Consider the following 228218-nt stretch of genomic DNA (forward strand, 5'->3'; position numbering starts at 1 on the left):
ACGGCAGCGGCCATCGGCGTGGTCGGACTGGCGACCGTGATCGCCGCGCCGAGCCCGGTCGTCGCGATCGTCGGATTCCTGATCGCCGGTATCGGCATGCCGGTGATCGCGCCGCTGTGCTTCGGCGAGGCCGGGCAGTTGACCAGCGGGCGCGGCCTGGACGCCCTCATCGCGCGGCTCAATTTGTTCAACTACGCAGGCACATTGGTGGGCGGCGGGGTGGTCGGGGCGCTGGCGGCGGGCTTCGGGCACCGGATCGGTTTTGTGATCCCGCTGCTGTTCGCGGCGGCGCTGATCGGCCTGGCCCAGGTGTTCCACAACCGGCCGGGCGGGGGTAAACATCCCACCTCTTCCGATGATCGTGCTCTACTGGATCAATGAGCAACATCCCAGTCATCGTCGACCGGGCCGGTCTGTGGGACGCCGAGGAACTCAGTGACGTTGCGGCGGTAACCTTTCCGCTCGCCTGCCCGCCGAACGCCACCTCCGACGATATCGACATCTTCATCACCGAGGCGCTCTCCGGCGAACGGTTCGGGGAGTACCTGAGCGATCCGGCGAAGACCGTGCTCAAGGCCGTCGCGGGCGACGACATCGTCGGCTACGCGATGCTCATCGCGGGCGATCCGGTGGATCCGGAGGTCGCCGCGGTGGTGACTCTGCGGCCGGTGGTGGAGATCAACAAGATGTACGTGGTCCCTGGTCATCACGGCAGCGGGGTGTCGACGGCACTGATGCTGGCCTGCCTGGAGCGCGCCCGCGAGGGTGGGTTCGCCGGGATATGGCTCGGTGTCAACCAGGAGAATGTGAAAGCGCAGCGGTTCTACGGCAAGCACGGGTTCACCTCGGTCGGCACCAAGACCAATACCGTCGGCAGCCAGCAGCACGATGATTTCGTGATGCGGCTGGTTTTCTAGCTCTTCGCGAAGTCCACCAGCGCGGCATGGAAGTCCGGCGCGATAACGGCCATCAAGTGGTCGCCGGGCACCACGTGCAGCTTTCCGTTGGGCAGGGCGTCGGCGAGGCGTTCGGGTTCCGCGGCGAACGGATCGTTGTCGCCCGCGAGCACCAGCGTCGGCACGGTGACATCGGCGAGGCCGTCGATCGGCCGCGCGTCCAGCCCCGTCGCGACCGCCTGAATGGCCTGCCGGTCGGCGTGCACCGCGTCGGCGAGAATCCGGAACATCATGGCGGTCGGCGGCGCGCCCTCGTTGTGCTCGCTCATCGCGGTCTGCAGGTCGGTCAGCTCGACCACCCGGCGATCGACGCCACCGCAGTCGAGCACCCCGGAGCCGACGCCGCCGATGGCCAGCCGTTCGACCCGCTCGTCGGCGGCCGCGACCAGCAGCGAGATGATCGCGCCCATCGAATAGCCCACCTGGACAACCCGATCGAAGTCGAGCTCGTCGTAGAGCGCCCGCACGTCGCGCGCCATGAACTCCCAGGAGTACTGCGCCGGGTCGTGCGGTTTCGCCGAACGCCCGTGCCCACGCGCGTCGAGTGACACCACGGTGCGACCGGCCGCCTGCAGGGCGCCGACCACGCCGGTGCTCATCCAGTTCGCGTTGGTGTCGGCGACCACCCCGTGTTGCAGCACGACAGGAACGCCCTCGCCCTCCCACACCCGATAGTTGAGCTCCAGGCCGTCCCACGTCTTGAACTTCGTCATGACCGGATCGTAGCCCAGTCGGCGGTTGACAGTTCCGATTGTTCAGTCTTTACTGAACACATCGTTCTCTACTGAACACTCAGCACTCAGGAGCAGTCATGACCGCCGCGATCCGCACCGAGGGATTGACCAAGCACTACGGCAAACACGTTGCCATCACCGGCCTCGACCTGGAGGTGCAGCCGGGCGAGGTGTTCGGCTTCCTCGGACCCAACGGCGCGGGCAAGTCCACCACCATCCGCATCCTGCTCGACCTGATCCGGCCGACCGCGGGTCACGTCGAGGTGCTCGGCGTCGATCCCCGAGCCGGCGGCGCGGAGCTACGCAGGCGAATCGGTTATCTGCCCGGCGAATTGGCGATCGAGGGCCGCAACACGGCGCGCGAGCTGCTCGGTTTCCTCGCCGATCAGCACGGCACCGTGGCGGCGCGCCGGATCATCGAGCTCGCCGACCTGCTCGACCTCGACCTGTCCAGGAAGGTCGGCGCCATGTCCAAGGGCAACAAGCAGAAGGTCGGTCTCGTCGCCGCCTTCATGCACCGACCCGATCTGCTGATCCTGGACGAGCCCACCTCGGGTCTGGATCCGCTACTGCAACAACGGTTTCTGGATCTGGTGACCGAGGCCAAGGCCAACGGGCAGACGGTGTTCATGTCCTCGCACGTCCTCAGCGAGGTGCAGCAGACCGCCGATCGGGCCGTCATCATGCGCGCCGGACAGCTGCTCGGCACGGAGAACGTGGACGAACTGCGCAGGCGCGCACCGCGTTCGGTCGAACTGGTGTTCGGCGCGGAGGTGTTCGCCGACGACTTCGCCCGGTTGCCCGGCGTGCGCGAGCTGAGCGTCGAGGGAAAGACGTTGCGCTGCACCACCGAAGGCGAGGTGGACGAGCTGTTCAAGACGGCGGCCAAGTACCGGCTGGTGAGCGTGCTGTCCACCGAGCCGGACCTCGAACAGATCTTCTTCAGCCTGTACGGGCGCTGAACTCACCTATCGCACAGGAGAACTCGACATGACTCGCTCGGTCTTCACCCAGACACTGAAGGAACAGCGCCGCGGACTCGTCGGCTGGTCGATCGGGATGGCCGTTGTCCCGCTGCTGTATCTGCCGTCCTACCAGTCGTTGAAGGAGCAGGGCTCCCTCGATATCAAGCAGAACAAGATGTATGAAGCCATGGGACTGAGCGACTTCGCCAGTGCCACCGGCTATCTCAATGCGACAGTGTTCTCGCTGATGGGCTTGGTGCTGTTGCTCATCTTCGCGGTCACCTTCGCGAGCAGGTCGGCGACCCAGGAGGAGAACGGAATGCTCGACCTGCTGCTGGCCCAGCCCATCAGCCGAACAAACCTGCTCGCGCAACGATGTGCCGCCCTGGCGGTGCAGACCACGGTGGTCACCTCCGTGCTCACGCTGAGCGTTCTGGCCGGGGCGAGCGCGGGCACGTTGAACATTCCCGCCGGACACATACTGGCCGCCAGCACCGGGGTGGGACTGCTGGCCCTCGCGATCGGCACGATCACACTACTGATCGGTGCGGTCACCGGAAAACGTTCGCTGACACTGGGACTCGCGTCGCTGGTCGCGGTCGCCGGCTACCTCGCCAACAACCTCGGCGGCATGTTCGACGGCACCGAATGGCTGCGCAAGGTGTCGCCCTTCTACTACGCGAACGGCGGTTCACCGCTGGTAAACGGTTGGAACGGCGCCCATCTGACAGTCCTGATAGCGCTCGCCGCCGTAGCCCTCGGGCTCGCGCTGCGCGCCTTCGAACGCCGCGATCTCGCGGTCTGACCGACCGGACGGGGCGAGCCGACACGGCCGCCCCGTTGACGCCTATCCGCACCATCGAAGGGATACTCGACCGATGAGCGAGGACAACCCCACCCCGGAACAGCTGGCCTTCGTGGAGGATTTCGCTCTCGTCCTGGAGCGCATGGGTCTGGTCCGGATGGTCGGCCGAGCAGCCGGTTGGCTCCTGATCTCCGATCCGCCGGAGCAGACGTTCGGCCAGATCGCCGACGCGCTGCAAGCCTCCAAAGGCTCCATCTCCAGCGCGCTCAAGACCCTCGTCACCATGCGCTGGGTCGACAAGATGTCCAAACCGGGCGACCGCAAGGACTACTACGCCATCCGCCCCGGCATCCTGCCCGAACTGACCCGCCAGCAGAGCGGCATGTACACCGACCTGACCACCATGACCTCCCGCGGCCTCGCCCTCTTCGACGACCCCGACGGCGACAAGGCCGCCCGCGTGCGCGACATGCACGAATTCTTCGTCTGGATGGGCAAGGAACTGCCCGCCCTGATCGACCGCTGGTACGCCGAGCACCGCTCCTGAATCAGGCGAGGTTTACTGGTGCCCGTGGGCGAATTTCATCTTAGGGCATTGACTTTCGATCCAGCTTAGGTGAAGATTCCCACAGCGCCATACGTGTGCGCTCATCCTGATTTCACGAGATCGGCTCTCCACCAACAACTTCGCCGATCGTCCTAGCGCAGCCCCGATCCGACCCGGATCGGGGCTGCGCTCGTTCGCCTGCCCCTGGTTCCGACCGCCTCGCGCCTGTTTCTGTGTAACAGACACCTGCCGCGCCTCCCTAGTAGCCAGCCGGTCTGCGTCGAAACCACTGTCGGAGAACCGATTCCCGGTTTCCGACCGTCGGTTACTGCACGGTCTCGCCACCGGTTCGAGCGCAGGAACTCGCTGTTCCAGCCTGGTCCGACACTTTCGCCGTGCAATCAGCAACCCGACAACACAACCACATAGCGATTCAATGAGGTCTTGTATGAACTCCGATGCCATCAGGCCGAGACACGCCCCTGTTCCGGCCTGGGTTTCCAAGAATTCAGCGCAGTCGGCCTCATGGATGCCCTATAGCGGAGACGCCGAGCAAGCAAACGGGCCGAGCACAGGCGGCCGTGTGCATGACTTCCAGAACATGACGCCGGAGTCGGCGGCGCGACAGGTCGATCGGAAATTCAGGCGTGCTGCGCTGGTGAACGACGTCACCGAACCGGTCACGGCACCGGATACCGGACCCAATGGGACATTCCTTGCCTCGACAGGAACGCCACAGCCGCTGGTCGCTCAGCCGATCAGCTATCAGACCGGTCTGGGAGCGCCGCCGATGTCGCCGGAGCAGCAGGAAAAGGCAAATCAGGATCGCAGGGACGAACAGCGACAGTTCCCTCCGGTTCCGACCGTGCCGCAACAACAGCAGCCGGCTGCCGTACCCGTGCAGCAACCCGGCGTACCACAACCGCCTGCGATCGCACAGGTGCCGACTGCGGAACCCGCCGTCTCGCTTCCACAACCGGAAGAAGCGCTCCAGCTACAGCCTGAAGGGGTGCCGTGGGACACGCCGACCAGTAGCGGCGGTCTCGCAACGAGTGTCATCGTGCCTGGCACCGGTGGACAGACGATCGACACGACGATCCGCAATGCGGACGGCACCGTCACTCAGATGCGCTCGGTCTCTGACGGCAATGGTGGTGTCACGACCTGGACTGCCAATGCCGACGGTTCATATTCGGTGCGCTATCCGGACGGTACGCACGGCGCACCCCCTGCACAGGCGACTATCTACACCGTCCCCGTCGGCATGGATCCGTCCGGACCGGCGCCGATCGCATCTGACATCACTGCGGACGGAAAACAGGTTCGCACGACCGCGAGGGGCGAGGACGGCACTGTTTCGACGGCGGCTTCGGTTTTGAATCCTGACGGCAGCGTCAATACCACCTACCCAGATGGGCAAGGCGGGACCTACACAACAACATCACGGTCCAACGGGAATGGTGGCTTCAACCAGTCCGTAACCGGCCAGCACAGCGCTGACGGGTCCGGCTATCAAATCGAGTTCGACGGCGTCCGTATCGATCGCGACGTCAACGGGCACATACTGGTGACCGGGACCAGCGACGGGACGAGCTACCAGACGGGCACCGACGAATTCGGGCGCCCGTTCGAAGTATTGACCGACATGCTGCACAGGACCACCCTGAAAACCTGGATCGACGAGTTCGGGCGCTCAAAGCGGATACTCACGGATGCGGGCAACAACACAATTACTACCTCTGTCGTAAACGGAGGCAACGACGGTGCGAATAGACCATGGATCGAAGTCACCGTCACTGATCTGCAAGGCAACCCGATTGCACACTTCACCAAAGGTGGAGACGGCGGCGTGCGGACCGACGACGGATTTATTCACTTCGAAGTCGAAGGTCAAGATGTCAAGTACAACAAAGACGGCACTGTGTACGTACCGGACGACCACAGCACCGCGTGGCAGCGATTCATCGGCACCGATCCGCAACCGAAGGTCTATTTCGATCGACACGGCAATCCGCAGCTGACTCGTGTGGGCCCATTCGTTCCGGAAATGCTTACACAGATCTATCCGCCGGGCAACGTTCCCGGCGAGGCGTTTTATAAAACGCCGGACGGTACTTTGATCATCAAAGACAAGAACGGATACCACTGGGGCCACCCGTACGACGGTCCTGCAACGGTTATGAACGGCCCACCCATTCGGATACCAGGGGGTGGTCCCAGCGTGCCCGGCGAAGGCGTGCCGCCCTCGCGGCAGCGGCCTGGGGCAAGCACCGGTCGCGGAATGGGCGCTCTCGAAGGCGAGACGCCTGGGCCAGCTGCGCAATTCCGAGCCGCCCCGGCAGCGGGCGCGGCAGCCGCGGAGGCCAACCTCACCCGAGTGACCGCCGCCGCGTCGGCTTCAGAGGCGTCCGAGGCTGCGGCGGCCGCACGAACGAGGCCATCAGCCGCCACGCCAGAATCTCCGGCAACGACAAAGGTGCCCGCATCGAGAACCGATCCGCCGACAACAGAACGGGCGGTTCCCGCAATTGAATCCCCAGTACGCCCCCCGGTCGCAGGACGAACACAGGCACAGACAGAGGCGGAAGCTCAGATTGAACAACGCCTGCCACCACAGGCCGACAGTCGGAGTCGAGCACCCGCACCCCCTACAGCACCTGCAGGACCACAGCACCCCAGCGCACCGAGCGGATCCAAGCAAACCGGGCCTGCCATTCGAGGCGGCGCACAAGCGCCTTCGGCGGGCGCCACATCGGGGAAAGCCAGAGAGTTGCCGCCGGCCGCCGGCCGAGGTGATGCACCGAACCATGCGGTCCAGAGTGCCTTCGACGACCTCCCGGCATTCACCAAGAAAGGTGTCGATGCAAGTGGCGAGCCGACGCTTCAATCGCCGACTTCGGGTTTACTCCTGAACAAGGATGGAACACGGGTCGGTAACTCGTATTCCACTGGTAGCGATCTGATCGAAAGTGGCGGCATCAATCGTTCACCGGCAATAGAGATCAATCAACGCATAAAAGATTCTCCCTCGAAAATTCCGGGCGGCAGCTCGAAGGCAGGCTGGAGTTCCGATGTCGAGATGAAGGCAGCCGAAATCATGCGGAAGAACGGCATCAAGGATGCGGAGCTGGTAATCAATCATCCCTTTGGGCCGTGTCGCGGATGCGATTTGACTCTGAAGTATGTACTCGAACCAGGAAGTCGCCTCACGGTGCGCTGGCCAGGTGGCTCACACACATACGTTGGTGTAAAGTGGTGATCAAAAATGAGAAGGGAGCCGTCGATTAAGAGCACGGTGGAAGTTTCGTATCTGCCACAGCATCGCGATGATCCGATTACTCCGGAGTCGGCGGACGAGTTGGTCGCGGTCATCGATGATATGGTGTCCGATTTCGACCTGGATCACAGCTACATGATGATTATCCTGACGTCGGCCGAAGATAAAGTAGCCGTGCTGAACATCGGGATCCTCGCCGACAAGGGCGTCGGCAGTATGGAGTTCCAGGGGGATGAGGGAGGATATTACAGCAAAGGGGTGGAGGATGCCGGCAAGCCGGTGTTCAACTGGGACTTCGGAAATCCCAGATTCTTCCCGGGGGATTCTAGAATCGAAATCGAATCGATAAAGCAGGCACTTGTTCAGTTCTACGAGACCGGTGGAAGTCGGCCTGAGAACGTCGACTGGCAAGAATGGTCGGACGAAACAGTCGACTGGTGACCTACGCTTAGCAGGTTCGACTCAGGCGAGCAGCTTGGTTTTCAGGGCGTCGAGATCGGAGTCGGTGAGCTGCAAGCCTGCGCGGAGATAGTTGTCGAAGCTGCCGTAGGTCTGGTTCACCTGGTCGAAAGCGGCGTCGAGCCACGGCTGTTGGACGCCGTTGATCGGGTCGGCGGGGGTGGCGTTGCGGTACTGGTTGGACAGCAGGTAGTCCTGGTCGACGGTGTCGCGGTCGACGCCGAGCAGGGTGAGCAGGACGGCGGCGGTCCAGCCGGTGCGGTCCTTGCCCGCGGTGCAGTGGAACAGCACCGCGCCGTCGGTGGCGATGATGTCGTGCAGCACTGCGGCGAAGGCCTGGTTGGCGCCGGGGGCGGTGATGAACGCGCGGTAGAGGCTGTCGCCGCCGGTGAGGGTGCTGACCAAAACCTCGGGCGGGGCCTGGCCGATGACGTCGTCCCAGTTGGCGGACGCGCCGGCGGGCACCTTGTCCGGTCCGATCGCGCGTTCGTAGACGGTGCGCAGATCGTCCACGACGCGGACCTGACGGCCGGACAGCTCGGCGAGGTCGGCCGGGGTCGCGTTGTTCAGCTGACCGGTGCGGTAGACCAGGCCGGTGCGGACCGTCTGGCCCGTGGCGGTCCGGTATCCGCCGAGGTCGCGGGCATTCTGCACACCCTGCAAGTTCAGCGACCGATCGAACGCGACCGCCGACGCGGCGGGCGGCTCGGCGAGCGCGGCACCGGTCACCGGGCCGAAGGCGACGGCGAGACCGGCGGCCAGCGCGATCGGGGTACGAAGCGAGCGGGTCATGCGAGTGCTCCTGATCATCGGTTCCCCCACGCCCAGCAAACCAACTGAAACATCAGTTGGTCAAACCGGGTGATTTACGCCGCGACCTCGAACCGCGACAGCGCGAGCAGGCGCGAAATCGCCCGCAGATACTTCTTGCGATAACCGCCGTCGAGCATCTCCTGCGAGAAGATCTGATCGAGCTTGGCCCCGGAAACGGTGACCGGAATGCTCGCGTCGTAGAGCCGGTCGGCCAGCACCACCACGCGCAACGCCACGGCCTGATCGGTGACCGGATGCACGTTCGCGATGAACACCGACGACACCCCGGAGATCAGCGCACCGAACTTCGACGGGTGCAGCGTGCTCAAATGCTTCAGCAGCGCGTCGAAGTCGTCGAGCGTGGAACCCGTTGTGGCAGCGGCGCGTTCGGTGAGCACCGCCGAAGACGTCGGCTCCGGCGCGGGCGGCAGATCGCGGTGCCGGTAGTCCGGTCCGTCGACGCGCACCGGCTCGAAGATCGAGCCGAGCTTCTTGATCTCACGCAGGAAATCCTGTGCGGCGAAACGACCTTCGCCCAGCTGACCCGGCAGCGTATTGGAGGTCGCCGCGATCGAGACGCCCTTGGCGGACAGCTCGGTCAGCAGCCGCGAGACCAGCATGGTGTCGCCGGGATCGTCGAGCTCGAACTCGTCTATGCACAGCACACTGTTCGCCGACAACCGCTCCACCGCATTGCCGAAGCCAAGGGCGCCAACGAGATTGGTCACCTCGCCGAAGGTGCCGAACGACTTCGGCGCCGGCGCGCTGTGGAAGATGGAGGCGAGCAGGTGGGTCTTGCCGACACCGAAGCCGCCGTCGAGGTACAGCCCCGCGCCGGACACCTGCTTCTTCTTGCCGAACAGGCTCTTCTTGTTCGCGGCCTTGTGGATCTTGGCGACCTCGCCGGCGAACTCCTCGGCCTTGCGCACCGCCGCCGCCTGGCTCGGCTCCTTGGGGTCGGGAATGTAGGACCCGAAGCTGACCTCGTCGAACATCGGCGGGGGCACCATCTGGGCGACGAGCTGGTCGGCCGGAACCTCAGGGTGGCGGTCGACGAGGCGTTCTTGCATGTGTGGAGCCTAATGACGTGGTGAGATCTATGTTCATGCAGCGTAGCCACAATGCGATCCAGCTCACAGACCTCAGGCCGGACGACCTAGCCCAGTTGTATGCGTACCCGGCCGACCTCCGCGAGCCCCATGTCCGCGCGAACTTCGTGTCCAGCATCGACGGGGCTGCGACCAGCGACGGGCAATCCGCGGGCCTGGGCACACCGGCCGACAAAACCGTGTTCCTGATGCTGCGCGAACTGGCCGACGTGGTCCTCGTCGGCGCAGGCACGGTCCGCGCCGAGAATTACGGTGGCGCTCGGACCGACCCGCAGCTTCGTCGCGCACTGCACGAACGCGGCATCGGTGGTCACCCGGACGGTACGGCGCCGCCGATCGCGGTGGTCACCGCCAGCGCCGCGATCGATGTGGGCGCCCGATTGCTCACCGATACGACGGTCCCGCCGTTGATCATCACCACGACCACCGCCCCGGCGGACCGCAAACAGCAACTGGCCGACGCGGGCGCGGATGTGGTCGAGGCGGGCGATCTCGCGGTGACCCCCAAAGCTCTGCTGCGAGTGCTCGCCGAACGCGGACTACATCGCGTGCTGTGTGAGGGCGGGCCGCATTTGTTCGGCGAGCTGCTGGCCGCCGACGCCGTCGACGAGCTGTGCCTGACTACCGCACCCCTGCTGGTCGGTGGCACCGCGCGGCGAATTTCGCTGTCCGCGCACGAGTTCGACCGCCCCATGTCCCGTGCGCATATTCTGCTCGATGACGACGGCACGATGCTGACCCGATGGGCCCGTGCATGAAACAACTGCCCGAACCTGGCAGGCTGTAGCGCATGCGCTGGACTCGGGCCGTCGTGCTGGCCGCGACACTCTCGATCATGATCGCCGGATGCGGGGCGGGACCCTCCGACCGTCCCGGTGTCGCCGTCGAGCGCGATCGAGTCGGCGGCACCGCCACCACCTCGGCCGCCCCGGCCCCGCCGCCGAGTGCCGACGTGCCCAAGACCGACCTGCCGTGGAAGGACTGCACCACGCCGACGCTGGACCTGCTCGGCCTCGGCCCCGCGCCGGCGGGCCTGGTGCTGGACTGCGCGGAGTACACCACCCCGATCGACGCGGGCGGCAGCGTGCTCGGCAACTTCCGCGCCGCCGCGATGCGCGCCCGGCTGCCGCAGACTCCCGCGGACGCCGCCCCGCTGGTCCTCACCTCGGGCGCGGACCGCTCCTCCACGGCCACCCTCGCCGGTCTCGCCGTCGGACCCGCGAGCGCCCTGCTGGCCGCACGTCCGATCGTCGCGGTGGACCGGCGCGGCATCGGCAGCTCACAGCCGCTGGACTGCCTGCCCCCCGAGGTGCGTAAAGGCCTCGCCGACAACGCCCAATTCGGGCCGGGCGCAACCGATCCCGTCGAAACGATGGTCTCGTTGAGCCAGGACGGCACCATCGCCTGCCGCGACTTCCTGCAGCCCTACGAGGGCACCTTCGACGCACCGCACGCCGCCGACGACCTCGAACAGCTGCGCAGGCAATGGCAGGTCGAGCGCATCGCGCTGCTCGGCACCGGTAACGGCGCGAAGGTCGCACTCAGCTACGCCCGCAAGTACGGCGATCACCTGGCCCGGCTCGTGCTCGACTCCCCCGAGGCCGTCGGCGCGGACGCTGTCACGAGGGCCGAACAGCAGCTCGAAGGCGCGGAGGCCGCGTTGACCGCCTTCGCGCAGCGCTGCACCGGGGTCAGCTGTTCACTCGGCCCGGATCCGCGCGCCGCGATCACCGATCTGGTGAACCGGGCCGGTTCCGGTGGGCTGGGCGACATCTCGGCCAACGCGCTGCTCACCGCGGTCGCCGGTTTCCTCGGCAGTCCGCGCGCCGACCAGGCCAACCGGGTCCGCGAACTCGCCGACGCGCTGTCCGCGGCCGGGCGCGGCGACCGTGCCGCACTGGGCACGCTGATCCTGCGCGAGTCGGCGGCCATCGGCGGCGACGGTCAATTCGTCAACCGCTGCACCGACACTCAGCAACCGCCGACCCCGACCAAGGCCAAAGAACTGATGGGCCCCTGGGGTACGAAGTACCCGGTGTTCGGCAGGAACATGGCGGTCGGGCTGATGGAATGCGCGGCCTGGCCGGTGTCGACCGCACCCGGAATGCCGGAGAAACTCAGCATTCCGGTGCTGGTGCTCGGCGGTATCGCCGACCCGGTGGTGGGCAATGCCGGGCAAGCGTCGGTCTCCGGCGCGCTCGGCGCGGCCGGAGCGCGGCACGCGGGAGTCACCTGGCAGGGCTGGGGGCACCCGGTATCCACCCACTCGAGTTGCGCGCAGCGCACCATGGTCGAGTACCTGAAGGACGCCAAGCTGCCCGCCGACGGCACCGCCTGCCCCGCCTGATCCGCCGTCGCGAACAGCCCTTCTAGCGGCGCGTCGAACAGGTCCGGACAACCGTCGCAACCTGATCCGGTGTACCGTGCCCCAGTGTTACTTCGACAGCTCGAGCCCCGCACTGCTCGCACCACCGCCGAGGTGATCAAGTTCGCACTCTGGCCCATCGCGGTCATGACTGTGCTGAACCGGGTTTTCATCAAGGCTGTCAATGGTTTCATCACCGACGACTTCCGGCCGGTCTACCAGGCCTCGCTCGACTTTCTCAACGGGCGGCCGGTGTACACGGCTAACTTCGATTCGGTCGATCCGCACTACCTCTACTACCCGAGCGGCACGCTGCTCATCGCGCCGGTGGCGTGGGTGCACGACTACGAGAAGGCCCGCTGGCTGTTCATCCTCCTGAACGCCGCCGCGATCATCCTCGCCTGGTATCTGCTGCTGCGACTGTTCCGGTTCACAGTGAATTCCGTTGTCGCGCCGGTGTTGCTGCTGGCGATGTTCATGTCGGAGACGGTGACCAACACGCTGGTGTTCACCAACGTCAACGGGTGCATCCTGCTGGCCGAGCTGCTGTTCCTGCATCTGCTGCTCAAACGACGAGACCTGTGGGCGGGTCTCGCACTCGGATTGAGTCTCGCGGTGAAACCGACGCTGGCGCCGTTGCTGCTGATCGCACTGGTCCGCGGGCAGTGGAAGGTGTTCATCACCGCGCTGGGCGTGCCGATCGTGCTGACCGCGATCGCCTGGCCGATGTCGAAGGACCCGGAGAAGTTCCTCAGCCACACCGCGCCGTACCTGTTCGAGACCCGCGACTACTTCAACAGTTCCATCCCGGGTAACGGCGAGTACTACGGGCTGCCGCCGTGGCTGGTCTGGGGCATCCGGGTCGGCATGGGCATCCTGGTCGCCCTCTCGCTGTGGCTGCTGTACCGCTACTACCGCGACGACGAGCTGTTCTTCGTGTGCACCGCGTCCGGTGTGCTGCTCGCCGGGTCGTTCCTGCTGCTGTCGCTGGGGCAGATGTACTACTCGATGATGCTGTTCCCATTCCTGATGACGGTCGTGCTGCGCAATTCGGTGATGCGCAACTGGCCCGCGTGGTTGGCGGTCTTCGGGTTCATGAGTTACGACAAGTGGCTCTTGGATCGACCCGGCTGGCAGCACTGGGGTCGCGACCTCGAGTATCTGCGCATCACCTTCGGGTGGGGTCTGCTGCTGATCGTGATCTTCTGCGTGCTCGGCGAGCGGTACTTGTCCGCGAAGCGGGAAGGGCGGCTGGCGTTCGGCATCGACCCCCTCTGGTTCAAGCCCTTGCCGAGCGGTGCGCACGCCACCACTGATTCGCCCAGCTCAGCCAATGGCTCCGCGACGACGGTGGCGAAACCTATTAGCGTGGAGTGATGAGTTCCGAAGCCGATACGTCCCTGCCCGCGCCGCGGATCCAGCTGACGCCGCAGGAATGGCGCGCCAAGCTGAACCCCGAGGAATACGCGGTGCTGCGCGAGGCCGCCACCGAACGTCCGTTCGTCGGTGAATACACCGACACCAAGACCGACGGTGTCTACGAATGCCGCGCCTGCGGTGCCGAATTGTTCCGCAGCACAGAGAAATTCGACTCACACTGCGGGTGGCCGTCGTTCTTCGACCCGGCGAAATCCGAAGCCGTCATCCTGAAATCGGACGACACCCTCGGCATGCACCGGGTCGAAGTGCTGTGCGCGAATTGCCACAGCCACCTCGGCCACGTGTTCGAGGGCGAGGGGTACAACACGCCCACCGACAAGCGCTACTGCATCAACTCCATCTCGCTGCGACTGCACCCCTCGGACAGCGCAGCGGAGTAATCCGCAGCCAAGCACTGGACCGAAGGGTACGTTTCCCAGCCCCGACCCGCACGCCCCGAAAACCCGGGGCTTGCCGGTCGGTAGCTCAGGGCAGGGCGTTGATGAGTTTGTCGATCTCCACGCGAGGGCCGGTGAAGAAGGGGACTTCTTCGCGGACGTGCAGGCGGGCCTCGGTGGCGCGCAGGTCGCGCATCAGGTCGACGATGCGGTGCAGTTCGGGGGCCTCGAAGGCGAGGATCCATTCGTAGTCGCCGAGGGCGAAAGAGCTGACGGTGTTGGCGCGCACGTCGGGGTAGCCGCGGGCGGCCTTGCCGTGGTCGGCGAGCATCTTGCGCCGCTCGTCGTCGGGCAGCAGGTACCACTCGTAGGAGCGGACGAACGGGTACACGCAGATGTAGTTGCCCGGATCCTCGCCGGCCAGGAACGCGGGCACGTGACTCTTGTTGAACTCCGCGGGACGGTGCAGCGCCACATTGCTCCACACCGGGGCGCTGGCCCGGCCCAGCTCGGTGGTGCGGCGGAAGTCGGCGTAGGCGGCCTGCAGATCCTCGACCTTTTCGGCATGCGTCCAGATCATGAAGTCGGCGTCGGCGCGCATCCCCGCCACGTCATACACACCGCGCACCACCACGTCACGATCGGCGAGACCCTCGAAGAACGCCCGCGCCTCCTTGATCGCGGCAGCCCGGTCCTCGCCGAGCACACCCGGCTGCACCTGGAACACCGAGAACATCAGGTAGCGAATAGTCGAGTTGAGTTCCTGATAATCGAGTCGCGCCATGCCCCCATCGTGCCACCCGCAGGATTGACTCTGCCCTGCGGTCCTGGTCACGTTCCGCCGCTGGGCGCCGGCGATTCAACGCCCTACTGGTAACCCGCATCCGCTGCTGAAATGGCTACCGCGCAGCCCCGCCCGTCGACGGCTCGCAACTGTGGTGGACTCACCTCGAATCACCAGCAGCGCTTCGCGCGCTAGCAGGGCAGCAATGCTCGGCGACGCTAGCAGGGCCGCCGATGCAGTGCGTTGGACAGCTTCAGAGACGAATCAGCTTGCGGCAGTGGCGATACGGCGGGGCAGTGGCATCGCCCCGATGCGGGCTTTCGGCGTGAGCGATACACGCCAGGGCGGGCGACGCCGTGCCGATGGTGAGGCAGGCGGGGACGCCCGCGCCGTGCGGAAGCCGGCCGCGAGTACGAGTCAGCTTGCGGCAGTGGCGATGCGGCGGGCGGCGGCGTTGCCTGTGGCGACGCAGGCGGGGACGCCGACTCCGTGTAGATAAGCACCGGCGAGGGCGAGTCCGTCGAGGGAGGCGACGGACTGTTCGATGGCGGCGATGCGGTCGATGTGGCCTGGGGCGTATTGGGCCAGGCCGACGCGCCAGCGTTGGACGACGGCGGACAGTGGGGGGATGGGGACGCCGGTGACGGTGGCCAGATCTTCGGCGGCGGCGGTGATGAGGTCGGCGTCGGACCAGGACAGGGTGGAGTCGTCGCCGAATTTGCCGAATGAGGCGCGGACCAAGGCTGTTTCGCGTTGGGCTAGGTGGGTCCATTTGCGGCTGGACAGCGTGAACGCTTTGGCGCGCAACGGTTCTCCGGTGGCGATCAGGATGCCCGAGTTCTGTGGGAGGTCGGTCTCGCGCGGGAGGGCAAGTGCGACAACGACAGACGAGGACAGCTCGATGCCTGCGAGTGCGGCGGCGGCGTCCGGTGCGACGGTGCCGAGCAGGCGGGCGGTGATCGGCGCGGGGGTGGCGAGCACGACGCCGTCGACCGCGCCGATCGGGTCGACCACCCAGCCGCGCAACCCGCGGGCGAGGCGAGTGGCCGGTGTCGCGGTGACGAATTTCGCACCGGATCGCGCAGCCAGCGCCTCCAGCAGTACCTGGTAACCGTCGCGCAGCCCACCGAACACCGGGGCGTCCGACGGCGGCGGCAGTGCGACGGATACCGCGTGGGTGAGGCTGGGCGCACCGTCGTCCAGCGCGGCGGCCAAGGTCGGCAGCGCGGCGCGCACCCCGATGGAGCGGGAACTCCCGGCGTACACCCCACCGAGCAGTGGATCCACGCTGCGCTCCACGACCTGGGCACCGAATCGGTCGGCGATCAAGCGGTACACGTCGACGTCCGCGCCGGGCTCCCAGGCCAGCGGCCGCCGCGGTTCGCCGGCGATCTGCTCGATCGTCGCCGCGTCGACCAGCCCCCGCATCGATTCCGCCGACGCCGGTATCCCCATCAAGGTCCGCTCGGGCAACGCATGCGCCACCCCGCCCGACCACACCAGTGGCCGCAACCCCGCGGGCGTCACCAGCTGCGTCTCCAGCCCGACCTCGCGCAGCAACTCCGGCACCTCGGGCCGCCGCCCGACGAACGCCTCCGCCCCGAGATCCAAAGGCCCCCCGGCTAGTTCACCGGTATAGAGAATCCCGCCCACCCGTTCGGCCCGGTCCAGCACCAGGATGTCCGCCGCAGGCCCCAGCAGCATCCGCAAACGATATGCAGCGGACAGCCCGCTGATCCCACCGCCGACCACAGCGATCCTCATAACCTGACGGTATCCCTCCCCCACCCGTCGCCCCCGACCGGTCCACCATCGCAGCGACGAGAGCCACACCCGAGTTCACCCCGCCCCGGGCGCTCTAGTGGGCGCCGACCACGCACAGCAACAGCCGCACCGGTTCGCGCTTGCCGCACCCGGCGCAGGTTCGGTTACGCAAGACGAACGAGGCTGCGCGCCGGTCCAGCGCGCAGCACCGCGCGGGCGACCTCGCGCGAACCGAAGTACCAGCGCCGTCGAGTAGCGGCGACACCCCGAGATACCCCTAGCCGGTGCGGACCCAAAACAAACAAGTGCGGATCAGGCGCACAGCATCAGTCGGACTGTTCCTCGAGATCCGCCCCCGTTGTACCTAGCGGGGTGCGAACCCCGCAACAAACAGCGCGGCTCACGCGAGAGCAACAGCCGCACCGCCTTTCGGGATCCGCACTGCCTCTGGGGTCCCTAGCCGGTGCGGATCCCGAGAATGGGTGCGACGTCTCCGGATCAGTTGAGGTCGGCAACGCCAGCGGCGCACGCGGGTGGGTTACGTGCCGCTCACGATGATGTCGACATGCTCGCGGGTGTTGTCGGTGGCAAAATGGTTGTCTTCGTCGGCCATCCACTGTTCCCACAACGGGAGCGCGGCAGACCCGTCGCGTTCGAGACCGCGCGCCAACCGCAGGGCAGGCGGGGTGTCGACCCAGATGGCCAGCGACAGCCGCGCTCGGACGGCGGCGCGGGCCGAGGACACTCCCTCCAGCACCACCACACCGCCCGGCGCGACCTCATGCCATTCGGCCAGCGCGCGTTGCTCCCAGTCGTAGCGCTGGTAGCGACCGGGCTCGTCGCGGCCGAGCGGTTCGAGCACTTGGCTCTCCAACCGCGGCCACCAGTTCAATGTGTTGTCCCACGACGCGAAGCTGTCGGTCGGCACCACGGGTGCGTCGCATGCGCGCGCGAGTTGCGCAGCCAGCGTTGACTTTCCGGCTCCACCCGGCCCGTCGATCGCGACCAACCTGGTCGAACCCAGGCGCGGCTCGCTCGCCTGCACCCGCGCCACGATCTGCGCGAGCACTACAGTTCGTGCACCAATTCGACGAGCGCCGTCAGCACACCGGGATCGGTGTCGGGCAGCACGCCGTGGCCGAGGTTGAAGATGTGGCCCGTGGCGCCCAACGTGATCGCCTCGTCGGCTTCCGCGGCGATGCGTCGCGCTTCGGTTTCCACCGCGGCCGAGCCGGCGAAGAGCACGGCGGGGTCGAGGTTGCCCTGCAACGCTTTTCCGGGTCCGACCCGGCGCACCGCGTCGGTGAGCGGCACCCGCCAGTCGACGCCGACCACGTCGGCCCCGGCCTCGCCCATCGCGCCGAGCAGTTCGCCGGTACCGACACCGAAGTGGATGCGCGGCACGCCCGCGTCGGCGACCTCGGCGAAGACGCGTTCGGAGTGGGGCAGCACGAACCGCCGGTAGTCGGCGAGCGAGAGCGCGCCGGCCCAGGAGTCGAACAGCTGCACGGCGTCGACACCGGCCGCCAGCTGAGCCTGCAGGAAGGCGATGGTGATGTCGGTGAGCGCACCGAGCAGCGCATGCCAGGTCTGTGGGTCGGCGTACATCATCGACTTGGTGCGTTCGTGGTTCTTGCTCGGTCCACCCTCGACCAGGTACGACGCCAGCGTGAACGGCGCTCCCGCGAACCCGATCAGCGGCGTCTCGCCGAGCGCGTCGACCAGCAGCCGCACCCCGTCGGTGACCGCGCCGACCTCTTCCGGGCGCAACCGCGGCAGCGCACGCACATCGTCGGCGGTGCGCACCGGCGACGCGATGACCGGCCCGACGCCCGGCACGATATCCAGGTCGATCCCCGCGGCCTTCAGCGGAACAACGATGTCGGAGAACAGAATCGCCGCGTCCACGCCGTGCCTGCGGATCGGCTGCATCGTGATCTCGCACACCAGCTCCGGATCGAAGCACGACTCGAGCATGCCGACACCCTTGCGCAGCTCGCGATACTCGGGCAACGACCGGCCTGCTTGCCGCATGAACCACACCGGACGCCGGCTGGGCGTCGCCCCGGTGGCGGCGGCCAAGAACGGAGCATCGGTCAGGCGGCGGCGGGTATGAGTACTCATCGATGCCCATCGTAAAGGGCCGCGATCGCACCCCCGCCCGCCCCGCCGCGGGGGTGCGATGGCCGACACAGACCACGCCCCGTCCCCCGCGGCATGCGGGATACGACGCTAGACCCCGCCGCCCCGTCCCCACCGCGGGCAGGCAATCACCGACACAGACCACGCCCTCGTGCCCGCAGCGGGCAGGCAATGGCCGGCACAGACCACACCCCGGTGGCCGCAGCGGTGTGAATGTCCGCCCCCGACCCCGACCGCTCCTGCCCGCTCGCGAGACTTGAAACGGATCACACCGAGCCGGATCGCGAACCGACGGATTTCGGCAGCGGTGATGTCGACCGCGGCCCGCCACTCGACGGCGCGCAGACCATGCCCGCACCCCTCGCACCACCCCGATTAGTGCGACACGCCGACGATCGCGGCGCGCGGAACCACGAAATGGCCCACGGACGCGGCACCGATACAGCGGCGCGCCTCCGACTGTGCCGGGTGCACTAGGTCTACCGTCCCCTTCGTGACACCGCTCGACTTCCGCGACGGCGCCGCAGCGACCGAGGGACCACATGGCGAGCCAGCTCAATTTCGCGCCGCGGTCGAGGCGATGGGCACCGCAACCGTGCACCCCCGGATCGAGCTGGCGCCGATCCGCCCGCCGCAACGTCTGGCGCCCTATTCGTACGCACTCGGTGCCGAGGTAAAACACCCGGAATCCAATGTGGTGCCGGTCGATTCGGAAGGCGACGCGTTCGGCAGGCTGATCCTGCTGCACGATCCGGACGGTGACGACGCCTGGCATGGCACGCTGCGGCTGGTCGCCTACATCCAGGCCGACATCGACGCCGCGCTGGCCACCGACCCGCTGCTGCCGGAGGTGGCGTGGAGCTGGCTGGTGGACGCGCTGGAGTCGCGATCGGAACCGTTCACCGCGCTCGGCGGCACCGTGACCTCGACGAGTTCGGTGCGCTACGGCGATATCGCGGGCCCGCCGCGGGCCCATCAGCTGGAGCTGCGCGCCTCCTGGACCGCGATCACCGACGACATGCGCCCGCACGTGGAAGGTTTCTGCGAGGTACTCGCCTACGCGGCCGGACTCCCCCCGGCCGGGATCACCGAGTTGCAGATGCGTTCGGACCTCTCGAAGGACCAGCGGTAGTCATCGGGGAAGACCAGCGGGCGATACGGCGTTGAGACCGACGAAAGCATCCATCGATTCCGTTGTTGTTCGCCCGCCCGACACACGGAAGCCCGATAGGACGACGACCGCCGCGGCACTGCACGTAAAGTTCAACAACATGTCCGTACCCGACGAATCCGAACCCACCGGCGCGCCACCCCTGCTCGCGCCCGTGGATGGCGTGCCTCCGGTACTGGACACCGCCGCTGAAATCGCCGCGACCGCCGCGCGTCTCGCCGCGGGCACCGGCCCGCTCGCCGTCGATGCCGAACGTGCTTCGGGTTTCCGGTATTCGGCGCGCGCCTACCTGATTCAGCTGCGCCGCGACGGTGCGGGCACGTTCCTCATCGATCCGATTCCGGTCGCCGACTCGCTCGCGCCGCTGGCCGACGCGATCAACGACCTCGAATGGGTATTGCACTCGGCGGACCAGGATCTGCCCGGCCTCGCCGAACTCGGCCTGCGCCCGCAGCGGCTGTTCGATACCGAATTGGGCGGTCGGCTGGCCGGTTTCGAACGCGTCGGGCTGGCCGCGATGGTGGAGAACCTGCTGGGTCACGCGCTGCGCAAGGGGCACGGCGCGGCCGACTGGTCGACCAGGCCGCTGCCCGCCGAATGGCTGAACTATGCGGCGTTGGATGTCGAACTGCTGCTGGAACTCCGCGACGCTGTTGCCGCGGAGCTCGACGTGCAAGGCAAAACCGATTGGGCAGCACAGGAATTCGAGCACGTCAGGACCACCGAACCGGCCCCGCCGAAAGCGGACCGGTGGCGGCGCACCTCGGGCATCCACAACCTGCGCCGGACCAGACAGCTCGCCGTGGTGCGCGAGCTATGGACCACCCGGGACGCACTCGCCCGCGGCCGCGACGTGGCGCCCGCCCGGATCCTGCCCGACGCCGCGATCATCGCGGCCGTCACCGCCGACCCGAAGACCATCGCGCAACTGCGCGCATTGCCGGTGTTCGGCGGTCCGCGGCAGCGGCGTTACTCCCGCGAGTGGCTGGCCGCCATCGACCGCGGCCGGACGATGCCGGACAGCGAACTACCGCCGCTGACCCAGCCGTTCGACGGCCCGCCCCCGGTGAACCGCTGGGAACGCCGCGACCCGGCCGCCGCCGCCCGGTTGACCCGCGCGCGCACCGCGATGGGTGAGCTGTCCACCGAGCACGCGATCCCGGTGGAGAACCTGCTCTCCCCCGATCTCGTCCGCCGCCTGTGCTGGGACGGACTGCCCGATTACGACCACGTCCCGGACTCGCCCGACGACCTGGCCAGCGCCATCGACGGTTTCCTCAAGTCCGGCGGTGCCAGGCCGTGGCAGCGCGAACTGGCCGTCCCGCGCCTGACCGAGGCGCTGACGCCGGAACCCGCCGAGCAGGTCACACCGCCGCCTCCTGCGTCTGTTTGAAGACGCGCAGACCTTCGTCCATTCCCGGGCTGAAGGCGTCCGCGAGTTCCGCGGGCAGCACGTCGTGCCGCCAGACGAACCGGGTGTGCGCGTCGCCGTGCGGGAAGACCTGCATGGACGCGTTGTTGTGCGCCGGCGTCCCGCTGCCGCCGATGATCGAGTACACGAAGCGTCGTTCGTCCTCGTCGAGAGTGATGAGCCGTTCCCGCATCGTCGACCCGTCGGCGAACTCGACCACGCGGACGTCCTGATCGTCGAGCTTGCTGCCGACGACGAACCCGGGTGCCATGCGGACCGGTCCGGTAACGAAATCGCGAATGATCGCCCAGATCTGGTCGGCGGAGGCTTCGATAATGAGCTCTTTCTTGACCGATGCCATGGGGCTCCTTGTGAGTTAGCTAACTAGCGTGAGCTGAACGCTAGTTAGCTAACTACCTACCGTCAATAGGTAGTTAAGATGGTTGGGTGCCAAGTGAAATCGATGCCACGGCTGAGCTCGCGCCGGTGCACCGGATCGTGGAGTTCGTCAACACCCGTCGCGCGAACGGTGACGGGCTCGGCACGCGCGAGCAGTTGACAAGCTGGTTGCACACGCACAATCTGCTTCCCCCTTCCGCGGCGGCCGATGCCGACGATCGTGAGCGCGCCGTCTGGCTGCGGGAAGGTCTGCGCGCGCTACTCGCCGAAAACAACGCCGAACCCGTCACCAGCCCACGCCCCGACGGCTTGGACCCCACGGCGCGAACCCAACTCGCAACGCTGACCGCCGCGCTACCGCTACGCCTCGACGTGACCAGCATGCCGCCACGTCTGGTCGCTCAGCCCCGCGAACCGGTCGACCACGCACTCGCCACCCTGCTCGCCGACGTAGCAACCGCCGTCGCCGCAGGCACCTGGCCGCGCCTCAAAGCCTGCCGAGAACCGAGCTGCCGCTGGGCGTTCTACGACCAATCACGCAACCACGGTCGCACCTGGTGCTCGATGAATGTGTGCGGCAACCGCGTCAAAGTTCGGGCCTCGCAGCGGCGGCGCGCTGGGAGTTGAGCGCTAGGGAACACTGGGTCGTAGCCAACGGGACATAAGGACGGCCTCTCTCGCACTTTCGCGCCACCATGTCCCGTTGATCATGAAGTCCCGTACTGGTTGGGTGATCAGGTGACTGAGTACGACGTACTGCGCGTCTTCTGCGACCCCGACGGCCGACACGGCAACGAACTCGGCGTCGTTCGCGATGGGTCCGCGGTTCCCGAAGTGGCCGAGCGCCAAGCTTTCGCCAGGAAGTTGGGGTTCAGCGAAACCGTATTCGTCGACGACCCCGTGCGTGGCGCCATCGACATCTACACGCCGACCGCGCGACTGCCCTTCGCCGGACATCCGTGCGTGGGTGTGGCCTGGCTGCTGGATGTACCCAGCTTGGTCACGGCTGCCGGCGTAGTCGACCCCCGGTCCGATGGGGAGTTCACTTGGATCAAGGCGCCCGCCGAATGGGCACCCCCGCGCACTCTTCGCCGATACGGTTCCGCGGCAGAGGTGGACGCGCTGCCGATACCGGAGCCGGGCGAGTGGATCTACGCGTGGGCCTGGCAGGACGAGTCCGCCGGCCGAATCAGAGCCCGCGCTTTCCCCGGCCGCGACGACGGTATCGATGAGGACGAGGCGACGGGCGCGGCGGCACTACTGCTCACGTCGAAACTCGGTCGCTCTCTGCATATTTCGCAGGGACGCGGTTCACAAATCGTCACGGCCCCGCGCGCGAACGGCCTCATCGAAGCGGGTGGGCGCGTAAGGATGGCGAGATCGTAGGAGATGGACCGCCCCGATCACCGGACATCCGTCGCGGTCAGCTCTCCGCCCGCACCCAGGTCAGCCAGAGTTCCAGCCGATCCCACTCACCGAGCGGCGAGCCACCCACCGATCCGCCGGGCGATATCGGGCGCGGTCAACCCGAGCTCCGCATGCACCTCACCCCGAGACGCGTGATCCAAGAACTGCTGCGGCACACCGAGATCACGGGTCGGGATGTCCAGACCGGAGTTGCGCAGGCGCGCGGACACGGTCGAGCCGATGCCACCGTGCAGTCCGCCGTCCTCCACTGTCACCACGAGCCGGTAGTTCTCGGCGAGCTTGACCAGCGTGTCGGAGACCGGAAGCACCCACCGCGGGTCGAGCACGGTGACCGAAATCCCTTCGGCCTCCAGCAGATCCGCGGCTTCCAGCGCCGGACCGGCGAAGGACCCGACAGCTACCAGCAGCACGTCACCGCGCACCGCCTGCACCGATCCACCACCGTCGAGCGCGGGTTCGGCACCGCTGCGCTCCCCGGCGGCCAGCCGCAGCACATCGACACCGTCGAGCCGTTCGACCGCCGAGATATCGTCGGCGACACTGCCTTTCGGGAACCGGATCGCGGTGGGTCCGTCGTTGATGGCAAGCGCCTCGGCCAGTTCCTCGCGCAGGGTCGCCGCGTCACGCGGCGCCGCCACCCGGATCCCGGGAATGATGCCGAGCACGGACAGGTCCCACATGCCGTTGTGGCTGGCACCGTCGGGCCCGGTGATGCCGGAGCGATCCAGTACGACGGTCACCGGCTGCTTCAACAGCGCGACGTCCATCAGCAACTGGTCGAAGGCCCGGTTGAGGAACGTGGAGTAGATCGCGACCACGGGATGCATGCCACCGAGCGCGAGCCCGGCTGCTGAAGCCATCGCGTGCTGTTCGGCGATGCCGACATCGAACATCCGCTCCGGGAACCGTTCGCCGAACGCCGCGAGCCCGGTCGGACCAGGCATGGCCGCCGTGATCGCGACGATGTCCTCGCGCCGTTCGGCCTGTGCGACGAGTTCCTGGGAGAACACCGCGGTCCAGCCGAGCGCCTTCGGTCCGCCCACGGGGACGCCGGTGAGCGGGTCGATCGGATCGCAGGCGTGCATCTGGTCGGCGATGTGATTCTCGGCGGGCGCGTAACCACGGCCCTTCTGCGTCACCGCGTGCACCACCACGGGACCGCCGAAGTCCTTGGCCCGGCGCAGCGCCGCCTCCAGCGCGACGATGTCGTGCCCGTCGACCGGGCCGACGTACTTCATCCCGAGGTCGCTGAACAGCTCCTGCGGGCTCACCGCGTCCTTTATCCCGGCCTTCACCGCGTGCATCATCGAGTACGCGGACTCACCGACCCGCGGGATGCTCTTCAGGATCCGCTTCCCGGTGTCGAGCGCGTGCTCGTAGGCGGGCTGGGTACGCAGCGCGGTCAGCCGGTCGGCCAGGCCGCCGATGGTCGGCGCGTAGGAGCGGCCGTTGTCGTTGACCACGATGACGACCGGACGGTCGGGCGCGCCCGCGATGTTGTTGAGCGCCTCCCAGCACATGCCGCCGGTGAGCGCGCCGTCGCCCACCACGGCGACCACGTGCCGGTCCTGGCCGCTGAGCGCGAACGCTTTGGCCAGGCCGTCGGCGTAGGACAACGACGCGGAGGCGTGCGAGGACTCCACCCAGTCGTGCGCGCTCTCGGCGCGGCTGGGGTAGCCGGACAGCCCGCCCCGCTTGCGTAGCGAGCCGAACTCGTCCTTGCGGCCGGTCAGGATCTTGTGCACGTAGGCCTGGTGGCCGGTGTCGAAGATCAACGGATCGGCAGGCGAGTCGAAGATCCGGGGCAGGGCGATGGTCAGTTCGACCACGCCGAGGTTCGGGCCGAGGTGCCCACCGGTCGCGGCAACCTTCTGCACGAGGAACTCGCGGATCTCGTCCGCCAGCTCACGCAGTTGCGGCGCGGTGAGCGGACGCAAATCTTCGGGCGTGTCGACCCGGGAAAGCACTCCCACCTGAACTCGCTCCCTCCGGATAGCGCATCTGATCCGATCAGTCTACGGAGCGGCGGGGAGTGCCCTCGTACGAGAACCGAACTGCCCCACCTTGCCACGACCACCACCAGCCGACATCGAACCGAAATGTGAGCCTCGGCATACGGTACTCGGCCTAGAGTGATCGTGTGGCCGAGGCCGGAGAGGCGATCGAGCGGACAATCGAACCGGGCGTCGTGTCCAGGATCGTCAACGACGTCTACCAGCTGTGCCGACCCGACGATTCCGGCGCGCTGGCCGACTACATTCCTGAACTGGCTGCCGCCCAGCCGGATTCGTTCGCGCTGTGTCTGGCCACCGCCGACGGGCGGGTCTACGGTACCGGCGACCTGGATACCTCGTTCACCATCCAGTCCATCTCCAAGCCGTTCACCTATGCGCTGGCCCTCGCCGATCGCGGCACCGCGTTCGTGGACGGACGCATCGATGTGGAGCCGTCCGGCGAGCCGTTCAACGAGATCAGCTTGGATCCGGTGACCGAGCGGCCGCGCAATCCGATGATCAATGCGGGCGCGATCACCGCTGCGGCGTTGATCACCGGCGACGACCCGGTCGAGCGTTTCGAGCGCATCCGGCGTAGTTTTTCGCGCTTCGCCGGACGCGAACTGAGCATGAACGAGGCGGTGTACGCCTCCGAGGCGCGCACCGGCTTCCGCAACCGCGCCATCGGCTACATGCTGCGCTCGTTCGGCATCATCGACTCCGACCCGGACGAGGCGGTCGACCGCTACTTCCGGCAGTGCTCCCTGGACGTGACCTGCCGTGATCTGGCGCAGATGGCGGCGACGCTGGCCAACAACGGGCGCAATCCGGTGACCGGGGAACGCGCGCTGTCGGCGGCGCTGACCGAGCGGGTGCTCAGCGTGATGACCACCTGCGGCATGTACAACGCGGCGGGCGACTGGGTGACGACGGTCGGCATGCCCGCCAAGAGCGGGGTCGGCGGCGGCATCGTCGCGGTGCTGCCCGGGCAGATCGGCATCGCCGTCTACTCCCCTCGGCTGGACGTGCACGGCAACAGCGTGCGCGGCGTCGCGGCCTGCCGGGAGCTCTCGAAACGGCTGGAACTGCACTTTCTGCACGTCACTCGAGCGGCGCGGACCGCGATCCGGGCCGGATACTCGGTGGCCGAGGTGCCGTCGCGGCTGCGCCGGACGACCGACGAGCTCGCCGTGCTGGCCGAGCACGGGCATCGGGCGCGGGTCTACGAGTTGCATGGAGACCTGTTGTTCGCGGGTGCGGAGAGCGCGGTGCGGACCATCGAGGAGCAGGCCGGTGAACTGGCGGCGCTGGTGATCGATCTGCGCCGGGTCGGTGAGGTGAGCACGATCGCAGTGCGGATGCTCGACAGTTTGGAGGCCGAACTCGCGGCCGTCGGGGTGCGGGTGGCGCTGGTCGATCCCGATGCCAAACTCGGGCACCTGGTGTCGAGTCTGGACCCGGACGATCCGCGGGGACGGGTGTTCATCGACCGCGACACCGCGACCGAATGGTGTGAGGACATCGTGCTGGACCGGCATCGGCCCGCGGACGAACCGGTGTGCACGTCGATCACCATCGAGGACCATTCGGCGCTCGCCGCGCTCGAACCGGATGATCGGGCGCGGTTGGCCAAGGAGTTCGAGGTGCACACCTATGCGCGCGGTGAGGTGATCGCGCAGCGCGGGAGCGAGCGGTCGGGGCTGTATCTGATCCTGGAAGGGCGGGTGCGAATCACCTTCGAGGGCAGTGATGCGCGGACGCACCGGCTGGTGAGTTTGTCGGCCGGGATGTCGTTCGGGGAGATCCCGATGCTGGTGGGGACGCCGTTCGTGAACGAGGCGCGGGCGGAGACGGGGGTGCGGGTCGCGGTGCTCGGTCCCGCGCGGTTCGATCAGCTCACCTCGCAGGCGCCGCAGTTGAAGCTCGCGTTGCTGGAGCGGTTGGCGGCGGGGGCGTATGCGCAGATGGATGCGGCGGTGCGGGCGATCGCGGTGCGTGGGGGCGACTATTGAGCGGGTTGTCCGGGACGCGACAACTATCCGTGGCGGGGACGATTGCCGGCTCTGCGCCGTTGACCAGATGAAGCGAGACCGACCCGTCGACAGAGGAGCATGCCGTGAATACGAAGTCCGAGTCCGCCGGTCCGGGCACCGTCACGATTTTCGGGAGCGGCACCGCCCGCGCGACCCCGGATTTGATGCGGGTCACGATTTCTGTCGAATGCCGGGCTGGCAAGGTTGCGCTCGCGTACAGCAAGGCCGGTGATCGGGTTGCCGCCGTCACCCATTCGCTGCGCTCCGACGGTGTCGAGAGCCGGGACATCGCCACCAGCGGGTTGTCTGTGCACACCGAAACCGTGTGGACCGAAGGGCAGGGCAATCGGATCACCGGGTATCTCGCCAGCACGTCGTTGACCATCTCGCTGCGCAATCTCGCTGAGGACGCCGACCCGGGTCCCGCGACGATCATCGCCAACGCCGTCGACGCGGGCGGCGACGACGTGCGTCTCGGCGGGTTGAATCTCACCTTCGCCGACCAGGAATCGCTGCTCGTCGAGGCGCGGGACGCGGCGTGGGAGAACGCCGTCGCCAAGGCGGAGCAGTTCGCGCGGCGGGCGGGGCGCACGCTCGGCGCGGTGCTCGAGATCACTGAGAACACCTCCGCCGCACCGCCTTCCATTCCTCGGATCAAAGCGATGGCGGTGTCGATGGACGCCTATGGTGCGGCGCCGGTGCCGGTCGAGTTGGGTGAGAGCGAGATCTCGGCGGGGATTCGCGTTACGTGGCAGATGGATTGAGCGAGGCGCGCCGTTCAGCGGTGACCGAGCCCCTTGATCAGCAGGGTCACAGTGTCGGCACCGGCGAGTCTGTCCTTCGAAATCTCCAGGTACTCCGGCGATTCCGCCCAGTCCCGGAACGCAGGCTCGTCGGGGAACGACATCAGCACCACCTTTTCCCGGTCCGTGCTGCCCTCGATGAGCTGCGGTGACTCGTCGGCGGCGAGCAGCGTGCCGGAGTAGCGAGTGAAGATGTGGAGGAAACGCGCCTGGTACCGGTCGTAGGCGTCCCGATCGGTGAACTTCAGTTGCGCGATCACATACACGGTCATGGCTGTGACTGTAAGGCCCGAAGAACTTTCGACATCGATGGAACCGGGCGGGCCGCTACCGCGTCCGAATAGGTAAGGCAGCACGCCGTCCTAAGGATGTCGGATGATCGCTCGGCGCAACGATTTCGTTCTCTTCCTGCTCGTCGCGATCGGTGCCGCATGGGTGCTGGCATCCGGGCCGTGGCTCGACGGTGCGGGGTTACGGTCCGGATTGTGGCTGCACACCGGTGCCGCGACGATGATGCTGTCTCCCGCGCTGGGTGTGCTGGCGGTGTGGTGGTATCGGCGGCTGTCCTGGTCGGCGCTGGTGGCGCAGAACGGGTTACGGCTCGGGCCGCGACCGCGGCGGACCGCGTGGTTGCTGGTGATCGCCTGGTTCGGGACGCCGCTGATCCTGTGGCTCGCCTTCGGACTGAGCGCACTGTTCGACGTGTATGTCTTCGAATTCTCGCGACCGGAGATCATCGCCGCCGTCATCATCGAGGCGGTCACCGTCGCCACCCTCAGCACCCTGCCGTTCGCGCTCGCCGAAGAGCTCGGCTGGCGCGGTTGGCTGATGCCGCAGCTCACCGGTCGCCTCGGACTCATCGGCGGAATCGTTGCCACCGGGGTGATCTGGGCGCTGTGGCACGCACCGCTGACACTGCTCGGCTACAACTATCCGAACCTCGGCGCCTGGGCCGCCGTCGCATTCATCGGATTCTGTGTGCCGTTCGGCGCCATCCTCGGCTGGCTGCGGATGCGCACCGGAAGCATCTGGCCGTGCGCCGTCGCACACGCCGCGTTCAACGGGAGTGCCATGGTGTTCGGTCTATTCGGTTCGACTACCTATGCGGCGAACCCACTGTGGGCAGGGTACGGATTCGTCGGCTGGGGTGTGCTCACGGTCATCGCCGTCGTGCTGTTCACGTGTTTCCCGGTTCGGCCGGTCACCGCCAGGACGAGATTCTTTGCGCTGGCGACACATTCGCAGCCATCGCTGGGATAAGCCATCGCCAGCCGTTGGCTCCCGAATTGCGGGAGTAGGCGAAGTCGACAGTGCGCCGCGAGCAGCGCGTTGCGGTTGCGGGCGACCAGCCTGGGGGGCCGGCCCGTCAGATGCCCCATCCCGGCGAAGCTTTGATCCAGCCGGGCATTGGGCGTTGATCTCACCATGCGGTGCCGCGAGCTCTGTTGTCGGACAACGAATCTCCGGCTGTCGCCGTGAACGCCTCTGACCAGGAGAAACATTGCCGAAAATGCCGTGACCGACCTGAACTGCCGGTAGCATTGTGGCTCGGAGGAGCGACTCCGAAGAATCCGCTGCCCGGGGAGGACGTGGATCTGATGACGATCGACGATGCGACATGCACGCCGCGGCGCAGGCTGCTGCGCATCGCAGTAGGTGCTGGAATGGCCGCTGTGGCCGCACCTTTGATGATCGAAAACGCTGCGCCCGCTTCGGCCACACAACGCCTATGGCGGAGATGTGCGCGTTGCCGCGGTCTCTGGTTCTCGGGCAACGGCACTCGCGGTGGTTGCCCGGCCGGCGACATCCTCGACGGCGGCCATCATGATGATGGAACCGGCGACTACATCCTGAAGGAAGACCCCGATGGTGGACAGGGCCAAAGCCAATGGTTCTGGTGCCGGAACTGTCAGGGGCTGTGGTTCTTCGGAAACAACACACCCGGGGTGTGTCCTTCACCGCATCTCCGGCCCGGGCATAACAATATCGGCTCTGGAACCTATCGGCTGGAAGATGTGACCCATCGCGACGGGCCTGGCGGAGAGGACAAGTGGCGCTGGTGCCGCAAGTGCTCGGGCTTGTTCTATGACGGCTACTCGCCGGGTGCCTCGGGTGTCTGTCCGGCCGACAAGCAGCACCACGACATCGTAGGCAGCGGTAGTTACGTTCTCCGTGACGCAGATTCGACCCGTTTGCCGAGACCGCCCTACTGATCTACCCGTTGCACAACACGATGCTTGCGTAATCTGCGGCCGAATCGGATCGATCGAAAGATGTTGCCGGACAGCGAACGGCCCTGAGCTATCGACTGCCGCGGCGATTCGAATCCTCGGACGATGCCGGCTGCGGAGCGCGCCACTTTTCCTGCGGCAGTTGGACGGGCACCACTTATATTGAGATGTCGGTGACGGTTTGGTTGCCGGTTAGGGGTTCGTATGTCGTTCGTGCTCATCGACACACCGCGACCGCACGTCGCCCTGGTCACGCTCAATCGCCCGGATCGCATGAACGCCATGGCCTTCGATGTGATGATTCCGTTGCGTGAGGCGCTGGAAGAAGTCAGCGCCGACAACGATATTCGGGTTGTGGTGCTCACCGGGGCGGGTCAAGGGTTCTGTTCCGGGGCCGATTTGCAGAGTGCGGGCAAGGTGCCCAATGTCGAGGGGCTCACCGTCACCAGCGTCGCGCGCCGGTCGATGGATCTGCTCAACGATGTGATGATCACCCTGCGGCGGATGAACCAGCCCGTGATCGGTGCGATCAATGGTGCTGCCATCGGTGGCGGATTTTGTCTCAGCGTCGCCACCGACATCCGAATCGCCGCCGAGGAAGCCTACTTTCGTGCCGCAGGCATCAACAACGGCCTCACCTCCGCCGAATTGGGCATCAGTTACCTGCTGCCCCGCGCCATCGGCGCCTCCCGCGCCTTCGAGATCATGCTGTCCGGCCGCGACGTCGACGCCGCCGAAGCCGAACGCATCGGCCTCGTCTCCCGCACCGTGCCCGCCGCCAAACTCCTGGAAACCTGCTACGACCTGGCCGACCGCATCATCAGCTTCAGCCGCGTCGGCACCGAACTCACCAAACGCATGCTCTGGAGCGGGATGGAAGCAGGCAGCTTCGAATCCCACATGCAACACGAAGGAACGGCCCAACTCTACGTCCGCCTCACCACCACCAACTTCGACGAAGCCATCCGCGCCCGCCGAGACCGCCGCCCGCCTGTCTACGACGACTAACCCCACCGAGCCAACTCCGCCAGCATGCCCCAAGGCGGCGACATCACGTGCCGAACGGGACATCACGGCCCTACTCGCCCTCCCCCGCCGACATGTCCCGGGACGGCGAACATTCCGTGCCGAGCGGGACACGACGGCAGGCCCACTCGCCCTCCCCGCCACCACGTCCCAAGGCAGCAAACATCCCGTCCCGAGCGGGACATCACGGCGGCCCTACTCGCACTTCCCCGCCACCACGTCCCAATGCGCCGAACACACCGCGCCGAGCGGGACATGGCGGCTGAACCACTCGTCCACTCCGCCACCATGTTCCGCAGCACCGGCCATACCGAGCGACATGCGACCCAACGCGACATGACGGCGGTCTCTCCCCGCCGCCACCACGTCCCGGGACGGCGAACATTCCGTGCCGAACGGGACATCACGGCGACCCCACTCGCACTTCCCCGCCGACATGTCCCAAAGCGCCGAACACACCGCGCCAGCGGGACATGGTGGCTGAACCACTCGTCTACTCCGCCACCATGTTCCGGAGGACCGCCCATATCGAGCGAAACACGCGCCAGCCCCAGCGTGAGCAACCTAGTCCACCTCGCAGCGCTCAGCCATCGGCAGACCGACCCGAACGGGACATCACGGCAGGCTCACTCGCACCTCCCCGCCGCCACTACGCCCCGCACGCCGACCCATCCCGACGACAGACCGACCCAATCGGGACATGACGGCGGCCCCACTCGCCCTCCCCCGCCACCACGTCCCAAGGGAGCAAACATCTTGTCCCGTGCGGGACATGACGGCGACCCCACTCGCACTTCCGCGCCACCACGTCCCGAGGCAGCGAACATTCCGTGCCGAGCGGGACATGTTGGCGGGACTATTCGTTTCCGCCACCATGTCGCGCGAGGGCTGACCGCAGCATCACTGGGAAGCTGGGCGCTCCAGGAGGGCGATGCATTCTACGTGGTGGGTGCCGGGGAAGGCGTCGAAGGCTCGGAGGTTGGTGAGGTGGTAGCCGGCGGCTTGGTAGAGGCCTAGGTCTCGGGCGAAAGCGGCTGGGTCGCAGCCTATGTGGACGATTCGGAGGGGGCCGGTGGTGGTGATGGCGGTGATGACGTCTTTGCCTGCGCCTGCTCGTGGGGGGTCTAGGACGATGACGTCGGGGGATGCGCCATCGACGCGTTCGGCGACCCAGCGTTCTACCCGTTGGGCGTGCAGGTCGACCCAGGGCAGGTCGCGTAGTGCGGCGGTGCCGTCGGCGACTGCGGGGCGAGATGATTCGACCGCGAGGACCGCGCCGGTCTGGCCTACCTGTGCGGCCAGTCGGGCGGCGAAAACACCGGCGCCACTGTACAAGTCCCAGGCCAAGCCGCCGGGACGCAAACCGGACCACTCGGCGACGAGATCCGAATAGCACTGTGCCGCACCGTGATGCGCCTGCCAGAAGCCTGTCGCCGAGACCTCCCACCGGCGCTCCGCCACATACTCGACCGCTCGCCCGGTACCGGAGATCAACCACTCCTCGCGCGACGCATGGGTAGCCGCCCGCCGAGCCGACGCACTGCGCCGCTCCCCGGCCTGCGGTGTCTCCAGCCGCCCGTCCGCGTCGTACCGCTCCGCGCCACGTTCATCGGCGCCACGCGACGCCGCGCGACCGTGCGGCCCAGCATCATCACGACCGCCCGCCGCATCACGCGACTTACCGCGTCCACCGCCGACGCGATCATCATTGCCGTGCCGATCTAAACCTTCGCGATGGTTGCCGTCAGCGGTATTACGGCCGCTCGACACATCGTCGTGGCTCCCACCGCCGGAATCCGGCCGACTCCCGCGCCGCGCATCACCCGCGCTCCAGACGCCGCCGATCTCACCCGGTCGGCGGCGATGGCCGCGGCCGGTGACACCCGGCACATCGTCGCTACCCGGCTTGCCGCTTGGGCGGCGACGGTTGTCCCGCTCGACTCCACCTCGCGCCTCAGCACCACGCCCGGCATCGGCCCGGTCCTCGCGCCCGCCCGGGTTGTGCGACTTCCGCCCACGCTCGTCGTCCCCGCGCGAGTTACCGGGTTCGGCCCCGGGCCGCCGGCGATCACCGCGCTCGGCACGATCACCTCGTTCGGTGCGACCCCGGCGGTCGCGACCGCGCCCACGGCGTTCCTCACCCGGCTCGGCCCGCTGCCATTCACCGGAGCGCGACCGCCGCTCCCCCTCGACCGCAGGCGCCAACTCGATAATGTGCCGCACCCCGTCACCATCCACGGCGATCACCAAATCCGCACCGGGCGTCCACAATCGATCCGCCACACCGTCGAGCGCCCCCGAAACCGGCTGCGGGCAGCGCAGATCCGTGATCACCTCGGTGCTGCGGTATCCATGAACCCCGGCTCGCCCCTCGGCATCAACGGCCAACCGGATCCGGGTACGCCACCCACCGGTGGTGTCACCGGCGCCGGCGATCGGTTCGACAACAACCTCCCGCTCGATCCCCGCAAGCCTGCGCAGCTGTTCAGCAACCACCGAAGCCTTAAGCGCCCGTTGAGCTTTCGGAGTCGCATAGGAGAAATCGCAGCACCCCGCACCACCCGGCCCGGAGACGGGGCAGGTGGCGGGAACGCGGTCCGGTGACGGTTCGAGGATCTCCACCGCATCGGCACGGCAGAACGACCCACCACGATCCTCGGTGACGCGCACCCGCACCAGCTCACCCGGCAACCCGTGCCGAACGAACACCACCCGGCCTTCATGCCTGCCCACACAGAACCCACCGTGTCCGGGCGGTCCGAGCCGGACCTCGAAAGTCGTGTCGCGCCAATCAGTCATGCCCACGCCTCGTCTGCACTCGTTTCCCGACAGGCAACTCTCATGTGCGGTCGTCGTAACCGCGGCGCACCGCACCGGGCGCGTTCACCATGCCCGGCGTCCGCGCCCGCGTCGACGAGGTCAACTGCCACGGCACGCTGGTCACCATCACTCCGGGCTCGAAAAGCAAACGGCCCTTGAGGCGCAACGCACTCTGGTTGTGCAGGATCTGTTCCCACCAGTGCCCCACCACGTACTCGGGGATGAACACGGTCACGACGTCGCGCGGCGAATCCTTGCGCACCCGCTTGACGTAGTCGAGCACGGGCTTGGTGATTTCGCGGTAGGGCGACTCGATCACCTTGAGCGGCACGGTGACGTCGCTCTTCTCCCATTCGCGCACGAGCGCCCTGGTGTCCGCCTCGTCGACGTTCACGGTGATCGCTTCCAGCGTGTCCGGCCGGGTGGCGCGAGCATAGGCCAGCGCGCGCCGCGTCGGCAGGTGCAGCTTGGACACCAGCACGATCGAGTGTGAGCGGCTGGGCAGCACGCCGTCCCACTCCTGCTCCTCCAGCTCGCGCGACACCGAATCGTAGTGCTTGCGAATCATTTTCATCACGATGAAGATCGCCACCATGGTGCAGATGGCGATGTAGGCGCCAGCGAAGAACTTGGTGATGAGCACGATGATCAGCACGGTGCCGGTCGCGCTGAGGCCGACCGCGTTGATCACCCTGGACCGCTTCATCCGCGACCGCTGTGCCGGATCGGTTTCTGTGCGCAACAATCGGGTCCAGTGCCGCAGCATGCCGGTCTGGCTCAGCACGAACGAGACGAACACGCCGACGATATACAGCTGGATCAGCTTCGAGACCTCGGCGCCGAACAGCACGACGAACGCGATCGCGGCACCCGACAGGAACAGGATGCCGTTACTGAAGGCCAGCCGATCGCCGCGAGTGTGCAGCTGCCGGGGCAGGTAGCGATCCTGCGCCAGAATCGACCCCAGCACCGGGAAGCCATTGAAGGCGGTATTGGCGGCGAGCACGAGGATCAGCGCGGTCACCGTCGTGATGAAGAAGAACCCGATCGGGAACCCGTGGAACACCGTCTCGGCGAGCTGCGCGATCAGCGTCTTCTGGTGGTAGCCGGGGGGCGCGCCGATCAGATCGTCGGTGTCGTGCGCGTACACGATCCCGATCTTCTGAGCGAGGATGATGATGCCCATCAGCAATACGATCGCGAAGGTGCCCAGCATCAGCAACGTGGTGGCGGCGTTGCGCGACTTCGGTTTACGGAACGCGGGCACACCGTTGCTGATCGCCTCGACACCGGTCAGCGCGGCACAGCCGGAGGAGAACGAGCGGGCGATCAAAAAGGCGAAGGCGAGGCCATACAGATGCTCGTCCTCCGCCTTCAGCCCGAATCCGGACGATTCCGCCTGTAGATCCTCGCCGAGCACGAAGATGCGGATCAGACCCCAGCCGAGCATGACGAACATGCCGACGATGAACGCGTAGGTAGGAATGGCGAAGGCCGTGCCGGACTCGCGGACGCCGCGCAGGTTGATCGCGGTGAGCACGGCGATCGCGACCACGGCGAACAACACCTTGTGCGTGGCGACGAACGGGATCGCCGAGCCGATGTTGGACGCGGCCGAGGAGATCGAGACGGCCACCGTGAGCACGTAGTCGACCAGCAGCGCGCTACCGACCGTCAGTCCGGCATTGGGCCCGAGGTTCGTCGTCGCAACCTCATAGTCACCCCCACCGGACGGGTAGGCGTGCACGTTTTGCCGATAGCTTGCTACGACCACCGCCATGACGAACGCGACGGCCAAACCGACCCACGGCGCGTATATATAGGCGGAGATGCCCGCGGCGGAGAGCACGAGGAAGATTTCTTCCGGCGCGTAGGCGACCGAGGACATGGCGTCGGAGGCGAACACCGGGAGAGCGATGCGCTTCGGCAGCAGGGTATGGCCAAGCGAATCACTACGGAAAGGCCTGCCCAGCAGCATTCGTTTCGCTGCCGTCGTCAACTTGGACACTGGAGCGAGCATAGGCCCCTCGATGGGTGCTCGCGCGCGTGGCTCGCAGGTTTGGGCGCGAGGCGAAGGGGGAACGTGGCCGTTGGAATGATTCGGCGGGTACCGTTCGACCGAACAAGAAGCAGACCGAACGCTTGGTTCCAGGAACGAGGTTGCACGGGTGTACGTAGTGATCATGGGATGTGGGCGCGTCGGGTCGGCGCTGGCCCGCGCCCTGGTCCGGGTCGGCCATGAGGTCACCGTGATCGACCGGGACCCCGCCGCCTTCCTGCGCCTCGGCCAGGACTTCACCGGCGAGCGGGTGACCGGCGTAGGTTTCGATCGAGATGTGTTGGTGCGGGCCGGAATCGAGCGGGCCGACGCGTTCGCCGCGGTCTCCTCCGGCGACAACTCCAACATCATCTCCGCGCGGGTGGCGCGCGAGATGTTCGGCATCGAGCGGGTGGTCGCCCGGATCTACGATGCGAAGCGGGCCGCGGTCTACGAGCGGCTCGGCATCCCGACCATCGCGACGGTGCCGTGGACCACCGACCGCTTCCTGCGCACCCTCATCGGGGACAGCAGCACCACCACCTGGCGCGAACCCACCGGCACGGTAGCTGTGACGCAGCTGACGCTGCACGAGGACTGGTATGGCCGGACCGTGCGCAATCTGGAACGCGACGTCCGGGTGCGGGTCGCGTTCATCCTGCGATTCGGTCAGGGCCTGCTGCCCGACAGCAAGACCATCGTGCAGGCCGACGACGTCGTCTATGTCGCCGCGACCTCCGGGTCCGTGGGTGAGGCCATCGCGTTGGCAGGCAAGCCCCCCGTGAGCGAGGACTGAACATGAAAGTGGCCATCGCCGGAGCGGGCGCCGTCGGCCGATCCATCGCCAGGGAACTCCTGCGCGGTGGACACAACGTCATGCTGCTGGAGCGTCAGCTCGACCACATCGAGCCGGAAGCGATCCCGGACGCCGTCTGGGTGCACGCGGACGCCTGCGAGCTCGCGTTGCTCGAGGACGCGGGACTGGAAACGTATGAGGTGGTCATCGCGGCCACCGGTGACGACAAAGCCAATCTGGTGCACAGCCTGCTCGCCAAGACCGAGTTCGGCGTGCGCCGGGTGGTCGCGCGGGTGAACGATCCGCGCAACGAGTGGCTCTTCGACGAGTCGTGGGGTGTCGATGTCGCGGTGTCCACACCGCGCCTGCTCGCCTCGCTGGTCGAAGAGGCGGTCACCGTCGGCGATCTGGTGCGCCTGATGACGTTGCGGCAGGGTCAGGCCAACCTGGTTGAGATCACCCTGCCCGGCGATACCGCGCTCGCCGGCAAGCCGGTGCGCACGCTCACCCTGCCGCGCGACGCCGCCCTGGTGACGATTCTGCGCGGCGGCCGGGTGATCGTGCCGCAGCCCGACGATCCGTTCGAGGGCGACGACGAACTGCTGTTCGTGACCTCGGTGGAGGCCGAAGAGGACCTGCGCGTCGAACTGGCCAACCACGGCATCAAGCCTTGACTCCCCGACAGGGCTGATGCACGGCCGCTTCGACGGTCAGGCGGCCTTCAGTTCCGCACGCAGTTTGTTCAGCGCGCGATGCTGCATCACCCGGACCACGCCGGGGCTGGTGCCGATCGCCTCGGCGGTCTGCGCCGCCGACCAGCCGAGCACGATGCGCATGACCAGCACCTCGCGGTGCGCCGGGGCCAGGATCTTCATGAGTTCCTTGGTGGCCGCGCGCCGTTCGGACGCCAGCGCCCATTCCTCGGGCCCGGCCTCGTTCGACGGCGTGTCCGGCATCTCGGCCATCGGGTAGGTGGGGTGCTGCTGGGAGCGGCGGAACGCGTCGGCGACCTTGTTCGCCGCGATGCCGTAGACGAAGGCGAGGAACGACTTGCCCTGATCCCGGTAGCGCGGGATCGCGTTCACCGTGGCGATCAGGATCTCCTGCACCACATCGTCGGCGGTGACTTGCAGGTGGGCCGTATTACCAAGGCGGGCACCGCAATACCGGCGCACCAGCGGATGGACGACCCGGACGATCTCGGTGATGGCGGCGCGGTCACCGGCCGCCGCGGCGCCGATCAACGCATCCAGTTCGGCTGCCACCCGGCGACTCTCCGACAGGGCCGGCGTGCGGTTCTTCGACAATGCTGCGGTGTTGTGCTCGGTAGCCACGTCCGAGTCCTTTCCTACGATCGTGCGCTGTTTTTCGTACACAACGATCGTCTGACGAACTCGGACCACCAGCCAGACACCCCAGGGTGGGTAACCCCCCACCTCGGCGGGGGATTTACCCCACCCCTGATGGTTTTCGCGGGAAAGATCCGCAGGGTTAACGCTTTACGCGTCAGACCGCGGGCGCGGTCTTGGTGGGCAGGTGACCCGCGCGGCGCACCGCCCACACCGTCACCGCGAGCGCGACCGCAGTCAGCGGCCAGCCCATCGCGATGCGCGCGAACGCGAGCCAGCCGGTGCGGTCGGTGTCGTAGAGCTGCGACTGCACCAGGTAGCGGGCGCCGAAGACCACCATCCAGGCGGCGGTCGCGAAGTAGTAGAGGCGCTGCACACGCTGATCGGCGCGCCAGTCGGTGCCGTGGCCGTTCAGCACGCCCCAGATCACGCCGACCAGCGGCCAGCGCACCAGCATCGACACCAGGAACACGCCCGCGTAGACCAGGCTGGTGTAGATGCCGAACAGGAAGAAGCCCTTGGCCTCCCCCATCCGGTAAGCGATGAACGCGCAGATCCCGACGCCGAGGAAGCCGGAGATGGCGGGCTGGATGGGGCTGCGCCGGAACAGGCGCCAGACCAGGATGAGCGCGGCCACCCCGAGGGCGGCCCAGATCGCCGCGGTCAGCCCGGCGAAACTGTTCACGGGGACGAACACGACAACGGGAACGGTCGAGGAGATCAGGCCGCTGAAACCGCCCAACTGCTCGAGCAACGTCTGCTCCGCGGCGACCTCTTCAGGGTCGAGAGCCGCTGCGGGCTCGATCTGTTCGGTCGTGGGGGTCGGTTCGCCCGTGGGGGCGTTGTCGTTGCTCGATGGCATACGTCAGCTGTTCCCGCGCAGTTCGTAGTAGGGGTTGTAGATCACCTTGCGGCCGTCTCGATCGCCGACGCGGCCGCGAACCAAGATACGCCGGCCCGGTTCGATACCGGGGATGCGCCGACGCCCGATCCACACCAGGGTGATGGCGTCGGTTCCGTCGAAGAATTCCGCTTGCACCGCAGCGCCCGCGGACTTCGGACACGCTTCGACACTGCGCAGCCTACCGAGCATCGTGGCCTCGTCGCCGCGGCGACACTCCGATGCGCGGCACGCTCCTGAGGCTTCCGATTTCTCGGCAAGCTCCTCGGCGTCCAACTGGTCGAGATCCTCGGTCAGTCTGCGGCCCAGACGTCGAAAATACCCTGAGGCAGCGGATGACATTTCGCACGCTCTCCTGCATAGAGCAGACAGTGTGGATCGCACACCATCGTGGATTCTCAGCACGACCGGCTGTGGACGTACACCCGCCACTGTAGATGCACCGGGGCACCCCCGCTACGCTCGGACCGGTGTTCGACTCCCCACACTCCGTGTCGGCCGCCCACGTCGTCGTGGCACTGCCCGGCACCGGATCCGACGCCGATTTCGCCCGTCGTGCCTTCGAGCCCGCCTGCGAAGCGCGCCGTCTAGCCGTGGTCGCCGTCGAGCCCGATCCGATGGGTGTGGTCGCGAGTTATCGCGCGGCGCTCGATGCGGCGGCCGCGGCGGGACCGATTGCTGTGGCGGGAATCTCGTTGGGCGCCGCGGTCGCGATCGAGTGGGCGGCCGAGCATCCGGACCAGGTCGTCGGGGTGGTGGCGGCGCTGCCCGCGTGGACCGGGCCGGACACCGCCGCCTGCCCCGCGACGTTGAGTGCGGGGGCGACCGCCGCGCAGTTGCGCGCCGACGGCTTGGACGCGGTGGTCGAGCGGATGCGGGCGAGCAGTCCGCGCTGGCTGGCCGACGCGCTGACCCGGTCGTGGCGCGCGCAGTGGCCGAATCTGCCTGCGGCACTGGAGGAAGCGGCCGACTACAAGTGGCCGGGCACCGAGCGGCTCGGCACCCTCGACGTGCCGGTCGCGGTGGTCACAGCGATCGACGATCCGGTGCATCCGTTCGCGATCGCCGAGGAATGGGCAGCGCTCATCCCGCGCTCCGCGATCCACCGGATCACGCTCGCCGACCTCGGCGCGGACCCGGCGATCCTGGGGCACACGGGATTTGCCGCGCTGGCGCGCAGTTAGCCAGGCAGCGCGCCGGGCAGTCAGCTGTCGACGCGCAGTCGAGCTAGTTCAACCCGAGCTGCTGCATGGCCGAACCGTCCGCGCCACGGCGCGGTCCCTCCGGCATGCGCGGCGGCACGGCCGCCTGCGGGCCCGCCGCGGCCTGCGCCGCCGCCTGCTGTTGTTGGGCGTCGATCTGCGCCTGGTGCGCCGCGGCCAGCTGTTCGGCCAGTTCCTGCGGCAGCACCACCGGTAGTGGCTCGCGCACCGGCAACGGGTCGTCGCCGCGCCGGATCACGGTCTCGCGCAGGATCGCCCGGGCCGCCGCGACCAGCGGACTGCCGTCGTTCGACGCGCCCGACGGGCCCGCCGCGACCAGCCGGACCATCCAGCGTGGCCCATCGACCCCGATGAACCGCAGGTCCGCACCCTCGGTGACGGCGAGCAGCTCACGACCCCACGGGCCGGTCTCCACCGCGACCCGCGCGCCGTCGTTGCGCAGCGAATCGGCGAGGTCGGCGGCCACAGTGCGCCACTGTCCCGCCGACTTCGGCGCCGCGTACGCGGCAACGGTGAGCCTGCCGTGCTCGGTGGCCAGGTGCACCGCCTGCGGCGTGCCGTCGGGGGTCATCTCGACCTGCAACTGACCGCCCTGCGGCACCGGCAGGATCACCGAGCCGAGGTCGAGTCGCTGGTCGGTGACCTTTTCCAGCAGATCCGCCACGTCGCTGTAGTCGTACGGCCCCGAACCCTCGGCGCCCGCGCCCTGGTAACCCCCGGTGACCACCGGGTGTTCGTCGGTGTCGTACTCGTCTTCGTCGTAGGCGAAGTCGTCCTCGTCGTAGTCGTCGGCCGGATACCGGTCGTCGTCGGACGATCTCTTCTTCTTTCCGAACAGTCCCATTACGCCTCCTTCACGGTGGCCTGGCTCGCGCTGGTCAAACTCGCGTGACCGCCGCTGGAGCCGTGACCGCCCGCCCCGCGGGTGGTCTCGTCCAGCGAGTCGACCTCCAGGAAATCGACCAATTCCACGCGCTGCACCAGCAGCTGCGCGATCCGGTCGCCCCGGCGCAACTCGATGGGCGTGCGCAGGTCGTGATTGATCAGGCACACCTTGATCTCGCCCCGGTAGCCGGCGTCGACCGTGCCGGGGGTGTTCACCACCGACAGCCCGGTTTTGGCCGCCAGGCCCGAGCGCGGGTGGATCAGGCCGACCGTGCCGACCGGTAGCGCCACCGCGATGCCGGTGCCGACCAGCACCCGCTCCCCCGGTTCCAGGATGACGTCTTCGGTGGTGCACAGGTCCACACCCGCGTCGCCGTCGTGGGCGCGCACAGGCATGGGGATGCCGGGATCCAGCCGCAGCATAGGTATCGGTGAAAGGGCGGTCACGTTGGTCGAGCCTACGCGTTCGGCGGTAACCACCGTGAATTAGTGTTGACTCGTGTCGGACCAGCCCAATCCAGTGACGATGGACGAAAAACAGCAGAGCCCGCAGCCGTACCGCGAGCGCCTCTGGGTGCCGCTGTGGTGGTGGCCGGTGGCCTTCGCCATCACGGGCCTGCTGGCCGCCGAAATCCACATGGGCGCACCAGGATTGCGGGCCTGGCTGCCCTATGTGCTGCTGTTCCCGATCCCGGTCTGGGTGCTGCTGTGGCTGAGCCGCCACCGCGTGGAGGTCGCGCCGGACGCGTCGGGCACGCTGGAACTACGCGCCGACCGCGCCCACCTGCCGGTGAATTTCGTCGCCCGCGCGGCCGTCGTCGCCCGCACGGCGAAGAGCGCGGCGCTGGGTCGCCAGCTCGACCCCGCCGCCTATGTGCAACATCGGCCGTGGATCGGGCCGATGGTGTTGCTTGTGCTCGACGACCCGGATGATCCGACGCCGTACTGGCTGGTCAGTACGCGTCGACCCGAACAGGTCCTGGCCGCGCTGGGCCTGCCCAGCGCGGGCTGATCACCATGAACTAGCTCAAGCAGCGCAGTCCATGCAGATCAGCTGACCACCCTTCTCGCTGGCCAGCCTGCTTCGGTGGTGCACGAGGAAGCAGCTGGAACAGGTGAACTCGTCGGCCTGCTTCGGGATCACCCGAACGCTCAGCACTTCCTCGGACAGGTCCGCGCCGGGAAGCTCGAACGACTCCGCGGTATCGGATTCGTCGATATCCACGACGGCGGACTGTGCCTCGTTACGACGAGCCTTCAGCTCCTCCAGCGAATCTTCCGACACATCGTCGGTTTCGGTACGCCTCGGTGCGTCATAGTCGGTTGCCATGTCGTCTTCCCCTCGTCCTTACTTCGTATATCCCGGACCGGCCAGTCCACACCGATTCCCGCTGGAACCGCCGTGACTCGCATCGCCCCGCCGGTGGTGCACGTCACACGTACACCGGTCACCCATCAGGTCGGATCGAGCTGATCCACTCCGGATAGCGCTCGGTAAACGCAGGACACGCCCTACTTGTTCCCGCGACCGACCACCAATTTCACCACCGGCGATTCGATCTGGGCCGCCAGACAATAGCGGACCCCAGCGCAAAAGTCGCAATCAAAACACAGACGATTCGAAACCGACGGGTAATCGACACCATCCGTCGAACTCGCCGAGACCTTGTGCAGCGGCGGCGTGACCTTTTCGTAGAGTGTGCTGGTGGTTTCACTGATCACCGAAGGCCGCCCCGTGGATTCCCAGGGCAGGCCCTTCCCCCGACGGCGCCCGCAGCCCTGGCTGATCATGCTCGGCATCGTCACGCTGATCTGCACGATTGTGTGGGTCAAGGCGTTGACGACGACCGAGCAGGACAGCAGCGCGATGGCCTGCAACTCGCCGAGCCCGGCCACCGAGCCGGGCGCCCAACCCGCGACGCTCGGCCAGCGCGTCGGCGCGGGCCGGCTACAAGATGTGGACCCCGCGCCGCTGGCGGCGAGCAAGGTGCGCGTGCTCAACGCGAACAACCAGCGTGGCCAGGCCGCGCACGTCGCGGCGCAGTTCGGTGACCTCGGGTTCGCCAGCGCGCCGGGCACGCAGTTCGGCAACGACACGGTCTACGTCAACGGCGACCTCGAATGCACCGGCCAGATCCGGTTCGGCGTGAGCGGCCGCCCGGCCGCCGCGTCGGTGCAGCTGGTGGTGCCGTGCGCCGAGCTGATCGAGGATCAGCGCACCGACGACACGGTCGACATGGTGCTCGGCTCGCTGTTCCGCGACATCCGGCCCAGCAACGACGCCGAGGAGGTGCTGCGATCGTTGAAGAACCCCGCCCCCGGCGGCGCACCCTCGATCGACATCGAACTCCTCGACGCCGCAAGGCAAGCCCGCTGCTAGTGGTCCGGGATCGGCTCGGTCGCGCCTACTCGCTCGAGTAGCGCGGCCAACTCATCTGCGATGCCCGGGGCGGCGGCGACCACCAGGTCGCCCGCCTCGCCCGGGGCGGTGGCGGGGGGCAGGGTGAGCTGGGCGCCCGCCTCGGCGGCGATCAGCGCGCCCGCGCCCCAGTCCCAGGCGTTGAGGCCGTGCTCGAAGTACGCGTCCACCCGGCCCGCGGCGACGTGGCAGAGGTCGAGCGCGGCGGCGCCGAAGCGACGAATGTCACGCACCTGCGGCAGGATCTCGGCGATCAGCTGGGCCTGCCTGGCCCGGCGGTGTTTGCCGTAGGCGAAACCGGTGGCCACCAACGACATCGACACGGTCTCGACCGGCGTGCAGCGCAGGTGTTCCACCGCGCCCTCGGCGTCGACCCGGATCGCACCGAGGCCGAGCCCGGCGCTGTAGGTGGCGCGCCTGGCCACGTCCACCACGGCGCCCGCTACCGGCCTGCCGCCGCGCATCGCGGCCACCGACACGGCGTAGCCGGGTATGCCGTACAGGAAGTTGACCGTGCCGTCGATCGGGTCGACGACCCAGTGCACGAGGTCGGCGGCCGAGTCGGCGAGACTGCCGCCGCCCTCCTCGCCGAGGATGGGGTCGCCGGGGCGTTGCTCGGCGAGCAGGCTGCGGATCAGTTCTTCGGTCTCGGTGTCCACGATGGTCACCGGATCGGTCGGGTGGCCCTTGGCCTGCACCGCACCCTCGGCGGGGCCGGCCTGCCCGAAGACCTCGGGGCGGCGGGCGCGGACGTGCGCCGCGGCGGTTTCGGCGAGGTCGACCGCGACTCTGCGCAGTTCGGCCTCGTCGCCGCGGGCGACGATGATCTCGGAGGTGTAGTCGGACACTGGCGATGAGGTTTCCGGCACGCCCTCCATCGGATCACAGATCCTCGGGAACGCGCAGCATCGATCGCGCATTACTCTTGTCGTGCACGACACAACGCCGTCGTCGGGCACACCACCGCAGCGCGCTCGCGACACCGGGGTGAAGCCATGTGCTGCGGTGTTGTGCTCCACACCGGCCAGCACAGGAACGAGGGGTTAGCCATGTCCGCTCGGGGGCACGCATTCGGCATCGATATCGGCGGCAGCGGCGTCAAGGGCGGCGCGGTCGATCTGGCCACCGGCGAACTGGTGCACGACCGGATCAAGATCGCGACACCGCAGCCGTCCACCCCGCAGGCCGTCGCCGAGGCGGTGGCAAAGCTGGTCGCGCAAGCCGATTGGGACGGCCCGGTCGGCATCACGCTGCCCTCGGTGGTGCTCGACGGTGTCGCGCGCACCGCGGCCAACATCGATAAGACGTGGGTGGGCACCGACGCGCGCTCGCTGTTCGCCAAGGCGCTGGACGGCCGCGAGGTCACCGTGCTCAACGACGCGGACGCGGCCGGGCTGGCCGAGGACCGCTACGGCGCGGCAAAGGATTTCGACGGCCTGGTGCTGTTGCTGACCTTCGGCACCGGCATCGGCTCGGCCCTGCTGTACCAGGGCACCCTGGTGGCCAACAGCGAACTCGGCCATCTCGAGATCGGCGGCATGGAGACCGAGCACCGCGCCGCCGCCTCGATCAAGGATCGCGACGGGTTGACCTTCGAGCAGTGGGCCGCCGAGGTGAGCACGGTGCTGATCGGCCTGGAAAACCTGTTCTGGCCGAAAGTATTCGTCGCGGGCGGCGGTATCAGCCGCGACGCCGATCTCTGGATTCCGTTGCTCACCAACCGAACCCAGGTGATTCCGGCGCATCTGAAGAACACCGCGGGCATCGTCGGCGCGGCGATGGCGATCGACGCCGGAATCGCGCCGTAGTGGCGCGCGGCCCGGCTGCCGGAGCGGGGGAATCGTGCGACAATGCGAATAACGCGCCCGCGCCGATGGCGGCATCGTGCCGAAGGTACCCTGGTTAGATCGTTACAATGGAACGTGCCCCGGCGGTAAGCCGGTGAAACCCGACCGGCTCTTCGCCGGTGAAACCCGACAGACCGCTCCGCCGGAAGACCACTCTGGCGTGACGCCGCACGAGACCGTCACGAAAGGGCGTACGTGGTAGCCACGAATACCCGTCAGACCGCCGATTCGGCCGAGGCCGATTCCGCAGATGTAACCGAAGCCCGGCCGGTTCGTAAGGCGGCTGCCGCGAAGAAGGCTCCGGCCAAGAAGGCCGCAGCCAAGAAGGCGCCTGCGAAGAAGGCGCCCGCCAAGGCGACCAAGGGGGCCGCCAAGAAGGCAGGCCCCAAGAAGGTCGGCGCCGACGGCGAGCCCATTGCCGACGAGGCGATCGAGGACGAGGTCGAGATCGGAGACCTCGGCGATCTCGAGGTCTCCGAGGACGATCTCACCGAAGAGACCGAGGACCTGGTCGTCGAGGAAGTCGCCGAAGTCGCCGAGGAGGAGGTCGAGCCGACCGCCGCCGACAAGGCCTCGGGCGACTTCGTCTGGGACGAAGAGGAATCCGAGGCGCTACGGCAGGCCCGCAAGGACGCCGAGCTCACCGCTTCGGCCGACTCGGTGCGTGCCTACCTCAAGCAGATCGGCAAGGTCGCGCTCCTCAACGCCGAAGAGGAGGTCGAACTCGCCAAGCGCATCGAGGCCGGCCTCTACGCGGCGGAGAAGGTGCGCGAGTTCACCGAGCAGGGCGAGAAGCTGCCGGTCGCGATGCGTCGCGACTACACCTGGATCGTCCGCGACGGTAACCGTGCCAAGAACCATCTGCTCGAGGCCAACCTGCGACTGGTCGTCTCGCTGGCCAAGCGCTACACCGGCCGCGGCATGGCGTTCCTCGATCTGATCCAGGAGGGCAACCTGGGTCTGATCCGTGCCGTCGAGAAGTTCGACTACACCAAGGGCTACAAGTTCTCCACGTACGCCACCTGGTGGATCCGGCAGGCCATCACCCGCGCGATGGCCGACCAGGCCCGCACCATCCGTATCCCGGTGCACATGGTCGAGGTCATCAACAAGCTCGGCCGCATCCAGCGCGAGCTGCTCCAGGACCTGGGCCGTGAGCCCACCCCGGAGGAGCTGGCCAAGGAAATGGACATCACGCCGGAGAAGGTGCTGGAGATCCAGCAGTACGCGCGTGAGCCCATCTCGCTGGACCAGACCATCGGCGACGAGGGCGACAGCCAGCTCGGTGACTTCATCGAGGACTCCGAAGCCGTTGTCGCCGTGGACGCGGTGAGCTTCACGCTGCTGCAGGATCAGTTGCAGTCGGTGCTGGAGACGCTGTCCGAGCGCGAGGCGGGCGTGGTCCGGCTGCGCTTCGGCCTCACCGACGGCCAGCCGCGCACCCTCGACGAGATCGGCCAGGTGTACGGGGTCACCCGCGAACGCATCCGGCAGATCGAGTCCAAGACCATGAGCAAGCTGCGCCACCCGAGCCGCTCGCAGGTTTTGCGCGACTACCTCGACTGATTTTCGATCGACCATTGGGCCGCTGAGCTTTTCGCTCGGCGGCCCATTGTCGTTTCTGCCCGACGCGGCGAGTTCGGGCAGTACCGCGCGCGGCCGGTCAGCGGTGCCGCGCGTGCTCGCTCTGCGCGCTGATCGCGGTCCCCATCCAGCGATGGAGGTAGGCGCGCAGTTGCTGCTCGGTGCGGGGCGGGTTGCCCGGGGACAGGAAGAACGAGTGCATGGTGCGCAGCACGAATTCGACCAGTTCCAGTAGGGCCGCGTCGTCGTAACCGTGCCGTTCCCAGTCGACGTCGAAGCGCCGGATCATCGACATGCCAAAGGCTTTGGCCTGCTCGGAGGTGAGGCTGTCGGGGTCGAGGTTGGAGTAGGGGTTCGACAGCAGAATCCCCAGATGCGGCGTGCGACGCACCTCGACGAGCGTGTAGATCACCGCCTCGGTCATCGCTTCGACGGGATCGTCCAGGCCCGCGACGTGCGCGGTCAGCCGGTCCAGGAACCCGTCGACCGAGGCGATCGCCGCGGCGGTCATCAGCGCTTCGGCGCTGGGAAAGTACCGATACACGGTCTGCCGGATGACGCCGAGGGCTTCGGCCACGTCGGCGATGCTGATCGCGGCGCCGGTGGTGCCGATCAGGTCGACCGCAGCGGCGACGATGCGACGGTGGGCCTCTTCGTCATTCGCCGGCGGACTGCCGCCCCATCCGCGTCTACGCGCCACCGGGCGGACGTTATCACAGGGCTCGGGCCTGGACCGTTGGCGAATCCCGGTAAGTGATCATACATATTGACAAGTCTTTGTATGATTGTCTCATCGTGCTGGCCGAGCGCGACATCTGATCGACTATTTCCCCGAGGCGAGGTACGCGCTGTGACCCACTTGCAACCCAGAAAGATGGACTTCGGTTTCGAGGACGCCGACGTCCCATTCCTGTGGAACCCGCAGAATCCGGCGTGGTCGAGCATGTCCAACGCGGTCTCGTTCCTGGCCATCGGCTTCGAGAAGATGATCGTCAAGCTGATCATGCAGTTGAAGCCGACCTTCACCGATCCAGAGGTGGCGGCGGAGGCCATCGCGTTCATGCGCCAGGAGGGTCACCATTCGACCGCCCATCGCCAGCACGTCAAGGGGTTGATCAGGCGGTATCCCGGGTTGCAGAACACCCTGGACGCGGTGATCGGCGAGTTCGACCTGCTCACCGAGGCCACCTCGCGCGAGTACCGCCTCGCGTACACCGCCGATCTGGAGGCCACCTTCACGCCGGTGTTCAAGCTGATGCTCGACAACGAGGACACGCTGTTCCGGCCGGGCGACGACCGGGTCGCGTCGTTGTTCATCTGGCACTTCGTGGAGGAGGTCGAGCACCGCAGCTCGGCGATGATTCTCTTCAATGCCGTTGTGGGCGACGAGCTTTACCGGATGCGGATGGCGCCGTCGATCTTCGCGCACGTGCTGAAGGTGATCCGAATCGCGTGTGCCGGGTTCAACCAGCACGTCCCGCTCGCGGACCGGCAGGTCGATTCGCTGTCGATGTTCGCCAGGCATCGTGTCAAGCAGAAGGCGCTGGTCTATTTCGCGCCGTACCTGACCAAGGGGCCGATGCCGCGCGCGTTCGACGGGCTGCCGCGCCGGGCACAGCTCACGGCGCTCGCCGGTGTGGTCCGCAGCCAACTGCCGAATCATGATCCGGCGCACGAGAAGTTGCCGGAGCTGGCCGGTCGCTGGTTCGAGCGCTACGACGCAGGCTACGACTGCACCCGCTGGTACACCGCCGAGGCGCGGCCGAGCAAGCTGGCTTCGGCGGAGGCGAACTGATGGCCGACCTGTGCCCGCCCACCTTCTCCGAACTCGCTACGCGGCTCGGCTTCTCGTGCGCCGAGAGCGGCGGGCTCGTCGAGTTCCGTAACCCTGCCGCGCTGGAGAACTGGACGTTGCCGGTGCTCGAGCTGACCATCGTGCTCGGGTCGGTGCTGGCACTGATCTATGCGATCGTCCGGCTGCGCAGGCATGGTGATCCCACCAACCTGGTGCTGTGGTTCGGTGCGACCGCCTATCTGTTCGTCATCGAGCCGCCGCTGTACTTCCCCTCGGCGTTCGGCATCGCCGAGCAGGTCGACACGATGTTCGCGCACAACGTATTCACGGTGGACTTCCTGTGGGGGCGGTTGCCCCTCTACATCATCGCGATCTATCCGCTGATGGCCACGCTGGCGTTCGAAATCGTGCGGATGCTCGGCGTTTTCCGGCGCTACGGGGTGTTCCTCGGCGCCGCCTGCGTGGGCTTCGTGCACCACGCCTTCTACGAGATCTTCGATCACATCGGCCCGCAGCTGCGCTGGTGGGAATGGTCGGTGGACAATCCGCTCAACCAGCCGATGTTCGATGCGGTACCGCTGCCGAGCGTGGTCGTCTTCGCGGCGCTGTGGCCGATGTCGCTGGCGTGGTGTGTGCAGTTCTTCGTCGGCCGCCAGGTCGAGGCGGGCAAACAGTTCAGCGGACCGCAATTGGTGGGGCGCACCGTGGTGATCGGGTTGCTCGCCTCGGTCGGCACATTCGTGCTGCCGCTGCCCGCGACGGTGTTCGGCATGGGGAGTGACGCGGTCCGCGGGTTCCTCTACGCGGCAGAGCTTTTCGTACTGTCCGTGGTGGCTACGGTGCTGCTGGTCCGGCAGTGGTCCGCGCTGCGTTCCGGTGCGTCGACGCCGCCGGGGTACCGAAATAGGCTGGTCCAGGCGTATGCGCTGATATATCTGGGCGTGATGGCGGTGCTCTGGATCACCGCCCTGCCCGACTATTTCGACGCAGTCGACGGCGTCACCGCCAACGGCGATCCCCTCGGCAACCTCTGGTACACGATCGCCTGCTTCGCGATCGCGATCGTCACCGTTGTCGCCACATTCACAGTGCCGCAGGGGAAGTCACGCGATAGCGAAGCATCGGAGACCGCCGAACCCAGCGTGACGAACGCGACGTAGCTCTAGTTCGCGTTCTCGATCGAGACCACCTCGCCGTCGGCGAGCGCGGCGGCGCGCGAGGTGTCCTTGAGGTCGATGCCCGAGCGGCCGAGGCGGCGGGCGCCGGAGATCAAGCCCGCCACCACCTTTGCCGCCTGGGTGTAGCCGAGACCCTCCGGTGGGTGGATGTTGGAGACGCAGTTGCGGTCGGCGTCGGTGCGGCCCGGGCGGGGTAGGTGGGTGAGGTAGATGCCGAGGCTGTCGGCTACCGAGAGGCCGGGGCGCTCGCCGATCAGCACCACGACCGTCGCCACACCCATCGCGTCGGCGATGTGGTCGCCGAGCGCGACCCGTGCTTGGGTCGCGATGACCGGCGGGGCGATCGAGTAGGGCGGTGCGAGTTCCTCGATCAGCGCGGCCAGCGTCGCGGGGCCGTGGTCGGTGAGTGCCCGCGGGGAAAGGCCATCCGCCAGCACGAACCCGATCTCGGCACCGCTGTGCGGGATGACGGACAGCGCGGAACCGCTTGCGGGGTCAGCGGATTCGGCAGGTAGCCGGCCGAGGTCCGGTCTGCGTAGGTACTCCGCACGATCACTCGCGCGGCTGCGCACATGCACGGGTTCGCCCACCCCGAGCGCGGCGACCCGCTCCCCCAGCCCGCCCACATCCAACGGCAGGTGCACCGCGTCCCGTGCCGCCGCGTGCGCAGCACGGAATTCCAGTACCCGCGTGGTGGGCAACGCGTCACCGGTACGACCCAAGCCGATTCTGGACTGGGTGCTGCGCCGGAGGTCAGTCCAGAACTGTTGCGCCGAATCACTTTTCGGCCGTGCCGCCGAATCAGATTCGCCCTCTTCCAGCGGCGCAACGACTTCCAGCCTGACCCGCACATCCCGTCGTTTCATCACGCACCCGCCAACGCACGCAGGGGCGAGGCGAGCGGCTCCACCGGGAGCACCCGACCTGCCGCATCGATCATGCCGAGCCCGGACAACCAGGACTCGAATTCCGGTGCGGGGCGCAGGTTCAGGACGCGGCGGGCGTACAGCGCGTCGTGGAAGCTGAGGCTTTGGTAGCCGAGCATGACGGCGTCGGCGCCGGGGACGGCGATGACGAAGGCGCAGCCCGCCGCGCCCAGCAGCGTGAGCAGGGTGTCCATGTCGTCCTGGTCGGCTTCGGCGTGGTTGGTGTAGCAGACGTCGACGCCCATAGGGAGGCCGAGCAGCTTGCCGCAGAAGTGGTCTTCCAGTCCGGCGCGGATGATCTGTTTGCCGTCGTAGAGGTATTCCGGGCCGATGAAACCGACGACGGTGTTGACCAGCAGCGGGTCCAGGTCGCGGGCCACCGCGTAGGCGCGCGCCTCCAGGGTCTGCTGGTCGACGGGCTTGCCACCGGTGCCGAGGTGCGCCCCCGCCGACAGCGCCGAGCCCTGCCCCGTTTCCAGGTACATGACGTTGTCTCCGACGGTGCCGCGGCGCAGCGACCTGCCCGCCTCATTGCCCTCGCGCAGCAGCGAAATGTTCACGCCGAAACCGGCATTGGCGCCCTCGGTGCCCGCGATCGACTGGAAGACCAGATCGACCGGCGCGCCCGCCTCGATCAGGCCGATGGTCGTGGTCACGTGCGAGAGCACGCAAGACTGGGTGGGGATGTCGAAACGCACCCGCACCTCGTCGAGCAGATGCAGCAGCTCGGCCGTCGCCTGCGGCGAGTCGGTGGCCGGGTTGATCCCGATCACCGCGTCCCCGCAGCCGAGCAGCAGCCCGTCCAGCGTGGCGGCGGCGATACCGCGCGGGTCGTCGGTGGGATGGTTGGGCTGTAACCGGGTGGCCAGCGTACCGGGCAGCCCGACGGTGGTCCGGAAACCGGCGGTGACCTCTACGGCGCGCGCGACCGCGATCAGATCCTGATTACGCATGATCTTGCTGACGGCGGCCACCATCTCCGGGGTGAGGCCCGGCGCCACCGCACGCAGCGTCGCCGCGGCACCCGCGCCTGCCGCGACGGCGAGCAGCCAGTCCCGCATCCCGCCCACACTGAGGTGCGAAATCGGTTGGAAGGCAACACGATCGTGGGTATCGATGATCAACCGGGTGACCTCGTCGGTCTCGTACGGCACCACCGGCTCGTCCAGGAATCTGGTCAGCGGCACCTCCGCGAGCGCCCACTGGGCGGCGGCCCGCTCGGCATCCGAACCCGCCGCGCAGCCCGCCAGTTCGTCACCACTGCGCAATGGGGTCGCCTTGGCGAGTAACTCGACCAGACCGTCGAAGGTATAGCTGCTTCCGCCGAGATGCTGTGTGTAGCGGGTCATTCGAGCTCTCCCTCCGCCTTGGCCAGCAACGCGAATTCCTCGTCCGGCGAGTGGGCCACCAGCCGATGCCTGCTGTACAGGCCGAAGTAGGCCATGAAGGCGCAGAACGCGACGAGCGTCCAGGTCGCGGCCACCGGATCGACCAGGAAGGTGGCAATCACTGCGGCACAGGCGATCACGAGCGCGAAGGCGGTAGTCGCCACGCCACCGGGCGTCCGGTACGGGCGCGGCATGTTCGGTTCGCGGACCCGGAGCACGATGTGGCTCACCATCATCAGCACGTAGCTGAGCGCGGCGCCGAACACGGCCATGTTCAGCAGCATCGCGCCCTTGCCGGTCAGCGACAGCGCGAAACCGACGACGCCGGGCACGATCAGCGCCAGCACCGGCGCCTTGCGCGCATTGGTCACCGACAGGCTCGTCGGCAGGTAACCCGCCCGCGACAGCGCGAACGTCTGCCGGGAGTAGGCGTAGACGATGGAGAAGAAGCTGGCCACCAGCCCGGCCAGGCCGATGTAGTTCACCAGTTTCGCGGCGCCGCTGTCGCCGAGCGCCTCGACCAGCGGATTGCCGGACGTCGAAATCGCTTGCGCGCCAAGCGCTCCGGTCGCCAGGAACAACACCGCGGCACCGGTGACGATCAGCACGAGCATCGCGCTGATGATGCCCTTCGGCACGTTCTTCTCCGGCTCCCGCGCCTCCTCGGCGGCCAGCGGCACACCCTCGACGGCCAGGAAGAACCAGATGGCGAACGGCACCGCCGCCCAGATCCCGAACACCCCGAACGGCAGGAACGACGAGCTCCCGACAGCATTCGGGTCCGCCGGGATATCGGTCAGGTTGCCCGCTTCGAACAGACCCCACGCCGACACCGCGAACACCGCGAGCCCGACCAGCGCGATGGCGGTGATCACGAACATCGCCTTGAGCGCCTCCCCCGCCCCGGTCAGGTGCACCCCGATGAACAGCGCGTACACCGCCAGATACACCCACCAGCCGTCGGTGATCCCGAACAGGTTCAGCGACTCGACATAACCGCCGATGAACGTGGCGATGGCCGCGGGCGCGATCGCGTATTCGAGCAATACCGCTGTGCCGGTGGCGAATCCGCCCCACGGCCCGAGCGCCCGCCGGGCGAAGGTGTAGCCGCCGCCCGCCGCGGGCAAGGCCGCCGACAGCTCGGCCATGCCGAGCACCATCGCCAGGTACATGCCCGCGATCAGGACGGTCGCGATGAGCAGTCCGCCGAAGCCGCCCTCGGCGATGCCGCTGTTCCAGCCCGCGTAGTCACCGGAGATCACGTAGCTCACGCCGAGCCCGGCGAGCAGCACCCAACCGGCCGAACCCGTGCGCAATGTGCGCTTGGCCAGATACTCCGCGCCGGCGCTGCCGGTCACCTTCGCGTCCTCGATCGTCATAGGCGCTACGCACTCCTCGTCCACATACCGTTTGGTCGGTGGACCAATTCTTGGGAGCGATTGTTGCCCGGGTGTGAAACGACGTTACGGACGCGGTGTCGCCGCCGGTGACACCGCGCACACCCCGGGCGGGTCGCACGGCCGCACCCCGCCGGGCACGGCACACTTGGCGGGTGGTTGCCTCCGCCCCGGTCCGGTTTCGATCACCCTGGACACAGACCATCGATCTGCGGACCGAAGCACGCATCGCACGCGACTGGCTGCGCCGTCCCGGCCTGGCGCACCGGGTGCTGCCCGCGATCCGCGAGCATCTCGGCGCGGCCCCGGCCAGCACCGCCTACGCCTTCACCGTCTTCGTCACCTGGTGGACGTTGCGCGGCGTCGGCGACTCGGTCGAGCGCCGGTTGATCTTCTCCGCGTCGACCAACCTCTACAACATGCGGCACAACCCGGTGCAGGTGCTGGTCGCCTCGGCGTTCTGGACCGACGGCGGCTTCCCGTGGAGCACCCTGGCCGGCTTCCTGATCGTGATGGCCTACGCGGAACGCTGGCTCGGCACCACCCGCTGGATCGTGCTGTTCGCCACCGGGCACATCGGCGCGACGCTGCTCACCGTCACCGGTATCTCGCATGCCATCGATCGCGGCGTCATCCCGCTCAAGGTGGCCGTCGCCGCGGATGTCGGCACCAGCTACGGCTTTTCGGCGGTGCTGGCCGCGATGGCCTTCCGCTTCCGCGGGCTGGTCCGGCTGCTCTGGGCGGGCACGCTCATCGCGATACTCGTCGCCGCGTTATGGATCGGCCCGACCTTCACCGACTACGGCCACCTGTGCGCGTGCGCGATCGGCCTCGTCGTCGGCGGGATCGCCACCGTGCTCGGCCGCTGGTTCGAGAAACGCAGCGCGGCGAAACAGGAACCCGCGGCGTCCGTTACGGAGTGACGGGATCCGGCCGTACCCGGCGCTGCACGAACCCGACAACCGGCTCGACGACCCGCGCGGCGATCGGTCCGAGCACCGCCATCAGCAGCACGTAGGCCGAGGCGAGCGCCGCCAGCTGACCGTCGACCCCGCCCATGGTCACCGCCAATCCCGCGATGACGATGGAGAATTCGCCGCGCGCGACCAACGCCGCGCCGGTCCGCGCCCGGCCCATCGGGCGAATACCCTGCCTGCTCGCCGCCCACCAGCCGGTGGCCATCTTGGTCAGCATGGTGACCACCGCCAGGGCCACCGCCCAGCCGAGCACCGGCGGGATGGCGCGTGGATCGGTCGTCAGCCCGAAGGCTACGAAGAAGATCGCCGCGAACAGATCCCGCAGGGGTTCCAGTAGTTTCGCGGCCTCGTGCGCGGTCGAGCCGGAGATGGCGATGCCGAGCAGGAACGCCCCGACCGCCGCGGACACGTTGAGCGCCGAGGCGACACCGGCCACCAGCAGCGCCGCGCCGAGCAGCTTCAGCAGGAACACCTCGTTGTCCGAGCTGTCCACGATGGCCGACACGTATCGGCCGTAGCGCATCGCGACCACCAGCACGACGGTGATCGCGGTGAGCGCGATGGCGAGCGATTTGGCGCCGCTGGCGAAGCTCAGCCCGGCCAGGATGGTGGTGAGGATGGGCAGGTAGACCGCCATCGCCAGATCCTCGAACACCAGGATCGACAGGATCACCGGCGTCTCGCGGTTACCGAGGCGCCCGAGATCGTTGAGCACCTTCGCGACGATGCCCGAGGACGAGATGTAGGTGACGCCACCCATGGTGATCGCACCGACCGCGCCCCAGCCGAGCAGCAGCGCGACGATCACACCTGGCGTCGCGTTCGCCACGATATCGACCAGGCCGGCCGCCCAGGACCGGCGCAGACCCGTCATCAATTCGGGTGCGGTGTACTCCAGGCCGAGCAGCAGCAAGAGCAGCACCACGCCGATCTCGCCTGCGATATGGCCGAATTCGTTGGCGGCGCTGAGCGAGATGAAGCCACCTTCGCCGAACGCGAGGCCGCCGATCAGATAGAGCGGAATGGGGGACATCCCGAAGCGACCTGCCAACCGCCCGAACGTGCCGAGGGCAAAGAGAATCGCTCCGAGCTCGATCAGGGCGAGCGCGGTTTCAGTCACTGGTTTCAGCCGTGGGTGAGAATCTTCGCGGCGGCATCCAAGCCGTCCGGGGTACCGACGACGACGAGCACATCGCCTGAGGTGAAGGTGAAATCGGGGCCCGGCGAGGGGTGCAGCTGCCCGGCGCGCATGGCCGCGACGATCGACACCTTGGTGCGGGTGCGCATCGCGGTCTCGCCGAGAGTGCGGCCCGAATACGGTGATTCGTCGCCGATCGGCAGCTGCCGGGTGGTGATGCCGGGCAGGTCGCTGTGTTCGTCGTTGAGCTTCGAGACCAGTTGCGGCGCGCCGAGCAGGTTGGCCAGCACCGCCGCTTCGTCGGTGCTCAGCGGGATCTGCGCGGCACAGGCGTCGGGGTCTTCCAGCTTGGAAACGATGAGGTCGATGTCGCCGTCGCGATGCGCGACCACGCCGATCCGGCGGCCGGAGCGCACCTCGAAGTCTTTGCGGACTCCTATCCCGGGTAGGGCGGTCACGTCGACATTCACGGGTACAGATTAGACCGGTGTCCGATTTGCTGGGCGGTGCGGTCATCACTTCGGCGGATGGCGCCTGGTCAGGGCTGTGCTGAGATGGAAGCGTGCAGTGGTGGTGGCGGATTCCCGGAACGGCGCGCGATGCGCTCGGCGCGCTGCTCGCGTTCGCCGGTGGCGCCGTGCTCTACGTCGCGAGTCTGTATGCCCTGACCGAGCACGGGCTCGATGTGCCGCTGCCGACCCGGCTCGCGGTTCTCGCCCCGCTGTGCCTGTTGACGTTGTGCCGACGCCGCCTGCCGGTGACCGCGATGTTCGTCGGGCTGGTACCGCTGGCGATCGACATGTACCTGGGCCCTACCGTGCCGGTGTGGCTGCTCTACGGCGACCTGATCTATGCGGCCGTGCTGTATTCGGCGCGACGGCCCGCGCGCATCACGATGGTGGGTTGGTCCACGTTCTCACTGATCGTGGTGATCCTGACGCTGGTCCGCACCGGCGACCTGCGTGCGGTGTCGATCGCCCTCGTCGTCGTGTTCGCCTTCATCGCCACGCCGCTGTGGTGGGCGAACTCGGTGCGCACGCACAAAGAGATGGCCGATGCCGAACGCGCCCGCGCCCAAGCGCTGACCCTGGTCGCCGAGCTCGACCGGCGCGCCGCCATCGCCGACGAGCGCACCACCATGGCCCGCGACCTGCACGACGTGATCGCCGGGCATCTGTCCGCCATCGCCATCCAGTCCGAAGCGGCGCTGGGGGTGCTGGCCCGGAGCGAAGCGGACTCCCCGGTCACCGGGATCCTCGGGTCGATCCGGACCAACAGTGTCAGTGCTTTGCAGGAGATGCGCACCATGATCGGCCTGCTGCGCAACGACGCCGTGGACGAGGTGGCGGCGCCGCGCCGGCTCGCGCAACTACCCAACCTGGTCGAGGCCGCCCGGGCCGCGGGCATCGTGGTGCGGGTGCGCGACACGCTCGACGACACCGACCTGCCGAGCGCGGTCGACCAGGCCGCGTACCGCATCGTTCAGGAGGCTCTGACCAACGCCATGAAACACGCACCGGGACAAGAGGTCGACATCGAAGTGGGCGCGCAGGACGGGATGCTTCGAGTGGCGGTGCGCAATCCGCTGACGCTGGTCCCCTTACGACACACCGACAACGATGAACCGCACCGCGGCCTGATCAACATGCGCGAGCGGGCCGCCGCGCTCGGCGGAAACTTCACGGCCGGACCGGATTCCGGCGGGTGGCTGGTGCTGGCTCAGCTGCCGCTGACCACGGTGGCCGCCGTATGACCATCCGGGTGGTGATCGCCGACGACCACGCCGCGATCCGCGCGGGCCTGCGGATGATCCTGGACGCCGAGCACGACATCGAGGTGGTCGGTGAGGCCGCCGACGGCGATGTCGCGGTCGCGCAGGCCAAAGCGCTGCGCCCGCACGTAGTGCTGATGGATGTGCGCATGCCGGGCGTGGACGGGATCACCGCGACCGAACGGGTCACCGCCGACGGGCTGGCCAAGGTGCTGATCCTGACCACGTTCGATCTGGACGAGTACGTCTTCCGCACCTTGCGGGCCGGGGCCTCGGGTTTCGTGCTGAAATCGGCGTCAGGGCAGTCGCTGATCGACGCGGTCCGCACCGTGGCGGCCGGGGACGGCGTGCTCGCCCCGGAGGTGACGCGCGCCGTGATCACCGCCTTCGCCAAGACGAATACCGATGCGGCCGAACCGGAACCGAACGGGCTCGCCGACCTCACCGAACGCGAACGCGAGGTGCTCGACTGCCTCGGTGACGGGCTGTCCAACGCGCAGATCGCCGGTCGGCTGTTCATCGGCGAGACGACGGTGAAGACGCACGTGTCCCGGGTGCTGACGAAACTCGGTGTGCGGTCGCGGGTTCAGGCGGCGATCCTGGCGCGGGAGATTCGCGGCAGTTAGGCCCCGGACTTCGGCGGGGCCTACTTGGCGAGTGGCGCGAACACGCCGTCCTGACCAGGCTGGAACTCCTCGACCGCGATCACCGCGCCCGTCGGCAGCGGCCCGTACAGGTGTGGGAAGAGCATCGACTCCGGATCGGTCGGCACGCCCGGCTCCCACTTGACCGGCGCGCCGAGGCGGGCCGGATCCAGGCGCAGCAGCACCAGGTCGCGCCGCCCGGCGAAGAGCCGATTGGCCGGCAGGTGGGCCTGCTGCGGCGCGGACAGGTGGATGAAGCCCACCTCGTCGAGCGAGGGCGCGCGGTACTCACCCGTTTGCCGAGCGGAAAGCCACTCGCCCAAAGTGCATATGTGAACAAGCGTGTGAGTGTCGTGGGTCACGGGTAATCTCCCGGTAGACAACTGGATCGGCCTGTTCGAGGTGGTGACCACACTGAGTTCGTAACGTGACCTGGAATGTTCGCCTGTAGCGAAATCCCAGGTCGTGTTATAGAAAACACACAGAATCACTCACGGGAACAAAGCCCCCGTCCCGAACGTCTGACAGAGTAGTCATACCACTGCTGGGAAGTAGCGGTAGCGAGCCCGCGGAGTGACCACGGGCCCCACACCAGGCAAACGGTCTGTGAACCGGGAGCCAGGACGGAGGAGTCATGCCAGGAACCCTGACTAGCACCCCACTGACCGCGGTCGATCGTTGCGACCGCTGCGGGGCGGCAGCACGAGTGCGCGCCGTTCTGCCCGCAGGTGGCGAGTTGCTCTTCTGCCAGCACCACGCGAACGAACACATGGATCGACTGCGTGAGTTGGAAGCCGTGATCGACACGGAGTCCGCTCCCGCCCTCTGATCAACTCCTCGCGTCCTGAGACAACAACATCCGACAACAGAAAACCGTTTACCGCAGCGGGCGATCCACGGATCGCCCGCTGTTGGTGTGTACAGGGGTCTCGAGGTCCCCGAGGATCCCGTCCAGCAGGCGGTCCAGGCCGAAGTCGAAGGCACCGTCCGGGTCCGCAGGGGCTTGATAGAGCTCGCCGACCGCCGCACCCACCCGGGCCGACAGCGGAAACGAACTGGACGGCATGGCCTCAGTGAGCAAGGGGCCGTGCACGTCCCACCACTGGACGTCGGTCATCACCTGCGTGTCGCGCTGCGCGGCCACCGCGACACGCCCGTTGCCGGTGGCGAATTCGGACAAAACGGCGATCACGCGATCCATCTCGACATCCGACAGACCGATGGCCTCGATAGCGGCCAGCTGGCGCTCGTAGCGGCGCATGCGGCCGGGGCCGATCACCTGACGCCACGGCGATACTTCCAGCAGCCACGGGTGCGCGATCAGCTCAGCGCGCACCTGGCGGGCAATGGCGGCCAGCCGCGCGCGCACCGGTAGGTCCGCCGGGATCGGCGCGTCCTCGTCGGCGACGGCGTCGACCATCAGCACGGTCAGCGCGTCCTTGCTGGGGACGTACGTGTACAGGCTCATCGGCCGCAGGCCCAGCTCCGCCGCGACGGCCCGAATGGACAGCTTCGGGTACCCGTCCCGGTCGGCGAGGGCCACCGCGACCTCGACCACCGCGTCCACGCTGACCGCAGGCTTCGGGCCGCGCGCACCCGGGCGCGGCGGGAGCTCGTGCCGCCACAGCAGACTCACCAGTTGTTTTGCCTGTTCGACGGCGGATTCGTCGGCCACGGGACTCCTCGGAACAAACTCGGTACTCTGTACGTTGTTCAGATACTTCGTACACCATACGCCGATAAAGGGGTTCGTTCTGCCCAGCACACAAGCCACTTATCTGCCCGACCGGCACATGTTCGCGCTGTGGACATGGACCGGGCAGCACACCGGGCCCGCGCCCGCCGCACTCGGCGATCGGGAGACCCTCGCGCTCGCCGTGCCGACCGGTTACGACGGGGCGATCGAGGTCGCCGAAGTCGACTGCGCGCTGGTCGATCCCGCGACCTTCGCGACATTGGACCTCACGGAAGCGGGGGCGTCCGTGGACATTTGGCGTACGACGCTGCATGCCGAGGCTGCGGAGGTCGAATTACCCATAGCGGCCCACGCGGTGCCCAATGCGGCAGGCACCTCGATCGTGTCCGCCGAGCGCGCGGTGCGCGTAGTGCGTGAGACGCAGGCCGCGGCAACGGAACTGCGTTCGGCGCTGAAGGCCGATCTGCGGCCCTATCAGGTACGTGGGGTCAGTTGGCTGCGGGAAACGACTGCGGCGCACGGAGGAGCCGTGCTGGCCGACGAGATGGGGCTCGGAAAGACGGTGCAGACCATCGGCTTTCTGCTCGGGCGGGCAGACGGTGGGCCGCAGCTCGTCGTGTGCCCCACCTCGCTGGTGGGCAACTGGGCGCACGAGATCGATCGGTTCGCGCCAGGGCTGCGCGTGCTGGTGTGGCGCGGCGGTGAAATCGACCCTCCCGCTGGGACTGTCGTCGTCGCCGGATATCCCACGGTGCGGCTGCACGGCCAGTGGCTCGGCGAGCACCGCTGGGCGACCGCGGTTTTCGACGAAGCGCAGGCGTTGAAGAATCCGAGCACCCAGCTGGCCAAGGCCGCACGGGCGCTGGACGCCGAGGTGCGCGTCGCGTTGACCGGCACGCCGGTGGAGAACCATCTCGAGGAGCTGTGGGCGCTGCTGAACCTGGTGACGCCCCGGCTGTTCGGGCACAAGACGCAGTTCCGGCGGCGCTTCGTCCGGCCGATCCAGGAGGGGTCCACGGCCGCGGCGGCGCGGTTGCAGGACGCCATCGAACCCGTTGTCCTCGCTCGTAAGAAGGCGCAGGTGGCCGCGTCGCTGCCGGCCAAGATCCACACCGATCTGCTGTGCGACCTCACCACCGAGCAGGAAGACCTCTACGACAAGCTGCTCGACCGAGCCATCGATGACGGTTTCGGCGCAGGCGTCGAACGACAGAGCCGGGTGCTCGCGGCGCTCACCGCGCTCAAACAAGTCTGCAACCATCCCGGGCTGGTCACAGGTGAGCTCACCGAGCTGGCGGGCCGCTCCGGAAAGCTGGATCTGTGCACTGACATCCTGGCCAACAACCTCGAAATGGACGCGCCGACCCTGATTTTCACCCAGTACCGGCAGACCGGTGAATTGCTGGTCCGGCATCTCGCCGAACAGTTCGGGGTCGAGGCGCCGTTCTTCCACGGCGGCCTGAACCAGGCCGAGCGCGCCGCCATCGTGACCGGTTTCCAAGCCGAGGACGGACCGCCGGTGCTCGTGCTCAGCCTGCGCGCGGCAGGCACCGGTCTCACGCTGACCCGCGCCGCCGACGTCATCCACTTCGACCGCTGGTGGAACCCGGCGGTCGAGGCGCAGGCGTCGGACCGCGCGCACCGCATCGGTCAGACCCGCACGGTCACCGTCACCACGCTCACCTCGACCACCTCGGTCGAAGAGCACATCGCCCGCATGCACGATCGCAAGTCCGCGCTGTCGGACCTCGATTCGGCGGGCATCGCCGCACTGGCCCGCCTCGACGACGATCAACTGGTCGAGGTTTTGCGCCGTAAGAGGGAGAACTGATGCCGGACAACGAATTCGGGTATACCAAGTGGGGAATGGACTGGGTGCGGCTCGCCGAGCCGATCCGGCAGACCCGGCCCGAGCCGCTGCTGCCCCGGGCCCGTAGTATCGCCCGCAACCACGGCGTGCAGGCCACGATCGAGGGGCGGGTGGTGCGCGCCACCATTCACCGTGGCGGCGAGGCGTCGGTGATCCACCTGGAGGTGGCGCCGTTGACCCGCGCGGCGATCACCGCGATCGGGGAGGTCGTGCCGGACACCACCGTGCTGACCGACGAGATGCATCGTGCATTGGTCGATGCGGGGTGCACCGTGGCTCCGGTGCTGGCGGGAACCGACTGTTCGTGTAAGGCGAGGTCGGCGCGTTGTCTGCATGTGCTGGCCGCGTTCTACGACATGGCGCGCCGGGTGGACGAGAACCCGCTTCTCGCGCTCGAGATCCAGGGGTACTTCCAAGCGGCACAGGATGATTCGCCCGTCGTAGTGGAAGTGCCGCGGTGGGTGCCGATCAATACGTTCGATCCCGCGAACTACTTCGGTGAACTTGCCCCCACCTGAGCCCGCCACCCCTGGTATCAGCCAGGTCGACCTGATCGCCCAACCCGACGGTGGCCTGCAGCTGGTGAAGGACTCGAACCTATAGTCCTGCACCTTGTCGGCTGCCGCGCGGATCATGGTGGTGCCGAACGGCCTTCGCCACCGTATCCAGCTATCGCCACGCCGCGTTTCAGAGGTCACGTACCAAATCCGCTTTGTGGGACGTACAGACGCGCTGCGGGTGTGCGTCCCGGTTCAGGCCGGGCGGCGGGCGCGGAACCGGAAACTCGTTGTGCCGGTTTCGATGTCGACGTCGGTGAAGCCGATCCGCGTCAAGCGGTCGGCGGCGTGTTCCGGCGGGACGGGGACGCACGTGTCGCCCACGTGCATCAACCGGAAGAGGCGGCTGTCGAGGCCGTCGCTGCCCGCGAACACGCCGCCGGGGCGCAGCACGCGCAGTGCGTCGGCGAACAGGGCATCCTGCTGGGCGGGGGTCGGCACGTGGTGCAGCATGGTGAAGCACACCACCGAGTCGAATTGCGCCGACGGGAAAGGCATGTCGGTGCCGTCGCCGTCCACCACCGTCATCACCGACCCATGCCGGCCCCGCAACCGGGTGGCCAGGTCGGGGTCGATCTCGACACCGGTGAGCGACCCAGCGCGGTCGAGCAGCGGGCGCACGTTCGCGCCGTAGCCGGGCCCGATCTCCAGGGCGGAACCGCCGAGGTCGAGACCGTCCAGCGCCCACGGCACGATCCGCGTCGCGCTGGTCCGTTCCCACCACGACGAGCGGCAGCAGAGTCGGTGGAAGATGTTCATCGCCATGCGCATGACGCTAGGAGCGGACGGGCGTGACCGCGACAAGCTACGGTGACATATTGTGTCGCGAAACGGCCATTCCTCGATCCACCGCGTTCCACCGGGTGCGACGGCGATGGTCCTCGGCGCCGGGGTGCTGCCCGCCGGATATTGGTTCGGCACCCACGAGCACCCGCAGCACCAGATCGCCTGGGCCGCACGAGGAGTCATCGCGATCGAGGTCGGCGACAGCCGCTGGGTGCTGCCGCCGACCCGGGCACTGTGGATTCCCGGCGGCGTCCGGCATCGGACGGGCAGCGCCGACGGGGCCGAGATGCGGGGCATCTACATCGAACCCGAACGCTGCCCGGTCACCTTCACCGCGCCGACGATGATGCGGGTCAGCCGACTGCTGCACGAGTTGTTCGACCATCTCGGCGCTCCGGGCACCGACGCCGCGCGCCGCGGACGCGCGGAGGCCGTGGTTTTCGATCCCGTCGAGCCGGTCGACGTAATCCCGATCGGCGCCCACTCCCCCACCGACCCTCGCGCGAAACAGGTGGCCGACGCCTTGACCGCCGACCCCACCGACAACCGCACCCTCGCCGAGTTCGCCGCCGCCGTCGCCACCAGCCCGCGCACCCTGGCCCGCCTGTTCGTCACCGAAACCGGAATCAGCTTCGGTCAGTGGCGAACCCAGATCCGCCTCACCGCTTCCCTCCCCCTGCTGGCCGCCAACCTCCCCATCGCCCGCATCGCAGGCCGCGTCGGCTACGCCACCCCCAGCGCCTACGTCGCCGCGTTCCGCCGGGCGGTGGGCGTATCGCCAGGCAAGTACTTCGCCGGATAGCAGGCGTTAAGCGTTCGTTCCGCTGTCGACCGTGAAGATCGCGCCCGTGATGCTGCGTCCCGTCTCGCCCGCGAGGAACGCGACCATTGCCGCCATGTCCTCCGGCTGCGCGAAGCGGCCGAGTGACGACAGCTCGAGCTGGGTGCCGTAGTGGTCGCCATCGACCGGATTCATGTCTGTCACCGTCGATCCCGGCTGGAGCAGGTTCACCGTGATGTCGCGGGGTCCCAGTTCCCGCGCGAGCGCCTTGGTGAATCCGTTCAGCGCCGACTTGCTCAGGTTGTAGAGCGAGAGGCCGGCGAAGGGGGCGTGCTCGGACAGGTTGGTGCCGACGCTGATGATCCGGCCGCCACCGGTCATGTGCGCCACGGCCGCCTGCGCGCCGACGAACGCGGCCCGCGCATGGATGTTCAGCGCACGGTCGATCTCCTCGACGGTGAACTCCTCGAACGGCTTGGCCGGGAAGATGCCGGCGTTGTTCACCAGAATGTCCAGCCTGCCCAGCTCGGCAGCGGTCCGCTCGACCGCGCTCACCACGGCGCCGGCGTCGGCGCTGTCGGCGCGGATCGCCAGCGCGCGGCGACCGAGCGATTCGATATCCGCGGCTACGGATTTCGCCGGTACCTCGGCGTTCTGATAGGTGAACGCCACATCGGCGCCGTCGGCGGCCAGCTTCCGTGCGATCGCCGCGCCGATACCTCGGCTACCGCCGGTCACCAGTGCCACCTTGCCCGCGAGATCAGTCATCGTTCCTCCACCAAATTCTGTGTCGATCAGTACATAAATAGCTAAGCGCAGCGACCACCGCCGCGTCAAGGGGTATATTTAACGATCGACACAGAAAGGACGACCATGGCCGACCGAGGACGACCACGTGCCTTCGACCGCACCGAGGTGCTGCGCCGCGCCATGGAGGTGTTCTGGGAACACGGCTACGAGGGCTCGTCGATGAGCGACCTCACCTCGGCGATGGGCATCAACTCGCCCAGCCTGTACGCCGCGTTCGGCGGCAAGGAGGCGCTGTTCCGGGAGGCCGTCAGCCTGTACGGGCAGACCGACGGTGGATACACCGACCGGGCGCTACGGGAAGAGCCGACGGCGCGCGCCGCCATCGATGCGATGTTGCGGGACAACGCGATCGCCTACACCGTGGAGGACAAACCGCACGGCTGCATGGTCGTGCTCGCGGGCTCCACCTACACCACGCGCAGCGAGAGCGTCCGCGACTTCCTGATCGAAAAGCGCAGGGAGACAACCGAAGAGATCCGGCGGCGAATGGATCGCGGTGTCGCGGAAGGCGATCTGCCCGCCGACACCAACACTTCCGCACTGGCCCATTTCTACGCCACGGTCCTCTACGGACTGTCGATTCAAGCCCGCGATGGGGCCTCGCTCGAAGAGCTCACGCAATCGATCGATGTCGCGATGGCGGCCTGGCCGGCGGGTGCCACAGCTACCTGATCTGCGCATGGCAGACATCCAGCAGCTCTGCGGCCAGCTGGCAGCGCAATGTCGTTGCGCACCAATAAGGCCAGGCAGCGGCCGACTAACCACCACCCGCGACTCCCGTCCCGGTAAACAGGCGAGGGTGCGGTCGAACTCTACATCCGGCGCAACGCCGCGATCCGCTCCACCAACTGATCGGCCGACGCCAATGCCGTTGGCGGCCCACCACATTCGCGGCGTAGCTCGCCGTGGATCACGCCGTGCGGTTTGTTGGTGCGGTGGTGGTGCATGGCGACCAAGCTGTTGAGTTCGCGCCGCAGTTCACCCAACCGGTCCGCCGTCGCGACGCGTTCGGCCGCGCTCGCGACCTGGGGGCCGGGATCCGGCGCCGACGACGACTCACCGCGGTCGGCGATCTGCCGGGACTGGCGTTCGCGCAGCAACGCGCGCATCTGGTCGGCGTCGAGCAGGCCGGGGATGCCGAGGTAGTCGGCCTCCTCGTCGCTGCCCGCGAAAGTGGCGGTGCCGAAGGAGGATCCGTCGTAGATCACCTGATCGAGTTCGGCGTCTGCGGCGAGCGCGACGAAGGACTTCTCCTCCTCGCCCGGCTCGTCCTGCTGCTTGTTCGCATCGATCAGCAGCTCGTCGTCGAGGCCGTCCTTCTCCCGGTGCGGCTTGCCGATCACGTGGTCGCGCTGCAACTCCAGCTGCGCGGCCAGATCGAGCAGCACCGGCACCGACGGCAGGAATACGCTCGCGGTCTCGCCCGGCCTGCGGGCACGCACGAACCGCCCGATGGCCTGGGCGAAGTACAGCGGCGTCGAGGCGCTGGTCGCGTACACGCCGACGGCCAGGCGCGGCACGTCGACGCCCTCGGACACCATGCGCACCGCGACCATCCACGGCTCGCTGCTCGCGCCGAACGAGGCGATCCGGTCCGAGGAGGTCGGCTCGTCCGACAGCACCAGCGCGGGTTTCGTGCCCGAAATGTGTTCCAGCAGTTCGGCGTAGTCGCGGGCGCGGTCCTGGTCGGTGGCGATCACCAGGCCGCCCGCATCGGGCATGCCGGTGCTGCGCAGCTGACGCAACCGCATGTCGGCGGCGCGCAACACAGCAGAAATCCAGTCACCCGCCGGGTCGAGCGCGGTGCGCCAGGCGCGGGCGGTCTGTTCGGCGTTCAGCGGCTCGCCGAGGCGGGCGGTGTACTCCTCGCCCGCGCTGTCGCGCCAGTGCGCCTCGCCGGAGTAGGCGAGGAACACCACCGGCCGGACCACGCCGTCGGCGAGCGCCTCGGAGTACCCGTATGCGTGGTCGGCGCGCGAACGCGGGAAACCGGACTCGTCGGGTTCGTAGGTGATGAACGGGATCTGGCTGTCGTCGCTGCGGAACGGGGTTCCGGTGAGCGCGAGCCGCCGGGTCGCGTCGCCGAATGCCTCGGCCGTCGCGTCACCCCAGCTCTTCGCGTCGCCCGCGTGGTGGATCTCGTCGAGAATGACCAGCGTCCTGCGGTTTTCGGTGCGCACCCGATGCCGGGACGGGTGCGAGGCGACCTGGGCATAGGTGACGACGACACCGTGATAATCGCCGGACGTGCCACCCGTCGCGTTGGAGAACCGCGAATCCAGCTGGATTCCCGCGCGCGCCGCGGACTGCGCCCACTGGTGCTTGAGGTGTTCGGTCGGGGCGACGACGGTGATCTGGTCGACCGTGCGATCAGCCAGCAGTTCGGCGGCGACGCGCAGCGCGAAGGTGGTCTTACCGGCGCCCGGCGTGGCCACCGCGAGGAAGTCGCGTGGTTTGGACGACAGGTACTTGGTCAAGGCCCGGCGCTGCCAGGCACGCAGCGATCCGCCGCCCGATGTACCGGAGCTGTTCGGCGTCCCCGAGGCCTCGGGTCTAACCGAATCGCCCGGTGTCTCCGCTCTTCCCGCCACAGCGGCGCCACCCGACCCAGTCACGCAGTCGACCCTACTGGCCCGGCCCGGCGTGTTGCCAAACCGACGCGGCATGGGCGATGGGCATCACATGTTCAACTACCGACACGCCGGAATTCACCCATTGCCCGACGACACGTCGCCCCCGGAATCCGATGCGCACACCACTCGTGCGCGATGCTTGAGGGACGATGCCCGAGGAAAACGCCCTGCCGGACCAACCACTGCGGACCGACATACCGTCGCTCAGCGGTGGCCTGGCCGCGCGCAAGCTGACCTCGGCGCAACGGGTGACCATCCGGCTGCGCCGCGCCCGCAGAAAGACCGGCAGGCTGGCGGTGCGGGTAGCGGTGAAGGCCTGGGACGACTCGATCTTCGCCAAGTCCGCGGCCGCCGCGTTCTGGCAGACGTTGTCGCTGGCGCCGCTGCTGCTCGGGGTGCTCGGCAGCCTCGGGTACGTCGGCACCTGGTTCGGGCCGGACACCGTGCAGATCGTGGAATCGAAGATCATCGCGTTCAGCCGGGACCTGTTCAGCTCCAGCGTGGTGTCGGATCTGATCGAGCCGACCGTCAAGGACGTGCTCGGCAAGGGGCGTGGCGCGGTCGTCTCGGTGGGTTTCGTGCTGTCGCTGTGGGCCGGGTCGTCGGCGATGGCGACGTTCGTGGACGCGATCGTCGAGGCGCACGGGCAGCAGGACCTGCGACATCCGGTGTGGCAGCGCATCTTCGCGCTGCTGCTGTATGTGGCGTTCCTGGTGGCCTCGGTGTTCATCCTGCCGCTGGTGGCGCTCGGGCCCACGATCATCGGCCGGGTGCTGCCGGAGCCGTGGCGGGTGACCGGGCTGCAACTGCTGGACTTCTTCTACTACCCCGGTGTCGGGTTACTGCTGATCATCGTGCTCACCACGCTGTACAAGCTGGCGCTGCACACCTCGCTGCCCTGGCACCGCATGTTCGCCGGGGCGCTGGTCGCGGCCGTGTTCTTCATCGCGGCCAGTGAGGTGCTGCGCCGGTATCTGTCCTGGGTGACCGAGACGGGTGTGAGTTACGGCGCACTGGCGACGCCGATCGCGTTTCTGCTCTTCACGTACTTCCTCGGGTTCGCCATCATCCTCGGCGCGGAGTTCAACGCCGCCGTGCAGGAGTTCTGGCCCGCGCGCACGACCCGGATGGAGCAGGTGCGGGAGTGGATCACCAATCAGCTGACCGGGGATTCGTCCGACGCGGACGATCCGAAGACAGAAACCACCGAGACGGCGGAGAAGCCTCCGCCGTCACCTGTCGACACACCCGAGCAACCGGGCGCGGCGTCCGCGCAGACGCCGCCCCCACAACCTCACTCGCCCTTTTTCAGCCCGTCGTAGACCTTCTTGCAGTCCGGGCAGACCGGCGAACCGGGCTTGGGCGACCGCGTCACCGGAAAAACCTCACCGCACAGGGCGACGACATGGGTGCCCATGACGGCGCTCTCCGCGATCCGGTCCTTCTTGACGTAGTGGAAGAACTTCGGGGTGTCGTCGCTCGTCGACTCGTCGGTGGTCGAATCGGGGCGAACCATGGTGTCGGTGCTCACGGATTCCATGATGCCGCATTCGCGCAAACGGTGACCGATCACGGTCCAGTGTCCGGCTGACCACACTGTGTGCACTGGGGCTCCGACAGTGGAAGACTCGAAGACATGCAGCAGCACGGCGACTCCCCCGACGCCGGCGACATCGGCCGTGGTGAGCGTCCGGACATGACGATGCCGCCGAAATCCTCCGGCTACTTCCCCGGCACCGACGACAAGCACCCGGTCCTGATCACCGAGGCGCAGCCCTCGCTGGAAGACCAGCACCGCTCCCGCGTACGCCGCTACACCATCATCATGGCGTTCCGCATCCCCTGCCTCGTGCTGGCCGCCATCGCCTACAGCACCTTCAGCAGCGCCCTCCTGTCGATCCTCATCATCGCCGTCTCCATCCCGCTCCCCTGGATCGCCGTCCTCATCGCCAACGACCGCCCCCCGCGTCGCAAAGACGAACCCAGCCGCTGGGACGAACGCCGTACCGCGCTGGAAGCTCGGCCGCACAACGCCATCGACAGCTGAGGGTCGGCTGGGCCTCCGGACACGGCGGCGGGATCGCGAGAGTAGCCCCGCCAACAAGTCCCGCTTGCGGATGCGCTCCAGGCCCTAACTAGGCACAGGCGCGGCATCCACCGAGTAGACCCGCCACCACGTCCCACCGGCGAACGCCATCCGCGGCCAGCGGGACACCACGGCGCCATCCACCGAGTGAAGCCTCCACCACGTCCCAATTCAGGCGCAGCATCGGTGACGGCGGGACATGGCGTCGGGTTCGAGCGAATAGGCCGCCACCATGTCCCACTCACGAATGGCATCAGGGGCCAAAGGGACACCACGGCGGCATCCACCGAGTAGACCCGCCGCCATGTCCCGCTCGCGGAGTCGGCCGTACCCAACGGGACACCATGGCAGCAACCATCGGGTACACGCGCCACCACGTCCCACCCGCGAACACCCCACGCCCAACGGGACACCACAGCGCCATCCATCGAGTAGGGCCGCCACCAAGTCCCGTTCGCGAATGCCATCCATGCCCAACGGGACACCACAGCGCCGGCCACCGAGTAGACCCACCACCATGTCCCACCGGCGAACGCCGTCCGCGGCCAGCGGGACACCACGACGCGATCCTCCGAGTGAAGCCTCCACCACGTCCCAATTCAGGCGCAGCATCGGTGACGGCGGGACATGGCGGCGCGGCGTCAGGCCTTGCGCCGAATGAAGGCGGACATCGCGGCGGCACCCCCATCAAGGTCGACCGCTCCATGTCCCGACCGCAAACGCCATCCACGCCACCGGGACATGGCGTCGGGTTCGAGCGACTAGCCGCCACCATGTCTCACTCACGAATGCCATCAGTGGCCAATGGGACAACACGGCGGCATCCCCGCGTAGGCCCGCCGCAATGTCCCGCTCGCAAATGCCATCCATGCCCAACGGGACACCACTGCGCCGGCCACCGAGTACACCCGCCACCATGTCCCACCGGCGAACGCCGTCGGCGGCCAGCGGGACACCACGGCGGCATCCACCGAGTAGACCCGCCATCACGTCCCGCTCGCGAATGTCAGCCGTACCCAACGGGACACCACGGCGGCATCCCCCGAGTAGGGCCGCCACCATGTCCCGATCTCGAATGCCGTCCGTGCCTAACGGGACATAGCGGCGGCATACGGGCTGGTTGGGGCTTCGACATCGGGGCTAGCTGGTGGAGCCCCGGCCATCAGCTAGCCCGTCAGGTGGTGATGCCGAGGTCGGTGCAGGCGCGGGCGCCGCTTTCGAGTGCGCCTTCGATCCAGGCTCGGCCTCGGGTGGAGGTGGCGTCGCCGGCGAAGGCGACCCGACCGTCCATTTCGGGGGTGCGGGTGTCCGGGCCGATTTCGACCGATTGCCCGGGCAGGTAGATCGCGGCTTCGCCGTTGGCCCAGCGGTCGGTGGCCCAGGAGTGCGAGGCGTAGCCGCCGGTCCATGCGGCGCGGACGGCGGGGCCGTGCACGTCGGCGAGGTGATCGAGGCATTCGGCCGCGCGTTCGGCCGGGAGCAGGCCGTCCCAGGCGTGCGCGTCGTCGGCCCAGGTGTAGGAGGCGATGACGACGCCGCCGTCGCCGGTGGGATGGGAGGGGTACACCGTGAGTCGTGGTGGGGCGTCGGTGACGTCGATGCCGCCGTGCCCGGTCCACCAGCGGGTGGAGAACTCGAGGAAGGTTTTGGTGGCGGCGTCGTGGTGCAGTTCCGCGATGGCGCGTTGCTTGCCGTAGGACAGGGCCGGTTGGAAGCCGAGGTAGCGCAGCAGCGAATAGGGTGCCGCGACCACGATGCGATCGACCTCGACGGTGTCGTCGCCTGCGCCGTACCTCAGTCGCAGCCGCGGTTGCCGTCCGTCGATCCCGGTGACCACGGAGTTCGTAATGATCTCTGCCCCAGCGCCTTTCGCAGCACCGGCCAACTCGACGATCAATCGGTCGGTGCCACCGACGATTTCGACCAGCTCGGTGCCGGGAGCGAGGTTCGTGGCGGTCATGAGGTTATGAGTCAAGCTCAAACCCATGCGGGCGGTGATGCCCTCGATGGAGCCGAGATGGTCGATGCTCGATTCCGAAAGCCCTTGGGCCAGTAGCCAATCCCGCAGCGACATCTCGTCGTAGCGGGCCAGGAAGTCGGTCCACGCCTCGACATCGCTGTCCCGGTGCACGCCGGTGCTCGACAACACCCGATCCAGCAGCGCCCGACCGTGCACCGCCGCGGCGCCGAACACCCCCGCGATCGGTGCCGGATCTGTGGTGTATTCGGCCCGGGTCATCGATACGCCGCCGGCGCTGACCAGTCGATGCGGGTGGGTCATGTGAAACGGGCGGGTCGGCACACCTAACCGGGCCAGCACGCCGGTGGTGACAGTGTGCGTGGTGGGAATGCGCATCGCACCCGCCTCGCCGTGACCGCCGGTGGCCGCGAACGGTTCCCGCAACGTCCGAATCCGGCCGCCCACCCGATCCGACCCCTCGAACACCCGCACCCGATGCCCCGCCTGCGCCAGGATCCACGCCGCGGCCAACCCGGCGGCACCGGCACCCACCACGGCGACATCCTGCGGATTGTCCGTGCGCTTCGGCCCCGCACCGGCAAGCAACTCTCGATGCAGTGCCCGTACATCACGCCCGGACTCGTCCACACCCACGATGTCCCGGGCGACCAGCCGAGCCCGATCCCGCCGAGACGGTGAAATATCGGCACTCCCGGCCGCGGGCCGCGACGCCTCGCGCCCGGCGAAATGGCCGGAAGCGCCCGCCCCACCCGCCGCCCCCAACACCAACCCGGCAGCACCGGCAGCGGTGTAACGCAACAGATCACGCCGACCAACGGTGTTTTCACGCACGACCCAGCTCCTTTGCTGCGATCCGGTCCACACCACCGAACCGGCCATGCGGCCGATCCGCGCTCATCGGGCCACCGACCCACCCTCAGCGCAGACACTGTGCCACACGTCACCACCCCGGTCCGGGCACCTGAGGTGTGTCGCCGACAAGCAGCCGCATCCCCCACCACAACCACTGCACAAGATCGACTTCACACAGCACCAGACCACTCGTCGAGATCACGAGAAGTGACCTCGACGTCAGGACTTCGCGGATGAATGCGGACATCACGACGACACCCACCGAGTGGAACCGCCACCACGTCCCACCCACAAACGCCATCCGCGCCCAAAGGGACACCACAGCGGCATTCATCGAGTAGGCCCGCCGTCATGTTCCGTTCGCGCACAGCATCGAAGTTGGAAGGGACATGGCGGCGAGGGTCAAGCCTTAAGGCGGACAACACGGCGGCAACCACCGAGTGCAGCCGCCACCACGTCCCATCCGCGGATGCCGACTACGCCCAACGGGACATCACGGCGTCATCCACCGAGTGGAACCGCCACCACGTCCCAACCGTGAATGCCTCCGGCGCCCAACGGGACACCAGGGCGACACTCACCGAGGCCGCCACAACGTCCCGCCGCAAACGCCATCCGCGCCCAGCGGGACACCAGGGCGGCATCCGCCGGGCGACGCCGCCGTCATGTCCCGTTCGCCCGCAGCAGCAACGCTGGAGGGGACATGGGGCGGGCATCAGGCCTTGCGGCGGATGAAGGCGGACATTACTGCGGCGGTGGCGCATAACCCGCCAGCCAAGTACCAGGCGAGGTCGTAGGTGCCTTGGACGTCGCGGATGACACCTGCGCCGGTGGCGGCGATGGCGGAGCCGATTTGGTGGGAGGCGAAGACCCAGCCGAAGGCTACGGGGCCGTCGTTGCCGAAGAGTTCGCGGCAGAGCATGACGGTGGGTGGGACGGTGGCTACCCAGTCGAGGCCGTAGAAGATGATGAAGACCCAGAGGCTGGGTTGGGTGTGGGGGCCCAGCAGCGACGGCAGGATGAGCAGGGACAGGCCGCGCAGTACGTAGTAGCCGACCAGTAGGTAGCGCGGGTCGATGCGGTCGGTCAGCCAGCCGGAGGCGATGGTGCCTGCCACGTCGAAGATGCCGACCACGGCGAGCAGGCTGGCGGCGGCGGTCGGCGGCATGCCGTGGTCGTGCGCGGCGCTGACGAAATGGGTGCCGACGAGACCGTTGGTCGATGCTCCGCAGACCGCGAAACCACCTGCCAGCAGCCAGAATCCGGGCGTGCGCGCGATCTTGGCCAGCACCGTGAGCGCGCGGGACGCGCCAACCGCTGCCGGTGTGCGGACGCCGACCACGCTGCCCGGCTCCGCCCCGTACGCGGTGACCCCGACATCACTCGGGTAATCCCTGATGAACAGCAACACCAGCGGCACGACGGCCAGCGCCGTCCCGGCGACGATCAGCGACGGCAACCGCCAGCCGTGCTCGTGCGCCAGCATCGACACCAACGGCAGGAACACCAGCTGACCGGTCGCGCCCGCCGCCGTGAGCACCCCGGTGACCAGTCCGCGCTGGCGCACGAACCAACGCCCGGTGATGGTCGCCACGAACGGCATCGACATCGACCCGACGCCGACACCCACCAGCAGACCCCAGGTCAGCATCAGATGCCACGGCTGGGTCATGAACACGGTGAGCCCGGCGCCTGCCGCGACGAGCACCAGCGCCCCCGACACCACCTTGCGAATGCCGAACCGGTCCATCAGCGCCGCCGCGAACGGCGAAATCAACCCGTACAACAGCAGATTCAGCGAGACCGCCGCACCGATCGTGCCGTGCGACCAGCCGAACTCCGCGTGCAGCGGATCCATCAGCACACTGGGCACCGAGCGGAACGCGGCCGCACCGAGCAGCGCGACGAAGCCGACCCCCACGACGATCCACGCCGGATGCGGACCGCGCCGGGCAACGGTGTCGTGCAACGGTACTGGCGGTGGTGTCTGCAGCTCGGTCACCCGCTGAGCGTGCCGGAAATTCGGCCGCGCAACGAGCGGCCGGAAGGCCACAAAACACCAAGATCGTGCCAGGACCGGCGACACGCCAATCTGCTCGACACCGCGCGTCGCTTTCCCTATGGTGTCTGCGGGTACAAGACAGGAGTGAACATGATTCGGTGGATCTGGGCTTTCCTGGACCGCCCCGCACAACGATTCGACGACTGCGCGAAGTTCTGGTCCACGGTCACCGGTACCGAACTGTCCGCTCGCCGCGGCGAGCACGACGAATTCCTCACGCTGCTCCCCGATCCCGCGCTGTTCGCGGCGGCGGGCGTGAAGATGCAGGCGGTGACCGGTCTCGGCGGCGTCCATCTCGACCTCGACGTCGACCACATCCCGACCGCCGTGCGCACCGCACTCGATCTCGGCGCCGAACTGGTCGCGAATCATCCGGACTACGCCGTCCTGCGCTCCCCCGGCGGCCAGACCTTCTGCCTCACCCCGAGCGGTCGCGGCCGAGGCACCCCCGCCCCCGCCACGAAGGCGCCCGACGGCACCCTCAGCCGCCTCGACCAGGTGTGCCTGGACATCGGCCCCGCCGACCACACCGCCGAAACGGAGTTCTGGAAGTCGTTGACCGGCTGGAACTTCCAGCAAGGCAGGCTGCCGGAGTTCGCCCGGCTCCGTGCCGAGGAATCCCTCCCCATCCAGCTGCTCCTTCAGCGCCTCGACGAAGACCGCCCCACCAGCGCCCACATCGACCTGTCCTCGTCGGACATCGACGCGACCGCCCGGTGGCACGAAACCCTCGGCGCCACCATCATGGAACGCTACGAACACTGGATCGTCATGAACGACCCCGCGGGCGCCACCTACTGCGTCACGGCCCGCGACCCGAGAGGCGTCTGACCCATCCAGCAGAGTCATATGGTCGCGAGAAGATCCTGGCCAGCAACCATATGACTCTGCGCGTCTGCCGGCACGACCATTCGACTCTGTTCGATCTTGCGCGCACCACCTGCCGAGTCCGCTGATCAGGCGGTGGCAGAGTACCGATGTGCCTACGAACCGATCGACGACCACCGGATCCCTGCTCACCGCGCTGTGCCCGGAGCTCCGGACGGCGCTGACCAGGGTCGGCTACGACGCCGACACTCTGCTCGAGGTACTGGGCGAAGATGTGCACGCGGCACTGGGTCGCTCGGAACCGGTCCCCGTGCGCCGTGCCGCGCGCGACGCCGGAGAACTGGGCACGCTCATCCGCTTGCTGCTACTCGGCGACACACTGCCCGAACGCGATGTCGCGGCCGCGCTGCTACCGGTAGATATCGACCGCGCGGTGGCGGCGGGCCTGCTCGATCGTGCCGGCGACACCGTCCGCGCCGCGCTCGACCTGCGCCCATTGGATGCCGGAGCGGGCACCCGCTGGATCCTGTCCGATCTCGACGATTCGATGCGCCGGCGCACCCTCACCGAAGACCACGTCCTCGGCGTCGGCCACGCCTCTCTTTCGCTGTTGCGCGCCACCCCGACCCGCAAGGTCGGCTCGGTGCTCGACCTAGGCACCGGCTGCGGCGTGCAGGCCGTGCACGCCGCCTCCTACGCGAACCAGGTGACCGCCACCGACGTGAACACCCGCGCGCTGTGGCTCGCCGAAGCCACCGCCGCACTCAACGGACTCGATATCGAACTGCTCGAAGGCTCCTGGTTCGAACCGGTCGCAGGACGCCGCTTCGACCAGGTGGTCGCGAACCCGCCGTTCGTCGTCGGCCCCGCCAGGATCGAGCACACCTACCGTGACTCCGGGCTCGCCCTCGACGGCGCCAGCGAATTGGTGATCGCACAGGCCGCAGACCTGCTCGCCCCCGGCGGCACCGCCGCGATGCTGGCCGCCTGGATCCATGTGGACGGTGAGGACTGGCGGCACCGGGTGTCGTCGTGGCTGCCCGCGCACGGCGTCGACGCCTGGGTGGTACAGCGCGACGTCGCCGACCCCGCCCTGTATGTCGGCACCTGGCTGCGGGACGCGGGCCTCGACCCACGCGACCCGGCTGCGCAGGCCCGCGCCGAGCAGTGGCTCGACGCCTTCACCGCGGCCGACGTCGAAGGCATCGGCTTCGGCTTCGTCTACTTGCGTGCCATCGACGCCCCGACCGAACTGCTCGCCGAGGACCTCACGCACGGCTTCGACGACCCGCTCGGCGACGAGGCGACCCGCTACTTCGAGCGTTCGGCCTGGCTGCGCGCCGTCGCCAACGACGAAAAACTGGCCCGGACTTCACGTTTCGTGGTGGATCCGGCGACCGCCCTGGAACGCGTCGCGCTGCCCGGCCCCGACGGCTGGACCGAGCAGGTCGCGCGGGTGCACCGCGGCGACGGACCGCGCTGGCAGCACGAGGTGGACGAGACAACCATCTCGCTGCTTGCGGGAATGCGCGCGGATGGCCTGCCGTTGTACGAACTGATCGAACTGCTGGCGGTTGCCCACGGATCTGCCGAAGTGACCACGGAGTTCGCGGCCGATGCGTTGTCCGTGGTGGCCGGACTGGTCCGCCACGGATTGGTGCGGCCCGTGTAAATCCGGCGATCGCGGGTAGGTCGGTGCAGGCACCGGACAGCAGGCGTTCCACCGCTGGGAGCTTCTCAGGAACTTCTCAGACGAGAGTGAGGAAAACCGCACGTCAAAGCGGTTTATCTGAGCCACGACGGGGAACTTTATCTCTGTCGGGTCCGTTGTTCGGAGTGAGACACCACCGACAGGAGGCAAGTCATGACAAGCCCCGCCACCACTCGTGTGCGCATCAGCGATTCGGACCTCGACGCCCAGAGCCCCGCAGCCGATCTGGTACGCGTGTACCTGAACGGGATCGGCCGTACTGCCCTGCTCACGGCCGCCGACGAGGTCGAATTGGCCAAGCGTATCGAGGCGGGCCTCTATGCCCAGCACCTGCTGGAGACCGGCAAACGTCTGTCGGCCACCCGCAAGCGTGATCTGGCCCTCATCGTTCGCGAAGGCCAGTCCGCACGGTCGCACCTGCTGGAAGCCAACCTCCGCCTCGTGGTCTCCCTCGCCAAGCGCTACACCGGCCGCGGCATGCCGCTGCTGGATCTCATCCAGGAAGGCAACCTGGGTCTGATCCGCGCCATGGAGAAGTTCGACTACGCCAAGGGCTTCAAGTTCTCCACCTACGCCACCTGGTGGATTCGGCAGGCCATCACTCGTGGCATGGCCGACCAGAGCCGCACCATCCGGCTGCCCGTCCACCTGGTCGAACAGGTGAACAAGCTGGCCAGGATCAAGCGCGAACTGCACCAGCAGCTCGGCCGCGAGGCCACCGACGCGGAACTGGCGAACGAGTCCGGCATTCCGGTCGAGAAGATCTCCGATCTGCTCGATCACAGCCGCGACCCAGTCAGCCTGGACATGCCGGTCGGCAACGACGAAGAGGCCCCGCTCGGCGACTTCATCGAAGACTCCGAGGCCACCTCCGCCGAGTCCGCGGTGATCGCCGGACTGCTGCACCACGATGTGCGCAGCGTGCTCGCCACCCTCGACGAGCGCGAGCAGCAGGTCATCCGCCTGCGCTTCGGTCTCGACGACGGCCAGCCGCGCACCCTCGACCAGATCGGCAAGCTCTTCGGGCTCTCCCGCGAGCGCGTCCGCCAGATCGAGCGCGAGGTCATGTCGAAGCTGCGCAAGGGCGAGCGGGCCGACCGTCTCCGCGCCTACGCCAGCTGACCCCCGTGCCGGAACACTCCGGCACCATAACGACGCCGGGCTTCCCCGAGACCGGCCCGGCGTCCAGACCTGGTGACCCTCGCCGGTCACCTGCCAACGCCGGCCGGTGCCGCGTATCTCCGCCCCCTCCGGGATAACGCGAGCCGGTCGGCGTGAATTGTGCCGGGCCGTCCAATTCTGCGACGGCCCAACGACTCCCGGCAGCGCTCAGCTGCTGGATGCGTCAACCCTTCCGATAGTGCTCCGCGAGTGCGGTGAACGCCGCCTTGGGCTCCCACGGCATGTCCGGGTAGGTCTGCCCGAGTCCGGCATCCAGGACTTTGACAATGCCGTAGCTGACCAAGTCCAAGTCGTCCCTCGGGTCGCCGTCGGGACGGTGCACATGGTCGTAGAGCGCGAACAGGAATACGAAAACGGCATCGACACCCTCGGCGTCGAAGACCTCCAGGAGCTGACGCACGTACGCCGCCTGACCCGCCTCGTCGCGCGTGTACACGCCGTTCAGGCGCCCCGGGCCCTTGGGGGTGTCGTACTTGACGATCTCCAGGCCCTGTGCGCCACAGTCGCCTGCGCCGCGGTAAGTGGCCGCACCGAACTCCGTGATCGCCAGCGGCTTTCCCTGCGCCACCAACGCACGCACGCCAGCTGCGAACTGGTCGGCGACTGCGCCCAGCAGTAAAGATCCACCGACACAATGTCGAACAGGTCCCAGTCGACGCGGTAGAGCGGGATCGATGCGTAGGTGACCTTGCCGCCGAAATGCCCACGAACGACCGAAACCGCTTTGCGGAGGACGTCGCCGCGCTCGGCGGGTCAGCCGAAGCCGCTGGGCCCCTGACGAAACGACAAGGCAGGACCTTATGGGCGCATCACATCTCGGCCCCGACGGGACGGCACGCACGGCTCTGCGTGCCAGGGTGCCGGGCCGGGCGGGTCAGCCGAGGCGGCGGGGGCCGGTGTCGAAACGGCTTGGTTCGGGGCCGATTCGGCCGCGGGCGTAGAGGATTTCGGCGGAGTTGGTGGAGGCGAGGACGGGGTCGAAGGAGAGTTCGCGCATGTGCGGGAGGTCGTCGAAGAGGGCTGAGATGCGTTGGGCGAGTTGGGCTAGGGCGGCCTTGTCTACGCGGGGGCTGGCGGGGGTGCCGGAGAGCAGGGGTGCTGCGCGGGGGGCGTCGATGAGGGCGGTTGCCTCGTCGGCGGTGAGGGGTAGGGCTCGGTAGGCGCGGTCGCCGAGCAGTTCGATGATCAGGCCGGAGAGGCCGAACTCGATGACCGAGCCGAAGGACGGGTCGTCCTGGACGCGCAGGACGCAGCCGACGCCCTTGGTGGCCATCTTCTGGATGTGCAGCACCGGGTCGCCGCACAGTTCGACCAGGTCCGCGTACGCCTGCCGCACCGCGTCCGGGCGCCACAGGTCCAGCCGGACACCGGTGAGATCCGGTCGGCGGCGCCACAATTCGCCGGTCGCCTTAGCCGCGACCGGGTAGCCGAGTTCTTCGGCCGCGGCGACCGCCTCGTCGGCGCTGCGCACCTCGCGGAACTCCACCACCGAAATGCCGTAGCAGCCGAGCAGTTCGACGGTTTCCAGGTCGGTGAGCCGGCGGCCGCCGGATTCGGCCATCCACTGCGCGACCAGCGTGCGCGCCCGTTCGGTGTCGATGCCGTCCGGTCGCATCACCTGCGACACCGGTCGGGTTCGCCACTCCGCGTAGCGACGGACCCGAGCCAACGCCCGTGCGGCGCGCTCCGGGTCGGGATACGAGGGAATCGATCCGCGGACGGCCGTCGCGCCCGCACCGCGGACCGCCAACAGATGCGGAATGCCCTGTTCGGCAATGAATGTGGTGAGAATCGGCTTGCCCGAGTCGGGGACCGCCGCCGCGGCCTCGCGGATGGCATCGGCGAAACCGGCCATCGGCAGCGGGACCGGTGGCGCGAAAACCACTAGCACCGAGTCGATGTCCGTCGATTGCAGTGCCGCCACCGTCGCGTCGAGGTAGGCACCGGGGGTCGCTTGGGGTCCCAGGTTCACCGGGTCGCCGACCGTCAGTCCCTCGCTCTGCGCGGCATCGACGGCCAGCCAGTTCAACGCCGCACTGTTGCCGACCACCGCCAACCGCGAACCGCCAGGCAGTGGCTGATAGCCGAGCAGCGCGGCACAGTCGAACAGCTCCGAGATGGAGTCGACCTGCACGATTCCCGCCTGCGCGAACAGGTCTCGCACGATCGAACGGTCCATGTCACCCGCCGGCTGGGCGGCGTGACGGCCGCTGCTCACCGCGACGATCGGCTTGGTCCTGGCCACCCGGCGCGCGATCCGGGAGAACTTGCGCGGGTTACCGAAACTCTCCAGGTAGAGCAGGACCACATCGGTGTCCGGGTCGGTATCCCAGTATTGGAGCAGGTCGTTGCCGGACACGTCGGCGCGGTCACCGGCCGACACGAACGTCGACAGCCCCAGATTCCTGGCCGCGGCCTCACCGAGGATGGCCGCCCCCAACGGCCCGGACTGACAGAAGAACCCGATCCGCCCACGGCTGGGCAGCACCGATGCCAGCGTCGCATTGAGCGCCACGTCAGGATCGGTGTTCACGATGCCCAGCGCACTCGGCCCGACTACCCGCATCCCGTGTCCCCGTGCGGCGGCGACCAATTCCTGCTCGGCCGTCCCGCCGGCCACACCGGTCGTGTTGAAGCCGGCGGTGAGCACGACAAGTCCCTTGACGCCCTTGGCCATACAGTCGTCCAGCACGGAGCCGATCGCCTCCGGCGGCACCGCAACCACCGCGAGATCGACCTCGTCGGGGATCTCCCGCACCGTCGCGTAGGCACGGACGCCGCGCACCGCGCGGCGATTCGGATTCACCGGGAACACCGGACCTTGGAACACACCGGACAGCAGGTTGTTCAGCACCGCGCCGCCCACCCGGCCGGTGCTCGGTGTCGCCCCGATCACCGCCACCGATCGCGGGGTGAGCAGATTGCCCACGCTGCGCGCCTCGGAGGCCCGCTCGCGCGAATCCCGCACGGAGAGCAAGGCTTCGGTGGGGTCGATAGCGAACTCCAGGTGCAGCACCGACCCGTCCCTGCTGCGCTCCACCTGATAACCCGCGTCCCGGAAGACCGTCACCATGGTGGTGTTCTCCGCGAGCACCTCGGCGACGAAGGTCTCGATCTTGTTCTCGGCGGCGGCACCGGCCAAGTGCTCCAACAGGATCGAGCCGAGCCCGCGGCCCTGATGCGCGTCGGCCACCACGAACGCGACCTCCGCGGACCGCCGCCCGTCCCGGTCCAGCAGTTCATACCGGCCCACCGCGACGATCGCGGTGCCGAGTACCAGCACCAGGCCGACTCGGTCGTGATAGTCGACATGGGTGGTCCGGTACAGATCCTTCGGCGAGATCCGCGGGTACGGCCCGAAATAACGCAGATACCTGGTGCGATCGGACAGCGCGGCGTGGAACTCCTGCATCGCGTCCGCGTCGTCCGGCGTGATCGGCCGCAGTCGGACCACGCCGCCGTCGGAGGCGAGCACGTCGGCGAACCAGTGCTGCGGCGGCGGAGGCGGGACCGCCGGTGTGTCCGGAGTGTCTACGGGGTCAGTCACGAGGGTCCTCCGGGTCCAGGCCGAGCAGCCCGAAAGTCGCTCGGCGGGTGGCCAGCACGGCCGTGTCGATGGCGCGTTGGGCGCGGTCGAAGCGCGCGTCCCCAGTCTCCCCCGTGCCGCCAGGGCCATCCCACGGGCGGTAGGCGATGTCGCCGCCGTCACCCATGGTGCTCGGCGGATCGACCTTCGGCGCCGCCGCGCGAACCTGGTCGATCCACTGCTGGGGGATCTCGGTCTCCGGTGCGATGGTGCGGTCGAGCGCGGTGGCCAGCAGGTGCGTCCAGGCCCGCGGCACCACCCGGATCAGCCCGTAACCGCCGCCTCCGACAGCGAGCCAGCGACCCTCGGCGTATCGGTCGGCCAGGTCGCGCATGGCGCGGAAGGCGGCGCGCTGGCCGTCCACCGTGAGTTCCAGATCAGCCAGGGGGTCCTCCCGATGGGTGTCCACCCCGCATTGGCTGACCACGATTTGCGGCCGGAACGCCGCGACCGCACCGGGCACGACCGCGTGAAAACCGCGCAACCACTGGGCGTCTCGGGTGCCGGGCAGCAGCGGCAGATTGATCGCGCTGCCCTCGGCGGCGCCCGCACCCGTCTCCTCGGGCCAGCCGGTGTTCGGCCAGAGGGTCGCCGGGTGCTGGTGCAGCGACACCGTGAGCACCCGTGGGTCGGCGTAGAACGCGCGCTGCACTCCGTCACCGTGGTGCACGTCGACATCGAGGTAGACGATGCGATCGAAGCCGTGATCCAGCAGCCAGGAGATGGCCACCGCCGCATCGTTGTACACGCAGAACCCGGACGCCGAGTCCGCCATCGCGTGGTGCATGCCGCCGCCGATACTCACCGCACGCTTGGTCCGGCCCTCGGCGATCTCCTTGGCCGCGGCCAGCGTGCCGCCGACGATCACCGAGGCCGCCTGATGCATGCCGGGGAACACCGGGTTGTCCGGCGACCCCAGACCGAACGGCGGGGCCTGCGGCGAACCGGCGGGCGCCGTGACGTGCTCGACTGCGTCGATGTACGCGGCTGTGTGGATGCGCAACAGGTCGGCTCGATCGGCCGCGGCGGGTGCCAATAGCTCGACACCGTCGAGTAATCCGAGACTTTCGGCGAGCGCCATGGTGAACTTCAGGCGCGCAGGTTTCATCGGATGCTGCGGAGTCCAGGTGTAGTCGAGAAACCGGTCGGTCCACACGACAGTTCCTGGGCTGCGCTGTTCGCCGGGTGGCGCCGGACGTTCGCCGCGCGGTGCAGTGGCCATGCTCGCAACGCTACGCGGGAAGGTACGGACCCTGTCGAACGTTGGTATGCAGTAGAAATACAGATAAGTGCGATCGCGGCGGCTAGCCGTGCGCCGAACGGAATCCCGCATTGCCACCGACCATGCGGCGCGACGCCGTCCGGCGCAGGGCCGTGTCGGTGTGCGTAGGTAGAATTCGTGCCGACGAAGGGGTAACTGGTGAAAGATCTGGTCGACACCACGGAGATGTATCTCCGTACCATCTACGACCTCGAGGAGGAGGGCGTGGTGCCCCTGCGTGCTCGCATCGCCGAGCGCCTCGAACAGAGTGGACCGACGGTGAGCCAAACTGTCGCTCGCATGGAGCGCGACGGTTTGCTGCTGGTCGCCGGAGACCGTCACCTCGAGCTGACCGAGAAGGGCCGCAGCATGGCGGTCGCCGTGATGCGCAAGCACCGGCTCGCCGAACGACTGCTCGTCGACATCATCGGCCTGGACTGGCAGAACGTGCACGCCGAGGCCTGCCGCTGGGAACACGTGATGAGCGAGGACGTCGAACGGCGTCTGGTCGAGGTGCTCAACCACCCGACCACCTCCCCCTACGGCAACCCGATTCCCGGCCTGGACGAGCTGGGCATCGCGCCGCCGGTCTCCGCCGAGGAAACCCTGGTTCGGCTCTCCGATCTGCCGCAGGGCCAGGTGCACGCCGTCGTCGTGCGCAGGCTGGCCGAGCACATCCAGACCGACCCCGAGGTCATCGGTCAGCTGCGTGAGGCGGGCGTGGTGCCCGACGCGCGCGTGACCGTCGAGAACAAGCCGGGCTCGGTGGTCATCACCGTGCCGGGCCACGACGGGTTCGAGCTGTCCGACGAGATGGCGCACGCCGTCCAGGTCAAGCTGGTCTGACGCGTGAAACTTCTGGTCACCGGCGGCGCCGGGTACGTCGGCGGAGGCTGCGCGCAGGTGCTGCTCGAAGCAGGTCATGAGGTCGTCGTGGTGGACGACCTGTCCACCGGCAACGCCGAGGGCGTCCCGTCCGCCGCCCGCTTCATCGTAGGCGATATCGCGCAGGCCGCGACCGCCCTGCTCGGCGCCGAAACGTTCGACGGCGTCCTGCATTTCGCGGCGCAGTCGCTGGTCGGCGAGTCGGTGCAGCAGCCGGAGAAATACTGGCACGGCAATGTGGTGAAGACCTTCGAACTGTTGGAGGCGATGCGCAAGGCGGGCACGCCACGACTGGTGTTCTCCTCCACCGCCGCCGTCTACGGCGAACCGGAACAGGTGCCGATCACGGAAGACGCGCCGACCCGGCCCACCAACCCGTACGGTGCGTCGAAGCTCGCCATCGATCACGCCATCACCTCCTACTCGATCGCGCACGGGCTGGCGGCGACCAGCCTGCGCTACTTCAATGTCGCCGGCGCCTACGGTGGCCTCGGCGAAAACCGCGTGGTGGAAACACATCTCATTCCGCTGGTGCTGCAGGTCGCGCTCGGGCACCGCAAGGCGATCTCGGTCTTCGGCACCGACTGGCCGACTCCCGACGGCACCGCCGTGCGCGACTACATCCACATCCGCGACCTCGCCGAGGCTCATCTGCTGGCCCTGGCCACCTCCGAGCCGGGCACGCACCGCATCTACAACCTCGGTAGCGGCACCGGATTCTCGGTCCGCGAAGTGATTTCGGCGTGCGAACGGGTCACGGGCCTGCCCATCACCGCCCAGGACGCCCCCCGCCGTCCCGGCGACCCGGCGACCCTCATCGCCTCCAGCGAGCGGGCCATCGCCGACCTCGGCTGGCACCCGGAGCACAACGACCTCGACGAGATCGTCTCCGACGCCTGGGATTTCCTCCAGTCCCTGGGCGATCGCGCACACAGCGCTCGCTGAGCACCCGCGTCCCGCATCGACCGGGGCAGCACGGCCGTCCACCTCCGCCGAGCTGCCCCGGTCATCTGCCTCGTACCCGCGGGACCCAGCGAATTGACGGTCGCCGAGCACTGGTCCGCGCCCGGAGGTTCATCCACGCCGCTGTTCACGGTGTGCCCTTCGCGGACACCACCGCGTATAAGCCCGCGACGGTGCCGGCCCGGTAGCCAGTGGCGCACGGCTCGGTGACCGATGCAGACCGACAGCACAACCGCGTGTCGGACTGGGGCTTCACGGGGCCGGAGAACCCAGATCGATACCGAGGTCCGCGGCCGTGTCGTAACCGCTGCGGGCCAGGCGGCGCAGTTGGTCGGGACGCATGCCGAGGTGCAATGACGTCTCCAACAGTGTCGCCAGCGGATGGTCGGGGTCTGCATCCAGTGCGGCGTCCAGCGCGATGCCGGCGAGCGGTCCGTCTCCGCGCACGTAAGCGCTGTACCCGAGCAGTGCTGCCGCTTCGGCTCGATCGCGGCCGGTCAAGGCACGGGTCAAAGCCGCCCACAGGCCTTCGGCAGCGACGGCATGATCGCCGACGGCCAAGGCGAACATGGTGTCGCGGACCGCTCGATCCCGCAGGGCCGCAGCGAGTTCGGCGATTTCGGGCACCATGAGCTGCCCACCGGACTCGGTGTTCGCGATTTGCCACAGCACATAGTCGAGCGCTTCCCTGCTGTAGGAGCTCGGATCACCGCGCCGCACCGCCCGCGCATACCGATCTCGAGCCACGGCGACCGCACTGTCCAAGAGCGACGCCACCTGATCCTGCAACTCGATGTCCTCCACCACCATCGCGGTCAGTTCCGCTCGGGAGCCGCGCACGTGCTTGCCGTCGAGCACGTTCGACAGCGCGACCACCGAGGTTGCCGGATCCGGCAGTGCCCCACGCCGATCCGGGCCGAGCAAACTCCACCAGCCTTCCTCGGCCTCGATCGCACACACCGCCCACGCGCCGGCCAGTGCGATATCGTGCGCGGCGAGCCGCCGGTCCAGCGCGTCGATCAACACCTCGAATCGCCCGGTGCCGCACTGCTCCCCAATCTCCGAGCGGTGCTCCGTCGGTTCCACGGCCCGGTCGTCGACCACCACCGCCAGCACCTCGGCGACGTCATCGTGCGCGCAGATCTGCATCACACATTTCGCCACCATCCCGGCCCGCAACCTGCGCCGCCCACCGTCCTGATCCAGATCGAACCGCACCACCGCGTCGATGATCGCCCCGCCGCCGCGCCCCGGCGCCGACCGCAGCACCAGCACAACCAGCGACCGCTCCGGCGGAAACCCGATCATCGCGGGCACCGCCGCGATCAACTCCCCCGGCTCGTCCACGTGCACAGCACTATCGGGCACGTCCGCCTCGAACGGCGGCGCCTGATCGGCACACACAACCATCCGCTCGTGCTCGGCCAGCTCGAACACGTCCCCGTCAGTCAGCGCGTCGAACCCGGCATCCAGCGAATCACCGATCCGCTCGATCTCCGCATCGAACACAGACGCGCCGGTCTGATCGCTATCCGCAGTGAGCACAGCGTCTTCCGCTCGTACCGGGTCATCCCGTCGCACTGTGTCGTCTATCCGGTCGAGGTCCACACCGAGTGCGGCCGCACCGGTCAGGTCGAGATCAGCGGTGAGCACGGCATCTCCCGCCCGCACAGCGACTTCCGGCCACACCGCGTCGTCCGAACGCACATCGCCTTCCGAGCGCACGCTGTCTTCCAAGTGCGCGTTGTCTTCTGATCGCACAGTGGTGCCCGCCCGCGTAGCGTCGCGGACTCGCTCTATGGCCTCACCCAGCACGGTTGCGACATCCGGGTCTGTTTCAGAGGTGGGCACGACATCGTCCAGTCGTACGGCGCCGTCGGACTGCCTGTCATCGTCGAAAGAACTGCCGTCGTCGGAGGAACTGGTGACGACAGATTCGCTACCGTCGAATCGCCCGTCACCGTCCGCGCCCTGCGTACTTCCGTCCTGCTTCTCACCTCCCGGCCGAAGAAACTCGCACGATCGCATCGCCGCAGCGAGACTCACGGGCGCTCGGGAACTGGATTTGCCGCGCAGCAACGACGGACGCGCACAGAAAAGCTCATCGCCGGCAGGCCCGGTGCCGCGGTGCTCGGAATCGGCCTGTGCCGCAGCACGACCGGTGGGCTGAGGGTTCGAGGGAGTGGTCATGGCGTCGAGACTGCCCGCCGCCCGCACCGAGTCCGCCGCGCTGACCAGGCGATTCAGCCACCCTGGGGAATTCCACCGCACTGTGGACAACTCAACCGCGGCAGCCCGCCACCACCACTCGCCTGTCCGCGAGAACTGCTATCGTCCCGCGCCGGCTACCCGCCGCGCCGCCGTCGTGAACAGCTCGTCCACCGCCGCCACATCCGGCTCGGCCCCGGAAAAAGACATATACGTCACAATGATTCGCACATCGTCTACCTGCCCGACCGCTGTCCGCATCGTCTCGGTCAACCCGGCTCCGCCGACATCCGGTGTCACCGTCCGCCGCAACGCCAGCGCATCGTCCGCGTCGATCGACGGCGCTGGCACGAGCTCGGTCGTCACGGTCGTCAGCGCGCCACCCCGGCTGACCCGCACCGACGCACACTGTTTCAGCTGGCTGCGCAGTGCGGCGAGCGGCTGCTCGGTCCGCGTCAACTCCACCGTGAGGGTGGCTCGCGTGGCATCGTCGGTACCGACGGCGATCTCAGTCTTGTTCGCCCCGAACACCTGTTGCGGCGGCGTACATGCCTCCGGCTGCACCCGCGCACCCCGCCCGGCTCCGGTCAGATCCCCGGCCGCCTGCGCCGCCGCTTCGGGCGGCAGCACCACCGCCGGATACCTGGCCGGAAACTGCGCCGGTTCGACCAGCAAAGCCGACAGCGCGGCCCCCACCTGCCGCGTCACTTCCGTCTGCTCGACCGCGACCGGATGACCGGCCACCGTCGCCCCACACCCGGCGAGCAACCCCGCACACGCCGCGGCCATGGCGAAGCTCACCCCCCTGCGCGCCGAATCCGCCACAGTCACCCGGCCCACTGTGCCAAACTCCCGGTGCCCACCCGCCTCGCCACGCCGCCCTACCGGGAATGCGCGGGGCGCCGATGCTGTTGGCTCGTCGTATGGGTCGGTGTCCCGCCCGTGCTCGGTGACGGTCACCGGCATGGGGGACAATGGACATGGTCCCCGTCTCGGACGCCGCTCGTCTCGAACGACTCAGGTGTCGAACGCCCGAGCAGCAGCCGTGCCGGCGGACCCGCGCAGGAAGGAGTACGCGATGGACCACGAGTCGCGAATGTACGAACTGGAGTTCCCAGCTCCGCAGCTGTCGTCCGACGACGGCGCGGGTCCGGTCCTGGTGCACGGACTGGAAGGTTTCACCGATGCGGGGCATGCGGTGCGGCTGGCCACCACGCACCTGCGCGAGAGCCTCGAAAGCGAATTGGTCGCCTCGTTCGATGTGGACGAGCTGCTCGACTACCGCTCGCGGCGCCCGCTCATGACGTTCAAGACCGACCACTTCTCCGAGTACGCCGAGCCCGAGCTCAACCTGTGGGCCCTGCGTGACACGGCGGGCACTCCGTTCCTGCTGCTCGCGGGCATCGAGCCGGACCTGCGCTGGGAGAAGTTCACCACCGCGGTCCGCCTGCTCGCCGAACAACTCGGCGTGCGGCGCAGCATCGGCCTCAGCGCCATCCCGATGGCGATCCCGCACACCCGTCCGCTCGGCGTGACCGCGCACTCCTCGGACCGCGATCTCATCCCAGAGCATCAGCGCTGGCCCGGTGAGTTGCAGGTGCCCGGCAGCGCGTCCTCGCTGCTGGAATACCGGATGTCCCAACACGGTCACGAGTCCGTCGGCTTCTCCGTGCATGTGCCGCACTACCTCGCGCAGACCGCCTACCCGGAGGCCGCGCAGACCCTGCTGGAGAACGTCGCCGACAACGCGGGCCTCGACATCCCGCTCGCCGCACTCGGCGAGGCGGCGGCCAGGGTGCGCGAACAGGTCAACGAGCACATCGCCGGAAACTCGGAGGTGGAGACCGTCGTGCACGCGCTGGAACGCCAGTACGACAGCTTCGTCAGCGCGCAGGAACGCCAGTCGAGCCTGCTCGTCGGTGACGGCGAACTACCCAGCGGCGACGAACTCGGCGCCGAATTCGAGCGCTTCCTCGCCGAGCAAGGCGGTTACGAGGGCGAGGAAGGCCCGGAACCGGGCGAACAGCGGTAGCAAGCCCGGATGCGGCAGCCCGTAGGGTGTTCGGAGTGGATCTGACCGAGCTGCTGGAGATACCGGGAACCGACGCCGACGCGCTGTACGAGTCCTTCGGGGCGTGGGCGGCCGAGCAGGGCACCCCGCTGTATCCGGCGCAGGACGAGGCGCTATTGGAGTTGGCGTCGGGATCCAACGTCATCCTCGCGACGCCGACAGGTTCCGGTAAGTCCTTGGTAGCGGTCGGCGCGCACCTCATCGCGCTGGCCCAGGGCAAACGCACCTACTACACCGCGCCGATCAAAGCGCTGGTCAGCGAGAAATTCTTCGCCCTGTGCGAGGTTTTCGGCGCCGACCGCGTCGGCATGGTCACCGGCGACGCCGCGGTCAACGCCGACGCGCCGATCATCTGCGCCACCGCGGAAATCCTCGCGAACCTCGCCCTGCGCGAGGGCTCGGCGGCCGATGTCGGCCAGGTCGTGATGGACGAATTCCACTTCTACGCCGACCCCGACCGCGGCTGGGCCTGGCAGGTCCCGCTGCTGGAACTGCCCCGCGCCCAGTTCCTGCTCATGTCCGCCACCCTCGGCGAGGTCGACTTCTTCGCCAAGGACATGGAACGCCGCACCGGTCGGCCGTCGGCGATCGTCGCGGGCACCGAACGTCCGGTGCCGCTGACCTTCTCGTACGCGCGCACCCCCATCACCGAGACGCTGGAAGAACTCGTCACCACGCATCAGGCCCCGGTCTACGTGGTGCATTTCACGCAGGCCGCCGCGCTCGAACGGGCCCAGGCCCTGACCAGCGTGAATTTCGCCACCCGCGCCGAGAAGGACGCGATCGCCACGGCACTGGGCGAATTCCGCTTCGCCTCCGGCTTCGGCAAGACGCTGTCGCGGCTGATCCGGCACGGAATCGGCGTGCACCACGCGGGCATGCTGCCGAAGTACCGCCGCCTGGTCGAACGACTGGCTCAAGAGGGCCTGCTGAAAGTGGTCTGCGGCACCGACACCCTCGGCGTCGGCATCAACGTCCCCATCCGCACCGTGCTGCTCACCGGCCTGACCAAGTACGACGGCGTGCGCACCCGCAGGCTGAAAGCCCGTGAGTTCCACCAGATCTCGGGTCGGGCGGGCCGCGCGGGGTACGACACCATGGGCACGGTCGTCGTGCAAGCGCCGGAGCACGAAGTGGAGAACACCCGCCTGCTCGCGAAGGCGGGCGACGACCCGAAGAAGCAGCGAAAGGTGGTGCGGCGCAAGCCTCCCGAGGGTTTCGTCTCGTGGAGCGAGGAGACCTTCGACCGTCTCGTCTCCGCCCAGCCGGAGCCGATGGTCTCGCGCTTCAATGTGACGAACTCCATGCTGCTCAACGTGATTGCCCGCCCGGGCAACTGCTTCGACGCCATGCGCCACCTGCTCGAGGACAACCACGAGCCGCGGCCCGCCCAGCGCAAACACATCCTGCGCGCCATCCGCCTCTACCGGGCGCTGCGCGACGCCGGGGTGGTCCAGCAGCTCGACGAACCCGACGCGCAGGGCCGCCGCGCCCGCCTCACCGTCGACCTGCAACGCGACTTCGCCCTCGACCAGCCGCTGTCGCCGTTCGCGCTGGCCGCCTTCGAGCTGCTCGACAAAGACGCGCCCGGCTATACCCTCGATGTGGTGTCCCTCATCGAATCCACCCTGGAGGATCCGCGCCAGCTGCTGATGGCTCAGCAGCACAAGGCGCGCGGCGTGGCGATCAATGAGATGAAGGCCGACGGCATCGAGTACGACGAGCGCATGGAGCTGCTCGAAGAGGTCACCTGGCCCAAACCCCTCGCCGAGCTGATCGAGCCTGCCTTCGAGACCTACCGCGCCGGGCACCCGTGGGTGTCGGAGTTCGCGCCGTCACCCAAGTCGGTGGTGCGCGACATGATCGAACGCTCGATGACCTTCGCCGAGCTGATCTCGCACTACGAACTGGCCCGCTCCGAGGGCGTGGTGCTGCGCTATCTCGCGGATGCTTACCGCGCGCTGCGCCGCACCGTGCCGGACGCCGCGCGCACCGAGGAACTCGACGACATCACCGAGTGGCTCGGCGAACTGGTCCGCCAGGTCGACTCCAGCCTGCTCGACGAGTGGGAGCAGCTCACCAACCCCGGCGCGGAGATCGACGCCGACCAGCTCGCCTTCGGCGCCGAGACGGTGCGCCCCATCTCCGCCAACGAGCGCGCGTTCCGGGTGATGATCCGCAACGCCATGTTCCGCCGGGTCGAGCTGGCCGCGCTGCGCCGCTGGGACGCGCTGGCCGAGATGGGCATCGGGCCGGATTGGGAGACCGAACTGGCCCCCTATTTCGCCGAGTACGAAAGCATCGGCATCGGTCAGGACGCTCGCGGACCGCAACTGTTCCAGATCGAACGAAGACCCGGTTTCTGGCAGGTGCGCCAGGTCCTCGACGACCCGGCGGGCGACCATGGCTGGTCGATCGTCGGTGTGGTGGACCTGGCCGAGTCCGATGCCGCCGGCGAGGTCGTCTTCGACGAAATCACGGTGTCCGCAGGCTGACCAAGCACCGCCGCCCCACCCCGAAATCTACAGAATCCATACAGGTCACCGCCCTCTTCGCACCCGTATTCTGGTGCCGTCCGGGGGTGCTGCCGACGCGAGGTTTGACGGATTCGTTTCTGGGTAGGGGCCGCTGATACTCTCTCCGCTGCTGCCAAGCGAAAGATCAACTATGCCCGAATCACCGTTCCTTGTCATCTATCCCGAGCGAGTGCGCGAGAACTACAGCGCACTCCATGCCGCCATGCCCGCGGCAAGGATTCGCTTCGCGGTCAAGGCAAGCCCGGTGCCGGAGATCATTCGAGCACTCGACGAGGAAGGCGCCGAGTTCGATGTCGCCAGCATCGGCGAGATCGAGCTGTGCCTCGCGCTCGGTGTCGAACCGGACACACTCTGCTACGGCAATCCGATCAAGAAGGCCGCCGACATCGCCCGCGCCTACGCGTTGGGGGTGCGCCGGTACGCCTTCGACACCGAGGACGATCTGCTGCGCATCGTCGAGCACGCGCCGGGCTCGGAGGTCGAATGCCGCTTCCTGGCTTCGGCGCCGGAGTCGCGCACGCCGTTCGGCGCCAAGTTCGGCTGCACGCCGGGCGAAGCGTTCCGGCTGCTGGTGCGGGCGCGTGATCTGGGGTTGATCGTCGGCGGGCCGTACTTCCACGTCGGGTCCCAGCAGCTCGATCCGGACGCGTGGCGGATCGGCATCGAGCAGGCGGGCCGGATCGTGGAAGCGTTGGCCGACAAGGACATTCACGTGCGATCCGTGAATATCGGTGGCGGACTGCCGATCGCGTACGCCGACCCGGCGCCCGCGTTGCCCGAGATCGCGGCGGTGGTCGACGCCGCCGTGACCGAATTCCTGCCTGAGACCGCCGGATTGGTGGTGGAACCCGGCCGCGCACTGGTCGGTTCCGCGGGCATCATCCATGCCGAAGTCGTGGGCGTGCGCGTCGCGCCGGACGGCCGACGCTGGGTGTATCTCGACATCGGCCGCTACAACGGCATGGCCGAGACAGAGAACGAGTACATCGCCTACCGGTTCCGCACGGACCGGGACGGCGACCCCGTCGACGAGGCGGTGGTGGCCGGTCCGACCTGCGACGGAGACGATGTACTGTATCAACGCACGCGAGTCCTCCTACCGACCACGTTGCGAGCCGGTGATCGCATTCAGATCCTCGACACCGGCGCCTATACCGCGAGCTATTCGTCGGTGTCCTTCAATGGTTTTCCGCCCTTGACCGTTCATGTCTCGGGCGCTGAGCGAGAGTGAGTTTGCCATGACGGCGGATTTCACCGGCTGGCATGTGCTGGCCGAGTTCGGTGGTGTCGACGCGACCCTCTGCGACGACCTCGAACGCCTCGAATCGGCGTTGCGTGAGTCTTTGATCGCGGCGGGCGTCACCATCTGCGATGTCGTACACAAGAAGTTCGATCCGCAGGGGGTGACTGTCCTCGCGCTGTTGTCGGAGTCTCACGCCTCGATTCACACCTATCCAGAGTCCGGCGACATCTTTGTCGACGTCTTCACCTGCGGCAGTATCGGCGCCGGCGCGTCGAAGGCCGTCGAACTGTTGCGAGACAAGTTGTCTCCCAAGGATGTTCGCATGGAGGTGATCCGCCGCGGGCACGGCTCGCAGCGGATCGAGGAACCGGTGGGCGCGGGCCTGACCCGCATCTGGGATCTGCACGAAGTGATTGTGGACACTCGTACTCCGTTCCAGCACATGGTGATCGCGCGCACCGAGCAGGGCATCAGCCTGTTCTCCGACGACGATCGCCAGTCCACGGAGTTCTCCCAGCTGACCTACCACGAGGCGATGATGGTTCCGGCGTTCGCGCTCGCCGCGAAGCTGGACAAGGTACTCATCATCGGCTCCGGTGAGGGCGTGGCCAGTCAGATGTCGGTCGCCGCCGGCGCGACGCTGGTCGACCACGTCGACATCGATCAGCTCGAGGTCGAGCTGTGCGCCGAGCACCTGCCCTACGGCTACACCAGCGCCGACCTGGCCGCCGCCGTCAAGGGCGAAGGCCCGATCAAGGTGCACTACGCCGACGGCTGGGACTTCCTCGCCAAGGCCGCCGAGGCCGGGACGCGTTACGACGTCATCGTGATCGATCTGCCCGACGAGCGGGTCGAGGACGCGCAGCACAACCGCCTCTACGAGTCGGAGTTCCTGTCCCGATGTCGGGCCCTGCTCGCTCCCGGCGGCGTGCTGAGCGCCCAGGCCGGTTGCGCGACCATGTGGCGCAACGAGACGTTGAAGCGGTCCTGGAATCGGTTCCACGAACAGTTCGGCACCGTCGTCCAGTACGGCAGCGACGAACACGAGTGGACCTTCCTGTTCGGCACGAACGAGCAGCTGCCCGACCCGGTGCAGACCATGACCGACCGTCTGCCCACCCTGCCCTACCGGCCCGAAACCGTCGACGCACGAGCACTCGTGCGCGGCGCGATCGAACCCCACGCCCTGCGCGTATAGAACAACCGAACGCACCGGCCCCCAACCGCTTTCACGGGAGCCGGTGCGTTCTGCGTTCCGTCTTGACGTACGGTGCATGCTCTTGACGCAGGCTGCGGCCTACGTCAAGAGCATGCTCAGTACGTCAAGTGCACGGTTGGATGGGGGTTGTTGGGTTAGGAGCGTTTGCGGTATTCGTCGACGTTCAGGCCGCCTACGCCCCAATTGGTCAGGTCGACCTCATCGATGACCACGAAGGTCATTTCCGGGTCCTTGTCGAGGACGGTGTGGAGTAGGTCGGTGACGCCTTTGATCAAGTGCGCCTTCTGTTCTCGGGTGACGCCTTCGTTGGTGACCTTGATGTTTACGTAGGGCATCAGGCTGACCGTCCGGAGATGAAACCGCCGTCGACAGGGAGGATGTGGCCGGTGGTGAATTCGGCGTCGGCGAGATATAGGACGGCGGCGGTGGTTTCGGATACCTCGCCGATGCGGTTCAGCAAAGCTAGTCGGGCGGAGGCGGTTTCGTCGCCGGAGCCGAACAGTGGGGTGCGGATGATGCCGGGGGCGACGGCGTTGACGCGGATGCCGTCGGCGGCGAGTTCCGCGGCGAGGCTGGTGGTAAGTGCGTGTACACCGCCCTTGCTGACCAGGGCCGCGGAGGCGGGTAGTCCGGCGAGGGCGTGGTTGACCAGCACCGTGCCGATGTTCACGATGCTGCCACCGGCCGCCTGCCGCTGCAGCTGACGCACCACCGCCTGCGTGGTGAAGTACGTCCCCTTCAGGTTGCCGTTCACGAACCTGTCGAGGTCCTCCACGGTGACGTCCACGAACGGTTTGGCGCCGAAGATGCCCGCGCTGTTCACCAGCACCTGTACCCCGCCGAAGCGTTCGACGGCGGTTCGTACCAGCTCTGAACCCGTTGCGGGAGAACCGATATCACCAGCGAAGGTGGCGATCTGCTCCGGTGCGCCGAGCTCCGCGGCCACGTCGGCAAGCTTGCCGGGGTCACGGCCGTTGAGCACCACGTTGTCCCCGCGCGCCACGAAGGCACGGGCGACATCACGCCCGATCCCACTGGAGGATCCAGTCACGATCACCGTTTTCGTCATGTTCTAACCTCTTCCTTGAATACGACCGGTCGTCTTGGAATGTGCACAACGACCCGAGCCTCGAGTACAAACTCTGATAAATGCCCTGGTTCAGGGCCGGAAATAGTCGTCCAGCAGACGATCCAAACACTTCTGCAACGGCTCCAGCGTGCGATCGATCTTCATCCGGATCACCGCCCCCTCCCACGACTCCAGCAGCAGGTCAGCCAGGTCGGTCGCGTCTATATCGCTCCGAATCATCCCCAGCCCCTGCGCTTCTCGCAGCTGCTCCGCCACCCGATCCCGCCACGCCCCCCAAGCCTTCGACAACGACTCCCGAAGCAGCTCACTACCTTCCAACTCCCCACCCAGATTCGCGATCAAACACCCCCCGGTGAACTCCGCCTCGACGAACTCCGCCATCAGCCGCCCGAAAAACGCCCGCAACCCACTCACCGGATCCGCCGCCGCCCCGAACGCCGCACTCAAATTCCGCTGCACACACAACGAATGGTGCTCGATCACCGCCCGCCCAAAACTCTCCTTACTATCGAAGTAGTTATAAAACGACCCCTTAGGCACCCCCACCTTGTCCAAAACCTGCTTGATCCCCGTCCCGTGATATCCACTCGCCAAAAACCCAGCCGCCCCCTCCTCCACCAAAAGCTGCCGAGTATCCCCACTCCGTCGCGGTCGCGCCATACCCTGAATATACGACCGGTCGTCTACTAACGCAACCTCAGCTCGACGCCCTCCTCGAGCTGGACAAGTGATCACGGGGAACTGATGCAGGCAATGGCCGAGAGCCCACCGACACCAGTTCCCCCTCGGCCAACCCTGTCGGTGGAGAGGGGGATAGTTCGGGCATGGGGGTGTTGGATGAGCCGTTTCCGGGGTCTTGGGCGAGGGCGGCGGGGTTGGTGACGCGATGGGAACTGCAGCACAACTTCGTGCGAGTGTTCCCCGACGTCTACCTGCCGAAGGGGTGCGCGTTCGACGCACAGAAGCGGGCACGCGCCGCAGCGCACTGGGCCAAGGGTGCCGGTGTGCTGATCGGATACTCAGCGGCCGCATTGCATGGCACCCGCTGGCTGGATCCTGACGAACCCGCGGAGATCGCACGGACGACACACTGCAAGCCGCCCTGCGGGATTCGCGCTGTGCGAGCCGTCATCGAGCCGGCCGAATACTGCGAGGTCGACGGATTCCGGGTGACCACACCCGCACGAACTGCGTTCGACCTCGGCCGACGGTTGCCCCGCGATCAGGCCGTACCGATCTTGGACGCATTGAGCTCGGCTACCGGCCTGAATCCGCTGGAAGTCGCGGCCGTGGCTCGCGACCATCCCGGCGCGCGTGGAGTGGCGCGGCTGTCGAAGATCCTTCCGTTGGTCGATGCAGGCGCCGAATCACCTCAGGAATCACACACCAGACTCCTGCTGGTCGATAACGGATTAGCCGCACCCAGTACCCAACTCGTGGTCCGCGACCGATGCGGCGCGTTCATCGCCCGTGTCGATATGGGGTGGGAAAAATGGCGCGTCGCCGTCGAATACGACGGTGCCCACCATTGGACCGACCCAGCCCAGCGCACAAAGGACATCGACAGGTTCGCAACCCTGGAATCACTGGGCTGGCGCGTGATCCGCGTCAACGCAACCCTCCTCCACCACCGCCCCCACGTAATCCTCGACCGAGTCCGCGCCGCCCTCCATGACCAGGGCTGGACGAATGATCAGGGGGAACTGGTGTCGGCGCGCTCTCGCGATATACCGACACCAGTTCCCCCTCAACGACGAAATGGCCGGAGGCCGAGCACACTTGGGGGGGGACATAGGTAGGACGCGTACTTTCCGTACCGACGTGGGGATGGTTCGGGATGGACCTTCTATAGCTGTCGGCGCCATTCGAGGCAGTGGGCTGCGAATTGGGTTAGGTGGGTGGTGGCGAAGGTTTGGGGGTGCCAATCTTCTTGGGTTACAGCGGATGTCCAGATGTAGGTCCAGGCCGGGTCGGTGGAGTCGGTTAACTGGATTGTGCGGAGGTCGTATTCGGTGTCTTCGAAGGCGTCGAGGATTTGCCACTCCGCTGGGGTGAGACCGCTGAGTACGGTGCCGTGGGCGAGGGCGTTCGGTGCTGGGACCAGGCCGGGATATAGGCGGTCGGTCAGGGTGGCGACGCGCCAGCCTGGTGCGGTGGCGGGTTGTAGTGGTGGGACGCGCCCGATCAGGACCTCCAGTACCTCTGGGAATTGGAGCGTTCCGTAGACGAACAACGCGTGCCGCTGTCCAGCGTGCTGAGCAAGCCGCCTGGCATTTGGTGGTAACGAGTCCATCCGCATCCCTCTCATATCCGCGACATCCGGCTCACGGTGCCCGTCGTAAGTCGCAGCCGCCCTTCTAAGTCGCGGCCGCCCTTCTAAGTCCCGGCCGCCCGCCTAAGTCGCAGCCGCCCTCTTAGGTCTCAGCCGGCTTCCTAGGTCGCGGGCGCATTCGCATGTTGCCACCCAGCCACCAGATTCGAAACCGACTGCTGCCGAACACCTTCGACCGCTACGACGGCCGCATCGTCCGAATGATGGCGGCAAGGTATTCATAGTCTTCCGCGCGTGCGGTCGAAGTGCGATATGCGAGACCGATGGTGCGCCCAGGGGCGGGGGTGGCGAAGTGGGCGGTACCGAGGGTGCCGCGGGCGGTTTCGGAGGCGACGGCCATCTCCGGGATGAGGGTGACGCCGAGACCGCCTGCGACACACTGCACTACGGTCGCCAACGAGGCGGCGCGGGTATCGCCGACGGCGGCCGGATGGACCTCGGCGGAGCGGCACAGGTCGAGGGTCTGATCGCGCAGGCAGTGCCCCTCGTCGAGCAGCAGCAGGGGTAGCGAGTCGAGCACTGCGGGGGCGAGGTCGGTGCGACCCGAGAGCTCGTGCCCGCGCGGCGTCACCAGCACGAACTCCTCGGTGTACAACGGGATCTCGATCAAGCCGGGAATGTCGGTCGGCAGCGCGAGCAGCGCGACGTCGAGCACGCCGGTGCGCAGCCCGTCCAACAGCCGCGCGGTCTGGTCCTCGATCACCTGCGGATGCAACGCGGGCAACTTCTTCTGCAACTCGGGCAGCAGGGCCGGCAGCACATATGGGGCAACTGTCGGAATTATGCCCATTCGCAGTGTGCCGCCGAGACCGTCACCGGTCGCCGAGGCGACGAAACGATCGGCCGCCTCGAGCGTCGCCATCGCCTTGGGCAGCAATCGCATGCCCGCGGCGGTGACGAGCACCCGCCGCGTACTGCGCTCGATCAGTTGCAGTCCGAGCCCGTGTTCAAGTGCCGCGAGCGCCTGCGATAGCGTGGGCTGGCTCACACTGAGCCGCGCTGCGGCCGTGCCGAAATGGCGATATTCCGCGACCGCCACGAACGCACGCAGCTGTGACAGGGTCGGCTGATAAGTCTGATCGGTCACGGCTATCAGTGTAGTGCGACTGATCACCTTTACCTTTCATCAGCCCGTCGGGCAAGATCGAAAGGGAGCTTTTCTGCTTTTCTGCACAGTGCTAGCAAACCCACCAGAACGAGGAGATTAGGCATGGCCTTGCTGACCATCGGCGACCAATTCCCGGCATACAACCTCACCGCTGTCATCGGTGGTGATCTGTCCAAGGTCGACGCTCAGCAGCCTGACGACTACTTCACCCAGATCACCAGCGACGATCACGCGGGCAAGTGGCGGATCGTCTTCTTCTGGCCCAAGGACTTCACCTTCGTCTGCCCGACCGAGATCGCCGCGTTCGGCAAGCTCAACGAGGAGTTCGCGGACCGCGACGCGCAGGTGCTCGGCGCCTCGGTCGACAACGAGTTCGTGCACTTCCAGTGGCGTGCCCAGCACGAGGATCTGAAGACCCTGCCGTTCCCGATCCTGTCCGACCTCAAGCGCGAATTGGCCGCTGCCACCGGCGTTCTCAACGCCGACGGTGTTGCCGACCGGGCCACCTTCATCGTCGACCCGAACAACGAGGTGCAGTTCGTCTCGGTCACCGCGGGTTCGGTCGGCCGCAATGTCGACGAGGTGCTGCGGGTGCTCGACGCGCTGCAGTCCGACGAGCTGTGCGCCTGCAACTGGAAGAAGGGCGACCCGACCATCAACGCGGGCGAGCTGCTCGCCGCCAGCGTCTGAGCCGAGTCGCAACGCACGATCCATGTACGAAATCCATGCACCATTCCCCGTGCACGCGGGGATGATCCTCGAGGAAGCAACGTATGAGCATTGAGAACCTGAAGAACTCCCTTCCCGAGTACGCCAAGGACCTCAAACTCAATCTGTCCTCGCTGGCCCGCACCACGGTGCTGAACGAGCAGCAGCTGTGGGGCACGCTGCTGGCGTCGGCGGCCGCGACCCAATCGCCGACCACGCTGCGTGAGATCGCCGAGGAGGCCGCAGATGTGCTGTCCGAGCAGGCGTACAACGCCGCACTCGGCGCCGCCTCGATCATGGGCATGAACAATGTGTTCTACCGGGGCAAGGCGTTCCTCGGTGGCCGCTACGACGACCTGCGGGCCGGTCTGCGCATGCAGATCATCGGTACCCCGGGGGTCGACAAGGCCGACTTCGAGCTGTGGTCGTTCGCGGTCTCGTCGATCAACGGCTGCCAGCACTGCCTGGAGGCGCACGAGCACACGCTGCGTGAGGCGGGCGTGTCGCGTGAGGTGATCTTCGAGTCGCTGCGCGCGGCCGCGATCGTCGCCGGTGTCGGCCAGGCGGTGCAGTCGACCGAAACGCTTGCCGCCGCCACGGTCTGAGCACTCGATCCGAGGCCGCCGACGGTTCAGCCAATGAACCGTCGGCGGTCTCTTTCGTCGCTACCTGACCTGCGACGACAGCTCGATGAACGGCCAGTGTGGGCTACACGACAGCTCACTGTCGGACCGGACTAGTAGGGTCGAAAACATGGGCACACAGGTTGACGTAGTGCGGGTGTTCACCGACGCCGCCGGACGATTCGGCAACGAGCTCGGCATCGCGCGGGCAGCGGACGTGGCCGAAGCCGACCGGCAGGCCCTCGCGGCCAAAGCGGGCTACAGCGAGACCGTCGTGGTCGAGGACCCGGTCGACGAGGTCGCGCGGGTACGGATCTACACCCCGACCGTGGAACTTCCGTTCGCCGGACACCCCTCGGTCGGCACCGCATGGTGGTTCGCCGAACGCGGCGTACCCGTACGCCGGCTCAGCGTGCCCGCGGGCCCGGTGGCGGTCGAGCTGACCGAAGGCCTCACCTGGATCACCGCCCGCGGCGAATGGGCGCCCGACTTCACCTTCCACCAGATCGCCGACCTCGACGAGCTGGCGAACCTGCGCCCCGACGACTTCACCGGCGGCCCGCACTACTTCTGGGCCTGGACCGACGAGAACCGCGGCTCGCTCCGCTCGCGAATGTTCGCCCCCACCTTGGGAATTGCCGAAGATGAGGCGACCGGTGCCGCCGCAGTCGCCATCACCGCACTGCTGCGCCGCGGCCTGGTCATCACCCAGGGCAAGGGCTCCCAGCTGTTCACCGCCTGGGACTCCGACGGTTGGGTCCGCCTCGGTGGACGCGTAGTCGCCGACCAGTCCGTGGAGATCTGAGCGCATAGCCGAGTGCCGTAGGCCGGGAATCGTTGCGGCACAGCGGCATCCAGGCCGCTACCCCGACACCCCCGACACCCTCAGACCAGCGGCACACCGGCGATCGGTGGACTGGTGGGCGCCACCGATCCGCCGGAGGGTTCGACACTGACTGCCAGCGTCTCCCCCGGATCGAAGGTCGTCACGAATGGTTTTGCTGTCGAAGGCATTTCGACGAGCACCCCCGCCGACCGCGGCCTCGGCCGTTCCCCGACGGGCACCAACCAGACCTGGTACACCCGCCCGGCCGGCGGCTCCGCCACTCCGGTGAACGCGACGACCGCGAGCCGCTGCTGAGCGGAGAACTCCACCATGACCGTGCCGCCGCCGGCCACCGGTTTGGTCAGTGTGCGCGAGTCCGGCTGCCGATGTATCCGCTCGGCGGTCGGTACACCGTCGGGCGGGCTGGCGATCCGGTCGGCGACCACACTGCCGCCGATCACCAGGCAGACCGCCGCGGCCACCGGCGCCACCCAGCGCAGGCGCCGCCGCCACGCGGAGGGAAGCTCGGCGCGCCCGTCGTCGGGCAGTGCCGCCAGAATTCGCGCCTCCAATTCCGGCGGCGGAGCCTGGGCGTCGAGCGCGGCCACCTGCGCCATCACCTCGCGCAACCGCCGCACCGTGTCCGAGAACTCTTGCCGCACAGCGGGATCGGCGGCTGCCAGCCGCTCCTCGATGCGCCGGCGTTCGATCTCGCCGACGGCGTCCAACGCGCACGGGTACGCCAGGTCGAGCAGTTCCGCGTCCGATCGTGGCGGGTTATCGGCCATCGGCGCATTCTCCGGACAAGCAGCTCTCCAGTCTCTTCAGCCCGTCACGGATGCGGGTTTTGACGGTCGGCAGCGGCACCGATAGGTGGTCTGCGACTTCGCGGTACGTGCGCCCGGTGTAGTAGGCGAGCGTGATCGCCTCGCGTTGCGTCGCGGTGAGCGCGGCGAGGCAGCCGAGGACCTCCTGTTCATCCATGCGCTGCGTCACCGATTCGGCGACGACATCGTGGTCGCGGCCGCCGTGTGAGTGCGCGTAGGCCGATTCCCGGACCGCGCAGGCGGCTTCGGCGCGCACCCGGTCGACCGCGCGCCGGTGTGCGAGCATCATGAGCCAGCCGATCGGACTGGCCAGTGCCGGCTCGTAGCGATCGGCGGTCGACCACACCTGGAGGTACACCTCCTGGCTGACTTCCTCCGCCGCGGCCCGGCTGCGCACGATGCGGGTGGCGAGCCCGAATACTCGCGGGCTGGTGAGCCGGTAGAACTCGGTGAAGGCAACGCGGTCTCCGTCGCCGATCGCGGCGAGCAGTGCGACCAGGGTGCGACCGGACAACGCCGATCGTTGTCGGTCGAACGCGGCGGGCGTCGGGCATCCGCATAACGAGTGGCTGTTCGCCTCGTCCAGCACGAGAGCACCAACCCGGTGTACCGCAGCGAGAACGCGCTCACTACCCGCCCCTCCCCCGCACATATCGGGTGCACAGCGCACGTCGGCACGTGATTCGTTCGCTATCTCATCGATGACCGAATCTGCCCGCATAGACAGGGGTTCGGTATGGGATGGCGCGCGGATTGGTCTGCGGCGCCGGTCAACTCGAAACGGCCGCGATGAGCATGTAGGCGGTACCGAGATCCATCACGACGTGCGGCACCACCGCCGAGCGTCGCCTCGACCCGGTCAGCGCCGCGACACACCCACCGGAGAGCAGCAGAATGCGCAGGTAGCCCGGCGTGTCGTCGAGGGAGCGGCCGACGGCGAGGGTGACCAGTAGCGCGTCCGCGGCGAACAGTGCGGCGAGCCCGAACGCGGGAATCATGGCGGGTCCACCAGTGTGGCCCGGCGCCGCGTGTCCGGACATGGCGTACAACATGGCGGCGGCGGTTACCGTGTGGTAACCCAGCGGCACCAGCCGGTCCAGCGGGGTCGAGTGAGGCGCGCTGCGCCACTCCAGAATTCGGCTCGTCAACAGGATGGCGAATACCACGGTCATCGCGGTGAGCACGCCGCGCACCGCGACCGGACTCGCGCCTGCCGGGAACACCAGCATCGCGAGCATCACCAAGCACATGATCAGGTGCGCGGCATCGGATTCATGATACCCGCCGGTCGGTATGGAACCTGTCTTACGAGTCGAATCACGTTGCCGCCGGTCAGGTTCGACCACCGGAACGAGGACAGAGCCAGTGGCATCGGTACCCACGGCAAGTGGCGCAGCCACCCGCCCGAGCACGATCGCCACCGCCAGCAGAAACGCCGCTACCACCGACCACCGCAACGCGGCGTACTCCTGCACGAACTGAGCCACATCCACCACCCCTCCTACGGTGACCGTGGACCTGCCCATTCCATGGTCGCACCCGAGATCCATCGGGGTGCCCTTTTAGGGGTGGCGGCACTCAGGCCGCCGCGACGTCAGCGCGGCACGGACTGCCGGTACCGGTCGACCGTCGAGCGAGCGAATCGCCCCGGCGACACCCCGCGCCACTGCTTGAACGCGTTCGAAAAGCTCGGCGCGCCCGAATATCCCATGCGATACGCGACATCCTCGACGGTCAGCCCGGTGGCGAGCAGTTCCTCGGCGAGGGTGCCGAAGGTTTCGGCGCAGAGCTGCCGATACGAGGTGCCCTCCTCGGCCAACCGCCGGCGCATCGTGCGCAGGCTCATGTGCAGCCCGGCCGCGACGTCCTCCTGGCTGAGCCTGCTGTTCATCCGGTGCATCAACATTTCCCGCACCGTGCCCGCCACGCCCTGGCGCAGTCCGCGGCGCTGCAACAGATCGTCGCATTGCTCTTCGAACAGCTGCGCGGTCAGCGGACTGGCCTGCGGCATCGGCTCATCGATACCGGTGGCGTCGAACACCGCGAGCTGCAATTCCGCGGATTCCGTGCTCGGAATCTCGAAGCTGTCGAACAGGGGTGCCAGCCGCGGGCGCAGCCCGCCCGCGATCTCGACGCGGACCACCGGCGGCGGCACGCCGAACACCATGAACCAATTGGTCAGCAGCGCAGACACATCGCGTTCGGCCAGAAACGCGCGCAGCTCGCCGGGCAGGTCGCGGTCGTCGCCGTAGAGCAGGATCTCGTCGTCGCGGTAGATGTGCCAGGCGCGGGCGAACGAGGTCATCAGGCTGAAGTAGCGCATGGCGACATCGATCGCCTGCCGCATGGTCGGGCTACTGAGCACCGCCAAGGCGAGTACGCCATGGGTGGTGAGGTGGGTGCGGGTGCCCGCTTCGACGCCGAGACCCGGCGGATCGTCCAGCAGCGTGACGAGATTGCCGACGATGGCCAGTTCCTGCGCCGCGGTGATCTCGCCACCGGGTGTTTTCAGCAGCCGAGGATCGACGTCTGTGCCGCGTAGGCACTGATCCTGGGTGAGCCCGTGATCGTCCCCGAGTTCGACGAGGATCGCCGCGTTTGTTACCGACCGCCGCCACTCCCATGAGGCCACGTGTCCATCGTTGCCTGTCGTGGCCGATTTGCGCAAGGTTTCTGGCCGGAGATCGTATGTTCTGCTCTCCCAATGCGGTTCGGCCAGCTGAGCAAACCGTCCGACCGGTTCGTCATGGCCACAATCCGCAAGGTTCTTGGCCGAAGTCGTCATGGACAGCAAACCTGTCACGCGACTGGCGATCGACCCTATTCGCCCTGGCCGGATTGTGCAAAGTGCTGACCCGATATCGCATGGAGCACTACCCAGCGACCCTCTAGCGTTATACAGAGACGAAGGCAGGCGAAACCATATGTCTCGGAAGACGCTCACTGGCAAACGGATCGCGATCACCGGGGGCGCGCACGGCATCGGCCGCGAGACAGCGAGGGCGTTCCTGGCCGAGGGCGCCGATATCGTCCTCGGCGACGTGGACGTCGGCGCGGTGCGGGCGGTCGCCGAGCAACTCGGCAGATCCCGCGACGGCACCGTCGCCGGACTGGCCCTCGACGTCACCGACAGCGCCCGCTTCGGCAGCTTCCTCACCTACGCCGAACGCCGGCTCGGCGGTCTCGACGTCCTGGTGAACGCCGCCGACGTGATGCCCTCGGGCCCCTTTCTCGCGGAGACGGAAACCGAATCGGACCGGCAGATCGATATCAACCTGCGCGCGGTGATCATCGGAACCCGGCTCGCCGCAGAACGATTCGCCAGTCAGGGACACGGCCAGATCGTGAACATCGGCACGGTGGGCGGGGTGACCGCGGCGCTGGGCGTCGCCGTGTACTGCGCCACCAAGCACGGCGTGGTCGGTCTCGGCGCGGCGCTGGACCAGGAACTGTCGGGTAAGGGCGTCACCGTCAGCACCGTCGCCTCAGGTTCGCTGGAAGACCCGGCGGCCGTCGCCGATTCCGTAGTGGACTGCGTGCTGCACGGGCGGGGCGGCCTGATCAGCGTGCCGCCCACCAGCTTCCTGCGGGCCGCGTTCCGCTCGCCGGGACTGGTGCGCCGCGCGTTCACCCGCAACGGCAAGTAGCGATCACAGTTCGCGCAGAACGCGTTTGAGCACCTTCCCGGTCGGGTTGCGCGGCAGTTCGTCGATGAATACGACGTCGCGCGGCACCTTGAACCGCGCCAGATGCGCCTTGACGTACTCGCGCACTGAGTCCTCGTCGAGTGAATGACCTTCGCGCACAACGATTACCGCGCGCAGCCGCTGCCCGTACCGATCGTCGGGCACGCCGAAGGCGCTCACCTCGGCGACGGCCGGGTGCGCGGCCAGCAGTTCCTCGATTTCACCGGGGAAGACGTTCTCGCCGCCGGAGACGATCATGTCGTCGTCCCGGCCGTCGATGAAAAGCCTGCCCGCACTGTCGAAATGGCCGACGTCACCGGTGGCCATCAGGTTGCCGACCCGCACCTTGTCGCCACCGCCGGTGTACCCCTCGAACTGGAAGCTGTTGCCGACGAAGATCCGGCCGGTCCGCCCCGGCGGCAGCTCCGCACCGTCCTCGTCGAGGATGCGCACGGTCGCGCTCGGCACCGGGCTGCCCACACAGCCCGGCTCGACGGCCAGGTCGGCGGGGGTGGCGATGGTCGCGTAGGCCACCTCGGTGGAGCCGTACATGTTGTAGACCACCGGGCCGAACGCCTCGGTCACCCTGGTGCACAGCTCGGCGCCCAGCTGTGAGCCCGCGACGAAGATGATGCGCAGTGCCGAGAAGTCATGTCCGGCACGGGCTTCCGGGCCGAGGTCGACCAACCGCTGCAGCATCACCGGCACCGCGACGAGGGCGGTGGCGCGGTGGCGGTGCAGGCTGTCCAGCACCGCCTGCGGGTCGAAGCGGCGGCGGATCACCAGCGTCGAGCCGAAACCGAGCGCGATGAACAGGTGCGCGAAGCCCAGCGTATGAAACAGCGGCGCCGGGCATTCGGTGATCTCGCGGGCCCGGAACGGCACCTTGTCCAGGATCGCGGCGAGCGGGGCCAGCGAGGTCGGTTCGCCGCGCGGGGCGCCCTTCGGGGTGCCGGTCGTTCCGCTGGTCAGCAGGATGACCTTCGCGGTGGTGGTGGCGCGCCGCGGTGCGGAATGGCTCGCGCCGGCGATCAGATTGTCCAAAGTGTCGACACCGGGTCGATCGGCCCAGGCGCGATAGCGCCCGCGCGGCGGGGTGAGGTCACCGAGCATGTCGGTGTACTCCTCATCGAACACCAGCAGATCTATGCCCTCCCTGGCCACCACCTCGCGCAGCTGGGGGCCGGCGAAATCGGTGTTCAGCAGCACGATTCGGGCGCCGCACTTGGCGGCGGCGAACACCGCGTAGTGGAAGCCGCGATGGTTACGGGCCAGGATCGCGACGCCCTCGCCGTCGCGCAGGCCGCGGGCGCGCCAGGCGTTGGCCAGCGCGCTGGTGCGCTCGTCGAGTTCGCGGAAGGTGATCGAGCCCAGTTCATCGATGAGCGCGGCCCGGTCCCGGTAGCGCAGCGCGGCGACCGAGACGAGCCCGCCGAGCATCCCGGACCGGACGACCGCCGCACCCATCTGGGCGAGCCGGTCGGGCCGTTCCAGGGTGACCAGCCCGGCGCGGACCGCCAATGAGGCGTAATAGGTTTCGTCGGCGACCCGGCGGGCGGCGCCCGCGGCCAGCGTGGTGACCTTGGCAAGCTTCATTACTGGGACCCCCTGGCCGGACAGCGAGGTCCGTCTAGCAAGTGCGGGCGAGTGCCCTCTCAGTAAAGCGTGTTCGATCGGGGTCCGTCGAGTGCTCGCCGCGGTGCGCCGCCGGGCATGATGGACAAATGTCTAGCACCACCGACCAGTCCGCTCCCGCGGGCGCTGCTAACGGTTCGATGCCCGGCCTCCGCATCGTGGTCGACGACCTCTCCGGACCGGAGATCGCGGCCCTGCTCACCGAACACCTGACCGACATGGCCGCACACTCCCCCGCCGAGAGCTGCCACGCCCTGGACCTGGACGGGCTGCGCCGCCCGGAGATCACCTTCTGGAGCGGATGGGACGGCGACACCCTGGCCGGCTGCGCGGCCCTCAAACAGCTCGATGCCGAGCACGCCGAGATCAAGTCCATGCGCACCGCCGCGACGCACAAACGTCGCGGCATCGCCTCGATCATGCTGCGCCACCTGCTCGCCGAGGCGACCGCCCGCGGGTACCGGCGGGTCAGCCTGGAGACCGGTGCGCCCGAGTTCTTCGTCCCGGCCCAAAAGCTTTATGCCGCGCATGGTTTCGAGTTCTGTGAACCGTTCGGGGATTACGAACTCGACCCGTTCAGCGTTTTCATGACCCGCACGCTCTGAACAGCAATCATCCGAGGGCGCGGGTGAACCCCTCGACCATCTCGTCGACCTGCGCATCGGTCATCACGAACGACGGCGAGATCTGCATCGCACCCTGCCCGGCCGCACGGCTGGAAACACCTTGCGCACGAAGGGTTTTCACCATCGGCAACCCCTCGGCGGGGTCGACCAGCTGAACAGCGGCCACGGCACCGAGCCCACTGCGCACCTCGGCCACGCGCGCATGCTCGGCCAGCGGGGCGAGCTTCTCGTGCAGGGTCGCTTCCAGGCGAGCCGACTCGTCGAGCAGGTTCTCCCGCTCGATGATGTCCAGGTTGGCCAGCGCGGCCGCGGCGGCGCCCGCGTGCCCGCCGTAGGTGTAGCCGTGCCGCCACCAGACGCCGCCCGCGAAGAACGGTTCGGCGATGTGCGGCGCGATGAACACGGCGCCCATCGGGACGTAGCCGGAGGTGAGGCCCTTGGCGGTGGTCATCAGGTCCGGCTGCAGGTCGAAGCGCGAGGACGCGAACCAGGATCCGCCGATCCGGCCGAAGCCGGTGACGACCTCGTCGGTGACGAAGAGAATGTCGTTGTCCCGGCAGATGCGGCGCACCTCGGCGAGGTAGCCGGTCGGCGGCAGGTAGATGCCGCCCGCGCCGATGATGGGCTCGCAGAAGAAGGCGGCGATGCGTTCGGCGCCGATCTCCTCGATCAAGGCGAGCAGCGACTTGGCGTCGTCCCACTCGACGGTGCGCGCGTCGGCCATCAGCTCGCCGTAGCCTTCGCGGTTGAGCGGGATGCCCGCCAGCGCGGTGCCCGCGACATGCATGCCGTGATAGGCCTTGCTGCGCCCGACCACGATCGTCTTGTCCGGCCTGCCGAGCTCGTGCCAGTAGCGGCGGGCGAGCTTGGCCGCGGTGTCCACCGAGTCCGAACCGCCGGAGGTGAAGAAGATCTTGCTACCGGGCACCGGCGCCATCGCGGACAACCGCTCGGCGAGCTCCTGGGTGGCCGGTTCGGTGAAGTCGCCGAAGTTGGAGTAGTGCGCGACCCGGCGCAGCTGCGCGGCGACCGCGTCGGCGATCTCGCCGCGGCCGTGGCCGACGTTGGTGAACCAGAGTCCGGCCGTCGCGTCCAGGTAGCGGTTGTCGTCGGCGTCGTAGATGTAGGCGCCCTCGCCACGGGCGACGACGAACGCGCCGTCCCGCTCGACCGCACCCATGTCGGCAAATCCATGCCATAGCGAGTTCATGTGTCCACCTTTACCGGAGGGAGGTGTCGCCCTCCGAATCGTGCCGGGCCCCATCGCGGTCCCGCGAGCCGATGGCAACCCGGTCAACCAGGGAAAATCCGCTAGCAGTGCACCTCGACCCTATGGCCATTACCACGTTCGACCGCGGCCCAACCGCCTCATGGCGTTCGAAGACGCGCTCGCCCGCCCACGGCCGCTATCGCGATGGCGAGCAGGGTGAAGACGCCGAGCAGAACGATCAGGCCGATCGTCAGCGAGATGTAGCCCTGCTGCCGAGGGTCGAGGAACGGGTACGGATACCAGTCGACGATCGGGCCGCGAATCAGCGTGTAGACGCCATAGACCACCGGGTAGATCAGCCACAGCAGGACGAGCCGCGGCGACAGGGCGAGCCGCTCGCGGGCCGGGACGAGCACCCAGTCGGCGACCAGCACGATGGGCAGCACGCGATGCAGGATGTCGTTGATCCAGCGATCGGTGAGCATCACGTCGATATTGGCCAGCAGCACCGCGTAGACCACACCGGTGATGAGCAGATACAACGCGGTCGCCCCGCGCAGCACCTCCCAGCGGCGGCCCTGCGGGTCACGCAGGCCGCCGATCAGCAACACCAGCATGCCGAGCACATTCGATTGAATGGTGAAGAAGCTGAAGTAGTTTCCGGTGGAGAACCCGGCCTCGTGCAGATTGCGCAGCGGGATCCAGGCCAGCGCGACGGCGGCGAGCACACCGAAGGCGATCCGCAGACCGCGATATATCCAAGCCGTGCCCGAGTCGGCGTCCATTGCCCGATCCTCGCATATCAACCCGGGTAAACGCGCCACATTCGGACAGCCCGCACACTGTCGGCAACCCGCCCGCACCGCCTGACGGAAATACCAGTTGCCGCCCTTCGCTACGCTTATGAATGCAATGACCAGGACAGCTGACACCGGACCCCGCGAGCTCCGCACCCGCCTGGCGAATCTCTCCCTCCGCGACGAATACCGGCTGCGCCGCCGGCTCGACCGGGCGCGCGGCGGCGACCTCGGCGAGGTCGAGACCGAGATCGCCGCGGCCGAGCTCCGCATCGACGCGCGCCGCGCCGCCGTACCGGAGATCCGCTACCCCGAGCAACTGCCGGTCACCCAGCGCCGCGAGGACATCGCCGCCGCCATCGCCGCGCATCAGGTGGTGATCGTGGCCGGCGAGACCGGCTCCGGCAAGACCACCCAGATCCCGAAGATCTGCCTGGAGCTCGGGCGCGGCATCCGCGGCACCATCGGCCACACCCAGCCGCGCAGGCTGGCCGCGCGCACCGTCGCCGAGCGCATCGCCGAGGAACTCGGCACCGAATTGGGCGACGCCGTCGGTTACACGGTGCGTTTCACCGATCACGCCTCCGACCGCACGCTGGTCAAGCTGATGACCGACGGCATCCTGCTCGCCGAGATCCAGCGCGACCGGCTGCTGCGCCGCTACGACACGATCATCATCGACGAGGCGCACGAACGCAGCCTCAATATCGACTTCCTGCTCGGCTACCTCAAACAGCTGCTGCCGCGCCGGCCCGACCTGAAGGTGATCATCACCTCGGCGACCATCGACCCGGAACTGTTCGCCCGGCATTTCGCCGACGAGAACGGCGCTCCCGCACCGATTGTCGAGGTATCCGGCCGGTCCTATCCGGTGGAGCTGCGGTACCGGCCCCTGTCGCTGGAACTGCCCGGCGCCGACGACGAAGACGACGAGGACACCCGGGTGGTCGACCGCGACCCGGTGGACGCCATCGGCGACGCGGTCACCGAACTGTTCGCCGAGGGCGACGGGGACGTGCTGGTGTTCCTCTCTGGTGAACGCGAAATCCGGGACACCGCAGACGCTTTGCGCGATCTGAAGCTGCCGCGCACCGAGATCCTGCCGCTCTACGCTCGGCTGTCCACCGCCGAACAGCACCGGGTGTTCGCGCCGCACCCCGGCCGCCGCGTGGTGCTGGCCACCAATGTCGCGGAGACCTCGCTCACCGTCCCCGGCATCCGGTATGTGATCGACCCCGGCACCGCGCGCATCTCGCGCTACTCGATGCGCACCAAGGTGCAACGACTGCCGATCGAACCGGTCTCCCAGGCCTCGGCCCGGCAGCGCGCCGGACGCTGTGGCCGGGTCGCCGACGGTATCTGCATCCGGCTGTACTCCGAGGACGATTTCGAGTCCCGGCCCGCGTTCACCGAACCGGAGATCCTGCGCACCAACCTGGCCGCCGTCATCCTGCAGATGACCGCGCTCGGGCTCGGCGATATCGAGAACTTCCCGTTCGTGGAGGCGCCGGACAAACGAGCGATCCGGGACGGCATCGCGCTGCTGGAGGAGCTCGGTGCGCTGGGACGGCGGACCGCTGACTCGAAAGACGCGGTCGAAACCCGCACCGATGACTACGGATTGACGCTCACCCCGATCGGGCGCGACATGGCGCAGCTGCCGGTCGATCCGCGGATGGCGCGGATGCTGGTGGAGGCGCACAGCAACGGTTGTCTGGCGGAGGTGCTGATCATTGTTGCCGCACTGTCGATTCAGGACGTTCGCGAGCGGCCCGCCGATAATCAGCAGGCCGCTGATCTCAAGCATGCGCGGTTCGTCGTCGAAGGCTCGGATTTCCTTGCTTACCTGCGACTCTGGGACTATCTGACCGAGCAGCGGAAGTCGTTGTCGTCCAACCAGTTCCGGCGGATGTGCCGGGAGGAGTTCCTGCACTACCTGCGGATCAGGGAGTGGCAGGACCTGCACGGGCAGTTGCGCACCATCACGAAGGGGCTCGGGTGGTCGGCCGACTCGTCGGACCGCTCCGAGGATGCGGGCGAATCTGCCGCGGGCAACTCTCGACGCGGGCGAGCTCGAGGTAAGGGCGCGGAAGGATTACCGGACGGGCAGTCCGACGTGCGGCAGCAGGCCGAGGGGGGTTCACGGCGTCGGCGATCCGGCAGCCGGGGTGTAGCCGACCAAGGTGCTCAATTCGGGCAGCCCAGCGACGGGGGCAAGGCCGAAAGTGGCCAACCCCGCAGAGCGGGCGGACCGACCCCGTCGGACCGGCAGGACGCCAATACTTCTCGCGACGGCCGGACCGAGTCCGCGACCGGCGGCGGGCAGCGGGGGGCGAAGCGGGGACGGCGCGGCGGTGCACCGCAGGCAGCCGGCAGTTCGTCACTCGAATCGGATGACATGCCATGGGATTCCACCGGCATCCATCAGGCTCTGCTGGCCGGCATGCTGTCCCATATCGGGCTGCGCGAAGCGGAGACGCGGGAGTTCCTCGGCGCGCGCAACGCGAAGTTCATGATCTTCCCCGGCTCCTCGCTCGCGAAGAAGCCGCCGCGCTGGGTGATGGCGGCGGAGCTGGTCGAGACGTCGCGGCTGTGGGGGCGGATGGCCGCCAAGGTGGAGCCGGAGTGGGCCGAGCGGCTCGCGGGCGATCTGGTGAAGCGCACCTATTCCGAACCACATTGGTCGGCCAAGCGCGGCGCGGCCAGCGCCTACGAACGCGTCACGCTGTACGGCATCCCGCTGGTGACCGGCAGGCAGGTCGACTACGGCCGGATCGATCCGGAACTGTCACGTGAGCTGTTCATCAGGCACGCGCTGGTGCAGGGCGAATGGCAGACCCGGCACGAGTTTTTCCACCGCAACCGCGAATTGATCGACGACGTCGCCGATCTGGAGCATCGCGCCCGCCGCCGCGACATCCTGGTCGACGACGAGGTGCTGTTCGAGTTCTACGACAAGCGCCTACCCGCCGACATCGTCTCCGTGCGGCATTTCGACAGCTGGTGGAAGTCCGCGCGCCGCAAAGACCCCGCGCTGCTGGACTTCTCGACCTCGACCGTGGTCAACGCGGGCACCGCGGCGCTGGATCCGGCCGCCTTCCCTGATGCCTGGCGGCAGGGAGAGCTCAGTTTTCCGCTCACCTACCAGTTCGAGCCGGGTAATGAGGAAGACGGTGTCACCGTACGGATCCCGGTCGAGCAACTGGCGCACGTGCGGGCCGTCGGCTTCGACTGGCTGGTGCCGGGCATGCGCGACGAACTGGCCGCGGCACTGATCAAGACCCTGCCGAAGGCGTTGCGGCGCAGCGTGGTTCCGGCGCCGGACTTCGCGGCGCGGGCACTGGCCGCGCTCACCCCGCGCGCCGAGCCGTTGCGCATCGGGTTGGCGCGAGAGCTGTCGCGGCTCGGTGCGATCACCATCGACCCGACCGACCTCGATACCGCCGCGCTGCCGGATCATCTGCGCATGACCTTCGCGGCGGTCGACAGCGCGGGCAAGGTGCTGGCCCGCAGCAAGAGTCTGCCTGCCCTGAAAACTCAGCTGGCCGAACAGGTTTCCGCCTCGGTTGCTCGCGCGACGGCCGGTGCCGAACGAGCGCCCGCCGCGGTGTGGACGTCGGAGTCGCTGGGCACGGTGGAGCCGACGGTTCGCCGTGAGGTGGCCGGGCAGACCGTCACCGGTTATCCCGCGCTCGTGCCCGAGGGCGAGGGTGTGGCGGTCCGGGTACTCAGCTCCCCTGCCGCACAGGCCGCCGCGATGCGCGCGGGCACCCGTGCGCTCGTCCTGAACGCGCTGCCGACTTCCGTGCGCACCGTCACCTCTAGCCTGCGTCCCGCGGATCGCCTTGCGCTGAGCCAGAATCCGTACGGATCGCTGGAGGCGCTGGTCGAGGACTGCCGGGCCGCGGCCGCCGACGAACTCATCGCCGCCGCGGGCGGACCGGTGCACAATCCGGATGACTTCGCGGCACTGGTGGCGAAGATCCGCCCCGACTTCGTCACCACGGTGGCGCGACTCGTCCGCCTGGTGGTGCCGATTCTGGCCGAGGCACACCGGGTTTCGGTGGCGCTGGCGCAGACCTCCGAACGCGACATCGCCGACGACGTCCGCGACCAACTCGACAACCTGGTCTTCCCTGGTTTCATCGCCGAATGGGGCAGCGCCCGGCTGCGCGAACTCCCCCGTTACCTGCAAGCCGCCGTCGTCCGCTTGGAGGCGCTGCCCGGTTCCGCGGTCCGCGACCGGCAGGGCATGATCGAACTGGACCGCGCCCTCACCGCCTACGACCGGCTGATCAACTCGCTGCCGGAGAACCGGCGCCACGCACCGGCCGTCACCGAGATCTGGTGGATGATCGAGGAGTTCCGGATCAGCCTGTTCGCCCAGAAGCTCGGCACGCCATATCCGGTGTCCGCCAAGCGCATCGAGAAAGCGATCGCTGCCATCCGCCGGTAGCTGAACCTCGTATACCTGCTTGCGCCTCGCACCATGACAACCTGGTCGCCGACCATGAAGCGGCAGACGCACGGAAACTGATTTGTCGCACCAGGAATCGCATGCGATTCCGTGTGCGGGAAATCGAAGTGTCTGCGGCTGTTGCTATTCGGCGGGCACAGCGGCCGCTTCACGGGCGCTGCGCATCTCCTGGATCTCACGCTCGAAATCCGCTGCGGAGGTGAAGGATCGGTAGACGGAGGCGAAGCGGAGGTAGGCGACCTCGTCCAGGTCGCGCAGCGGGCCGAGGATGGCCAACCCGACCTCGTGGCTCGGCACCTCGGGAGAACCCTTGGCGCGCACCGCGTCTTCCACCTTCTGTGCGAGCAGGTTCAGGGCGTCGTCGTCGACTTCGCGACCCTGGCAGGCGCGGCGGACACCGCGGATGACCTTTTCCCTGCTGAACGGTTCGGTGACGCCGCTGCGTTTGACCACGGACAGGATCGCGGTTTCCACCGTGCTGAACCGCCGCCCACAGTGCGGGCACGCGCGGCGGCGGCGGATGGCCGCGCCTTCGTCGGCCTCGCGCGAGTCCACCACCCGGGAGTCGGGGTGTCGGCAGTACGGGCAATGCATCCGGGGGATCCTTCGTCGATGCGCGTGCTCGCGGCCGGCCCGGCAACCGATCGGGGTGACCGTCCCGGCGAGCACGTGTACAGGGGCCTAGACCCCGGCACCAGGTAAACCTCAGGCGATATGCGGAATACCTGCATAGCACTTCGAGGATACCCGTCCGGGTACCCGGGATGTCTCACTCACCCTGTACCCACCGGCAATGTCCGCGGGATCGCCGGTTCGCTTCCGCTGAACGTCGACACGTCGCCGCCACTTGTCCGCGCAGGATTCTGTGCTCACTCGCGCAGGCGCGTGCTGATGATTCGATCGGCCGCTGCGGGCTATTCGACGATCTGCCACTGCGAGGTCAGGTCGGCGATCAGTTCGGGCAGGCGTGGAATGAGGCGGCCACGAGCCAGCTTGTTCCAGAACGACTCGCCGAGCACGGCGGTGCCGAGTGCCGGGTTGAGCTCCATGTCGATGTGCCGCGGGACGAGGTCCCCGGTGATGTAGGTCCAGCGGGTGTCGCGGTCGGCCCAGTTGAAGTCGGGCAGCGAGGTGCGCAGGGCCAGGGTGCGTCCGCCGAGGTCGGCGCGGACGGTGGCCGGTGCGAACACGCCCGGGGCGCGGACACCGGGCACGGCGGGTTTGCCCGCGATGGTGCTCACGTAGGTGAGGACCCGGCCGATCGGAGCACGGCCCGCGGCGGTCGCGTCCCACTGGTCGGCGATGACTTTGTTCTGTTCGCGGTCGGTCATCCGGATCAGTGCGTCGATGTTGCCTTCGCGGGTGCCCTGAGCGATCGATTGCCATGCCGTGTGGATGTCGTCGTCGAGCACACCCGCCTCGTACATCTCATCGATGCCACGCATGCCCAGCGCGATGTAGGCCTCGTGCATCGGGACCAGGTCGGTGAAGATGTGCTTCTGCATGATCATCAGCCGGGTCTGGTACCAGGCGACGTCCTCGGTGGTGAGCCGCGAGCCCTCGGTGGCGAGCAGCCGGATGTCGGCGGGCAGTTCTCGCACCAATTCTGGTGGGGTGTGGCGCAAGAGGTCGGCGACGGCGTCCCCGAGTTGGTGGATGCCGGGCACGTCGAGCACCACGCCGACGTCGCTCATGTCGAAGAAACCGGAGGCGAACGAGCCGCCCGCGATGCCGGCCAGGCCGGTCCAGTAGAACTGCGGGTGCTGCGTGGTGAGCCGTAGGTAGTTGACATACACCTGATTGAAGGTGCGTTCGTTGGCGCGGACGCCGCGGGCCGGATCCCAGGCCGCGAGGTCGATGGCGGCGTTGCGGGTCGCGACGACCAGCCAGTACTGATGCAGCAGGGTCGCGTACCGGCGCGGAGACACGCCGTCGGCGCGCGCCGCGTCCACCGCGGCGGACAGGGTCGGTTCGTCCAGCGGGAGCGCCGGATTCAGCCCGCCGCCGCCCGCGCCGTCACCGTTGACGGCGGGTAGGTCGAGGTAGTCCGCGTAGGCGGGCGCCGCATGGGCGGCCGGGATGGCGGCGACCCCGAAGACCAGACAGAGGGCGATCCCGAAAGTTCGGGCGAGCAGCCGGGTGGAGCGTCCGGCGGTGGCGAGATGCGTCATTGCTAGATGTCCCGAACTCGTGCGTAGGCGACGGCCGCGTGTGGCAAAGGGCTTTGCCAGATCACGTGTTCAGCACACTAACAACATGTTCTAGTTGATGATCAACAAATTCGGTCACTTCGCGACCGCACGATCAGGCTGGTGCTACGTAGTAGCCACGCCGGTCCGAGAAGCAATGCCCGAAATGTCGGCTGATCTCGTCAACGGGTGCTGACACCTTGAGGCAGCACGATTTCGGGCGCGCTATCCACGACCACCGACTGCCCGTCGACCACCGCGGGCACCGTGCCCGGACCAGTGTCCCCACCCCAGTCCCCCGCCCGCAGATGCGCCAGCGTGATCAACGCGGCCACCACGAGCGCACTCAACAGCGCGGCCACCGCGAGTACGGCGAAACCGACCTGCGCCTGCTCGACCAGCTCGACCGGGTGGGCACCGCGGGCCTGGCGCACCGGCGAATTCCGGGTGCCACGGTCGTATACGACGACGCCACCACCGGGCCGCGCGCCACGCGGGCGCCGGTCCACGGTCGACCGATGCGCGGAATCCGCTGGGCGCGTACGCAACGTGCCTCGATGCACGCGCGGGACGGTCGCGAACGCGAGATCTATCTCCGCCGAATCGGTGTCGCGCGAGTCGGCCTCACGCGTGTCGACATCGCGAACATCATCGACACGCCGTGCGAGTTCCGTGCCCGGCGCGCCGATCTCCGTGTTGATGTCGCTGATCGCAGTGCTCATCGGACAAACCTCCGTGGTGGGTGCTCCGTCTGTGTTCGAGCTGGGGTGTTCGAGCTGGGCGGACCGGTGGGGCTGCTCGGTACCGCTGTTCAGTGCCGCTTTTCGATGCATTGTTCGCTCAGGTGTTCGAAGAACTGATGTTCGATTTCTACCACGTGCCACCGACAATGTCAGCAGGAAACGCCCGACACTCCTCGAACAGATGTTTGAAACATCGGCCCGACCGGACTAGATTCGAAAGACGAAATTCAAGACAGGCCATGCAGGGAAATGCCGGGCGGCGGATCAGCCCGGATACAGCACGGAAGGGCGGTTGCGGTGAGGCACACAGACGACACGGGCGTAGAGAGCGAAGGCGGCGTCGACACGGCGGTTACCGAAGCGGATCTCACCGTGCGTCAACGCAAAGTGCTGGAGGTCATCCGGTCTTCGGTGAGCGAGCGCGGCTACCCGCCGAGCATCCGGGAGATCGGCGACGCCGTCGGGCTGACGTCCACCTCCTCGGTCGCTCATCAGCTGCGGGCACTCGAGCGCAAGGGCTTTCTGCGTCGCGACCCGAATCGTCCACGCGCCGTCGATGTTCGAGGCCTCGACGAGGTGGGGCGCGCGGTGACCACCCTGCACGCCGCCGCCGTCGACGAATCCGACACGGGCGCAGCCGATCCGAACCGGCCCACCCCGACGTTCGTGCCGGTGCTCGGCCGAATCGCCGCCGGTGGACCGATTCTGGCCGAGCAGGCCGTGGAGGACGTGTTCCCGCTGCCCCGCGAGCTGGTCGGCGAGGGCTCGCTGTTCCTGCTGAAGGTCGTCGGTCAGTCGATGATCGACGCGGCGATCTGCGACGGCGACTGGGTGGTGGTGCGGCAGCAGAACGTCGCCGACAATGGTGACATCGTCGCCGCCATGATCGACGGCGAAGCGACCGTGAAGACGTTCAAGCGCACCGGCAAGGATGTCTGGCTGATGCCGCACAACCCGGTGTTCGAGCCGATTCCCGGCAATGACGCACAGGTACTCGGCAAGGTCGTCACGGTGATCCGCAAGATCTAGCCACCGAGTTCGATACGAGAACGGCCGCACGGTGATCCGTGCGGCCGTTCTCGTCCGGTAGTGCCAGCACGGATCTCACGGCGTCGTTCACAGCACATTGCCAGCGAGCGCCCAGCGCCTTCACCGCTGCGCGGGTCATGCTCCTGCGGTGACTGCGATCAGCGTCGAACCGACCTTCTCCGAGGCAACCGAGACCCCGGCGGGCCTACCCCCGGCTCGTCGCTGGGAGCGGGCCGGACTTGCCGCGCTGCTGATCGGTACGGCGGTCGCCTATCTCTGGCACATCACCGTCAACGGCATGGGCAACAACTTCTACGCCGCCGCGACCTGGGCCGGGTCACGGAGCTGGAAGGCGCTGCTGTTCGGGTCGCTCGATCCTGACAACTTCATCACTGTCGACAAGCCGCCCGTGTCGCAGTGGGTGATGGGGCTGTCCGGGCAGCTGTTCGGTTTCAGCAGTGCCAGCATGCTGGTCCCGCAGGCGTTGATGGCGGTCGCCGCGGTCTGGTTGCTGTATTCGGCGGTCGCCCGTGCGACCGGCAGCCGGGGTACCGGGTTGCTCGCCGGTGCGGTGCTGGCCGTGACTCCGGTGGTGGCGTTGATGTTCCGGTTCAACAATCCCGACGCCGTGATGGTGTTGCTGATGACCGCGGGTGCCTACTGCACGATCAGAGCGCTGGAGCGGGCGAGCGCACGCTGGCTGGTAATCGCGGGTGTCGCCCTCGGATTCGCGTTCCTGGCCAAAATGCTCGAAGGGTTGATGGTGCTGCCCGCGCTGGGTGTCGCCTATCTGATCGTTGCGCCGACGACGCTGCGGAATCGGTTGTGGCACTTGGCTGCTGCCGCAGTGGCGCTGATCGTTTCGTCCGGCTGGTACGTGCTGCTGACCATGCTGTGGCCCGCTTCGTCGCGGCCGTACCTCGCCGGGTCGACGAACAACACCTTCATGGATCTGGTGCTCGGTTACAACGGATTCGCGCGCTTCCTCGGCCAGAATCACAAGGGGGGCAACCGCTTCGAGCTGCCGCCCGGCTACGAGATGCCACACGACCTCGGGGCCGGCTTCGGTAGCTTCGGCGGGTCGGGGCCGTGGCGGCTGTTCACCGGTGAGATCGGATTCGAGACCTCCTGGCTGCTGCCCGCGGCGCTGCTGGCCTTCGGGATTGTGCTGGCGTCACGCCGGCGGGCGCCGCGCACCGATCTGATACGCGGTGCGGCAATGGTTTTCGGATTGTGGCTGATCATCGACGGCATCGCGTTCACCACCATGCAGGGTGGCATGCACGCGTACTACACACTGGCCATCGGGCCTGCGGTCGCGGCGACCTTCGCGCTCGGTGTGCACGAAGCTTGGCGGCGGCGCAATGAGGTGTTCGGCCGCATTGCCGCTGCCGCATTGGTTCTGACGACGGCAGGGTGGGCTTTCGTGCTGCTGCAACGCAACTCCGAGTGGCTGCCGTGGCTGCGCTGGATCCTGCTCACAGTGGCAGTGCTCGCCACGCTCGGGCTGCTGGCCGGGGCCTTCCCCGCCGTATCGCGTCGGCTGCGCACCCGGACCACCTCGGTGCTGGTGATCGTGGGCGTGCTGGCCGGACTCGGCGGTTCCACCGCCTACGCGGCGGCCACCCTGCCGCAGGCGCATGTGGGCGGCAGCCCGACCGTCGGTCCCGCCGAACCCGAAAAGGGCGGCTCCGCAAACGAAGTCCGCCGCGCCGTCACCGCGTTCCTCGACGGCTCGACCGAACCACAGGTCGTCGAACTGCTTCGCAATACCACGACCACCTGGTCGGCCGCCATCGATAGGTCCTCGACGGCCGCGAGCCTGGAGCTCGCCAGTCGCACCCCCGTGATCGCCATCGGCGGCTTCACCTCCGACGACCCGGTGCCCACCCTCCCCGATTTCGAGCACTTGGTCAGCACCCGCCAGGTCACGTATTACCTTGCGCAGGAAGTGAAGTTGCCCGACGCCTGGAAAGTTGCCGATCAGCCGGGAATCATCCCGGAACCGGACCAGCCGCATACCGGCAACGGCCTGTGGCGCCCATCGGGAAACAAGGACATCGCGGAGTGGGTTGCCGCCCACTACACCCCGGTCCACATCGGCAACGTAGCCGTCTACGACCTTACGGCGACGCCGCGCTGACGTTCATGATCGACGGGACATAGCGGCGGCAAAGTGCGAGAAGGGGCCGCCGCCACGTCCCGTTGGATCACGAAGTTACGGCCGTGCGGGACATGGCGCTTCAGGCGATCCCCGTTGCAGGTCTCGCCGGACCGAATCAGGTCGTCTCGGCCCGGCGGCAAAGGGCGAGAAGCGCCGCCGTCGTGTCCCGTTCGGTTACGAAGTTAAAGGCCGATGATGCTTCAGACGATCCCGTTGCGGGTGCCGCCGGGCCGAATCAGGTCATTCCGGCTGGTCGGGCGGCGACGACGCCGGCGAGGATGACGCGCAGGCCATGGTCGAACTCAGCGTCGGGATCGGCGGTGAAGAGTTCGTCGACCAGCGCGGTAGTCAGGGGGTATCGGGTGGCGTCGATGAGGTTTTCGAGGCGCTCGGGCCGGTAGGGGTTGTCGTCGTATTCGGCGCCGGCTCGCGCTTGCTCTTCGATGACGAAGCCGATGGTGTAGTGCAGCAGGATCGGGAAGACGCGGACCGACTGCACCATCGGCAAGCCCGCGTCCTCCAGCGTGCGCAGCGTCAATTCCACTGTGCGCCACATTGCTTCGTCGTTGACGTAGGTGCCCGCAAGCACCTTCGCGCCGTCACGGTAGTGCAGCATCGACCGGCGCAGCCTGCTGGCGAGCTGGATGGTCCAGTCCTGCCAGTCCTGCCCGCGCCGCGGCGCCTCCAAGCCGTCGACGGCGGCGACGAAGACGGTGCGTGCCATCGCGTCGAGTAGTTCGCGCTTGTTCTTGACGTGCCAGTAGAGCGCGGGGGCCTGCACGTCGAGTGCGGCGGCCACCTTGCGCATGGTCAACCCGTCGAGGCCGACGTCGTCGAGCAGGTTCAGCGCCGCCTGGGCGATGACCTGGGTATCGAGCTTCACAGCCGCCTCCTGTTCCGAACCGGTTGACAGTTTAACAATGTTCATGTCTCCTTAACATCGTTAAAGAGCTTAACATCGTTAAGGAGAAAGTCATGGAGACGACCCAGGTAGTTGTCGCTGGTGGCGGGCCTACCGGACTGATGCTGGCGGCCGAATTACGGCTGGCCGGAGTGGACGTTGTCCTGCTCGACGGGCTCGCGCAACGCACCGGCGAATCGCGGTCCGGCGGTATCCACGCACGCACCATGGAGATCCTCGACCAGCGCGGACTGCTCGACTGTTTGCTGCCACAGGGGCGCATCATGCAGGCCGGCCACTTCGGCGCGCTCCCTTTGGATTTCAGCGACTTCGACACTCGGTACCCGTACATGCTCGCTGTGCTGCAGTCGGTGGTCGAGCGCGAACTCGACCGGCACGCAACCGAACTCGGGGCGCCGGTGCGGTGGGCATCGCCGGTCATCGGGTTCCAGCAGGACGAGACCGGGATCGACGTCGAAGTCGGCGCAGCGGACGGCACCCACCGGATTCGGGCCGAGTACCTGGTCGGTTGCGACGGCGGGCGCAGTACGGTCCGCAAGCTGGCAGGCATCGGCTTCGTCGGCACCGACGCGACGATGACCGGGATGCTGGCCGATGTCGAACTGGCCGAGCCTCCCTCGGAGCAGTTCTTCGGTCACCGTCGCGGCGGCGGTGATTTCTCCGCAGTCCAGTTCGAGCCCGGCTGGTATCGGCTGGTCGTCCAGCGACACGACCTCGTCATGCCGCGCGGATCGACCCTGACGTTCGAGGACTTCCGGGCCAACTTCGCGGAGATCGCGGGCACCGATTTCGGCATGCACAGTCCACGCTGGGTGGCGCACTACGGTGACGCCTCCCGGCAGGCGACGCGCTACCGCGACAGGAGAGTGTTCCTGGCCGGAGATGCCGCGCACATCCACTACCCCGCAGGCGGCCAAGGCCAGAACCTGGGCGCCCAGGACGCGGTCAATCTCGGCTGGAAACTAGCAATCGCCTTGCACAGCAACGGATCAGACGCTGTGCTCGACACCTACGAATCCGAACGCCATCCAGTCGGTGCCCGCGTGCTGAACAACACCAGGGCACAAACAGCGCTACAGCGGCCCGGCGCGCATACCGAAGCACTGCGCAGCGTGCTGGGCGACCTGATCGACATGGACGTAGTGCGGCAACGGCTCGGACTCATGATCACCGCCCTCGACATCCGCTACGACGTCAAGGGCGATCATCCGCTGGCCGGGCGCCGGGTCCCCGACGGTGACCTCACCACCGCCGCGGGCGCCACCCGAGTATGCGAGCTACTGCGCTCCGGTCGACCAATCCTGTTGCGCCTCAATGGAAACCAGAACCCGTCTGCCGCAGGATGGCTCGACCGAGTCGACGTGATCGACGCCCGCAGCAACACCACCCACTGGCCCATCCCCGGCGTAGGCGACATCGCAGTTCCCGCCGCCATCCTTATCCGACCCGACGGTTACGCAGCCTGGGTCAACGCCGAACCCGCCACCCACGGCCTCGCCGAAGCACTGACCACCTGGTTCGGCCCAGCCGCCTGAGCCGGCTGCGGTCGGCAGAGCGCCCACTCGGCGTTCACCTCCATGCTGTCCCGATCGGTCGTCGGTGCATGACGGAATGCCGACTGGCGATCTCACGGACTACGGGGTCACAGCGTCTTCTGCGTGTGAGCATGCAACTGAGATTGTCTGAAAAGCACGCTTCTCGCGCGGCTGAGCTCCCCTTGCGGGTAGCCGAGGCGATGCACGGCGACAGTCGTCCATCGCCGAGGCTGCGGAATCTGGCTCCCACCGGTGCGACTCCCCTACCGCACACCGATGCCGAGTTGGAGCGCCTGCTGGCGATGGTGCGGCAATGCCTGCGCAACGGTACGACCGTCAGCATCGGGCACAGTCGAGATGCCAACTCCGTCGCTGCGGCGGACGCATTCGCCGCCGCATGGCGCGAGCGCGGCTTCCATGTATCTGCCGTCGTCGACTGGCCGGAGGATGCTGCTTCCTGGTTGCGGCAGGCGCGGCGGCTCACCGCAGGGGTACCCGACGCGTGGGTGATCGCGGCGGGAGTCGAAGGTTTCGTCCAATTGAGCAGACGGCTCGTGCACTCCACGGATTGGACCGCGCGACGCACGTTCGCGTTCCGGTCGCTGGCTGATCCGCAGTGTGGTGCGCTGGCGGGCGCCGGGGTGCTCGATGGACTGCGCGGCGCGACCCGCGACGGGAAAGGGTGGGAGGTGTGCGGCGGCGAGGTGGTGCTCGGTGCCGACTGACCTACTCCGTTTGGTCGTCGATCGTCGCGACGGAGGCGTTCTTCTTGACCGACTCGATGCCGTTCTTGGCTGCGGCCTTGCTCTCGTAAGCCTGGCTCGCGGCGATGACCTCACCATTGGGCGCTTTCAGTCGCCAGCGCGTCTTCGCGGCCTTGTCCGTATACAGCTCGAATTTGGCGGCCATGGTTGCTCTTCTTTCGCTCGACCGGATAGCTCCTGTCATTCGAAGGAGTAACCACCCAGCGTCTCCTCAATCCTTGCAGGCAGCCAGCGGCGATAGCCAATAATTTGCCGCTAATCGCACATGCCGGCTCACTTGCACGAAATCAGGTGGCCGCCGCTTCCTTCCCGAGCGGTTCCTCCGCATGCGTCGCACCGATCCAGTGCAGCAGATCGTGGACGGTGTCGTCGGCGAGGCGGTAGCGGACGATGCGGCCGTGTTTGGCGGCGGCGACCCAACCCTGTTGGCGCAGTAGGCGTAGAGCGTGCGAGACGGCGGTACCGGACATACCGACTGCGGCGGCCAGGTCGCTGACGCTGATGTCGGGTGCGTGGTGCAGGCACAGCAGCAACCGGAGCCGGTTGGCATCGGATAAGAGCTCGAAACGGTTCGCCCAGCGTTCGATGCCTGCGATAGCCAAACCCGATGCGGCGCGGCCTGCGTGATCGGGATCCAGCGGAATGCTCACTGCCACACGTCTACTCTGCCGTTCCTGGGCGAATACGACCAGCGCTTGTAATCATCGGAACATATGTTCAGTTGATCAGGTATCGCGGGTATCGTCTCGAGGAGTGAGCAGCACAACCCAAGCCATGCACATGAGCGACGGCATCGTCGACGCGCCAACCTCGTTGATCTTCGCGGTGATCGCGGTCGCGGGCCTGGGCTTCGCGGCGTGGCGGGCGCGCGCCGAGCTGGACGAGCGGGCCGCACCGATGGCCGGTCTGGTGGCGGCGTTCATCTTCGCGGTGCAGATGGTGAACTTCCCGATCCTGCCGGGGGTGAGCGGGCATCTGCTCGGCGGGGCGCTGGCCGCGATTCTGGTCGGTCCTTACGTCGGGGCGCTGTGCGTGGCGATTGTGCTTGTCGTGCAAGCCCTTCTGTTCGCCGATGGCGGGTTGACCGCGCTCGGTACGAACATCACGAACATGGCGTTGATCGGGGTCGCGGTCGGTTATACGGTCGCTCGCCTCGTGCTGCCGGTGCTGTCTCGGCGGCGCGCCGACGCGGGGATCGGGATCGTCGGATTCGTTGCGGCGTTCGTCGGAACTGTGGGCGCGGCTTCAGGTTTCGTCGTCGAGTACGCGATCGGCGGTGCGGCGGGCTCGACCGTCGGCGCGGTCACCGGATACATGCTGATCACTCATGCGTTGATCGGTGTCGGGGAAGGGATCATCACCGCGATCACGCTCGTCGCCGTGGTCAATGCTCGACCCGATCTCGTCTATCTGTTGCGGGTCAGCGGTCAACGCCGCACCGCCGCAACACCATTGCGGCCCCGGCTGTCGATGACCGGATTCCTGTTGGCGTTCGCCGCGGTGGCCGTGCTCGTGGCGGGACTGCTGTCCTATGTGGCGAGTTCGCAACCGGATGGGTTGGACGCGACCACGCAGCGCGGCTGCACCGTGGTCCAGGTCGACGGCGCCGAAGAGCTGCAGGGCGACTGCATCGCCAAGAACGCGCAAGACCACCATCTCGCGAACTCGCCACTGGCCGACTACACGATCGACGGCAACGACAAACTGACCGGCGTCGCAGGCATTCTCGGGGTGGCCGCGGCTTTCGCAGTGCTGTTCGCGGTGGTGAACCTGATCCGGGCGGGCCGACGCAAAGACACGGCCGCGGTGACCGAGTCGGAGTCGACGTAAGTGGCGGTTGCCAGTCACCGCCTGTATCTGCCGGGAAGTTCACCGGCGCACCGGGTACCGGCCGAAGTGAAGATCGTTTGTGCGGTGCTCGCGGTCTTTGCCGTCGTGGCGACGCCGCGAGAACTGTTCTGGCCCTTCGGCTGTTACGCGCTCGGGTTGGTCGTGCTGTGGCGCTGGGCAAGTATCCCGCTGCGCTGGATCGCGCCACGGCTGCTCATCGAACTGCCCTTCGTGGTGCTCGCGGTCCTGCTGCCGTTCGCCGCGGGTGCGCCGAGGACGACGTTCCTCGGGCTGTCACTGTCGATGACCGGGCTGTATGCCGCTTGGGGCATCATCGCGAAAGGGACCATCGGCGTGGGAGTTTCGCTCACCTTGGCCGCGACGACGAACGTGCGCGAATTGCCGGCCGGGCTGACCAGACTGCGCGTGCCCGGCATGATCGTCACCATCGTGGTGTTGATGCTCCGGTACGTCGACCTACTGCTGGCGGAAGCCGGCCGGATGCGAGTGGCGCGGATTTCTCGCGGCGACGACCCGCGAACCCTGCGCCAAGCAGGTGCGACCGCACGCGGTGCGGGCACCTTGTTCCTGCGTTCCTATGAACGCGGGGAACGCGTCCACCTGGCGATGCTGTCGCGCGGGTTCACCGGTGCCGTACCGGATTTCGGCACCAGGCCCGCGACGCGGACGCAATGGATGCTCGGCTGTGTGCCCGCCGCCGTGGCGGTCTGTATCTGCCTGACAGCGTGGGCTGTCCAGTGACCGACTCCACCACGGCTAGCAACATGGGTGTTCGATGACCAACATGTCAATGTCCGCTGTCGCAGCGGCCTGCGTCTGCCTGACAGCGCGGGTCATCCGATTCGACTCGACTCCCGCGACCGCAATGCTCCCGCACGCATCAGACCGCTTGGGTGATCCGATGACCGTGACGGCTCCCGCTACCGCAGTGCTCTGCACCTACCTGACCGCGTCGGTGATCAGATGATCGAATCAGTAACGCCCGCAGTACGTCTGGTCGACCTGACGTTCGCCTACCCCGACGGCACCGGCGCCCTGCACGGTGTGAACCTCGACATCGCCCCCGGCGAACGGGTCGCCGTCCTCGGCCCCAACGGCGCCGGCAAATCCACCCTGATGTTGCACCTGAACGGCGTGCTCACCCCGGCATCCGGCGAGGTACGTATCGGCGGAATCCTGCTGGACCGCAGCACCGTTCGCGCCATCCGCCAACGCGTCGGCCTGGTCTTCCAGGACCCCGACGACCAGCTGTTCATGCCGACCGTCGAACAAGATGTCGCCTTCGGACCCGCCAATTTCGGCGTCCGCGGCGCCCAGCTCGCCGAGAACGTCCGCGATGCCCTTGCCGCGGTGGGCATGTCGGATCGGGCCGAGCGCTCCCCCACCCAGCTCTCGGTCGGCGAGCGCCGCCGCGCCGCCCTGGCCACCGTCCTGGCCTGCCGGCCAGAAGTACTCGTCCTCGACGAACCCGCCGCCAACCTCGACCCGGTAGCCCGCCGCGAACTGGCCGACGTACTGACCACCCTGCCGACCACCATCCTGATGGTTACCCACGATCTGCCCTACGCCCAGCGCATCTGCGATCGCGTGGTCATCCTCGACGCAGGACACATAGTCGCCGACGGCCCCACCGACGAAATCCTCGATGACGCAGCGCTTCTGGCCGACCATCGCCTGAGCTGAGCCGCTCGAGCGGACCATTCCCCGGACCGTTGAAGTCCTGCACCGTGCCCGGACAGATTCTGGGGTAATCTCTGGTCCGGCCGACGGGGCGGCCTCCTCACATGACGTCGGAAGATGGCTTCAACTGATGACGAATCGGGACTCACTGGGCGGGCGACATCATTTCGCCGCTCCGGCCGAGCACACCGCGATCGACCTGGCGCTGGCGCTGCTCGCGTACGGCTTCGCATACGTGGGTGTGTCGCCGTGGCAGCGGGAGTGGATGGTCACCGTATTCGATGAGGGACCCTACTCAGCCGACGAGTTGGGCGAGCGCACGATGACAGCGGTCCGCAAAGCCGCGGCCGCGATCGCGCGCGAGAACGGCGCCCGATCCGCCGGAGCGATGATCGAGTGTGTCGAGGACGTAGCCGAAGCTATCGCAGACGCCGACCTGCTGTTCCGCAATCCCGGTGCTCGCCCGCCGATCCCGCTGCTCCAACCGCTTCCCGATCCGCCGCCGGACGCCCACTGGGAGCTGCCTGCCGACGTGGTCCCGCCGGCCGACGCGTTACTGCCCGCCGACAAGCTGGCCAGCCTCGGCGACATCGACTGGCCGATCGTGTCGCATGATGACCTGGACGAGATCCAGGCGACGCCCCTACGCTTTTCGCCGCACTGCGACGGGAAGACGAGGACTGGGAGTGGCTGCTCGCCGAGCTGTGCTACGTCCATCTACTGCCGCACGGAACCTGTTATCAGGCGACCCCGATAGGAATGCGGCACCTCACCAGGCTCGCGGCGCCCGGCACACTGCCCGCCCGGCGCAGGCTGAAACTGTATGAACAGATCGTCCGCGGCGCGGGCACGATGACGCGACAGATCGTCGAGCAGGCTTTTCGCGCGAAAGATCCCGATTTCCACCCGGTCGTAGACGAACTCGGCCGCCGCATACACCGTGCGATCGACTGCGAAGTGCCGTGGCTATTGGCACGCTGGGATGCCGAACCCCCAGCCACTCGGTACCTGCTGGCAGTACTGGCGGCCATCTACCCGCAACACGGACACCACCTCCGCGACCACATCGGGACGATGGCGGCTGACTGCCCCGGGACGAAACAAAGTGCTTACCTGCTCCTCGCCGAAGCCGTCCTGCGCGACGACGAGGAACGAACGACAGCCCTGGTCGCCGAAATCTCGGCGTGGGCCCGGCTCGACCTCGATGACATCGGCCTCACACCGCAGCTGACCGCCGCATTCATCCTCACCGACTGCCGCAAGTAGATCCCTACCGGCGACGAGGCTCGCCCGGCGCCGACGACCTCAGGCGCCGCGACCAGTGCGCTGCTGAAGCTCATCGATCAGCTCCGACGCCTGCGCTTTGGTCAACCCTTCCGGCACCTCCTCGCCCGCCTCCTGGGCCAGGGTCTGCAGGTAGGACTGCTGCGGTCCGGTCATCGGCTCGTCGCCGGTGGTCCACTGCTCGGGATCCTTCTCCGGATTCGGCTGCACCATCATCGCTCCTCACACTCGACAGAACGCATGTTCGACCCCTACATACCCGGATCGTCGCCCCTCAACCAACGCAGCCGTGCGGCAGTCAGGTGACGTGGTGCAACCGAATGGAGACCGCCGGATCAGGACAGCTTCAGCGACCGTCCGATGATTTCCTTCATGATCTCGGTCGTGCCGCCGTAGATCGTCTGCACGCGAGCGTCCATGTACGCCTTCGCGATCGGGTATTCCTTCATGTAGCCGTAGCCGCCGTGCAGCTGCAGGCAGCGGTCGATGAGCTCGACCTGCTCCTCGGTGCTCCACCACTTGGCCATGGCGGCGTCCTCGACCGACAGCTTGCCGTTGTTGAGGTCTTCGATGAAGCGGTCGACCAGCACGCGGACCGCGGTGGTCTTGGTGGCCAGTTCGGCGAGGACGAAGCGGGTGTTCTGGAAGGTGCCGATGGGCTTGCCGAACGCCTTGCGGTTGCGCACGTACTGGATGGTCATGTCCAGGCACGCTTCCATAGCGGCGGCGGCCATCACGGCGATGGAGAGGCGCTCCTGCGGGAGGTTCTGCATCAGGTGGATGAAGCCGGCGCCTTCCTGACCGAGCAGGTTGGCGGCGGGCACCCGGACGTCGGTGAAGCTCAGTTCGGCGGTGTCCTGCGCCTTGAGGCCGAGCTTGTCCAGGTTGCGGCCGCGCTCGAAGCCGGGCATGCCGCGCTCGACGACGAGCAGGCTGAAGCCCATCGCGCCCTTCTCGGGGTCGGTCTGCGCGACCACGATGACGATGTCGGCGTTGATGCCGTTGGTGATGAAGGTCTTGGCGCCGTTGAGCACCCAGTCGTCACCGTCGCGGACCGCGCGGGTCTTGATGCCTTGCAGGTCGGAGCCGGTGCCCGGCTCGGTCATCGCGATCGCGGTGATGATCTCGCCGGAACAGAAGCCGGGCAGCCAGCGCTGCTTCTGCTCCTCGTTGGACAGTTCCAGCAGGTACGGCGCGATCACGTCGTTGTGCAGGGCGAAGCCGAGACCGGAGTACTGACCGCGGACCGACTCCTCGGCCACGATCGCGTTGTACCGGAAGTCCTTGCCCCCGCCGCCGCCGTACTGCTCCGGCATGGCCATGCCGAGGAAGCCCTGCTTGCCCGCCTCGAGCCAGACCGCGCGGTCGACGATCCCCTGCTCTTCCCACTCAGCGTGGTTCGGCGCGACATGCTGATCGAGAAACTTGCGGAACGACTCCCGGAACAAATCGTGCTCGGGTTCGAACAGTGTGCGCTCCACACCAACCTCCTAGGGACAACACCCGGCCGGTCCACACCGACCCGTCGTTGCCTAATACGGTACCCGGAACGAGAATCGCAGTTCACTTCTGGGGCAGAATCGCGAAGTGACCAGGCGTGAAGACACGACGCGTGGAAGAAGAGCGAGATTCTCGACAAACCGCGGCGGGCGCGGCAGTGTCCTCAACCACACAGTTCCGACGCGGTGTTAACCCGCTGTCCAACTTTTGGTGAACATCACCATGCGACGGTGGGGCCATGGCGGCGACCCTCATCGCGACGGCTCCGACCGGTTCCGTTGCCTCATCCACCAGTCCGACAGCCCTGCCCCCGGTCCGACCGGTGGAGCGTCTCGGGTTGGCGGTGCTGCTGCTCGGCACCGCGCTCGCGTACCTGCGGCACATCACCGTGAACGGTATGGGCAACAACTTCTACGCGGGCGCGACCTGGGCCGGCTCGCGGAACTGGAAGGCGCTGCTGTTCGGCTCGCTCGATCCGAGCAACTTCATCACGGTGGACAAACCACCGGTGTCGCAGTGGGTGATGGGGTTGTCCGGGCAGCTGTTCGGGTTCAGCAGTGCGAGCATGCTCGTTCCGCAGGCGTTGATGGCGGTTGCCGCGGTCTGGTTGTTGTACGCGGCGGTGGCGCGGGCGACCGGCAGCCGGGGCGCCGGGTTGCTCGCCGGGGTGGTGCTGGCGGCAACTCCGGTGGTGGCGTTGATGTTTCGGTTCAACAATCCGGATGCGGTGCTGGTCTTGCTGATGACGGCGGGCGGTTACTGCACGATCAGGGCGCTGGAGCGGGCGAACGGGCGCTGGCTGATGCTGGCCGGTGTCGCGCTCGGGTTCGCGTTCTTGGCGAAGTTGCTCGAAGGATTGATGGTGCTGCCCGCGCTGGGGGTGGTGTACCTCGTGGTCGCGCCTACCTCGTTGCGGAATCGGTTGTGGCACTTGGTCGGTGCCACTGCGGCGTTGATTGTTTCCGCCGGTTGGTATGTGCTGCTGACCATTCTGTGGCCTGCCTCGTCGCGGCCTTACCTGGCGGGGTCGACGGACAACACGTTCATGGATGCGGTGCTGGGCTACAACGGATTCGGGCGTTTCCTGGGTGACACCCCAGCGTCGGGTCAGATCGCGCTGCCCGCCGGTTATCAAACGCCGCCGGGACTGTTGCAGAGTTTCAATGATTTCGGATCGCCCGGGGTCGGTCGACTGTTCCTGGGAGAGAGCGGGTTCGAGATCTCGTGGCTGCTTCCTGCGGCGCTGCTGGCGTTCGTGGTGGTGCTGGTTTCGCGGTGGAGTACACCGCGTACTGATCGAATACGTGGTGCCGCATTGGTTTTCGGGCTGTGGCTGATCACCATGGGTGGCGCCTTCAGTGCGATGAAGGCTATCGAGCACTCGTATTACACGTTGACGCTCGCGCCCGCCGTGGCCGGGTTGGTGGCGGTCGGGGTACACGAGCTGTGGCGACGGCGCGATGAGCTTGTCGGCAGGCTCGGTGCCGCCGCATTGGTGCTGACCATGGGATTGTGGTCTTTGGTTGTGCTGCAACGTAATTCGGATTGGTTGCCGTGGTTGCGCTGGACCGTCGCGGGGACGGCAATGGTTGCGGCGCTCGGACTGCTGCTGACGGCGATCCCAGCTACGGCCGGCTGGCGGACTGCTCGTGCCAGAGCGACCGCGCTGCTGGTGATCGTCGGCGTGTTCGCCGGGCTCGGTGGGTCGACAGCCTATGCGGCGGCCACCCTGCCGCAGGCCCACGTCGGGCGCAGTCCTGTCGTCGGACCGGCCAAGCCGGTCGAGACCGGGATCGAGGCGCTCATCCATCGGCAGACGCAGAACTTCGCCGACGGTGGCGCGTTCACCAACCCGCAGCTCGTCACCATGCTGATGAGCACCACGACGAAATGGTCGGCCGCGGTCGATCGCGGTTCGATCGCCGCCGCGCTGGAATTGGCCAGCCGCACCCCGGTGATCGCCATCGGCGGGTTCGCGGCAGAGGACCCGGTACCAACGCTAGAGGAGTTCCAGCAGATCGTGGCCGACCATCAATTGACCTACTACCTGGTGCAGGAAATGCAACTGCCCGCGTCTTGGAAAGTCGGCGGCCAGCCCGGCGCTGCCTCACCCTCTGCCCCCGAAAAGCCGTGGCAGGTGACCGGAAAGCCGGAGATCGCAACCTGGGTGAGTCACCACTACACCGCAACACACATCGGCAACATTGCGATCTACGACCTGACGCCGCACCCCAATTAGTGTCCGCAGAGGTTGATGCGCTGCGATCCGCCGCGCAAGCTCGACGATGACCACCCCGAAGTCGGGGGCAAGGTCAGCCGCCCCGCGGCCTTCCTGGCAATCGTGCTCGTATCAGCGCTGGATCCAGTCCCGCATGCGCCCGAAGAGGGTGCGGCCGGAGTCGCGTTCGCGTTCGGTGAAGAGGAATTTCAGTTCCTCCTCCAGGGACTTGCGGACTACATCGCGCAACTCGTGTGCGGCCGAGTCGATGTCGTCGGCGTCGCGCCAGGGGGCCGGGTCGATCGGGGTGCCCGCGGAGAAGTAGAAGCGTTCGGGGCGCGGCAGTACGGTCGGGCCGAGGCCGCGCAGCAGCGGGGGTGTCAATTCGGGGTTGATGCCGAGGGCTTCGACGGTCCAGCGCAGCGGGCGCAGCAGCGGGTGGTCGCCGTCGATCACGATGTCGTAGGCGTCGTCGACGCCGATCATCGCGATCGGCACGATCGGCGCGCCCGCTTCGATCGCCATCCGGGCGAAGCCAGTGCGGCCCTCCCATTTGAGGACGTACTTCTCGTTCTTGCGGCGCACCGCTTCCCGCCCGCCGCCGGGGAAGACGATGACGGCCTCGCCGCGCTGCAACAGCGCGAGGCAGTTGCGGCGGGTGCCGCGGACCGCGCCGTAGCGGTGCAGGAAGTGGCGCACGCCCGGTACCGCGATCAGCACGTGTTCGGCGAGCCCGCGGATCAGGCGGCCGCGGCGGCGCAGCACCTCGGGCAGCAGCAGCGGTGCGTCGATGCCACCCATCAGGTTGTGATTGCCGACGAGCAGCACGGGTCCCTCGGTCGGAATGTTGTCGAGTCCGTAGAACCGCGGACTGGTCCACGCGCGCAACGGCGAGAGCAGCGCCTCGATTACCCGCAGATCGCTGTCGCTCAGCGAAACCGCCAGCGGAGCCCCATCACTGAGCGCCGGCTTCTCCAACACCAACGCCCCGGACGCGCCCTCCACGGAACCAACCGAACCCGAACGGTCGTGCGACATACATCCCTCCTGATGTCGCCCCGAACGATACCGTAACGAATTCCACTGTGCCGCATCACATGTGAGCCCCAACACAGTCCACCCGGTCTGCTATGAGCTCCGGGGCACCCTCCNCGCCATCCCTCCGCCGGCGTCAGATGGGTATAAGACACAGGAATGCGCCAACCACCTTGTGTGCGCACGCCACTCGTCCCTGCGACACCCACAGCGTGCCCAGCCCCCGACCACCGCCCACCGGTTTCCTCTGCCGCACAGAAACCGCCAGCAGTCGCCGCTTATCTCCCCTCCGACCACCTTCGACAGCACGCGAGTGCCCCCGCCAACCGGCCAAGGGTCACCGACAGGAACATGAGGACGCCTACAGCGAATGGGAACGCCACAAGGTCCCGCACGGTCACCGCCAACCCGTCGAACGGGACATGAAGGCGACGAAACGCGAGTGAGCGTGCCATCACGTCCCGCCCGCCGATTAGCAGCCCGCTCAACGGAACATGACGGCAGCAAACGCGAGGAAGCTCGCCATGGTCTCCCGCTCGATAATCAGCAGCCCACCGAGTGGCACATGACGGCGGCAGAACGCGAAAAGGCACACCCTGAGGTCCCGCTCAGCTACGGTCGGCCCGCCAAGCGGGACCCGACAGCGCAAACGCGAGGAAGCACGCCATGGTGTCCCACTCGATGATCGGCAGCCCGCCGAACGGGACATAGCAGCGGCAAATGCGACTAGGCGCGCCGTGAGGTCCCGGTCGGTGATGGTCAGCTCGCCCAATGGGACATGACAACGGCGGAACGCAAGCAAGCGCACCATCATGTCCCGCTCGGTGATCGGCAAACCGCTGAACGGGACATGGCGGTGGCGGAACGCGAGTAAGCGCGCCATGGTGTCCCGCTCGGCGATGGGTGGCTCCCGAGCGGGACGTGACGGCGGCGAAACGCGAGTATGCGCGCCGTGATGTCCCCCTCGGTGATCAGCGGGCCGCCGAACGGGACATGACGGCGGCGAAATGCGAGTGGGCACGCATTGGTGTCCAGTTGGTGCTCACTGAAGGCTGAGCCGCCATGGCTGCTCGCCCCCTATGGCTGCCATGTGGAAGTGCGGGCAGGTCCCGTCGAAACGGAACATGGTTGCGGCCGTGCGAACCAGAGGGCTGGTCGCCGTGTGTGGAGCACACGGTCTGCCCATTCCACGGCTGCTTGCCTTCCGCCGGCTGGGGCCATCCAGACCTGCCGGACTACTCCCCGACGTGCCCGTTGGTGTCCGGGTCGACCGCGCCACCGGCGTGGGCGAACTCGGACAGGGCGGCCGCCAGCGAATGGGGGACGCGGGCGTGGACTCGGGTGCCACCTTCCTCGTGGGTGGAGTCGAGGATGCGGCCGTCGGCGTGGATGCGGGCGAGCAGGTCGCCGCGGCTGTAGGGGACGAGGACGCTGACTTCGACGTCGAGGCCGCCGAGCACTTCGGCCAGGCGGTCGCGGAGGGTGTCGATGCCGAGGCCGGTGTGTGCGGAGACGAAGGCGGCGTCGGGTAGCTGGCCGCGCAGGCGGGTGAGCGCCATCGGGTCAAGTGCGTCGATCTTGTTGACCACCAGCAGTTCCGGCGGGGCCGGGGTGCCCTGCTCCTTGATCACGTCGGTGATCACCTCGCGGACCGCTTTGATCTGTTCGGCGGGCAGCGCGTCGGAACCGTCGACGACGTGCAGCAGCAGGTCGGCGCCGGTCACCTCCTCCAGCGTCGACCGGAACGCCTCGACCAGCTGGGTCGGCAGGTGCCGGACGAAACCGACGGTGTCGGTGAACACGACCTCGCGGCCGTCGTCGAGATCGGCGCGACGAGTCGTCGGATCCAAGGTCGCGAACAGTGCGTCCTGCACCAGCAGCCCGGCGCCGGTCAGCGCGTTCATCAGGCTGGACTTGCCCGCATTGGTGTAGCCGACGATCGCCACCGACGGGATGCCGCTGGAATTACGGCGGGCCCGCATGGTGTCGCGCGCGGTCTTCATCTCCCGGATCTCGCGGCGCAGCTTGGCCATCCGCTCACGGATGCGCCGGCGATCGGTCTCGATCTTCGTCTCACCGGGACCACGCAGACCCACACCGCCGCCGTTGCCACCGGCCCGGCCACCGGCCTGGCGGGACATGGACTCACCCCAGCCGCGCAGTCGCGGCAGCATGTATTCCATCTGTGCCAGCGCGACCTGCGCCTTGCCTTCGCGGGAGGTGGCGTGCTGGGCGAAGATGTCCAGGATCAGTGCGGTCCGGTCGATCACCTTGACCTTGACGACCTTCTCCAGCGCGGTCAGCTGCGCGGGTGTCAGTTCACCGTCACAGATCACGGTGTCGGCGCCGGTTTCCAGCACCACGGCGCGCAGCTCTTCGGCCTTGCCGGAGCCGATGTAGGTGGCCGGGTCCGGCTTGTCCCTGCGCTGGATCAGCCCTTCGAGCACCTCGGAACCGGCGGTCTCGGCGAGCGCGGCCAGTTCGGTCATGCTCGCGTCGGCCTGCGCCGCACTGCCCGCGGTCCACACACCGACCAGCACGACCCGTTCCAGGCGCAGTTGCCGGTACTCGACCTCGGTGATGTCGGTGAGTTCGGTGGACAGCCCGGCGACTCGGCGCAGCGAACTACGCTCATCGAGCTGCATCTCGCCCACGGTGGGGTCGGCGCTGGTCCAGCCGCCGGACCGCTTCATCCGCGCGGCGTGCTCGGCGACCACATCACCGGTCTCGGCCTCGTCGGCCGATGCGTCGGTGGCGGCATCGTCGAGCTGGATGTCGTCATCGGCCGTCTCGGTGAAGTCGTCGGCCGGAGTGAATTCATAAACTTTAGATTTCGTCATACAAGATCCATGATCCCACGATGCACCGACATGGCGCATTCGGATATTTCGCACAGCGTGTTGGACGCTGCCGAGCGGTGTCCGTCCACCCAACAGGCGCGGCCCGATGAAGTATTCCCTGGTGGCTGCCGACCAATCCGTGGCGATCGCGTTCGATGTGAGCGGAATCGGCGGGCGCGACATGCCGCCGAGGCCAGCCGTCACCGACCGCCACGCTCGAACGGCGCCGTCGGACCTCGCATGATCCGACAACACAGACACGCCACGGCCAACTGACCCGACAAACACAGACACGCCACGGCCAACGAATCGGGACCGCCGACAACCGCGGCGATCCGGCCCAGGTCGATGGTCCAGATCTCCCGTCGGCCACTGGGGATCGCGGCGACCGGATCCTCGGTGGGTACGCCGAGTTCCCAGGCATAGTCCCGGCTGGGACCGTGCCGAGCGGCACGCCCATGTGCGGCGGCGTACCCGGCTGTCGGTCTGTAGCGATGCCCCGTGCAATCAGCAGGCCGGCGAGACCGGGTCAGAGCTGCTGCCACCAACCTTCAGCAATAGTTCCCGAGGCCACCAGCACCGACGGCCCACGCAGCGAAGCACTACCGCCCGCGAACCCGACCGTGACCGCACCACCGGGGACCCGCACGCGAACCTCCCCCGTATCGGAGGCGATCCGGAACCCCTCACGAACCAGCGCCGCCGCGGCAGCAGCGACGGTTCCGGTTCCGCAAGAACGGGTTTCGCCGACCCCACGCTCATACACCCGCATATCGACCGAACGCTCCGCGTCCAGCGCGGTCAAAATCTCCACGTTGACACCATGCGGAAAAAGATCCGGGTCATAACCAGGCGGCACAGTGAGGTCCAGCTTGGCCAACCCCTCCGCGGACAGCTCGGGATCAACACAGGCCAGATGCGGATTCCCGACATCGATACCGACCCCGGGATACGCCCAGCCCGCGACGGTCGCAGTGGATGCACCGAGTTCCCGAACGGGCCCCATGTCCACGGTGACCTCACCGTCCACCGCAGTGGCGGAATGCACCACGACCGGCCGCCCACCCGCGCGGCTGACGACAACGAATTCCTTGCTGTCCTCCAGCCCCGAAGCCACCAGATAGTGCGCGAACACCCGCACACCGTTCCCGCACATCTCGGCGATCGAACCATCGGCATTGCGGTAGTCCATGAACCAATCCGCATCACCCACTCCAGCGGGCAGCTCGTCGAGCACCCCCGCCGCACGCAACGCACCAGCTCGCGCCACCCGCAGCACACCGTCGGCACCCAAACCGCGCTGACGGTCGCACAGCGCGCTGACCCGCTCGGCGGTCAGCTCCAGGCGAACCTCGAGGTCCGGCAGCAGCACGAAATCGTTCTGGGTGCCGTGCCCCTTGGTGAACTCGATATCCGACACGTGCGTGTTCTCCCTACCTTGTCGTCATTTGGCAAACGTCCGGCGCTGCCGGGAAATTTCGTACAGTGCGACGGCGGCCGCCGAGGGCGCGCCGAGCGAGCTGGCGGTGCCGCCCATCGGAATGTGCACCATGTCGTCGCAGGCGTCCTGCCAGGCGGCGCTCATCCCGGTGGTCTCGTTGCCGACGACGAGGATGGTGGCCTCGGTGAAGTCGTAGTCGTAGGCCGCGCGCGGTCCGTGCTCGTCGGTGCCGACGATCCGGGTGGGGATGCCGCGGCGCACCTGTCTGTCCCGGAATTCGAGCACCTGCGCGGCGCCGGCCGCCCGCAACACCGGCATCGCGAACAGCGAACCGGTGGACGCGCGCACGGCCTGCGGGTCGTACTGGTCGGCGCCGTGCCCGGTGACGATTACCCCGCTGGCACCGAACGCGTCGGCGGACCGGATCAGCGTGCCTAGGTTGCCCGGCGAGTTGGGCCGGTCGAACACCACGACCACGGGCGCGTCCTCGCCGGGCTCCCCCGGTTCGAAGGTGTCCAGTTCCTGCTGACGCGACACCGCGACAGCCACCAACTCCGGTATGCCGCCGACCTTTTCGCCGAGCTCGGCCATCAACTCCGGCACCAGCCCGACCTGCGGAACGTCGCTGGTGTCCAGTAGCTCCCTGGCCCAGCTGGACAGATCAGGGGTGCCGAGACGGTAGAGCAGCGTCTCCAGCGGCCAGTCGTTGGCGACGGCCTGGGTGATCGGGCGCACGCCCTGCACCAGGAAGCGCCCGTCGCGGTGGCGTTTGGTCCGGTTGTTCAGGTAGGCCTGCCACACCTGGACCGAGGCATTGCGGGTGCTCACACGTCGGGTCACTGCGGAGTCCGTTCTTTCTCGTCGAGCAGGGCGAGCGCGGTCGCCACCAGATCGGGGGCGGCACCGTCCACCCAGCGCACCCGTGGGTCCCGCCGGAACCACGAGCGCTGCCGTCGAACGTAGCGCCGGGTGCCGATCAGGGTGCGTTCTTGCGCATGCTTCATGTCGTATTCGTTGTCGAGATACGCCAGGACTTGTGCGTACCCGATGGCGCGCCGGGCGGTCACGCCGTCACGCAGGCCCTGGTCGATCAGCCCGCGTACCTCGTCGACCAGCCCGGCGGCGAACATCAACTCGGTGCGGCGTTCGATCCGCTCGTCCAGCTCGGCGGTCTCGCGATCGACACCGATGATCACCGTGCCCCAGCGCGGCCTGCCGATCTCGGGTGCAGACGCGGCGAACGGCTGACCGGTCAGCTCGACGACCTCGAGCGCGCGCACCATGCGGCGGCCGTCGGTGGGCAGGATGGTGGCCGCGGCAGCGGGATCGGCCTGCCGCAGCGCCGCATGCACGGCGGCGACACCGCCCTCGGCGAGCACCGCCTCCCACCGCGCCCGCACGGCCGGGTCGGTGGCCGGGAACTCCCACTTGTCCAGCAGCGCTTGCACATACATCATCGACCCGCCGACGATGACGGGAACGCGGCCGCGCGCCATGATCGCGGCCACGTCCGCGCTCGCCGCGGCCTGATAGGCGGCGACGGTCGCGGTTTCGGTCACATCGAGCACATCGAGCTGGTGATGCGGGATGTCACGCCGTTCGGCGACGCTGAGTTTCGCGGTGCCGACGTCCATGCCGCGGTAGAGCTGCATCGCGTCGATGTTGACGATCTCGCCGCCGAGCCGTTCGGCGAGGTCCAGGCCGAGGTTCGATTTACCGGTGGCGGTGGGGCCGACCACCGCGATCGGGGTGATGTCGGAGTCACTCACACGGACCTCGCCGGTCGCCACTGGCTCATCTGATACCCGACGCCGAAAGACGCGCCCCGCTCGGCTCCGCCGCTCTGCCCATAACTCGCGCTCATGCGGACACCGTCCCGGCAGGTCGCCACAGACTCACCTGATATCCGACCCCGAAAGGCGCGTCGCTGTACAGCGTCTCGACCATCGGATCAGTCTCGAACAACCCGGCCAGCACCTGATAGGCGGCCCGCCCGGACATCACGAGTTCCGCGCACAGCGCCGGATCCTGCGAGCGCAACGCAGCCCGATCCCCCGCGGCCAACGCGCGATCGAGTTCGTTCTGCACACCGGCGGCCCGCTCATCGAGATAGCCGGGCGCTTTCAACGACAACGTCGCAGCACCGTCGGCCACCACGAGCACGCCGTGCTGCCCGGCAGAACCATTCAGCTCCGCCCGCAATTTCGCACCGAGTTCGACGCAGCGGTCCTCCGACGTATCGGCGGCGACGATCCGAACGTCCGCGTCGATGGCGGGCGCCACCTGCTCCCGCAACCATCCAGCGATCAACACCGGCAGCGGAAGCTGAGCATCCGGTTCGGCTGTAGCGGTCGCGGAAAGCGCGACCCGGACATCCGTCCCGAAGCCGCGAAACGTACCGACCGTTTCCGGACCGAACACCTGGTCGGCGGCACCGGTACCGATTACTGTCCAGCGGTCTGACACCCGCGCGAGCGCGGTCGCGGCGTCGAGCACGGCGGCCCGCAGCACCGACCGCGGATCGCCCGCGTGACCGGGAACCGCGCCTGTCACACCGCCGCAGAGCTCGGGCACCAGGATCGGCGGCGACGGGACCAGGGCGGCAATCGGGATCACGGGCTAACCGTAACCGTTGCGCGGGACACCGATACGCACCGCGGGTACCGCCCAGCTTCGAGTGTCTCTGCCGCAAACCTGGCCGAGATTGCTACTGTTCGAGGAGCTACAACCCAGGTCATCAGGGGTTGCAATCCCCGTGATTCCGCCGAGTGAGGGCATGGGTCGATGGTCACAAGAGCTCGGACCGGGTTCAATGGGATGAGCTAGGGCGTAACCAGGCAGCCGTGACGCGCGGCAGGGACGAGGAGCAATGACCGACAGCAACGGAACCGCGAAAGCCAGCCCCGGCGCGATGCCGCGCTCTTCCGGTGCCCCGAAACCCGGCGGCTCGGTCCAACCTCCCAAGCCGCACGCGACGCCGGGCCAGACTCAGCACCCGCACCCCGTGGTGCCCACCGTCTCCGATCCCAGCGCATGGGGCCGGGTCGACGAGGACGGCACCGCCTGGGTGAAGACCGCCGAGGGCGAACGTCAGGTCGGCTCCTGGCAGGCCGGTGACGCCGCCGAGGGGCTGGCCCACTTCGGCCGCCGCTTCGACGACCTGGCCACCGAGGTCGCGCTGCTCGAGGCGCGTCTGGCTGCAGGCGCGGATGCCCGCAAGACCAAGGCCGCCGCCGTCGCCCTCGCCGAATCGCTGCCCACCGCCGCCGTGATCGGCGATATCGACGGGCTGGCCAAGCGGCTCGCGGCAATCGCCGAACACTCCGAAGAGGCGGCCGCGCACGCCAAGGAGGAGAAGGACCGCGCGCGCCACGAGCACACCGAGCGCAAGGAAGCGCTGTGCGCCGAGGCCGAGAAGATCGCCGCCGAATCCACCCAGTGGAAGGCCGCGGGCGACCGGCTGCGCGAGATCCTCGACGAGTGGAAGTCGATCCGCGGCGTGGACCGCAAGGTCGACGACGCGCTGTGGAAGCGCTACTCCAAGGCCCGCGAGGCGTTCAACCGCAGGCGCGGTGCGCACTTCGCCGAGCTCGACCGGGAACGCGCGTCCGCGAAGACCCGCAAGGAAGAGCTGTGCGTGCGCGCCGAGGAGCTGTCCGGCTCGACCGACTGGGTCGGCACCGCGGGCATCTTCCGTGACCTGCTCGCCGAGTGGAAGGCCGCGGGCCGGGCGCCGCGCGAAGCCGACGAGGCCCTGTGGCGGCGCTTCAAGAGCGCGCAGGACGTGTTCTTCGCCGCCCGCAACGCCGCCGTCACCGAGCGCGACGCCGAGTTCGACCACAACGCGGCCGCCAAGGAAGAACTGCTGCAGGCCTACGAGCACATCGACCCGGCCAACGGCTTGGAAGCCGCCCGCGCCTCGCTGCGCGAGTTGCAGGACAAGTGGGACGCCATCGGCAAGGTGCCGCGCGAACGCATTCAGGAACTGGAAGGCAAGCTGCGCGCCATCGAGAAGCGGGTCCGCGACGCGGTCGACGCGCAGTGGCGCCGCACCGACCCGGAGGCGATGGCCCGCGCGGCCCAATTCCGGGAGCGGGTAGCGCAATTCGAGGAGCAGGCCGCCAAGGCCCAGGCCGCGGGCAAGGCACGCGACGCCGAGAAGGCCCTCGAACAGGCCAAGCAGTGGCGTGAATGGGCCGAGGCCGCCGAAGGCGCGGTCACCAATCTCTAGCTAGACCCAGCCGCACACTTTTTGACGCGCCGCATATCGAATCGCATGCGATTTGGTGTGCGCCTCGTCAGAAAGTGTGCGGCTGCTCTACGTCACACCGGCGAGCGGCCAGCACCCCGGGCGGCGCACACGCTCGGGCAGCGCTACTCCCGCGAACGCTCGGGCAGCGCTACTCCCCGGTGAGGCGGCGGCGGTCGCGTTCTTCAGCTGCGGCCGAGGCATTGCGGCGCTGCTCTTCGGCGGCCAGCTGCACCGCAGTTCGACTCCAGACCACGCGAATCCAGTGGAACGTCAGCACGATCGCGGCGATGGTGCCGAGGATGAGTCCGATGGCGGGCCCCGCACCGTGGTAGTTGCCGATGCCGGGCGTCTGCCGGTGCCAGATGGAGAAGACGCCGAACACGCTGGTAATGGCGGTGCCGGCGACGGCGATCCAGGCGAGGAACCAGCGGCGGGTCATCAGCGCCAGCATCGAGAAACCGATGCCGAAGATCACCAGGAACCAGACGAAGATCCGCGACGGCAGCCCGATGTGCTCCAGTTGGGCGGCGTTGGTACCGAGCAGCACGTCGAAACCGCGCGCGCCGCCGGCGTGCGGCAGCACCAGCGAGAGCAACAGCACGAACACCGCGCCCGCGACCACCATGGCGCGCACACCGGGGTCGATCTCCCCGGCGATGCGACGTTCCACCGCGTCCAGTTCGTCGCGGAACTGCTCGAAGTTGCTGTTCTCGACCGAGTTCACTGAACCCTCGTTTCGTTCGGCTTGTTCGTGGTTCGCTGCACTGCCCGCGTCCACTGTGCCAGCATCGGGTTCGTTCGCCGCAGCCGACCCACTACCGCCGGTAGTAGGTTTCGTGTTCTTCGACTGCGCGGCCGGGTCCGGTGTGAACTTCTCGCCCGATCCGTCGCTGTTGTCGCTCGTCTTCTCGCTCACGCCGCCCCTTCGCTGACATTCGGTTCCGCCGCGCATAGTGCGCGACGGCGCCTGGCTCGCTCACTGTTGTGCGCATCGTGGCTATCACCAAGCAATCCGACCGCGCCGGTGGCTGACCGGTTCATGCCGCCGCCACGACGCCGTGTTCTTTCAGCATGCGCGCCATCCGGCCCGCTTGCCCACCGATCCGCCGCACCGACGCTCGGTTTCGATGCCCGCGCCGCCACATACGTCGCGTTCTACGACCCGCAACCGGTCGAACAACCAACGGCCGCAACCGGTTCCGGCGCGGGGGCGCCGATGCGGGGCAGTCCGAGGCCGACACCGATGGGTTCGGTCTTCGGCGTGACGCCGCGTTCGTGCGCGTCACCGGCGGCGGTGCGCCGGTGCGTCTTGATCGGCGCGTCGGCGATCAGGTGATGCGGTGCCGCCTCGGTGAGATCGACGGTCACGATGTCGCCGGGCCGGATCGATTCGGCGGTACCGCCGGGCCGGAAATGCACCAGCCTGCCGTCGCGCGCACGCCCGCTCATCCGCGCGGTGGCGGCGTTCTTCTTGCCCGCCCCGTCGGCCACGAGCAGCTCGACCTCGGTGCCGATGAGCGCCCGGTTCGCGGCGAGCGAGACTTCCTCCTGCAGCGCGATGAGCCGCTCATAGCGTTCCTGCACAACGGCTTTCGGCAGCTGATCGGGCATGTCGGCGGCGGGGGTGCCCGGCCGCTTGGAGTACTGGAAGGTGAACGCGCTGGTGAAGCGGGCCTGCCGGACCACGTCCAGGGTCTCCTGGAAGTCCTCCTCGGTCTCCCCCGGGAACCCGACGATGATGTCGGTGGTGATCGCCGCGTGCGGCATCGCGGCCCGCACCTTCTCGATGATGCCCAGGTAACGGGTCTTGCGGTAGGAGCGGCGCATCGCCTTGAGCACCTTGTCCGAGCCGGACTGCAGCGGCATGTGCAGCTGCGGGCAGATGTTCGGGGTCTCCGCCATCGCCTCGATGACGTCGTCGGTGAACTCGGCCGGGTGCGGCGAGGTGAAGCGCACGCGCTCCAATCCGTCGATGGTGCCGCACGCGCGCAACAGCTTGGCAAACGCGCCGCGGTCGCGCGCCTCGTCCGGGTCGGCGAACGAGGCCCCGTAGGAGTTCACGTTCTGCCCGAGCAGCGTCACCTCGAGCACGCCCTGGTCGACCAGCGCCTGCACCTCGGCCAGCACGTCACCGGGGCGGCGGTCGACCTCCTTGCCGCGCAGCGCGGGCACGATGCAGAAGGTGCAGGTGTTGTTGCACCCCACCGAGATCGACACCCAGCCCGAGTACGCGGACTCGCGCTTCGCGGGCAGGCTCGACGGGAACGCCTCCAGCGACTCCAGGATCTCCACCTGCGCCTCGGCGTTGTGCCTGGCCCGCTCCAGCAGCACCGGCAACGAGCCGATGTTGTGCGTGCCGAATACGACGTCCACCCACGGCGCTTTGCGCACCACGGTGCCGCGGTCCTTCTGCGCCAGGCAGCCGCCGACGGCGATCTGCATGCCGGGCTGGTCGGCCTTGATCGAGGCCAGGTGGCCGAGGGTGCCGTAGAGCTTGTTGTCGGCGTTCTCGCGCACCGCGCAGGTGTTGAGCACGACGAGGTCGGCCGTCGCCCCCGGCGCGGCCTTCACGTACCCCGCGTCCTCCAGCAGCCCGGACAAGCGCTCGGAGTCGTGCACGTTCATCTGGCAGCCGAAGGTGCGGACCTCGTAGCTGCGCAGGCCCTCTGTGGGCGGTTGGGCGGGTGCCAACACTGCCTCTCCGATCGAATCCACGCGTCCAGGGTACGGGCAGGCCCGAATCGGACGACGTTCGGGCGACCCAAATTTCGGGGGCATCGGCACATTTTTTAACGGCACGTTTTTTGCTGGCACGGTCGTTCCGGTCCTAACGGCGCTAACGCCTTCTGATCAGGCACGCTACCCCCTGAGTCGACCCCGCTCCGGGTCCGCCGAGCCCTACTCGGACGAACCGGGCAGCGGGGTTAACACGGCGTGTCGCCCCGGCGTGGCGGAACGGTGTGTCGCCGAAACTCGGGCAAATCCGGATTTTGCCTTTAAGGTCTTGGACCATGACCGACGACGCCGCCGCGCCCGATACGACCGGGAACGCTTCAACCGGGGACGCCAGCGCCGCCAGCGTGCCGATGATCTCGATGCGCAACGTGCAAAAGCACTTCGGTGAACTGCACGTACTGCGCGATATCGACCTGGAAGTCCCCAAAGGACAGGTAGTCATTGTTCTCGGGCCTTCGGGTTCCGGGAAATCGACGCTGTGCCGCACCATCAACCGCCTCGAACCCATCGACTCCGGTGACATCGCCATCGACGGTGTCCCGCTCCCTGCCGAAGGCCGCGGCCTCGCCGCGCTACGCGCCGACGTCGGCATGGTGTTCCAATCGTTCAACCTGTTCGCGCACAAGACGATCGTCGAGAACGTGATGCTCGCGCCGATCAAGGTTCGCAAGATCAAGAAAGAAGCGGCGCGCAAGCACGCCATGGAACTGCTCGACCGGGTCGGCATCGCCAACCAGGCCGACAAGTACCCGGCGCAGCTGTCCGGTGGGCAGCAGCAGCGCGTCGCCATCGCCCGCGCCCTGGCGATGAACCCGAAGGTAATGCTGTTCGACGAGCCGACCTCCGCACTGGACCCCGAAATGGTCCAGGAGGTGCTCGACGTGATGGTCTCGCTGGCCAAGGACGGGATGACCATGCTGGTCGTCACCCACGAGATGGGCTTCGCCCGTCGCGCGGGCAACCGAGTCCTGTTCATGGCCGACGGCCAGGTGGTCGAGGACGCCGAACCCGAGGTGTTCTTCACCGCGCCGAAGTCCGACCGTGCCAAGGACTTCCTCGGCAAGATTCTGACCCACTGAAACGTAGAGATCGACCGCTGGCCCGTGCCGAACCGATGGACGGCCTAGTCCAAACGTCCACGGCCAGCAAACCCATGAGAGAAGGAAACTCGATGAGGATCAACCGTGCCCTGCGACTCGGTGTCGGTGCGATCGCACTGACACTCGCCGCCGCGACCGCCACCGCGTGTGGCGGCGGTGAGTCCAAGTCCGCCCTGGATAACGCCAAGGACGGCAAGCTCACCATCGGCATCAAGTTCGACCAGCCGGGCCTGGGCCTGCGCAACAAGGACGGCTCCTACAGCGGCTTCGACGTCGAGATCGGCAAGCTGGTCGCGGAGAAGCTCGGCGTGAAGGCCGACGGCATCACCTGGAAGGAATCCCCGTCCGGCCAGCGCGAGACGCTGATCGAGAACGGGCAGGTCGACTACATCGTGGCCACCTACTCGATCAACGACGCGCGCAAGCAGAAGGTCGACTTCGGCGGCCCGTACTACATCGCGGGCCAGTCGCTGCTGGTGCGCGCCGACAACACCGACATCACCGGCCCGGACAGCCTCAAGGGCAAGAAGGTCTGCTCGGTGAAGGGCTCCACGCCCGCGCAGAACATCGAGAAGAACTTCAAGGACACCCAGCTGCAGACCAACGACACCTACTCGCTGTGCCTCGAGGGCCTGCGCGCCGGTTCGTGGGACGCGGTGACCACCGATGACATCATCCTGGCCGGTTACGCCGCCCAGAGCACCGGTGCGTTCAAGGTCGTCGGCAAGCCGTTCACCACGGAGAACTACGGCATCGGCCTGAAGAAGGGCGACAAGGAGCTCCGCGACAAGGTGAACGACGCGATCGAGGCGATCATCGCCGACGGTTCCTGGAAGAAGGCGTTCGACTCGACCGTCGGCATCTCCGGGTACCAGGCGCCGGAGCCGCCGAAGGTCAACCGGTACTGAGTTCTTCCCTCGCACGGGTGGCCTGACCGCGCCGGTTGGGCCACCCGCCGCACATCCCCTGAAAATCGAGACCCGATGGGAGGGACACGTTCGCCGTGTTCGACCTGATCTCGAGGTATGACGATCAAATCCTCGACGCCTTCTGGGTGACCATCAAACTGACCGTTCTGTCCGCGGTCGGTGCGCTGATCCTGGGCACTTTCGTCGCCGCGCTGCGCGTGTCCCCAGTACCGATCGCCCGCGCGGTCGGCACCGCCTACGTCACCATTTTCCGTAACACTCCGCTCACGCTGATCATCATCTTCATGTCGCTCGGCCTGTACACCACGATGGGCTGGAACCTCGCGGGTGAGGGACCGAATTCCGTGGCGGACAACAACTTCCGCTACGCCATTCTCGGATTCAGCATCTACACCGGCGCTTTCGTCTGTGAATCGCTGCGCTCCGGCATCAATACCGTGGCGATGGGGCAGTCGGAGGCGGGCCGTTCCCTCGGCCTGACCTTCGCCCAGAACCTGCGATTGATCGTGCTGCCCCAGGCTTTCCGGGCGGTCATCGCCCCGATGGGCAGCGTGCTGATCGCACTGACCAAGAACACCACCATCGCCTCCGCCATCGGCGTGGTCGAAGCCGCCACCCTCATGGCGAACATCAATGAGAACGAGGCAGCGGTGGTTGCCGTGGGTGCCATCTTCGCGCTCGGCTTCGTCATCCTGACCCTGCCGACCGGGCTGCTCTTCGGCTGGCTCGCCAAACGATTCGAGGTGGCCCGATGACCACTGCGCCTTCGGTTCTCTTCGATGCGCCCGGCCCCAAGGGCCGGATCCGGCACCACGTCTACTCGGTTGTCGTCATCGTCGCCGTCGCGGCCTTCCTCTGGGTGCTGTACAGCGGCTTCGCCGACAAGGGACAGTTCACGGCGGAGAAGTGGAAGCCGTTCGTCGACCTCGAGGTCTGGGAGACCTACCTGCTCCCCGGCTTGAAGGGCACGGTCGTCGCCGCCCTGCTGTCGATCGTGTTCGCTCTGCTGATCGGCATGATCTTCGGCATCCTGCGGCTGTCCGAGCACCGCGTGGTGCGCTGGGTGGCCGGCGCGGTGGTCGAGGTCTCCCGGGCCATCCCTGTGCTGATCCTGATGATCTTCCTGTTCGCCCTGTTCTCCCAGAACAAGGTGTTCAAGGTCGATGATCTGGCGCTGGCCGCCGTGGTGATCGCACTGACCGTGTACAACGGCTCGGTCATCGCCGAGATCGTCCGCGCGGGCATCCTTTCGCTGCCCAAGGGACAGACCGAGGCGGCGGTCGCGCTCGGCATGCGCAAGAACCAGCTGATGCGGTTGATCCTGCTGCCGCAGGCGATTACCGCGATGCTGCCCGCGCTGGTCTCGCAGATGGTTGTCGCGCTGAAGGACTCGGCGCTCGGCTATCAGATCACCTACACCGAGATCGTGCGCTCCGGCCAGCAACTCGGTGCGGCGGAACAGAACACGGTGCCCTCGCTCATCGTGATCGCCATCGTCATGATCATTTTGAACAGCGCGTTGACCATCTTCGCGACCAAGCTGGAGAAGAAGTTGCGCTCCCGCAAGAAGGGTAAGGCGGTCCTCACGGCCGACTCGATCATCACCGATGCGGCACCGGGGATGGATCTCACCAAGAAGTAACTGTTCGACGTCGAACGCAACGCGATACGGCGGTGCGCTGGATGCGGTAACCCGCTCCGGTGCACCGCCGTTCGCGTAGTTTCGCCCTTTTACGGTTGGGGTGTCGACGTCCGGCGCAGCCAACTAGTCGGATGGGCCGACTACGATCGCGTTCGTGCGAGCAGGGCGATGGATCTCCGGTTTTCTGGCGTTTGCTGTCCTGCTGGCCGTGGTGGTGATGACGGCGTGGGAGCAGCAGCCGCGCGGGTATCGGCCGGACTCCGCGCCCGGGGATGTTTTCAGTGCTGAGCGCGCGTTTCGGGTGGTCGAGGAGATCGCGCGACAGCCGCATCCCGTCGGCACGCCCGAGCACGCTCGAGTGCGTGACCATCTGGTGGCGGAGCTGCGGAATCTGGGGTTGGACACCGAGATCCAAGAGGGGGTCGGCAAGTATCCGACCAACCTCCAGCGGGATGTGCTGGGGATGGGGCGGATCGCCAATATCGTTGCCAGGCTGCCGGGCACGAATTCGACCGGAACTGTTTTCCTGACGGCGCACTATGATTCCGTCGCCTCCGGCCCTGGCGCGAACGACGACGGGGTCGGGGTGGCGGCAGTGCTGGAGGACGTTCGCGCACTGCGCGCGAGTGGCACCGCATTGCGCAACGACGTGGTCGTGCTGCTGACCGACGCCGAGGAGACCGGCCTGCTGGGCGCGGAAGCGTTCGTCACCGCGGGCCAGGACGGTCGCGACACCGGCGTGGTGATCAACCACGAGGCACGCGGTGCGGGTGGCCCGGTGTTGTTGTGGCGGACCACCCATCCCGATGGCGCGCTGATCCGCGCTGTCCAGCGGGCCGCGCCGTATCCGAACACCGACTCGCTGTCCACCACGCTGGCCGGTGCGCAGACGTCGAGCAATACCGACTTCGCCGCCTTCGAGCCCGGCGGATTGCGGGTGCTGGACTGGGCTTTCGCCGGTCGCAGCGCCTACTACCACAGCCCTGTCGATGATCCGGCGCACGTGGATCTGGCGACGGTGCAGCAGATGGGCGACAACAGCCTCGCGCTGGCCCGGGAATTCGGCGACAAGGACCTCACCGTCACCGACGACACCGATCGCTCGTTCTTCCAGCTGCCGTTCGGCGTGCTGGTGGTGCTGCCGTTCTGGGTGATGATCGCGCTCGCCGTGGCCACCGTCCTTGCCGTGGCCTGGCTCAGCAGGCAGCTCCGGCGCGCCGGGGAGACCAGTCTGCGGCGCATATTCGGCGCCGCCGCAACGGTTTTGGTCGCGGCTCCGCTCGCGACGGGCGCGGTATACGGGTTGTGGGAAGTGCTGAAGGCGATCCGGCCCGAGTACCGCCCGCTGTTCGTCGACCCCTATCGACCCGAGTTCTATTACGTGGCGATTCTCGCGCTGTCCGTCGCGGTACTCGCCGCCTGGTTCGTGATCGCACGGCGACTGTTCGGTGCCATGGCCGCCGCGGCCGGACTGCTGTGCTGCCTGGCCGTACTCGGTCTCGCGCTCGCGATCCTCGCTCCCGCGACCGCGCACATACTGGTCGTGCCCACCTTCGCCGCAGCGGTGGGGGTGGCGGCTACCTTCGCGATGCCGGAGCGGTGGCGATTGCCGGTCTTGACCATATTTCTGGTGCCTGCGGCGATATTCCTCGGCAGCGCAACGTGGCCCGTGCTGCAAACCGGCATCACGACGGCCCCGTTCCTGGTCGCGCCCGCGGTGGTGCTGCTCGGTGGCCTGCTCATGCTGACGCTCACCCAGGCGTGGCCGGCCCGGCGCGGCTGGGCCATCCCGTCGACCGCAGTCGTGCTCGCCATCGTCCTGGCCGCCGCGGGTCTGGCGGTCGACCGCTTCGATGCCGAGCATCCGATGTCGTCCCAGCTCATCTACGCGCTCGACGCCGACCGGAACGAGGCGCTGTGGCTCTCCCGCGAATCCCCCGATCGCTGGACCCGCGACCTCGTCGACCGCACCACACCCACCGAGCGGTTCGCTGAGCTCTGGCCCACCGCCGTCGCGAGCGGCCCAGCGCCGGCCGAGGCCCTCTCCCCGCCGACCGCTGAAATCCTCTCCGACACCACCGAATCGGGGCAGCGCACGGTCCATCTGCGCCTGCGCTCCACCCGCGGTGCCACCAGCATCGCCCTGCGTTATGACAGCCCGCCCATCTCGATGCGGGTCGCCGGCCGCGAGGTGACTCCGCTACCCGAAACTGGCTTCCTGTTTCAAGCACCCGGGCCCGACGGCGTCGACGTGCACCTGGTCGTTCCCGCCGGTCCCTTCCCGCTGCACCTGGTCGACTACATCTGGCTCCCCGACTCCGGCCTGCAGTCCTACCCGAATCCCCCGAACGACGTCTACTTCCGGCAGGACAGCGCGGGCGCCGTCTTCATCACCATCCCCGGGTTATGAGTCCAGCTCACTGAGCACCTGCAAGATGAGGCCGCGCGCGTCGCGTCCGTACACGGCCACACCTTTGAGAACCTCGAACATGCGGGCATACATGGCGCACTCGGCGGGCTGGGTGACCTGAATGCCTGCGGTCGGTGTCTCGAGCGCGACCATGGCGTCGTCGAAGATCCAGAACCCGGTGGAAGCGACGGCTTCCCGTTCGGTCATCAGCGGGATGATGCCGAGCGAGATGTTGGGCATCGACATCAGCTCCAGCAGCCGGCCCAGTTGTCCCGCCTGCACCTCCGCCGTGCCGAACCAGGTGCGCAGCGCCTGCTCCTCGAGTACGGCCACGAATCGTTTTCCGCCACGGTGCAGCACGCGCTGACGTTCCATGCGTACGGCCACGGCTTCGTCGAGGTCGTTGGGGGTGTCGAGAAAGCGGATCCAGAACGCCAGCATCGCGGCGGTGTACTCCGCGGTTTGGAACAGACCGGGAATGACGTTGTGCTCGTAGATCCGGAACACCTTCGTCGCCTGGTAGCGCTCGGGGGTGTGCGCACCGAGCACCCGCTTCATGCCCGCCCGGCTCTGCCGCCGGAATTCCAGATAGGCCGAGTCGACCGCGCGCAGTGTCGCGACCAAGTCGAGCTCCTGATCGACGGCGGCGCACACGCGGCACCAGGCCCGGATGTCCCGATGGGTCGGGAACTGAACGCCGTTCTCTATCTTGGACACCCGGGTGAAGTGCTGGCCGGTCTCCGCGCCCAGCTGCCGGATGGTGATCCCGGCGGCCTTGCGGATATCCCGCAGCCGATTGCCGAGCGCCCGTCGGGCCTCCTGCGCGGAATTAGCTGGGCCGGTAGTCACGGTGCGGTATGGACAGCCGCCACACGGCCTCGAAGGCGGTGCGGCAGAGCTGAATATCGTGCGGATCGCGAGAGGTGACCTGGTCGGTGGCCACGCCGCTGCCCGCGTAGTGGAGGAAGATCACGAGTCGGTTGTCGAGGAGGTAGAAGTCGTTGCCCGGGATGGCCACCGAGGACATCAGTCGCCGAGGCACCCAGCGGATATCCTCGCCGGCCTCGACCATCGGGCCTGCGATGCTGTGGGACCAGCGCTGGTACTCGCTCAGCGGTTCCGACACGATTCTGGCCCGGCGGACCGAGCGGCCTGCGGCCACATGGTCGCGGACCGTATCGCACCAGCCTTGTAGCCAGGCCAGATCATCGAGTTCCCCGGCTGTCCACTGTGCGAGGTGCGGTAGCTCGGCCGCCGTTCGATAGGTATCCCGGGTCTCCAAATGCACTGATTCGACAACGAACTCGCCTAGTAGCCGCTCGAACTCTTCATAGACTATCGATGCCACGGTCTCCCTTCCTGAAGAACTGAATCATTCTGTCGGGGATCTCCACACAGGTTTCACCCTGCGGGATGTTCATGTGAGCAAGAGCCTCGGGGTCGGTGACTACCCATCCCTGCACAATCCACGAATCTCGGTCGGTGCGATACACCGTGGGCGAACCGTTCGGATTCGAGCCCGGATCTTCGCCGATAAAAGTCAGACGCATCGTTGACCCCTTGTCATGGGATGTTGCGAACTGTTGCCCCGAGCCCGTCGATTGTCCCGCCCCGCAGGACCGGGGGTCAAGGGCTGGTCAGCGGGTGAATATGCCTGCGGTGCAGTGAAATCCGACCGGAGGTTCGGTTCTCCCACCAGCACCGACCGCAAAGCCCGCAACTTTTCGCAACATGCTATCCCTGTGGCACTGGCCACTTCTAACCTCGGATGTTGCACGCATGATCAGCTTCGATGAGAGGGCAACTGGGGATGTGGGGACGGCCTACCGCGATCGGCTATCTGCGCCGCGATGTGTCGGGAGTGTCGCAGGTCTGGGACGAAACGCAGATTCGCAGCGTGGCAAAGAGACTCGGGTACGAGCTGGCCAAGATCGTGGTGTTCGGCCCGCAGACCGGCAACCCGGTGTCGCAGTTGCTGGACACGATCGAACGGGTCGGCGCCGACGCCGTAGTGATGCCGACCCTGCAACATCTGGCCGACGAGTTGGAGCTGGTGGTGCGAGTGTGCGACGTGATCACGGTGAACCCGGAGAACACCTACGCCCGCTGGGTGCTGCCCCCGAACTGCTGGCCGACGCCCGGAGCGGATGGCATTGCGGCAAGAGGGGTTGGCGACGGCAAGGGGCATGGGCGGCCGCGGCGAGAGGGTTTCGACCGTCCGGAATGAGGTCAGCGAGAGTTACACCCGCGCCGCAACCTTCCGGTCGGTGCTCAACCGGTCGGCGCACCCGCCCCGGTGCGCCACCCGAGTTGGACGCCACAGACTGAGCTGCCGAATTCGGTCCACCTGCCTCAGGTGAGATGGACGGCCGGGGATACTTCCCGTCCCTGGGCTGTGTCCGCGGCGTCGAACTCGACTCGTGCCAGCTCGGCTTCGAATGTCCGGACCGACCCCGACGCGGCTTCCAGCTAGCCCTGGTCGGTGTCGATGTCCTCGGTATCGATCTCTGCTTGGGCCAGTTCGGCTTTGACGACGGTGAAGGCGGTGGATTGGTTGTAGCCGCGGCGGGCGAGCATGCCGACGAGGCGGCGGATTGTTTTGTCGCGGTCGAGGCCGGCGGGGATGCTGCGCAGTTTGCGGCGGACGAGTTCGCGGGCGCGGGATTCTTCGTCGTCGGAGCTGATGGCGTCCAAGGCGGGGGCGGCGTCCTCTTGCGCCACGCCTTTGCGCCGGAGTTCCAGCGCCAGTGCTTGTTTGCCCTTGCCGGAGAAGGTGTGCCGGGCGTGCACCCATTGTTCGGCGAAGGCGGCGTCATCGATGAGGCCGACCTCGGTGAGCCGGTCCAGCGCGCGGTCGGTGATTTCCTCTGCGTAGCCCTTGGTCGCCAGGCGCTGCGCGAGTTCGGCACGGCTGCGGGCGCGGACGGCGAGCAGGCGAAGACACGCCTCTTTCGCCTGCTCGACCGTCCCGCCTGGCGGGTCCAGCTCCGAAGAGCGGGTACCCCGCTCGGATCCGGCCGCCACCCGATCCGCCCATCGGCCTTCCGCCCGTTCGGAATCAGCCGCGTGGGAGTTTGTGCGCCGGGACGACTTTCGCCGTCCGCGGCCGGACCCAGCCGAACGCGCCCGCTGCGGATCGGACGCGCTCGACCGAGTTCCCATAGTGTCCGATTCGGCCGAACCACCTTCGGCCGACCGGACTCGTCCGGGGTCCTGTTCGCCGGGCCGAGATCCGAGAGGATCGGTGGCAGCACCGGAGGCGGACAGGAGTTCGTGAAGTCGGCGCCGCATCTCCTGCACCGGCTCGGACCGCGACTCATCGGGCGCGGTCCGGCGCGGTGGGGGCGTGCGTCGACCGTTCATCGGATCAGAAATCGGCGGGGACCTCGGTGCCCGCGTCCGCGGTCACGTCGGCGCCGATGCCGAGCTTCTCCTTGATCTTCTTCTCGATCTCGTCGCGAATGTCGGTGTTCTCCAGCAGGAACTTGCGGGCGTTCTCCTTGCCCTGGCCGAGCTGATCGCCCTCGTAGGTGTACCAGGAGCCGGACTTGCGCACGAAGCCGTGCTCGACACCCATGTCGATGAGCGAGCCCTCCTTGGAGATGCCGTGGCCGTAGAGGATGTCGAACTCGGCCTGCTTGAACGGCGGGCTGACCTTGTTCTTCACGACCTTCACCCGGGTACGGTTGCCGACCGCGTCGGTGCCGTCCTTGAGCGTCTCGATGCGGCGCACGTCGAGGCGGACCGAGGCGTAGAACTTCAACGCCTTACCGCCCGTGGTGGTCTCGGGCGAACCGAACATCACACCGATCTTCTCGCGCAACTGGTTGATGAAGATGGCGGTGGTGTTGGAGTTGCTCAGCGCACCGGTCATCTTGCGCAGCGCCTGGCTCATCAGCCGGGCCTGCAGGCCGACGTGGCTGTCGCCCATCTCGCCCTCGATCTCGGCGCGCGGCACCAGCGCGGCCACCGAGTCGATGACGATGATGTCGATGGCGCCGGAACGCACCAGCATGTCCGCGATCTCCAGCGCCTGCTCACCGGTGTCCGGCTGCGAGACGAGCAGCGCGTCGGTGTCGACACCCAGCTTCTTGGCGTAATCCGGGTCGAGCGCGTGCTCGGCGTCGATGAACGCGGCGACACCGCCCGCGGCCTGCGCATTGGCCACCGCGTGCAGCGCGACGGTGGTCTTACCCGAGGATTCCGGGCCGTAGACCTCGACGATGCGGCCACGCGGCAGGCCGCCGATGCCGAGCGCGACATCCAGCGCGATGGACCCGGTCGGGATCACCGCGAGGGGCTGACGTACCTCGTCACCGAGACGCATGACCGCGCCCTTACCGAAGTTCTTCTCGACCTGGGCCAGCGCGAGTTCGAGAGCCTTGTCGCGGTCGTACGCCTGTGGTGCCATGTCCTGATCCCCTTTTCGACGGGTAAGTCTCGTTCTGTGGTTGGCGCCAACATTAGAGGGCGGCACCGACAGGTTCTGGCGCCAAGATTAGACGAACAAGTGTTCGAGTCAAGCGACGCGCCCGGGAACACGCGATCGGACTTCTATTCCGCTTCGTCGTGCCGCCGCTGGCCAGTATTCACGCCAGGTCGAGGGGATGCCGCGGTGCCGTTCACGGTCGGCGGTGGGTTGCCGAGCCAGGTTAGCTTGTCCTCGGCGAGCTACCCGTGCAGTGGTGAAATCAGGGCGCGACCTGGGTCAACGCACCAGGGAGACCCGGTCGCTGGTGAGCAGGGTTTGGGCTTGCTTGAGCACGCGGAGAGCTGGGGTTACCTCGAGGTCGTTGATGCCGTCCAGCGCGCCGAGGCGTTCGGTGATGTAGCGGTAGAGGTGGGGCGTGTCGCGGCAGATCACCGACGCCATCATGTTGGTCGGGCCGGTGGTCGCCGCGACGAACACGACTTCCGGGTGGGTCGCCATCGCGCGGCCCACCGCGTCGAGATCGGCCGGGCGCACCCGTAGCCACAGGGCCGCCCGCGCGGTGTAGCCCATCCGCTCGACGGCGAAGTCGAGGTCGAAATACAGCACACCGGATTGGGCGAGCTCGCTCATCCGGCGCGCGACTCTTGGTGCGGTCCAACCGGTTTCGGCCGCGATCTGCGCGTACGGCGCGCGGCCGTCACGGCCGAGCAGCGCGAGCATCGCCTCGTCCTCGGGGGTCAGATCCGGCGGGGTATCCGGTCCGGTGCGCTCCGCGTTCGCGCGGCGCAGGCCCACCGCGCAGCCGGCGCGCTGCACGCCCAGCTCCCGCAGTTGCTGGTCGGTGAAGAGGTGGCTGTCGCGTGGCCATTCCTCGTCGGACGGGAAACGGTGCATCACCTCGTGCGCGGTCACGTCGCGCACCTGACTCGCCCGCGGCAGGGTGTTCAGCAGCAGTGCGTCTCGTCGCTCGACGGAGCGTGGCCTGCTCACGCAGGTCACCTCGGAGCCGGTGGACAGCAGCGTGACCCAGCTCAAATCCGGGAATCTGGCCAATGATTCGGCCAGCCGCAGTGCCTTGTCGGGTGTCGATCTGATCCGCAGCACCCAGCGCGCGTGGCCCAGCGGGACGGCGTTCACTTGACCGGATACATGCATGATGCCGCGCTCGCGCAGCGCGCGGTAGCGGCGCGCCACGGTCTGCTCGGAGACGTCGAGGACGGCGCCGAGCTTGGCGAACGGGATCCGGGCGTCGTGCACCAGCGCGTGCAGGATCTGCCGATCGAGAACGTCCAGTGCGGAGGATTCCGTAGACCCGTCGTACTGCATAGGAGGAATCTAACGCAGCACGCCATCCGGCTAGGGGGATGCGTTCGATTGCCGCAACCTTGGCGTCGATATCGTTCGAATCCGCCACGGAGGCCCCTGTGAAGAAATGGCTCCCCCTGTTCGCCGCGTGCCTAGGCACGCTGATGCTGCTCATCGACGTCACCATCGTGAATGTCGCACTTCCCGACATCGCGACCGATCTGCACGCCGGCCTGTCCAGCCTGCAATGGGTCGTGGACGGCTACGCGCTGGCGTTGGCCGCGCTGCTGCTCGTCCTGGGTTCGCTCGCCGACCGGATCGGCGCGAAACGCGCCTACCTCGCCGGGCTCGTCCTGTTCGCCCTCGCCTCGCTCGGCTGCGGCATCGCCGACACCTCCTCGAATCTCATTGCCGCACGGGTACTTCAAGGCATCGGCGGCGCGGCCATGTTCGCCACCACCCTGTCGCTGCTGCACTCAACCTACTTCGGCCGGGAACGCGGCATCGCGTTCGGCGTCTGGGGCGCGGTGACCGGTGCCGCGGCGGGCATCGGGGTGGTGCTCGGCGGCGTGCTCACCGAGGCACTGTCGTGGCGGTGGATCTTCCTCGTCAACCTGCCGATCGCGGTGCTGGCAATCGCCTTGACCGCCATAGTGTTTCCGGCCTCGGTGCGTCGCACGGACCGCCGGGTGGACGTTCTGGGCATGCTGTCCTTCGCCACCGCGGCGACCGCACTCACCTACGGGGTTATTCGCGGCGGTGAGCACGGCTGGTCGGACGGTCGCGCGGTGACCACACTGCTACTCGGCGTGGTCGCGGTCGCGGTGTTCGTAGTCGTCGAATCCCGCAGTGCCGCACCGATGTTCCCGCTGTCACTGCTGCGCAACCGAGACTTCGGCGCGACACTACTCGGAGCGAGCGGCCAAACGTTCGCCGCGTTCGCCAGCACTCCCCTGGTCTCGCTCTGGCTCCAGCAGCAGTTGCGGATGTCACCGCTGCACGCGGGCCTGGCATTGCTCCCGATGGCCGCGACCGCATTCCTGGTCGCCGCGGTGTTCGGCCGTTTCATGCACGACGTCGCCCCGAAGTGGACCATCGGCGCGGGGCTCGTCGTCGTCGGAATCGGCACAGGACTGCTCACCGTGGTCGATGCCGGATCATCCTGGGCAGCACTGGTTCCCGGATTCGTAGTGCTCGGCGCAGGCATCGGCATCAACGCGCCCGCACTCGTATCGGTGGGTATGGCCGCGGTACCCCCGCAGCAGGCAGGCACGGCGGCCGGCGCCGTGAACACCGCCCGCCAACTCGGTCTCGCACTCGGAGTCGCAGTGCTGGGCACAGTCTTCCGCACAACCTCCGGCTCAGATCAACCGACAACCCTGCCGCACTTCGTATCCGGACTGGACGCAGCCTTCACCGTCGCCGCAACCGTAGGCATCGCCTTCGGCCTACTCGCCTTCGCGTTGTTCCACCGCCAACGCCCCGCCACCGAATCCGCCACGGCCGAACACAAAGTCGCCGCCTAGTCCCTTCATATCCGCACCCCCTCTCGGACCTGCACCTCAGTGGGCAGCCCAGAGTGGGGTGCGGATCCCGATAACGCCCACCAAAACCGACCGACCACAACCCAGTCATGGCCAACGGGCACGACGGCAGCCCCCTCGCGGCCGATACCGCCCCCATGTCCCGTGCCGACCACCACTCCATGATCAAGGGGACATGACGCCCGCCGCACTCCCACTTCGGCGCCCTCATGTCCCGTCGACAACGCCCCGATACCACTGACGGGACATGACGACGGCCCCACTCGCACTTCCCCGCCCTCATGTCCCACCGGCCACCACCGACCCTGACCAGCGGGACATGACGGCAGCCCCACTCACACTTCGGCGCCCTCAGGTCCCGTCGACCACGCTCGGCACAGCCAGCGGGACATGATGGCGGCCCCGCTCACACTTTGACGTCACCATGTTCCATCGACCATGGACCCATCGATAGCAACCTCCACCCAGGTTTTCCCGTGAGTAGTGCTGAGCACGTCGCCTGCCGTACCCGGCTTACTCCGCAGTCAGTCACGCGACGTGAACCTTCCAGCGTGGTCATCTGGCTGTGGTTGCGGCACAGACGCTTCGGACAAAGGAGGCTTGGTGGCGGTGGGTTACTGCTGCGGGAGGATCGACTCGTCTCCCGGGTCGCGTGGGCCGGGAATGCGGCGGTCCGATTCGGCGATGCGGACGTCGTTGATGCTGGCTTCGCGGCGGGACATCAGACCGTTGGGGGCGAACTCCCACTGTTCGTTGCCGTAGCTGCGCCACCATTGGCCGGTTTCGTCGTGCCATTCGTATTGGAAGCGCACCGCGATGCGGTTGCCTTCGAAGGCCCAGAGGTCCTTGCGCAGTGCGTAGCCGTTTTCCGAAGCCCATTTGCGAGTGAGGAATTCGATGATCGCGGGGCGGCCGGTGAAAAACTCGTCGCGGTTTCGCCAGACCGAGTCCTCGGTGTAGGCGGCGGCGACTCGTTCGGGATCGCGGGTGTTCCAGGCATTTTCGGCGGCTAGCACCTTGACCTTGGCGGATTCCAGATCGAACGGCGGCACTGGGGGTCGCATGAACGTCTCCTCTCGGTGAGCGGGTGGTGTCAGGGGTTGACGGGGGAAAGCTCGGGTGGGCCCCAGCGCAGTGGTCCCGCGCTGGGGCGTTCGACCACTTCGGTGAGGGTGAAGTAGATCGAACATTGCGCGCCGGCGGCGAAAGTTTCCGGCGCCCAGGTCAACTCGGCGGTGCCGGTGAGTTGCAGGGTGCCGCCGGTGGCCCAGTCGGGGATGAGGATGCCGCAGCGCGGGTTCACCTGGATGTTCCCGAGGGTCATGAACATCGAGTTGCCGCGGTAGTCGGGCCAGCGCAGGTGGGTCGGCGAAAGCACCTGGAGGAAACCGGGATTGCCGCCGCGATGCGAGGCGTCGGCGTTCCCCTCGGTGTCGGCGGTGGCGACGAAGAAGGTGTCGGCCGCTGTGATCATCGCCTGCTGACGTGCGTCGAGCTCGGTGCCGTGTCGGGGCAGCGGCGGCTCGGCATCCGGCTGATAGGACTCAAGTTGCCTGCGGGTGATGTATTTCGGGCAGTTCGAATAGACCTGGTCGGTGACGATCCGCAGGCCGTCGCCCACGGCGGTCGCGGTGCCGTTGACGCGCATCCGCCTGCGCCGCTGCGGTTGCAAGGCGATCATGCCGATGGGTGCCGACCGAGTCAACGCCTCCCGCAACGGATCTCCCACCGCAGGCCGTGCGTCGACGGCGATGGTGCCCGCGTCGACCGCGTGCACGAACCCCGGCGGACCGGCCAGCTCACTGGCCCAGAGCCTGCCCGTGTCATCGGCGGCACCGACCACCACCATCGGCTGCTCGGCCAGGAAAGACGCGGCGACGGCCGGGATGTCGGCCCGGATCATCCGGCCGACCCGGTCGGCGACCGCCGCCTGACCCATGCGCTGCTGCACGGCGAGTTCGCCGGAATGGAAGGGCGCCATCGCATTTACTCCTGTCGCGGGCGTTGCTCCGGCGGATCTGCGCCGCCGGAGCGTTCAACAAGGCTGCGGCTCAGAAGAATCCACAGGTGGGGGCCGCGCCGCTGGGGGCGGGGGCGGACTCGGCACCGGTCGGCGCGTAGACCTCGAGCCGGATACCGTCGGGATCGGCGAAGAAGATGCCGCCGGACGCCACGCCTTCACCGTGCGCGACGACACCGTCGTGCACGATCGGCACCTGCTGCTCGCGCAGCGCCGCCTCGACCGCCCGCACCTGGTCGATGGTGTCCACTTGGAACGAAAGATGGTGCAGGCCCGGGGTTTCGACAGAGAACGCGCCCGCGCTCTGCTGCCACAGCGTCAACGTGAGCTTGCCCGCCGCGCCGAGAAACGCCCATTTCCGTTCGCCGTCGGTGCTGGCGGCGAGCTGCTCGAAACCCAGTGCGCGGCGGTAGAACTCGACCGAACGATCCAGATCGGACACGTTCAGCCCGATATGCCCGGTAACGAGCTGGGGTGCGGCAACCGTGGTCATGCAATCCTCCTCAATCGGTTAAACCGTCTATATCGGTTTAACTGGTTAGAAGATAGCCACAGCCGGGCGCCGCCGTCAACCTGTAAACTGTTTTTAACCGGTTAGAGAAGTGCCGGATGACTCGACCACCAGAAGGAGCTCGATACCCTCAGTCATGCCCGATCCACGCCCCCACCTCGGCGAACCGCCGGCCCTCGACCTGCTGAACACGCGGTGGAACGAGAACGGACACCCACAGGACCTGCTCACCGATGCGGCAGGTCTGGGCATCTGGCTGGCCTCGGCAGGACTGAGCGATCGTGCGACCGCCGACCAGGCGACCCTCGACGCACTCGTATCAGCGCGGACCGCCATCTACGACGTGGTGCAGAGCGCCGCCCACACCGCGCTGAACGAGGTGCTCGAGCACGGCCGGATCCGGCGCACGCTCACCGACGCCGGCCCCGCCGATGTCGTCGACGTCCCCGACCCCACCTGGCTACCCGCCTGGCTGGCGGCCGACAACCTGCTCCAGCTGCTCGCCGAAGCCCCGGACCGCATCCGCCAGTGCGCCCACCCCGACTGCGTACTGTTCTTCTACGACACCTCGAAGAACGGCACGCGCCGCTGGCATTCGATGGCGACGTGCGGCAACCGCACCAAAGCAGCCCGCCACTACGCGAAAAAGCCTTGAACCTCAGAACAATTCGTCGAGCAGGCGGTAGTACTCCAGGCGATGGCGATCCGGTTCGCCGAGGCCGTACGCGGCGAAGAAGGCGGTCACCTCGGCCTCGCCGAAGTCGTCACGCAGATCCCGCACGGCCAACGCCAGGTCGCGGTACCGATCCGCCACCCCGAGCGCGCCGACGTCCAGCAGGATCGCACCCTCGAGCACGTTGGGTGGGGTGAAGTCGCCGTGCGCCACGACCAAGTCCTCCTGCTGGGGACGTTCGTCGAGCAGTCGCGCGAGGATGTCTTCGGCGGCGAGTCCCGCGTTCTCGTCATCGAAGTTGTCGAGGTCGACCAGGCCCTCGATGACGTGCCGGCGCGCCTGCGCCAGCACCGCGTCGAGCCGTCCGTCGAAGGGACACTCGGCGATCGGAAGGTCGTGCAACCGGCGCAGCAACGTCCCCATGACCGCGCCCACCGACGACTCACCCGCGCCCGCGTCGTCCCGCGCGGCCAGGCTCGCGGCGCCCGCGTCGGCCAGCACCAGCACGTCGCCGTCGAACACTACGGTCTCCGGCAACCGAATCCCCCGGTCGCGCAGCCAGTTCAGTCGCTCGTGTTCCGCAACGGCCTTCGGTCCCCGCTTGACCCAGTAGGTGCCGTTGACGAAAGCGACACCGCCGCTCTGCCCTTCGTGCTCGACCGACCAGGTCGCATCCGCACCGAGCAGTGCGGCGACCTTAGGCGGCAATGGAATCGGCAGTGCCGGAAGCCTTTCCAGCGCGACCCGGGTGGATTCGATCAGTTCCGGATCGCCTTCGGCCGTCCGCAGGTCGAACGCCTCGCGTAGCAGCGCGTGCGCCTCGGTCAGCTGACCTTGCTCGGCCAGCGCCTTACCGAGATGCTGTACGGCGAAGGACAACACCTCCGGCGCGGCCACCCGTGCGTGTTCGACCGCCCGGCGATACAGCGTCTCGGCGGTACCGGCGTCGCCGTGATAGCGGTAGACATCGCCGAGATTGATCCACACCGTGATCCGGCGTTCCTCGGTGTCCACCAGCTCCAACGCCCGGTCCAGCAGATCTAGGGCCTCGCCGTAGCGGCCGAGCAGCATCGCTTCGATCCCGGTCTGCCGGAAGCCGGCGAAGTCGGTCGGCTGGGCCTTCGCCAGCCGCGCCGCCAGGCGTTCCGGGTCCACCGGGATCATCCGCTCGCGCTCGTCGAACCGGTAGAGCGGCTCCTCCTGCTCCACGGCCCGCTTCGACGTACTCACCAGCGTCCCCGCGGCACGTCGAACTCCGTGCAGAGCGCCCGCCACACATCGCGCGGATCGACCCCCGCTTCGATGGCATCGGCCCCGGTCCGCCCCAGCGCCGGGATCACATGATCGGCCAGCAGGGCATCGCCCCGCGCCGATCCGAATTCGGTATGCAACAGCTCCTGGAACTCCGTCAATCGCACCGTGCCCAAGATACTCGCGCAGACGCGGGACCCCCACCTGCCCTGCTGCTCACCGACCGCGGCCGCACGGAGCAGCCGCGGTCTTACCGAACGGATCGGCCACAACGACGCCACTACGCAGCGGCCCGATGACGGCGGCGGTGTCCGACACGACACCGCCAAGCGCCGCGGCGCACTATCCCGTGCGCACCGAGTCGAGGACGTGGTGACACAGCTCGATCGGATCGGCGACGTCCGCGGCACCGGCCGCAGCTTCTTTCGCGGCGGTGGCGAAGCGAGGAGTAGTCAGGATCTCCAGCACCGCGGCGCGGACGGCGGTCGCAGTCAGCGGCCGTACGAGCAGTGAACTTCCTTGGCGGACAGCCCGATTGGCGAGTTCCCATTGATCGCCGCCGCCGGGAACGGTAACGACAGGAACGGCGGCGGACAACGACTTCGCGAGCAGGCCGTGCCCGCCACCGCCCACGACTACCGAAGCGTGCGTGAGCAGTTCATCCTGGCGCCCCAAACCGGCTGTGGCCCAAGGCGGTAGGTCGGCGGGCGGGGTGTCGAGCATCGAGATCGCCACGCGGACATCGGCACCCGCGAGGGCTTCGAGCACCGTCTCGACCATGCCGGCCACGCCGGTGTGCGCGGTGGACGGGGCGACCATCACCAGCGGAGCATCCCCGGGCGGCGGCGCCAGGATCGCTTCGGTGGGTTCCCAGAAGAGGGGGCCGATGACGTGGGTGTTGTCCGGCCAGTCGGGACGCGGCACCTCGAGCGCGGGCAGGGTGGCGATCAGGCGGGCGGCGGGACCCGGATCGGTGGCGGGCAGGCCGACACTTTCGCGAGCCTGTGCACGCTGACGCAGACCGTTGCGGATGTCACGAGCGGTCATGGTGCGCAGCACACCATCGCGCATGCGGCCACGTAGCCCCTCGCCGGGAGCCAAGCCACTCCCGATGGGCGGCAAGGCTTTCGACGGCAGATAGAGCGGATGCGGGGACAGCTCGACCCAGGGCACGCCGAGCCGTTCGGCGGCCATCCCACCGCCCGCGGTGAGCACGTCGGAGACGACCAGTTCGGGCAGCATGGCACCGAGGTCGGGCAGGATCTCGGTGGAGATGTGCGCGGCGCGCTCGTGGATGCGCTGGCCCGCGTCGGTGTCGTCGTCGGCCGGGCGCGGGGCGAGCCCCTTCAACCGGCGCACGCCGATACCGGCCTCGCGCGCGGCGTCGAACCAGCGCGGGCCGGTGAACAGCACCGGCTCGTCACCCGCGGCCAGGAAACGCAAGCACAACGCGATGGCGGGAAAGGCATGCCCCGGATCGGGTCCCGCAACTACGGCTACTCGCATCCGCATAGCCTGCCACACGCGGTTACGGCTCGACAGCAGCTACGTGCCGCGTCTTCACCTGCTCGACAGCAGAACTTCACGTGACCTCCGACGCGAGCCGCGTTATGGTCTAGACCAATAAGTGCCGGAGAGTGGGAGCGATCGTGCGGGTGTCCACCGTGGACGAATTGATGGTGCTGCTGGCGAACGGCGCGGACGTCTGGGACATGCCGGACCGCAGCGGCGATCCGGTCGACATCCTCGACCACGACCGGCAATGCGCGGAACTGCTGCGGCAGCGTTATCCGCTGGATGCGGAGTTACAGGTCGCCGGACTGGTGCACGACATCGGCCACCAGCTGGTGCCCGGCGACGACGCGGGCCACGGCAGACACGGCGCGGATGCGATCCGTGTACTGCTTGGTGATCGCGTCGCGCGGCTGGTCGAGTTGCATGTGGTCGCAAAACGCTATCTGGCGGCGACCGATTCAGCGCACACCGCGCGCCTGTCCCCCTCCAGTCAGCGCACCTTGCTGGCGCAGGGCGGCCCGATGAACGCCGCGGAGATCGCCGAGTTCCGGGCCGACCCGGATTTCGATGCCGCCCTCGCTCTGCGGCGTGCCGATGATGCGGGCAAGGTGGTCGGCCTGACCGTCGCGCCCTTGAACTCCTGGCTTCCCGTCATCGAACGCGTTGCTGCTGAACAAAATCCGTTCCACCAAGATGAAGTAGACCGAGGCGCCCCACCATCGGCGCCGAGTCAGCCGCCGAAGTGGTAGAGCTCGAAGCCGACCGCACGCTCCGCGGGGAAGCCTTCGATCGGGCCGGTTGCCCGGTCGACGATGGCGCGAACCTGGTCCTGCACCGGTTCCGAACTGAGCACCTCCAGATACCGGCGATGTTCAGCCAACGACGCCTCGGCTTGATCGATGTGCGCGGTGACGTCGACGGCGTGAGTCACCTTGGGGCCCAACACCGCTGCCCAACGCGCCGACCACGGCGCATCGGTGAGCTCCGGGAAAATCCATTCATTGCCCGCGTCGGAGATGGCGTCCAGTGCCGCGCGGCCGACGGCACGATGATCGGCGCTGTTGGCGAACCCGGGAGCCCAGGTGTCACCGAAGTTGAAGAGCACCACCAGTTCTGGCTGGTGACGGCGGATCGCGGCAGCCAGGTCGCGACGCAGTTGCAGGGTCTCCTCGACCCGCCCGTCCGGGTATCCGAGGAACTCCACCTGTTGCACGCCAACGGCTTTCGCGGCGGCGATCTCCTCGGCCTCACGCAGTGGCCCGGACTCTGCGGGTGGCAGTCCGGCGATCCCGGCCTCGCCGCTGGTGACCAAGGCATAACGAATGTCTTTGCCCTGCCCCGTCCAGCGCGCCACAGCCGCAGCCGCACCGTATTCGATGTCATCGGGGTGCGCGACGATGACGAGCCCGCGCTGCCAATCCTCAGAAAGCTGCTCCACTAGCTGTCCCCTCTCACCGTTTTCCGTGGTCAGGTCAGACTAGAGTGCCGTGATCACCCGGGAACGCGGCAGCCCAAAAAGAAAGGGGCCGCGCGCTTTCCCCTCATCGGGGAGCGCACGGCCCCTGGCCGGACGGGTTCGCGACTTCGCTCGCGCCTCCTGGTGGCATCCCGGCCACACCTGGACCGTCCGACTACCGCCCACCCGGCTTCGCAGCGCTTCCCGGCGCGCAGAAGCCGTCTGCGGACGGGAGCTACAACTTGCTGACCGAGGAGTTGTCCGAGCCCGACACCGCCTTGTACAGCAGGTACAGCCCGAACACGATGGCGCTGATCACCAGGATCGGGAACAGCCCCTTGATCAACGCACCGATGATGGCCAGCGCGATCCAGACGACCGCGACGATACCGATGATCTTCCACAACATGTGCCAGCCTCCGAGGGTCTCTGCGAACCGCTCTCCGACGATCCGACATGTTCCACTCTGGCAGCCGCGTGACGATAAATCACCAGGTCAACGCCGATATCCGGGTGAAGATCAGGGTTCACCCTGACTACCGGCCCGCCGCAGGTAGCACCCCGGACGATCAGGGCGTGTCGATCGTCGCCCTCGGCGACCAGCTCGGCGCCCACCTTTTGCGCGATCCGGACGAAGGCCGTCACCAGCGGCCGATCCTCGCCCGCGCGGCACGCGACGGCCAGCACCGCGGGCGCGACATCGAGCAGTGGCCGGGCGACGACACCCGACCACGGGAAGAACCGCGACACCGAGGCGACCGACACCGCGACCGCCTGGCCACTGCCCACCGCGGCCAGCAGATCCTCCAGCGTGGTCACCTCGGCGCCGATGAGCAGCGGACCGTCGCGGTACTCGGCCAGCGTCATGAAGTCGCGCGACGCGAGATCCCGGTTGTCGATCCACCATGCGAACGGTTGCACGGCCAGGTCCGCGGGCAAGACCGTCGGGCCTGCGGCGAGCGGATGGTCGGCGGGCAGCAGGGCGATCCGCTCCTCGGCCAGCAGTGGCGTCACGTCCAGGCCGTCCGGCGCGGGCAGCCAGATCAGCCCGACATCCGAGGTCCCGGCCAGCACGCCGGCACTCGGATCGTCGAATTCGACCTTGCCGACGGTCAGCGCGACGTGCGGATAGTCCGCCGCGAAGGCGCGCAGCACCCGCGGCGTGATGTCCAGGCCGGTCGCCACCCGGATGCCGATGATCAACTCGGTGCGCTCCCCGGACTCGGTGTCGCGGGTATCGGCGATCGCCGCGCCGACGGTGTCCAGGATGCCGGGCACCCTGGCCAGCAGCGTCCGACCGGCGTCGGTGAGCGTCACCTGGCGACTGTTGCGCTGGAAAAGCGTTGCGCCGATGCGTGTTTCGAGCTGCTTGATCTGATTGCTCAGCGCCTGCTGGCTCAGGTGCAGCCGAGCCGCCGCCCGGGTGAAGTTCAGCTCGGTGGCCAGTACGTGGAACGCACGTAGGTGCCGGAATTCCACATCCACAAGTCTGGATTGTAGATCCGACAGCGGATCGGTGTTTCCGTTCTCGGTCCAGCGGATCGACCATGAACACATCGGGATCACCAATCGAGGAGCCGCACCTTGCCGGAACAACACCGTCACGAACTCGGGCAGCACCAGCCGATCGCGGAATGGGCGTTCGGCTGCCTGGTGATCTGGCATCAACTCGCCGAGACCACGGGCGGGGTGCTGTCGCTGGCGGAGGTCGTGGTGGCGAAAGGTGACGAGCCGCCGGTCCATCTGCACTCCCGCGAGGACGAACTGTGCTTCGTACTGGAAGGTGAGCTCACCGTGCACCGCGGATTGGCGCGCATCCACGCCGAACCAGGCACTTCCGTATGGTTGCCACGCGGCATCCCCCATGGTTTCGCGGTGCACACCGCAACGGCGCGGGTGCTGCACCACTACACCCCCGCCGGTGTGGAAAAGGTGCATCGCGCGTTCGGCACAGCGGCCACGGAACTCGCACTGCCGCCCAACAACTTTCGCCGTCCCTCGGGCGCGGAGGTCGAAGCCGAGTTCGCGCACTACGGGATCACCCTCATGGGTCCGGCTCTCGCGCATCGGAGGGGAGCGCGAGAATGACTGTGGCACAAGTCAGCACATGCCCAGCGCCAGCGGGTCGGGGTGATACGAGATCGCCTGCGATCGGTGCCACCGTGGCGCGGCTTTGTGCGAAGTCCTCGGATCGGATACCGAAGCGGGTGCTGCCGGTGGTGCGGCAGCGACTTACCGAGAACGGCGCGCATCCGACAGAGGCCCAAGAATGACTGCGGCGCAGGGCATCACCCGTCCTGCCCACATCCCCGACACGGGGCAGGCGCAGGTGCGTGTGCTCGGGCCGGTGTGGGTTACCGACGGCGTGCGGGCGATCGGGGTGGACCGGCCGCTGGAGCGGGCGGTGCTGGTCCGGCTCGCGCTGGCGGGTGGGATTCCGGTGCCCGATCGGCGACTCGCCGCCGACCTGTGGGGTGATGGGGAGATCTCGCGACCGGTCGAACGGTTGCGGGTTGTCGTGTCACGGTTGCGGACGGCACTGGGCGAGCACGGCACGACGGTGCTGCGCACCCCGGCGGGTTATCGCACGACGATGGTCGCCGGTGACCTGCTGGCCGCCGAATCCATCGCGGATCGGCTGCATGCGGCGCGGCGGGCGGGGCGGTATGCGGAGGTCGGTGCGGCCGCCGACGAGGCGCTGCGGCTGTGGCGCGGGCCTGCGCTGGCCGACCTGCTGTGGGCACCGTACGCGGCGGTGGAGGCGAGCAGGCTGGACGAGTGGCGGCTGGAATTGACCGTTGCCGGGCTGGATGCCACGCTGCGGCTCAGCTCCGGAGTCGAATGCCTCAGGGAGATGGGCATTTTGGCGGGCGAGCATCCGCTGCACGAGCCGCTGGCCCGGCTGCACGCGCTGGCGCTCTACCGTGCGGGCAGGCAGGTCGACGCACTCGATCGCCTGCGCTGCCTACGACTGAACGTCGCCGAGCAGTTCGGCGCCGCGCTCGCACCGGAAACCGTGGAGCTAGAGCTTCGCATTCTGCGGCACGATCCGGCGCTACGTCCGGCTGGGTTCGCCGAAAAGTTGAGCACGCCTTCATATTCGACGCAACGGATAATTCGGTACCGCGACGTCGCGACCGCCGCCCATAGATTCCGGCACTTGAAGCCAGGTTGCTGAATACTGTTGCCGCCCTTGCCGACAGGGGGCAGATATCTGGGTGAGGATCAGGTTTACCCCGATCCTCACCCAGCGATATCTATCGGCGAACCGATGCTCACCTACGACCCGGGTTGCGGCGATCGTTCTCCACACCCTCGGTCTCGATCCGCTCCTTACGCACCGTGTCCGAGACGGTCTGCTCGTCCTGGACCTCGTCGACGGCGAGGCGAACCCGCTCGACCGGCACAGCTTCCTTCTGCACCGTCACCCGCTCCTCGTGCAGCGTGACCTCGGCCTCCTGCTCACCGATGTCGGCGCGACCCATCTGCGACCGGTCGGTGATCGGCTCGCGCTCGATCCGGACCTCTTCGTGGGTCGTCGGCACGGTGACGGACTGCTCCTCGGTCACCACGTACTTGTGCAGACGTGCGTGGCCGACCTCTTCGTTCTGCTTGTCGACCGCCAGGCGCTCCTCGGAACGCACCATGCCCCGGTCGTCGGGGCGGCGGCCGCCGCGCATCTGCTGCTTGCCGCCCAGCTCCATGCCGGCCCGGTTCGGGTCGATGTGGTAGTGGTCGAACAGTTCGCGCTCGGCTTCGGGGCTGATCAGACCGTCGTGCTCGAGATGCGGCGCGGTCTTCACCTCCTCCTTCTCGACGCGCACCTGCAGTGCTTCCGGGTCGTGCCGCAGTTGGGCACCCGCCAGCGGGACCAGCGAATCTCCGCTGAACATCCCGGTGGTCACCGAGACCCAGGTCGGTGCGCCGGAGGTGTTGTCGACGTAGATCCGCTTGACCTTGCCGATCTTGTCGCCTTCCGGGTCATACACAGCGCTTCCGATGAGTTCTTCCAGCATTCCGGTCATGATGTGATTCCTCCGCGTACATTCGATGGAAGTGATTCAGGCACTTGCCTTTTGATCGGACTGGTCGAGATCCTCGGCGATTCGCTGCGATTGCCGCGAGCGTCGGACCGGATCATCGACGTTGCCCCAGGCCAGATATCTGCTGACATCCAGCCGTTGCGTGTCCTGGTCGATCGCGGATTTTCGGTAGGCAATATCAAGCATCAGTCTGCTCCTGCCCTTGTAGTGAATGTTCCCGATTCCTGAGATGGAACCCGGCCGATCAGCTACATGAAGGCAACTACCCGGCACGTTCCCCACCAAACACCCCGACGGCGAAATCGGCCCTCAAGCGGGGGATATGTCACGGGCGAACAGTGCGGCCTGGACCCGGTTGGTGACTTCGAGGGCGGTGAGAATACGGCTGACGTGTGCCTTCACCGTGCTCTCACGCATGCCGAGAGTCGAGGCGATGTCCGCGTTGGTCGCACCTTCGGCGAGCAACGCAAGCACGTCGCGCTCACGTGGTGTCAGCCGGTCGATGCGCTGCTGGGCCGCGGCGGCGCGTGGGCGGGCGGTGTGGTGGTAGCGGTCGATGAGCCGGCGGGCGGCCACCGGGGGCAACATCGCCGACCCGGCGGCGACCAGATGGACCGCGCGCAAGATCTCGGCGGGGTCGGTGTCCTTGAGCAGAAACCCGTCGGCACCCGCGGCGAGTGCGTTGTAGACGTATTCGTCGAGGTCGAAGGTGGTCAGTGTGATGATCTTCGGCGGATGCGGCAGGGCGCGCAGCCGGGTGATCGCGGTGATGCCGTCCATCCGGGGCATCCGCACGTCCATCAGGGCGACATCGATGCGGTGCACGGTCGCCTGCTCGATCGCCTGGAGACCCTCGGCGGCCTGCGCGACCACCTCGATATCGGGATCGGTGCCGAGCAGGTCGGACAGGCCGAGGCGGACGAGGGCGTCGTCGTCCACGATCATGGCTCGGATCACTGGGCGGTTCCGTTCTGTGTGGGACGGGGCAGGGTTGCCGCGACGCGCCAGCCGCCCGCGCCCGCTGGGCCTGCCTCGAATTGCCCGCCGAGGGCGGCGACGCGTTCCCGCAGGCCGATCAGTCCGAAGCCGGAGGATACCACTGGATCTTCTTGTGCCCCAGTAGTATTGGTGACCGCGACCGAAGTCGCGAGGTCGGTGTACGCGACCCGGATGACGACCGCGGCGGCACCTGCGTGCTTACGGGCGTTGCTGAGTGCTTCCCGCACGATGCGGTACACGGCTAGGCGGTGAGCGAGCGGGGCCTGTTCCGGATCGCCCACGGTGCTCGACTCGACGTCCTGCCCGGCTGTGCGCGCCTGGTCCACCAGATCGTCCAGCTCTTGCAGCGTGGGTGCGAGTTCCGGTGCGGCACCGGTCTCGTGCAAGGCACCGAGGACTTCGCGAAGCTCGTTCAGTGCGGCGGTCGAGGTGCTGCGCAGCAGGCCGAGCCGTTCGACCACCGGGGCGGGCAAGGTGTCGGTGCGGGTGGCGAGTACGCCGCTGTGCAGGGCGAGCAGGCTGAGCCGGTGCGCGAGCACGTCGTGCATTTCGGCGGCGATCGCCGAGCGTTCGGCCAGCCGGGCGGCCTCCTCGCGCAGTTCCCGTTCGATGCGCAGGTGCTCGACCTGCTGGGCGAGCGCGTCGATGAGCCGCCTGCGGCTGCGCACCCACATGCCGAGGGCCACGACGAGAGCCAGCAGCAGGGCAGGGCCGAAACCTCGGGGCTGCCAGAGGTCGAGGGTGGGGCGGATCAGCAAATTCGCCGACAACGCACCGACCACCGCAACTATCGCCGGACGCAGCCGCCCGAGCGCGGCGAGTTGGAAGGCGATCACCAGCAGCGGCAGGATCAGCCCCCAGCCTCCCGCGGCGAGCACGGCGACCACCATCGTCACCAGCGGCCAGCGGTGGCGGCCCGCGGTGGACAGACCGGCCAGCAACGCGACGAGAACCGGTAGTTCCAGCCACCTCCCGCCCACGGACACTGCGGCGTCCTGCACCGACAGCGCGGTGACCAAGCCGGTCAGCGTCGCCTCGGCCCACCACGGCCAACGAGTCGGTGTGTCTGTCTGCACTCCCCCACCGTAGAGCCGGATACCGGTCGGTTACCTCCGCCTATCGGCCGCATCGACCCCCTACTTTCGTCGGGGTTCCGCGTCGCACAACGGCGGATTTGCGCAGGCCAGTTGCTGCATAGCGTCGAAAACCATGCAGAGCCATACTATTTCGCACCGTCGAGGGTCCTCGGGGTGGATGTTCCTGCGCGAGGCCGTCCGCGATCTGCGCACCACCGGGGCGATCGCGCCGAGCAGCCGCCGCCTCGCCGCCGCGCTCACCGAACCGGTGCGCGCGCAGTCCTGGCGGCCGCTGGCGGTGCTGGAGGCCGGGGCGGGCACCGGATCGGTCACCCGCGCGCTGCTCCCGTTGATCGGGCCGGGCAGCCGGTTGGACGTGGTGGAGCCCAATCCTCGGTTCACCCAACACCTCAGGGACTTGGTCCACGACTACCCGGAGCCGGCAGGCGCCGCGTTGCACGTCCACGAAAGCTTCGTCGAACAGCTCGACACCGGATGCCGCTACGACGTGATCGTCTCCGGACTGCCGTTCACCAACTTCACACCCACCGAGGTCGAAGGGATCATGAGCCGATACTTCGAGCTCTTGCATCCCGGCGGGACGCTGACTTTCTTCGCCTACCGCGGGACCCGCGTGGCTCGATCGATACTGTCCTCGCGCATCGAGGCGGCGCGACATCGTCTCGTCGACGACGTACTGCACCGCTACCGCGACCGATACAGCGATGGGCGCGTGCACATTTGGGGGAATCTGCCGCCCGCCGACGTCTGGCGTCTCAGAGCTCCCGTAGCCGCCGGGGCGTCCCTCGAATCGGTGGCCTCGGGCCTCAGCGAAGCACCAAGGCGCACAACATGACTGGTCTCGCGGATCTGCTGGATCGAATCCCCGCCCTAGCAGCCTATGGCGTCGTAGTCGCCGCCGTACTCGCCGAATCAGTGCTGCTGATAGGCGCTTTCATCCCGACTCTCACGCTTCTCTTGACCGCGGGAGCGCTGGCCAACACCGGACAGCTCGACCTGGTCATGCTGATCTTCGTTACCGCCCTCGCCGTGATGGCCGGCGATGCGCTCGGGCATCGGACCGGGCGACTGCTCGGTGATCGACTCCGGACCCATCGGCTCGGACGGCGCATACCGGAGGCGATGTGGCGGCAGACCGAACGCGCGATGGATCGGCGGGGCAGCGAAGCGATAGCACTGGGACGATTCCTGCCCGTGATCCGGACGCTGACACCGCATCTGGCGGGCGCGACGGGGTTGCCGTACCACCGCGTCGCGCCGTACAGCGCGGGCGCGGCCGTAGTGTGGGCAACAGCAGGGGCAGGGATCGGATATGCGGCCGCTACCTCCGCACAACGCCTGATCCCGCTGGCCGCTCCCGCGCTCGCCGCGGTCGCCGGCCTGATAGCGCTCGTCACCTGGCTGCGGGCGCGCCGCTCGAGGCTTACGAGCCCCCGAGTGCTGGAAACGATGATGACCGAGGAGGAACAACACCTTGCCCATTGATGTGGCTTGCACCGCAGTGCTTTTCGATTGCGATGGCGTGCTCGTCGACTCGGTCGACAGCGGCGAGCGCGCATGGACGCGCTGGGCGCGAGAGTACGGTCTCGATCCCGCGGTGGTGCTGCCCGGTATTCACGGTCGCCGCTCGATGGAAACGGTGCGCCTGTTCCTGCCGGAGGATGCGCGGGTGGCCGGGCTGGCCCGGATCGAGGACATCGAGATCTCCGGGGCCACCGACACCGCGGCGCTGCCCGGCGCGCGCGAACTGCTGGTAGCGATGGCGGCGGACTGGGCCATCGTGACGTCGGCGTCGGCCGCTCTCCTCGCGGCGCGGTTAGGCGCGGCCGGGATCTCCCTACCGTCCGTCACCATCACGGCCGCTGACGTCGCGGCGGGCAAACCGGCCCCGGATGGCTATCTGCTGGCCGCGCAGAAACTCGGTCGGCCGATCGAGCACTGCGTGGTCTTCGAGGACAGCGTCGCCGGGGTGGCGGCGGGGATCGCGGCCGGACCGCATTGCGTCGTCGGCGTCGGCGAGCAAGCCCTGGATGGCCCGGCCGACTTCGTCGTGCGCGACCTCTCGGGTACCAGCCGGACCGAGCACGGTTTACGCTTCGCGGAGGCTTCGATTTTGCGCTCTCCCGGCCGTGACCTCGGTCAGTGTACGGTTGTACTCTGATCTTGCGCGGAGCGTTCCGGATAGCGGCAGTCAGGAAGGGATGGTCGATCTATGTACACATGTTTTTCGGCACACACTTATTCACTCGATCTCACGTGACGGTCGGTGCCTGATGGAAAATGAACTCGCCCAAGAACTCGCGGCCGCCGCACGCCGCCACGGTGGCGCGATCGCCGGCATCGTCGGCGGCGCCGCCCGCAAAGCCTCCTGGGAGGTGCTCGACCTGGTGGCCGAGGGCCGTGAACTGGTGAACGCCGCGCTGCGCGCCAGGGCCGAAGAACTACGCCGCCGAGACCAACTGCGCTGAATCCGGGCTGGTAGCGCACCATTCGCCGACGGCGGGTGTCAGACGTGCAGTCCGTGCTGCGGCGAATGTCCACTTCAGCGGCGGAAACGGATGCCTACCTCACAGGTAAGCATCCTGCGACCGTCCGGGCCTGCAAGATGCGCTGCCCTGTCAGCTATTCGGTGGATACCCGGATGGCCGCCGAGACGCGACGATGACGGGATGATCGATCCGTCGCCGCTTGCTCGCCCGCCGGAGTACTCGGGCGCGCGGCGTCCGACCCTGCCACCGCAGGGTGACCCCCTTTCCTACCTGGCGACCCAGTACCTCGGCCCGCCGTTCCCGGCGCCGCACCGTTCGGCCCCGCCGCATCCACCTGCGCGCAACGCCACACCTGCCTACCTTTCGGCCCAATACCTAGGTCCCCCATACCCCGCACCGCGGCACACGACCACGCCGCTGAACGGAACCGCCAAGACCGCAGCGGTTTTCGCGCTGCTCGGCACAGTCCCCCACCTCATCGGCGGATCCAGCAATCTGATTTCCGTGGCCGCACTCGACGCCGATAGCGGCGGACCGAAAACCCTGAACTACACCGGCTGGTACAGCGAATACCTCGTCGGCTCCGGCATCGCGCAAGTAGTCGCCGCCGCCCTGCTCGGTGTAGGAGCCGTCTTCCTGCTGCGCCGCCGCTTCGCCGGCCGCGCCCTGATCACCCTCGGCTGCCTGACAGTAATCGCCCTCGGCATCCTGTCCTTCTTCGCCATCCGCGCCCGCAACGCAGTCCTGTACCGCGATATGGCCGCAGACAACGCCGACTCCCTAGCCGCAATCGCAGGCGGAATATCCCTGGGACTGCTCGTCTTCCCAGTCCTCACCCTCCTACTGGCCTGCGCCACCTCGACCACCCAGTGGCTCCAGCACCGGACGTAGCAGTGCGTCTCCAACCCGTCCGAACCGCACCGCCGAACGGAAAACACCATGCACGACCAGACCTCGATCAGGCTCATGCCCGGCGAAACGCTGCGGCTGTCGACCCACTTCAGCCCGCACTTGATTTTGAGTCATCTGAAGGTCGGCTTGGTGGTGACCGATCGCCGGGTGGTGGTGCACAGGCCGAACACCATTTTCGCGGTGATTCCGCACGGCAGTCTGGAGCAGGCGACACCACTCGGCAAAGTGAGCGAGATCGCCGTCGGTGAGGCGGTGTCCACCCGGCATCTCGTCTACGGGGCCGGGTCTCTGCTGGTCGCGTTGCTGGCGCTGTTCAGTGCGCCGGCCATATCCGGTGTGACCGGCTTTGTGCTCGGCCTCGCGCTGCTGGGTGTGTCCGCATATTTCTTCTCGACGGCGAGACAGTTCGGAATCTGGGTCCGCAATCAGGGCGGAGGCGTGCTTCGCGCACCCGCAGGTCATCATGAACGGCGCCTGATCAACGCCGCACAAAACTGTCTCGAGACACTGATCTTCGGCAACGACGTAGCCGAAAGTACGTCAGCGACAACGGGTTACGGCTTTCCCGTGCCGACCGTCCCAGGCACACCGAACACGCAGCGAAGCCACACCGGGCACACCCCGTCGAATACCCAATTCGGTCACACCGCACCACATCCGCAGGCCCGCCAGGGCGCAGCAAGCACGCCGACCAGTCGCACCGAGTACGCGGCACCTAACGCACAGTCCAGCTACACCGAATACGCTGCGGGCACCTCCGCGCTCGACGCCCGACCGGACGGCGCCCGCGCCGCAGACCCGCAGACCACACCGGCCGCACTGTACGAAATCGCCCAGCGCTGGCCGCAATTGCGCGCACGGATCGCGACGAACCCGGCCGCCGACCCGGACTTGCTGAATTGGCTCGGCGAACTCGGCGATCCCGAGGTGGACAGGGCGCTGGCCAGCCGAATGTAGCTGAAAACGGACGCCCAGCAGCGCAGCGCTCAGAGTTGGCCGGGGCGGGAGATCGGGACCTGTTGGTCGGCGACTTCGGTGAGGGCTTGGGCCCAGCCGTCCAGGCGGTCGGCGGCGTGGCGCAGGTCGGCGACGATGGTGTCGAAATTGTGGCGCATGACGGCGCTTTCGGGGACGGCGAGGATGCGGCCTGCGGCGGCGACTACCTGTTCGTATTCGGTGACGCCGGTGTCGAGGCGGTCGAGGGCGAATTGCAGGTTGCCGGTGAGGGCTACCGAGGCGGGGGAATCGGCGCGGCCCATGGCGCCGAGGGCCTGCTCCATGGCGGTCACGTCGGCGGCGAGGGCGTGCAGGGCGGCGGAGCCGGAGGCCGCGGTTTCGAGCATGTCGGTGAGTTCGTCGTCGGGCAATCGGTTGCCGCGGGCGATCTGGGTGCCGAGTCCGTGCAGCGCGCGTTCGGCGCGGACCAGTGTGGCGATGGGTCCGCGGGCCCGCGACCACAGCGGTGGCTGTTTGCGCGGGACGAAGGTGGGCTGCGGCAGGGGTGATTTGCGCAGTCGCAGGTAGCGGCGGGCGCTCAGTGCGGTGCCGGTGACGAGCGCGACCGCGCCGCCGCCGAGCACGACGACGATCCAGGCGGGCGCGGAGATGACCACCAGCCCAACGGCTCCCGCGGTGGTGAGGCCGGAGGCGGTGCCGAGCTGGAAACTGCGGCGGCGGGCGCGGCGGCGACGGCGCAGTTCACGCTCGCGCGGATCGGCCCAGCGACGCACCGCGACCAGGGCGCTCTCGCCGACCTCGCGCAGACTGTCGGGCAGGCTTCCCGGTTGCGGAGCGAGCGCGGCCTGCGCCCGGATGATCGCCGCGTCGCGCTTGCGGCCCGGAAGCGCCTTGTCCCGAGTCATGCCATCTCTCCCACTGGTAGCGCGGATCGGACCAGCACGGTCCCGGCGCGGCCGACGGCCGGCCCGCCGGGTGCCCGTGCTGTGTTCGCCAGTGTTCCAGTGACCACCGACAAAGTCCTCGCCGAGCGTCGAACCGTTACTGCTGTGCGGCCTGGCCCTTGTTCATCTGCGGCTGGGCCGGGTTCGCCTGCGCCGGTGCGGGATTGACGGCCGGCTGGGCCGCGCCACCCGCGGGCAGCTGATCGCCGCGCATCGACGCGCGGATCTGCTCGAGCTTGCTGTGCCCGGCCATCTGGATGCTGGCCTGCTGTACCTCCAGCATGCGGCCCTGCACCGTGTTCTGCGCGAGCTCGGCGGAGCCGAGGGCATTGGCGTAGCGGCGCTCGATCTTCTCGCGCACCGCGTCCAGGCTCGGCGTGGTGCCGGGCGCCGACAGCGTCGAATCCATCTGCTGCAGCGACGCGGAAACCTGCTCCTGCATCTTCGCCTGCTCCAGCTGGCTGAGCAGCTTGGTGCGCTCGGCGACCTTCTGCTGCAACAGCATCGCGTTCTGCTCGACGGCCTTCTTGGCCTGCGTGGCCGCCTGCAGCGACTGGTCGTGCAGCACCTTCAGGTCTTCCACCGACTGCTCGGCGGTGACCAGCTGGGCGGCGAACGCCTCGGCGGCGTTGGTGTACTGGATCGCCTTCTCGGTGTCGCCCGCGGCGCTGGCCTGGTCGGCGAGCGTGACCGCCTGGCGTGCGTTGGCGTTGAGCTTCTCGACCTCGTCGAGCTGCCGGTTCAGTTTCATCTCCAGCTGGCGCTGGTTGCCGATGACCGACGCGGCCTGCTGCGAGAGGGCCTGATGCTGGCGCTGAGCTTCCTCGATAGCCTGCTGAATCTGGACCTTCGGATCCGCGTGCTCTTCGATCTTCGAATCGAAGAGGGCCATCAGGTATTTCCAGGCCTTGACGAACGGATTAGCCATCGATTGATCCCGCCTCCATCTGACGTGCCGCGCCCTCGACGCGGCTCCGGTGCGCGACCGTCACGCACTCGATATATGCCTATCCTCCACCATGCGGCCGCTGCGCCGGGTATACCCGGCCCAACCGACGCCTAGTGAGAATCTATCCGCTTTCGGCGCCGGTCCGCAGTGTTGCCGCGGCGGCCACCTGTCGCTGGGTGTCACATGCCCTTCACCAGGACCAGCATGTCGGCCTTGGGTGCGGGAATGACGATTCTGGTGTCCATGGCCAGCGGCAGCGGACGCACGCCCGAGCCGGCCACCGACAGGCTGGCACTCGCGGGCGCCAGCGCGGGCTCTGCGGCCGCGGCGGGTGCGGCGGCCGGTGCGGCTTCGGCGGCGGTGGGCTCTTCCGCGGCGACCGGCAGCGGTGCCGCCGCGGCGTCTGCCGGGGTACGGGTCGGCAGGCCGTCGGCGCCCGCCATGATCGTGCTCACATCCCAGAGCACCCGGGACAGCGGCACATCGAGGGCCGCGCAGATCGCGGCCAGCAACTCACTGGAGGCTTCTTTACGGCCCCGCTCGACCTCGGAGAGATAGCCCAGGCTCACGCGCGCGGAGGTGGACACCTCGCGCAGGGTCCGGCTCTGGGCGAGACGAGCACGCCGCAGACTGTCCCCGATGGCCTCTCGCAGCAGCGTCATCTCGTTCTCCTTCGCTCCCTGTCAGGGGACCCGCATGACACTCACGAGTGCCACGCACGCCGTTCTTTCTGGCACAACGTCGGACGAGGCCCGGTTGGTTCCCGCCCGGCGCAAATCACTCACCTTGCCTGCTCGTACCCGCGTCCGGTCGTCGTACACATCGCAGCAGTTCCCGCACGGCGATGTGCGTCGCGCCGATCCTGATCGTCCACCGGTCCCCGAGGAGTTTCAACCGCATCACCTCGGTGTGCCCCGGCCCGGCGAGTCCGAGGAAGACGGTGCCGACCGGATGTCCGTCCTGCGAATCAGGTCCGGCCACACCGGTCAGTGCCACTCCCCAGTCTGCCCCGCATCGCGTGCGGGCGCCCACCGCGAGTTGTTCGGCGGTGCTCGCGGCGACCGGACCCTCGCTCTCCAGTACTTCGTCGCTGACACCGCCGAGGCTGTGTTTCAGATCTGTGGCGTACACCACGATGCCACCGCGCAGCACCGCGCTGGCACCCGGCACGCCCGCGATGGTCGCGGACAACAGCCCGGCGGTGAGCGATTCGGCGGTCGCGACGGTCTGGCCCGCCGTGCGCAGCGCTCGAACCAGGTCGGCGACTTGCCCGTTCGCGATCAACGGATCGGCCGGTGCCGAGGATGCCGGGCTCATGCGCCGCGCGTTCGGCCCGGCCCGCCCGCGAACCACACCCGCATCGCCTGCCCGACATAGTCCAGGCCGGTGATCACGGTCAGCGCGACGGCCACATACATCAGCACCATGCCCGCCCCGACGAGCCAGCCACCCAGTGGCAGCAGCAGGACCGCGATCGCGATCGACTGCATGAGGGTCTTGAGTTTGCCGCCGCGACCGGCGGGGGTCACGCCCCGGCGCACCACGGCCCGGCGCAGCCGGGGCACGCCGATCTCCCGGCCGCAGATGACCAGGGTAATCCACCAGGCCAGATCGCCGAGTACGGACAACCCGATGACCGCGGAACCGATCAACGCCTTGTCCGCGATGGGGTCGGCGAGCTTGCCGAAATCGGTGACCAGACCGTATTTGCGCGCCAGTTGCCCGTCGAACCGGTCGGTGATCGCGGCGATGCCGAACAGCGCGGCCGCGACGAGCCGCCAGAAGGTCTCGTGCCCGTCGCCCACGAACAGGGCAACCACGAACAGCGGGACCAGCGCGATGCGCAGCATGGTCAGGATGTTCGCGATATTCATCAGCGGCACCACGGGTTCGGCGTGCGGCGTCACCATGCTCGACGGGATCGGCTCGGACGTGGCCCAGCGTCGCTCGATCTCCTCGGGTTGCGCACTCATCGCCGCACCTCGCCGACGCTGAGCTCCGGCACGAGCGCGAGCGGCTGTGAGGTGGTGCGCCCGCTCACGATAAACACTCCAGACAACGCCCATGACCGGCGCCTACCCGGCGCATGTCATGCCGAACCCGCTGCCCGGCATGATGCGGTGAGCGGGAGGACTGGATGTGCGGCACACGTTCAGCCTATCGGTAACCCGCCCGACTACTCTGCACCCCATGAACTCTCGGGGACCACTAGGTGGTTCGACCAGCGACGCACATCCGGGCGTGCCTCTAGGCGCGCAGAACGCCCCGCTGGTTGTCCGACGCGCGCGAACCTCCGACGTGCCCGAGATCAAGCGCCTCGTCGATGTCTACGCCGGTCGGATACTGCTGGAAAAGAACCTGGTCACGCTGTACGAAGCGGTGCAGGAGTTCTGGGTGGCCGAGCTCGCGGGCCGCGTCGTCGGCTGTGGTGCGCTGCATGTGCTGTGGGCCGATCTCGGTGAGGTGCGCACGGTCGCGGTGCACCCGGATGTCAAGGGCAGCGGGGTGGGCAGGCTCATCGTGGAGCAGCTGATCACGGTGGCGCGCGAGCTGGAGCTGCGGCGGGTGTTCGTGCTGACCTTCGAGGTGGATTTCTTCGCCAGGCACGGGTTCGCGGAGATAGACGGCACGCCGGTGACGGCCGAGGTGTACGCGGAGATGTGCCGGTCCTACGACACCGGTGTCGCGGAGTTCCTCGACCTCAGCTACGTCAAGCCCAACACCCTCGGCAATACTCGGATGCTGCTCACGCTCTGACATCCGACGTATAGGAAGCGATCTCCCGTGCCGATCTTCGCCGTTCACTACACCTACTCCGCGGCCACGGTCCCGGACCGGGACACCCACCGGCCCGCGCATCGCGCCTGGCTGGCCGGTCAGCTCGACGCGGGCAACCTGCTGACCAGCGGGCCGTACCCGGACGGGTCCGGTGCGCTGATCCTGTTCCGGGCCGAGGATGCCGGTGCGCTGAACGCGCTGCTCGCCGAGGACCCGTTCGCACGGGAGAAGCTGATCGATGACGTGCGCGTCGTCGAATGGCTTCCGGTGCTGGGCGCTTTCACGTCCTGAATCGATCACCTACCGATTCCCCGCTCACCCCTTCGGTGGGCGGGGAATCGGACAACCAGGACGGATCGTTAGGCGAAGTCAGCTAACTTGCGGCGACACACCGTGCGTGATACGGACATACCGCCTGTTCCACACGGCAGACTCGCGCCATGCGCACTTACGTAGCGGTTTTCGCGTCGACGGCTGCCACCGCAGGCCTGTTGTACGCGTACCTGGGTGTACCGGACAAAACGGACCCAGCAACCTCTTCCTCGGCTCGTCCGCTGACCCGGCCCGGGGTGGCCGACCCGGCGCTGTACCGAGCCGTCGACGGCTATTACTTCCAGACGCCGGACCGGCACATCACCTGCGGCATCCTCGATCAGCCGGTCGGCCAGCCCCGGCGCACCGCGGGTTGTCAGGGCGCGACCGGCCCCGCGCCGCCGCATATGCAGAAATGCTGGAGCACCGATCCGGCCGCCGCCGCGGTGGCGGTCGGCGAGGACGCCGGATATCTGTGCGTGAACCAGGGTTTCTACACCGGGCCCGAGGTGGTGCCCGGTGCCGGCCCGGGCGTCGGGCCGGTGCTACCTGCCGGAGCGACCCTGAGCGCGCACGGATTCACCTGTCGGGCCGAGACTTTCAGCGTCATCTGCAGCAACGACGAAGACGGGCACGGGTTCGAGATCGCCCCGGACAGCAACCGGGTGTTCTGAACGTCAGCGCTTCGCTGCGACCGAGCGGGTACGCGCGAGGCTGGCGACCGTCGCGACGACCAGAATGCCGAGGATGACTCCCAGCGACACCGCGGTGGAGATTTCCGGCACGCTGACGTGCTCGCCGCCATTGATGAACGGCAGCGTGTTCTCGTGCAGCGCGTGCAGCACCAGCTTCACGCCGATGAACGCGAGGATGGCCGACAAGCCGTAGGACAGGTAGACCAGACGATCGAGGAGTCCGCCGATCAGGAAGTACAACTGCCGTAAACCCATGAGCGCGAACGCGTTTGCGGTGAATACCAGGTACGGCTCGCTCGTCAGACCGTAGATCGCCGGGATCGAGTCCAGGGCGAACAGCAGGTCGGCGAAGCCGATCGCCAGCAGAGCGAGGAACAGCGGGGTCAACGCGCGACGTCCGTCGACGCGGGTGATCAGCTTGTCGCCGTCGTAGCTCTCGGTGGTCGGCAGTACCCGTTTGGCCAGCGCGACGATTCGACTGTCGCGCTTCTCCTCGTGCTCGACCTCGTGACCGCTCTCCTTGATCAGCTTGGCGGCGGTGTAGATGAGGAACAGGCCGAACAGGTAGAACACCCAGCTGAACGCGTTGATCGCGGCCGCGCCCACGGCGATGAACACACCGCGCATCACCAGCGCGATGACGATGCCGATGAGCAGCGCCTTCTGCTGATAGATCCGAGGCACCGCGAAGGTGGACATGATGATCAAAAAGACGAACAGGTTGTCCACCGAGAGCGCCTTCTCGGTGACGAAACCCGCGTAGTACTCCCCCGCGAAGGTGGAGCCCCACTGCCAGGCGACGAAACCGCCGAAGGCCAGGGCGAGCCCGATGTAGACGGCGGACCAGAAGCCGGATTCCCGGAAGGTCGGCTCGTGCGGGGTGCGCACGTGCGCGAAGAAGTCGAAGACGAACAGGGCGAGGATCACCACGATGGTGATCACCCACTCGAGTGCGGTTACCTGCATGCTGCGTGTCGATCAGTAGCGAGGGTCATGGTGTTCATAATGCCCGATTTGTCCGTTCCGGTCGGCTTGCGGGGTGATTGCTGACCATAATTTCACATGCGCTCGCCGCGGTCGCCATGCCACAGTGGCGACTGTGACCGACGACTACCTGCTCCTCAACAAAACAAACTGGGACGAGCGCGCACCGGTCCACGCCGCGGCGCGCGATTACGCGGTGGATCGGTTCCTCGCCGAACCGGACTTTCTGAGCGAGGTGGTTCGGTTCGATCGTCCGTTACTCGGCGACATCAGCGGGTTGCGCGCGGTGCACCTGCAATGCCACATCGGCACCGACACGCTCTCACTGGCCCGGCTCGGCGCCACCATGACCGGACTCGACTTCTCCCCCGCGTCCCTCGCGCAGGCTCGGAAACTCGCCGAAAAAGCCGGGGCTCGAATCGATTTCGTCGAGTCCGATGTCTTCGATGCGGTAACCGCGCTCGGCGGTGCGCAATTCGACCTGGTGTACACCGGAATCGGTGCGCTGTGCTGGCTTCCGAGCATCGACCGCTGGGCGAAGACTGTCGCCGGACTGCTGCGGCCCGGTGGACGGCTGTTCATCCGAGATACCCATCCGATGCTGGCGACGATCGACGAAACCCATACGGACCGGCTGGTTGTCGGCTACCCGTACTTCGAAACGCCGGAGCCGATGGTGTTTTCCGACGGCGGCACCTATGTCGAGACCGACGCCGAGTTCCAGCAGACCACCACCCACGAGTGGAACCACGGGATCGGCGAGCTGGTGACCGCCGTGCTGAACGCCGGACTCTCGATCACCGGACTCACCGAGCATCGCAGTGTGCCGTGGCATGCCCTGCCCGGGCAGATGACCCTCGGCGCCGGCGGCGAATGGCACCTCACCGAGCATCCGGAGCGGCTACCGCTCAGCGTCACATTGCAGGCCCGCAAGCACTGATCGCGGACCGCACCACCTGCGGCGATGAGATCTCCGGGGTCCGGCGCGTCCTGTTCGAAAGCCGGGCGACGCGGTACAGAATGCCGTCATGCAAATCCGAGGAGCTCGTATCGCTGTGGTGCCGTGCGCCGTCGCGCTGGCGTTGCTGGCCGGGTGTGGAAACGACGACAAGGGTTCGGGCACACCGACCTCCAGTTCGGCCGCGCCGAGTTCGCCCGCGGCGAGCTCGTCCGCCGCGCCGACCACCACGGCGAGCGCCGCGCCGACTTCCTCCGCCACCGCCGCACGCCCACCGGCGTCCGGCCCGGTCGACCCGGCCCAATATCGGCAGCAGATGGGGTACTACTTCCAGTCGCCGAGCGGATCGTTCCTCTGCGCGATCCTCGATCAACCGATCGACGACAACGCGCAGGTCGGCTGCCAGGGATCCACCGCGCCGGCACCCGCGGAGTTCAAGGAGTGCTGGAGCAAGAATCCGCAGGGCAGCACGCTGACCGTCGGCAAGCGTTCGGGCGCACGCTGCTTGAACCAGGGCGTGTTCGTCGGCGCGCCGATCGACGGCGGCAGCCGTGGCGGCGGGCGGGTGCTGCCGTACGGCGGGGTACTCACCGTCGGCGCGTTCACCTGTGACTCCGCCGAAAACGGGGTGACCTGCACGAACGACACCACCGGCGCTGGCTTCACGATCGCCCGCGAGTCCAACCGCACCTTCTGACCCGAAAACCGGTTCCCAAGCCGAAATTCGGATGTTAACGTCGGTACCAGAGAACACACACGATCAGGAAGGCGAAGACATGACCGGGACCCAGCAGCGACGGTGGTCGCGCAGCGGTGCCTGGCAGTCGCACGCCAACTCCGTGCTATCGACGGTCGCCTATCGACGGCTGACCGTACGGAGCGGCCCCTGACCCGTGTCTTCCACAAACCCGTGCAAGGGGTCACTCCGCGGCAATCGCCAAGGGGTGACCCCTTTTTCGTGTCTCTGCACACAACTACACAGCGACGACCAACACGGCAGTATGCCCGAGCGGCCGAAGGGGCCTGACTGTAAATCAGGTGTATTCACCACCGGAGGTTCGAATCCTCCTGCTGCCACCCGTGTTTCACATCCGTGTAGCTCAGTGGAAGAGCGGCACCCGCCGAAGGTGCAGGTCGGTGGTTCGACTCCACTCACGGATACGAAACCCGATCCCTCGTAGCCCAATCGGTAGAGGCACCGGACCTAGATTCCGGGAGGTGCGAGTTCGAATCTCGCCGGGGGAACATACAACATCCACACAATTGCCGTTCATGGGTTGACCTGGCATTTCAGTGGTAGCGGTAGTCGTGGTGATGCCTACGGATGCCGCAGCGCGGGCGATTCCGGGCAACTGGTCGGCGGACAGTTTGATGGTGATGTTGCGGAGCGCCTTGGTGAACGGATCATCCGGCTCGCCATGCTGCGCCTGGCGCAGCACAGAATCTTGTCGTCGCGTCAGGTCGTCAACGCTGCGTTGGTAGCGTTCCCGGTCGGCCCGTCGTTGTTGTGCGTCGCGATCATCGATACCAGCGAGATCGGCGCCGAGCCGCTCATGACGATAAGTGCCGAACACGCGATCGGCGAAGAACTTCGACACCGCATCTAGAATCGCGTCCTCACGGACGTAGACCGTTTTGGGATGAGCTGCGTATTTCTCTGCACATCCTCGATTATTTCCTCGAGGCCAGCACGTGTAGTAAATGTCTCCATGTCGTGGAGCACACCCTGCATTCTTCGGGAACAAAACCACAATATTCTCGCCCGAAACAGGTAACCACGTTTCGTCAGGGGATGCTTGTTATCGCTACTGCCTGCACGTGAGCCGCGCCGATTGCTACGACGGGCGGCCATCTCGTCGTACATCCATTTCGGGATCAATGGTTCGTGTGCGGGTTTTTGTAGCCGGTCTTCTGTCCGCGTTCTTCGAGCTCTATCCGCCCGGACTCAACATCGGGCGCCGGTGAGCAGGCCCGACGCTGTCGCGGGCGTCCCGCTCCGTGAGGTCGGCGAACTTCTGGTTCGACAACGCCTTGATCGAGGATTGCTGTTCGATAACTGACTAGGACTTCGGTGGGTGGAACCGTCGTTGATCGCTTAGTGTCGAATGGTCGGATGTTGCCAGGTCAACCCCGATCTCTGTGCGTCTCGCGACCGGTGAATTCTCCTCGGGTTCGACACCAGAAAGCAGGGACACCATGACCTACAGCTACGATCCGGAACTCGCCGAGTCGGCCGCCCGGAGCCTCGGCGGGTCGTGGACCGACGCGACGGCGGCGCGGCAGCGGATCGCCGAAAAATTCGCCGGGCTGCCGAAACATCAACCGTCGGTCCCGCTCCGGGTGCAGGACCGTACGATCGCAGGACCGTCGGGCAACGACATTCCGGTCCGGCTCTTCGCGCCGCGCGATCGAACCAGCGATCTTGCGGCGCTGGTCTACTTCCACGGCGGCGGCTACGTCATCAACGGGGTCATCGACGGTGACAACCACGCCAGCCGGGTCGCCGACGAGGTTGGCGCACTGGTGGTTTCGGTCGACTACCGGCTAGCCCCCGAGCATCCGTTTCCTGCCGCGCATGACGACTGTTACACGGCGCTGGAGTGGGTGGCGAAGAACACCGCCGAGCTCGGCGTCGACCCCGAGCGCATCGGCGTCGGCGGCGAAAGCGCGGGCGGCGGTCTCGCCGCCGCGGTCGCGCTGCGCGCACGCGACGAGCACGGTCCCGCGATCAGGTTCCTGTACCTGATTGTTCCCGAACTCGACGATCGCCTGCAGACCCACTCCGCCCGCACCTACACCGACACCCCGAACTGGAGCCGCACCATCGGACAGCAGAGCTGGTCCTACTATCTGGGCACCGGCGTCCCCGGCTCCCCGGACGTATCTGCCTATGCCGCGCCCGCCCGCGCCCACGACCTCACCAACATGCCACCCACCCACATTTCCGCAATGCAGTTCGACCCGCTCCGCGACGAAGACATCGACTTCGCCCAGCGACTCCTGCAAGCCGGAGTGAACACCGAACTACATTGCTACCCAGGCACATTCCACGGCTCACATCTGACCGACGCGGCCATCTCCCGCCGCACACTCGCCGATGCCATGGCAGCGCTACGCCGCGGGCTGGTCGACTGAACAGATCAGCTCTGCCGCTGCCGTTGCGCGACCCAGGTTGGTGGGGATGATGGCATGCGGAGGTTGGTCGGTCAGCGGCGCGGTTCGCGGCTCGTGTCGTGACCACGGACGAAGTATGAGGAAATGCCACCGAATTGAGATTCTATGCCCGCCACGACGTGAGACAAACCGTAAGTGACAAGGGTCAGTCAGTTGGCGGTCCACCACAGATTTCGAGACCCTACAGTCGGATGAACGAGGCGGTCTCGGGGCGCGTGTCCTGCGTCAACCGATGACAGGCTGCGATGGTGAGTTCGGTTTCCGATCCGAAGACCTGCGAACGCACGCAAGTAGCCGAATATCGTGTGTTTAAAACCGCCACGATCCACTCAGCGGATACAGGCGGTGATCAGGATAATCGCGTGCGCGGGACGAGGATGTCGGTGGCGGGTCCGGCGGGCTGGTCTGGGCGCTGGACTTGGCGCAGGATGATGCCGTCGGCATCGGGGCTCCAGCTGTGCCCGCACACGACCGCGACGCCGCCGTCGGTGTGGGCGATGACCCGGCCCGGGGTGCCTCGGTGGGCGCGGGTGGGACGGACGGCGGTTTTGATGTAGAGCTTGCGGCCGTCCAGTAGACACCAGGCGTTGACGAACGGGTCGCTTTGCGCGCGGACGAGATCGAGAATTCTGGTGGTGGGTTGGGTCCAGTCGATGCGGGTGTCGGCTTCGGTGATGCGGTGGTAGAAGGACCCGCCGGCGCGCTGCGGGGTAGGTGTCGCGCCGGTGGCGACGCGTTCGAGGGCGGTGAGCAAGGCGTGTGGATATTCTTTCAGCAGTGCGGAATACACCGTGGTCGCGGTGTCGTGGGGTGCGATGGGGACGGTGACGGTGTGCACGACGGGTCCGGTGTCGAGGTCGCGTTCCATGATGTGCACGGTCAGGCCGATGGCGGTTTCGCCGTTGCGGATCGACCAGTTGACCGAGCCGAATCCGGCGTAGTCGGGCAGCAGGGCATCGTGGATGTTGAGCGGGCACAACGAGGGGATGGCGAGCACGTCCTCGGGCACGCGGGTGCGCCAGTTGGCTGAGACCAGGACCTCGGGCGCGGCCGCGGTCAGTGCTCCGGCCACCCCGGGTGCGGTGGCCAGGTCGTCGGCGAACAGGGTCCGCAAACCGTGCCGGTGGGCGAGCGTGGCGACGTGGCCCTCGCCGAGTCCGCCGAATTCGGGGCGGTGGGTGACCACGGCGGCCACGTCGTGCTGGGCGGCCAATGGTCCGAGGACGGTGGCGCCGATTTCGCCGTAGCCGAGGAATGCGACTTTCATGGCGCCGCCCATAACGTGTCCATGGTTTCGTGGCTGTGGATTTTGGTGAGATCTCGGTGGGCCGCGTAGGCCATGTTGAGGATCAGTCGCCGCCCTCTCGACAGCGGATAGACGCGGTGCAGAGAGGTGTCGGTGCGCATCAGGTAGAGGTCGCCGGGGCGCAACTCCGCGGACAGGATCGGCCGACCGATGAACTGGCGATGCAGGCGTGGACTTTCCTTGTCCCACACGGTGTTCGGTACGTATTGCACGAATCCGCCGTCCTCCGCGGGCGGACAGTCCAAGACCCAGACGAGGGCGAAACTGTAGTCGTCCCAATGCCATCCGTGGGTGTCGCCGGATTCGGTCAGCTCCGTGATCACGAATTGCTCGGGCTCGTAGGGACAGCGCAGCACCGGTTCGCCGGCGATCACGGCCAGGGCCTGACGCAGGTCCTCGGACTCGTAGAGAGCGGGAATCACGGTGCCGTGTCGATGGATTTCGCCGCGGCGTGCGTTGCGCATGCGGCGTGGTGTGTGCCCGGTTTCGGCGAAACGGAGTTCGCGACGGGTTCCGTGCGAGGTGATCAGCGCTTCGGCTTCCGCGCGGACGGCCGCTTTCACGGTCTCGGGTGCCAGGAAACCAGTTGTGGTGAAACCGGATTCACGGAACTCGCGACCGGCGCGAGCAAGCTCCGCGGTGTCGGCGAGCTGTTCGGTCAGCGCGGTCAGCAATGCGGTCGTGTTCATGACACCGCCCGGTACCAGCGCTCGACCACATTCGGATGGGACCGCAGCCAGCCTGCCAGCGCCAGTTCGCCATAGGCCGACGGCGAGTCCTCGGGAGCCGCGGTGGCCAACCCTGGCAGTTTCATCGGCTCGACCACCGCGTCCAATCGTGGTGCGAGGAAGAATGCCGCACTGTAGCGGTCTCGGCCGCCAGGCGGGCTGATCACGCGGTGTGGCGCGGCCCGTAGATAGCCGTTGGTGGCCCGCTCCAACATCTCGCCGATGGTGACCACGAATTCGCCTGGGCGCGGCGGCACGTCCAGCCATCGTTGGTCCCGGGCGCGAGCCTGAAGTCCACCGATGTCGTCGTGCTGCAGCATGCCGAGGTACCCGTAATCGCGATGCGCGCCGATGCCCTGCCGGGTTTGGTTCTCCGCACTTCCCGGGTAGTGCAGCAACTTCAGGTACACCGCCGCCTGGTCGTCGAACCATCGATCTAGCCAGCTCGATGCTTGCCCAAGACTGGCGGCCAGCATGCGCAGCACTCGCACGCCGACCGCCTGCAAATTCTCCTGCCACGCCAGCACCGCGGGCCGCAACTCCGGCAGGACGGTCGGCCACTGATTCGGCCCGATCAAACGCAGATACCGTGGATCGCCGGGCCTCAGCTCGAGCGCCGGTCGTTCCGGGCCGATATCGAACTGCTCCCGCCAGTCGGGCCGACCGTGGGTGTGCTCCCCGCCCACCCGCGAATAACCGCGAAAATGCGGCGATTTCACGTTCTCCACCTCGAGCAGACACTCCTGCGGCAGTGCGAACAGCCGCCGAGTAACCGCCAGGATATCGTCGGTGATCGCCTGTGGGACAGCGTGGCCGCTCACCCGGAAACACCCGGTCTCGCGCGCTGCAGCCAGCAGGTCGCGCCGCGCGCCCGGGTCGTCCCGGGAAAGGTCCACCGTCGCGACATCCATACCGAAATCCTCCGAGCCCCCCGAAGACGGGCGAGAAGCCCACCACACCAACGGTTTTCCTGGACGGCACTGTCCGCGCGGTTGACCCGCAGGCCACCATTGTGGCTGGCGAGACCTTCGCCCCGCTGGGAGATCACCGAAGTTCGCGGCCCAGCAGCACCGATCCATCCCACGGGCAGCCCCGATGGATCAGCAGTGGCGAAGTGGAGTTCCTGCTCGAGGTCCGAACAACGGTTCTCGCGCCTACGGCGAGGGATTCCGTCCTCGTAGCCTCAGGGCGCGGCAGTCGAGCGGTGGTTGCGGGCGAATTGTCCTGCGGACATGCCGCGCCAGCGGCGGAATGCGTGCTGGAAGCTGGCTGGTTCGGCGTAGCCGAGGCGGCAGCTGGTTTCGCCGACGCTGAGCCCGGCGCGCAGGAGGTCCTCGGCGAGGCGTTGGCGGGTGTCGTCCAGCAGGGTGCGGAAGTTGGTGCCTTCGGTGGCGAGTTTGCGATTCAAAGTGCGCACGCTCAGCTCGAAATGGTGGGCGGTGGCGCTAACTGTGGGCAAGTTGTCGGGGCTGTCCAGCATGTAGGCGTGGACTTGGGTGGCGAGGCTGGGCTGTGGTTTGCGGCGGTCGAGCAGACCGCGCGCCTGCTGTTCGTACCAGCGAACGGTGTTCTCATTGGCGCGCGGTAGGGACGGGTCGAGCAGTTCGCGCTCCACTGTGATCGCTGTTTGAGGGGCATCGAAAGTGGCTGGGACTCCGAGGATCTCGTCATACTTTCCGCTGCCGGCCGGGCGTGGATAGGCGAATTGTCCGCTCTTGTAACGAAATTCGGGAAGGATATCCCGAGCGGTCAGCAGGCTCGCGGCGACGGTGCGTTCGGTGAAGAATGTGCGGACCTGTTCGGGAACACCGGTGGCGTCGAGGTGAAATCGGGCGGTGGTGTCGTCTTCATCGAAACTCACCCGGCAAAACGAGTGTGTGAGCGCGAAATAGCGGAGACCGAGTTGCACGGCGTCCCGCATGGTAGCGCTGTTGGCCATTGCCAGACCCCAGCTTCCGTAGGTGGTGATGCGGTAGCGGGAACCCGTGATCAATCCCAGACCTGGGGCATAACATGTCGATAGCAGGTTGCTCGCCACGGCGATCTCCTGCCAGGCGTCGATCTCGGCGGTCGGCTCACGCAGTTGATGCTCGGTCAGCCCGGTGTCGCGCAGCATGGCCTCGATGGGCACGCCGTATTCGATCCCGACGTCGATGATGATCGCCGCTCCAGCCGCAGAGCGGCGGGGTGTCACAGACAGCGTCGTCCGCATGCGTGGCCTCCTGATGCTTGCCGACAGACGGCTGAAAATATCATCTTTTCGGCCGTGGGGACCATCGATTTCCCGCGCGCGGCCTGATTGGCTGGGTCACGACATCGACGTCGAGTCGGCGCGGACGAACCTTGCGGTTGATCCGGGACGACATGTAACAGAGGAGCCGATCATCAGCGTCAGCATTGAGTGCCCCGGGGGTCGCGGGCGTAAGGGCTTGCGGGTCGTGAGTGTGTTGGTCGCCGTCTCGGCGAGCGTTGTCGCGCCGGTGGCGGTGGCTGCGCCGCCGACCGGCTCTTCGTCGCAGTCCGCGACCGGGGCGAGTAAGTTCGCCGGTCCGTTCAATTTCAATGTGGGCACTGTGCCCTGGCTGGTCGACACCGGCGACATCAACCGCGACGGACGCCCCGATATCGTCACGGCGAACGCGATGGCGGCGACCCTCGGCGGGTTCAGCGTGCCCGGCTTCCCGGGGGTTTCGGTACTGCTGAACACCACGGCCAACGGTGGGGGCGAGCCGACTTTCGCGCCGGCTTCCGGCCATAACGCTGGGCTCGCTCCGACGGGTGTGGATGTGGTGGACCTCGACAGCGACGGCGCCCCGGAGATCTTGGCGGCCAACATCGCCGATGTCGGCTCCAACGGAATCTCGGTGCTGCACAACACCACCCCTGCGGGTGCGGCCGTGGCCAGCTTCGCTGACCCGATCAATTTCCCCACTGGCGCACTGCCGACGCTGGTGCGTGCCGCCGATGTGAATTCCGACGGCAAGCTCGACATGGTCAGCGCCGACTTCGGGTTTCCGGCGACCCCCGGTATCAGCGTGTTGCTCAACACCACCGCTGCCGGTGGGCCACTGTCGTTTTCGGCTCCGACCTACATCCTCGGCGGTCTCGCCGCGGAGGGGCTGACCGTCGGCGATATCAACAATGACGGTCGGATCGACCTGCTGGCCGCCAACACCGGATCGAGCAATGTCTCGGTGCTGGTCAACACCACCCCGCCGGGTGCTACCGCGCCGAGTTTCAATCTCACCGAGGAATGGGTCATCACCACGACGGGCATCGAACTGGCCGACGTCAACTCCGACGGCAAACCCGACCTGATCTCCGCCCGGACGACGGGCGGTATCTCGGTGCGGCTCAACAACACCGCCCCCGGTGCGCCGGTCGCCGAATTCGGCGCTGATGCCGGTGCGGATCTGATCGGGGAGGTGACCCAGGCGCGTAACACGATGGGACTCGTGTGCGAGGGAGTGGTCGCCGCCGACTTCGACGGCGACGGTGTACTGGATATCGCAGCCAACAACGACTTCCCGCTGCCCGGATATGACGTCGCGGTGTTCGGCAACCGCACAGCCAAGGGCGCGTCGCAATTGTCGCTGGTCGGCCCGGAGGGGTATCGGGCCTCCGACTGGCTGATCGGCACCAATTCCATTGTCAGCGCGGACTTCAACGGCGACGGTAGGCCGGATCTGGTCACCGGCAACGTCCCGAGCCTGTCGGTCGGTAATGTCGCAGTGGTTCCCGGCGGTGTGTCGGTACTGATCAACACATATCCGTGACATGGGCTTACGTCTGCCCCGCTCGGTGGCAAAGTTCAACAAGCGCTTCACCAATCGCGTGCAAGGCAAGTGGGCGTGGCTGATTCCGCGACAGTGACCGGGTGCACAACATCCTCGCTGCGGGCACGGCCTCGGTGCAACGGCTGGGCCGAACCCGAAAGCCGGCCGAGCCCAAGGTGATCCAGACTCGCGCCGCCGACCTGCCGTTTCCGCTGCGTGCCGTGGCGGCCGGCATCGACCACGTCTTCATCGCCGACCTGCGATAACCCCTGTGGAGAAACACATGACTCGGACTATGGCGTCGGAAATATTGTTATCAGCGGAAATGCGATAAGGAGGTCGGCGTTGAGTCGATCAGGTTCGAAAGCGGCGTTGCGCACGGCGGTCACCGCTACGGCGGTCTGGAGTGTGTGCGCACTCGGCGCGGTGGGCGCAGGTCCGGCCGGGGCAATCGGATTCACCCCAGCCGCCTTCTTCAACACCGCATCCGGTGTGCTGTGGGACGTGCAGACCGCGGACTTCAACCGAGATGGCCGCCCCGACATCTTGCCCGCCGATGCGCTGCAATTCGGTTGGGGCGGAGTCTCGATTCTGACCAACCAGACGACGCCCGGCAGCTTCGAGCCACATTTCAGTGTCCCGACCCAGCTCGCCTCCGGCCCGGTTACCACCGGGGCAGCGGCAGCGGACTTCAACGGCGACGGAAAGATCGACGTAGCGAGCAGCAACACCATGACCATCAACACCGGTGGTGTGTCAGTCTTTCTCAACCGCACCGAAGACGGTGCACCGCAGCCAGATTTCACCTCAGCCCACTCGTTCCCGGCAGGATTGGGAGCGACTCAGATCGAAGCGGGTGACCTCAACGGCGACGGGAAATCAGACCTGTTGATCGGCAACTTTCTCAACGTCGTGTCCGCGAACGTGCAGGTGCTGATGAACACCACACACGAGGGCGCGCCAGAGGTCTTCTTCAGCGGGCCGTTCTCCTTCGACGGCGGATTCGTCGCTGAAGGATTGAAGATCGCTGACCTCAATGCCGACGGCCGCAACGACGTCGTTGTCGGACAGACGTTCTCCAGCCAGGTCACAGTCCTGATCAACGAGGCCGCACCCGGGGCCCCGGCGCCAGTATTGCGTACCCACCAATTCGTCGTACCGACCGCGAACAGCATCGGCATCGCCGACTACAACGGCGACAGCAAACCAGATATCGCCGCGGCCATCTCCCTCGGCACACCGCTGGCCGGGATCACAGTGCTCGACAACCGCACCCCCACCGGCTCGATGACACCGATCTTCCCCGATTCTCTTTCGATCGCACCAGTATTCGGCACCGGCCTAGTCCCCGAATACGTCGCCACCGCCGACTTCGACGGTGACGGCCGCCCAGACATCGCCACCGCCAATGACGGAGCACTGAAAGGGCTGCCCGGCGGAATCTCGTTGCTACTCAACCGGACCACACCGCGCGAGCCGATCACCTTCGCACCTGATCAGCCAATGGCCGCAGGCACCTTCGTCAACGCCATCGCCACCGACGATTTCAACAGTGACGGCAAACCGGACTTGGTGACCGGGCATATCGGCACGATCCTAGGAGTCGACGGAGTAGCCGTGCTTCTCAACATCGGCAGCAGTGCCTAACGCGAATCCTCGCAGGGGCAACGGTGTTCGCGCAACCTCACCAGAACGAGCGGTTATCTCGGTCTGTGCGGTGTCGGTCCAACGCACTGTATTGCAGCTGGTCGCGCGTTGGACAGTCCTCCAGATTGCTTCTATGACGGCGGCGATGTCGAATCATCTCGATATCGGCGGAAATCTGCAGTCCACGACGGGTAGGCGTTTGTGTGGATGCTGTTCGAACCGCCCTGGGGGAACCAGCCCGCACCGCGGGCAACGCGTTCGTGGCTCAACGGATAGAGCACCTGGTTACGAGCCAAGGGGTTGGAGGTTCGAATCCTCCCGGCGCACCGAGTTGCCGCCCCGCAGCCGGGTCTGCAGCATTCCAGACGATCTGCTGGAATTGATAGGGCGTTAGAGGTTATTTAGCCTTGGGATCGGTCTCGCTGATGGCTTGCTCGAGGCCAGCGCGGATCTGGTCGCCGCTTACGTCCATGAAGTCGAAGTGGCTACCGGGCACATATTTTTTCACCAGGTGGGGAGTGCGCTGCTCCAAGCCGTCAACCAGGAGATCGGTTTCGATCCAATCGCCTTCGAGCTGGAAAAGCCGCTCTTGCGGTATGGGCAGATAGTCGTAATGAGAGCCGAACAGTACCCTCTCACGCACTAATGCCCGATATTTATTGACTCCGGAGCTCGTGTCGTACGCGTTGGTGGGTTCTCGGGTGAGATCGGAATTCCGCAGGGCGTCCCAATCGCCGCTCGTCGCGTAAGAGAGGATGTTGATCGCGATCGTTGGCAGGCCCGTACCGATCACTGCTTCCGGCGCCCGTTCCGGTTGTAAAACAGCCCAATACGACCCCACTGCCAGTTGAGGAGCTACCTGCGGGTATTTGGCCGGGTCAATCATGGCGCGTTTGAGAGCATCCTGCCCCAGATCTACAGATGGCATCCCGACCGAGGTCAGTGAGGCGACGCGGCCCTCGGGATGCAGGTGGGCGTACTCCGAGGCGATGAACGGGCCCCACGCTTCGCCATAGACATGAACCGGATGGCCGGGGGCGGTGGCGTCGATGACGGCACCGGATTCTCCGGCCAGATTCTCCAGCGAGTACTTGTCGATACCTTCGGGATGGTCACTGGCACCGGAACCACGCTGGTCATATCGCACCACGTGATACTTAGCAGCCAGCTGCTGGGCGAAGGGTTCTTGGTTGCTCGAGTCCCCCGGCCATCCGCCGGTCATCACAATCGTCGGAGCCGCATCGGCACTCGGACCGTATTCGAAATAGGAGACTTGCACACCGTCGAACGAGGTGAATCCCGGACGTGATCGGGTCAAGTCTTGCGATGCATCGGCATGGACCATACCGGTCCCGGTCGACATAGCAGTTACCGCGATAGCAGCGGCTGTAACGAGAGATCGCACCTGTTTCTCCTTGATTGCGGGAACAAGAAAGAACCACACCGGTCAGCACGGTGAGCAACAGCATCCCGACGCCACCGGGCGTTCAGATTTGCGGGTTTCCGTTCGCGGAGGTCTCGGCGACGGCTTGTAGCACATCCCAATGCTCGACAATCTTTCCGTCTTGCAGCCGGAACAGATCGGCGACTACGGTGCCTCGGTCATCCGCGGAGGTCTTCATCAGACTGAAGACCGACACCTTATCTCCTTGGGCAACAGTGTATTTGATCTCATTGCTGAATTGCGGGTGTTCCTGGAGCATTTGGTTGAACAGAGCAATGAATCCGGCTTTGCCGTTGGCGACCATCGGGTTGTGCTGGGTGTAAGGGTCTCCCAGGTAAGTGTCGGCGGCCTGCTGCGGCTGATGCTTGTTCGCGGCAAGGTCGTAGAACGTCCGTACGGTGGCCGCGTTCTGGTCGGCCACCGACGTGTTCGCCGATTCGACCGTTGTCGTGTTCGCCGATTGGTTGTCACTGGAATCGGAGCTACAGCCGGCGACGAGGCCGAACAGTGCCATGGCCGCGACTGCGCCGACAGCGATTCGTTTCGGCGCGGTGAATGTCTTCGAGTAATGCATGTATTTCTCCTTCGTATCGGTGTTCATACGGCGGGCGTGCGAAGCACGATCCCGTGCTGATATGCCGCGTGATCGAAGATGATCTTCTGATCTCTACAATCGCAGTACGCCGACCGGTTCTGCGAGGTATAACAGGGCGCACCTATGGTCAAAAATGGACACTCTGACGGTGGCCGATCTATTTCCGCGTCAGGCGAGCCCAGCCGGGTTCAATGCTCCACAGTTCGAAACTCGCCTGGCGTCTGGCCGCAATGATGAGTGAAGAACTTGCCGAAGTTGCTCGGTTCGCTGAAGCCGAGCCGGTGGCTGATGGTATTCACTGGTAAATCGGTGTGCACGAGCAGCCTTTTGGCCTCCAGGGCGACCCTGGCGTCGATGACCTGTTTCGCGGTGTGGCCGGTAGCGGTGAGACACGCCCGGCTCAACGTCTTGAGCGAGTAGCCGAGCCGGGCGGCGTAATCGTTCGCCTGCCGAGTGGTGGTGAAGGACCGCTCCAATTCGTGGGCGAAGCGGCGGAACGTCTCGGCGCTCACCGTGTCCGGCTCGGACCCGTTTGGGTGCGGCAGCCGAGCGATACGCAGCAGCAACGCGGCCAGCAGGTGTCGCAGCACGTCGGTGGTCAGCGTGTCCGAGCCGACGTCGGGTTCCACCCTGCGGTACTCGACCAGCAGATCGGTCATCGCCCGATCCAAGATCACCAACTCGTCCGGCGGTAACGACCAGGAGGTAGGGCCGAACGGGTCGCCCGCCAGCTCAGCGATCATCGGCAGCCGAAGCGGGAAGTCGCGGGTGCACAACAGCACCGTGGCGTCCAACTGCGCCAGCCGGCCATCCGACGTTGTGGGCAGGCGTTGCACCTGGCCGGGGCGCACGTGCAGCAGCGTGCCGGGTCCACACGAATGATTGGCGAAATCGACCGTTGCAGAACCATTGCCAGCGGTGACCAGGATGAGTTGATGGAAGTCGATGCGGTGCGGTGCACCGAACTTCTCCGTGGTCAACCGACATGCCAAGTCTGCGAAGGGAAATAATTCGATACCCTTACCTGGTCGCTGAGAGTTGCGGTATTCGAATTCCGGGATATCTGGATGTCCACTTTTGACCACAGACATACCCGACTGTACCCCGGAGCGGACCGATATGCGGCGTTGCAAGCCCCGCCGATTTACCGAACCTCTGACCAATTTCAATCAGTCGACCGCCACATCCCTCGACAGCCCGGAGATTCATGACTATTCGCCTCTTCGATGACGGCGACGACGTCGAATCACCTCGATTTCAGCGGAAATCTGAAGTCCACGACGCGTAGGCGTTTGTGTGGATGCTGTTCGAACCGCCCCTAGGGAACCAGCCCGCACCCGCGGGCCCGCGGGTGCGGGCTCGTAGCTCAATGGATAGAGCACCTGGTTACGAACCAGGGGGTTGGAGGTTCGAATCCTCCCGGGCGCACCACGGTGCCGGCCTTATAACCGGGCCGGCTGCTCGCGGTCTACCAGGAGTCACGCTGGTGCATACTGCCGTCGCGGAGCTGAACGATGAGCTGTGTGGCTTCGAAGAGCCACTGAAGAGGTCTTCTGCCAGCCGGCCCATCATGACGGTCCGCAGCACCCGGCGGCCATCGCGCGAGAGCGTGCGGGCTCTCGCGCGATGGACTTCTCCTGACGCCGCTGTCAGGTCTGCGCCGAGATCGGCTGGCGCCCTGTCTCGCTGAAGACCTTGTCGACGACTCCCATTGCCTTGATCACGCGGGGGAATCCGACGTAGGGCAGTAGTTGCAGCATCGCGCCGGATATTTCCTGCCGAGTCAGCCCGGCGTTGAGTGCGATATGTACGTGCCCGGCCAGTGGTGCGTCGGTGTCGCCGAGGGCCACCAGCGCGCCGATCACCACCAATTGGCGTTGCGGCACTTGGAGATCGGTGCGCGAGTAGATGTCACCGTAGACGAACTCCATCGCATACCGCTCGAGGTCGGGTGTGCTGGTGCTGTGTGCGAGGCGCTGGTTGCCGCCGTTACCCATGAGGCGGGCCAGCAGTTTCCGCCCGCGGGTGTATCGGTCGTCGGCGGTCATAGGTCGCTGTCCGGGATCCAGTTGGCGTGGAAGCCGTAAGGCACGCGGCGCGGCAGTTTGATTCGGGCGGTGGGGGTTCCGCCGATATCGGTGGCGTCCATGATCCACAGTTCGGCGGGGTCGCCGTTGGTCGGATGGATCAGCGAGATCAGCCAGCCCTCGTCTTCGCCGCTGCCCTCGGGCGAGGCGGCGAAGTCCGCTTCGCCGGGGACCGCGGTGTCGGCGAAGGACAGCTCCTGGTTGTTGCCGGTGGTGACGTCGTATTTGACGATCGAGTAGCTGGTGTCACGGGCGTCGTGGCGAGGGTAGGCGATCGAGTACACGTAGCGGTGGTCGCGGCCGACGTGATCGTTGTTGATGGTGGGGAACTCGATGGCACGCTCGTCCAGCTGGCGGGAGCTGACAACCGTGCGGGTTTTCGGGTCCAGGACCCAGCGATGCAGGTAGGACTCCGGCACCGGGTTGCGCATGTCCAGGGCGCCGGTCGTCGGGGCAGCCCCGCCGAGACGGGCGAATCCGAGATCCCAGTTCTCCCTGGTCACCCGGTTGACCTCCACGACCACCCTGCCCTGTGCATCCTCGTGCGCGTTGGCGGTGTGCAGCACGAAGGTGGGCTCGATCGGGAACCACACGACCTCAGCGCTGGTGCCACCCTTCGGCATCACACCGATGCGGGCTTGTTTGGTGTCGCTCCAGGAGAACGGGGACGTGGTGTAGGCCTTCATGGCGGCATCGGTCAGCACCGAATGGTCGTAGAACACCACGTAGTGCTCGGTGATGGCCATATCGTGCTGCTGGGCGGGCTCGGGGAGGTCGATCACCTCTGACCGGATCAAGTTGTTCTCCGGCGACAGCAGGTGGTAGGTCAGATACGGCGTGGTGGTGCGGGTGGCGCCGATGAAGTGCAGTTCGCCGGTCACCGGGTCGATTTTGGGGTGGGTGTTCATCGGCGTGTGCAGCCGTCCCCCGAAATCGCAAGCCCCGACGGTATCCAGCTCCGGACCGATTTCGTAAGGGAAGCCGGCATCGGCGGTGGCGAATATCTTGCCGCCGTGGTGCAGTATGCCGGGATTGCAGTTGTGATTCGTCAGATCCTTGGCATCGGCCTGCTGCCCGTTGTCGATCGGATGGTCCAGAAACGATGTTCGGATCCACCGATTGCGATACCACTGCGCGCGGCCGTCGGCGATCCGAATCCCATGCAACATGCCCGGCGCCGACCAGGCGTGGTCGACCTGTTCACCGGGGGTGGGGTTGGGTCCGTTGCGGAAGTACCGGCCATTGAGCGCTGTTGGAATCGTGCCGATTACTTCCAGGTTCACCGCTTCGATCTCGTCGGCCACCGGCTCCCACAACGCCGTGATGTACGTCGAACTGTTCTCGACCGTGATGGACATGCCTACCTCCTGCGTATCGGTGGTACTCGGCAAAACGCGGACGAACCCCCTACCGCGACCCGTAAGGGCAGGGGGCGGCGATACAACGCGGGCCCGATCGGTGTGATACGGGCGGCACCCTGCGTTCCATCCTCATGAACCTTCGGAGAAGAATCAGGTTAGCCAACTGTGTGCTGAGCCGATATATGGCGATTGTCTCATTCGGCAAAGTGGCTCGGAAACGTTTCTCTGAATTTACGCAGCAGGCCCGAATACGCCCCGCCCTCAACCGCCCGTACCCATAACCCAGCGACAAACGACGCACAGGTCAATACCGCAACCTGGCCTTTTTGCCCGCTGCCGACTCATGAACCGGCCACATCCGTAGCCCCTTTCAAGGACACCATTCCGAAAAAATACGCAATCGGCGCTCATCGACCGAATAGAGGATCTGCCCATTACTGTGGTTTGCTCAAATCGCAGACCCGCTGTCGATTCCGGTGCGATCCTGACGAGGATTCACTCCGTCGACTTTGATCCGCGCACATGTGACGCCGCGAGCCGAAGCAGCGTCGGCGGGGCAGGCGGGGGTGTCAGTTGTGCCGCAGGGGCAGTGGGTCGAGTGGGTCATCGGCCCAGATCTGTTGTGCGGGGTGTTCGGGGTATGGGCCGGTGGTGGAGGTGGTGTCGAAGCTTCGTGCCGGCTGGGTGTCGGGGTGGTAGGCGGGCCAGCCGGGGTCGCCGGTGGTGGCGAAGGCCAGCCAGTCGGCTTGCATTTGGTTGCCGAGTGCGACGGCGTCGGCCGCGGGTGGGTTGCCGTAGGTTCGGGTGCCTTCGGTGTCGATGAGGCCGAACACCAGCGCGATCTCGTTGCCGTGGGCGGCGCCGGTGGGGGTTTTGTCGTAGCGGAATTCGTAGAGGTATGAGCGGCCGCCACCGGCGGTATGTGCTTGGGCCAGGCGCAGACTCGGCATGCGGAACAGGAAATCCGAGCACACGATCTGGTAAAGCCGCTTGTCGTCGGCCTCGGGGTAAGCCGCCCGATACGCTTGCGGGCCATCGGTGACCGGCGGCAACAGCCGCAGCGCTTTGTCGATCTGCTCGGTGGTGATCTTGTCTGTGCCTCCGGCCATCGTGATCATGAAGTTGTATTCGTCTTTGGTGTGGCCGACCATGAGCGTGACGTCCTTGCTGACTCCGCGGGCCAGTGCCTTGTAGGGCGACTCGGGCAAGGAGTCCGGGTCGATGACGGGACCGAATTCGGTTCCGGCCACCACCAGCCCGTATCCCCAGCGGTCCTGGTATTGCGCGATGTTCTTCGACACCGCCGCGGCCGCGTCGGCCAGGGTCTGCGGGTCGACGCCGGTCAAGTCGGCCATCGTGGGTTGTTTGCCGGCCCGCGCTGCGACCACCGTGGCGACATCGGCGGCGAGCTCGGGGGTTTGCAGTGCGGTGGGCACGGATTGGGCGATGGCGCGCTGGAACAGTTCGTGTGCCGCGGGTGCGGCCAGCAGCATCGCTATCGAGCCCGCGCCCGCGGACTGGCCGAAGATCGTGACCCGGCCGGGGTCACCGCCGAAGGCGGCGATGTTGTCGCGCACCCAGCCCAGGGCGGCGATCTGGTCGAGCAGACCGCGGTTGGCGGGAGCGCCGGTGATCAGGCCGTAGCCTTCCATCGAGACCCGGTAGTTCAACGAGACGACCACCACCCCTTTGGTGGCGAGGTTCGTGCCGTTGTAGGACGGCTGCGCCGAGGATCCCATCATGAACGCGCCGCCGTAGATCCACACCATGACCGGTAGGCCCGAGGCTTTCACGTCCGGAGACCAGACATTGACCGTGAGCCACTCGTCCGAATCATTCGCGGTGTTCGCGGTGGAGCCCGGCATCACGGCTTGGGGTGGTTGTGGTCCGAAGTCGAATGCCTCGCGCACTCCACTCCATGGCGCGTACCGGACCGGGGCTTGCAGGCGCAGTGTCCCGACGGGGGCTTGGGCGTAAGGGATGCCGCGGAATACCGCGACGTTGTTCTCTAGCTTGCCGCGGACCGTGCCCTCGGTGGTGCGGACCTTGGGCGTGCTGGAGTTGTTGCTCGTGGTGCCGGTGGTGGTGCTGCCGGTGGCGCAGGCCGAGGCCACCAGGGCTGCGGCACTCAACGCGGCACCGGCGCCGAACTGCCGTCGGCCGAAAGACTTGTCTGACATCGGATCTCCTTGTACAGGGTCGCGAGACGGGTGTGCCCGCGAGAATGAGGTCCTAGGGATAGGTGAGGTTCAACTCGGGGGCGTAGGGGCGGGGATCGACGTCGAGGAACTGGGCGCGTTCGAAGCTTTCGCGCAGGTGGTAGGGGGCGGTGGCGTCGAAGATGGTTTTGGCGGTGGTGCCTTTTGCGGGCAGGGCGGGGTTGTAGCCGGGGTGCTGGCTGGGGTCCAGGACGTGTCCGGCCACGCCGGGGATGGTGATGATGTCGATATCGCCCTGCATGCGGGTCTGCATGGCCCACAGCACGTCGTCGGTGTCGAAGATGTCGACATCGGTATCAACCAGGATGATGTTCTTCAGCTCGGAGTAGACCCCGAACGCGACGAGGGCGGCTTGGTGGGCGCGGCCGTCGTCGAAGGCGGATTTCTTGTCGCAGGCAAGGATCGCGAGGAATTTACCGCCGCCCGCGGTGTGGGCGTAGACCTCGGGGACGAAGCCGGGCATGGCCGCGTGCAGAGCGTTGAATATGCTTGCCTCGGTGGGGATTCCGGCCAGGCTGGTGTGCTCCTCGCCGGGGCCGACGAGGGTTTGCAGGATCGGATCGCGGCGGGTGGTGACGGCGGTGACCTTGATGACGGGCAGGGCGGGGTTGGCGGGGCCGTCGTAGCCGGGGAATTCGGGCATGGCGTGGCCGGTGTGGGTGTTGCAGTCCTCGGCCATCCGGACGTCGGGCAGGATGTAGCCCTCGATGACGATCTCGGCGCGCGCGATCGCTTTCTGCTCGACGCTGACACAGTCGGCCAGCTCCACCGGGCGCCCGCGCAGACCACCGGCGATGGCGAGTTCGTCGTAACCCAAAGGGGTAGTGGGGGCTTCGAAGGTCGCGCCGATCGGGATCGCCGGGTCCAGGCCCATGTTCACCGAGATCGGGAACGGGCGTCCGGCTTCCTCGGCACGGCGACGGAACTCATCGATGTGACGGCCGGGAGCGAAGAAGATCGTCATCTCGTCGCGGCCCTGCACGCACAGCCGGTGGATGGTGACGTCGGTGCCGAGGTCAGGATCGCTGCCCAGCACCAAACCCAGACAGAAGTACGGTCCTGCGTCCTGCGGGGTGTTGGTGGGCGCGGGCAGCAGGGTGCGCAGGTCGAAATCGGGGTCGTCGGCGCGGTGCACGACCTCTTGGCAGGGGGCTTGGTCGGGGCCGACGAAGACCGGTCCCTGGGCGGCGCCGATCGCGTCGGCCATCCGCTGGGTCAGCCGGCGAGCGGGTGTATCGAGCAGAATGCCGACGCGTTCCCGACTTGCCATGAGCCCCACCAGGACTCGGGATCCCGGATAGCCGGTGAGGTTGTTGAAGATCATCGCCGGGCCCAGCCGGGTGGGCCGTTGCACGGTGCCGCCGGCGCCGATGCGCTTGTACACCCCCGCGAGCTGGGCCGCGGGATCGACCGGATGATCGGTCTCGAGCAGCTGTCCGGGAAAGCGCCGCAACCGATCCAGCGCCGAACGCAGATCGGTGATCGGTGGCAGATCTGTCGTTGTATCAGCTGGTGTGGTGGTCGCCTCGACGGTCATCGGCAGTTCCTTTCTCGGGTGCCTGGCACGGCTGGACCGCAAGGTCATTCGGCGGTCGCGCCGTCGGACAGCGCATGGCGCGCGTCGTGGAATCCGGTCCACTCCTGGCGATGCTCGGACTCCAGGCCGAAATGGCCGAGCAGACGGCCGACGAATCCGTTCACGACATCTGCCACGGTGACCGGGTGCTGGTAGAAGGCGGGCATCGGCGGGATGATCATCACTCCGAGCCGGGCCAGGGCGAGCATGTTCTCCAAATGAATTGCGCTCAAAGGCACTTCGCGGGGAACGATGATCAGCTTGCGTTGTTCCTTGAGTGTGACGTCGGCCGCCCGGGCGATGAGTCCCTCGGCGTAGCCGTGCCGGATCGCGGCCACGGTTTTCATACTCGCCGGGACAACGACCATGCCATCGGTGCGGAAAGACCCCGACGAGATCGCCGCCGCCTGATCATCAGGGCTGTAACTGACATCGGCCAGCGCGGCGACCTCGCGCACGCTGCGCCCGGTCTCCCACTCGATGGTGCTGCGAGCCCACCGGCTGATCACCACATGGGTCTCGACATCGTCGCGCTCACGCAGCTCTTCGAGCAGTCGCACCCCGAGCGCCGCGCCCGTAGCACCGGTCATGGCCACAATCAGTCGCATGATGCTCCTTTTCGACGATGACTCGATCAAAAATTAGTCCGTATACGTACTATATGTATAGATACTAACCCGGAGAAACAGCTAGGTGAGGTGTGAATGTGTCCTAGATCATCTGCCGCTTACGCTACGTCATCGAGTAGCAGCTAGCTCGCATTTGGTTGGTAGTCGAACCGTTTGTATAGGTCCTATTATGTGGATATGGCACATCCCGAGGACGCGGCGTTGCATCACATGCGACGCATCCTGCAAGACCATGGCGCGAGCTGGCAGGCCAGGCTGCCGGACCTGACCAGGCCGCAGTTCGCCGCGTTGAGCGTGCTCGCGGCCAGCCCCGGCATCGACCAGGTCACCCTCGGCGCACGAGCGGCGATCGACAAATCGACCCTCGCCGGCATGCTGCGCCGACTCGAAGAACGTGGATGGGTCGACCGGACCCCAGATCGCCTCGATCGACGCCGTCAACTGCTACACCTGACAGCCAAAGGCAAAGCCATCGTCCGCGCCGCGACCCCCATCGCCGACGAACTCGACGCCACCGCCCTCGCACCCCTGACCGCCACCGAGCAACAACGACTAACCGCCTTGCTGACCAAACTGACCAACGCGATCGCGCCCACCCGCCCACACACCGGCTGAACCTCCACGCGCGCGCCCCCGCCGCGCCGACCGAGCAGTGGGAAGCCTTGTCGGTCAACTGTTCTAGGCGATTGATCAACGCGCGATCAGCGGTGCGGGTGAGGACGTTCGCGAACGCCCGCCGCGCGGCAGTAGAGTGCGTTCCCTCGTGACCGGGGTCGCTCGCTCCGGCGGGCCACCACCTCTAGGTGGGCTCGACGCCAGTCCCACTCTGTGCCGTAGTCGGCTACGGCTCGTCAGTGACGAGTCGACCGCCAGGTGATCCCAGCAGGGCGAGCTGCTCCTACTCGCTCGGCCTGACGGATTACCGGCGCGCGGAACCGCTTTCGATGAATTCACGAATGAAGCAGAGGGGGCAGATGGGGTCGAACGGCGCGGTGATCTGGATCGAGGCGGTGGGCGATGGTGCCACCGGGGGGTCGGTCGGCGCCGCCGCGGCGAGCGCAGGCTGCAGGGCGAGCGCTACAGCAAGCGCGCCGCTGGCAATGACATTCAGCATGGGACGGTACAAGAGATCCTCCACGTTGATGCGATAAGCCGTGAGCGTAGCAAGACCCGTCGCTGCGTCACAGCAAGAATATTTCGAGAACCGCAGGTCAAGCATCGAGATGCCCTGCAGTCGAGCATATCCCGTGTTATCGACTATCGATTGAGCCAGAAATATCCGGCTCGATAGGGTGACGATCATGGAACGTCCGGACTCGAATTCCCTGTCCTTCGACGAAGCGCTGCGAATTGCGCGGGATCTGGCACAGGATGCCAGCACGCTCGTCCACTATCCCCACCCGGGACTCGAGAATGCCCGATACGGGCGAGGTTTCGCCTTCTTGCAGACGATCAGGACCGACAGCGGCGATTGGGATGCTTATGTCTTGGTGACCACGACCCGCCGTGAGAGCGGGGTGCTGTCGATGGCCGAACGCACCATCGATGGGCTGATCGCCGAACACCTGGCCCAGGCAGAACACGAGAACAGGGACATCCCGGACAGCGAACTTTCAACGGCGCACCGCGTGGCACTGGAGGCATACGATGGCGGGCTCACGCGCATCGACGAGATGCCCGGTCACCGGGCGCTCGATGCGCAGCGGGCCGACTACGCCGAGTACGTTCTGCTGGCCCTGCGGCGCAACCACAAGCAGGGAGACTCCGGGCGTAAGATCCTCGCCCACAACGATTTCCTGCTGGAAGGTCCGACACCCGGACGCCGATACACCCAGCCCTGCCCCCACTGCGGGCGGCCGACGTTCTACGAGGAACGCTACCCTCGTGCGGTCTGCCAGCAGTGTGGCCGCCGCACTACTGATCGCTCCGGGCGCCGCGTTACCGGGTTCAACGTCAGTATGAGCGGCGGAATGATCGCCTACTACGCAGACACGGTCGATGTACCGGACGGCTCCGGATACGAAGAATGCGACGAGGTCAGCCGAACCGGCAGATGTTTCATCGACGGGCACCCAGCGACCATGCAGGAGGCTCGTTTCGGCGGGATCGTCATCCAGTTGGACTCCACCGATCAGCCAGATCAAGGATCGCCTCGACAGGCCGGTGACGGCCGTCTGCGTCGCGCTTTCCGCCGGTTGCGACACCAGTAGAAAAGATCACGGGCCGGTCCGCGGATGGCGATTCGCCTTCTCGATGACGGCGGCGACGCCGAATCATCTCGATATCGGCGGAAATCTGCAGTTCACGACAGGTCGGCGTTTGTGTGGATGCGGTGCGAACCGGCCCGGAGGCGCAGCGAAGCGGCGCCGCATGGCTCCGTTTCGCCGAGTCAGTAGAGGTTGGCGGTGACGGCGGCGACCGGGACGTCGATGACGGTGGTGGTCTGTGCCGCCAGCGCCTGGCTGACCGCTTGGCGGATCTGCTCGGGGGTGGTGGCGCGGATGCCGACGCAGCCGTAGCTACGGGCTAGGCCGGGCAGGTCGAGGCCGGGCAGGTCGAACGAGGGCGGGTGCGTCGCCCCCAATTGCGCGGCCAGGTCCTTCATCGCGCCGTAGCCGCCGTTGTCGAGCACGATCACGATCAGGGCGATGCCCGATTGTGCTGCGGTCCACAGGGCTTGGATCGAGTACTGCATGGCGCCGTCGCCGATGAGGCAGACCACCGGGGCGTTCGGTTCGGCGAGTTTGATGCCGATGGAGGCGGGCAGCGCCCACCCCAGTCCGCCGGCACCGGTGTTGTAGTAGCCGTGCGGGCGGCGCACCTGCAGGTGGCGGTTGCGCACCTCGCGAAACGTCGGGGTCTCCTCGACCAGGATGGTGTCCGGAGGAAGGATGTCGCCGAGCAGGTGGAGGACGTATTCGCCGGTGGGCGGTTCGGTCAGCGGCGGTTGCTCGTGGGTGATGGGCTCGACCCGGGGACGATCACCGGCAGCGGGCGGCAGCCGATCCAGCAGCGCCGTGACACCCTCTCGGACACAGGTGCGGATCCCGGTTCCGGTCTCGGCGCGCGCCAGCGCGGCCGGATCCTCGCTGAGCTGAATCAGTTCCGCCCCCTCGGGCAGGGGCGAACCCTGAGCGACGATGTGATAGGTGAAGACCGGGGCGCCGAGGACGAGGACCAGATCGGCGCCGTCGAGGGCTGCGCGCACCTTGTCGCGTGCTGGTATTAGTTGTCCACGGAAGGCTCGATGGTTCTCGGGGAAGCCGATTCGGTTGGCGTGCGGGCTGATCCATACCGTCGCGCCGATTCGTTCGGCCAGTTCGATGGTTTGGTCCCAGGCGTCATCGCGATCGACCTCGGGACCAACGACCAGCACGGGTCGTTGTGCGGCAGCCAGTTTCGCGGCGGCCGCCGCCAGTTCGTCGGTGTCGCCGGTGAATCTGTCACCGACGTGGCGAACTGACACGGGCTCGGTGGCCGCATCCCAGTCGTCCATGGGGACCGAGACGAACACCGGTCCGGCGGGACGCTGCATGGCGATATGGCGGGCCCGGTCGATAGCGAGTGGAACATCTTGTGCGCGTGCGGGTTCGATGGCCCATTTGACATACGGCTGCGGGAACTCGGTGGGCTGCTGTGCGAACAGATAAGGATCGAACGGGAGCAGTTCCCGCGCCTGCTGACCGGCCAGGATCACGACCGGGCTGAAGTTGCGGGCGGCCGAGTACACCGCACACAGCCCGTTGCCCAGGCCCGCCGCCGAGTGCAGCGTGACATACGCCGGTCCGCCGCTGGCCTGCGCGAAGCCGTCGGCCATGGCCACCGCCGAGGCTTCCTGCAGCGCCATCACCCAGCGCAGCTCGCCGGGCCACTCGGCGAAGAACGGCAGTTCCGTCGAACCCGGATTGCCGAACACCACCGAATCACCGGTATCCCGAAGAAACTTCCGAATCTGATCACGAACCGTTGTCACGCTCAGCCACCTCGTTCCGAGTCGAACTATCGTGAGCAGCCCATTCCTGGAGCCGCATAATGCGCCAGCATCGGCGGCCGGGTCGAAATCAGAACTTCCTCGCACACAATACGGTGCGAGTGTTCGAATTCGGACAACGCCACGGCCTGCCGCAATGTCGGCATTTCTCGGGGAAGCTGTCAGATGTGTGGTCTCGCGGTGTGGTAGTCGGTGTGGGCCTGGATATCCACGGCGATCTGCAGCATGTGGGCATCGGAATATGGCGCGCCCATCAATTGCACGCCGACGGGTAGGCCGGTCACCGTGCTGGGTTGGGCCGGGATGGCGACGGCGGGCAGGCCGCAGTAGTTGGCGTCGTTGGTTTGTGGTGACATCGCCATGCCTTCCTGGGGGCCGTAGTCCCCGAAGGGTGGGCGGTCGACGAGTTCGGTGCCGAGGACCGGGAGCAGTATTGCGTCGAGGGCGTGGTCGCGCAGCAGTGCGCACCAATCTTGCTGGCGGCGGGTGCGTTCGCGTAGCAGCTGGTTGTAGGCGATGGCCTTGGGTTCGTGGGCGAGCAGGAAGGCGAAGCTCTCGGTGAGGTATCGGGTGTAGGCGTCCCGCCGAGCGGGCCACCATTGTGCTTGGTAGGCACCGATTTCCACGCCCTGGCCGATGATCATGTCCAGGTAGTTCATCGGGGCGGGGGCCTCGACCTCGATCACCTCGGCGCCGAGCGAGCGCAGCGTCGCCTGCATGGCGCGGTAGCTGTCGGCCACGCCGGGGTCCAATGTCGGTGCGGTAGCGGGGATTCCGAGGCGGGTGCCGACGAGTCCGGACGCACGCGGCGCGCTGGGATAGGACTGGGGCCAATCGATGGCCCCGTTGGTGCGGGGATCGAAGGGATCGAATCCAGCGATCGCCGCGAGCAGCGGGCCGAGGTCGGCGGCACTGCGCGCCATGGGCCCGACATTGTCGAAGCTCCAGGCGACGGGGATGGTGCCGTATACCGAGACCAGTCCCGCTGTGGGTTTGATGCTGCACACGTTGCAGGCCGAGGCGGGGATACGCAGGCTGCCCGCGGTATCGGTACCCAGCGCCGCCGGGGTGAATCGGGCTGCGAGCGCGGCGGCCGAGCCGCCGGAGGAGCCGCCGGGCACCTTGTGGAAGTTCCAGGGGTTGGCCGTTTGTTCGGTGAGCGAGCCGATCGCCATCTGATGGGTCTGCACGTGTCCGAGCAGCGGCATCCCGTCGGCCTTCAATCGCGCCCAAGCGGTGCAGTCGCCCGCGGCGACGTTGTCACCGAGCAGTGCGGGCAAGCCCGCGGTCAACGGACGGCCCCGTACGGCGAATACATCCTTGAGCGCCAACGGAATTCCGCACAGCAGCGCGGCCCGGTCCCCCTCGGATCGGCGGCGTGCGTCAGCCTCCTTAGCTGCCGCGAGCGCGGTATCCGGGTAGCGCCGGACGAAGGAGTTGATCTCCTTGTCCTTGTCCTCGGCTCGGTCCAGCAGGGCTCTGGTCAGTCGTTCGCTGGTGAGTGCACCCGCGCGCAGCAGCGCCGCGAGTTCGAGCACGCCGAGCCCGGTCGGATCAGAGGCGTCGATGCCGCGGTGATCGGGCAGCGACAGCTCGTAACTTCGGGGTTTCGCTACCGGCCGGGGCGCCTGCTGCACCGGAAAAGGCGCGAGGGCATCGGTATTGGTGGGGTCGGTTGCCGGTGGCTGCTCGGGGTAGGAGAAGGCCGAGGCCGACACCGGGGACGTAGTAGCGGAGTCGTCCCTGCTACATCCGGCGGCGACGACCGCAGCCGAACTCACCGACACCGCTTGGACAAATTTCCGACGTTCCATGGCTGCTCGTCCTTTCGAATTCTCTGCTCGGACTTGCGTCGATCGACTGTGAGTCGCTGCGTTCTGTCGGTCCTTTCTCGATCGGTCGGCGCGGAGCACTGGGCTCGGCGCGGTGTCGTTGTCACGGGCGAGCTTGGAAGGACTGGTCGATCATGCGGGTCAGCGCCGGGGAGGTGGCCAGCGAATCGAGCACCGGTCGCAGGCTCTTGGTCAAGACGGCGCGGTCGCGGGTGGTCAGGTGCCGCAGGAAGTGGCGGCGTACCCGGTCGATGTGTTCGGGTGCGGCGGCGAGCAGGGCTCGGCGGCCGGTGTCGGTGAGTACGACCTCGACGCCTCGTTTGTCGGTCGCGGCCTGTTGCCGGTCTACCAAACCGCGCGCCTGCATGCGTTTGATCTGCTGGGACAGCCTGCTCTGGGAGAGCATGGCCGCCTCGGCCAGATCGTTCATCCGCACGCGGCAATCCGGTGCCGCCTCCAAGGCGACCAGGACCGCGTATTCATCCAGGGTCAGGCCGTGAGTGCGTCGTAGGTCGGTGTCGAGCCGATCGATCAGCAAGCGGCTGGTGAACAGAAACGATATCCATGTCGCCAGCTCGTCACCGTCCCACCTGCTCACGAATCCGATACCTTCGGATTGATCTTGTGGGACCATCGTCACATCTCCTTGTGGCAATTGCTTAGCTACCGTCTAATTTACATTAACTTTGATATAAATCGAGAGGAGATAGCCGTGGCTGACATCGCAACGCTGCTCCACCAGCACCTGCCCTCGGTGCAGATGAGTTTCGAGGGTGATCCCGACTACGACCGAGCCCGCGCGACCTGGAACGTGCGGACCCGGTCGCGCCCGCTGGGAGTCGTGCGCCCGCGCAGCGCCGCAGAGGTGGCCACGGTCGTGCGGTGTGCCCGCGAGGCAGGCGTCACCCAGCTCGCGATCCGCTCCGGCGGCCACTCCATCGAAGGCAACGGGCTGGGCGGCCGGGGCGGGCACGCGCTGGTGATCGATCTGATTCATCTCGACAAGGTCACCGTGGATACGCGGGCACGCACGGCGACCGTGGAACCCGGTGCGCTGCTGGGCAATCTGTACTGGGAGGCGTGGTCGCACGGCGAGCTCATGGTGCCCGGCGGTGACTGCCTGCCGGTCGGCGTCGGTGGCCAGGCCACCTGCGGTGGATACGGGCGAGCCGTACGCCGGTACGGCATTCTCACCGACCACGTCATGCAGGTGGAGGTCGTCACGGCCGACGGTCGCGTGCTGATCGCCGACGAGGACACCAACTCCGATCTGTTCTGGGCATTGCGCGGCTCCGGCACCGGATCGTTCGCCGTGATCACCAAGTTCGTGCTCCGCCTGCACACGGCGCCGAAAGCCCCCGCAAACTTTTCGCTGCGCTACCGCCTGACCGACATCGACTTCGTCGAAACATTCACCGCACTACAGGATTACACCTTGAACGCACCGACGACGTTCAGTCCGATGCTGGTCATCTGGAACGGCATCCTCGAAATGGTCGGTGTGCTGCTCACCGACACACCCGCCGAGCGCGACGCCATGATCGCCGACATGCGCGCACGCCTGTCGCGACCGACCGAGTCCGACATCCAACCGATGAGCTACATCGACGTGATCGCCACCCAAGCCGCGACACAGACCTCGGCACACTGGCTGGCCGAACCCGGCAAACTCAGCCGCGAAGCCGACGAAAACCTGCGCTACCAGACGATCAAAGCCGCACACCTGCCCGAACCCTTCACCCCTGAGATCATCGCGAAACTCGGCGAACTCGCGGCCCGGCAGCCGCTCCAGGGTGCCCGGATGCAGATGCAAGCCCTGGACCCGGCGTCCGGACTACCGACCGACGCCACCGCCGTCAAAGTGCGCGGCAGTGTCTGGCTGCTCGGCTTCGGCACCGACGTCGAACCCGACGAAACCGACGACCCCGCACAGCTTGTCGCGCTCGGCGAGGACCGCCGTTGGTGGCCCCGCGAGGCGTACGAGCTGATGTACCCCCACACCGTCGGCGGCTACATCGGCGACGACGACCTCGAAGAACAGCTGCACGGACGTGACATGTACGCCAGTTACTACGGCGCGCACTTCCCCCGGCTCCAGGCCATCAAACGCAAATACGACCCGGACAACCTGTTCCACAACGCCATGAGCATTCCGCTCGACTGAACGGGCCGCCGCCCCACCGGCGCAGAGATCGGCTTTCATCCCAGGCTCGGCATTCGTTATCCGGTTCGTTGGATCGAAGGAGCTGATCGTGAAATTGTGGCAACCATTTCTCCACTCGCCGGCGCTGCTGGATTCGCCCGGTCGCATTACCGACGCCGCGCCCGAGGCCTTGGCCGAGGGCTCCGATGCCTCGTTGAAGGCCGATATGGAGGGCCTGCTCGGTGCGGACAAGGTGCACGCACGGGCGATCGACCTGGTGCGATATGCCAGCGATTACAGCCCATACCGACTGATTCCGAAGGTGGTGGTGAATCCGCAGACACCGCGGGACGTCGCGGCGGTGCTGGCCTATGCCCGCGAACACGGGCACACCGTGACCTTCCGGGCCGCGGGCACCAGCCCGAACGGCCAGGCGGCCGGAGACGACATCCTCATCGATGTACGCCGCGGCTGGAGCGGCACGATCGTAGAGGACCAGGGACAGCGGGTACGGGTCCGCCCAGGCAGCACCGTTGCCATAGCCAACGCGGCCCTCGCCCGGCGCGGCACCCGGTTGGGGCCCGACCCGGCCAGTGCCCATGCGTGCACGGTGGGCGGCGTGATCGCCAACAACTCCTCCGGTTTCGCCGCGGGGGTGACCCAAACCGCCTCGGCCACATTGCGTTCGGTCAACGTTGTGCTGCCGTCGGGGACGATCGTGGACACCGGCGCCGACGACGCCGACGCGGTTCTCACGGCCGCGGAGCCGGAATTGGCGGCGGGGCTGCTGCGGATCAAAGCCGAGATCGAGGCCGACACCGACCTAGCCGACCGCATCCGCCATAAGTTCGCCATCAAGAACGCCAGCGGGTACCGGCTCGACGGCTTCCTGCTCGGTGCCACCCCGGCACAGATCCTCACCCGGCTGATGGTGTGTTCCCAAGGCACACTGGGATTCGTCGCCGAAGCCGTGTTCGACACGGTGCCACTGCTGCCCACGCGCGCTGCGGCATTCTTGCTGTTCGATACCCTGGAACACGCCGCCGAGGCGGTGCCGAAGTTCACCGCGGCCGGCGCCCAGGTCGCCGAACTGCTCGACGGCCGCACCCTACGCGCTTGCGCGCAGCTACCCGCGGCGAATCCAGCCTGGGCCGAACTACATTCAGGCTCAGCGGCATTGCTCGTGGAAGTGCGGGCCACCGATGAAGCGGCATTGGATTCCACGCTGCCGCTGGTGGAGTCGGTGCTGGCCGACTGCACACTCACCGAACCCGGCCAATTCACCCGCGACCGAGCCCAGATCGCCATCTATTGGCAGCTCCGTGAGGGACTGGGTGGTTTGGTGGGGATGCAGCGCCCCGTCGGCGCCACGATGATCGGCGAGGACGTCTGCGTGCCGCCGACGCGCGTCGCCGAGGCGGCGAAAGATCTTGCCGCCCTGCTGGATAGGCACGGTTACGACCCCTCCCTGCAGGGGCATGCCTCGGCAGGCAACTTCCACTTCTGCCTGATGGTCGACTTCAGCACCGCCGAGGGCAAGAACAACTACGCGAAATTCATGGACGAGCTGGTCGAGCTCATCACCGGCAAATACGACGGCTCCTTGAAAGCCGAACACGGCAGCGGCCGCAACATGGCGCCGTTCGTGCCGATCGAATGGGGTGACAAAGCCACCGACCTCATGTGGCAGATCAAGCGCCTGTTCGACCCGCACGGGGTGCTCGCGCCCGACGTCATGCTCACCCGCGACCGCACCTCACATCTGAAACACCTGCAGTCGATGCCCCGGGTGGAGGACACCATCGAGCACTGCATCGAATGCGGTTTCTGCGAACACGTCTGTCCCAGCAGGCATCTCACCACCACCCCGCGCCAGCGCATCGTCGTGCGCCGGGAGATGGAACGCCAGGGCGGCGATACACCGCTACGTCGGGCACTGCTCGAGCAATACGAGTACGACGCGGTGGAAACCTGTGCCGGAGACGGCAGCTGCTCACTCGCCTGCCCGCTCGACATAGACACCGGCACCATGATGAAAGCCTTCCGCCACTCCGAACACACCGCGCGACAAGAGAAAACAGCGCTGCTGGTGGCCGAGCACTGGGGCCGGGTCGAACAGCTGGCTCGGGTGGCGGTGCGGGGCGGACACCTGCTGGGCGCCACCGTGATGACGGCCATCACCGGCCTGCTACGCCTGGTCGTGAGCACCGAGCTGATGCCGGGCTGGCTGCGCGAGATGCCCGCCGCGGCCCCCGCACACCTGCCGCGGACGCAGCGCGACGGTGCGGTAGCGGTCTACTTCCCCGCCTGCATCAACCGCATCTTCGGTCGCGCACAACAGGATCGGCGGGAGTTGAGCCTGCCCGAAGCCCTGGTCACGCTGTCCGCCCGCGCCGGTATGCCGCTGTGGATTCCCGAGGATGTCCGCGGCAGCTGCTGTGCCACGGTCTGGCACTCGAAGGGATATCAAGACGGCAACACCTACATGGCCAACCTGATCATCGAAAACCTCTGGCGCTGGAGCGATTCCGGCACGCTACCGGTCGTCATCGACGCCGCCTCCTGCACCCTCGGCGTGCTCGACGAAATCACCGACTACCTCACCGAGGACAATGCGGCACACCGGGCCGCGATGACGATCATGGACGCCACCACCTGGGCTCAGCAGCAGCTGCTGCCCAATCTCACCGTCGGCGAGAAGCTCGACCGGGTCGCGGTGCACCCCACCTGCTCCACCCGCCACCTCGGCATCGACGGCACGCTCGCCGAGATCGGCGCCGCGCTCGCGACCGAGGTCGTGGTGCCACAACAGGCCACCTGCTGCGCCTTCGCCGGCGATCGCGGCTTCCTGCACCCCGAACTCACCGAAGCCGCCACCCGCGACGAAGCCGATGAACTCGCCGGCCAAAACGTCGACGCCTACCTTTGCAACAACCGCACCTGCGAAGTCGGCCTCGAACACGGAACCGGAGGGCACTACGAGTCATTCATCTTCACCCTCGAACGCCAGACGCGCTGAGGAAGAACACATCCTGTGCCCACGAGCGACACACGCCCCCTTGTCACGTCCGTTCGCGCTTGATCTACTGATCGGAGTCCGAAGCGGTCGCAGAGGGGAGAGGTTCGCATGGATCCGGTAACCATCATTGCCGCCGCGATCGCAGTCGGTGCCGCGGCAGGCGTCTCCGACACCACCAGACAATCGGTGACCGACGCCTACACCGCATTGAAGGGCTTGCTCGCTCGTCGATACCGCGATGTAGACCTGACCCAGGTGGAGACCGCGCCGGACTCCCCCGCCGAACGCGAATCCCTCGCCGGCCTCCTGCACGCGCGCGGCGCCGCCGAAGACGACGAATTGCTTGCCGCCGCTCGGGATCTCGTCGCCGCGGTCCGGGCGGATGCGGCGGTGGACGGCATCGTCGGGGTCGATTTGGCAGCGGTGGAAGCCGCCGCGCTGCGGATCAGCCACGTCACGGCGACGGGCACCGGTGTGCGGGTACGTGGTGGCCGATTCAGTGGCGATATCGACATCCAGAACATCGACGCCAGGCCCGGTGATTCGACACACCCCGACTGAGCGCGGGAGCCTCGGACGAGGCCCCCGCGCTGAGCCCGCGGATCGTCTTCCAGCTCTCCGACGTTCACGCCCGCGACATCTATTTCACTGAACGCGTTCCCGTTTCGTCACCGGCCACGAGTCTGGTGGTCGTCGGCAGGATCCCCAGGGAGCCAACGCATTTCGTTGTGCGTGATGAGCTGGCCCGTTTACATCGAGCGTTGGAGCGGTCCACGGTGGCGATCGTGGTCACCGGACTGCGTGGGGTCGGCAAGACTCATCTCGCGGCCGCGTACGCACGTTCGATGTTCGATTCCGGGCACGGCTTGGTCGGGTGGGTCGACGCCGAAACGCCGGGCAGTACGCTGTCCGGACTCGCCGACATCGCCGAGCGCCTCGGCGTCGCCGACCGCGACGGGGACTCGGCCGTGTCGGCTCGACGGTTGCGCGATCACCTCTCCGGCGGCGCCGATCCCGCTCTGCTGGTGTTCGACAACGCGGCGGATCCCGACGGTCTCCGAGATCTGCTGCCCACCGGTGGTCGCACCCGAATACTCATCACCAGCGCCGACCACTCCTTCAAGGCCCTCGGTGCGGCCGTAGACCTCGGCTGTTTCACTCGCCCGGAAGCGGTGCGCTACCTCGCCGAGTCGACGGGCCTCGCTGCGGACGATGGCGCCGATCAAGTCGCCGAGGACTTGGGTGACCTGCCGCTGGCCGTATCTGCCGCGGCGGCGACCATCGTCGGTCGCCGCCTCGGCTACGCGGAGTATCGGCAACTGCTGCACCACAGTCCGCTTCCTACGGCATTGCGGCGCGGGGCCGGTCACGAATACCCGCGTTCGGTCGTTCAGGCGATCCTGCTGTGTGTGGATACGACCGAGGCGGCCACCGACGACTACCAGCTCGACGTCGACGTCGCTTGGCTGCTGGGGGCCATGGCGATGCTCTCGCCCGGCGGTGTGCACAGGTCCCTGTTCGCCACGAGCAACAGGAGGATCGATGAGGCGCTGGACCGGTGCGTGGCAGGTTCGTTGCTGTCGTGGTCGACCTCGGGTGAGGCCCTCATCATGCACCGGCTCGTCGGCCGAGTATTGCGCGAGCGCGGTCGAAATACCCAGAGTGCCAGTATATTCCGGCGTGCGAGCAGGGCTTTCCGTGGGCAGGGCCCCGCTCCGCGCGGAACGGTCGAACTCGTGCGGTCCGCGCTCGCCATCATCATGGTGAATACGTTTCCGCCGGCGCAAGCCTGGGCGCGACGGCGGGAGGGCGCCCATCTCGTCGACCAGATCGATGCGTTGTGGGACACCGAAATGCCGGATATCAGCACCAGGAAGCATTTGGTGGCGACGCTCGTTGCCCGCAGGTGGGCTGTCGAGCAGCTGATCGAAGCCGCAGATACCGCCCGAGCGCTGACATCGGCGCAGGACATCGTCGTATCCCATGAACGGATCCTCGGGTCCGACCACCCCGGTACCTTCCTCGCGCGCGATCTGCTCGGGCGGGCCCATCTGAGCACCGGGCGGCTCGACGAGGCTGTCGAGCAGCTCGAAGCATCGCTGACCCATGCCCTGCGGGTCTTCGGCCCCGCCCATCCCACCGCGCTGATCCTGCGATATCACCTCGCGGCCGCCTACCACGCAGCAGGTCGGCTCGACAGGTCCATCGCCCTGTACACCGAGAACATCGCGCACAGTACGACGGTGTTCGGTCCGGACGCGCACGAAACCCTCAACTTTCGCAGCGGGCTCGCCGAGGCCCACCTATCGGCAGGCCACTTCGCGGACGCCATCGCGGTGTTCGAGGCGTTGCTGCCCGCTTATGTCCGGGCACTGGGTAACGACCACCTCGATGCCTTCCTCTGTCTGCATAAACTCGCCCGCGCCTACGGAGCGGCCGGACGGGCCGACGAGGCTATTCCGTTGCTGCGCAAGAACCTCGACGATGCCCTGCGCATCTTCGGCAACGATCATCCGGTCACGCTCGCCTGCCGCAACAACCTCGCGGAGATCTACGAGGCCACGGGTTTGTCCGCCGACGCGGTCCGCCTCGGCGAGGCCAACCTGGTAGAGCGACTACGGGTACTCGGGCCCGAACACCCGGACACCCTCACCACGCGCCACAATCTCGCCTGCGCCCTGCACACGGCCGGACGGCGCGCAGCAGCCATCGCCCTGTTCGAAATGAACTCTGCCGATTTCCAACGAGTACTGGGATCCGACCACCCGCTCACCATGCTGACCCGAGGCGGGCTCGCCAACGCCTACAGCGCGGCCGGCCGCCGGGACGAGGCGATCGCCATCAACGAGGCCACCCTGCGGGACCGCATTCGGGTTCTCGGCCCGGATCATCCGCACACGAGACACGCGCGCAACAACCTCGCCGATGCGGTGGCGGTGTCGCAACCCTTGCAAGCCATTCCGTTGTTCGAAGCGAACCTCGTCGCCACCGCCCGAGAACTCGGTATGGACCATCCCGACACCCTGATGTGCCGGCACAATCTCGCCGCCGCCTATCTCGCGGCGGGCCGCCTCGATGCCGGCCTTGCTCATCTGCAGGAGAATCTGGCCGACCGGCTACGCATCCTCGGACCGGATCACCACGCCACCATGGCCTCCCGCGGCCTCCTCGCCGCCGCGCATCGGTCCGCAGGCCACCTCGACATGGCAATCGAGCTCTTCGAGGCGAACCTCAGCGAGTACCGCCGCGCCCTACCCCGCAGCCCCCGACTACGCAGCACGCGCGCCGCACTCGCCGACACGCTTCGAGCAGCGGGCCGGTTCGACGAAGCCATCGCGTTGTACGAAACGAACATCAGCTCCGAACAGGAACTCGACCCCACCGATACCTCCACGGCACGTTCGATCCACGGACTTGCGCTCGCCTACCACGCGACGGGCCGGTTCGCCGAAGCCGCCGAACTCTTCGAAAACCTGTACCAGCAGGTCGCGCTGACTGTCGGTCCCGATCACCCGCTGGCCGGCGAGGTACGCGAGAGTCTCACGGCAGCCCGGCGAGCGAACGAGGCTGGGCGGCAGCTCTGACGGCGAAGACCTTAGTATGTGTCGCGAGTCACATTTCGATTGTCGTCGAACACCCCTTGACCTTCGAGGCCTGCGTCACGCATGGTGGCAGGAGGTTAACAAGCGCTTAGTAAGTCGCGTTCTCCGCTCGAACGGCTGGGGTACCCGAGGACATCGGTGGCGGTCCCGCTCTCCGACGAGGCGAGCTGGATGACCGGGCAACTGGTGGTCGTCGGCATACCGGTCGGCGGCGGCGCGGGTTTTCGATACGCACTGACAATCACTGGCGAGGAGAACAACATATGAGCAATGCACAGCGGATCGCGATCGTTACCGGCGCCGCGCGCGGCATCGGCGCGGCTGTCGCGCGTCGGTTGGCTGCCGACGGAATGGCGGTCGCCGTGCTCGACCTGGACGAAACCGCCTGCGGCGCAGTCGTAGCGGAGATTGAGAAGGCCGACGGGCGGGCCCTCGCGGTCGGTGCGGACGTCTCCGACGAGGCAGCGGTGGAGCAGGCCGTGGAACGCGTCGCCGCCGAGCTCGGCGCACCGAATGTGCTGGTCAACAATGCGGGTGTGCTGCGCGACAACCTGCTGTTCAAGATGTCAGTCGACGACTGGGACACCGTCATGAACGTGCACCTGCGGGGTTCGTTCCTGATGTCGCGCGCGGTGCAGCGGCACATGATCGAGCAGAAGTGGGGCCGCATCGTCAGCCTGTCCAGCACCTCCGCACTTGGTAACCGCGGTCAGGCCAATTACGCGGCGGCCAAGGCCGGTTTGCAGGGCTTCACCAAGACGCTGGCGTTCGAGCTGGGCAAGTTCGGTGTGACCGCGAACGCCGTCGCTCCGGGTTTCATCGAGACGGATATGACCGCGGCCACCGCAGCGCGGATGGGCGTCCCCTTCGAGGATTTCAAAAAGGCGGTGGTGGCGACGATTCCGGTCGCCCGTGCCGGGCAGCCGGAGGACATCGCGCACACCATCTCGTTCCTCACCAGCGAGGGCGCGGGATTCGTCTCCGGCCAAGTGATCTACGTGGCCGGCGGCCCCAAGAACTGAATCGCCGAAGGAGCCAAAACAATGCGGACATTCGATGGTTTGGACGACCTGGCGACAGCGGTCGGCACCCATCTCGGTTACAGCGAGTGGCACACCGTCACCCAGGAGCAGATCGACCGTTTCGCGGACGCGACCGGAGACCACCAGTGGATCCACGTCGATCCGGTGAAGGCGGCCGCCGGCCCCTTCGGCACGACGGTGGCGCACGGGTACCTCACGTTGTCGCTGCTGCCGATGCTGGCCGGTGAGATCTATCGGGTCGATGGCCTGTCGATGGGAATCAACTACGGCACCAACAAGGTTCGGTTTCCGACACCGGTCCCGGTCGGTTCCCGGCTGCGGGCGGGCGTCGAGCTGGTCTCGCTCACCGCGGCGAAGCTCGGGTATCAGGCGGTGAACTCGGTGACCGTCGAGATCGAGGGCGCGAGCAAACCGGCCTGCGTGGCCGAGAGTGTCGCGATTCTGGTGCCGTGACGAGAACCCGCATGACGAACGACGATCAGGAGTAGAGATGTTCGAGCTCTCGGACCGGGCCCGCCGAATTCGCGACGATCTGCTGGCCTTCATGGACGAGCAGATCTATCCCGCGGAACCGATTTTCCACGCGCAGATGACGGAATCCGGTGACCCGCACCACCATCCGCCGATCCTCGAGGAACTCAAGACCGAGGCCAAGAAGCGCGGCCTGTGGAACCTCTTCCACCCGCATCCGGAGTGGGGTCCCGGCCTGACCAACTCCGAGTACGCGCCGCTGGCCGAAATCATGGGCCGCAGTGCACATCTGGCGCCGGAGGCGACCAACTGCAGCGCCCCCGACACCGGGAACATGGAGGTGCTGACGCTGTTCGGCACCGAAGAGCACAAACGCGAGTGGCTGGCACCGCTGCTCGCCGGCGAGATCCGGTCGGCCTTCGCCATGACCGAACCCGCGGTCGCGAGTTCGGATGCCACCAACATCCAGTTGCGGATGGACCGCGACGGGGACGACTACGTGCTCAACGGTCGCAAGTGGTGGACATCCAATGCGCTGCACAAGAATTGCCGGGTGCTCATCGTCATGGGCAAGACCGATGTCGACGCGCCGGTGCATCGCCAGCAGAGCATGATGGTGGTCCCGCTCGATACGCCCGGCGTCACCGTGGTGCGTGGGCTGTCGGTGTTCGGCTATCAGGATCGAGAAGGCCACGCGGAGGTGGTATTCGACAACGTCCGGGTGCCGCGCACCGCGTTGCTGGCCGGCGAAGGCGACGGGTTCATGATCAGCCAGGCCCGGCTGGGCCCCGGTCGCATCCATCACTGTATGCGCGCCGTCGGCATGGCGGAGCGGGCCCTGGACCTGATGATCGATCGAGCACAAACCCGCACGACCTTCGGGGAGCCCGTAGCCGACCGGGCCAATATTCAGGACTGGATCGCGGAGTCGCGCATCGAGATCGAGATGACTCGGCTGCTGATTCTGAAGACCGCGTATCTGATGGACACGGTCGGCAACAAGAACGCGCGCACCGAGATCGCCGCTATCAAGGTCGCGGCGCCGCAGGTGGCGCTGAAGGTGATCGACCGGGCCATTCAGGTGCACGGCGGCGGTGGCGTCTCCGACGACTTCCCGCTGGCCAGCATGTACGCGCATGTGCGGACGCTGCGCCTGGCCGACGGCCCGGACGAGGTGCACAAGCGCACCATCGCGCAGCGGGAACTGCGCCGCCGAGACCCGTCCTGGGGCCGGAAAGCCTGAGCGGCACAGATGAATTCGACTACTTCCAGAAGGAGTTCGCCATGACGAAAACCCAGCAGGTCCGCTTGGCCGAACGGCCGACCGGGCTGCCCACCGCGGACACCTGGAACCTGACGACCACCGAACTGCCCGACCTCGGACCGGGCGAGATCCTGGTCCAGGTCAACTTCATCTCCCTGGACCCGGCAATGCGCGGCTGGCTCAACGATGTTCGCTCGTATCTGCCGCCGGTGGGTATCGGGGAGGTGATGCGATCCCTCGATATCGCCACAGTCGTCGAGTCGACGCACCCGGACTTCGCGGTCGGCGACACGGTCAGCGGCACCTTCGGTGTCACCGAGTACGCCATCAGCAACGGCCGCGGAGTGCAGCGGGTCGATCTGAACGCCGCCGCCGGCCCGACCTGGCTCGGTGTACTCGGAATACCCGGCATGACAGCGTATTTCGGCCTGCTCGAGGTCGGGAAGCTCAGCGAAGGCGACGTCGTGCTGGTGTCGGCGGCCGCGGGTGCGGTCGGGAGTGTGGCCGGGCAGATCGCGAAAGCCAAGGGCGCCACCGTCATCGGTATCGCGGGCGGGCCGGAGAAATGCCGGATGCTCACCGAGGAACTGGGTTTCGATGCTGCCATCGACTACCGCGCGGGCAATGTGCTGAAGCAGCTGCGCGAAGTGGCCCCGGACGGCATCGATATCTACTTCGACAATGTCGGCGGCGAGATCCTCGATGCCGCACTGGCCAACCTGCGCCGCGGTGCGCGCGTCGTGCTGTGCGGCGCGATCTCGGCCTACAACGAGCAGAAGCCGCCGCCGGGGCCGTCGCGCTACATGTCACTGCTGGTCTTCCGGGCCACCATGGCCGGATTCGTGGTCTTCGACTACGCCGACCGTTACCCCGAAGCCGGTGCGCAGCTGGCGCAGTGGCTGGCCGAAGGGCGGATCAAGAGCCGCGAACATGTGGTCGAAGGCGGGCTTGCCCGCTTCGGCGAGACCTTGAACATGCTGTTCACCGGTGCGAACACCGGCAAGCTCGTGCTGGCGGTCTGAACCCGCTGCGCCCTGTCCCCCGTACCGGGTCAGGGCGCAGCACCTGCCAGGCTGTCGGCAGGTGACGGTCCGAACGGATGGGAGACTTGTCACGTGGTCGAATCAGAGGACCGCTCACGCGCGGACGAAACTCGGGCGCGGCTGCTGGATGCCGCCGTGGTCGCCTTCGCCGAACGCGGCTTTCACGGCTCCACGACCCGCGACATCACCTCGATCGCCGGCTTGAGCACGGCCGCGATCTACGTGCACCATCGCTCCAAAGAAGAACTGCTGTACCAAATTTCGCGTAGCGGCCACCTGGACACCCTGGCCCGCATCAGGGCAGCCCTCGCCTCCTCGACGAACCCCCGCGAACAACTCATCGCCCTGGTGCGCGACTTCGCGATCCACCACGCCCGCGCCCACACCGTCGCACGCATCATCAACTACGAACTGCCCGCGCTCAGCCCCGAACACCAGCGCGAAATCAAGGACATCCGCCACATTATCGACGCCGAAGTCCGCACCCTCATCGAAAACGGCGTAGCCGAAGGCAGTTTCGACAACCCGAACCCACACATGGCCGCGGTCGCCATCCTGTCCCTCGGCATCGACCTCGCCCGCTGGTACCGCGACGACGGCGCCTGGACCCCCGAGGATCTCGGTGACTACTACGTCGACCTGGCCCTGCGCATGGTCGGCGCCCGCCACCCCGAACAGTGAGGTCGTCCCCGAGGACGGCGGCCCCACCTGAACCGGCCCGCCGAATCAACCAGCAGCGCCGAATCAACCAGCAGCGCTGATCGACTCGCGCGGCACGACCGACCGGCAATGTGGTGCTGAACGGTCAGTCGGACTCTTCCGGTGCGGGTTCGCCCTCACCACCGCGGATCGTCCACAGCAGACCCTCCAGCTCATCGGGCTTGATGAGAACATCGCGGGCCTTGGACCCCTCGCTGGGGCCTACGACACCGCGGGTTTCCATCAGGTCCATCAGGCGACCGGCCTTGGCGAAGCCGACGCGGAGTTTGCGCTGGAGCATCGAGGTGGAGCCGAACTGTGAGGTGACGACCAGTTCCACGGCTTGGATGAAGACGTCGAGGTCGTCGCCGATGTCGGGGTCGACGTCTTTTTTCTCGCCTGCCTTGGCGGCCGTGACGCCCTCTTGGTATTCGGGCTCCGCCTGGTTCTTGGCGAAGTCGACGACGGCGTGGATCTCTTCGTCGCTGATGAACGCGCCCTGTAGGCGGGTGGGTTTGTTCGCGCCCATCGGCAGGAACAGGCCGTCGCCCATGCCGATCAGCTTCTCCGCGCCGGGCTGGGCCAGGATGACTCGCGAGTCGGTCAGCGACGAGGTGGCGAAGGCCAACCGGGACGGCACGTTGGTCTTGATCAGACCGGTGACCACGTCGACGGACGGCCGCTGGGTGGCGAGCACCAGGGGAATGCCTGCGGCGCGGGCCTTTTGGGGGGTCCGCACGATCGCGTCCTCGACGTCGCGCGGCGCGGTCATCATCAGATCGGCCAGCTCGTCGACGATCGCGAGGATGTACGGGTAAGGCCGGTACACCCGTTCGCTGCCGAGCGGCGCGGTGATCGCCCCGGACTTCACCTTCTTGTTGAAGTCGTCGATGTGGCGAACCTTGTTGGCCTGCATGTCCTGATAGCGCTGCTCCATCTCCTCCACCAGCCAGGACAGCGCGGCGGCCGCCTTCTTCGGCTGGGTGATGATGGGCGTGATCAGGTGCGGAATGCCCTCGTAGGGCGTGAGTTCCACCATCTTGGGGTCGATCAGGATCATCCGGACCTCGTCCGGCGTCGCCCGGTGCAGCAGCGAGACCAGCATCGAGTTCACGAAACTCGACTTACCCGAACCGGTGGAGCCGGCGACCAGCAGGTGGGGCATCTTGGCCAGGTTTGCCGCCAGGTAGTCGCCCTCGATGTTCTTGCCGAGCCCGATCACCAACGGATGGTGGTCGTTTCGGGTCGAGGGCGCCTTCAGTACATCGGCGAGCCGGACCAGCTCGCGGTCGGAGTTGGGCACCTCGATGCCGACCGCCGACTTGCCGGGGATCGGGGCGAGCAGCCGAACATTCTCCGTGGCAACGGCATAGGCGATATTGCGGGCCAGCGCGGTGATCTTCTCGACCTTCACGCCAGGGCCGAGTTCCACCTCGTAGCGGGTGACCGTCGGGCCGCGCACGAAACCGGTGACGGCGGCGTCGATCTTGAACTGCACCAGCACCTCGGTGATCGCCTCGATCATCGATTCGTTGGCGGCACTGCGCTTCTTGGGCGGATCGCCGTCGGTCAGCAGCGACATCGGCGGCAGGATGTAGTCGCCCTCCACCTCGCGATCGGCGACGAACTCGAGCTGCTTCGGGGGCGGCGGCGTCTGGTCTTCGACCTTGATCGGGCGCTGCTTCTTCGGCTTCGGCTTGGCCACCGGCTCTTCGGCGGCGATCGGCTTGGCATCGCGCAGCGGCGGCTCGCCGATCACCTCGGTCACCGCGTCGGGATCGCCGAATTCGTCAGGGGGGTAGTTCTCCACCGGGGTGCGGCCCTTGCGCTTCGGCTTGGCCGAGTGCAGCGGGAACCCGTCGGCGTCGTACTTCGCCGGGTCGTACTCGCCGTATTCGCCTTCGTACGCACCGTATTCGTCGCCACCGCTGCCCGTACCGAAGTACTCGCGCAGCCTGGCGGGGACCTCGCGCACCGTGGTGCCGGTCAGCAGCAGCACGCCGAAGACGATGGCCAGCAACAGGATCGGCACCGACAGCCAGGCGGTGAGCCCGTCGGTGAGCGGACCGCCCACCACGAAACCGACGAAACCCGCTGCGCGCGAACGCCCGTGCGGGTCGGTCGGCGCACCGGCGATCACGTGCCACAGTCCGAGGAACGGCAGACCGACCAGCAGACCGCCGAGCACCAGCCGCGGCCGGATCTCCGGGTGCGCCTCGGTGCGCATGAGGATGACCGCGATTCCGGTGGCCACGAACGGCAGCCCGGCCGAGGCGGATCCGGCCACCGCACGGATGGCTTCGCCGATCCAATGCCCCACCGGACCGCCCGCCGACAGCCAGACCGCGGCCGCGATCACCGCGCTCAACGCGATCAACGCCAGCGCGATGCCGTCGCGGCGGTGGCCGTGTTCGATCTCGCCGGCCTTGCTCAGGGTTCGGGTGGTGGCGCCGAGGCCGCGCGCCAGCATGTTCCAGCCGCTGCTGATGCCGCGGCTCACGACCGCGAGCGGCGCGGTGTTCGACCGCCGCTGCACCGGCCTGCGCGCGGGTGGGCGGCGGGTGCGTGGGGTCGCGGTGGTGCGGGGTGTTGCCGAACGGGAACGAGCCGCCGTGGTCCGCCCCCGCGCCGATCCCGCCCGCGCCCGAGTATTCGTCGTGGTGCTGCGGGACTTACCTGCCATGGACCTAGGCTAGCCGCAAACGCCCCTTCCAGACCATCCGCAACACTGGTATCGCAGGTCTCACGAGTGCCGAACTGTGCGGATGCCCAGGTCGCCGCCGATCCCGGGCGGCGTGATCAATCCCCCGCTCAGAGCCGCTTCCGCGTGTCGCAGAGCCGATCGTGCATGCCGGGCGCGGGTCAGACGGAACGGTCCAGCCCCAATACCCTGCGAACATCCTCGGGTTCGCCGGTGCTCTCGACGAGGACCTCGTCGCGGCCGAACGAGTGCAGCAGCAGCTCCGACGGCTTACCTTTCAACGTCACCTCGCCGCCCGGCCGCGAACGAACAACCGCGCGTTTGCCGTCCGGCGTCGCCAGCACCACCGTCACCGGCGATTTGCGGTAGGACCGCCGCGCCATCCGGCTGACCAGGGACCAATACTTGTCCTCGTCGGCTTGCGAGAGCTCGCGCGGCGCCCAGCCGGGCGCGCCGCGGCGCACGTCTTCGTGATGGATGAACATCTCGGTCAAATTCACGAGCGCGTCGACCGGGCGCAGCGGCGACCACCACGGCGGCCCGGTGCGGACCTGCTCGAGCAGCTCGGGGAACGGCTGGCTCGCCACCTTCGCCTGCACTCCTTCGAGATACCCGGCCAGTGGCTTCAGCATGATGCCCGGCGAGGCGTCGAACCGGCGCTCGCGAACCACCAAGTGCGCGGCCAGGTCTCGCACCGTCCAGGTGCCGCAGAGGGTCGGCGCCCCCGGCCCGGCGGCCGTCATCGTCTCGACGAGCTGCTGACGTTCCCGCTGCGCGATGCTCACACCCTGAACATACCCACTGAGGCGCGGACAGCGACCTCGGCACACCCTGATCCGCACGGGGTTTCAGCATCCCCCAGAAACGAGGCCCCGAATTCTTGGGTAGCGCAATGAGTGTTCGCTATGTACCTTGTCACTCGGTCCATCGGGTCGTGGACCTCATGAACAAGAAGGGCAAATTCCCTGTGAAGAAGTTTGTTACTGGTGCGGCCGTTGTGGCCGCCGCTAGTTGTGCGCTGGCTATCAGCGCGCCTACCGCTCAAGCCAAGGCGTACAACTACGGCGCGATCGCGCTGTCGACATCCACCGGGCTGATCGGCTACTCCTACGACTACCCGGATTCGTCGTCCGCGCAGGCGCGGGCCGTCCGCAGCTGCGGGGCGAGCGACTGCGAGACGGTGGTCTGGTTCGCCAATGGCTGTGGGGCAGTGTCCTACTCCAACCGCACCGGCAATTACAGCTGGGCCTACGCCGCCTCCCGTGGTCGTGCGCAGAGTAAAGCGTTGTCTCTCAACAACTCCGACGCCTACATCGTGCACTGGAACTGCACATCCAACCACGGCTGACGTCCGCGCATCGATTCAGGGGAAACATCGTGAAACACCGCACCTTCCGGACCGCCGTGGCCATCGTGCTGACCGCCGCCGCTGCCACCCTCACCGCCTGCGCGTCCGGCGACAAGGAATCCGCCACGCCGAGCACCACCGCCGATGCCGCCAAGGAAGCCGGTGAACTGCAGGGCGGCAGCGACAAGGGCGAGAAGGAGACCGGCTCCGCGCCGACCACTCCGTCCTCGCCGGTGCTGGCCAAGCCGTCCACGCAGCAGCTGAACGACCGCCTGACCAAGGCGTTCGATCCCAACGTGCCGAACCAGGAGAAGATCAGCTGGATCCAGGCCGCTGAGCAGGATCCGTACCTGGTCGCCAACCTCGTCGACGCCGCCAAGAAGCAGGGCGTCCAGGTCGAGATCACCAAGGTCGGCGAGCCGGCCGACGGCAAACTGAAGGCCGACGCCAAGGTCACCATCAACGGCACCCCGGTCGATGACGCGTTCGTCTCCTTCGTCTCCGAGGGCGGCGAGTGGAAGGTCGACCACACCTTCGCGTGCAACATCGTCAAGAGCGCGAAGATCGAATCCGCGGCCTGCCAGGAGTGAGCTAGCCCGCCTGACGCGCACAGCCGAAAAGCGCCGGATGCCAAGGCATCCGGCGCTTTCGTTATCTCAGGATCAGACGCCGATCACAGTCGGCACGATCATCGGGCGACGACGGTAGGTGTCGGCGACCCAGCGGCCCACGACGCGCCGCACACTCTGCGCGATCCGATGGATGTCGGTGACACCCTCAGTGGCCAGCCGCAGCAGTTCCGCCTCGACCAGTTCGGCCGCGTCGGTGAGCGCCCCGGGATCGTCGGAGAACCCGCGCCCACTGACCTCCGGCGCGCTCACCGCCTTGCCGGTGGTCTCGTCGATCGCGACGGTGATCGAGATGAACCCGCCCTCGCCGAGCACCAGGCGGTCCGACAGCGTCGACTCGCCGACGTCGCCGACCGAGAGGCCGTCGACGTACACATGCCCGACCGGCACCCGCCCGACGATCGAGGCGATCCCGTCGACCAGGTCCACCACGACGCCGTCCTCGGCGAGCATGACCCGGTCCTCGGGCACCCCGGTCGCGATGGCGAGCGCGGCGTTGGCGCGCAGGTGCCGCCATTCGCCGTGCACCGGCATCGCATTGGTGGGTCGCACCGCGTTGTACAGGTACAGCAGCTCACCCGCGGACGCGTGCCCGGAGACGTGCACCTTGGCATTCTGCTGGGTGATCACCGTGGCGCCGAGCCTGGCCAGGCCGTTCACCACCGCGAACACCGAGTTCTCGTTGCCGGGGATGAGCGAGGAGGCCAGCACCACCAGATCGTCCTCGCGGATGTTGATCTGGCGGTGATCGCCGCGGGCCATCCTGGACAGCGCCGAGAGCGGCTCGCCCTGCGAACCGGTCGAGATCAGCACCAGCCGGTCGCCGGGCAGCGTCGCGGCCTGGTCGAGGTCGACGACCACGCTCTCCGGCACCGTCAGATAGCCGAGGTCCTGCGCGATCTGCATGTTGCGCACCATCGAACGACCGACGAAGCAGATCC

The 228218-nt window shown here is 67.1% G+C and carries 218 protein-coding genes, 5 tRNA genes and 1 pseudogene (2 of these 224 cut by a window edge); 113 read left to right on the forward strand and 111 right to left on the reverse strand.

Going from position 1 to position 228218, the window contains the following annotated elements:
• Both DBO33_RS30130 and DBO33_RS30135 read left to right on the forward strand, forming a co-directional pair.
• Positions 1 to 381, forward strand: partial view of an MFS transporter gene (locus DBO33_RS30130; protein ID WP_107658081.1) — the final stretch only. The gene continues 834 nt to the left of window position 1, outside the view; the window shows 381 of its 1215 coding nt (coding positions 835–1215); its start codon lies off the left edge, out of view; its stop codon occupies positions 379 to 381.
• On the forward strand, positions 378 to 917 hold the full coding sequence (locus DBO33_RS30135) for a GNAT family N-acetyltransferase (RefSeq protein WP_407670547.1): 540 nt from the start codon (positions 378 to 380) through the stop codon (positions 915 to 917). Before DBO33_RS30130 ends, DBO33_RS30135 begins: the two co-directional genes overlap by 4 nt.
• Here DBO33_RS30135 and DBO33_RS30140 read toward each other — a convergent pair.
• Positions 914 to 1669 carry an alpha/beta fold hydrolase gene (locus DBO33_RS30140; RefSeq protein ID WP_107658082.1) on the reverse strand — a complete coding sequence of 252 codons (756 nt, stop codon included), beginning with the start codon at positions 1667 to 1669 and terminating at the stop codon, positions 914 to 916. The genes DBO33_RS30135 and DBO33_RS30140 overlap by 4 nt on opposite strands.
• Before the next feature lie 98 nt (positions 1670 to 1767).
• On the opposite strand from DBO33_RS30140, the gene DBO33_RS30145 reads away from it, so the two are divergent.
• From DBO33_RS30145 to DBO33_RS30165, 5 genes are all read left to right on the forward strand, one after another.
• Positions 1768 to 2652: an ABC transporter ATP-binding protein gene (locus DBO33_RS30145; RefSeq protein ID WP_107658083.1), complete on the forward strand. Its 885-nt coding sequence runs from the start codon at positions 1768 to 1770 to the stop codon at positions 2650 to 2652.
• Positions 2653 to 2680: 28 nt separating this feature from the next.
• Positions 2681 to 3460 (forward strand): ABC transporter permease subunit, encoded by a 780-nt coding sequence (locus tag DBO33_RS30150; RefSeq protein ID WP_107658084.1) that lies wholly within the window; start codon positions 2681 to 2683, stop codon positions 3458 to 3460.
• A gap of 73 nt (positions 3461 to 3533) precedes the next feature.
• On the forward strand, positions 3534 to 4007 hold the full coding sequence (locus DBO33_RS30155) for a GbsR/MarR family transcriptional regulator (RefSeq protein ID WP_107658085.1): 474 nt from the start codon (positions 3534 to 3536) through the stop codon (positions 4005 to 4007).
• Between the two features lie 583 nt (positions 4008 to 4590).
• Positions 4591 to 7266, forward strand: a complete 2676-nt coding sequence (locus DBO33_RS30160; protein WP_234391124.1) for a DddA-like double-stranded DNA deaminase toxin — start codon at positions 4591 to 4593, stop codon at positions 7264 to 7266.
• Positions 7267 to 7272: 6 nt separating this feature from the next.
• The gene (locus DBO33_RS30165) at positions 7273 to 7725 is read left to right on the forward strand and encodes an Imm1 family immunity protein (RefSeq protein ID WP_107658087.1); all 453 of its coding nucleotides are present in this window, start codon (positions 7273 to 7275) and stop codon (positions 7723 to 7725) included.
• 21 nt (positions 7726 to 7746) lie between these two features.
• Here DBO33_RS30165 and DBO33_RS30170 read toward each other — a convergent pair whose 3' ends face one another.
• The gene (locus DBO33_RS30170; RefSeq protein WP_107658088.1) at positions 7747 to 8535 is read right to left on the reverse strand and encodes a tyrosine-protein phosphatase; all 789 of its coding nucleotides are present in this window, start codon (positions 8533 to 8535) and stop codon (positions 7747 to 7749) included.
• A 74-nt stretch (positions 8536 to 8609) separates the two neighbouring features.
• Positions 8610 to 9626, reverse strand: coding sequence for a cell division protein ZapE (zapE, locus tag DBO33_RS30175; protein ID WP_107658089.1), 1017 nt, complete (start codon positions 9624 to 9626; stop codon positions 8610 to 8612).
• Between the two features lie 35 nt (positions 9627 to 9661).
• On the opposite strand from zapE, the gene DBO33_RS30180 reads away from it, so the two are divergent.
• The 4 genes from DBO33_RS30180 to msrB all read left to right on the forward strand — a co-directional run bounded on the left by DBO33_RS30180 (position 9662) and on the right by msrB (position 13850).
• On the forward strand, positions 9662 to 10423 hold the full coding sequence (locus DBO33_RS30180; protein ID WP_107660706.1) for a pyrimidine reductase family protein: 762 nt from the start codon (positions 9662 to 9664) through the stop codon (positions 10421 to 10423).
• Between the two features lie 32 nt (positions 10424 to 10455).
• Positions 10456 to 12012 carry an alpha/beta hydrolase gene (locus tag DBO33_RS30185; RefSeq protein ID WP_107658090.1) on the forward strand — a complete coding sequence of 519 codons (1557 nt, stop codon included), beginning with the start codon at positions 10456 to 10458 and terminating at the stop codon, positions 12010 to 12012.
• Between the two features lie 84 nt (positions 12013 to 12096).
• Positions 12097 to 13407, forward strand: coding sequence for a glycosyltransferase family 87 protein (locus DBO33_RS30190; protein ID WP_234391125.1), 1311 nt, complete (start codon positions 12097 to 12099; stop codon positions 13405 to 13407).
• Complete coding sequence (gene msrB, locus DBO33_RS30195; RefSeq protein ID WP_107658092.1) at positions 13407 to 13850, forward strand: peptide-methionine (R)-S-oxide reductase MsrB; 444 nt, start codon at positions 13407 to 13409, stop codon at positions 13848 to 13850. Before DBO33_RS30190 ends, msrB begins: the two co-directional genes overlap by 1 nt.
• An 85-nt stretch (positions 13851 to 13935) precedes the next feature.
• Here msrB and hemQ read toward each other — a convergent pair whose 3' ends face one another.
• The 4 genes from hemQ to hemE form a co-directional block, all read right to left on the reverse strand.
• A complete protein-coding gene (gene hemQ, locus DBO33_RS30200) occupies positions 13936 to 14631 on the reverse strand; it encodes a hydrogen peroxide-dependent heme synthase (RefSeq protein WP_107658093.1) in 696 nt (231 codons plus the stop codon).
• A 417-nt stretch (positions 14632 to 15048) separates the two neighbouring features.
• The gene (locus tag DBO33_RS30205; RefSeq protein ID WP_107658094.1) at positions 15049 to 16395 is read right to left on the reverse strand and encodes a protoporphyrinogen oxidase; all 1347 of its coding nucleotides are present in this window, start codon (positions 16393 to 16395) and stop codon (positions 15049 to 15051) included.
• 538 nt (positions 16396 to 16933) lie between these two features.
• Positions 16934 to 17464: a uridine kinase family protein gene (locus DBO33_RS30210; RefSeq protein WP_107658095.1), complete on the reverse strand. Its 531-nt coding sequence runs from the start codon at positions 17462 to 17464 to the stop codon at positions 16934 to 16936.
• Complete coding sequence (hemE, locus tag DBO33_RS30215; RefSeq protein WP_107658096.1) at positions 17464 to 18519, reverse strand: uroporphyrinogen decarboxylase; 1056 nt, start codon at positions 18517 to 18519, stop codon at positions 17464 to 17466. Before hemE ends, DBO33_RS30210 begins: the two co-directional genes overlap by 1 nt.
• A 511-nt stretch (positions 18520 to 19030) precedes the next feature.
• Between hemE and DBO33_RS30225 the strand changes: the two genes are divergently transcribed.
• Positions 19031 to 19669, forward strand: coding sequence for a DUF3000 domain-containing protein (locus DBO33_RS30225; RefSeq protein ID WP_107658098.1), 639 nt, complete (start codon positions 19031 to 19033; stop codon positions 19667 to 19669).
• 139 nt (positions 19670 to 19808) lie between these two features.
• Entirely contained in the window at positions 19809 to 21101 is a 1293-nt protein-coding gene (locus DBO33_RS30230; protein ID WP_107658099.1) for an HRDC domain-containing protein, read from the forward strand.
• On the opposite strand, the gene DBO33_RS30235 is transcribed toward DBO33_RS30230, so the two are convergent.
• Positions 21073 to 21480, reverse strand: coding sequence for an SRPBCC family protein (locus DBO33_RS30235; RefSeq protein WP_107658100.1), 408 nt, complete (start codon positions 21478 to 21480; stop codon positions 21073 to 21075). The two genes, DBO33_RS30230 and DBO33_RS30235, sit on opposite strands and share 29 nt — an antisense overlap.
• An 86-nt stretch (positions 21481 to 21566) precedes the next feature.
• On the opposite strand from DBO33_RS30235, the gene DBO33_RS30240 reads away from it, so the two are divergent.
• On the forward strand, positions 21567 to 22145 hold the full coding sequence (locus DBO33_RS30240) for a CGNR zinc finger domain-containing protein (protein WP_199856801.1): 579 nt from the start codon (positions 21567 to 21569) through the stop codon (positions 22143 to 22145).
• A gap of 111 nt (positions 22146 to 22256) precedes the next feature.
• A complete protein-coding gene (locus DBO33_RS30245; protein ID WP_107660708.1) occupies positions 22257 to 22904 on the forward strand; it encodes a PhzF family phenazine biosynthesis protein in 648 nt (215 codons plus the stop codon).
• 86 nt (positions 22905 to 22990) lie between these two features.
• Here DBO33_RS30245 and dxs read toward each other — a convergent pair whose 3' ends face one another.
• Positions 22991 to 24919 (reverse strand): 1-deoxy-D-xylulose-5-phosphate synthase, encoded by a 1929-nt coding sequence (dxs, locus tag DBO33_RS30250; protein WP_107658101.1) that lies wholly within the window; start codon positions 24917 to 24919, stop codon positions 22991 to 22993.
• A 167-nt stretch (positions 24920 to 25086) separates the two neighbouring features.
• Here dxs and glsA point away from each other — a divergent pair, with 167 nt between their 5' ends.
• A complete protein-coding gene (gene glsA / locus DBO33_RS30255) occupies positions 25087 to 26952 on the forward strand; it encodes a glutaminase A (protein WP_407670548.1) in 1866 nt (621 codons plus the stop codon).
• 104 nt (positions 26953 to 27056) lie between these two features.
• On the forward strand, positions 27057 to 27737 hold the full coding sequence (locus DBO33_RS30260) for an SIMPL domain-containing protein (RefSeq protein ID WP_107658102.1): 681 nt from the start codon (positions 27057 to 27059) through the stop codon (positions 27735 to 27737).
• A 14-nt stretch (positions 27738 to 27751) separates the two neighbouring features.
• Here the strand turns inward: DBO33_RS30260 and DBO33_RS30265 are convergent, their stop codons facing one another.
• On the reverse strand, positions 27752 to 28048 hold the full coding sequence (locus tag DBO33_RS30265; protein WP_107658103.1) for a DUF1330 domain-containing protein: 297 nt from the start codon (positions 28046 to 28048) through the stop codon (positions 27752 to 27754).
• Between the two features lie 103 nt (positions 28049 to 28151).
• Between DBO33_RS30265 and DBO33_RS30270 the strand changes: the two genes are divergently transcribed.
• The 3 genes from DBO33_RS30270 (at position 28152) to DBO33_RS30275 (ending at position 31015) form a co-directional block, all read left to right on the forward strand.
• Positions 28152 to 29036, forward strand: a complete 885-nt coding sequence (locus tag DBO33_RS30270; RefSeq protein WP_107658104.1) for a CPBP family intramembrane glutamic endopeptidase — start codon at positions 28152 to 28154, stop codon at positions 29034 to 29036.
• Between the two features lie 338 nt (positions 29037 to 29374).
• Complete coding sequence (locus DBO33_RS43130) at positions 29375 to 29989, forward strand: hypothetical protein (protein WP_159080604.1); 615 nt, start codon at positions 29375 to 29377, stop codon at positions 29987 to 29989.
• A 222-nt stretch (positions 29990 to 30211) separates the two neighbouring features.
• Positions 30212 to 31015 (forward strand): enoyl-CoA hydratase, encoded by an 804-nt coding sequence (locus DBO33_RS30275; protein ID WP_107658105.1) that lies wholly within the window; start codon positions 30212 to 30214, stop codon positions 31013 to 31015.
• Between the two features lie 918 nt (positions 31016 to 31933).
• Here the strand turns inward: DBO33_RS30275 and DBO33_RS30280 are convergent.
• Together DBO33_RS30280 and DBO33_RS30290 are read right to left on the reverse strand one after the other, a co-directional pair.
• Entirely contained in the window at positions 31934 to 33832 is a 1899-nt protein-coding gene (locus DBO33_RS30280) for a TRAM domain-containing protein (RefSeq protein WP_407670549.1), read from the reverse strand.
• Positions 33833 to 33872: 40 nt separating this feature from the next.
• The gene (locus DBO33_RS30290) at positions 33873 to 35861 is read right to left on the reverse strand and encodes an APC family permease (protein WP_107658106.1); all 1989 of its coding nucleotides are present in this window, start codon (positions 35859 to 35861) and stop codon (positions 33873 to 33875) included.
• 160 nt (positions 35862 to 36021) lie between these two features.
• On the opposite strand from DBO33_RS30290, the gene DBO33_RS30295 reads away from it, so the two are divergent.
• Positions 36022 to 36687, forward strand: coding sequence for a potassium channel family protein (locus DBO33_RS30295; protein ID WP_107658107.1), 666 nt, complete (start codon positions 36022 to 36024; stop codon positions 36685 to 36687).
• Between the two features lie 2 nt (positions 36688 to 36689).
• Complete coding sequence (locus DBO33_RS30300) at positions 36690 to 37361, forward strand: potassium channel family protein (protein WP_107658108.1); 672 nt, start codon at positions 36690 to 36692, stop codon at positions 37359 to 37361.
• Positions 37362 to 37397: 36 nt separating this feature from the next.
• Here the strand turns inward: DBO33_RS30300 and DBO33_RS30305 are convergent, their stop codons facing one another.
• From DBO33_RS30305 to DBO33_RS30315, 3 genes are all read right to left on the reverse strand, one after another.
• Positions 37398 to 38021, reverse strand: coding sequence for a sigma-70 family RNA polymerase sigma factor (locus DBO33_RS30305; RefSeq protein WP_199856802.1), 624 nt, complete (start codon positions 38019 to 38021; stop codon positions 37398 to 37400).
• Between the two features lie 172 nt (positions 38022 to 38193).
• On the reverse strand, positions 38194 to 38898 hold the full coding sequence (locus DBO33_RS30310; RefSeq protein ID WP_107658109.1) for a DUF3159 domain-containing protein: 705 nt from the start codon (positions 38896 to 38898) through the stop codon (positions 38194 to 38196).
• A 3-nt stretch (positions 38899 to 38901) separates the two neighbouring features.
• Positions 38902 to 39279: an OB-fold nucleic acid binding domain-containing protein gene (locus tag DBO33_RS30315; RefSeq protein ID WP_107658110.1), complete on the reverse strand. Its 378-nt coding sequence runs from the start codon at positions 39277 to 39279 to the stop codon at positions 38902 to 38904.
• Positions 39280 to 39407: 128 nt separating this feature from the next.
• Here DBO33_RS30315 and DBO33_RS30320 point away from each other — a divergent pair, with 128 nt between their 5' ends.
• Positions 39408 to 40121, forward strand: a complete 714-nt coding sequence (locus DBO33_RS30320; protein WP_234391126.1) for an alpha/beta fold hydrolase — start codon at positions 39408 to 39410, stop codon at positions 40119 to 40121.
• 43 nt (positions 40122 to 40164) lie between these two features.
• On the opposite strand, the gene DBO33_RS30325 is transcribed toward DBO33_RS30320, so the two are convergent.
• Both DBO33_RS30325 and dut read right to left on the reverse strand, forming a co-directional pair.
• Positions 40165 to 40998 (reverse strand): DUF3710 domain-containing protein, encoded by an 834-nt coding sequence (locus tag DBO33_RS30325; RefSeq protein ID WP_407670638.1) that lies wholly within the window; start codon positions 40996 to 40998, stop codon positions 40165 to 40167.
• A 5-nt stretch (positions 40999 to 41003) separates the two neighbouring features.
• Positions 41004 to 41468, reverse strand: coding sequence for a dUTP diphosphatase (gene dut / locus DBO33_RS30330; protein WP_107658113.1), 465 nt, complete (start codon positions 41466 to 41468; stop codon positions 41004 to 41006).
• A 103-nt stretch (positions 41469 to 41571) separates the two neighbouring features.
• Between dut and DBO33_RS30335 the strand changes: the two genes are divergently transcribed.
• The gene (locus DBO33_RS30335; RefSeq protein ID WP_107658114.1) at positions 41572 to 42057 is read left to right on the forward strand and encodes a DUF3093 domain-containing protein; all 486 of its coding nucleotides are present in this window, start codon (positions 41572 to 41574) and stop codon (positions 42055 to 42057) included.
• Between the two features lie 15 nt (positions 42058 to 42072).
• Here the strand turns inward: DBO33_RS30335 and DBO33_RS30340 are convergent, their stop codons facing one another.
• Together DBO33_RS30340 and DBO33_RS43135 are read right to left on the reverse strand one after the other, a co-directional pair.
• Entirely contained in the window at positions 42073 to 42375 is a 303-nt protein-coding gene (locus DBO33_RS30340; RefSeq protein ID WP_107658115.1) for a DUF4193 domain-containing protein, read from the reverse strand.
• Between the two features lie 182 nt (positions 42376 to 42557).
• Complete coding sequence (locus DBO33_RS43135; RefSeq protein ID WP_147135809.1) at positions 42558 to 42767, reverse strand: hypothetical protein; 210 nt, start codon at positions 42765 to 42767, stop codon at positions 42558 to 42560.
• On the opposite strand from DBO33_RS43135, the gene cei reads away from it, so the two are divergent.
• A complete protein-coding gene (cei, locus tag DBO33_RS30345; protein ID WP_107660712.1) occupies positions 42751 to 43425 on the forward strand; it encodes an envelope integrity protein Cei in 675 nt (224 codons plus the stop codon). The two genes, DBO33_RS43135 and cei, sit on opposite strands and share 17 nt — an antisense overlap.
• On the opposite strand, the gene DBO33_RS30350 is transcribed toward cei, so the two are convergent.
• Positions 43422 to 44342, reverse strand: coding sequence for an inositol monophosphatase family protein (locus tag DBO33_RS30350; RefSeq protein WP_407670550.1), 921 nt, complete (start codon positions 44340 to 44342; stop codon positions 43422 to 43424). The genes cei and DBO33_RS30350 overlap by 4 nt on opposite strands.
• Positions 44343 to 44513: 171 nt before the next feature.
• On the opposite strand from DBO33_RS30350, the gene ppgK reads away from it, so the two are divergent.
• Positions 44514 to 45272, forward strand: coding sequence for a polyphosphate--glucose phosphotransferase (ppgK, locus tag DBO33_RS30355; RefSeq protein WP_107658116.1), 759 nt, complete (start codon positions 44514 to 44516; stop codon positions 45270 to 45272).
• Positions 45273 to 45506: 234 nt separating this feature from the next.
• A complete protein-coding gene (locus tag DBO33_RS30360) occupies positions 45507 to 46877 on the forward strand; it encodes an RNA polymerase sigma factor (RefSeq protein ID WP_107658117.1) in 1371 nt (456 codons plus the stop codon).
• A 97-nt stretch (positions 46878 to 46974) separates the two neighbouring features.
• On the opposite strand, the gene DBO33_RS30365 is transcribed toward DBO33_RS30360, so the two are convergent.
• Positions 46975 to 47595 (reverse strand): TetR/AcrR family transcriptional regulator, encoded by a 621-nt coding sequence (locus tag DBO33_RS30365; protein WP_107658118.1) that lies wholly within the window; start codon positions 47593 to 47595, stop codon positions 46975 to 46977.
• Positions 47596 to 47745: 150 nt separating this feature from the next.
• Between DBO33_RS30365 and DBO33_RS30370 the strand changes: the two genes are divergently transcribed.
• Together DBO33_RS30370 and DBO33_RS30375 are read left to right on the forward strand one after the other, a co-directional pair.
• A complete protein-coding gene (locus DBO33_RS30370) occupies positions 47746 to 48690 on the forward strand; it encodes a metal-dependent hydrolase (RefSeq protein WP_107658119.1) in 945 nt (314 codons plus the stop codon).
• A complete protein-coding gene (locus DBO33_RS30375; protein WP_107658120.1) occupies positions 48690 to 49850 on the forward strand; it encodes a DUF7802 domain-containing protein in 1161 nt (386 codons plus the stop codon). Before DBO33_RS30370 ends, DBO33_RS30375 begins: the two co-directional genes overlap by 1 nt.
• A gap of 2 nt (positions 49851 to 49852) precedes the next feature.
• On the opposite strand, the gene eutC is transcribed toward DBO33_RS30375, so the two are convergent.
• Genes eutC through eat form a run of 3 tightly spaced genes read right to left on the reverse strand, consistent with a single transcriptional unit; the run spans position 49853 to position 53561 of the window.
• Entirely contained in the window at positions 49853 to 50734 is an 882-nt protein-coding gene (eutC, locus tag DBO33_RS30380; protein WP_107658121.1) for an ethanolamine ammonia-lyase subunit EutC, read from the reverse strand.
• Positions 50734 to 52143 carry an ethanolamine ammonia-lyase subunit EutB gene (locus DBO33_RS30385; protein WP_107658122.1) on the reverse strand — a complete coding sequence of 470 codons (1410 nt, stop codon included), beginning with the start codon at positions 52141 to 52143 and terminating at the stop codon, positions 50734 to 50736. Before DBO33_RS30385 ends, eutC begins: the two co-directional genes overlap by 1 nt.
• Positions 52140 to 53561 carry an ethanolamine permease gene (eat, locus tag DBO33_RS30390; protein WP_107658123.1) on the reverse strand — a complete coding sequence of 474 codons (1422 nt, stop codon included), beginning with the start codon at positions 53559 to 53561 and terminating at the stop codon, positions 52140 to 52142. The genes DBO33_RS30385 and eat overlap by 4 nt, the downstream gene beginning before the upstream one ends.
• A gap of 173 nt (positions 53562 to 53734) precedes the next feature.
• On the opposite strand from eat, the gene DBO33_RS30395 reads away from it, so the two are divergent.
• Positions 53735 to 54502, forward strand: coding sequence for a rhomboid-like protein (locus DBO33_RS30395; RefSeq protein WP_234391128.1), 768 nt, complete (start codon positions 53735 to 53737; stop codon positions 54500 to 54502).
• Here DBO33_RS30395 and DBO33_RS30400 read toward each other — a convergent pair.
• Complete coding sequence (locus DBO33_RS30400) at positions 54492 to 55676, reverse strand: cation:proton antiporter (RefSeq protein WP_107658124.1); 1185 nt, start codon at positions 55674 to 55676, stop codon at positions 54492 to 54494. The genes DBO33_RS30395 and DBO33_RS30400 overlap by 11 nt on opposite strands.
• A gap of 5 nt (positions 55677 to 55681) precedes the next feature.
• Entirely contained in the window at positions 55682 to 56164 is a 483-nt protein-coding gene (locus DBO33_RS30405; RefSeq protein WP_107658125.1) for a cation:proton antiporter regulatory subunit, read from the reverse strand.
• 92 nt (positions 56165 to 56256) lie between these two features.
• Here DBO33_RS30405 and DBO33_RS30410 point away from each other — a divergent pair, with 92 nt between their 5' ends.
• Together DBO33_RS30410 and DBO33_RS30415 are read left to right on the forward strand one after the other, a co-directional pair.
• Positions 56257 to 57447, forward strand: coding sequence for a sensor histidine kinase (locus tag DBO33_RS30410; protein ID WP_107658126.1), 1191 nt, complete (start codon positions 56257 to 56259; stop codon positions 57445 to 57447).
• Complete coding sequence (locus tag DBO33_RS30415) at positions 57444 to 58091, forward strand: response regulator (RefSeq protein ID WP_107658127.1); 648 nt, start codon at positions 57444 to 57446, stop codon at positions 58089 to 58091. Before DBO33_RS30410 ends, DBO33_RS30415 begins: the two co-directional genes overlap by 4 nt.
• A gap of 20 nt (positions 58092 to 58111) precedes the next feature.
• Here the strand turns inward: DBO33_RS30415 and DBO33_RS30420 are convergent, their stop codons facing one another.
• Positions 58112 to 58432: a DUF952 domain-containing protein gene (locus DBO33_RS30420; RefSeq protein WP_107658128.1), complete on the reverse strand. Its 321-nt coding sequence runs from the start codon at positions 58430 to 58432 to the stop codon at positions 58112 to 58114.
• A gap of 311 nt (positions 58433 to 58743) precedes the next feature.
• Here DBO33_RS30420 and DBO33_RS30425 point away from each other — a divergent pair, with 311 nt between their 5' ends.
• Positions 58744 to 58938 (forward strand): DUF7455 domain-containing protein, encoded by a 195-nt coding sequence (locus DBO33_RS30425; RefSeq protein ID WP_029903635.1) that lies wholly within the window; start codon positions 58744 to 58746, stop codon positions 58936 to 58938.
• A 48-nt stretch (positions 58939 to 58986) separates the two neighbouring features.
• Here the strand turns inward: DBO33_RS30425 and DBO33_RS30430 are convergent, their stop codons facing one another.
• Entirely contained in the window at positions 58987 to 59784 is a 798-nt protein-coding gene (locus tag DBO33_RS30430; protein ID WP_107658129.1) for a TetR/AcrR family transcriptional regulator C-terminal domain-containing protein, read from the reverse strand.
• 118 nt (positions 59785 to 59902) lie between these two features.
• Here DBO33_RS30430 and DBO33_RS30435 point away from each other — a divergent pair, with 118 nt between their 5' ends.
• Positions 59903 to 61636, forward strand: coding sequence for a DEAD/DEAH box helicase (locus DBO33_RS30435; protein WP_107658130.1), 1734 nt, complete (start codon positions 59903 to 59905; stop codon positions 61634 to 61636).
• On the forward strand, positions 61636 to 62193 hold the full coding sequence (locus DBO33_RS30440; protein WP_107658131.1) for an SWIM zinc finger family protein: 558 nt from the start codon (positions 61636 to 61638) through the stop codon (positions 62191 to 62193). The genes DBO33_RS30435 and DBO33_RS30440 overlap by 1 nt, the downstream gene beginning before the upstream one ends.
• Before the next feature lie 234 nt (positions 62194 to 62427).
• Here the strand turns inward: DBO33_RS30440 and DBO33_RS30445 are convergent, their stop codons facing one another.
• Positions 62428 to 62997 (reverse strand): class I SAM-dependent methyltransferase, encoded by a 570-nt coding sequence (locus tag DBO33_RS30445; protein ID WP_107660715.1) that lies wholly within the window; start codon positions 62995 to 62997, stop codon positions 62428 to 62430.
• A gap of 55 nt (positions 62998 to 63052) precedes the next feature.
• Between DBO33_RS30445 and DBO33_RS30450 the strand changes: the two genes are divergently transcribed.
• Positions 63053 to 63820, forward strand: coding sequence for an AraC family transcriptional regulator (locus DBO33_RS30450; RefSeq protein WP_234391129.1), 768 nt, complete (start codon positions 63053 to 63055; stop codon positions 63818 to 63820).
• 6 nt (positions 63821 to 63826) lie between these two features.
• Here the strand turns inward: DBO33_RS30450 and DBO33_RS30455 are convergent, their stop codons facing one another.
• Positions 63827 to 64567 carry an SDR family NAD(P)-dependent oxidoreductase gene (locus DBO33_RS30455; RefSeq protein WP_107658133.1) on the reverse strand — a complete coding sequence of 247 codons (741 nt, stop codon included), beginning with the start codon at positions 64565 to 64567 and terminating at the stop codon, positions 63827 to 63829.
• Between the two features lie 105 nt (positions 64568 to 64672).
• On the opposite strand from DBO33_RS30455, the gene DBO33_RS30460 reads away from it, so the two are divergent.
• The gene (locus tag DBO33_RS30460) at positions 64673 to 65281 is read left to right on the forward strand and encodes a TetR/AcrR family transcriptional regulator (RefSeq protein ID WP_107658134.1); all 609 of its coding nucleotides are present in this window, start codon (positions 64673 to 64675) and stop codon (positions 65279 to 65281) included.
• A 140-nt stretch (positions 65282 to 65421) separates the two neighbouring features.
• On the opposite strand, the gene DBO33_RS30465 is transcribed toward DBO33_RS30460, so the two are convergent.
• Complete coding sequence (locus tag DBO33_RS30465) at positions 65422 to 67275, reverse strand: DEAD/DEAH box helicase (protein WP_407670551.1); 1854 nt, start codon at positions 67273 to 67275, stop codon at positions 65422 to 65424.
• A 116-nt stretch (positions 67276 to 67391) separates the two neighbouring features.
• On the opposite strand from DBO33_RS30465, the gene DBO33_RS30470 reads away from it, so the two are divergent.
• Entirely contained in the window at positions 67392 to 68564 is a 1173-nt protein-coding gene (locus DBO33_RS30470; RefSeq protein WP_107658135.1) for a YihY/virulence factor BrkB family protein, read from the forward strand.
• On the opposite strand, the gene DBO33_RS30475 is transcribed toward DBO33_RS30470, so the two are convergent.
• Positions 68537 to 68782, reverse strand: coding sequence for a DUF3039 domain-containing protein (locus tag DBO33_RS30475; protein ID WP_107660717.1), 246 nt, complete (start codon positions 68780 to 68782; stop codon positions 68537 to 68539). The two genes, DBO33_RS30470 and DBO33_RS30475, sit on opposite strands and share 28 nt — an antisense overlap.
• 156 nt (positions 68783 to 68938) lie before the next feature.
• Between DBO33_RS30475 and DBO33_RS30480 the strand changes: the two genes are divergently transcribed.
• The gene (locus tag DBO33_RS30480; RefSeq protein WP_107660718.1) at positions 68939 to 69289 is read left to right on the forward strand and encodes a DUF3099 domain-containing protein; all 351 of its coding nucleotides are present in this window, start codon (positions 68939 to 68941) and stop codon (positions 69287 to 69289) included.
• Positions 69290 to 70502: 1213 nt separating this feature from the next.
• On the opposite strand, the gene DBO33_RS30485 is transcribed toward DBO33_RS30480, so the two are convergent.
• Positions 70503 to 72140: a flavin monoamine oxidase family protein gene (locus DBO33_RS30485; RefSeq protein ID WP_159080605.1), complete on the reverse strand. Its 1638-nt coding sequence runs from the start codon at positions 72138 to 72140 to the stop codon at positions 70503 to 70505.
• Between the two features lie 736 nt (positions 72141 to 72876).
• A complete protein-coding gene (locus DBO33_RS30495; protein ID WP_234391422.1) occupies positions 72877 to 74154 on the reverse strand; it encodes an MFS transporter in 1278 nt (425 codons plus the stop codon).
• Positions 74155 to 74313: 159 nt separating this feature from the next.
• On the opposite strand from DBO33_RS30495, the gene DBO33_RS30500 reads away from it, so the two are divergent.
• The 3 genes from DBO33_RS30500 to DBO33_RS30510 all read left to right on the forward strand — a co-directional run bounded on the left by DBO33_RS30500 (position 74314) and on the right by DBO33_RS30510 (position 77884).
• Positions 74314 to 75054 carry a VOC family protein gene (locus DBO33_RS30500; protein WP_107660719.1) on the forward strand — a complete coding sequence of 247 codons (741 nt, stop codon included), beginning with the start codon at positions 74314 to 74316 and terminating at the stop codon, positions 75052 to 75054.
• Positions 75055 to 75202: 148 nt separating this feature from the next.
• Complete coding sequence (locus tag DBO33_RS30505) at positions 75203 to 76723, forward strand: DUF7782 domain-containing protein (protein ID WP_107658139.1); 1521 nt, start codon at positions 75203 to 75205, stop codon at positions 76721 to 76723.
• Between the two features lie 192 nt (positions 76724 to 76915).
• The gene (locus tag DBO33_RS30510) at positions 76916 to 77884 is read left to right on the forward strand and encodes a sigma-70 family RNA polymerase sigma factor (RefSeq protein WP_107658140.1); all 969 of its coding nucleotides are present in this window, start codon (positions 76916 to 76918) and stop codon (positions 77882 to 77884) included.
• Positions 77885 to 78107: 223 nt separating this feature from the next.
• Here DBO33_RS30510 and DBO33_RS30515 read toward each other — a convergent pair whose 3' ends face one another.
• The 3 genes from DBO33_RS30515 to DBO33_RS30525 form a co-directional block, all read right to left on the reverse strand.
• A complete protein-coding gene (locus DBO33_RS30515) occupies positions 78108 to 78524 on the reverse strand; it encodes a hypothetical protein (protein WP_199856805.1) in 417 nt (138 codons plus the stop codon).
• Between the two features lie 294 nt (positions 78525 to 78818).
• Positions 78819 to 81491 carry a bifunctional acetate--CoA ligase family protein/GNAT family N-acetyltransferase gene (locus DBO33_RS30520; RefSeq protein WP_107658141.1) on the reverse strand — a complete coding sequence of 891 codons (2673 nt, stop codon included), beginning with the start codon at positions 81489 to 81491 and terminating at the stop codon, positions 78819 to 78821.
• Positions 81484 to 82752: an acetoin utilization protein AcuC gene (locus tag DBO33_RS30525; RefSeq protein WP_407670552.1), complete on the reverse strand. Its 1269-nt coding sequence runs from the start codon at positions 82750 to 82752 to the stop codon at positions 81484 to 81486. The genes DBO33_RS30520 and DBO33_RS30525 overlap by 8 nt, the downstream gene beginning before the upstream one ends.
• Positions 82753 to 82950: 198 nt before the next feature.
• Here DBO33_RS30525 and DBO33_RS30530 point away from each other — a divergent pair, with 198 nt between their 5' ends.
• Together DBO33_RS30530 and galE are read left to right on the forward strand one after the other, a co-directional pair.
• Positions 82951 to 83637, forward strand: coding sequence for a metal-dependent transcriptional regulator (locus DBO33_RS30530; protein WP_107658142.1), 687 nt, complete (start codon positions 82951 to 82953; stop codon positions 83635 to 83637).
• Between the two features lie 3 nt (positions 83638 to 83640).
• Positions 83641 to 84621 (forward strand): UDP-glucose 4-epimerase GalE, encoded by a 981-nt coding sequence (gene galE / locus DBO33_RS30535; protein WP_107658143.1) that lies wholly within the window; start codon positions 83641 to 83643, stop codon positions 84619 to 84621.
• A 270-nt stretch (positions 84622 to 84891) separates the two neighbouring features.
• Here galE and DBO33_RS30540 read toward each other — a convergent pair whose 3' ends face one another.
• Positions 84892 to 86364: a DUF4192 domain-containing protein gene (locus tag DBO33_RS30540; RefSeq protein ID WP_234391130.1), complete on the reverse strand. Its 1473-nt coding sequence runs from the start codon at positions 86362 to 86364 to the stop codon at positions 84892 to 84894.
• A gap of 603 nt (positions 86365 to 86967) precedes the next feature.
• On the reverse strand, positions 86968 to 87678 hold the full coding sequence (locus tag DBO33_RS30545) for a sensor domain-containing protein (protein WP_234391131.1): 711 nt from the start codon (positions 87676 to 87678) through the stop codon (positions 86968 to 86970).
• 247 nt (positions 87679 to 87925) lie between these two features.
• Between DBO33_RS30545 and DBO33_RS30550 the strand changes: the two genes are divergently transcribed.
• From DBO33_RS30550 to speD, 4 genes are all read left to right on the forward strand, one after another.
• Positions 87926 to 88879, forward strand: coding sequence for a proteasome assembly chaperone family protein (locus tag DBO33_RS30550; protein ID WP_107660722.1), 954 nt, complete (start codon positions 87926 to 87928; stop codon positions 88877 to 88879).
• Positions 88880 to 88914: 35 nt separating this feature from the next.
• Complete coding sequence (locus tag DBO33_RS30555) at positions 88915 to 91413, forward strand: DEAD/DEAH box helicase (RefSeq protein ID WP_107658145.1); 2499 nt, start codon at positions 88915 to 88917, stop codon at positions 91411 to 91413.
• A gap of 172 nt (positions 91414 to 91585) precedes the next feature.
• Positions 91586 to 92686, forward strand: coding sequence for a type III PLP-dependent enzyme (locus DBO33_RS30560; protein WP_107658146.1), 1101 nt, complete (start codon positions 91586 to 91588; stop codon positions 92684 to 92686).
• 7 nt (positions 92687 to 92693) lie between these two features.
• Positions 92694 to 93896 carry an adenosylmethionine decarboxylase gene (gene speD, locus DBO33_RS30565; RefSeq protein WP_107658147.1) on the forward strand — a complete coding sequence of 401 codons (1203 nt, stop codon included), beginning with the start codon at positions 92694 to 92696 and terminating at the stop codon, positions 93894 to 93896.
• 155 nt (positions 93897 to 94051) lie between these two features.
• On the opposite strand, the gene DBO33_RS30570 is transcribed toward speD, so the two are convergent.
• The 3 genes from DBO33_RS30570 to DBO33_RS30580 form a co-directional block, all read right to left on the reverse strand.
• The gene (locus tag DBO33_RS30570; protein WP_107658148.1) at positions 94052 to 94252 is read right to left on the reverse strand and encodes a tautomerase family protein; all 201 of its coding nucleotides are present in this window, start codon (positions 94250 to 94252) and stop codon (positions 94052 to 94054) included.
• A complete protein-coding gene (locus DBO33_RS30575) occupies positions 94252 to 94986 on the reverse strand; it encodes an SDR family NAD(P)-dependent oxidoreductase (protein WP_107658149.1) in 735 nt (244 codons plus the stop codon). The genes DBO33_RS30570 and DBO33_RS30575 overlap by 1 nt, the downstream gene beginning before the upstream one ends.
• Before the next feature lie 90 nt (positions 94987 to 95076).
• Entirely contained in the window at positions 95077 to 95625 is a 549-nt protein-coding gene (locus DBO33_RS30580; RefSeq protein ID WP_234391424.1) for a TetR/AcrR family transcriptional regulator, read from the reverse strand.
• A 260-nt stretch (positions 95626 to 95885) separates the two neighbouring features.
• On the opposite strand from DBO33_RS30580, the gene DBO33_RS30585 reads away from it, so the two are divergent.
• Complete coding sequence (locus DBO33_RS30585; RefSeq protein ID WP_407670553.1) at positions 95886 to 96806, forward strand: DUF559 domain-containing protein; 921 nt, start codon at positions 95886 to 95888, stop codon at positions 96804 to 96806.
• 47 nt (positions 96807 to 96853) lie between these two features.
• Here DBO33_RS30585 and DBO33_RS30590 read toward each other — a convergent pair whose 3' ends face one another.
• Together DBO33_RS30590 and DBO33_RS30595 are read right to left on the reverse strand one after the other, a co-directional pair.
• A complete protein-coding gene (locus DBO33_RS30590) occupies positions 96854 to 97300 on the reverse strand; it encodes a gamma-glutamylcyclotransferase family protein (RefSeq protein ID WP_107660724.1) in 447 nt (148 codons plus the stop codon).
• 217 nt (positions 97301 to 97517) lie between these two features.
• On the reverse strand, positions 97518 to 98426 hold the full coding sequence (locus tag DBO33_RS30595) for a hydrogen peroxide-inducible genes activator (protein WP_107660725.1): 909 nt from the start codon (positions 98424 to 98426) through the stop codon (positions 97518 to 97520).
• A gap of 123 nt (positions 98427 to 98549) precedes the next feature.
• Here DBO33_RS30595 and DBO33_RS30600 point away from each other — a divergent pair, with 123 nt between their 5' ends.
• The 3 genes from DBO33_RS30600 (at position 98550) to DBO33_RS30610 (ending at position 100583) form a co-directional block, all read left to right on the forward strand.
• The gene (locus DBO33_RS30600) at positions 98550 to 99137 is read left to right on the forward strand and encodes a peroxiredoxin (protein ID WP_107658151.1); all 588 of its coding nucleotides are present in this window, start codon (positions 98550 to 98552) and stop codon (positions 99135 to 99137) included.
• Positions 99138 to 99220: 83 nt separating this feature from the next.
• Positions 99221 to 99760 carry an alkyl hydroperoxide reductase gene (locus DBO33_RS30605; RefSeq protein WP_107658152.1) on the forward strand — a complete coding sequence of 180 codons (540 nt, stop codon included), beginning with the start codon at positions 99221 to 99223 and terminating at the stop codon, positions 99758 to 99760.
• Positions 99761 to 99908: 148 nt separating this feature from the next.
• Positions 99909 to 100583, forward strand: coding sequence for a PhzF family phenazine biosynthesis protein (locus DBO33_RS30610; RefSeq protein ID WP_107658153.1), 675 nt, complete (start codon positions 99909 to 99911; stop codon positions 100581 to 100583).
• Between the two features lie 80 nt (positions 100584 to 100663).
• Here the strand turns inward: DBO33_RS30610 and DBO33_RS30615 are convergent, their stop codons facing one another.
• The 4 genes from DBO33_RS30615 to DBO33_RS30630 form a co-directional block, all read right to left on the reverse strand.
• The gene (locus tag DBO33_RS30615) at positions 100664 to 101392 is read right to left on the reverse strand and encodes an anti-sigma factor (RefSeq protein WP_107658154.1); all 729 of its coding nucleotides are present in this window, start codon (positions 101390 to 101392) and stop codon (positions 100664 to 100666) included.
• Positions 101382 to 102020 (reverse strand): ECF RNA polymerase sigma factor SigK, encoded by a 639-nt coding sequence (sigK, locus tag DBO33_RS30620; protein WP_234391132.1) that lies wholly within the window; start codon positions 102018 to 102020, stop codon positions 101382 to 101384. The genes DBO33_RS30615 and sigK overlap by 11 nt, the downstream gene beginning before the upstream one ends.
• 181 nt (positions 102021 to 102201) lie before the next feature.
• Positions 102202 to 102924 (reverse strand): DUF5134 domain-containing protein, encoded by a 723-nt coding sequence (locus DBO33_RS30625; protein WP_159080606.1) that lies wholly within the window; start codon positions 102922 to 102924, stop codon positions 102202 to 102204.
• Between the two features lie 101 nt (positions 102925 to 103025).
• A complete protein-coding gene (locus DBO33_RS30630; RefSeq protein WP_147135936.1) occupies positions 103026 to 104063 on the reverse strand; it encodes an AraC family transcriptional regulator in 1038 nt (345 codons plus the stop codon).
• A gap of 292 nt (positions 104064 to 104355) precedes the next feature.
• On the opposite strand from DBO33_RS30630, the gene DBO33_RS30635 reads away from it, so the two are divergent.
• Entirely contained in the window at positions 104356 to 105078 is a 723-nt protein-coding gene (locus DBO33_RS30635; protein WP_159080607.1) for an SDR family NAD(P)-dependent oxidoreductase, read from the forward strand.
• Between the two features lie 3 nt (positions 105079 to 105081).
• Here the strand turns inward: DBO33_RS30635 and DBO33_RS30640 are convergent, their stop codons facing one another.
• Positions 105082 to 106713, reverse strand: a complete 1632-nt coding sequence (locus DBO33_RS30640) for an acyl-CoA synthetase (RefSeq protein WP_107658158.1) — start codon at positions 106711 to 106713, stop codon at positions 105082 to 105084.
• 128 nt (positions 106714 to 106841) lie between these two features.
• Here DBO33_RS30640 and DBO33_RS30645 point away from each other — a divergent pair, with 128 nt between their 5' ends.
• A complete protein-coding gene (locus DBO33_RS30645) occupies positions 106842 to 107357 on the forward strand; it encodes a GNAT family N-acetyltransferase (protein WP_234391133.1) in 516 nt (171 codons plus the stop codon).
• A 7-nt stretch (positions 107358 to 107364) separates the two neighbouring features.
• Here the strand turns inward: DBO33_RS30645 and DBO33_RS30650 are convergent, their stop codons facing one another.
• Positions 107365 to 108588, reverse strand: a complete 1224-nt coding sequence (locus DBO33_RS30650) for an aminotransferase family protein (RefSeq protein ID WP_107658160.1) — start codon at positions 108586 to 108588, stop codon at positions 107365 to 107367.
• Between the two features lie 158 nt (positions 108589 to 108746).
• The gene (locus DBO33_RS30655) at positions 108747 to 109373 is read right to left on the reverse strand and encodes a Pr6Pr family membrane protein (RefSeq protein WP_107658161.1); all 627 of its coding nucleotides are present in this window, start codon (positions 109371 to 109373) and stop codon (positions 108747 to 108749) included.
• A gap of 127 nt (positions 109374 to 109500) precedes the next feature.
• Here DBO33_RS30655 and hrpA point away from each other — a divergent pair, with 127 nt between their 5' ends.
• The gene (hrpA, locus tag DBO33_RS30660) at positions 109501 to 113841 is read left to right on the forward strand and encodes an ATP-dependent RNA helicase HrpA (RefSeq protein WP_107658162.1); all 4341 of its coding nucleotides are present in this window, start codon (positions 109501 to 109503) and stop codon (positions 113839 to 113841) included.
• Positions 113842 to 113985: 144 nt separating this feature from the next.
• On the opposite strand, the gene nrdR is transcribed toward hrpA, so the two are convergent.
• The 3 genes from nrdR to DBO33_RS30675 all read right to left on the reverse strand — a co-directional run bounded on the left by nrdR (position 113986) and on the right by DBO33_RS30675 (position 116773).
• Positions 113986 to 114456 (reverse strand): transcriptional regulator NrdR, encoded by a 471-nt coding sequence (gene nrdR / locus DBO33_RS30665; RefSeq protein ID WP_040736946.1) that lies wholly within the window; start codon positions 114454 to 114456, stop codon positions 113986 to 113988.
• A 320-nt stretch (positions 114457 to 114776) separates the two neighbouring features.
• A complete protein-coding gene (locus DBO33_RS30670) occupies positions 114777 to 116033 on the reverse strand; it encodes a hypothetical protein (RefSeq protein WP_107658163.1) in 1257 nt (418 codons plus the stop codon).
• Positions 116034 to 116233: 200 nt separating this feature from the next.
• On the reverse strand, positions 116234 to 116773 hold the full coding sequence (locus DBO33_RS30675) for a hypothetical protein (protein ID WP_159080608.1): 540 nt from the start codon (positions 116771 to 116773) through the stop codon (positions 116234 to 116236).
• Between the two features lie 318 nt (positions 116774 to 117091).
• On the opposite strand from DBO33_RS30675, the gene lexA reads away from it, so the two are divergent.
• Both lexA and DBO33_RS30685 read left to right on the forward strand, forming a co-directional pair.
• Positions 117092 to 117823, forward strand: a complete 732-nt coding sequence (gene lexA / locus DBO33_RS30680) for a transcriptional repressor LexA (protein ID WP_194835887.1) — start codon at positions 117092 to 117094, stop codon at positions 117821 to 117823.
• A 148-nt stretch (positions 117824 to 117971) separates the two neighbouring features.
• Entirely contained in the window at positions 117972 to 119966 is a 1995-nt protein-coding gene (locus tag DBO33_RS30685) for an ArnT family glycosyltransferase (RefSeq protein WP_107658165.1), read from the forward strand.
• Positions 119967 to 120222: 256 nt separating this feature from the next.
• On the opposite strand, the gene DBO33_RS30690 is transcribed toward DBO33_RS30685, so the two are convergent.
• Positions 120223 to 120870 carry a TetR/AcrR family transcriptional regulator C-terminal domain-containing protein gene (locus tag DBO33_RS30690; RefSeq protein WP_107660728.1) on the reverse strand — a complete coding sequence of 216 codons (648 nt, stop codon included), beginning with the start codon at positions 120868 to 120870 and terminating at the stop codon, positions 120223 to 120225.
• A gap of 92 nt (positions 120871 to 120962) precedes the next feature.
• On the opposite strand from DBO33_RS30690, the gene DBO33_RS30695 reads away from it, so the two are divergent.
• Positions 120963 to 122444 (forward strand): FAD-dependent monooxygenase, encoded by a 1482-nt coding sequence (locus DBO33_RS30695; protein WP_107658166.1) that lies wholly within the window; start codon positions 120963 to 120965, stop codon positions 122442 to 122444.
• A gap of 143 nt (positions 122445 to 122587) precedes the next feature.
• A complete protein-coding gene (locus tag DBO33_RS30700) occupies positions 122588 to 123169 on the forward strand; it encodes a hypothetical protein (RefSeq protein ID WP_199856806.1) in 582 nt (193 codons plus the stop codon).
• 1 nt (position 123170) lies between these two features.
• On the opposite strand, the gene DBO33_RS30705 is transcribed toward DBO33_RS30700, so the two are convergent.
• Both DBO33_RS30705 and DBO33_RS30710 read right to left on the reverse strand, forming a co-directional pair.
• Complete coding sequence (locus DBO33_RS30705) at positions 123171 to 123353, reverse strand: YegP family protein (protein ID WP_107658168.1); 183 nt, start codon at positions 123351 to 123353, stop codon at positions 123171 to 123173.
• Positions 123354 to 123495: 142 nt separating this feature from the next.
• Positions 123496 to 123846, reverse strand: a complete 351-nt coding sequence (locus DBO33_RS30710) for an ArsR/SmtB family transcription factor (RefSeq protein ID WP_234391425.1) — start codon at positions 123844 to 123846, stop codon at positions 123496 to 123498.
• Between the two features lie 136 nt (positions 123847 to 123982).
• On the opposite strand from DBO33_RS30710, the pseudogene DBO33_RS43655 reads away from it, so the two are divergent.
• The 6 genes and pseudogenes from DBO33_RS43655 to DBO33_RS30735 form a co-directional block, all read left to right on the forward strand.
• Positions 123983 to 124627: pseudogene (locus DBO33_RS43655) on the forward strand (energy-coupling factor ABC transporter permease); the annotation flags it as partial.
• A gap of 51 nt (positions 124628 to 124678) precedes the next feature.
• Positions 124679 to 125038 (forward strand): PDGLE domain-containing protein, encoded by a 360-nt coding sequence (locus DBO33_RS43660; RefSeq protein ID WP_199857033.1) that lies wholly within the window; start codon positions 124679 to 124681, stop codon positions 125036 to 125038.
• On the forward strand, positions 125039 to 125800 hold the full coding sequence (cbiQ, locus tag DBO33_RS30720; protein ID WP_107658171.1) for a cobalt ECF transporter T component CbiQ: 762 nt from the start codon (positions 125039 to 125041) through the stop codon (positions 125798 to 125800).
• Between the two features lie 222 nt (positions 125801 to 126022).
• Positions 126023 to 126742: an energy-coupling factor ABC transporter ATP-binding protein gene (locus tag DBO33_RS30725; RefSeq protein ID WP_107658172.1), complete on the forward strand. Its 720-nt coding sequence runs from the start codon at positions 126023 to 126025 to the stop codon at positions 126740 to 126742.
• A 127-nt stretch (positions 126743 to 126869) separates the two neighbouring features.
• A complete protein-coding gene (locus DBO33_RS30730; protein ID WP_107658173.1) occupies positions 126870 to 127496 on the forward strand; it encodes a hypothetical protein in 627 nt (208 codons plus the stop codon).
• Positions 127497 to 127498: 2 nt separating this feature from the next.
• On the forward strand, positions 127499 to 128005 hold the full coding sequence (locus tag DBO33_RS30735) for a hypothetical protein (protein WP_107658174.1): 507 nt from the start codon (positions 127499 to 127501) through the stop codon (positions 128003 to 128005).
• A gap of 39 nt (positions 128006 to 128044) precedes the next feature.
• On the opposite strand, the gene DBO33_RS30740 is transcribed toward DBO33_RS30735, so the two are convergent.
• Positions 128045 to 128236: a DUF3072 domain-containing protein gene (locus DBO33_RS30740; RefSeq protein ID WP_186818769.1), complete on the reverse strand. Its 192-nt coding sequence runs from the start codon at positions 128234 to 128236 to the stop codon at positions 128045 to 128047.
• A 122-nt stretch (positions 128237 to 128358) separates the two neighbouring features.
• Positions 128359 to 129504: an acyl-CoA dehydrogenase family protein gene (locus DBO33_RS30745; RefSeq protein WP_107658176.1), complete on the reverse strand. Its 1146-nt coding sequence runs from the start codon at positions 129502 to 129504 to the stop codon at positions 128359 to 128361.
• A gap of 257 nt (positions 129505 to 129761) precedes the next feature.
• Here DBO33_RS30745 and DBO33_RS30750 point away from each other — a divergent pair, with 257 nt between their 5' ends.
• A complete protein-coding gene (locus DBO33_RS30750; protein ID WP_107658177.1) occupies positions 129762 to 131762 on the forward strand; it encodes a glycosyltransferase family 39 protein in 2001 nt (666 codons plus the stop codon).
• A 111-nt stretch (positions 131763 to 131873) separates the two neighbouring features.
• Here DBO33_RS30750 and DBO33_RS30755 read toward each other — a convergent pair whose 3' ends face one another.
• From DBO33_RS30755 to DBO33_RS30785, 6 genes are all read right to left on the reverse strand, one after another.
• Positions 131874 to 132779 (reverse strand): lysophospholipid acyltransferase family protein, encoded by a 906-nt coding sequence (locus tag DBO33_RS30755; RefSeq protein WP_107658178.1) that lies wholly within the window; start codon positions 132777 to 132779, stop codon positions 131874 to 131876.
• A 1232-nt stretch (positions 132780 to 134011) separates the two neighbouring features.
• Complete coding sequence (hflX, locus tag DBO33_RS30765) at positions 134012 to 135469, reverse strand: GTPase HflX (protein WP_107660729.1); 1458 nt, start codon at positions 135467 to 135469, stop codon at positions 134012 to 134014.
• 676 nt (positions 135470 to 136145) lie between these two features.
• Entirely contained in the window at positions 136146 to 137027 is an 882-nt protein-coding gene (dapF, locus tag DBO33_RS30770; RefSeq protein ID WP_107660730.1) for a diaminopimelate epimerase, read from the reverse strand.
• A gap of 33 nt (positions 137028 to 137060) precedes the next feature.
• Positions 137061 to 137897, reverse strand: a complete 837-nt coding sequence (locus tag DBO33_RS30775) for a TrmH family RNA methyltransferase (protein WP_107658180.1) — start codon at positions 137895 to 137897, stop codon at positions 137061 to 137063.
• A complete protein-coding gene (gene miaA / locus DBO33_RS30780; RefSeq protein WP_107660731.1) occupies positions 137894 to 138826 on the reverse strand; it encodes a tRNA (adenosine(37)-N6)-dimethylallyltransferase MiaA in 933 nt (310 codons plus the stop codon). The genes DBO33_RS30775 and miaA overlap by 4 nt, the downstream gene beginning before the upstream one ends.
• A gap of 91 nt (positions 138827 to 138917) precedes the next feature.
• On the reverse strand, positions 138918 to 139673 hold the full coding sequence (locus tag DBO33_RS30785) for a class III extradiol ring-cleavage dioxygenase family protein (protein WP_107658181.1): 756 nt from the start codon (positions 139671 to 139673) through the stop codon (positions 138918 to 138920).
• Positions 139674 to 139926: 253 nt separating this feature from the next.
• Between DBO33_RS30785 and DBO33_RS30790 the strand changes: the two genes are divergently transcribed.
• Positions 139927 to 141288: a DUF349 domain-containing protein gene (locus tag DBO33_RS30790; protein ID WP_107658182.1), complete on the forward strand. Its 1362-nt coding sequence runs from the start codon at positions 139927 to 139929 to the stop codon at positions 141286 to 141288.
• A 169-nt stretch (positions 141289 to 141457) separates the two neighbouring features.
• Here DBO33_RS30790 and DBO33_RS30795 read toward each other — a convergent pair whose 3' ends face one another.
• Together DBO33_RS30795 and miaB are read right to left on the reverse strand one after the other, a co-directional pair.
• Positions 141458 to 142033, reverse strand: a complete 576-nt coding sequence (locus DBO33_RS30795; protein WP_107660732.1) for an Rv2732c family membrane protein — start codon at positions 142031 to 142033, stop codon at positions 141458 to 141460.
• A gap of 431 nt (positions 142034 to 142464) precedes the next feature.
• Positions 142465 to 144024, reverse strand: coding sequence for a tRNA (N6-isopentenyl adenosine(37)-C2)-methylthiotransferase MiaB (gene miaB, locus DBO33_RS30800; RefSeq protein WP_107658183.1), 1560 nt, complete (start codon positions 144022 to 144024; stop codon positions 142465 to 142467).
• Between the two features lie 371 nt (positions 144025 to 144395).
• Here miaB and DBO33_RS30805 point away from each other — a divergent pair, with 371 nt between their 5' ends.
• The 5 genes from DBO33_RS30805 to DBO33_RS30825 all read left to right on the forward strand — a co-directional run bounded on the left by DBO33_RS30805 (position 144396) and on the right by DBO33_RS30825 (position 150126).
• Positions 144396 to 145124 (forward strand): amino acid ABC transporter ATP-binding protein, encoded by a 729-nt coding sequence (locus tag DBO33_RS30805; RefSeq protein WP_107660733.1) that lies wholly within the window; start codon positions 144396 to 144398, stop codon positions 145122 to 145124.
• Positions 145125 to 145216: 92 nt separating this feature from the next.
• A complete protein-coding gene (locus tag DBO33_RS30810; RefSeq protein WP_107658184.1) occupies positions 145217 to 146053 on the forward strand; it encodes a glutamate ABC transporter substrate-binding protein in 837 nt (278 codons plus the stop codon).
• A 95-nt stretch (positions 146054 to 146148) separates the two neighbouring features.
• Positions 146149 to 146829: an amino acid ABC transporter permease gene (locus tag DBO33_RS30815; RefSeq protein ID WP_107658185.1), complete on the forward strand. Its 681-nt coding sequence runs from the start codon at positions 146149 to 146151 to the stop codon at positions 146827 to 146829.
• A complete protein-coding gene (locus DBO33_RS30820; RefSeq protein ID WP_107658186.1) occupies positions 146826 to 147716 on the forward strand; it encodes an amino acid ABC transporter permease in 891 nt (296 codons plus the stop codon). The genes DBO33_RS30815 and DBO33_RS30820 overlap by 4 nt, the downstream gene beginning before the upstream one ends.
• A 154-nt stretch (positions 147717 to 147870) precedes the next feature.
• A complete protein-coding gene (locus DBO33_RS30825; protein ID WP_159080609.1) occupies positions 147871 to 150126 on the forward strand; it encodes a M20/M25/M40 family metallo-hydrolase in 2256 nt (751 codons plus the stop codon).
• Here DBO33_RS30825 and DBO33_RS30830 read toward each other — a convergent pair.
• Genes DBO33_RS30830 through DBO33_RS43140 form a run of 3 tightly spaced genes read right to left on the reverse strand, consistent with a single transcriptional unit; the run spans position 150121 to position 151676 of the window.
• A complete protein-coding gene (locus tag DBO33_RS30830; RefSeq protein ID WP_107658188.1) occupies positions 150121 to 150975 on the reverse strand; it encodes a helix-turn-helix domain-containing protein in 855 nt (284 codons plus the stop codon). The genes DBO33_RS30825 and DBO33_RS30830 overlap by 6 nt on opposite strands.
• Positions 150956 to 151474 carry a DUF6879 family protein gene (locus tag DBO33_RS30835; protein WP_107658189.1) on the reverse strand — a complete coding sequence of 173 codons (519 nt, stop codon included), beginning with the start codon at positions 151472 to 151474 and terminating at the stop codon, positions 150956 to 150958. The genes DBO33_RS30830 and DBO33_RS30835 overlap by 20 nt, the downstream gene beginning before the upstream one ends.
• Positions 151455 to 151676, reverse strand: a complete 222-nt coding sequence (locus tag DBO33_RS43140) for a hypothetical protein (RefSeq protein ID WP_135232271.1) — start codon at positions 151674 to 151676, stop codon at positions 151455 to 151457. The genes DBO33_RS30835 and DBO33_RS43140 overlap by 20 nt, the downstream gene beginning before the upstream one ends.
• Positions 151677 to 151918: 242 nt before the next feature.
• Between DBO33_RS43140 and DBO33_RS30840 the strand changes: the two genes are divergently transcribed.
• A complete protein-coding gene (locus DBO33_RS30840; protein WP_199856808.1) occupies positions 151919 to 152353 on the forward strand; it encodes a hypothetical protein in 435 nt (144 codons plus the stop codon).
• Positions 152354 to 152595: 242 nt separating this feature from the next.
• Here DBO33_RS30840 and recX read toward each other — a convergent pair whose 3' ends face one another.
• The 3 genes from recX to DBO33_RS30855 all read right to left on the reverse strand — a co-directional run bounded on the left by recX (position 152596) and on the right by DBO33_RS30855 (position 155884).
• Positions 152596 to 153150 carry a recombination regulator RecX gene (gene recX, locus DBO33_RS30845; protein WP_107658190.1) on the reverse strand — a complete coding sequence of 185 codons (555 nt, stop codon included), beginning with the start codon at positions 153148 to 153150 and terminating at the stop codon, positions 152596 to 152598.
• A 343-nt stretch (positions 153151 to 153493) separates the two neighbouring features.
• Positions 153494 to 154537 carry a recombinase RecA gene (recA, locus tag DBO33_RS30850; RefSeq protein ID WP_107658191.1) on the reverse strand — a complete coding sequence of 348 codons (1044 nt, stop codon included), beginning with the start codon at positions 154535 to 154537 and terminating at the stop codon, positions 153494 to 153496.
• Between the two features lie 297 nt (positions 154538 to 154834).
• Positions 154835 to 155884 carry an Lrp/AsnC family transcriptional regulator gene (locus DBO33_RS30855; protein WP_107658192.1) on the reverse strand — a complete coding sequence of 350 codons (1050 nt, stop codon included), beginning with the start codon at positions 155882 to 155884 and terminating at the stop codon, positions 154835 to 154837.
• A gap of 98 nt (positions 155885 to 155982) precedes the next feature.
• Between DBO33_RS30855 and DBO33_RS30860 the strand changes: the two genes are divergently transcribed.
• Positions 155983 to 157389 carry an MFS transporter gene (locus DBO33_RS30860; protein ID WP_234391134.1) on the forward strand — a complete coding sequence of 469 codons (1407 nt, stop codon included), beginning with the start codon at positions 155983 to 155985 and terminating at the stop codon, positions 157387 to 157389.
• Positions 157390 to 158021: 632 nt separating this feature from the next.
• Here the strand turns inward: DBO33_RS30860 and DBO33_RS30865 are convergent.
• The 3 genes from DBO33_RS30865 to DBO33_RS30875 form a co-directional block, all read right to left on the reverse strand.
• On the reverse strand, positions 158022 to 158471 hold the full coding sequence (locus DBO33_RS30865) for a nuclear transport factor 2 family protein (RefSeq protein WP_107658194.1): 450 nt from the start codon (positions 158469 to 158471) through the stop codon (positions 158022 to 158024).
• Between the two features lie 29 nt (positions 158472 to 158500).
• Complete coding sequence (locus tag DBO33_RS30870; RefSeq protein WP_107658195.1) at positions 158501 to 159388, reverse strand: pyridoxamine 5'-phosphate oxidase family protein; 888 nt, start codon at positions 159386 to 159388, stop codon at positions 158501 to 158503.
• Between the two features lie 70 nt (positions 159389 to 159458).
• Entirely contained in the window at positions 159459 to 159920 is a 462-nt protein-coding gene (locus DBO33_RS30875; RefSeq protein WP_107658196.1) for a VOC family protein, read from the reverse strand.
• Between the two features lie 154 nt (positions 159921 to 160074).
• Here DBO33_RS30875 and DBO33_RS30880 point away from each other — a divergent pair, with 154 nt between their 5' ends.
• A complete protein-coding gene (locus tag DBO33_RS30880; RefSeq protein ID WP_107658197.1) occupies positions 160075 to 160593 on the forward strand; it encodes a CGNR zinc finger domain-containing protein in 519 nt (172 codons plus the stop codon).
• 3 nt (positions 160594 to 160596) lie between these two features.
• Here DBO33_RS30880 and DBO33_RS30885 read toward each other — a convergent pair whose 3' ends face one another.
• From DBO33_RS30885 to DBO33_RS30895, 3 genes are all read right to left on the reverse strand, one after another.
• Positions 160597 to 161841, reverse strand: coding sequence for an aminoglycoside 3'-phosphotransferase (locus DBO33_RS30885; protein ID WP_234391135.1), 1245 nt, complete (start codon positions 161839 to 161841; stop codon positions 160597 to 160599).
• Entirely contained in the window at positions 161838 to 162029 is a 192-nt protein-coding gene (locus tag DBO33_RS30890) for a DUF3046 domain-containing protein (RefSeq protein WP_107660734.1), read from the reverse strand. Before DBO33_RS30890 ends, DBO33_RS30885 begins: the two co-directional genes overlap by 4 nt.
• A gap of 175 nt (positions 162030 to 162204) precedes the next feature.
• Complete coding sequence (locus DBO33_RS30895; protein WP_107660736.1) at positions 162205 to 163368, reverse strand: glycosyltransferase; 1164 nt, start codon at positions 163366 to 163368, stop codon at positions 162205 to 162207.
• A 143-nt stretch (positions 163369 to 163511) separates the two neighbouring features.
• On the opposite strand from DBO33_RS30895, the gene DBO33_RS30900 reads away from it, so the two are divergent.
• Positions 163512 to 164126 carry an HD domain-containing protein gene (locus tag DBO33_RS30900; RefSeq protein ID WP_107660737.1) on the forward strand — a complete coding sequence of 205 codons (615 nt, stop codon included), beginning with the start codon at positions 163512 to 163514 and terminating at the stop codon, positions 164124 to 164126.
• Here DBO33_RS30900 and DBO33_RS30905 read toward each other — a convergent pair.
• The 3 genes from DBO33_RS30905 to DBO33_RS30910 all read right to left on the reverse strand — a co-directional run bounded on the left by DBO33_RS30905 (position 164108) and on the right by DBO33_RS30910 (position 166318).
• Positions 164108 to 164815, reverse strand: a complete 708-nt coding sequence (locus DBO33_RS30905; protein WP_107658198.1) for a PIG-L deacetylase family protein — start codon at positions 164813 to 164815, stop codon at positions 164108 to 164110. The two genes, DBO33_RS30900 and DBO33_RS30905, sit on opposite strands and share 19 nt — an antisense overlap.
• Before the next feature lie 253 nt (positions 164816 to 165068).
• Positions 165069 to 165242, reverse strand: coding sequence for a hypothetical protein (locus tag DBO33_RS43665; RefSeq protein ID WP_167768782.1), 174 nt, complete (start codon positions 165240 to 165242; stop codon positions 165069 to 165071).
• Positions 165176 to 166318 carry a LysR family transcriptional regulator gene (locus DBO33_RS30910; protein WP_159080610.1) on the reverse strand — a complete coding sequence of 381 codons (1143 nt, stop codon included), beginning with the start codon at positions 166316 to 166318 and terminating at the stop codon, positions 165176 to 165178. Before DBO33_RS30910 ends, DBO33_RS43665 begins: the two co-directional genes overlap by 67 nt.
• Before the next feature lie 99 nt (positions 166319 to 166417).
• Between DBO33_RS30910 and DBO33_RS30915 the strand changes: the two genes are divergently transcribed.
• Both DBO33_RS30915 and DBO33_RS30925 read left to right on the forward strand, forming a co-directional pair.
• A complete protein-coding gene (locus tag DBO33_RS30915; RefSeq protein ID WP_107660738.1) occupies positions 166418 to 166921 on the forward strand; it encodes a cupin domain-containing protein in 504 nt (167 codons plus the stop codon).
• Between the two features lie 181 nt (positions 166922 to 167102).
• On the forward strand, positions 167103 to 168011 hold the full coding sequence (locus DBO33_RS30925) for an AfsR/SARP family transcriptional regulator (protein WP_107658201.1): 909 nt from the start codon (positions 167103 to 167105) through the stop codon (positions 168009 to 168011).
• Positions 168012 to 168108: 97 nt separating this feature from the next.
• Here the strand turns inward: DBO33_RS30925 and DBO33_RS30930 are convergent, their stop codons facing one another.
• From DBO33_RS30930 to DBO33_RS30940, 4 genes are all read right to left on the reverse strand, one after another.
• Positions 168109 to 168858: a PRC and DUF2382 domain-containing protein gene (locus DBO33_RS30930; RefSeq protein WP_107658202.1), complete on the reverse strand. Its 750-nt coding sequence runs from the start codon at positions 168856 to 168858 to the stop codon at positions 168109 to 168111.
• Positions 168859 to 168894: 36 nt separating this feature from the next.
• Entirely contained in the window at positions 168895 to 169062 is a 168-nt protein-coding gene (locus DBO33_RS43145) for a hypothetical protein (RefSeq protein WP_159080611.1), read from the reverse strand.
• 123 nt (positions 169063 to 169185) lie between these two features.
• On the reverse strand, positions 169186 to 169833 hold the full coding sequence (locus DBO33_RS30935) for a response regulator transcription factor (protein WP_107658203.1): 648 nt from the start codon (positions 169831 to 169833) through the stop codon (positions 169186 to 169188).
• A complete protein-coding gene (locus DBO33_RS30940; RefSeq protein WP_199856811.1) occupies positions 169830 to 170951 on the reverse strand; it encodes a sensor histidine kinase in 1122 nt (373 codons plus the stop codon). Before DBO33_RS30940 ends, DBO33_RS30935 begins: the two co-directional genes overlap by 4 nt.
• A gap of 133 nt (positions 170952 to 171084) precedes the next feature.
• On the opposite strand from DBO33_RS30940, the gene DBO33_RS30945 reads away from it, so the two are divergent.
• From DBO33_RS30945 to DBO33_RS30970, 6 genes are all read left to right on the forward strand, one after another.
• Entirely contained in the window at positions 171085 to 171807 is a 723-nt protein-coding gene (locus tag DBO33_RS30945; protein ID WP_107658204.1) for a class I SAM-dependent methyltransferase, read from the forward strand.
• Positions 171804 to 172457, forward strand: a complete 654-nt coding sequence (locus tag DBO33_RS30950; protein ID WP_107658205.1) for a DedA family protein — start codon at positions 171804 to 171806, stop codon at positions 172455 to 172457. Before DBO33_RS30945 ends, DBO33_RS30950 begins: the two co-directional genes overlap by 4 nt.
• Complete coding sequence (locus DBO33_RS30955) at positions 172447 to 173133, forward strand: HAD-IA family hydrolase (protein WP_199856812.1); 687 nt, start codon at positions 172447 to 172449, stop codon at positions 173131 to 173133. The genes DBO33_RS30950 and DBO33_RS30955 overlap by 11 nt, the downstream gene beginning before the upstream one ends.
• A gap of 112 nt (positions 173134 to 173245) precedes the next feature.
• The gene (locus DBO33_RS30960) at positions 173246 to 173440 is read left to right on the forward strand and encodes a hypothetical protein (RefSeq protein WP_107658206.1); all 195 of its coding nucleotides are present in this window, start codon (positions 173246 to 173248) and stop codon (positions 173438 to 173440) included.
• 201 nt (positions 173441 to 173641) lie between these two features.
• Positions 173642 to 174352 (forward strand): hypothetical protein, encoded by a 711-nt coding sequence (locus tag DBO33_RS30965; RefSeq protein WP_107658207.1) that lies wholly within the window; start codon positions 173642 to 173644, stop codon positions 174350 to 174352.
• A 48-nt stretch (positions 174353 to 174400) separates the two neighbouring features.
• The gene (locus tag DBO33_RS30970) at positions 174401 to 175330 is read left to right on the forward strand and encodes a variant leucine-rich repeat-containing protein (RefSeq protein WP_107658208.1); all 930 of its coding nucleotides are present in this window, start codon (positions 174401 to 174403) and stop codon (positions 175328 to 175330) included.
• A 29-nt stretch (positions 175331 to 175359) separates the two neighbouring features.
• On the opposite strand, the gene pspM is transcribed toward DBO33_RS30970, so the two are convergent.
• The 5 genes from pspM to pgsA all read right to left on the reverse strand — a co-directional run bounded on the left by pspM (position 175360) and on the right by pgsA (position 179196).
• Positions 175360 to 176235 carry a phage shock envelope stress response protein PspM gene (gene pspM / locus DBO33_RS30975; RefSeq protein ID WP_107658209.1) on the reverse strand — a complete coding sequence of 292 codons (876 nt, stop codon included), beginning with the start codon at positions 176233 to 176235 and terminating at the stop codon, positions 175360 to 175362.
• 136 nt (positions 176236 to 176371) lie between these two features.
• Positions 176372 to 177202, reverse strand: a complete 831-nt coding sequence (gene pspA, locus DBO33_RS30980; RefSeq protein ID WP_107658210.1) for a phage shock protein PspA — start codon at positions 177200 to 177202, stop codon at positions 176372 to 176374.
• A gap of 200 nt (positions 177203 to 177402) precedes the next feature.
• Positions 177403 to 177885: a helix-turn-helix domain-containing protein gene (locus DBO33_RS30985; RefSeq protein ID WP_107658211.1), complete on the reverse strand. Its 483-nt coding sequence runs from the start codon at positions 177883 to 177885 to the stop codon at positions 177403 to 177405.
• Between the two features lie 115 nt (positions 177886 to 178000).
• Positions 178001 to 178540, reverse strand: coding sequence for a CinA family protein (locus DBO33_RS30990; RefSeq protein WP_107658212.1), 540 nt, complete (start codon positions 178538 to 178540; stop codon positions 178001 to 178003).
• A complete protein-coding gene (gene pgsA, locus DBO33_RS30995) occupies positions 178537 to 179196 on the reverse strand; it encodes a CDP-diacylglycerol--glycerol-3-phosphate 3-phosphatidyltransferase (RefSeq protein WP_107658213.1) in 660 nt (219 codons plus the stop codon). The genes DBO33_RS30990 and pgsA overlap by 4 nt, the downstream gene beginning before the upstream one ends.
• A gap of 217 nt (positions 179197 to 179413) precedes the next feature.
• Here pgsA and DBO33_RS31000 point away from each other — a divergent pair, with 217 nt between their 5' ends.
• The 3 genes from DBO33_RS31000 to DBO33_RS31010 all read left to right on the forward strand — a co-directional run bounded on the left by DBO33_RS31000 (position 179414) and on the right by DBO33_RS31010 (position 180987).
• Positions 179414 to 179980 (forward strand): amino-acid N-acetyltransferase, encoded by a 567-nt coding sequence (locus DBO33_RS31000; protein WP_199856813.1) that lies wholly within the window; start codon positions 179414 to 179416, stop codon positions 179978 to 179980.
• A 27-nt stretch (positions 179981 to 180007) separates the two neighbouring features.
• Positions 180008 to 180292 carry a YciI family protein gene (locus DBO33_RS31005; RefSeq protein ID WP_107658215.1) on the forward strand — a complete coding sequence of 95 codons (285 nt, stop codon included), beginning with the start codon at positions 180008 to 180010 and terminating at the stop codon, positions 180290 to 180292.
• Between the two features lie 149 nt (positions 180293 to 180441).
• On the forward strand, positions 180442 to 180987 hold the full coding sequence (locus tag DBO33_RS31010) for a hypothetical protein (protein ID WP_107658216.1): 546 nt from the start codon (positions 180442 to 180444) through the stop codon (positions 180985 to 180987).
• A gap of 3 nt (positions 180988 to 180990) precedes the next feature.
• On the opposite strand, the gene DBO33_RS31015 is transcribed toward DBO33_RS31010, so the two are convergent.
• Positions 180991 to 181974: a TerC family protein gene (locus tag DBO33_RS31015; RefSeq protein WP_107658217.1), complete on the reverse strand. Its 984-nt coding sequence runs from the start codon at positions 181972 to 181974 to the stop codon at positions 180991 to 180993.
• A gap of 133 nt (positions 181975 to 182107) precedes the next feature.
• Here DBO33_RS31015 and DBO33_RS31020 point away from each other — a divergent pair, with 133 nt between their 5' ends.
• From DBO33_RS31020 to DBO33_RS31050, 7 genes are all read left to right on the forward strand, one after another.
• A complete protein-coding gene (locus DBO33_RS31020; RefSeq protein WP_107658218.1) occupies positions 182108 to 182932 on the forward strand; it encodes a class I SAM-dependent methyltransferase in 825 nt (274 codons plus the stop codon).
• 88 nt (positions 182933 to 183020) lie between these two features.
• A complete protein-coding gene (locus DBO33_RS31025; protein ID WP_159080612.1) occupies positions 183021 to 183647 on the forward strand; it encodes a hypothetical protein in 627 nt (208 codons plus the stop codon).
• Between the two features lie 298 nt (positions 183648 to 183945).
• Positions 183946 to 184027: transfer RNA gene (locus tag DBO33_RS31030), tRNA-Tyr, on the forward strand.
• Positions 184028 to 184039: 12 nt separating this feature from the next.
• A tRNA-Arg gene (locus DBO33_RS31035) sits at positions 184040 to 184111 on the forward strand.
• 10 nt (positions 184112 to 184121) lie between these two features.
• Positions 184122 to 184195 (forward strand) — tRNA-Leu (locus DBO33_RS31040).
• 32 nt (positions 184196 to 184227) lie between these two features.
• Positions 184228 to 184557, forward strand: coding sequence for a hypothetical protein (locus DBO33_RS43150; protein WP_159080613.1), 330 nt, complete (start codon positions 184228 to 184230; stop codon positions 184555 to 184557).
• A 589-nt stretch (positions 184558 to 185146) separates the two neighbouring features.
• Entirely contained in the window at positions 185147 to 186085 is a 939-nt protein-coding gene (locus DBO33_RS31050) for an alpha/beta hydrolase (protein ID WP_107658221.1), read from the forward strand.
• A 388-nt stretch (positions 186086 to 186473) separates the two neighbouring features.
• On the opposite strand, the gene DBO33_RS31055 is transcribed toward DBO33_RS31050, so the two are convergent.
• The 4 genes from DBO33_RS31055 to DBO33_RS43155 form a co-directional block, all read right to left on the reverse strand.
• Positions 186474 to 187391, reverse strand: a complete 918-nt coding sequence (locus DBO33_RS31055; RefSeq protein ID WP_159080614.1) for a methionyl-tRNA formyltransferase — start codon at positions 187389 to 187391, stop codon at positions 186474 to 186476.
• Entirely contained in the window at positions 187388 to 188119 is a 732-nt protein-coding gene (locus DBO33_RS31060; RefSeq protein WP_107658223.1) for a HalD/BesD family halogenase, read from the reverse strand. The genes DBO33_RS31055 and DBO33_RS31060 overlap by 4 nt, the downstream gene beginning before the upstream one ends.
• Positions 188116 to 189069, reverse strand: coding sequence for an isopenicillin N synthase family dioxygenase (locus DBO33_RS31065; protein ID WP_107658224.1), 954 nt, complete (start codon positions 189067 to 189069; stop codon positions 188116 to 188118). Before DBO33_RS31065 ends, DBO33_RS31060 begins: the two co-directional genes overlap by 4 nt.
• A gap of 272 nt (positions 189070 to 189341) precedes the next feature.
• On the reverse strand, positions 189342 to 190370 hold the full coding sequence (locus DBO33_RS43155) for an AraC family transcriptional regulator (protein ID WP_159080615.1): 1029 nt from the start codon (positions 190368 to 190370) through the stop codon (positions 189342 to 189344).
• A 226-nt stretch (positions 190371 to 190596) separates the two neighbouring features.
• Between DBO33_RS43155 and DBO33_RS31080 the strand changes: the two genes are divergently transcribed.
• The 4 genes from DBO33_RS31080 (at position 190597) to DBO33_RS31090 (ending at position 193907) form a co-directional block, all read left to right on the forward strand.
• Positions 190597 to 191934 (forward strand): FG-GAP repeat domain-containing protein, encoded by a 1338-nt coding sequence (locus tag DBO33_RS31080; RefSeq protein WP_159080616.1) that lies wholly within the window; start codon positions 190597 to 190599, stop codon positions 191932 to 191934.
• Positions 191935 to 192035: 101 nt separating this feature from the next.
• The gene (locus tag DBO33_RS43160) at positions 192036 to 192200 is read left to right on the forward strand and encodes a hypothetical protein (protein ID WP_159080617.1); all 165 of its coding nucleotides are present in this window, start codon (positions 192036 to 192038) and stop codon (positions 192198 to 192200) included.
• Between the two features lie 79 nt (positions 192201 to 192279).
• A complete protein-coding gene (locus DBO33_RS31085; protein WP_159080618.1) occupies positions 192280 to 193581 on the forward strand; it encodes an FG-GAP repeat domain-containing protein in 1302 nt (433 codons plus the stop codon).
• A gap of 254 nt (positions 193582 to 193835) precedes the next feature.
• A tRNA-Arg gene (locus DBO33_RS31090) sits at positions 193836 to 193907 on the forward strand.
• Positions 193908 to 193978: 71 nt separating this feature from the next.
• Here DBO33_RS31090 and DBO33_RS31095 read toward each other — a convergent pair.
• From DBO33_RS31095 to DBO33_RS31105, 3 genes are all read right to left on the reverse strand, one after another.
• Complete coding sequence (locus tag DBO33_RS31095) at positions 193979 to 194944, reverse strand: alpha/beta fold hydrolase (RefSeq protein WP_107658227.1); 966 nt, start codon at positions 194942 to 194944, stop codon at positions 193979 to 193981.
• 124 nt (positions 194945 to 195068) lie between these two features.
• Positions 195069 to 195539 (reverse strand): nuclear transport factor 2 family protein, encoded by a 471-nt coding sequence (locus tag DBO33_RS31100; RefSeq protein WP_159080619.1) that lies wholly within the window; start codon positions 195537 to 195539, stop codon positions 195069 to 195071.
• 269 nt (positions 195540 to 195808) lie between these two features.
• Positions 195809 to 196600 (reverse strand): AraC family transcriptional regulator, encoded by a 792-nt coding sequence (locus DBO33_RS31105; protein WP_159080620.1) that lies wholly within the window; start codon positions 196598 to 196600, stop codon positions 195809 to 195811.
• A gap of 375 nt (positions 196601 to 196975) precedes the next feature.
• Between DBO33_RS31105 and DBO33_RS31110 the strand changes: the two genes are divergently transcribed.
• Positions 196976 to 197051 (forward strand) — tRNA-Arg (locus DBO33_RS31110).
• A 218-nt stretch (positions 197052 to 197269) separates the two neighbouring features.
• Here the strand turns inward: DBO33_RS31110 and DBO33_RS31115 are convergent.
• The 5 genes from DBO33_RS31115 to DBO33_RS31135 all read right to left on the reverse strand — a co-directional run bounded on the left by DBO33_RS31115 (position 197270) and on the right by DBO33_RS31135 (position 203471).
• On the reverse strand, positions 197270 to 197668 hold the full coding sequence (locus DBO33_RS31115) for a carboxymuconolactone decarboxylase family protein (protein ID WP_107658230.1): 399 nt from the start codon (positions 197666 to 197668) through the stop codon (positions 197270 to 197272).
• Positions 197665 to 199065 (reverse strand): carotenoid oxygenase family protein, encoded by a 1401-nt coding sequence (locus DBO33_RS31120; RefSeq protein ID WP_107658231.1) that lies wholly within the window; start codon positions 199063 to 199065, stop codon positions 197665 to 197667. Before DBO33_RS31120 ends, DBO33_RS31115 begins: the two co-directional genes overlap by 4 nt.
• 572 nt (positions 199066 to 199637) lie before the next feature.
• Positions 199638 to 201248 (reverse strand): carboxylesterase/lipase family protein, encoded by a 1611-nt coding sequence (locus DBO33_RS31125; protein WP_107658232.1) that lies wholly within the window; start codon positions 201246 to 201248, stop codon positions 199638 to 199640.
• A 52-nt stretch (positions 201249 to 201300) separates the two neighbouring features.
• Positions 201301 to 202824 (reverse strand): UbiD family decarboxylase, encoded by a 1524-nt coding sequence (locus DBO33_RS31130; RefSeq protein ID WP_107660742.1) that lies wholly within the window; start codon positions 202822 to 202824, stop codon positions 201301 to 201303.
• Between the two features lie 44 nt (positions 202825 to 202868).
• Positions 202869 to 203471, reverse strand: a complete 603-nt coding sequence (locus tag DBO33_RS31135; protein ID WP_107658233.1) for a UbiX family flavin prenyltransferase — start codon at positions 203469 to 203471, stop codon at positions 202869 to 202871.
• 198 nt (positions 203472 to 203669) lie between these two features.
• Between DBO33_RS31135 and DBO33_RS31140 the strand changes: the two genes are divergently transcribed.
• Positions 203670 to 204107, forward strand: coding sequence for a MarR family winged helix-turn-helix transcriptional regulator (locus DBO33_RS31140; RefSeq protein WP_199856814.1), 438 nt, complete (start codon positions 203670 to 203672; stop codon positions 204105 to 204107).
• A gap of 304 nt (positions 204108 to 204411) precedes the next feature.
• On the opposite strand, the gene DBO33_RS31145 is transcribed toward DBO33_RS31140, so the two are convergent.
• Complete coding sequence (locus tag DBO33_RS31145; protein ID WP_107658234.1) at positions 204412 to 204795, reverse strand: hypothetical protein; 384 nt, start codon at positions 204793 to 204795, stop codon at positions 204412 to 204414.
• A 223-nt stretch (positions 204796 to 205018) separates the two neighbouring features.
• Between DBO33_RS31145 and DBO33_RS31150 the strand changes: the two genes are divergently transcribed.
• Positions 205019 to 205702: a hypothetical protein gene (locus DBO33_RS31150; RefSeq protein ID WP_159080621.1), complete on the forward strand. Its 684-nt coding sequence runs from the start codon at positions 205019 to 205021 to the stop codon at positions 205700 to 205702.
• A gap of 179 nt (positions 205703 to 205881) precedes the next feature.
• Here the strand turns inward: DBO33_RS31150 and mdlC are convergent, their stop codons facing one another.
• From mdlC to DBO33_RS31165, 3 genes are all read right to left on the reverse strand, one after another.
• Positions 205882 to 207465 (reverse strand): benzoylformate decarboxylase, encoded by a 1584-nt coding sequence (gene mdlC, locus DBO33_RS31155; protein ID WP_159080622.1) that lies wholly within the window; start codon positions 207463 to 207465, stop codon positions 205882 to 205884.
• Positions 207466 to 207644: 179 nt separating this feature from the next.
• Positions 207645 to 209297, reverse strand: coding sequence for an amidase (locus tag DBO33_RS31160; RefSeq protein ID WP_107658237.1), 1653 nt, complete (start codon positions 209295 to 209297; stop codon positions 207645 to 207647).
• A gap of 121 nt (positions 209298 to 209418) precedes the next feature.
• Positions 209419 to 209913, reverse strand: coding sequence for a MarR family winged helix-turn-helix transcriptional regulator (locus DBO33_RS31165; protein ID WP_159080623.1), 495 nt, complete (start codon positions 209911 to 209913; stop codon positions 209419 to 209421).
• Positions 209914 to 210027: 114 nt separating this feature from the next.
• On the opposite strand from DBO33_RS31165, the gene DBO33_RS31170 reads away from it, so the two are divergent.
• The 10 genes from DBO33_RS31170 to DBO33_RS31210 all read left to right on the forward strand — a co-directional run bounded on the left by DBO33_RS31170 (position 210028) and on the right by DBO33_RS31210 (position 222581).
• Positions 210028 to 211479 (forward strand): FAD-binding oxidoreductase, encoded by a 1452-nt coding sequence (locus tag DBO33_RS31170; protein WP_107658239.1) that lies wholly within the window; start codon positions 210028 to 210030, stop codon positions 211477 to 211479.
• Positions 211480 to 211567: 88 nt separating this feature from the next.
• Complete coding sequence (locus DBO33_RS31175) at positions 211568 to 214477, forward strand: FAD-binding and (Fe-S)-binding domain-containing protein (protein ID WP_199856815.1); 2910 nt, start codon at positions 211568 to 211570, stop codon at positions 214475 to 214477.
• A 108-nt stretch (positions 214478 to 214585) separates the two neighbouring features.
• On the forward strand, positions 214586 to 215038 hold the full coding sequence (locus tag DBO33_RS31180; protein ID WP_107658240.1) for a hypothetical protein: 453 nt from the start codon (positions 214586 to 214588) through the stop codon (positions 215036 to 215038).
• 125 nt (positions 215039 to 215163) lie between these two features.
• Positions 215164 to 218061 carry an FxSxx-COOH system tetratricopeptide repeat protein gene (gene fxsT / locus DBO33_RS31185; RefSeq protein WP_267897901.1) on the forward strand — a complete coding sequence of 966 codons (2898 nt, stop codon included), beginning with the start codon at positions 215164 to 215166 and terminating at the stop codon, positions 218059 to 218061.
• Positions 218062 to 218217: 156 nt separating this feature from the next.
• Positions 218218 to 218346, forward strand: coding sequence for a hypothetical protein (locus DBO33_RS44500; RefSeq protein WP_267897902.1), 129 nt, complete (start codon positions 218218 to 218220; stop codon positions 218344 to 218346).
• Positions 218343 to 219101 (forward strand): 3-oxoacyl-ACP reductase FabG, encoded by a 759-nt coding sequence (fabG, locus tag DBO33_RS31190; RefSeq protein ID WP_107658242.1) that lies wholly within the window; start codon positions 218343 to 218345, stop codon positions 219099 to 219101. Before DBO33_RS44500 ends, fabG begins: the two co-directional genes overlap by 4 nt.
• Before the next feature lie 21 nt (positions 219102 to 219122).
• On the forward strand, positions 219123 to 219575 hold the full coding sequence (locus DBO33_RS31195) for a MaoC family dehydratase (RefSeq protein ID WP_107658243.1): 453 nt from the start codon (positions 219123 to 219125) through the stop codon (positions 219573 to 219575).
• Between the two features lie 37 nt (positions 219576 to 219612).
• Positions 219613 to 220836, forward strand: a complete 1224-nt coding sequence (locus tag DBO33_RS31200; protein WP_107658244.1) for an acyl-CoA dehydrogenase family protein — start codon at positions 219613 to 219615, stop codon at positions 220834 to 220836.
• Positions 220837 to 220877: 41 nt separating this feature from the next.
• On the forward strand, positions 220878 to 221879 hold the full coding sequence (locus tag DBO33_RS31205; RefSeq protein ID WP_107658245.1) for an NADP-dependent oxidoreductase: 1002 nt from the start codon (positions 220878 to 220880) through the stop codon (positions 221877 to 221879).
• 93 nt (positions 221880 to 221972) lie between these two features.
• Complete coding sequence (locus tag DBO33_RS31210) at positions 221973 to 222581, forward strand: TetR/AcrR family transcriptional regulator (protein ID WP_107658246.1); 609 nt, start codon at positions 221973 to 221975, stop codon at positions 222579 to 222581.
• 124 nt (positions 222582 to 222705) lie between these two features.
• Here DBO33_RS31210 and DBO33_RS31215 read toward each other — a convergent pair whose 3' ends face one another.
• Positions 222706 to 225282 carry a DNA translocase FtsK gene (locus DBO33_RS31215; protein ID WP_107658247.1) on the reverse strand — a complete coding sequence of 859 codons (2577 nt, stop codon included), beginning with the start codon at positions 225280 to 225282 and terminating at the stop codon, positions 222706 to 222708.
• Positions 225283 to 225461: 179 nt separating this feature from the next.
• Positions 225462 to 226085, reverse strand: a complete 624-nt coding sequence (locus DBO33_RS31220; RefSeq protein WP_107658248.1) for a TIGR03085 family metal-binding protein — start codon at positions 226083 to 226085, stop codon at positions 225462 to 225464.
• A 158-nt stretch (positions 226086 to 226243) separates the two neighbouring features.
• Here DBO33_RS31220 and DBO33_RS31225 point away from each other — a divergent pair, with 158 nt between their 5' ends.
• Positions 226244 to 226648: a DUF4189 domain-containing protein gene (locus DBO33_RS31225; protein ID WP_159080625.1), complete on the forward strand. Its 405-nt coding sequence runs from the start codon at positions 226244 to 226246 to the stop codon at positions 226646 to 226648.
• Between the two features lie 29 nt (positions 226649 to 226677).
• The gene (locus DBO33_RS31230; RefSeq protein WP_107658250.1) at positions 226678 to 227238 is read left to right on the forward strand and encodes a hypothetical protein; all 561 of its coding nucleotides are present in this window, start codon (positions 226678 to 226680) and stop codon (positions 227236 to 227238) included.
• A 72-nt stretch (positions 227239 to 227310) separates the two neighbouring features.
• Here the strand turns inward: DBO33_RS31230 and DBO33_RS31235 are convergent, their stop codons facing one another.
• Positions 227311 to 228218: the final stretch of a ribonuclease J gene (locus DBO33_RS31235; RefSeq protein ID WP_107658251.1), read on the reverse strand. It continues 1213 nt past the right edge of the window; 908 of the gene's 2121 nt are visible here — the last part of the coding sequence; the start codon falls outside the window, past its right edge; its stop codon occupies positions 227311 to 227313.

Source organism: Nocardia suismassiliense (assembly GCF_900269665.1).
Classification (GTDB): Bacteria; Actinomycetota; Actinomycetes; order Mycobacteriales; family Mycobacteriaceae; genus Nocardia; species Nocardia suismassiliense.

Excerpts from the sequence above, each read along its gene's own strand:
- DBO33_RS30135 (WP_407670547.1), top strand. The coding sequence starts at position 378 with ATGAGCAACATCCCAGTCATCGTCGACCGGGCCGGTCTGTGGGACGCC.
- DBO33_RS30140 (WP_107658082.1), bottom strand. The coding sequence starts at position 1,669 with ATGACGAAGTTCAAGACGTGGGACGGCCTGGAGCTCAACTATCGGGTG.
- DBO33_RS30145 (WP_107658083.1), top strand. The coding sequence starts at position 1,768 with ATGACCGCCGCGATCCGCACCGAGGGATTGACCAAGCACTACGGCAAA.
- DBO33_RS30150 (WP_107658084.1), top strand. The coding sequence starts at position 2,681 with ATGACTCGCTCGGTCTTCACCCAGACACTGAAGGAACAGCGCCGCGGA.
- DBO33_RS30155 (WP_107658085.1), top strand. The coding sequence starts at position 3,534 with ATGAGCGAGGACAACCCCACCCCGGAACAGCTGGCCTTCGTGGAGGAT.
- DBO33_RS30165 (WP_107658087.1), top strand. The coding sequence starts at position 7,273 with ATGAGAAGGGAGCCGTCGATTAAGAGCACGGTGGAAGTTTCGTATCTG.
- DBO33_RS30170 (WP_107658088.1), bottom strand. The coding sequence starts at position 8,535 with ATGACCCGCTCGCTTCGTACCCCGATCGCGCTGGCCGCCGGTCTCGCC.
- zapE (WP_107658089.1), bottom strand. The coding sequence starts at position 9,626 with ATGCAAGAACGCCTCGTCGACCGCCACCCTGAGGTTCCGGCCGACCAG.
- DBO33_RS30180 (WP_107660706.1), top strand. The coding sequence starts at position 9,662 with ATGCAGCGTAGCCACAATGCGATCCAGCTCACAGACCTCAGGCCGGAC.
- DBO33_RS30185 (WP_107658090.1), top strand. The coding sequence starts at position 10,456 with ATGCGCTGGACTCGGGCCGTCGTGCTGGCCGCGACACTCTCGATCATG.
- msrB (WP_107658092.1), top strand. The coding sequence starts at position 13,407 with ATGAGTTCCGAAGCCGATACGTCCCTGCCCGCGCCGCGGATCCAGCTG.
- hemQ (WP_107658093.1), bottom strand. The coding sequence starts at position 14,631 with ATGGCGCGACTCGATTATCAGGAACTCAACTCGACTATTCGCTACCTG.
- DBO33_RS30205 (WP_107658094.1), bottom strand. The coding sequence starts at position 16,395 with ATGAGGATCGCTGTGGTCGGCGGTGGGATCAGCGGGCTGTCCGCTGCA.
- hemE (WP_107658096.1), bottom strand. The coding sequence starts at position 18,519 with ATGAGTACTCATACCCGCCGCCGCCTGACCGATGCTCCGTTCTTGGCC.
- DBO33_RS30230 (WP_107658099.1), top strand. The coding sequence starts at position 19,809 with ATGTCCGTACCCGACGAATCCGAACCCACCGGCGCGCCACCCCTGCTC.
- DBO33_RS30235 (WP_107658100.1), bottom strand. The coding sequence starts at position 21,480 with ATGGCATCGGTCAAGAAAGAGCTCATTATCGAAGCCTCCGCCGACCAG.
- DBO33_RS30265 (WP_107658103.1), bottom strand. The coding sequence starts at position 28,048 with ATGACCGTGTATGTGATCGCGCAACTGAAGTTCACCGATCGGGACGCC.
- DBO33_RS30270 (WP_107658104.1), top strand. The coding sequence starts at position 28,152 with ATGATCGCTCGGCGCAACGATTTCGTTCTCTTCCTGCTCGTCGCGATC.
- DBO33_RS43130 (WP_159080604.1), top strand. The coding sequence starts at position 29,375 with ATGACGATCGACGATGCGACATGCACGCCGCGGCGCAGGCTGCTGCGC.
- DBO33_RS30275 (WP_107658105.1), top strand. The coding sequence starts at position 30,212 with ATGTCGTTCGTGCTCATCGACACACCGCGACCGCACGTCGCCCTGGTC.
- DBO33_RS30280 (WP_407670549.1), bottom strand. The coding sequence starts at position 33,832 with ATGACTGATTGGCGCGACACGACTTTCGAGGTCCGGCTCGGACCGCCC.
- DBO33_RS30300 (WP_107658108.1), top strand. The coding sequence starts at position 36,690 with ATGAAAGTGGCCATCGCCGGAGCGGGCGCCGTCGGCCGATCCATCGCC.
- DBO33_RS30310 (WP_107658109.1), bottom strand. The coding sequence starts at position 38,898 with ATGCCATCGAGCAACGACAACGCCCCCACGGGCGAACCGACCCCCACG.
- DBO33_RS30315 (WP_107658110.1), bottom strand. The coding sequence starts at position 39,279 with ATGTCATCCGCTGCCTCAGGGTATTTTCGACGTCTGGGCCGCAGACTG.
- dut (WP_107658113.1), bottom strand. The coding sequence starts at position 41,468 with ATGCTGCGGCTGGATCCCGGCATCCCCATGCCTGTGCGCGCCCACGAC.
- DBO33_RS30335 (WP_107658114.1), top strand. The coding sequence starts at position 41,572 with ATGGACGAAAAACAGCAGAGCCCGCAGCCGTACCGCGAGCGCCTCTGG.
- DBO33_RS30340 (WP_107658115.1), bottom strand. The coding sequence starts at position 42,375 with ATGGCAACCGACTATGACGCACCGAGGCGTACCGAAACCGACGATGTG.
- DBO33_RS30350 (WP_407670550.1), bottom strand. The coding sequence starts at position 44,342 with ATGGAGGGCGTGCCGGAAACCTCATCGCCAGTGTCCGACTACACCTCC.
- ppgK (WP_107658116.1), top strand. The coding sequence starts at position 44,514 with ATGTCCGCTCGGGGGCACGCATTCGGCATCGATATCGGCGGCAGCGGC.
- DBO33_RS30375 (WP_107658120.1), top strand. The coding sequence starts at position 48,690 with ATGGCCGACCTGTGCCCGCCCACCTTCTCCGAACTCGCTACGCGGCTC.
- eutC (WP_107658121.1), bottom strand. The coding sequence starts at position 50,734 with ATGAAACGACGGGATGTGCGGGTCAGGCTGGAAGTCGTTGCGCCGCTG.
- DBO33_RS30385 (WP_107658122.1), bottom strand. The coding sequence starts at position 52,143 with ATGACCCGCTACACACAGCATCTCGGCGGAAGCAGCTATACCTTCGAC.
- eat (WP_107658123.1), bottom strand. The coding sequence starts at position 53,561 with ATGACGATCGAGGACGCGAAGGTGACCGGCAGCGCCGGCGCGGAGTAT.
- DBO33_RS30415 (WP_107658127.1), top strand. The coding sequence starts at position 57,444 with ATGACCATCCGGGTGGTGATCGCCGACGACCACGCCGCGATCCGCGCG.
- DBO33_RS30425 (WP_029903635.1), top strand. The coding sequence starts at position 58,744 with ATGCCAGGAACCCTGACTAGCACCCCACTGACCGCGGTCGATCGTTGC.
- DBO33_RS30435 (WP_107658130.1), top strand. The coding sequence starts at position 59,903 with ATGTTCGCGCTGTGGACATGGACCGGGCAGCACACCGGGCCCGCGCCC.
- DBO33_RS30440 (WP_107658131.1), top strand. The coding sequence starts at position 61,636 with ATGCCGGACAACGAATTCGGGTATACCAAGTGGGGAATGGACTGGGTG.
- DBO33_RS30445 (WP_107660715.1), bottom strand. The coding sequence starts at position 62,997 with ATGGCGATGAACATCTTCCACCGACTCTGCTGCCGCTCGTCGTGGTGG.
- DBO33_RS30455 (WP_107658133.1), bottom strand. The coding sequence starts at position 64,567 with ATGACTGATCTCGCGGGCAAGGTGGCACTGGTGACCGGCGGTAGCCGA.
- DBO33_RS30460 (WP_107658134.1), top strand. The coding sequence starts at position 64,673 with ATGGCCGACCGAGGACGACCACGTGCCTTCGACCGCACCGAGGTGCTG.
- DBO33_RS30465 (WP_407670551.1), bottom strand. The coding sequence starts at position 67,275 with ATGCCGCGTCGGTTTGGCAACACGCCGGGCCGGGCCAGTAGGGTCGAC.
- DBO33_RS30470 (WP_107658135.1), top strand. The coding sequence starts at position 67,392 with ATGCCCGAGGAAAACGCCCTGCCGGACCAACCACTGCGGACCGACATA.
- DBO33_RS30475 (WP_107660717.1), bottom strand. The coding sequence starts at position 68,782 with ATGGAATCCGTGAGCACCGACACCATGGTTCGCCCCGATTCGACCACC.
- DBO33_RS30480 (WP_107660718.1), top strand. The coding sequence starts at position 68,939 with ATGACGATGCCGCCGAAATCCTCCGGCTACTTCCCCGGCACCGACGAC.
- DBO33_RS30500 (WP_107660719.1), top strand. The coding sequence starts at position 74,314 with ATGATTCGGTGGATCTGGGCTTTCCTGGACCGCCCCGCACAACGATTC.
- DBO33_RS30510 (WP_107658140.1), top strand. The coding sequence starts at position 76,916 with ATGACAAGCCCCGCCACCACTCGTGTGCGCATCAGCGATTCGGACCTC.
- DBO33_RS30525 (WP_407670552.1), bottom strand. The coding sequence starts at position 82,752 with ATGGCCACTGCACCGCGCGGCGAACGTCCGGCGCCACCCGGCGAACAG.
- DBO33_RS30550 (WP_107660722.1), top strand. The coding sequence starts at position 87,926 with ATGGACCACGAGTCGCGAATGTACGAACTGGAGTTCCCAGCTCCGCAG.
- DBO33_RS30560 (WP_107658146.1), top strand. The coding sequence starts at position 91,586 with ATGCCCGAATCACCGTTCCTTGTCATCTATCCCGAGCGAGTGCGCGAG.
- speD (WP_107658147.1), top strand. The coding sequence starts at position 92,694 with ATGACGGCGGATTTCACCGGCTGGCATGTGCTGGCCGAGTTCGGTGGT.
- DBO33_RS30570 (WP_107658148.1), bottom strand. The coding sequence starts at position 94,252 with ATGCCCTACGTAAACATCAAGGTCACCAACGAAGGCGTCACCCGAGAA.
- DBO33_RS30575 (WP_107658149.1), bottom strand. The coding sequence starts at position 94,986 with ATGACGAAAACGGTGATCGTGACTGGATCCTCCAGTGGGATCGGGCGT.
- DBO33_RS30590 (WP_107660724.1), bottom strand. The coding sequence starts at position 97,300 with ATGGACTCGTTACCACCAAATGCCAGGCGGCTTGCTCAGCACGCTGGA.
- DBO33_RS30600 (WP_107658151.1), top strand. The coding sequence starts at position 98,550 with ATGGCCTTGCTGACCATCGGCGACCAATTCCCGGCATACAACCTCACC.
- DBO33_RS30605 (WP_107658152.1), top strand. The coding sequence starts at position 99,221 with ATGAGCATTGAGAACCTGAAGAACTCCCTTCCCGAGTACGCCAAGGAC.
- DBO33_RS30610 (WP_107658153.1), top strand. The coding sequence starts at position 99,909 with ATGGGCACACAGGTTGACGTAGTGCGGGTGTTCACCGACGCCGCCGGA.
- DBO33_RS30615 (WP_107658154.1), bottom strand. The coding sequence starts at position 101,392 with ATGGCCGATAACCCGCCACGATCGGACGCGGAACTGCTCGACCTGGCG.
- DBO33_RS30635 (WP_159080607.1), top strand. The coding sequence starts at position 104,356 with ATGTCTCGGAAGACGCTCACTGGCAAACGGATCGCGATCACCGGGGGC.
- DBO33_RS30640 (WP_107658158.1), bottom strand. The coding sequence starts at position 106,713 with ATGAAGCTTGCCAAGGTCACCACGCTGGCCGCGGGCGCCGCCCGCCGG.
- DBO33_RS30645 (WP_234391133.1), top strand. The coding sequence starts at position 106,842 with ATGTCTAGCACCACCGACCAGTCCGCTCCCGCGGGCGCTGCTAACGGT.
- DBO33_RS30650 (WP_107658160.1), bottom strand. The coding sequence starts at position 108,588 with ATGAACTCGCTATGGCATGGATTTGCCGACATGGGTGCGGTCGAGCGG.
- DBO33_RS30655 (WP_107658161.1), bottom strand. The coding sequence starts at position 109,373 with ATGGACGCCGACTCGGGCACGGCTTGGATATATCGCGGTCTGCGGATC.
- hrpA (WP_107658162.1), top strand. The coding sequence starts at position 109,501 with ATGACCAGGACAGCTGACACCGGACCCCGCGAGCTCCGCACCCGCCTG.
- nrdR (WP_040736946.1), bottom strand. The coding sequence starts at position 114,456 with ATGCATTGCCCGTACTGCCGACACCCCGACTCCCGGGTGGTGGACTCG.
- DBO33_RS30670 (WP_107658163.1), bottom strand. The coding sequence starts at position 116,033 with ATGACGCATCTCGCCACCGCCGGACGCTCCACCCGGCTGCTCGCCCGA.
- DBO33_RS30675 (WP_159080608.1), bottom strand. The coding sequence starts at position 116,773 with ATGAGCACTGCGATCAGCGACATCAACACGGAGATCGGCGCGCCGGGC.
- DBO33_RS30695 (WP_107658166.1), top strand. The coding sequence starts at position 120,963 with ATGGAGACGACCCAGGTAGTTGTCGCTGGTGGCGGGCCTACCGGACTG.
- DBO33_RS30705 (WP_107658168.1), bottom strand. The coding sequence starts at position 123,353 with ATGGCCGCCAAATTCGAGCTGTATACGGACAAGGCCGCGAAGACGCGC.
- DBO33_RS43660 (WP_199857033.1), top strand. The coding sequence starts at position 124,679 with ATGACCGGATTCCTGTTGGCGTTCGCCGCGGTGGCCGTGCTCGTGGCG.
- DBO33_RS30725 (WP_107658172.1), top strand. The coding sequence starts at position 126,023 with ATGATCGAATCAGTAACGCCCGCAGTACGTCTGGTCGACCTGACGTTC.
- DBO33_RS30730 (WP_107658173.1), top strand. The coding sequence starts at position 126,870 with ATGACGAATCGGGACTCACTGGGCGGGCGACATCATTTCGCCGCTCCG.
- DBO33_RS30735 (WP_107658174.1), top strand. The coding sequence starts at position 127,499 with ATGCGGCACCTCACCAGGCTCGCGGCGCCCGGCACACTGCCCGCCCGG.
- DBO33_RS30740 (WP_186818769.1), bottom strand. The coding sequence starts at position 128,236 with ATGGTGCAGCCGAATCCGGAGAAGGATCCCGAGCAGTGGACCACCGGC.
- DBO33_RS30750 (WP_107658177.1), top strand. The coding sequence starts at position 129,762 with ATGGCGGCGACCCTCATCGCGACGGCTCCGACCGGTTCCGTTGCCTCA.
- DBO33_RS30755 (WP_107658178.1), bottom strand. The coding sequence starts at position 132,779 with ATGTCGCACGACCGTTCGGGTTCGGTTGGTTCCGTGGAGGGCGCGTCC.
- hflX (WP_107660729.1), bottom strand. The coding sequence starts at position 135,469 with ATGAAGCGGTCCGGCGGCTGGACCAGCGCCGACCCCACCGTGGGCGAG.
- DBO33_RS30790 (WP_107658182.1), top strand. The coding sequence starts at position 139,927 with ATGACCGACAGCAACGGAACCGCGAAAGCCAGCCCCGGCGCGATGCCG.
- DBO33_RS30805 (WP_107660733.1), top strand. The coding sequence starts at position 144,396 with ATGATCTCGATGCGCAACGTGCAAAAGCACTTCGGTGAACTGCACGTA.
- DBO33_RS30810 (WP_107658184.1), top strand. The coding sequence starts at position 145,217 with ATGAGGATCAACCGTGCCCTGCGACTCGGTGTCGGTGCGATCGCACTG.
- DBO33_RS30820 (WP_107658186.1), top strand. The coding sequence starts at position 146,826 with ATGACCACTGCGCCTTCGGTTCTCTTCGATGCGCCCGGCCCCAAGGGC.
- DBO33_RS43140 (WP_135232271.1), bottom strand. The coding sequence starts at position 151,676 with ATGCGTCTGACTTTTATCGGCGAAGATCCGGGCTCGAATCCGAACGGT.
- DBO33_RS30840 (WP_199856808.1), top strand. The coding sequence starts at position 151,919 with ATGAGAGGGCAACTGGGGATGTGGGGACGGCCTACCGCGATCGGCTAT.
- recA (WP_107658191.1), bottom strand. The coding sequence starts at position 154,537 with ATGGCACCACAGGCGTACGACCGCGACAAGGCTCTCGAACTCGCGCTG.
- DBO33_RS30855 (WP_107658192.1), bottom strand. The coding sequence starts at position 155,884 with ATGCAGTACGACGGGTCTACGGAATCCTCCGCACTGGACGTTCTCGAT.
- DBO33_RS30865 (WP_107658194.1), bottom strand. The coding sequence starts at position 158,471 with ATGCGACCCCCAGTGCCGCCGTTCGATCTGGAATCCGCCAAGGTCAAG.
- DBO33_RS30870 (WP_107658195.1), bottom strand. The coding sequence starts at position 159,388 with ATGGCGCCCTTCCATTCCGGCGAACTCGCCGTGCAGCAGCGCATGGGT.
- DBO33_RS30875 (WP_107658196.1), bottom strand. The coding sequence starts at position 159,920 with ATGACCACGGTTGCCGCACCCCAGCTCGTTACCGGGCATATCGGGCTG.
- DBO33_RS30880 (WP_107658197.1), top strand. The coding sequence starts at position 160,075 with ATGCCCGATCCACGCCCCCACCTCGGCGAACCGCCGGCCCTCGACCTG.
- DBO33_RS30895 (WP_107660736.1), bottom strand. The coding sequence starts at position 163,368 with ATGCGAGTAGCCGTAGTTGCGGGACCCGATCCGGGGCATGCCTTTCCC.
- DBO33_RS43665 (WP_167768782.1), bottom strand. The coding sequence starts at position 165,242 with ATGTTGTGGAAGATCATCGGTATCGTCGCGGTCGTCTGGATCGCGCTG.
- DBO33_RS30925 (WP_107658201.1), top strand. The coding sequence starts at position 167,103 with ATGACTGCGGCGCAGGGCATCACCCGTCCTGCCCACATCCCCGACACG.
- DBO33_RS30930 (WP_107658202.1), bottom strand. The coding sequence starts at position 168,858 with ATGACCGGAATGCTGGAAGAACTCATCGGAAGCGCTGTGTATGACCCG.
- DBO33_RS43145 (WP_159080611.1), bottom strand. The coding sequence starts at position 169,062 with ATGCTTGATATTGCCTACCGAAAATCCGCGATCGACCAGGACACGCAA.
- DBO33_RS30945 (WP_107658204.1), top strand. The coding sequence starts at position 171,085 with ATGCAGAGCCATACTATTTCGCACCGTCGAGGGTCCTCGGGGTGGATG.
- DBO33_RS30950 (WP_107658205.1), top strand. The coding sequence starts at position 171,804 with ATGACTGGTCTCGCGGATCTGCTGGATCGAATCCCCGCCCTAGCAGCC.
- DBO33_RS30960 (WP_107658206.1), top strand. The coding sequence starts at position 173,246 with ATGGAAAATGAACTCGCCCAAGAACTCGCGGCCGCCGCACGCCGCCAC.
- DBO33_RS30965 (WP_107658207.1), top strand. The coding sequence starts at position 173,642 with ATGATCGATCCGTCGCCGCTTGCTCGCCCGCCGGAGTACTCGGGCGCG.
- DBO33_RS30970 (WP_107658208.1), top strand. The coding sequence starts at position 174,401 with ATGCACGACCAGACCTCGATCAGGCTCATGCCCGGCGAAACGCTGCGG.
- pspM (WP_107658209.1), bottom strand. The coding sequence starts at position 176,235 with ATGACTCGGGACAAGGCGCTTCCGGGCCGCAAGCGCGACGCGGCGATC.
- pspA (WP_107658210.1), bottom strand. The coding sequence starts at position 177,202 with ATGGCTAATCCGTTCGTCAAGGCCTGGAAATACCTGATGGCCCTCTTC.
- DBO33_RS30985 (WP_107658211.1), bottom strand. The coding sequence starts at position 177,885 with ATGACGCTGCTGCGAGAGGCCATCGGGGACAGTCTGCGGCGTGCTCGT.
- DBO33_RS30990 (WP_107658212.1), bottom strand. The coding sequence starts at position 178,540 with ATGAGCCCGGCATCCTCGGCACCGGCCGATCCGTTGATCGCGAACGGG.
- pgsA (WP_107658213.1), bottom strand. The coding sequence starts at position 179,196 with ATGAGTGCGCAACCCGAGGAGATCGAGCGACGCTGGGCCACGTCCGAG.
- DBO33_RS31000 (WP_199856813.1), top strand. The coding sequence starts at position 179,414 with ATGAACTCTCGGGGACCACTAGGTGGTTCGACCAGCGACGCACATCCG.
- DBO33_RS31010 (WP_107658216.1), top strand. The coding sequence starts at position 180,442 with ATGCGCACTTACGTAGCGGTTTTCGCGTCGACGGCTGCCACCGCAGGC.
- DBO33_RS31015 (WP_107658217.1), bottom strand. The coding sequence starts at position 181,974 with ATGCAGGTAACCGCACTCGAGTGGGTGATCACCATCGTGGTGATCCTC.
- DBO33_RS31025 (WP_159080612.1), top strand. The coding sequence starts at position 183,021 with ATGCAAATCCGAGGAGCTCGTATCGCTGTGGTGCCGTGCGCCGTCGCG.
- DBO33_RS31050 (WP_107658221.1), top strand. The coding sequence starts at position 185,147 with ATGACCTACAGCTACGATCCGGAACTCGCCGAGTCGGCCGCCCGGAGC.
- DBO33_RS31055 (WP_159080614.1), bottom strand. The coding sequence starts at position 187,391 with ATGAAAGTCGCATTCCTCGGCTACGGCGAAATCGGCGCCACCGTCCTC.
- DBO33_RS31060 (WP_107658223.1), bottom strand. The coding sequence starts at position 188,119 with ATGAACACGACCGCATTGCTGACCGCGCTGACCGAACAGCTCGCCGAC.
- DBO33_RS31065 (WP_107658224.1), bottom strand. The coding sequence starts at position 189,069 with ATGGATGTCGCGACGGTGGACCTTTCCCGGGACGACCCGGGCGCGCGG.
- DBO33_RS43155 (WP_159080615.1), bottom strand. The coding sequence starts at position 190,370 with ATGCGGACGACGCTGTCTGTGACACCCCGCCGCTCTGCGGCTGGAGCG.
- DBO33_RS31095 (WP_107658227.1), bottom strand. The coding sequence starts at position 194,944 with ATGTCGACCGGGACCGGTATGGTCCATGCCGATGCATCGCAAGACTTG.
- DBO33_RS31100 (WP_159080619.1), bottom strand. The coding sequence starts at position 195,539 with ATGGCACTGTTCGGCCTCGTCGCCGGCTGTAGCTCCGATTCCAGTGAC.
- DBO33_RS31115 (WP_107658230.1), bottom strand. The coding sequence starts at position 197,668 with ATGACCGCCGACGACCGATACACCCGCGGGCGGAAACTGCTGGCCCGC.
- DBO33_RS31120 (WP_107658231.1), bottom strand. The coding sequence starts at position 199,065 with ATGTCCATCACGGTCGAGAACAGTTCGACGTACATCACGGCGTTGTGG.
- DBO33_RS31125 (WP_107658232.1), bottom strand. The coding sequence starts at position 201,248 with ATGTCAGACAAGTCTTTCGGCCGACGGCAGTTCGGCGCCGGTGCCGCG.
- DBO33_RS31130 (WP_107660742.1), bottom strand. The coding sequence starts at position 202,824 with ATGACCGTCGAGGCGACCACCACACCAGCTGATACAACGACAGATCTG.
- DBO33_RS31135 (WP_107658233.1), bottom strand. The coding sequence starts at position 203,471 with ATGCGACTGATTGTGGCCATGACCGGTGCTACGGGCGCGGCGCTCGGG.
- DBO33_RS31140 (WP_199856814.1), top strand. The coding sequence starts at position 203,670 with ATGGCACATCCCGAGGACGCGGCGTTGCATCACATGCGACGCATCCTG.
- DBO33_RS31145 (WP_107658234.1), bottom strand. The coding sequence starts at position 204,795 with ATGATCGTCACCCTATCGAGCCGGATATTTCTGGCTCAATCGATAGTC.
- DBO33_RS31150 (WP_159080621.1), top strand. The coding sequence starts at position 205,019 with ATGGCCGAACGCACCATCGATGGGCTGATCGCCGAACACCTGGCCCAG.
- DBO33_RS31160 (WP_107658237.1), bottom strand. The coding sequence starts at position 209,297 with ATGGAACGTCGGAAATTTGTCCAAGCGGTGTCGGTGAGTTCGGCTGCG.
- DBO33_RS31180 (WP_107658240.1), top strand. The coding sequence starts at position 214,586 with ATGGATCCGGTAACCATCATTGCCGCCGCGATCGCAGTCGGTGCCGCG.
- fabG (WP_107658242.1), top strand. The coding sequence starts at position 218,343 with ATGAGCAATGCACAGCGGATCGCGATCGTTACCGGCGCCGCGCGCGGC.
- DBO33_RS31195 (WP_107658243.1), top strand. The coding sequence starts at position 219,123 with ATGCGGACATTCGATGGTTTGGACGACCTGGCGACAGCGGTCGGCACC.
- DBO33_RS31200 (WP_107658244.1), top strand. The coding sequence starts at position 219,613 with ATGTTCGAGCTCTCGGACCGGGCCCGCCGAATTCGCGACGATCTGCTG.
- DBO33_RS31205 (WP_107658245.1), top strand. The coding sequence starts at position 220,878 with ATGACGAAAACCCAGCAGGTCCGCTTGGCCGAACGGCCGACCGGGCTG.
- DBO33_RS31215 (WP_107658247.1), bottom strand. The coding sequence starts at position 225,282 with ATGGCAGGTAAGTCCCGCAGCACCACGACGAATACTCGGGCGCGGGCG.
- DBO33_RS31225 (WP_159080625.1), top strand. The coding sequence starts at position 226,244 with ATGAACAAGAAGGGCAAATTCCCTGTGAAGAAGTTTGTTACTGGTGCG.